176 protein-coding genes, 2 pseudogenes and 2 riboswitches (2 of these 180 running past the window's edge) are annotated in these 230,686 nt (G+C 48.5%); of the genes and pseudogenes, 33 read left to right on the forward strand and 145 right to left on the reverse strand.

Annotation, left to right across the window (positions count from 1 at the left end):
- On the reverse strand, positions 1–506 hold the 5' portion of the coding sequence (locus FHS17_RS20540; protein WP_167280312.1) for a ComEC/Rec2 family competence protein. 562 nt of this gene lie to the left of the window's left edge; only the first 506 of its 1,068 coding nucleotides appear in the window; it begins with the start codon at positions 504–506; its stop codon lies beyond the left edge, outside the window.
- An 845-nt stretch (positions 507–1,351) separates the two neighbouring features.
- Positions 1,352–1,738: a restriction endonuclease gene (locus FHS17_RS30650; protein WP_341805875.1), complete on the reverse strand. Its 387-nt coding sequence runs from the start codon at positions 1,736–1,738 to the stop codon at positions 1,352–1,354.
- A gap of 602 nt (positions 1,739–2,340) precedes the next feature.
- Between FHS17_RS30650 and FHS17_RS30655 the strand changes: the two genes are divergently transcribed.
- Both FHS17_RS30655 and FHS17_RS30660 read left to right on the forward strand, forming a co-directional pair.
- A complete protein-coding gene (locus FHS17_RS30655; protein WP_243865463.1) occupies positions 2,341–2,733 on the forward strand; it encodes a hypothetical protein in 393 nt (130 codons plus the stop codon).
- A 184-nt stretch (positions 2,734–2,917) separates the two neighbouring features.
- Positions 2,918–3,076 carry a tyrosine-type recombinase/integrase gene (locus FHS17_RS30660; protein ID WP_243865482.1) on the forward strand — a complete coding sequence of 53 codons (159 nt, stop codon included), beginning with the start codon at positions 2,918–2,920 and terminating at the stop codon, positions 3,074–3,076.
- A 798-nt stretch (positions 3,077–3,874) separates the two neighbouring features.
- Here FHS17_RS30660 and FHS17_RS20555 read toward each other — a convergent pair.
- The 4 genes from FHS17_RS20555 to FHS17_RS31140 form a co-directional block, all read right to left on the reverse strand.
- Entirely contained in the window at positions 3,875–4,999 is a 1,125-nt protein-coding gene (locus FHS17_RS20555) for a restriction endonuclease subunit S (RefSeq protein ID WP_167280314.1), read from the reverse strand.
- Positions 4,992–7,025, reverse strand: a complete 2,034-nt coding sequence (locus tag FHS17_RS20560; RefSeq protein ID WP_167280315.1) for an HsdM family class I SAM-dependent methyltransferase — start codon at positions 7,023–7,025, stop codon at positions 4,992–4,994. Before FHS17_RS20560 ends, FHS17_RS20555 begins: the two co-directional genes overlap by 8 nt.
- 583 nt (positions 7,026–7,608) lie before the next feature.
- The gene (locus FHS17_RS31135; protein WP_341805876.1) at positions 7,609–7,764 is read right to left on the reverse strand and encodes a recombinase family protein; all 156 of its coding nucleotides are present in this window, start codon (positions 7,762–7,764) and stop codon (positions 7,609–7,611) included.
- 31 nt (positions 7,765–7,795) lie between these two features.
- Positions 7,796–8,011, reverse strand: coding sequence for a recombinase family protein (locus tag FHS17_RS31140; protein WP_341805877.1), 216 nt, complete (start codon positions 8,009–8,011; stop codon positions 7,796–7,798).
- 82 nt (positions 8,012–8,093) lie between these two features.
- Between FHS17_RS31140 and FHS17_RS31255 the strand changes: the two genes are divergently transcribed.
- Together FHS17_RS31255 and FHS17_RS20575 are read left to right on the forward strand one after the other, a co-directional pair.
- Positions 8,094–8,327 (forward strand): recombinase family protein, encoded by a 234-nt coding sequence (locus tag FHS17_RS31255; protein ID WP_167280316.1) that lies wholly within the window; start codon positions 8,094–8,096, stop codon positions 8,325–8,327.
- 246 nt (positions 8,328–8,573) lie between these two features.
- The gene (locus tag FHS17_RS20575; protein WP_167280317.1) at positions 8,574–8,897 is read left to right on the forward strand and encodes a hypothetical protein; all 324 of its coding nucleotides are present in this window, start codon (positions 8,574–8,576) and stop codon (positions 8,895–8,897) included.
- Between the two features lie 283 nt (positions 8,898–9,180).
- Here FHS17_RS20575 and melA read toward each other — a convergent pair whose 3' ends face one another.
- From melA to FHS17_RS20595, 4 genes are all read right to left on the reverse strand, one after another.
- Positions 9,181–10,689 carry an alpha-glucosidase/alpha-galactosidase gene (gene melA / locus FHS17_RS20580; protein ID WP_167280318.1) on the reverse strand — a complete coding sequence of 503 codons (1,509 nt, stop codon included), beginning with the start codon at positions 10,687–10,689 and terminating at the stop codon, positions 9,181–9,183.
- A 99-nt stretch (positions 10,690–10,788) separates the two neighbouring features.
- A complete protein-coding gene (locus FHS17_RS20585) occupies positions 10,789–11,718 on the reverse strand; it encodes an AraC family transcriptional regulator (protein WP_167280319.1) in 930 nt (309 codons plus the stop codon).
- Positions 11,719–11,779: 61 nt separating this feature from the next.
- Positions 11,780–12,265 (reverse strand): hypothetical protein, encoded by a 486-nt coding sequence (locus FHS17_RS20590; RefSeq protein ID WP_167280320.1) that lies wholly within the window; start codon positions 12,263–12,265, stop codon positions 11,780–11,782.
- Positions 12,266–12,296: 31 nt separating this feature from the next.
- Positions 12,297–12,839 carry a YkvA family protein gene (locus tag FHS17_RS20595; RefSeq protein ID WP_167280321.1) on the reverse strand — a complete coding sequence of 181 codons (543 nt, stop codon included), beginning with the start codon at positions 12,837–12,839 and terminating at the stop codon, positions 12,297–12,299.
- Between the two features lie 217 nt (positions 12,840–13,056).
- On the opposite strand from FHS17_RS20595, the gene tlp reads away from it, so the two are divergent.
- Both tlp and FHS17_RS20605 read left to right on the forward strand, forming a co-directional pair.
- Positions 13,057–13,269 carry a small acid-soluble spore protein Tlp gene (gene tlp / locus FHS17_RS20600; protein WP_167280322.1) on the forward strand — a complete coding sequence of 71 codons (213 nt, stop codon included), beginning with the start codon at positions 13,057–13,059 and terminating at the stop codon, positions 13,267–13,269.
- Between the two features lie 137 nt (positions 13,270–13,406).
- A complete protein-coding gene (locus FHS17_RS20605; protein ID WP_167280323.1) occupies positions 13,407–14,984 on the forward strand; it encodes an acetate--CoA ligase in 1,578 nt (525 codons plus the stop codon).
- A 751-nt stretch (positions 14,985–15,735) separates the two neighbouring features.
- Here the strand turns inward: FHS17_RS20605 and FHS17_RS20610 are convergent.
- The 8 genes from FHS17_RS20610 to ald all read right to left on the reverse strand — a co-directional run bounded on the left by FHS17_RS20610 (position 15,736) and on the right by ald (position 38,878).
- A complete protein-coding gene (locus FHS17_RS20610) occupies positions 15,736–21,507 on the reverse strand; it encodes a GH92 family glycosyl hydrolase (RefSeq protein ID WP_167280324.1) in 5,772 nt (1,923 codons plus the stop codon).
- A 29-nt stretch (positions 21,508–21,536) separates the two neighbouring features.
- Complete coding sequence (locus FHS17_RS20615; protein WP_167280325.1) at positions 21,537–23,126, reverse strand: S-layer homology domain-containing protein; 1,590 nt, start codon at positions 23,124–23,126, stop codon at positions 21,537–21,539.
- A gap of 26 nt (positions 23,127–23,152) precedes the next feature.
- Positions 23,153–26,671: a PA14 domain-containing protein gene (locus FHS17_RS20620; protein WP_167280326.1), complete on the reverse strand. Its 3,519-nt coding sequence runs from the start codon at positions 26,669–26,671 to the stop codon at positions 23,153–23,155.
- A gap of 455 nt (positions 26,672–27,126) precedes the next feature.
- Positions 27,127–28,062 carry a methylenetetrahydrofolate reductase gene (locus FHS17_RS20625; RefSeq protein ID WP_167280327.1) on the reverse strand — a complete coding sequence of 312 codons (936 nt, stop codon included), beginning with the start codon at positions 28,060–28,062 and terminating at the stop codon, positions 27,127–27,129.
- A 78-nt stretch (positions 28,063–28,140) separates the two neighbouring features.
- Positions 28,141–28,677, reverse strand: a complete 537-nt coding sequence (locus tag FHS17_RS30665) for a DUF402 domain-containing protein (protein ID WP_167280328.1) — start codon at positions 28,675–28,677, stop codon at positions 28,141–28,143.
- Between the two features lie 110 nt (positions 28,678–28,787).
- Positions 28,788–35,624, reverse strand: coding sequence for an S-layer homology domain-containing protein (locus FHS17_RS20635; protein WP_167280329.1), 6,837 nt, complete (start codon positions 35,622–35,624; stop codon positions 28,788–28,790).
- A 39-nt stretch (positions 35,625–35,663) separates the two neighbouring features.
- A complete protein-coding gene (locus FHS17_RS31145) occupies positions 35,664–36,848 on the reverse strand; it encodes a HupE/UreJ family protein (RefSeq protein WP_167280330.1) in 1,185 nt (394 codons plus the stop codon).
- Between the two features lie 902 nt (positions 36,849–37,750).
- Positions 37,751–38,878 carry an alanine dehydrogenase gene (gene ald, locus FHS17_RS20645; protein WP_167280331.1) on the reverse strand — a complete coding sequence of 376 codons (1,128 nt, stop codon included), beginning with the start codon at positions 38,876–38,878 and terminating at the stop codon, positions 37,751–37,753.
- 126 nt (positions 38,879–39,004) lie between these two features.
- On the opposite strand from ald, the gene FHS17_RS20650 reads away from it, so the two are divergent.
- Complete coding sequence (locus FHS17_RS20650; protein ID WP_167280332.1) at positions 39,005–40,618, forward strand: PucR family transcriptional regulator; 1,614 nt, start codon at positions 39,005–39,007, stop codon at positions 40,616–40,618.
- 5 nt (positions 40,619–40,623) lie between these two features.
- On the opposite strand, the gene FHS17_RS20655 is transcribed toward FHS17_RS20650, so the two are convergent.
- The 34 genes from FHS17_RS20655 to FHS17_RS20815 form a co-directional block, all read right to left on the reverse strand.
- Positions 40,624–40,854 (reverse strand): hypothetical protein, encoded by a 231-nt coding sequence (locus tag FHS17_RS20655; protein WP_167280333.1) that lies wholly within the window; start codon positions 40,852–40,854, stop codon positions 40,624–40,626.
- A gap of 26 nt (positions 40,855–40,880) precedes the next feature.
- Entirely contained in the window at positions 40,881–42,311 is a 1,431-nt protein-coding gene (gene hydA / locus FHS17_RS20660) for a dihydropyrimidinase (protein ID WP_167280334.1), read from the reverse strand.
- 3 nt (positions 42,312–42,314) lie between these two features.
- Positions 42,315–43,616 (reverse strand): NAD-dependent dihydropyrimidine dehydrogenase subunit PreA, encoded by a 1,302-nt coding sequence (preA, locus tag FHS17_RS20665; protein WP_167280335.1) that lies wholly within the window; start codon positions 43,614–43,616, stop codon positions 42,315–42,317.
- Between the two features lie 222 nt (positions 43,617–43,838).
- A complete protein-coding gene (locus FHS17_RS20670; RefSeq protein WP_167280336.1) occupies positions 43,839–45,194 on the reverse strand; it encodes an NAD(P)-dependent oxidoreductase in 1,356 nt (451 codons plus the stop codon).
- Positions 45,195–45,223: 29 nt separating this feature from the next.
- Positions 45,224–46,105, reverse strand: coding sequence for a nitrilase-related carbon-nitrogen hydrolase (locus tag FHS17_RS20675; protein ID WP_167280337.1), 882 nt, complete (start codon positions 46,103–46,105; stop codon positions 45,224–45,226).
- Complete coding sequence (locus FHS17_RS20680; protein WP_167280338.1) at positions 46,098–47,372, reverse strand: M20 family metallo-hydrolase; 1,275 nt, start codon at positions 47,370–47,372, stop codon at positions 46,098–46,100. Before FHS17_RS20680 ends, FHS17_RS20675 begins: the two co-directional genes overlap by 8 nt.
- A 478-nt stretch (positions 47,373–47,850) precedes the next feature.
- Positions 47,851–48,906 (reverse strand): ABC transporter substrate-binding protein, encoded by a 1,056-nt coding sequence (locus FHS17_RS20685; RefSeq protein ID WP_167280339.1) that lies wholly within the window; start codon positions 48,904–48,906, stop codon positions 47,851–47,853.
- 66 nt (positions 48,907–48,972) lie between these two features.
- On the reverse strand, positions 48,973–49,836 hold the full coding sequence (locus tag FHS17_RS20690; protein ID WP_167280340.1) for an ABC transporter permease subunit: 864 nt from the start codon (positions 49,834–49,836) through the stop codon (positions 48,973–48,975).
- Entirely contained in the window at positions 49,833–50,645 is an 813-nt protein-coding gene (locus tag FHS17_RS20695; RefSeq protein WP_167280341.1) for an ABC transporter permease, read from the reverse strand. Before FHS17_RS20695 ends, FHS17_RS20690 begins: the two co-directional genes overlap by 4 nt.
- An 82-nt stretch (positions 50,646–50,727) precedes the next feature.
- Positions 50,728–51,519 carry an ABC transporter ATP-binding protein gene (locus FHS17_RS20700; RefSeq protein ID WP_341805879.1) on the reverse strand — a complete coding sequence of 264 codons (792 nt, stop codon included), beginning with the start codon at positions 51,517–51,519 and terminating at the stop codon, positions 50,728–50,730.
- Between the two features lie 340 nt (positions 51,520–51,859).
- The gene (locus FHS17_RS20705) at positions 51,860–53,356 is read right to left on the reverse strand and encodes an FGGY-family carbohydrate kinase (RefSeq protein ID WP_341805886.1); all 1,497 of its coding nucleotides are present in this window, start codon (positions 53,354–53,356) and stop codon (positions 51,860–51,862) included.
- A gap of 67 nt (positions 53,357–53,423) precedes the next feature.
- The gene (locus FHS17_RS30935) at positions 53,424–53,549 is read right to left on the reverse strand and encodes a hypothetical protein (RefSeq protein WP_279590378.1); all 126 of its coding nucleotides are present in this window, start codon (positions 53,547–53,549) and stop codon (positions 53,424–53,426) included.
- A gap of 27 nt (positions 53,550–53,576) precedes the next feature.
- The gene (locus tag FHS17_RS20710; protein WP_167280343.1) at positions 53,577–55,700 is read right to left on the reverse strand and encodes a Sip1-related alpha-galactosidase; all 2,124 of its coding nucleotides are present in this window, start codon (positions 55,698–55,700) and stop codon (positions 53,577–53,579) included.
- Positions 55,701–55,736: 36 nt separating this feature from the next.
- Entirely contained in the window at positions 55,737–56,708 is a 972-nt protein-coding gene (locus tag FHS17_RS20715) for an ROK family protein (protein ID WP_243865465.1), read from the reverse strand.
- Complete coding sequence (locus tag FHS17_RS20720; protein WP_341805880.1) at positions 56,705–57,334, reverse strand: D-sedoheptulose-7-phosphate isomerase; 630 nt, start codon at positions 57,332–57,334, stop codon at positions 56,705–56,707. Before FHS17_RS20720 ends, FHS17_RS20715 begins: the two co-directional genes overlap by 4 nt.
- 26 nt (positions 57,335–57,360) lie before the next feature.
- On the reverse strand, positions 57,361–58,719 hold the full coding sequence (locus FHS17_RS20725; RefSeq protein WP_167280344.1) for a four-carbon acid sugar kinase family protein: 1,359 nt from the start codon (positions 58,717–58,719) through the stop codon (positions 57,361–57,363).
- A gap of 5 nt (positions 58,720–58,724) precedes the next feature.
- Complete coding sequence (locus FHS17_RS20730; RefSeq protein ID WP_341805881.1) at positions 58,725–59,381, reverse strand: class II aldolase/adducin family protein; 657 nt, start codon at positions 59,379–59,381, stop codon at positions 58,725–58,727.
- Positions 59,382–59,403: 22 nt separating this feature from the next.
- Positions 59,404–61,836 (reverse strand): alpha-mannosidase, encoded by a 2,433-nt coding sequence (locus FHS17_RS20735; protein ID WP_167280346.1) that lies wholly within the window; start codon positions 61,834–61,836, stop codon positions 59,404–59,406.
- 71 nt (positions 61,837–61,907) lie between these two features.
- Positions 61,908–62,828, reverse strand: coding sequence for a class II fructose-bisphosphate aldolase (locus FHS17_RS20740; protein ID WP_167280347.1), 921 nt, complete (start codon positions 62,826–62,828; stop codon positions 61,908–61,910).
- A 58-nt stretch (positions 62,829–62,886) separates the two neighbouring features.
- Complete coding sequence (locus tag FHS17_RS20745; protein WP_167280348.1) at positions 62,887–63,594, reverse strand: aspartate/glutamate racemase family protein; 708 nt, start codon at positions 63,592–63,594, stop codon at positions 62,887–62,889.
- Between the two features lie 6 nt (positions 63,595–63,600).
- Positions 63,601–64,965, reverse strand: coding sequence for a sedoheptulokinase (locus FHS17_RS20750; RefSeq protein WP_243865489.1), 1,365 nt, complete (start codon positions 64,963–64,965; stop codon positions 63,601–63,603).
- 64 nt (positions 64,966–65,029) lie between these two features.
- Complete coding sequence (locus FHS17_RS20755; RefSeq protein ID WP_167280350.1) at positions 65,030–67,060, reverse strand: YyaL domain-containing protein; 2,031 nt, start codon at positions 67,058–67,060, stop codon at positions 65,030–65,032.
- A 21-nt stretch (positions 67,061–67,081) separates the two neighbouring features.
- Positions 67,082–68,335: an amidohydrolase family protein gene (locus FHS17_RS20760; RefSeq protein WP_167280351.1), complete on the reverse strand. Its 1,254-nt coding sequence runs from the start codon at positions 68,333–68,335 to the stop codon at positions 67,082–67,084.
- Between the two features lie 71 nt (positions 68,336–68,406).
- Positions 68,407–69,738, reverse strand: coding sequence for an ABC transporter substrate-binding protein (locus FHS17_RS20765; RefSeq protein WP_167280352.1), 1,332 nt, complete (start codon positions 69,736–69,738; stop codon positions 68,407–68,409).
- A gap of 172 nt (positions 69,739–69,910) precedes the next feature.
- The gene (locus tag FHS17_RS20770) at positions 69,911–70,732 is read right to left on the reverse strand and encodes a carbohydrate ABC transporter permease (protein ID WP_167280353.1); all 822 of its coding nucleotides are present in this window, start codon (positions 70,730–70,732) and stop codon (positions 69,911–69,913) included.
- A 13-nt stretch (positions 70,733–70,745) separates the two neighbouring features.
- Complete coding sequence (locus tag FHS17_RS20775; RefSeq protein ID WP_167280354.1) at positions 70,746–71,618, reverse strand: carbohydrate ABC transporter permease; 873 nt, start codon at positions 71,616–71,618, stop codon at positions 70,746–70,748.
- Positions 71,619–71,634: 16 nt separating this feature from the next.
- Complete coding sequence (locus FHS17_RS20780; RefSeq protein ID WP_167280355.1) at positions 71,635–72,639, reverse strand: substrate-binding domain-containing protein; 1,005 nt, start codon at positions 72,637–72,639, stop codon at positions 71,635–71,637.
- Positions 72,640–73,328: 689 nt separating this feature from the next.
- The gene (gene thiC / locus FHS17_RS20785; RefSeq protein WP_167280356.1) at positions 73,329–75,113 is read right to left on the reverse strand and encodes a phosphomethylpyrimidine synthase ThiC; all 1,785 of its coding nucleotides are present in this window, start codon (positions 75,111–75,113) and stop codon (positions 73,329–73,331) included.
- A gap of 418 nt (positions 75,114–75,531) precedes the next feature.
- Positions 75,532–78,585 (reverse strand): beta-galactosidase, LacZ type, encoded by a 3,054-nt coding sequence (gene lacZ / locus FHS17_RS20790; protein WP_167280357.1) that lies wholly within the window; start codon positions 78,583–78,585, stop codon positions 75,532–75,534.
- A 244-nt stretch (positions 78,586–78,829) separates the two neighbouring features.
- Positions 78,830–79,648 (reverse strand): carbohydrate ABC transporter permease, encoded by an 819-nt coding sequence (locus FHS17_RS20795; protein WP_167280358.1) that lies wholly within the window; start codon positions 79,646–79,648, stop codon positions 78,830–78,832.
- On the reverse strand, positions 79,641–80,516 hold the full coding sequence (locus FHS17_RS20800; protein ID WP_167280569.1) for a carbohydrate ABC transporter permease: 876 nt from the start codon (positions 80,514–80,516) through the stop codon (positions 79,641–79,643). Before FHS17_RS20800 ends, FHS17_RS20795 begins: the two co-directional genes overlap by 8 nt.
- Positions 80,517–80,666: 150 nt before the next feature.
- A complete protein-coding gene (locus FHS17_RS20805) occupies positions 80,667–81,974 on the reverse strand; it encodes an extracellular solute-binding protein (RefSeq protein ID WP_167280359.1) in 1,308 nt (435 codons plus the stop codon).
- A gap of 159 nt (positions 81,975–82,133) precedes the next feature.
- Positions 82,134–83,915, reverse strand: a complete 1,782-nt coding sequence (locus tag FHS17_RS20810) for a histidine kinase (RefSeq protein ID WP_167280360.1) — start codon at positions 83,913–83,915, stop codon at positions 82,134–82,136.
- 13 nt (positions 83,916–83,928) lie between these two features.
- On the reverse strand, positions 83,929–85,497 hold the full coding sequence (locus FHS17_RS20815; RefSeq protein WP_167280361.1) for a response regulator transcription factor: 1,569 nt from the start codon (positions 85,495–85,497) through the stop codon (positions 83,929–83,931).
- Between the two features lie 413 nt (positions 85,498–85,910).
- On the opposite strand from FHS17_RS20815, the gene yhbH reads away from it, so the two are divergent.
- Positions 85,911–87,077, forward strand: coding sequence for a sporulation protein YhbH (yhbH, locus tag FHS17_RS20820; RefSeq protein ID WP_167280362.1), 1,167 nt, complete (start codon positions 85,911–85,913; stop codon positions 87,075–87,077).
- A gap of 195 nt (positions 87,078–87,272) precedes the next feature.
- Here the strand turns inward: yhbH and FHS17_RS20825 are convergent, their stop codons facing one another.
- The 17 genes from FHS17_RS20825 to FHS17_RS20905 all read right to left on the reverse strand — a co-directional run bounded on the left by FHS17_RS20825 (position 87,273) and on the right by FHS17_RS20905 (position 116,422).
- Positions 87,273–93,263 carry an InlB B-repeat-containing protein gene (locus tag FHS17_RS20825; RefSeq protein ID WP_167280363.1) on the reverse strand — a complete coding sequence of 1,997 codons (5,991 nt, stop codon included), beginning with the start codon at positions 93,261–93,263 and terminating at the stop codon, positions 87,273–87,275.
- 408 nt (positions 93,264–93,671) lie between these two features.
- Positions 93,672–93,962 (reverse strand): hypothetical protein, encoded by a 291-nt coding sequence (locus FHS17_RS20830; RefSeq protein WP_167280364.1) that lies wholly within the window; start codon positions 93,960–93,962, stop codon positions 93,672–93,674.
- Positions 93,949–95,091 (reverse strand): glycoside hydrolase family 172 protein, encoded by a 1,143-nt coding sequence (locus FHS17_RS20835; RefSeq protein ID WP_167280365.1) that lies wholly within the window; start codon positions 95,089–95,091, stop codon positions 93,949–93,951. Before FHS17_RS20835 ends, FHS17_RS20830 begins: the two co-directional genes overlap by 14 nt.
- Before the next feature lie 55 nt (positions 95,092–95,146).
- Positions 95,147–97,246 carry a glycoside hydrolase family 88 protein gene (locus tag FHS17_RS20840; protein ID WP_167280366.1) on the reverse strand — a complete coding sequence of 700 codons (2,100 nt, stop codon included), beginning with the start codon at positions 97,244–97,246 and terminating at the stop codon, positions 95,147–95,149.
- A 30-nt stretch (positions 97,247–97,276) separates the two neighbouring features.
- On the reverse strand, positions 97,277–99,172 hold the full coding sequence (locus FHS17_RS31150; RefSeq protein ID WP_167280367.1) for a heparinase II/III domain-containing protein: 1,896 nt from the start codon (positions 99,170–99,172) through the stop codon (positions 97,277–97,279).
- 67 nt (positions 99,173–99,239) lie between these two features.
- Positions 99,240–100,127: a carbohydrate ABC transporter permease gene (locus FHS17_RS20850; RefSeq protein WP_167280368.1), complete on the reverse strand. Its 888-nt coding sequence runs from the start codon at positions 100,125–100,127 to the stop codon at positions 99,240–99,242.
- Positions 100,128–100,148: 21 nt separating this feature from the next.
- Positions 100,149–101,048, reverse strand: coding sequence for an ABC transporter permease (locus FHS17_RS20855; protein WP_243865466.1), 900 nt, complete (start codon positions 101,046–101,048; stop codon positions 100,149–100,151).
- Between the two features lie 72 nt (positions 101,049–101,120).
- On the reverse strand, positions 101,121–102,872 hold the full coding sequence (locus FHS17_RS20860) for an extracellular solute-binding protein (protein WP_167280369.1): 1,752 nt from the start codon (positions 102,870–102,872) through the stop codon (positions 101,121–101,123).
- A 107-nt stretch (positions 102,873–102,979) separates the two neighbouring features.
- Entirely contained in the window at positions 102,980–104,650 is a 1,671-nt protein-coding gene (locus FHS17_RS20865; RefSeq protein ID WP_167280370.1) for a response regulator, read from the reverse strand.
- A 54-nt stretch (positions 104,651–104,704) separates the two neighbouring features.
- The gene (locus FHS17_RS20870; protein ID WP_167280371.1) at positions 104,705–106,459 is read right to left on the reverse strand and encodes a sensor histidine kinase; all 1,755 of its coding nucleotides are present in this window, start codon (positions 106,457–106,459) and stop codon (positions 104,705–104,707) included.
- 108 nt (positions 106,460–106,567) lie between these two features.
- The gene (locus FHS17_RS20875) at positions 106,568–106,762 is read right to left on the reverse strand and encodes a hypothetical protein (protein ID WP_167280372.1); all 195 of its coding nucleotides are present in this window, start codon (positions 106,760–106,762) and stop codon (positions 106,568–106,570) included.
- A 196-nt stretch (positions 106,763–106,958) separates the two neighbouring features.
- Complete coding sequence (locus tag FHS17_RS20880; RefSeq protein WP_167280373.1) at positions 106,959–109,109, reverse strand: alpha-amylase family protein; 2,151 nt, start codon at positions 109,107–109,109, stop codon at positions 106,959–106,961.
- Positions 109,110–109,205: 96 nt separating this feature from the next.
- Positions 109,206–111,683: a glycoside hydrolase family 2 TIM barrel-domain containing protein gene (locus FHS17_RS20885; RefSeq protein WP_167280374.1), complete on the reverse strand. Its 2,478-nt coding sequence runs from the start codon at positions 111,681–111,683 to the stop codon at positions 109,206–109,208.
- Positions 111,680–111,829, reverse strand: a complete 150-nt coding sequence (locus tag FHS17_RS20890; RefSeq protein WP_167280375.1) for a hypothetical protein — start codon at positions 111,827–111,829, stop codon at positions 111,680–111,682. Before FHS17_RS20890 ends, FHS17_RS20885 begins: the two co-directional genes overlap by 4 nt.
- 112 nt (positions 111,830–111,941) lie before the next feature.
- The gene (locus tag FHS17_RS20895; protein WP_167280376.1) at positions 111,942–113,093 is read right to left on the reverse strand and encodes a right-handed parallel beta-helix repeat-containing protein; all 1,152 of its coding nucleotides are present in this window, start codon (positions 113,091–113,093) and stop codon (positions 111,942–111,944) included.
- A gap of 130 nt (positions 113,094–113,223) precedes the next feature.
- Entirely contained in the window at positions 113,224–114,414 is a 1,191-nt protein-coding gene (locus FHS17_RS20900) for a glycoside hydrolase family 88 protein (RefSeq protein WP_167280377.1), read from the reverse strand.
- Between the two features lie 397 nt (positions 114,415–114,811).
- Positions 114,812–116,422, reverse strand: a complete 1,611-nt coding sequence (locus FHS17_RS20905) for an alpha-amylase family protein (RefSeq protein WP_167280378.1) — start codon at positions 116,420–116,422, stop codon at positions 114,812–114,814.
- A gap of 167 nt (positions 116,423–116,589) precedes the next feature.
- On the opposite strand from FHS17_RS20905, the gene FHS17_RS20910 reads away from it, so the two are divergent.
- Positions 116,590–117,483, forward strand: coding sequence for a helix-turn-helix domain-containing protein (locus FHS17_RS20910; RefSeq protein ID WP_167280379.1), 894 nt, complete (start codon positions 116,590–116,592; stop codon positions 117,481–117,483).
- 143 nt (positions 117,484–117,626) lie between these two features.
- Here FHS17_RS20910 and FHS17_RS20915 read toward each other — a convergent pair whose 3' ends face one another.
- The 7 genes from FHS17_RS20915 to FHS17_RS20945 all read right to left on the reverse strand — a co-directional run bounded on the left by FHS17_RS20915 (position 117,627) and on the right by FHS17_RS20945 (position 122,204).
- Positions 117,627–117,851: a DUF6199 family natural product biosynthesis protein gene (locus FHS17_RS20915; protein WP_167280380.1), complete on the reverse strand. Its 225-nt coding sequence runs from the start codon at positions 117,849–117,851 to the stop codon at positions 117,627–117,629.
- 286 nt (positions 117,852–118,137) lie between these two features.
- Positions 118,138–118,341: a hypothetical protein gene (locus tag FHS17_RS20920; RefSeq protein WP_167280381.1), complete on the reverse strand. Its 204-nt coding sequence runs from the start codon at positions 118,339–118,341 to the stop codon at positions 118,138–118,140.
- Between the two features lie 32 nt (positions 118,342–118,373).
- The gene (locus tag FHS17_RS20925; protein WP_167280382.1) at positions 118,374–118,784 is read right to left on the reverse strand and encodes a DUF5412 domain-containing protein; all 411 of its coding nucleotides are present in this window, start codon (positions 118,782–118,784) and stop codon (positions 118,374–118,376) included.
- A gap of 15 nt (positions 118,785–118,799) precedes the next feature.
- A complete protein-coding gene (locus FHS17_RS20930) occupies positions 118,800–119,285 on the reverse strand; it encodes an SMI1/KNR4 family protein (RefSeq protein WP_167280571.1) in 486 nt (161 codons plus the stop codon).
- A gap of 145 nt (positions 119,286–119,430) precedes the next feature.
- A complete protein-coding gene (locus tag FHS17_RS20935; RefSeq protein WP_167280383.1) occupies positions 119,431–119,853 on the reverse strand; it encodes a GNAT family N-acetyltransferase in 423 nt (140 codons plus the stop codon).
- 305 nt (positions 119,854–120,158) lie between these two features.
- Positions 120,159–120,728 (reverse strand): hypothetical protein, encoded by a 570-nt coding sequence (locus tag FHS17_RS20940; RefSeq protein ID WP_167280384.1) that lies wholly within the window; start codon positions 120,726–120,728, stop codon positions 120,159–120,161.
- Between the two features lie 27 nt (positions 120,729–120,755).
- The gene (locus FHS17_RS20945; RefSeq protein ID WP_167280385.1) at positions 120,756–122,204 is read right to left on the reverse strand and encodes an ArnT family glycosyltransferase; all 1,449 of its coding nucleotides are present in this window, start codon (positions 122,202–122,204) and stop codon (positions 120,756–120,758) included.
- 234 nt (positions 122,205–122,438) lie between these two features.
- On the opposite strand from FHS17_RS20945, the gene FHS17_RS20950 reads away from it, so the two are divergent.
- Positions 122,439–123,782 carry an FAD-binding protein gene (locus FHS17_RS20950; RefSeq protein WP_167280386.1) on the forward strand — a complete coding sequence of 448 codons (1,344 nt, stop codon included), beginning with the start codon at positions 122,439–122,441 and terminating at the stop codon, positions 123,780–123,782.
- A gap of 61 nt (positions 123,783–123,843) precedes the next feature.
- Here the strand turns inward: FHS17_RS20950 and FHS17_RS20955 are convergent, their stop codons facing one another.
- From FHS17_RS20955 to FHS17_RS20965, 3 genes are all read right to left on the reverse strand, one after another.
- A complete protein-coding gene (locus FHS17_RS20955; RefSeq protein ID WP_167280387.1) occupies positions 123,844–125,136 on the reverse strand; it encodes an Ig-like domain-containing protein in 1,293 nt (430 codons plus the stop codon).
- Between the two features lie 177 nt (positions 125,137–125,313).
- Complete coding sequence (locus FHS17_RS20960; protein WP_167280388.1) at positions 125,314–125,892, reverse strand: GNAT family N-acetyltransferase; 579 nt, start codon at positions 125,890–125,892, stop codon at positions 125,314–125,316.
- Positions 125,893–126,144: 252 nt separating this feature from the next.
- A complete protein-coding gene (locus FHS17_RS20965; RefSeq protein WP_167280389.1) occupies positions 126,145–127,209 on the reverse strand; it encodes an ATP synthase beta subunit C-terminal domain-containing protein in 1,065 nt (354 codons plus the stop codon).
- A 194-nt stretch (positions 127,210–127,403) separates the two neighbouring features.
- Between FHS17_RS20965 and trpB the strand changes: the two genes are divergently transcribed.
- The gene (gene trpB / locus FHS17_RS20970; protein ID WP_167280390.1) at positions 127,404–128,567 is read left to right on the forward strand and encodes a tryptophan synthase subunit beta; all 1,164 of its coding nucleotides are present in this window, start codon (positions 127,404–127,406) and stop codon (positions 128,565–128,567) included.
- 176 nt (positions 128,568–128,743) lie between these two features.
- Complete coding sequence (locus FHS17_RS20975) at positions 128,744–130,102, forward strand: dipeptidase (RefSeq protein ID WP_167280391.1); 1,359 nt, start codon at positions 128,744–128,746, stop codon at positions 130,100–130,102.
- Between the two features lie 342 nt (positions 130,103–130,444).
- Here FHS17_RS20975 and FHS17_RS20980 read toward each other — a convergent pair whose 3' ends face one another.
- Both FHS17_RS20980 and FHS17_RS20985 read right to left on the reverse strand, forming a co-directional pair.
- On the reverse strand, positions 130,445–130,846 hold the full coding sequence (locus FHS17_RS20980) for a hypothetical protein (protein WP_167280392.1): 402 nt from the start codon (positions 130,844–130,846) through the stop codon (positions 130,445–130,447).
- A 136-nt stretch (positions 130,847–130,982) separates the two neighbouring features.
- A complete protein-coding gene (locus tag FHS17_RS20985; protein WP_167280393.1) occupies positions 130,983–131,831 on the reverse strand; it encodes a MetQ/NlpA family ABC transporter substrate-binding protein in 849 nt (282 codons plus the stop codon).
- A 202-nt stretch (positions 131,832–132,033) separates the two neighbouring features.
- Between FHS17_RS20985 and glsA the strand changes: the two genes are divergently transcribed.
- A complete protein-coding gene (glsA, locus tag FHS17_RS20990) occupies positions 132,034–132,981 on the forward strand; it encodes a glutaminase A (protein WP_167280394.1) in 948 nt (315 codons plus the stop codon).
- Positions 132,982–133,043: 62 nt separating this feature from the next.
- On the opposite strand, the gene FHS17_RS20995 is transcribed toward glsA, so the two are convergent.
- Positions 133,044–133,835 (reverse strand): HNH endonuclease, encoded by a 792-nt coding sequence (locus FHS17_RS20995; protein ID WP_167280572.1) that lies wholly within the window; start codon positions 133,833–133,835, stop codon positions 133,044–133,046.
- Positions 133,836–133,897: 62 nt separating this feature from the next.
- On the reverse strand, positions 133,898–134,854 hold the full coding sequence (locus FHS17_RS21000; protein WP_167280395.1) for a 3'-5' exoribonuclease YhaM family protein: 957 nt from the start codon (positions 134,852–134,854) through the stop codon (positions 133,898–133,900).
- A gap of 366 nt (positions 134,855–135,220) precedes the next feature.
- Here FHS17_RS21000 and FHS17_RS21005 point away from each other — a divergent pair, with 366 nt between their 5' ends.
- Positions 135,221–136,780 (forward strand): IS1182 family transposase, encoded by a 1,560-nt coding sequence (locus FHS17_RS21005; protein WP_167280396.1) that lies wholly within the window; start codon positions 135,221–135,223, stop codon positions 136,778–136,780.
- An 89-nt stretch (positions 136,781–136,869) separates the two neighbouring features.
- On the opposite strand, the gene FHS17_RS21010 is transcribed toward FHS17_RS21005, so the two are convergent.
- The 4 genes from FHS17_RS21010 to FHS17_RS21025 form a co-directional block, all read right to left on the reverse strand.
- A complete protein-coding gene (locus tag FHS17_RS21010; RefSeq protein ID WP_167280397.1) occupies positions 136,870–137,595 on the reverse strand; it encodes an S-layer homology domain-containing protein in 726 nt (241 codons plus the stop codon).
- 83 nt (positions 137,596–137,678) lie between these two features.
- Positions 137,679–138,887 carry an MFS transporter gene (locus FHS17_RS21015; RefSeq protein WP_243865467.1) on the reverse strand — a complete coding sequence of 403 codons (1,209 nt, stop codon included), beginning with the start codon at positions 138,885–138,887 and terminating at the stop codon, positions 137,679–137,681.
- A 27-nt stretch (positions 138,888–138,914) separates the two neighbouring features.
- Positions 138,915–140,042, reverse strand: coding sequence for a Gfo/Idh/MocA family protein (locus tag FHS17_RS21020; RefSeq protein WP_167280399.1), 1,128 nt, complete (start codon positions 140,040–140,042; stop codon positions 138,915–138,917).
- Positions 140,042–140,860, reverse strand: coding sequence for a TIM barrel protein (locus tag FHS17_RS21025; protein ID WP_167280400.1), 819 nt, complete (start codon positions 140,858–140,860; stop codon positions 140,042–140,044). The genes FHS17_RS21020 and FHS17_RS21025 overlap by 1 nt, the downstream gene beginning before the upstream one ends.
- A 370-nt stretch (positions 140,861–141,230) precedes the next feature.
- Between FHS17_RS21025 and FHS17_RS21030 the strand changes: the two genes are divergently transcribed.
- Both FHS17_RS21030 and odhB read left to right on the forward strand, forming a co-directional pair.
- A complete protein-coding gene (locus tag FHS17_RS21030) occupies positions 141,231–144,110 on the forward strand; it encodes a 2-oxoglutarate dehydrogenase E1 component (RefSeq protein WP_167280401.1) in 2,880 nt (959 codons plus the stop codon).
- 6 nt (positions 144,111–144,116) lie between these two features.
- Entirely contained in the window at positions 144,117–145,358 is a 1,242-nt protein-coding gene (gene odhB, locus FHS17_RS21035) for a 2-oxoglutarate dehydrogenase complex dihydrolipoyllysine-residue succinyltransferase (protein ID WP_167280402.1), read from the forward strand.
- Positions 145,359–146,035: 677 nt separating this feature from the next.
- Here odhB and FHS17_RS21040 read toward each other — a convergent pair.
- Both FHS17_RS21040 and arfA read right to left on the reverse strand, forming a co-directional pair.
- Complete coding sequence (locus tag FHS17_RS21040; RefSeq protein WP_167280403.1) at positions 146,036–146,965, reverse strand: ArsR/SmtB family transcription factor; 930 nt, start codon at positions 146,963–146,965, stop codon at positions 146,036–146,038.
- A 13-nt stretch (positions 146,966–146,978) separates the two neighbouring features.
- The gene (arfA, locus tag FHS17_RS21045) at positions 146,979–148,490 is read right to left on the reverse strand and encodes an arabinosylfuranosidase ArfA (protein WP_167280404.1); all 1,512 of its coding nucleotides are present in this window, start codon (positions 148,488–148,490) and stop codon (positions 146,979–146,981) included.
- A gap of 260 nt (positions 148,491–148,750) precedes the next feature.
- On the opposite strand from arfA, the gene FHS17_RS21050 reads away from it, so the two are divergent.
- Positions 148,751–149,590 (forward strand): GGDEF domain-containing protein, encoded by an 840-nt coding sequence (locus tag FHS17_RS21050; RefSeq protein WP_167280405.1) that lies wholly within the window; start codon positions 148,751–148,753, stop codon positions 149,588–149,590.
- 26 nt (positions 149,591–149,616) lie between these two features.
- Here FHS17_RS21050 and FHS17_RS21055 read toward each other — a convergent pair whose 3' ends face one another.
- The 8 genes from FHS17_RS21055 to FHS17_RS21090 form a co-directional block, all read right to left on the reverse strand.
- On the reverse strand, positions 149,617–150,345 hold the full coding sequence (locus FHS17_RS21055) for a sulfite exporter TauE/SafE family protein (protein WP_167280406.1): 729 nt from the start codon (positions 150,343–150,345) through the stop codon (positions 149,617–149,619).
- 22 nt (positions 150,346–150,367) lie between these two features.
- Entirely contained in the window at positions 150,368–153,505 is a 3,138-nt protein-coding gene (locus FHS17_RS21060) for a glycosyl hydrolase 53 family protein (protein ID WP_167280407.1), read from the reverse strand.
- Positions 153,490–153,822: a glycosyl hydrolase 53 family protein gene (locus FHS17_RS30940; RefSeq protein WP_167280408.1), complete on the reverse strand. Its 333-nt coding sequence runs from the start codon at positions 153,820–153,822 to the stop codon at positions 153,490–153,492. Before FHS17_RS30940 ends, FHS17_RS21060 begins: the two co-directional genes overlap by 16 nt.
- Positions 153,823–154,130: 308 nt before the next feature.
- Entirely contained in the window at positions 154,131–155,717 is a 1,587-nt protein-coding gene (locus FHS17_RS21070; RefSeq protein WP_167280409.1) for an ABC transporter substrate-binding protein, read from the reverse strand.
- Between the two features lie 52 nt (positions 155,718–155,769).
- Positions 155,770–156,687: a carbohydrate ABC transporter permease gene (locus FHS17_RS21075; protein ID WP_167280410.1), complete on the reverse strand. Its 918-nt coding sequence runs from the start codon at positions 156,685–156,687 to the stop codon at positions 155,770–155,772.
- A gap of 84 nt (positions 156,688–156,771) precedes the next feature.
- Positions 156,772–157,692 (reverse strand): ABC transporter permease, encoded by a 921-nt coding sequence (locus FHS17_RS21080; RefSeq protein ID WP_167280411.1) that lies wholly within the window; start codon positions 157,690–157,692, stop codon positions 156,772–156,774.
- A gap of 203 nt (positions 157,693–157,895) precedes the next feature.
- Complete coding sequence (locus tag FHS17_RS21085) at positions 157,896–159,446, reverse strand: response regulator (protein ID WP_167280412.1); 1,551 nt, start codon at positions 159,444–159,446, stop codon at positions 157,896–157,898.
- On the reverse strand, positions 159,443–161,218 hold the full coding sequence (locus FHS17_RS21090; RefSeq protein WP_167280413.1) for a sensor histidine kinase: 1,776 nt from the start codon (positions 161,216–161,218) through the stop codon (positions 159,443–159,445). The genes FHS17_RS21085 and FHS17_RS21090 overlap by 4 nt, the downstream gene beginning before the upstream one ends.
- 165 nt (positions 161,219–161,383) lie before the next feature.
- Here FHS17_RS21090 and FHS17_RS21095 point away from each other — a divergent pair, with 165 nt between their 5' ends.
- Positions 161,384–162,820: a SpoVR family protein gene (locus FHS17_RS21095; protein WP_167280414.1), complete on the forward strand. Its 1,437-nt coding sequence runs from the start codon at positions 161,384–161,386 to the stop codon at positions 162,818–162,820.
- Positions 162,821–162,898: 78 nt separating this feature from the next.
- On the opposite strand, the gene FHS17_RS21100 is transcribed toward FHS17_RS21095, so the two are convergent.
- The gene (locus FHS17_RS21100; protein WP_167280415.1) at positions 162,899–163,678 is read right to left on the reverse strand and encodes a YheC/YheD family protein; all 780 of its coding nucleotides are present in this window, start codon (positions 163,676–163,678) and stop codon (positions 162,899–162,901) included.
- Between the two features lie 131 nt (positions 163,679–163,809).
- Here FHS17_RS21100 and FHS17_RS21105 point away from each other — a divergent pair, with 131 nt between their 5' ends.
- Positions 163,810–164,589 carry a hypothetical protein gene (locus FHS17_RS21105; RefSeq protein WP_167280416.1) on the forward strand — a complete coding sequence of 260 codons (780 nt, stop codon included), beginning with the start codon at positions 163,810–163,812 and terminating at the stop codon, positions 164,587–164,589.
- A gap of 49 nt (positions 164,590–164,638) precedes the next feature.
- Here FHS17_RS21105 and FHS17_RS31260 read toward each other — a convergent pair.
- The 8 genes and pseudogenes from FHS17_RS31260 to FHS17_RS21140 all read right to left on the reverse strand — a co-directional run.
- Positions 164,639–164,965 (reverse strand): annotated as a pseudogene (locus tag FHS17_RS31260) (transposase); the annotation flags it as partial.
- A gap of 367 nt (positions 164,966–165,332) precedes the next feature.
- Complete coding sequence (locus tag FHS17_RS21115) at positions 165,333–166,364, reverse strand: C40 family peptidase (protein ID WP_167280417.1); 1,032 nt, start codon at positions 166,362–166,364, stop codon at positions 165,333–165,335.
- Between the two features lie 634 nt (positions 166,365–166,998).
- A complete protein-coding gene (locus FHS17_RS21120) occupies positions 166,999–167,880 on the reverse strand; it encodes a transglutaminase family protein (protein ID WP_167280418.1) in 882 nt (293 codons plus the stop codon).
- Positions 167,877–168,872: an alpha-E domain-containing protein gene (locus tag FHS17_RS21125; protein ID WP_167280419.1), complete on the reverse strand. Its 996-nt coding sequence runs from the start codon at positions 168,870–168,872 to the stop codon at positions 167,877–167,879. Before FHS17_RS21125 ends, FHS17_RS21120 begins: the two co-directional genes overlap by 4 nt.
- Positions 168,873–168,903: 31 nt before the next feature.
- Entirely contained in the window at positions 168,904–170,364 is a 1,461-nt protein-coding gene (locus FHS17_RS21130; RefSeq protein ID WP_167280420.1) for a circularly permuted type 2 ATP-grasp protein, read from the reverse strand.
- Positions 170,365–170,609: 245 nt separating this feature from the next.
- A complete protein-coding gene (locus tag FHS17_RS31265) occupies positions 170,610–171,104 on the reverse strand; it encodes a methyl-accepting chemotaxis protein (RefSeq protein WP_424992015.1) in 495 nt (164 codons plus the stop codon).
- A gap of 48 nt (positions 171,105–171,152) precedes the next feature.
- Positions 171,153–171,611, reverse strand: a pseudogene (locus tag FHS17_RS31270) (protoglobin domain-containing protein); the annotation flags it as partial.
- 136 nt (positions 171,612–171,747) lie between these two features.
- Positions 171,748–173,643 (reverse strand): PrkA family serine protein kinase, encoded by a 1,896-nt coding sequence (locus FHS17_RS21140; RefSeq protein WP_167280422.1) that lies wholly within the window; start codon positions 173,641–173,643, stop codon positions 171,748–171,750.
- Positions 173,644–173,861: 218 nt separating this feature from the next.
- On the opposite strand from FHS17_RS21140, the gene FHS17_RS21145 reads away from it, so the two are divergent.
- Entirely contained in the window at positions 173,862–174,698 is an 837-nt protein-coding gene (locus FHS17_RS21145) for a DUF2161 domain-containing phosphodiesterase (RefSeq protein WP_167280423.1), read from the forward strand.
- On the opposite strand, the gene FHS17_RS21150 is transcribed toward FHS17_RS21145, so the two are convergent.
- The 3 genes from FHS17_RS21150 to trmL form a co-directional block, all read right to left on the reverse strand.
- On the reverse strand, positions 174,695–175,891 hold the full coding sequence (locus FHS17_RS21150) for an aminotransferase-like domain-containing protein (protein ID WP_167280424.1): 1,197 nt from the start codon (positions 175,889–175,891) through the stop codon (positions 174,695–174,697). The two genes, FHS17_RS21145 and FHS17_RS21150, sit on opposite strands and share 4 nt — an antisense overlap.
- Before the next feature lie 360 nt (positions 175,892–176,251).
- Positions 176,252–176,503 (reverse strand): AbrB/MazE/SpoVT family DNA-binding domain-containing protein, encoded by a 252-nt coding sequence (locus FHS17_RS21155; RefSeq protein ID WP_167280573.1) that lies wholly within the window; start codon positions 176,501–176,503, stop codon positions 176,252–176,254.
- Between the two features lie 122 nt (positions 176,504–176,625).
- Positions 176,626–177,090, reverse strand: a complete 465-nt coding sequence (gene trmL / locus FHS17_RS21160; RefSeq protein WP_167280425.1) for a tRNA (uridine(34)/cytosine(34)/5-carboxymethylaminomethyluridine(34)-2'-O)-methyltransferase TrmL — start codon at positions 177,088–177,090, stop codon at positions 176,626–176,628.
- 161 nt (positions 177,091–177,251) lie between these two features.
- On the opposite strand from trmL, the gene FHS17_RS21165 reads away from it, so the two are divergent.
- Positions 177,252–177,968, forward strand: a complete 717-nt coding sequence (locus tag FHS17_RS21165; protein WP_167280426.1) for a response regulator transcription factor — start codon at positions 177,252–177,254, stop codon at positions 177,966–177,968.
- 57 nt (positions 177,969–178,025) lie between these two features.
- Here the strand turns inward: FHS17_RS21165 and serC are convergent, their stop codons facing one another.
- A complete protein-coding gene (serC, locus tag FHS17_RS21170) occupies positions 178,026–179,114 on the reverse strand; it encodes a 3-phosphoserine/phosphohydroxythreonine transaminase (RefSeq protein ID WP_167280427.1) in 1,089 nt (362 codons plus the stop codon).
- A 125-nt stretch (positions 179,115–179,239) separates the two neighbouring features.
- Between serC and thpR the strand changes: the two genes are divergently transcribed.
- A complete protein-coding gene (gene thpR, locus FHS17_RS21175) occupies positions 179,240–179,818 on the forward strand; it encodes an RNA 2',3'-cyclic phosphodiesterase (protein WP_167280428.1) in 579 nt (192 codons plus the stop codon).
- Positions 179,819–179,865: 47 nt separating this feature from the next.
- Here thpR and glnA read toward each other — a convergent pair whose 3' ends face one another.
- The 10 genes from glnA to liaF all read right to left on the reverse strand — a co-directional run bounded on the left by glnA (position 179,866) and on the right by liaF (position 191,426).
- Positions 179,866–181,290 carry a type I glutamate--ammonia ligase gene (gene glnA / locus FHS17_RS21180; RefSeq protein WP_167280429.1) on the reverse strand — a complete coding sequence of 475 codons (1,425 nt, stop codon included), beginning with the start codon at positions 181,288–181,290 and terminating at the stop codon, positions 179,866–179,868.
- Between the two features lie 252 nt (positions 181,291–181,542).
- Entirely contained in the window at positions 181,543–182,604 is a 1,062-nt protein-coding gene (aroF, locus tag FHS17_RS21185) for a 3-deoxy-7-phosphoheptulonate synthase (protein ID WP_167280430.1), read from the reverse strand.
- A 363-nt stretch (positions 182,605–182,967) separates the two neighbouring features.
- Positions 182,968–183,933, reverse strand: coding sequence for a 4-hydroxy-3-methylbut-2-enyl diphosphate reductase (locus FHS17_RS21190; protein ID WP_167280431.1), 966 nt, complete (start codon positions 183,931–183,933; stop codon positions 182,968–182,970).
- 29 nt (positions 183,934–183,962) lie between these two features.
- Positions 183,963–185,483: a sensor histidine kinase gene (locus tag FHS17_RS21195; RefSeq protein ID WP_167280432.1), complete on the reverse strand. Its 1,521-nt coding sequence runs from the start codon at positions 185,481–185,483 to the stop codon at positions 183,963–183,965.
- Positions 185,484–185,490: 7 nt separating this feature from the next.
- Complete coding sequence (locus FHS17_RS21200; protein WP_167280433.1) at positions 185,491–186,183, reverse strand: response regulator transcription factor; 693 nt, start codon at positions 186,181–186,183, stop codon at positions 185,491–185,493.
- A 78-nt stretch (positions 186,184–186,261) separates the two neighbouring features.
- Entirely contained in the window at positions 186,262–187,908 is a 1,647-nt protein-coding gene (locus FHS17_RS21205) for a S1C family serine protease (protein ID WP_167280434.1), read from the reverse strand.
- 221 nt (positions 187,909–188,129) lie between these two features.
- A complete protein-coding gene (locus FHS17_RS21210; RefSeq protein WP_167280435.1) occupies positions 188,130–188,543 on the reverse strand; it encodes a YugN-like family protein in 414 nt (137 codons plus the stop codon).
- A gap of 75 nt (positions 188,544–188,618) precedes the next feature.
- Entirely contained in the window at positions 188,619–189,284 is a 666-nt protein-coding gene (locus FHS17_RS21215; RefSeq protein ID WP_167280436.1) for a response regulator, read from the reverse strand.
- Positions 189,271–190,317, reverse strand: coding sequence for a sensor histidine kinase (locus FHS17_RS21220; protein WP_167280437.1), 1,047 nt, complete (start codon positions 190,315–190,317; stop codon positions 189,271–189,273). The genes FHS17_RS21215 and FHS17_RS21220 overlap by 14 nt, the downstream gene beginning before the upstream one ends.
- A 5-nt stretch (positions 190,318–190,322) precedes the next feature.
- Entirely contained in the window at positions 190,323–191,426 is a 1,104-nt protein-coding gene (gene liaF / locus FHS17_RS21225) for a cell wall-active antibiotics response protein LiaF (protein WP_243865469.1), read from the reverse strand.
- A 272-nt stretch (positions 191,427–191,698) separates the two neighbouring features.
- On the opposite strand from liaF, the gene FHS17_RS21230 reads away from it, so the two are divergent.
- Positions 191,699–192,991: an ammonium transporter gene (locus FHS17_RS21230; RefSeq protein WP_167280438.1), complete on the forward strand. Its 1,293-nt coding sequence runs from the start codon at positions 191,699–191,701 to the stop codon at positions 192,989–192,991.
- Between the two features lie 55 nt (positions 192,992–193,046).
- Here the strand turns inward: FHS17_RS21230 and FHS17_RS21235 are convergent, their stop codons facing one another.
- The 10 genes from FHS17_RS21235 to metA form a co-directional block, all read right to left on the reverse strand.
- A complete protein-coding gene (locus FHS17_RS21235; RefSeq protein ID WP_167280439.1) occupies positions 193,047–193,424 on the reverse strand; it encodes a hypothetical protein in 378 nt (125 codons plus the stop codon).
- Between the two features lie 150 nt (positions 193,425–193,574).
- Positions 193,575–193,700 carry a hypothetical protein gene (locus tag FHS17_RS30945; protein ID WP_279590380.1) on the reverse strand — a complete coding sequence of 42 codons (126 nt, stop codon included), beginning with the start codon at positions 193,698–193,700 and terminating at the stop codon, positions 193,575–193,577.
- 67 nt (positions 193,701–193,767) lie between these two features.
- The gene (locus FHS17_RS21240) at positions 193,768–194,319 is read right to left on the reverse strand and encodes a 3D domain-containing protein (protein WP_167280440.1); all 552 of its coding nucleotides are present in this window, start codon (positions 194,317–194,319) and stop codon (positions 193,768–193,770) included.
- A 60-nt stretch (positions 194,320–194,379) separates the two neighbouring features.
- Positions 194,380–196,317, reverse strand: a complete 1,938-nt coding sequence (thrS, locus tag FHS17_RS21245) for a threonine--tRNA ligase (RefSeq protein ID WP_167280441.1) — start codon at positions 196,315–196,317, stop codon at positions 194,380–194,382.
- 370 nt (positions 196,318–196,687) lie between these two features.
- Positions 196,688–197,635 carry a putative sporulation protein YtxC gene (locus tag FHS17_RS21250; protein ID WP_167280442.1) on the reverse strand — a complete coding sequence of 316 codons (948 nt, stop codon included), beginning with the start codon at positions 197,633–197,635 and terminating at the stop codon, positions 196,688–196,690.
- Positions 197,636–198,066: 431 nt separating this feature from the next.
- Positions 198,067–199,086 (reverse strand): FkbM family methyltransferase, encoded by a 1,020-nt coding sequence (locus FHS17_RS21255; protein WP_167280443.1) that lies wholly within the window; start codon positions 199,084–199,086, stop codon positions 198,067–198,069.
- Positions 199,087–199,230: 144 nt separating this feature from the next.
- The gene (gene mqnC, locus FHS17_RS21260) at positions 199,231–200,370 is read right to left on the reverse strand and encodes a cyclic dehypoxanthinyl futalosine synthase (protein WP_167280444.1); all 1,140 of its coding nucleotides are present in this window, start codon (positions 200,368–200,370) and stop codon (positions 199,231–199,233) included.
- A 154-nt stretch (positions 200,371–200,524) separates the two neighbouring features.
- Positions 200,525–201,697 (reverse strand): aminotransferase class I/II-fold pyridoxal phosphate-dependent enzyme, encoded by a 1,173-nt coding sequence (locus tag FHS17_RS21265; RefSeq protein WP_167280445.1) that lies wholly within the window; start codon positions 201,695–201,697, stop codon positions 200,525–200,527.
- 6 nt (positions 201,698–201,703) lie between these two features.
- Positions 201,704–202,864, reverse strand: coding sequence for an aminotransferase class I/II-fold pyridoxal phosphate-dependent enzyme (locus FHS17_RS21270; RefSeq protein ID WP_167280446.1), 1,161 nt, complete (start codon positions 202,862–202,864; stop codon positions 201,704–201,706).
- A gap of 47 nt (positions 202,865–202,911) precedes the next feature.
- Positions 202,912–203,829, reverse strand: a complete 918-nt coding sequence (gene metA, locus FHS17_RS21275) for a homoserine O-acetyltransferase MetA (RefSeq protein ID WP_167280447.1) — start codon at positions 203,827–203,829, stop codon at positions 202,912–202,914.
- Positions 203,830–203,929: 100 nt separating this feature from the next.
- Positions 203,930–204,032, reverse strand: a riboswitch (SAM riboswitch).
- 369 nt (positions 204,033–204,401) lie between these two features.
- On the opposite strand from metA, the gene corA reads away from it, so the two are divergent.
- Positions 204,402–205,337 (forward strand): magnesium/cobalt transporter CorA, encoded by a 936-nt coding sequence (corA, locus tag FHS17_RS21280; protein ID WP_167280448.1) that lies wholly within the window; start codon positions 204,402–204,404, stop codon positions 205,335–205,337.
- 1,221 nt (positions 205,338–206,558) lie between these two features.
- Here corA and cysK read toward each other — a convergent pair.
- Together cysK and FHS17_RS21290 are read right to left on the reverse strand one after the other, a co-directional pair.
- The gene (cysK, locus tag FHS17_RS21285) at positions 206,559–207,494 is read right to left on the reverse strand and encodes a cysteine synthase A (protein WP_167280449.1); all 936 of its coding nucleotides are present in this window, start codon (positions 207,492–207,494) and stop codon (positions 206,559–206,561) included.
- A 69-nt stretch (positions 207,495–207,563) separates the two neighbouring features.
- On the reverse strand, positions 207,564–208,838 hold the full coding sequence (locus tag FHS17_RS21290; protein WP_167280575.1) for an MFS transporter: 1,275 nt from the start codon (positions 208,836–208,838) through the stop codon (positions 207,564–207,566).
- Positions 208,839–208,997: 159 nt separating this feature from the next.
- Here FHS17_RS21290 and FHS17_RS21295 point away from each other — a divergent pair, with 159 nt between their 5' ends.
- The 3 genes from FHS17_RS21295 to FHS17_RS21305 all read left to right on the forward strand — a co-directional run bounded on the left by FHS17_RS21295 (position 208,998) and on the right by FHS17_RS21305 (position 212,058).
- Positions 208,998–209,900, forward strand: coding sequence for a LysR family transcriptional regulator (locus FHS17_RS21295; protein ID WP_167280450.1), 903 nt, complete (start codon positions 208,998–209,000; stop codon positions 209,898–209,900).
- Positions 209,901–210,153: 253 nt separating this feature from the next.
- The gene (locus FHS17_RS21300) at positions 210,154–210,963 is read left to right on the forward strand and encodes a histidinol-phosphatase (protein WP_167280451.1); all 810 of its coding nucleotides are present in this window, start codon (positions 210,154–210,156) and stop codon (positions 210,961–210,963) included.
- Between the two features lie 249 nt (positions 210,964–211,212).
- Positions 211,213–212,058 (forward strand): DMT family transporter, encoded by an 846-nt coding sequence (locus FHS17_RS21305; RefSeq protein ID WP_167280452.1) that lies wholly within the window; start codon positions 211,213–211,215, stop codon positions 212,056–212,058.
- Between the two features lie 71 nt (positions 212,059–212,129).
- Here the strand turns inward: FHS17_RS21305 and FHS17_RS21310 are convergent, their stop codons facing one another.
- Positions 212,130–212,528, reverse strand: a complete 399-nt coding sequence (locus FHS17_RS21310) for a DoxX family protein (protein ID WP_167280453.1) — start codon at positions 212,526–212,528, stop codon at positions 212,130–212,132.
- A gap of 194 nt (positions 212,529–212,722) precedes the next feature.
- On the opposite strand from FHS17_RS21310, the gene FHS17_RS21315 reads away from it, so the two are divergent.
- Complete coding sequence (locus FHS17_RS21315; protein ID WP_279590381.1) at positions 212,723–213,031, forward strand: winged helix-turn-helix transcriptional regulator; 309 nt, start codon at positions 212,723–212,725, stop codon at positions 213,029–213,031.
- Positions 213,032–213,200: 169 nt separating this feature from the next.
- On the opposite strand, the gene sdhB is transcribed toward FHS17_RS21315, so the two are convergent.
- From sdhB to FHS17_RS21330, 3 genes are read right to left on the reverse strand one after another with little or no spacing between them, the layout of a single operon-like run.
- Positions 213,201–213,959, reverse strand: a complete 759-nt coding sequence (gene sdhB, locus FHS17_RS21320; protein WP_167280454.1) for a succinate dehydrogenase iron-sulfur subunit — start codon at positions 213,957–213,959, stop codon at positions 213,201–213,203.
- 2 nt (positions 213,960–213,961) lie between these two features.
- Complete coding sequence (gene sdhA, locus FHS17_RS21325; protein WP_167280455.1) at positions 213,962–215,719, reverse strand: succinate dehydrogenase flavoprotein subunit; 1,758 nt, start codon at positions 215,717–215,719, stop codon at positions 213,962–213,964.
- Positions 215,720–215,746: 27 nt separating this feature from the next.
- On the reverse strand, positions 215,747–216,418 hold the full coding sequence (locus tag FHS17_RS21330; RefSeq protein WP_167280456.1) for a succinate dehydrogenase cytochrome b558 subunit: 672 nt from the start codon (positions 216,416–216,418) through the stop codon (positions 215,747–215,749).
- Positions 216,419–216,664: 246 nt separating this feature from the next.
- Here FHS17_RS21330 and FHS17_RS21335 point away from each other — a divergent pair, with 246 nt between their 5' ends.
- Entirely contained in the window at positions 216,665–217,540 is an 876-nt protein-coding gene (locus FHS17_RS21335) for a LysR family transcriptional regulator (RefSeq protein WP_167280457.1), read from the forward strand.
- 385 nt (positions 217,541–217,925) lie between these two features.
- On the opposite strand, the gene FHS17_RS21340 is transcribed toward FHS17_RS21335, so the two are convergent.
- Together FHS17_RS21340 and FHS17_RS21345 are read right to left on the reverse strand one after the other, a co-directional pair.
- Positions 217,926–218,588 (reverse strand): potassium channel family protein, encoded by a 663-nt coding sequence (locus FHS17_RS21340; RefSeq protein ID WP_167280458.1) that lies wholly within the window; start codon positions 218,586–218,588, stop codon positions 217,926–217,928.
- Between the two features lie 17 nt (positions 218,589–218,605).
- Entirely contained in the window at positions 218,606–219,946 is a 1,341-nt protein-coding gene (locus FHS17_RS21345; protein ID WP_167280459.1) for a TrkH family potassium uptake protein, read from the reverse strand.
- A 73-nt stretch (positions 219,947–220,019) separates the two neighbouring features.
- Positions 220,020–220,180: riboswitch (cyclic di-AMP (ydaO/yuaA leader) on the reverse strand.
- A 250-nt stretch (positions 220,181–220,430) separates the two neighbouring features.
- Here FHS17_RS21345 and FHS17_RS21350 point away from each other — a divergent pair.
- From FHS17_RS21350 to FHS17_RS21360, 3 genes are all read left to right on the forward strand, one after another.
- Complete coding sequence (locus tag FHS17_RS21350; RefSeq protein ID WP_167280460.1) at positions 220,431–222,026, forward strand: CPBP family intramembrane glutamic endopeptidase; 1,596 nt, start codon at positions 220,431–220,433, stop codon at positions 222,024–222,026.
- Between the two features lie 157 nt (positions 222,027–222,183).
- Positions 222,184–222,678 (forward strand): hypothetical protein, encoded by a 495-nt coding sequence (locus FHS17_RS21355; RefSeq protein WP_167280461.1) that lies wholly within the window; start codon positions 222,184–222,186, stop codon positions 222,676–222,678.
- A gap of 146 nt (positions 222,679–222,824) precedes the next feature.
- Positions 222,825–223,442: a hypothetical protein gene (locus FHS17_RS21360; RefSeq protein WP_167280462.1), complete on the forward strand. Its 618-nt coding sequence runs from the start codon at positions 222,825–222,827 to the stop codon at positions 223,440–223,442.
- A 95-nt stretch (positions 223,443–223,537) separates the two neighbouring features.
- Here FHS17_RS21360 and uvrC read toward each other — a convergent pair whose 3' ends face one another.
- Positions 223,538–225,415 (reverse strand): excinuclease ABC subunit UvrC, encoded by a 1,878-nt coding sequence (gene uvrC, locus FHS17_RS21365; protein ID WP_167280463.1) that lies wholly within the window; start codon positions 225,413–225,415, stop codon positions 223,538–223,540.
- A 284-nt stretch (positions 225,416–225,699) separates the two neighbouring features.
- Between uvrC and FHS17_RS21370 the strand changes: the two genes are divergently transcribed.
- A complete protein-coding gene (locus FHS17_RS21370; protein WP_167280464.1) occupies positions 225,700–225,846 on the forward strand; it encodes a YqzM family protein in 147 nt (48 codons plus the stop codon).
- Between the two features lie 53 nt (positions 225,847–225,899).
- Here FHS17_RS21370 and FHS17_RS21375 read toward each other — a convergent pair whose 3' ends face one another.
- From FHS17_RS21375 to FHS17_RS30695, 6 genes are all read right to left on the reverse strand, one after another.
- Positions 225,900–226,118: a YezD family protein gene (locus tag FHS17_RS21375; RefSeq protein ID WP_167280465.1), complete on the reverse strand. Its 219-nt coding sequence runs from the start codon at positions 226,116–226,118 to the stop codon at positions 225,900–225,902.
- Between the two features lie 52 nt (positions 226,119–226,170).
- The gene (gene cysW, locus FHS17_RS21380; RefSeq protein ID WP_167280466.1) at positions 226,171–227,055 is read right to left on the reverse strand and encodes a sulfate ABC transporter permease subunit CysW; all 885 of its coding nucleotides are present in this window, start codon (positions 227,053–227,055) and stop codon (positions 226,171–226,173) included.
- Between the two features lie 13 nt (positions 227,056–227,068).
- Complete coding sequence (gene cysT, locus FHS17_RS21385; RefSeq protein WP_167280467.1) at positions 227,069–227,911, reverse strand: sulfate ABC transporter permease subunit CysT; 843 nt, start codon at positions 227,909–227,911, stop codon at positions 227,069–227,071.
- Positions 227,912–227,952: 41 nt separating this feature from the next.
- Complete coding sequence (locus tag FHS17_RS21390; RefSeq protein ID WP_167280468.1) at positions 227,953–229,065, reverse strand: sulfate ABC transporter substrate-binding protein; 1,113 nt, start codon at positions 229,063–229,065, stop codon at positions 227,953–227,955.
- A 227-nt stretch (positions 229,066–229,292) separates the two neighbouring features.
- Positions 229,293–230,273, reverse strand: coding sequence for an ABC transporter ATP-binding protein (locus FHS17_RS30690; protein WP_167280469.1), 981 nt, complete (start codon positions 230,271–230,273; stop codon positions 229,293–229,295).
- A 6-nt stretch (positions 230,274–230,279) separates the two neighbouring features.
- Positions 230,280–230,686, reverse strand: partial view of an ABC transporter ATP-binding protein gene (locus FHS17_RS30695; protein WP_167280470.1) — the 3' end only. The gene runs 613 nt beyond the window's last position; only the last 407 of its 1,020 coding nucleotides appear in the window; its start codon lies off the right edge, out of view; the stop codon is at positions 230,280–230,282.

A 230,686-nucleotide genomic window follows, 5' to 3' on the forward strand; every position in this document is an offset into this window, starting at 1 on the left:
AGTTTCGATAAACATTCAATATCAGGTGACAGTATAGTTAATCGAGCACCTTCTAAGGGAATCATCATTGGGGAGTAAATTATAGTATCATCATACAATGAATATGTTTCTAACAATGATTCGAATGATATCCCTTGGTTAATACTGACCTCAGGCGAATTATTGATAATAATCTCTCTATTTTCTGCGTCTTCATCATTTTCACCAAAAAACCTTAACAACTTTTTTCCAGAATTAAACCATACTTTTTTTATTGTAGCTTTATTTATTTCATTATCTTTAAATAGGGTAATTATTCCTTGTATATGGTCTCTATCGATATGTGTAACAACAAGTAAATCTATAAACTCTTTTTTTGTATCAATAGCTATTATCGCCTTTTTTAAATAACTATATGTTGCACCTCGACCACCATCAATTAGGATATTTCTTTTATTGTCATCCTGTCCGAAGTTAATTATTAAACAATCACCGTCGTAAGCAGGTAAAATCTTCAAAGTAACCATATAGTCGCACCTCTATAAAGTTTGAATATAATTGATTTCTGCCAAATTTCAATTAACCGATCTTGATTAAACAAAGCAACATCTTTCTACAAACCACTACGCAGCTATCTGTAAATATTCACCATGGCAGTTCTTTCTCCCTGCTTCTTATATAACAAACATCGAAAAAGTCATAAATTAACACTTTGTAAATGATGAATTAGTACTGTTTACATGAGGTTTTTCTACCAGCTGTGCTTTTAATCATGGTAGTGCGGAATTAGCGGTTAATTAACGACTAATTTAAAGGAGGCGTTCATGTGATTCGATTAACCCGCTTTCATATTGTTGAAACGCCCCTCCCTAAGATATCTAGCCTTGTATAGTATCCTTCGCTCTTCGCCTTGTTGGCTCCAATGAGGTGCCGATGCGATGAAAGTTTTTTTCGAATGACGACAGCAAAAATCTCAATCGGTAAAACCTCGGTATTAAAAATACGTTTCTGTTCGTACATATATCTAATGATTGGGCGATAACGACGCGTTTTTTTTCGTAGACAAATATGATACTTCCTTCACATCCGAAAACAAAGTAGCGTCCATACGCATAGCCTACCTTTTATAGAATTATTGTTTTGCAAAGAAACATAATTTGTATTCTGATTCTTCTACATGCTCTATTACGCTTAATATTTGTTTTAAAAAAAGAGAATGCATTATTGAAAGGCACCTGATTAGGTGCCTTTTGTACATAATTCTTACTCGGAATCGTCTCACTCAAGGTCCCCATTATTACATCCTATAAGTCCAAATATCAAAATAGTTAACCAATGCTTTCTCATACTTCTACCATCCAAGAGGTGATTACTAGGCCTTCTTTCGTTTCCAATTTTTCAACTTATCCTGAATAAGCGCACCATGCCAATACTCTACCCGAAATTGCTCCGCTTCTTTCTTCGCTGGCCCTGTCAGGTCAGACGTCGTAACAAGCAATGTAAGGATACAATTATGATTCCGCTTCGCGGCTACAAGCTCGCGAACAGTCTGCACAGGAACCATGTTGTGGTCAGCGTAGCATTTAGCCTGCACAGCCGTTCTCTCCCCTCGCTTGTCAACAATGACTAAATCAACTCCACCGTCATTTCCGCCAATGCCAACTTCGTGAACAACGTAACCTTGATCTCGGAAGTACAGGGCGAGCAGCCGCTCGAATTCAACTCCATTCAGATCATTCAATGGCCTAGTCAGAATCACTTCGTCGGGCCTGCACGTCTTAGAGGCACGATGTGAAGTTCTCACTACACTTCTCGATCGTTTTTGAATCAATGTGGCTGAGTGCTTCTTTCTGCTTTTTTGTTTTTTCTTCGGCTGTAAGAACCCTGCAATTGCACCAAGGGCTATAACAGCCGCTAAAAACCAAATGATTTCTTTCATAGCATCCCTCGCTGTAATCTTCTTATGATCCATAGTATAACAATTGGTCATATTTTCCTACTACCAAACTACTATCCAGACAGTCACTAGATTATACCTACACTTTTGATATTAAAACGATAACATCATAACCAGATTTATTCGAAGCACTTCCCTTAAATAAAATGAACTCAAACAAAAGCTATAGCACAATAGTTTATCTCCTCCATAGCTCGATTGAGCTGACGGATAACTTTCTTTTCTTCGTTGCACAACTTGATTTTCGGGAGTGAAACAAGAGCATTATTATATAACCACTCTTAGGTGGTTCATCGTCAATAAATAATCCATTCAATTTCGCCTTCATGAAGAGACTTAATTGCCTCATCTTGTTTCCTGAATATTGGAAATAATATTTATATCAAGATTCCGGAGTTGATATAATGGCGAACATCCAAAAACGCGCTTATAATTCATGGTTCTTAACGGTCAACGCAGGAAAAGACATACACGGTAAGTACATCCGATTCACAAAAACCGTCCACTGTCGGACAAAACGGGAAGCGGAAAGCGAATATGCAAAATTTCGACTGGAAGTCGAGGCTGGAGAATACATCGCGCCGGAAAAAATGACATTCGGTGCCTATGTCGAGGAGTGGCAATCGAAATATGCCGTTAAACATCTGGCATTCAAAACGCTATACACATTTCTCCCCACTTTCCAACACATTCCTATTAAGACATCAAACCACTTCACAAAGTCGATTTCCTTGACAAGCTGGAAAAGGAGCACAAACCGAGTTATAAAAAGATCGGTGGGCTTTCTTCTGATATGATCGAAATAGACCACCGCATTTAAAAAATATATTTAAACGTGCTGTGGAATGGAGGTTAATCAATCGGAACCCCGTTTGTGACGTTATGAAGCCTAAGGTTACTTCAAAAGAAATCATCCCATACGATGAACATGAAGTTGGCCAAATGCTTCAAGCACTACAAAAGGAGCCCTTCCAATGGCTAATGTTAATTACTTTAGCCCTCACAACGGGTCTACGTCGAGGTGAGATTCTTGGACTCGAGTGGAAGCACGTTGATTTGAGAATAGGTGTTATTGAAGTCAGGCAAAGCATGGTACATTGCTTTAAAAGGAGAAATTATCGTAAAACAGCCAAAAACTAAACAGTCCGTTCAAAAAGTCGCCCTTCCTTCTTCGGTACTTGAAGAACTAAGGGAATATCATATCTACAGAAATCAGGAACGCAATGACATAGGGGACCTTTGGCGCGGAGGAGGATGGTTATTTCTTTTCTCCCACCCCGATGGACAACCTTTCCATCATGAAGCACCGTACCAATGGTTTCGAAATTTTATTTAAAAAAACAAACTCCGATATATACGGTTCCATGATCTCCGGCATACTTCAGCTACGATATTGATCAACCAGGGCGTTCATGCCAAGATCATTTCAGAACGGAAGTATAACGACAACCATGTACATATACGGTCACGCTCTCCGTACAGCTGACCAAGCGGCTGCCGATAAATTCGAATCACTTTCAACATCAACAAAGCTCAAGGACAATAAGAGACGCTCGGGAATTTCCCGAGCGTCTCTCCGTTCTTTTCGGCTCATCTTTTACATCACTTTTACATCAATGCCATTTTTCGACCGCTGTATCACAACTTTTAATGTGCTGTACCATATCGAAAAAACCCATCGGTACAAGGGGCTCGGACTCTGTTTAACCCCTCACCAAAAAAGCCACCGACTCCACATGTATGGGTTTCGCAATATAGACAGTCTTTCGATGAGTCAGTATTCGCTAAACCATTGCTTAATAAATGAAAGCGTAAAACCAATATTCTTTTATTTTAATGTCACTCACTTATGAATTGTTCATCGAAAAGAAAAACAGCCCATGATATGAGCTAATAATTGAACATAGAATCTTGTTTGAACATAAGAAGTTAGCTTATCTATCTCACTTGTAAACTCACCTTACCACCAATACGTTCATCAATGTTTTTCCTTAAATTTCGAACAACTTTCTTCTCAATGACAGAAATGTAATCTTCCATTAATTTCATATTTATATTTCCGCTCTCGTCTACAGGAAGTTTAATTTCTACTTCAGGTGCATCTGAAGCATAGAAATTTCGTGAATAGCTAAATTTACCTGCAATTGATTTGTTGATATTTGGCTGAATATATAACAACACTTTTTTGCTATATTCAGTAGTAGAATTATACAGCACAGCAACATGGTCGTCAGCGCCGTATTTATAATTTCTATAAAACGTATTTCCAAACATATCGATGGTTAAACTATTCTCAGGGAAAACTTCTACTTCGGGATTGCTAATAAAATCAGACAAGCCCATTTTTTCTACACCAGCAGTAATAAATGGTAAATTACCGGGGATACGGTCAAACGATGTTATTCGTTTTCCACGCTTAATTGTGTCGAATAATTCTTCAAGTTTAAAGGTGCTAAAATTCGAGTTGGCGTGCTTATTAAGGATATATTCATCATAATCTTGTAGTAGTACGTCTTCATAATTCCCAAAACCAAGTCTATGAAAACATCCATCAATACGTTCCACATATTTCTCTTCAATACGTTTTACATATTTCTCCATATACTCCCAGTGTGGCTCAGCAGAAGTAGCATCTTTTACTGGTAACTGAATGACACTTTCTCTTATTCTTACATTAGTAGCCTTTATTCCGTAGGCATAACGGCTTTTTAGTTCTTTCTTTAGCACGGTTATTAGGTACAGAGAATTGTACAAGTTAAGATTTTCGTTTTTCATGTAACTCATAGAACCGCCTGCTTCCTTTAAAAAAAAAGGCGTATCTACATATGAAAACTCTTGCGTGTTTGAAGAAGCAATAATACAAGGTTCTGATTCAACATTGTTTAGGTATCTATGGTCTACTCTTAGAAACCCAACTATAGCGTTATTCGCAGACGATTGTCCAACAAAAGGATATAGCTCGCCATCTTCTATTGTTAAACTAGGAATATCAAGCGGTCTTATTTGTATCTTCTTTTGCCAAGTTAGTATATCACCCACTCTAAATTTTTTATATTCAATCAATATATTCACCTCTACCATTCAGCAGTTGGTTAACTTCAAAAGAAAGATAGTCGCCAACTGTTTTCATAAAATCTTCTTCAGTTGGTGTTGTGTCATTAACTTGGTGAACTTCAAAATTCCAATCAGTGCCTGAATCAGTGATTAAATCTTCAACATATACTTCATCAAGATTCCAAAGCTCATAATGAAAGTCAGGGTTTCTAATTGCTGCTTTTCCTAGTCTGAAAATTTTCACAATATCTTGATAACGTTCTGCTGGATGGTCAATTTCATAATTTCCTCTTAACGTTCGTTTGTAGCCATCATTTCTGAAATCAATAAATTTAACAGTATCCATTTCAAAATTATGAGGTTTCCCTGCTTCAAAGATATAAATCGATGTTTGAACACCAGCGGAGGGTTGGAATGTATCGACAGGCATTTTGATGCTGGCAATCATTGTATGGTTTTTGAGTATTCGTTTATTTGTTTTTGTTGCTTTACCACTCCCCGCCGAATCTTGAATGATAATTGCAGCACGTCCGCCTTTCTCCATGAATTTAAGACCGTGCTCGATGAAAGGCATTCCATTTTCTTCAAATGTAAAAGGTGGATTCAAAAGTAATTTATCTGCTTTGAACTTTTTGTATAGTTCTGGTGGACGGTCGAATGAACTACCTTTTTGAATATTACTTGAACCATCGCCACGAAGTATCATATTTGTTGAAGCGAGTGTAAACATTTTTGCGTTCAGTTCCACCCCAAGAAGTTGCTGCTCTTTGATTTTTCGGATTTTTTCTTTTGCTTTTGTAGTGTTTTTACCGTATGTTCTTTCAGCGTCTTGTATCATTGTTTCCATTGAAGCAATAAGAAAGCCTGCACTACCTGTTGCTAAATCCATTACTTGAGAATCCAGGTTGACATCAAGAATTAGTGACATCATCTTTGTAATATATGGTGGTGTAAGAACAATACCGATTTCTTTCCCGTCACCTAATGCATATTTTAAGAAGACACTGTACATTTCCCCCATTATATCCAGGTGTCCTGCTGTCCCATCAATTGCTGAATAGACATACTCGTAAATGTAGATAAATACTTGTTTTGTAACAGAAGCTTTGCCTTTAATTAGGTTCGCAACCTTCTTATCTAACTGGATTAGTTCATCTCGGTCTTTATCAAGGGAAATCGCTTCCCTGAATGAACCTAACATTAACGTTCGTTTATCTTCAGGGATTTGTTTAGTTGTCAGGTATTTTTTGATTTGGTTAACTATAAGCACTCCATCACGGTCTTCATCATACTGGTCACCGTTTAAGTCGTCAGGAATTAAGCCCCTCCCTTTAACTACCCCGTTCTTATTGACGACATCTTGCATTGATAGCAACATTCCTGAAACGTAGACAACACGCTGGTCTACTGGAATATTATGATTGTTCATAAGAACGTTTAAGTTGTTTGCGTGTTTCTTTAATAACTCTTGAGAATCAATTAAGATACGATGTTTCTCTTTTTCGCTAAGAGTAGCACCCTCATAGAAACTATCAAATGTATTTTGATTTTCTAAGAAGTTCAAGTTAGTATAACCAGACATCAGTTTCGGCTCTGCCGATGAACCGAATACGTAATACACGGAAATCACTACATCGTCCTCTGATTCACCAGCAACACCAATTGCAATAACATCCTTGTACTTGTCAGAAGCAATCATATTTTGTGCATAATAAACAGCACCATTAACCGCAAAATCCCTAATAGATTTTTCGTCCATCTTTAAACCGCTCTTGTTTTTGGCGATAAGTTTGTTAGTATGGAGTTTGTTTTCGATGATAACAGGAATTTGGTATTCTTCAATATGAAAGTCAGGTTTTCCAAAGGTTGTTTTGTTCTTTGTCTTGGCAGAACCTTTTAAAGCTTCTTTCATATAATCAGACATATTGGATTCAACATTAAAATCTTTTTGATTCACAAGACCTAGACTTTCAAGCTCTTTCTTAATATAGTCGTTTACTTGGTCTTCTAATTTCCATTTGATATTATTACTCATGTATTATAGTTCCTCTCAAGATTTTGAATTACAATCACGTTTCTATCAGAGTTTTCCATTGGTGTTCCTTTCCCAATAATTTCGCTTTTTCAAATTCTAGATTCAATAGCTCGGACTTTTATTGATATATAATTTGTGTATATTCAATGAACATAACTGTCGAACCTCTCTTATTCCTCTATAAGTGGTCATCATATTATAGCACAGGAATTCGACACCTGTTTTATGGTTATTGATACCGCACTAAATGCCTTATGGCTTCCATTGTACGCACATGATTTTCCAAAAAAAATGGTCAGGGTCGAATAAGGGTGAACTCTGCCGCGACATCAAAAAACGAATCGCTAGGTACTGGGATAGGATCTATTACAAGCCGTGCAAGCCCTGTAAAGCATATTATCAGAGCCTTCCTCTCGCGTGGGCGGTTTCTGCCTTTATCAGTCTTACATAAGCCCCATAGCGGCTCACAGACTGTCTCAATAGTCTTCGTTGCTTCTTGTTTCCTCCGATTCAACTCCCGATAAAGTGACCCCTTGCTCACGTCCGTCATTTCTTCAATCTGCGCTAATGTAAATTCTCCACTTTAGTGTAGCTTGATTACCTTGTCTAGCTCCTTCTTATCTGTCATTGGACGACCGCCCTTGCGTCCACGCGCTCTAGCCGCTTTTAGCCCTGCTACAGTACGTTCATGGATGATTGACTTCTCAAACTCCGCAAAGACAGCTATCATGCCAAACATTGCCTTACCTGCCGCCGTAGACGTATCAATGTTATCGGACAGGCTTTATGAACTCAACGCCTTTCTTCTTCAAAAGGTCAAGCGTTTCTATTAGTTTTAATGTCGAGCGTGCCAAGCGGTCAAGTTTGTAAACGATAAAGGTATCGCCTTCACGTAGCATATCTAAAGCCTTTACTAGCTCGTGGCGGTCATCTTTGCCGCCGCTTGTTTTCTCAATATAGATACGGTCAAACCCGAACTTTTCCATTACGACCATTTGTGAATTGAGTGACTGGTCAACGGTAGATACCCTCGCAAAAAATTACCCTCAAACAAGAAGTAATCGTTGCATGAGGGCGTTTACCCCACTCCTAGGAACAGTATCTAACGCAGGTAATCAAGGAACTGCATGGCATCAGTCAAGCATAAAGTGTATTTTGACTAACGTGACATATAGTGGAACTCTATGCCAACATCGTGAAGAAGTAGTAAGCCACATGTCTATAGAACGCGTTGAAGTTCCCGAAGATAAACAGATTATCTTTGAGAACGCCCGCCCTGCCCAGCAGTACAAGAACTTATGAAATCAAAAAGAAAGAGCCACAGAAATGGTCAGGATAGCCTATTTGCACATCTTATGTTGTGCCCTGATTGTGGTCATGGCATGACGTTCCGTAAGGATAGGCTAAAAAAGCAAGAATGTGGCTTACGTCTGTTGTGGTTACGTAAAACGTAGCAAGTCGTTTTGCTCTTCCCACATTTTTGGATACGACACATTGCTCGCGGCGGTGAAGAGTGACCTTAGGAAACTGATTGGAAGTAACGTCAGATTGGGTACATTGTGCGATGCTGTAAAAGGGAATGTTGGTCAAGAACAATCTGCTTTATCCAAAGAGTTGCATAAGTTAAAAAAGCAACAGGAGCAATTAGAGAAGAACGTCCAAGGACTTATTACCCTCTTCTCAAATCAAGCATTGACTCTTGATGCTTTTACCGTCCAAAATCATCGTATTCTCGCGGAGCAAGAAGCACTTGCTAAACGTAAAGTTGAGTTGGATTCCATTCTCGAAGCACAAAAAGACACGGAAGAGCAATTCCGTGTCTTTCAGAAACAAACGCGTTATTTGCTAAACTTGATATTGATGATGAGATGATGAGCAAGTTCTAAAACAGTTGCTTCATCAAGTAATTGATAAGATAGAAGTCCATCAAGATGGCACTATCAAGATTCACTACAATATCGCTCAACCTCAAGTACTGGGCGAATTACTACAAGGGGCTTAGTCATTAGCCCATTTCCAATTTAAGTAACACTGTACACTCGACATGCACCGTATGCGGAAACATGTATAGCTCAAGCATAATAAAAATAGTCTTAAAATATTCCAAAACAAAAAACTCGCTCATACGAGCGAGTTCCATAATTAATAAGCGTATTTAAACCTCAGCCGCCGGCCGCTCCTTCGCCTTATCCGACTCAATCGCGTTGCGAGTCGCCGCCTCTCTATCCTGGCTAAGCTCCTCAACTGTCTTCGTCTTAAGACGTGCAGCGCCTTGATAATTCTCACGCGTTGGCAACAAGTTACCTGCAGCCAAACGCTTCTCCGCCGCTGCAATAGCTTCCTCGTACTGCGGCAGCCACTTCGCCTGGGCAACCAGCATCTCATCTGCCATCTGCCAGATCTCTTTCGGGTTACATACCGCACCGGTAAGCGGGTCCATCATCATTGCTTGGCGGAGCAGCTTGTCGTCGCCGTGGACGGCAGCTTCAACGGCCATACGCTGAACGGAAATGCTGACGTTGCAGACTGCTGCAGGACCGAGCGGCAGGTCGCCGACTACTGGCATGTTGATGCCATTGCGGTCAACATAGCCAGGCGCTTCGATAATCGCATCGTCAGGTAAGTTGGTGATAATGCCATTGTTCACGACATTGAAGTGACCACGGTAGACGCGGCCTGTCTCAAGGCCTTCAATGATATAGGAACCATGCTCTTCACCACGGTTCTCGGATGCGTACACGAATGGATCAGCCTGCATCCAGTTCGGGAAATCGGTCTCGAACCAGTTACGTCCTTCCGTACATACACGCAGGTAGCCACCTGTTTCACCATTGATCCACACGCCAAGGTCGATCCAGTCCTTAATCTCATCCGCACGTTTGCGGTACCATGGCACGTATTCGCTTAAGTGACCGTTCGATTCTGTCGAGTAGTAACCGAAGCGGCGCAGCATGTCGATGCGGACCTTTTCTGTCTGAGCGAACTCTTCAACCGCTTCGAAGGCTTCAAGCAAGTCTCCCGTTCTATCTACGCCGTTAGTCTTAACGGAGATATACCAAGTCTGATGATTAATACCTGCACAGATGATGTCCACATCTTTCTTCTCTAGACCCAGTGCACGTGCGATCTGATGATGACCACCTTGAACACCATGGCAGAGGCCAATCGTGCGGACGCCCCCGTACTTATTACAAGCCCAAGTCAGCATCGCCATTGGGTTCGCGTAGTTAAGGAGCAGCGCATTTGGCTCAGCTACCTCGCGGATATCTTTGCAAATATTGAGCATTTCGGCAATGCCGCGCTGGCCGTACATGATACCGCCTGCACAAAGCGTATCGCCGACACATTGGTCGATGCCGTATTTTAACGGAATGTCGATATCATATTGGAAAGCCTCAAGCCCTCCTATCCGCACAACGCAGAACACGTAACGCGCATCCTTCAGCGCCTCTCTGCGGTCGGTCGTTGCTTGAATCTCAATCCCCAAACCGTTCTCACGAATATCTCTTTGCACCAGCTGCGTCACCATGTCGAGGTTATGTTCATTAATGTCTGTAAAAGCAACCTGAATATCCTTAAACTCCGGCACCGCAAGCAAATCTCGCATCAAACCGCGTGTAAAACCAATACTGCCTGCGCCTACAAAAGCCACCTTAAAACTCATAAATAAAGCCTCCTCTTCGCCTATCAGGGTATGGTCGTTCGTTACCCTTATTCTAGCAGGCGGAAAAAGAAGGCGTTTGCACATTCGCAACGGATTGCTTTATATCTTGTCAACTATTTCAACTTCATAGTCGGTCCAGCTTGTGATTGATTTCTTGGAATTACGGTATTCTGCTGGTGACATGCCCGTCATTTTCTTGAATAGCATACTGAAATATTGACGGCTGTTGAGCCCAATATGATCCGCTATCTCAATGATCGGTACGTCCGTACGGGCGAGCAGCATCTTTGCCTTCTCTATGCGCAGATCGACCAAATACTCATTGATCGTCTTGTCCATATTCGATTTGAAAATGCGCTGAAGATAGACAGGATGCAGATTAACAGCAGCTGCAATATCCTTGGCCAGGATAGCAGTATCGTAATACTGATGGATATATTCTGTCGCATGGCGCACATAATGATGGATTTGGCGCTCCGCGCTATTTTTCGACTCAACGGCAACTAGCCGGGCAACACGGACCAGCAGCTGAGACATAAGCAGATTCGTCATCATCTCACGGCCTCGTTCAGCGCCCTCACCGCCTAGATCCAGCTCAAAGACCAGATTCCTCAAATTCACCTGAATATCTTCATAGTCCCTTAGTACAATCGTATCCAGCCGCTGCTCTAGCAGCTTCGCAAACATCGGATTATGAGTGGATAGCTGATTCATAGATGGATAAATCCCCTCGCAGGGCTGAAATCCAAATTCCACGTTCAGCATCCGGCAGGGACTCCCGCTCTCAACGATCAGCCTATGCGGCACACCAGCATCCAGCATAATAAGATCTCCTTTGCGCATGGCAATGACCTCTTTATTCGTCTCCACCGTGCAGTTGCCGGATATGACATACATGAACTCCGCCCAATCATGCTGATGGAATCCCATATGAAAGTCTTCCCACTGTTTGTAGTAATACGCGACGATCTTCGGCCGGAACTCTCCAGACTCTCTCCACTTCGCATCATAAAAGCTGTTCGTACTCATGTTCCCCACCTCCGCTACCGGTATAGCTCTATGGTCAGCATATACCCGCTGGAAAGGAAGGTCAACGCTTCTCGATCTCATCTACCTTTTGTCCCGGATAAATAACAAAATACCTTGTCCCAAATTTCACGGTATAATGTTCCGTTGTAATGCCATATAGCTTCAAGCGTTCTTTTAATCTCCTATAGTAACTGTTTAATCTGCCTCTATCTTTCTTGTTTCCCGGTTCAAGCTCCTGATTATATCTAGCTTTAAAGATCATCTGAGATGTACAAGACAGCCCTTCTGTAATCATAACGAACAACACACGAATATCATCGGCAGACAGCTCCATGGCCTCGCCCCTCGCAAGCCACTCACCTTTGCTTAAGTCCAAATAGATATCATAGTTCAATGGACGATGCAGATTATAGACTTGGGTGATCTGTTCATTCGTCTTCGCTTCTTCTGAGCAGCTACTTTCGGAATGGATGTAGGTCAGGACATTTTCCCGTTCTACCTCTATATTCCCGTCAACACAGTCACATTCCACTACCATCATGTTCATGCTATCGTTTCCCCCACTCTGTCTAAATCCCTTATTTCACAAAAAACTCCTCTGCCTTGTCACGATGTTCATCCGTAATATGAGAGCTAATTGCCTTGTAAGCTAGGAAAATGGCAGTAGCATCATCCCCGTAACCGACTATAGGGAAAATATCCGGAACAAAATCGATTGGCAGAATCCAGTATGCAAGCGCACCAATGGCTGTTACTTTTACTTTGGCCGGAGTATTCGGGTCCATTGCACAGAAGTACATGGCAACCGCTTCTTTGGAAAAAGGCACCTTTGACGCAACTTTTCTTACTTTTGACCAGAACCCGTTGTTTACGTACTTCACTTGCTCCTCATGGTCCCCGATCTTAGAAATCCAGGAGTCTGTATCCACTTCCTCCTCTGCTACTTCTGCTGGAGCCGACTCTACAACGGTGGCGATTTCTTCATCTGAAAAGCTTGCCGGAATCACATCGTCCTGAGCAAGACTCTCATTACATGCTCCGCATTTTGCCAGCCTCAGCTTCTGAGACTCAACTTCGTTCTTTTGCCCGCAGTTTGGACATTCAACAATAATGACAGACATCTTTATCCCTCCAAAAGTTTCAATTTATCCTCTATTCGTTAACGTTATAATATGATTAGATAACCATTATTACCCTCTAAATGTAATAAAACAACAAAGCTTAGACAATTAACTTTAGTTAATTCATTTGCATAAAAACCCCAGCCCTTGGGTCACAATAGCTCTTGGGTGCTAAACCGGTGCCCGACTACCAAGACGTATAAGGGGGAATATCCGTATGGCAAAGCCGGACAATCGGTCGGATAACGCGGAACATTTGCAGGAGCATATTGCAAATACGCAGCAGAACATTAATGAAACTGAGCAATACCTGAATGAGTTCAGCTCTGAGATCAGCGGCTCACAGCAAAACGAGCTGCAAGAGAAGAACGAGCGCCGCAGAGAAAGCGTAGCGGAGTTCGAAGAAGAACTCGGCGACGAAGAAGCTTAACTGCAAATAGCCAAGCTTCAGCAGCACCAGGATGACTTCTGTCTATGACAGGAGTCATTCTTTTTTCATGTTCACAACCTATGCTATACTGTCGCTAACTAGCTAAGATAATCGAGTGTGACAAAGGGGTAGGTTGGATGAATTTTGATCAATGGGTAGCTCCAGAACAATACAATATTAGCTCTGAGATTGAGCGTCACCAGTCTGATAAAATCGCGCTGCAGCTGCTGGACGATCAAGGCCACACGACTCGAATTACATATAAGGAACTGCTGAAGCAAGTGAACCAGCTTGCTGGCGGTTTGTACGAACTAGGGCTTACGAAAAGCGACCGTGTCCTCGTCATGGTGCCAAGAACCATTGAGGCGTATATCATCTATGTCGCATGCCTCAAGCTTGGACTTGTTATTATTCCATCCTCCGAAATGCTCCGGGCCAAAGATCTGTCGTACCGTCTTCAGCATTCCGAAGCGCGTGCTGTTATCGCATGGGCTGAAGGTGCCGCAGAGGTGGACAACATTACGGAAGAGCTGCCTGCCCTAAAGTACCGAATTGACGCAAGCGGCAGACAAGTTGATGGCTGGGTGTCCCTCCAGTCCTTAATGGAAGGACAGCCGGAAGAGCGTACAACTGAGCCAACAAGCCGTGATGATATGGCGATTCTAGCCTATACATCCGGCACAACCGGTAATCCCAAAGGTGTTGTTCACAGCCACGGCTGGGGCTATGCTCATTTGCGTATTACTTCGGCATGGCTTGGCATTCAGGATACCGATCTGGTCTGGGCAACTGCCGCACCTGGCTGGCAAAAATGGATCTGGACTCCTTTCTTATCCGTTCTCGGTAACGGAGCTACAGGCTTCATCTATAACGGATCATTTAGTGCAGAACGTTATCTAGAGCTTATTAAGGAAAACCAAATTAATGTGCTCTGCTGCACCCCGACCGAATACCGTATTATGGCGAAAACCGATAATTTAGCCCGGTTCGACCTCTCCTCCATTCGCAGTGCGGTATCGGCAGGTGAGCCTTTGAACCAAGCCGTGATCCGGCAATTCGAGGATACTTTCTCCTTAACGATCCGAGACGGTTATGGCCAGACGGAAAACACATTATTGATCGGCAATCTGAAGGATTCTCCAATCAGGATTGGTGCCATGGGCAAGTCGATTGTTCCTGGTCTAGTCGAGATTATTGATGAAGAAGGCCGTCCTCAGCCAATGGGTGAAGTCGGCAGCATCGCCGTACATACCGACATGCCGGCTTTGTTCAAATCGTATTACCGTGATCCCGAGCGAAAAGGCGCCAGCATCGTTGGTTCTTATTTCATCACTGGTGACCGGGCGAGCAAGGACGAAGAAGGTTATCTCTGGTTCGAAGGACGCGGAGACGATATTATTATCAGCTCCGGCTATACGATTGGACCATTCGAGGTGGAAGAAGCGCTGCTTCGTCATCCTTCCGTGAAGGAATGTGCGGCTGTCGCTAGTCCCGACGAGATCCGTGGCCATGTCGTCAAAGCCTTTATCGTGCTGAAAGACGGAGTGACAGGCTCTCCTGAGCTGATCAAGGAGCTGCAGGATCATGTCAAATCAGTAACGGCTCCCTACAAATATCCACGCAAAATCGAATTCATCAGCGATCTGCCGAAAACAAACTCCGGCAAAATCCGACGGATCGAGCTCCGCCAACGCGAAGCGCATATGAATTCCTAATAAGAAAAAGCCGCTGTTCACACCAAGCTTCCAAAAAGCTTCGGCGTGAACAGTGGTTTTTTTCTTTTCTAACCCCTCGTCCTACTGGGAGTGTCCCTTACGTTGGATGGAATCCAACCTAAGGACACTCCCAGTAGGAGTAACTGATTTCTTTCACTCCGCACGATCGCCTATGTTGGATTTCATACAGTGTAATGGTGCGCTTGGCCAAAATAACAACAGCTACATTGGATATCATCCAGCAGAATGAGCTCATATAGGCGAGAGCAGCTCAATTTGGCGAAAGTTACTGGATAGTTTCCAACGCAGCTCGCACCCACCTGCGAGGAGCAGACTTAGGTTGGATGAAATCCAACCTAAGTCACGCGCCTAGTAGGAGTAACTGGTTACTTCATTCCGCACGCTAGCCTAAGTTGGATTTCATACAGCGTAATGATGCGCTTGGCCAAAATAACAACAGCTACATTGGATATCATCCAGCAGAATGAGCTCATATAGGCGAGAGCAGCTCAATTTGGCGAAAGTTACTGGATAGTTTCCAACGTAGCTCACACCCACCTGCGAGAAGCTGACTTAGGTTGGATGAAATCCAACTTAAGTCACGCGCCCAGTAGGAGTAACTGGTTGCTTCATTCCGCACGCTAGCCTAAGTTGGATTTCATACAGCGTAATGATGCGCTTGGCCAAAGTAACAATAACAGCCCCCAATCCTTCAAAAGGATTGGGGGCTGTACTTTACTTCCGGTTTCTCCTACACGCCCAGCGTAAACGCCGCATTATCGAAGTTACCGATATATTTCTTGCCTGTCTCGCCAGTTGCCGCAGTACCGGTTAACACCAGATACACATCTTGAATGCCGGTCAACTTCTGAGTCAAGCTGCCGCTGACGGTGTTATAAGTTGTCCAATTCGCAGCTTTCGGAGGCGTTGCAATTGTCCCCACCAAAGTACCTGTTGGACTTCCAAGACGAACTTCTACAGCAGAGTTGTTATAGGTGTTGGACGTGTTACCTGCATACTCAATCGAGAGCTTGTTAACACCTTCACTGCCGAAGTCCATACGTTTATAAGCCAGCCATGCGCCGTTAAACGTATTCTTCACTTGCTTGCCAGCTCCGCCTTTTCCTGCTTCCGTATCGAGCGGAGTACTATTTGCTGGATTTAATTCCGAAGTCCACGCGTCAAACGACTCCAGCTCGAGCTTGGCATAATCGCTGCGAACTGGCGTGTAACCAAACGTTACGCTGTCGTAGTTGCCTACGTACAGGAGTGGTAATGTTGTACTTCCCGTTAATACGATGTACAAATCTTGTTTGCCTTTGATCGTCGTGTTCAGATCTGCTGTAGCAGTCGAGTAATTCCCCCAGCTAGATCCGGTAGTAGGCAGTGCGACAGTACCAACAATACTGCCATCCTTACTGCCCAGTCTAATCTCCGCTTTTACATCTGTTGGCACTCTATTGTTCGGAGCGTCATAGACGATCGAGATCTTATTCTTACCCTTTTGCGAGCCAAAGTCGACGTCTTTAAAAGCAAGCCAAGCACCGGTAAACGTATTACCAATCGTTTGTCCGCCATTATTGTTTTCAATTCTCATCGCTTGTTTATTAAACGTGTTAAGATCGGTATTCCAATCGGTCTTATTCTCGAATTGAACCGTTAACTGTTCTGGCTGCTCCGGCTCCTCTACGTTTAAGGAGAAGGCTGCATTATCGAAGTTGCCGATATATTTCTTGCCTGTCTCTCCATCAACCGCAGATCCGGTAAGCACCAGATACACATCTTGAATGCCTGTAAGCTTCTGAGTCAGGTTAACGCTGACCGTATCATACGTTCCCCAAGCGCCTGCCGTAGGAGGCGTCGCGACTTTACCAGCCAATGTACCTGTTGGGCTGCCAAGATGAACCTCTACAGCAGAATTGTTATAGGTGTTGGTTGAGTTGCCCGCATACTCGATCGAGAACTTATCGACACCTTCCGTGCCAAAGTCCATCTTTTTGAATGCCAGCCATGCACCGTTGAATGTATTGGCCACTTGCTGGCCAACTCCGCCTTTGCCTGCTTCAGTCTTGAGCGGCGTGTTGCCATTGCCTGTATTCACGTCCGTGGTCCACTCGTCGTACGTTTCAAGCTCCAGCTTGGCATAATCCGATCTGATTACTTCAAACTTGAACCAGTCGAAGTTCCCGATATAGGGTTGATTATTTGGCGTTCCAGCAACCATGACAACATACAGCTTCTGTGAACCAGTCAGCGTTTTTGTCAGCTTCGCTCTTGTTGTGATATAGCTGCCCCAGCCTGCATTCTTGTCAGCCAGATTAACGGTTCCGACAAGCTCGCCTGACTCGCTGCCGAGTCTGACCTCCAGCTTGGAGCCAGCAGGCACTTTATCCGTAGGCGCGTCGTATTGGACGGTTACGCCATTAAATCCTGTAGAACCAAAGTTTACATCATAGGCCAGCCATGCGCCGTCAAACGTATGGGCAACGACCGTTCCACCGTTACCGGCTTCCGTCTGCAGGGTTTTGCCATCCGGATGCGTAGCCGATGTCCACTCTGCACGATCCTCGAACTGAACCGTCATTTCGTTACCCGGCTCTTCCGGTGTTTCCGGTTCGTCCGGCTTCGGCTCCGGCAATGGGATTGGCACAGGCAGCGGATCTTCCGTAACCGGAGGTCCTTCCGGATCAGGAAGCGATCCAGGCTCTGACTGCTGAACAATTGGATCAGCCAGCCACAGCGGTGACTCGAAGATATTGCCATTGAACTCATTCACAAGGTAAACATTCACCTTGTACTTGCTTGCATCCACGTTATAGATTTGCGAGATGTCGAAGCTGCCTGTCTTAACCGGCACCGCGCTGGATACCCATGCGCGCTCTTTGCCGTCCATCAGCTGGAAGACAACAACAGCGGAATCTACATAATCGCCTTTCAAGGTACCTGTTACATCAACAACCATGTTGCCGTCTTGATGAATATTAGCCTTCAGGTCGTATACATCCCATTTCACATCAGAAGTGTAAGCTTCAGTAGAGAGAAGTACTTCACCAGCTGCACGGTTCTCCTTCACGTTAGCCATTGCTCTAACCTGAATAATGCCTGGTGCGTAATTGAGTGGTCCAACCGTCTGCGGATTAGCTGTAGCTTGTCTCCAAGACTTACCGCCGTCCGTACTGAATTGATAGTCGCTTGCCGAGTCGATCCCTTCTACAGGCGTCCATCCGAATGTGTTCATTTTGTCGTCCACAACCGGATTGGTTGGTGCAGCCGGAATCGTCAGCTTACGAACAGCTTCAAGGCTGAACTCAAATGCAATATCCGAGCTTGTCGCATTGACCTGGTGAATCTCGGCAGTCAATACGTTAGTGCCGTCAACCAGATAGGAAGGATCAATGATAAATCCGACGCGATCCCGCTCATCGCCAACCGTTGCGTTTGCATACGTGCCATAGCCTACGTCACCTGTTGGCATATTTGTACGGAATACCTCATGCCCATTCAGATACAAGACCGCGCCGTCGTCGCGGATAAGACTTCCGTCAAGCTCCAAGATGCTATCCAAATCCTTCGCTTCAAAAGTCTTGCGGAAATACGTGGTTACGTACTTGTTGTTAGCATTTGGACCATAGCTCACCTTGGTTGTTGGCTTGTTATAGCTGTCATAACCAAGCATCGCTTGACCCTCGCTCCAGCTGCTGTCGTCGAAATCGGCTTCCGTCCAGCCCTCACCCGCAGCTTGGCCTTTATCATCATATTTCCAAGTCGATTTCTCGGCGATCAATGGTTCATGGTTCAAGTTATTGTCGATCTCAGCCGTATAATCCGTCGTAGGAGGTGCCGCGCTTGCTTTGGCGCCCCAGCTAGTGTTCGGTGTGCTGCCCATATGGAATTCCAGCGTACCGCCAGCCATCAGATCCTCGAACGAAATCCAGGATTGATCGAAGTTCTTGCCATTCAGCTCAGCGGATTGAATGAAACGGTTCTCGCTGGAGACGCCGTCCGCCTTGATCGTCAGCGTCTTGCCGCTTCCCATATGCAGCTTCACTTCGGAGAAGATCGGCGAGCCGATCAGGAAGTAAGCATCACCCGGGTTACCAGGGAACAAGCCCAAAGCGCTGAAGACGTACCAGGAAGACATGCCGCCTGCGTCATCGTCCATGGAAGGCAAATAACCTTCCGGATCATCGCGGTACACACGGGATTTGATCGGATAAGCGTAATTCCCGTGGTTATGATATTTCTGCGTCACAACTTCTGTAGTGAATTCTCTAGCATAATATTGCGTCAGATACGGATAACCCAGATAGTTGAAGAGATACGGAGCCGAAATATCTTCCTCGTTAATCGCCATATATTCGTCGATATCGAAGAAATACAGCAGCTGCTCCGCCATCTCCGTCTTGCCGCCCATCAGATCAGCAAGGCCGTTAATATCCTGAGGTGCAGACCAGCGGTACTGCCACAGATTACCTTGGTAAGCATAGCGGTCTACCGGTAAAATATCTCCAGCTCCAACTGTCGTACCGTTTGGCGTAAAGAAGCCTGTTTTGACACCCTTCTCATCTACTTGGTTCGGATTCCACAATTTCTTATAGGCAAGGGCAAGCTCTTTGTACTTGTCGTAAGTCGCTTTATCACCGATCAGCTCAGCCAGCTTCATCGGGAACGAAGCACTGTTCGCCTTCTCCAGCTTGCCGGAGATCTCTCCGTCGCTGATCGAGAAATTGTCCACGTCTACGGCCATTCCCTCGAGCGCTTTGTAGACGTCGAAGTCCCGGAACCCTTTGCCATAGGCATCGAGAATGACTTGGCCATTAAATTCATTGCGGACTGTCGGGCTTGGCCAATAGCCGTCGCCCCATTGTGTGTAAGTGCCGCGAGTGCTGTAGAGATCCACCAGCGACTTCACCATATTGTTGTAGCGCTCCGGCTCGAACAAGGAGAACATCGCATATTTACGGAAGTCGTCCCATGTCGTCCAGCCATTATAATACTCGAAATCTTCACCCAGCTCGGAAGCCTGACGGATTGTATTCTCGTCTCTGCCTGCCTTGAACGTGCCAGCCGAGCTGGTAACGTTCTTCGGGCTCAGATAGGAATGATACATTTGCGTGTAGAACACGCGTTTATTTTGTTCGTCTGCATCCGTAATCTCAACCTTGTTGAGCACGTTGCTCCATGCCGCTCTAGCTTCCTCGTGACGGGCATCGAAATTCCAGTCCGTGTACTCTCCACGCTCTGCTTGGGCTTGCTCCACACTAATCGTGGAAAGGCCTACTTTTGCTTGAACCGTTTTGTTATCTGCTGTGTTAAAGTTCAGCCATACGCCGCTGTTCGAGCCTTTGCGCTCCGCAACCGCGCCTACGGAATCCCCTTGCCACGAGCTGTAGGAATCGAAATCATGATCGAATTGGATCGAGTAATAGATCGTGTAATACCCGTGTCCGCATACGTTCTGGGATTTGATCATCCCTGTAATTTCATTGCTGCCCGTTACTTTCAGGCTGGCATCCACCATACCTGCGTACGAATTGGACAGATCGACCAATACCGAACCTTTATCCGTTCCTTCCGGGAACAGGTACTTGTGGAAACCAACGTTATCGGAAGAAGTCAATTGCACGTTAATGCCGGATGCAAGGGTTACGCCATAAAAACCAGCGGATGCTTGCTCGCTGCTCTTATCGTACTTCTGCTTGTAGTCCGCGACATTCTTGGTGAAGTCGCGTGTCTCCGGCATAACCAGGATGTTGCCGCCTCCACCGCTGCAGCCTACACCGCTGAATCGCAGATGGGAGAAGCCCTTCAAATATTTATTCTCATAATAGTAGCCGCTGAATGCTCCGCCATCGCTGTCCGGACCAAGCGAAACCAGACCAAATGGCGTTGTAGGACCAGGATTGGTCTGACCGCTATCGCCAAGCGTATTAATGAAAGGATCTACGTAATCAATTGGCGCCAGGTTTGTTTCTGGTACGCTAGGAATTTGATCGGTGTCAACCCCGTATATCTCCAGCTCATAGACGCGGGCAACGTTGCCGTCTGAAGCAGCCTTGTCGATATAAAGACGGATATAGCGCGCGGCAAATGGTTCAACGAACCGGTCGACGATCGTCTGTACGTTGTTAGTCACAACGTCAACGTCTGTCCATGTCTCGCCGTCGTCACTCTTTTGCAATTTGAAATTTTTCGTATTCCAGAATGGATTGGATTCATTAATCGCTGCATTCTGAATCGCCCATTCGTTAACCATGTACACTTTACCCAAGTCGAGCTTGAGCCATTTTTTCGAAGCAGCTGTGTTGTCGCACCATTTGGTATCGGTCTTTCCGTCGACAGCATTGCTCGCGCGCTCATTCGCGTTACACTCACCGGATGACGTTACTGTCGCATTTAAGGCCACATTGCTGGTGGCTACTCCTACTACCGGAGCCGCGTAAGCCGTATTGGACGCTGCAGGCACCAGATAGCTGGTAAGGCAAAGCACGGTCATCACTACCGCAAAAAGCTGTTTAAACATTCGGATGGATCCTCCTTCTTTCGTCTTGCTTACGGAAGCAGTCGATTAAGCATGACGGCAACTTCTGCACGCGTCACAGCTTGTTTCGGATGGAAAAGCCTGCCGTCACCTTCTATTACTCCTGCAGCCCATGCCTTCTCAACAGCATCCTTCGCCCAAGCGGAGATTTGCTTCGCATCCGTGAACGCCGAAGCTCCCTTGCCGGATGATGTCAATTCGAAGTACTTCGCCGCGCGCATCAGCGCAACAACCGCTTCTTCGCGGGTAATCGGATCATTTGGTCTAAACGCACCGCCATATCCGTTCACAATGCCAAGCTTAGCCGCACGTGTTACCGCATCGGTATAATATTGGCCGGCCGGTACATCCTTGAACGGATTTGTTCCAGCTTCATCGGAAGCTTTTTCTGTCCAATCCACCGTACGCATGATCATCGTAGCGAACTCCGCACGGGTAATGTTACGGCTTGGCGCGTAATGCTGTTCGTCAACGCCCGTAACAATATGCTTCGCGCTCAGTGCTTTAACAGCTTCCTCAGCCCAAGCCCATTTGCCGGACAGATCTGCGAAGGTCTTATTGTATTCAAGAATGGTATAGGTCGAGAAATGATTGGTCTTGAACGTGAAGGTGTCGCCTTTAAGCTTGCCGCCAACATATTCAAGCTTCGTGCCGTTCACATAATACACGCCGGCCAGATCGGAACCGATCTGCTTCGCTTGGTCTGGAGTCAGCTTAAGCGAAACTTCAGCAGGCTTGTCCAGATTATGAATGTCCGTCACATTGCTGCCGTTCACGGATTGAATGGTCACCGAGATAACAACACCTGTGGACACATAATCCTTGTTTATTTGAAGCGCTTTGTCGATAACGTTCTTGGCATCATTCGTCAGCAGCGTATTTAATACGATGCGGATCTGCGCATTCGCCGATGTATCCGATGTTGCAAGGGATCCCGCCGGGAACCGAAGCGTCGAATTGCCGGAAATAATAATGAGATCCAGCTTCTTATCTTTCAGCGTCTTCAGCGTCTCTGCCGGGAAGTTTAAGCTGCTTCCCGCATCACCAGTCACTGCTGGCAGCTCTACCGTAACGGAGCCTTGCGCATTACTAATCGCAGATGCTAAAGTGCCGCTGCCAAAAATATAACCGCCGTCCTTGCCAAGCTCCGGCTTAATGACAGAGCCTGTTGAATCACCAGCATCGGCAGGAATGGTATTAGCAGGAGGTGTCGTCCCGCCGCCATTGCCCGGATCAGGGTTAGTACCGCCTTCGCCCAACTTCTCGACCACCGAGAACGTCTTGTTCGCGGAAGAGGAGCCGCTGCTCGCAACAACTTTATAGACGCCCCATGGTGCAAACTCTTGCGTCTCGGGAATCGTAATGGTTGAGGAATAAGTGCCTTCCTCAGGCTCAATAACATCCATATAAAAGGTCGTCTGGTTCGGACGGATGATCTTCAGTACCATATCGTCCTCTGCCGTTCCAGAGAACGTAATCTCACCGCCGCGCAGCACTTCCTTCGCACTTACATTAAGCGCGAAGGATGCTGCAGCCGCGTAGCCGGTTGCCGGCAGGACAACGATAAACAACGCCAATAGGGCTGCCATAACTTTTTTCACTGCACATTATCCTTTCTTTCCAGCCGTTATTGGAACAGCTTCGGTCTTGCCAATTGAACCGGCGTCTCATTCTTGCTGTCGAAATGGTTCATGACGAATACCTTCACCTTGTAATCGGCTCCAGTCTCGTTGAAATACTGCGTCATCTCAAGCTTGGTTTTCTTGAGCGGAACAGCGCTGACGAGCAGCGGCTCTGGGTTATTCCCCTTCATTAATTGGAACACCACGTAGGCATCATCCTCGTATTCCACTAGCTGTTCAACATTAAGGCTGACTTTCATTTGTTTGTCTCGTTCAATCTCACCTGACAGCAGGAACGTATCGCGGGTATCATTCTTCGTGAACGCCTTCGTCGAAACGAGCGGCTTACCGGCAATAATGCCCTTCGATTCATTCGCCTTCACGCGAACCTGAGCGGCTCCTGCAGCGAAGTTGCCATCAGTGATAGGCTGCGGGTTCGCTGTTGCCGGCTTCCAAGTTGTACCGTTATCCACGCTGTACTCGTAATCAGACACTTGAGAGTAGTCCGTTGCATTCGTCCAGCCAAACGTGTTATGCGCGTCGTCCATTACCGGTGCTGTAGGAGCAGCTGGCTGGTCACCTGCGCTTGTCGCGATTTTGCCTTCCGAATTATCGCGTTTATTAACGGCTTTCACGACAAATTCATAGCCTTGATCGAGGTTGGTCTTCTCTACCACATATTGATAGCTATCTTGGTTAGCAACAGCCGGGATATATACGTTCCAGTTGGCACCTAGCTTGCCGTTCTTCTCGTACAGACGGAAGCCTCTAACCCCTTCATCCTCAGGCTTGTTCCAAGTAATGGTCCGTTTGCCGTCCTCCGATTTTGCCACTTCCAATTGCTCAACCGGCTTTGGCTTGTCGTCTTCCCGGACAATCGTATACGTATCAAACGGCGAAGTCTCACCCGACATGAAGGAGTCGATCTTAAAGCTGTCCTCCGTCATGCTGACGCCGGAGAAGATCGCTTTCTTCGGCTGTTCGTACACCGCCGCATAGAAGCGGTCAACCCCTGCTTGAACATCGTAGAACTTCGTAGCAGCCGAGTTGTTGATCATGTACAGCGTACCGTCCGGATTCATAACTCTGCCTTGCTCATCCGTCTCTACATTCTGAACCGGCTTATTGTCGTACATTTGGAATGACCGCATAAACGTATGGTCATGTCCTTGCAGAACAACGTCGATTCCGAGCTCATCGAAGATCGGGTACAGCATTTTACGCAGATCCAGAATATCCCCATCGAGCGCATGGTTGCCCACGGAATAGATCGCTTTATGGAAGCCAACGATTTTCCATTTCTTATCCGTAGTCGCAACCTCATGCTTCAGCCACTCAATCTCCTGTTTGAAGGAATCCTTCTGTCGTTGATCCCAGCCCATATCCATCGTATTGAGAACCATGATATGCGCATCGCCGTAGTCATAGGCGTATACACTGCCCGGCGGAAGCGGATCCTCAATGGAATCATTTGGATAATTGAAATGGTAGTAATAGTTGTCGTTGTACGGGCCTTCGTGGTTCCCGACTGCTGCCATCAGCGGCAGGTTCATCAGAATCGATTGCGGCTTCTTGAAATAATCCAGCCATTGCGATTCGAGCGCGCCAGCATCGACCTGGTCACCAGTCATAAGCAGGAACTTCGCTTCCGGGAATTTGGTAATAGCCTGCTGCATCGTGTTGCCCCACACATCGTAATCCTGCGAATTGGAGCCCTGCGAGTCAGTCATATACAAGAAGTTGAAGTTATTCTCGTTCTCCGACTCGGTCGTAAAGGTACCTGCTTCGCTCCAATACCCGTCTGCGCCAACGCGGTACTTGTACGCCGTTCCCGGCGTCAAGCCTTCGACCTGCACTTTATGGCTGATGAACGAGCCAGTCGTGCTGCTTGTGACCTTAAGGTTATTGAGAACCCGTGTATCCTCCGGCTTGCCAACGACGCGGATTTTATTGGGCGAATCAAAAGCTTCCGCTGCCGGCACAACCTCAACAATGCTGTCCTTCGCATTCGTCGGAGCGCTCTGCGGCTTATCGTATGTGGTGTACCATGCGAACGCACGGTTTGTCTTCGCGCTGCCGTATAAGGTCATCGCGATTGCATACGGCGAATAATCGACCAGCTCGGACAAATTAGCCGGATTGAAGATAAAACTCTTCACAGCCGTTCTGTCGGTATACTTGAGACCGCCTTGTCCGTCATAAGTCAGCTTCACCGCTTGACCGGGCAATACCGCATTCGCCAGCGTTAACGTCAATCCGTTAGGCTCTGCATCTTGTACAATGCTCTCTACCGGAACGGCCAATCCATCAACTGTCACGGCGAGATGGCTGTTCAAATCGGATGGTAAGGTGTCCAGATTCGAAATCATCGAAAGCAGAACGCTTTTGCCATCAGCCGTAACGCTGGCTGCTTTCGCCCCTGTATAATCCGTTGGCAGATAGAAGGCATTGCCGGGAACGATTTCCTTGGTGAGCGTTGGCGTTGACCAGCGCAAGTACAGGTTCGAGCCGCCAAAGTCCTCGAAGTACTCGATCTTGATATCGTATTTACGGTTGCCTTCCAACGTAACTGGGGTACTCATCTGCTCCTTATCCCAATCATTCACCCAGTGATCGATAACAAGATTGTTATCAATCCATACGCGGAAACCATTATCGCCCATCATATAGAAGGTATAATCCCCCGATGCCGGCGGCATAATTTGACCGGTCCAGCGCACGTTAGCGCCATCTTCAACGCCCGTCATCCCTTTCAATACCGGATTCAGGTCCGTGAAGTTGATCTGTGGATCAACCGTAGTTGCTTTATAATCGCCATATGCAAAATTGCTGCCAGCGCCTGTTCCCAGGTAATACTCGCCGAGTAAACCTTGTGCTGGGCTTGCAGCAAGATCTGAGCTTGCTTCTGTATTCGTATTGTCTGGTACTTCTGGAGTTTCTTCGTTCTGCTCGAAGCCAATGGCCTCGAATTCTTTGATCCGTGCGGCGTAGAAACCAGTCTCGGAATCCACTTCGCCCGGGTTCGTAATGGCAAGCTTGAAATATCTTGCCGTCACCGGCGTGTCCAGATCATGTGTCGTTGTGCCTTCCGTATTACCGTTCACGGTTACGACTGGTGTCCAATTAAGATTGTCATCACTGGTTTGAATCGTAAAATCCTTCGTATTGTACTTTCCCTCTTCGCCACCTGCTCCGGCATGTCCAACAACAAACTTCTCTACGCTGACCTCCGATCCGGCATCTACCTCCAGCCAATACGGATTCTCCGCCGTTGGCAGACCGTCGTTACCTTGGAACTGCCATTCACCGCTCTCTCTGTGTCCGTCAATGGCCAAGGACGGCGCGAACGCATCCGATACATAACCGTTTGCGGTTGCGGTTACTCCCACTCTGGCAAACACGTTCTCAGCGGATGCTCCGGCATTGGCATGCTGCACCATGAAATAACCTCCGGACGCAGCTACCGACGTCCAAAGCGTCACAACGGCCAACATTCGGTTAGTCAGCTTATAACTTCTCTTCACTCCAAATTCCTCCTACTCTACCTAATGCTACTGCATCATAATAAAGTAGATTAATTTATGGAGTGTAAAACAATTTTAAAGAAATAGTAAATTCAGGTTATTATTAATGATTATTTTGATATATCATTCTACTTTAATTAATTGATAATCATTTGTATTATATATTTCATGTAATTATTAATTGGTAATCTCTTTGAAATTAATAATTGATTATTACCAGCAGCATCAGATTTATATGTTTTTGCCTTGAAAACAAGCCTATTCTGATAGATATAATCTTGGTGTTTAAACATTCCATCTATATAATCAGCCTATTAAATGGGATATTCTTTACTAGATAACAGGTTAGAGGGAGGTATGTTTTAGACGGGGAGAAGCTTTGAAGGAAGAAAAAGCCGCAGTTCACACCAGGCTTCTAACAGCTCTAGTGTAAACAGCGGCTTTACATTTTTAACTTAAGCATGAATGCCAAGCTTACGGTCGATCACGCTTTTAATATCTTTTACAAGCTGCACGGAAGCTTCAATTTCTACCTTACGTGTCGAGACGCTTTCGATACTGCAGCCAATTGGAATGCCTTTTTCGATACCAAACTCGAACAGCTCTTCGAAGATTTTCAGTGCAAGAGATACGGACTTGTCCAAAATATCGGTCGACTTAAGCAGGTCGTTCTCCAGCCATTTCGGAATACTGATGCCAAGCCATTTCATGAACTCGAGCGTTTTTTGCGAGCCGCATGGTGCCAGGTTGAACAAGATTGGCACGGTATCAATGCCCTGCTCTTTACAATAATAATAGTAATCCGAGAGCATGTTCTTCGATGCTTCTACGTTAAACGTTGCCTGCGAAATGAAGAACTTACAGCCTCCGTCCACCTTATCCTTGATCCGGAGATGCTCATCGTTCTTCTTCATATGCCGCTCTGGAATAACAACGCCGCCCAGCATCAGCCGATCGTTCAGCTTGCTGCTAAGCTCATACGCTTCCGGCAGCTTCATCGTCGTCTGTTGATTGCTGGAGGAAGTACCAACAAAGACCGAGAACCGATCCTCTTCCAAATCCTGCTTCAGCCAATTCGTAAAGTTATCTTCCGTGTTATTGCCAACAACTCGGTAAATAATCTTAGGGACCTTCCAATAGTTCAAATAATTCTTGCTATAGACGGTTGGGTCCATCGCTTGCAAGTATGGAAATGGTCTTTCTTCATCCGTCCGGTCTGCTTCATCCTGCACGTCATACAAGATTAATCCGTCAATATCCAGATCCTTCAAACGATCATATTGCTTTTCCGATATTTCTGCCAGCTTCTCAGGGGTATGGCTCGACTTAGGCGGGGTCATACCATAAGTGATAATTCCCGCCTGTCTATTTAAAATTTTATCTTTGAGCATCTCGTTTTTCATCCTTGCGTCTATAGTAGTAGTGGAATGATTTCTTGTATACTTCTACATGCTGCGCCGAATTCCTTCTTATCTAGTCGGATTTATTGTTTCCAGCTCTTGATTCGGAATTCTGGCCATCAGCCGTTCAATAGTCCCGTCAAAAGGAAACTGCCGTTCTGTCACACGTGCCTGAAGCCCGGCTAGCTCATCCCTTACCTGCTTCATCAGCGGCTCCGGGTACCCGAACTTTTCCGCATTTTCGATAAATTCATCTTCATCTATAACCATCCATTTGCCGCCGCGCTGAACGAGATCCAAATCCAGATCTACAAAAGAAACCTCGTTCCCGCTCATCACCGCAGGCTGATTGATGTTGCAATAATACTCGTGAATCTGGCCGTCAACAATGGCTGCACTAACCGTAAACCAATGCATGCTCGAGAAAAATTCGATCGACCAGTTGTTCACCGTAAACACAGCTTTCTTCGTATGATGCTGAAGCTTCCTGCCGTACTGGCCAAGGACAAACACATAGCCGTCCCCTTCCTCCAGCAGTTCCGTATTCCATTCATAATGTAAGATATTTCCGTACTTTAATGCCTTAATTTGAATCGAATTATTCACGAAAATGGCCTTCTTTCCGAAATCGTTAGGTTAGGAAAGTATATCATATTTTTCGCCCAATAAAACAGAAATGCCTCTTCACCGAAGCGAAGAGACATTTCCTAATGACGTTAAATAAAATCTACGAATTCCAGTAATCGTTTCAGCATTACGGCTGCTTCCGCACGAGTAGCTTTGCTGTCTGGAGCGAAGTTTCCGCCTGTTGTGCCTTCGATGATTTTAGCATCAACGGCCTGGGCTACCGCTATCTTCGCCCAATCTTCGATAGATGCTTTGTCTTTAAAAGCGTTCAACAGTTCTGTACCGCTGCCAGCTGGCTGCTTACCTGTAAAGGTAAGGGCACGTGAGATCATGACAGCCATTTCTTCGCGAGTGATTGAAGCATTTGGCTTGAAGCTGTTGCCTTCATAACCTTTTACAATGCCTGCTTTCACCGCTGCGCCTACCGCACCAGCGAACCAATCTTTGCTGCTTACATCCTTGAAGGAAGCTGCAGCTTGATCTTCGGAGATACCAAGTGCACGCACAACCATAGCAGCAAATTCTGCGCGGGTTACAACAGCGTTAGGAGCAAACTTATCATTGCTAATGCCTTTGACAATAAGCTTAGATGCCATCAGCTCAACGTCTGTTTTCGCCCAATGGTTATTCAGATCGCTGAATGTCTTGCTCAATTGAGCTACTGCATAAACACTGTTGCCAGTACGCTTGATGGTCACAATCGTATGTCCATTTTCCGTCTTGAAGGTTGCCGGAACGAATGTAAATTCGCCGGTCGCCTCGTTGTACATCAGAGCTATGGACTGCGAAGCATCCAAGGACTGATTGATGTCGATTGTACGGGAAACATACGTTGTGCCAAAATCATGAATTTCTTGCTTATTGCCGTTCGATTGAAGGAATACACCGAACTCAACTGGAGTACCAATCAGCTTGACGCCAGCCTTAGTCGCTTTATCCTTCATCGTTGTCGACAGAGTGCTGTCTACTGGATTAATGGTGATAATCAGTGAAGCATCTGTTCCGATGGTCGATGGCAGGCTAAGCGCACTGATCGGCAGATTATAACTTGCGTCACCGATCTTAACTGAAATCGTCAGATTCGGAGCTTGCTTCAGTGCATCAAGCAGCACTCGTGCCGGCAGTTCTGCACTTACGGCTTGCGTAGAATCTGTCTTAATCTCAATCGTTTGACCGCTTTGTCCCGCAATCATAGCAATTGCTTGATTCAGCAGCTTGTCCGGTGCAGTTAATGTTGAACCGGACGTTGTACCTTGAACGCTGACTCCATTAGCTGTTTTCACCGGAGTCTGTCCGTTGTTGCCGGAGCCGCCGCCTGGCGTCTCTACCGGAGGATTAGTACCGGTATCGGATGTTGTTTTGCCAGTCGCCGATGGGCCATCCGTACTCCATTTACCGGATGCATCTCCCGCTTCCACTTTGAAGGTGTAAGAAGTATCCGCCGTCAGTCCGGTTACCTCGTAGGAAGTACCAGCTACCGTTGCAAGCTCGACATTGTTTTTATACACCTTGTATTGTGTTACACCTACATCATCAGCTGCTCCTGTCCAGGTCAGCTTCAGTGATGTTTTGCTGACATCTGATACAGACAAGCTCCTCCCGTTTGTCCATGTTGGAGCCGATTGATCAGTTGCTGCGGTGCCCGTCGTAAAGCTCCAGATGTCCGACAGAGCTTTACCTGTATAGGCATCTTCTGCTGCTGCATACCATTGGTACTTGGTATTCGCGTTAAGACCACTCCACGAAGTGGAAGCCTGTTCACCGCTTGCTACTTGCTCTACCTTTCCGATCGGCTGATCCGAATAGACGTTCACGCCCATATAGTCGGTCGCTACGCGCTTCACTTGTGGCGAAAGGTCAATATCAATTGCGAATTCTTCTTGTTTTGTCGTATCGCTTGGATCGTAGAAATTATAGTCGTCCATATAAGGCGAATATGTTTTTACATACATTTTGTCGTTGGCGATATCGAACTGAAGCAGCTTGATATAACCTTGTCCGCCTTCTGGGCCGCCTTGATAGTCGGACAGCATTTGATAGACTTTACGGTCATTTACACCGTCACCGTTATCATCAATTTCACTGACAAGCAGCTTCGAATCATGATAATGGCCGGACAATACCGCAAATACGTTTTTGTTTTTTTGCACAACTTCTTCAAAAATCTTATCCGCAATCGGAGCCCGGTTGCCGGATACAAGCAGGAATTCATGGAAGTTCAGAATCGCCTTGCGGTTCGGATATTTCGCCAGCACTTCATTCATCCAGTCGATATCCGAGTCGCGGACACCCCAACCCATGTAGACCATGATAAAGTCATTGCCGTTCGAGGAAATAAGATCATAGTGACCACGGTTGTTATCGAGGGAACCGCCGTAAGTCGGCTGATCCTCGAAACGATCTGCCCCGAAGTAATTCCAATAGTAATCGTAAGCGCCAAGCTGATGGTCAACGTCATGGTTACCGGCAAGCACGCCATAAGGAATGTTTGCGTCTTCCAGCACCTTCATGTCTTTGTCAGCGCGCTGCCATTGAATTTCTTTATCCGCTTCGTCGACGATATCGCCAGTATGGATAACATACTTAATTTTATCTTTCTCTTTGTTAGCGGCAATCCAATCTACAATGTTTTCATAGATGTTCGGATAACTTTCCGAATAATATTGCGTATCGGACATCCAAGCGAATGAGAAGTCATAGTTCTCTTGACCCTCTTGGTCCTCTTGGTCCGCTTGAGCAGCAGGCAGCTCGTCCTGCACCATGACTTGCAGCGTTTGATTGTCCGCATATTCCCCTGCCGTTACCCAAGCACCAAGAGTAAAATCTTCCGCGCCTGCAACGGTGCTGTCCACGCTAATCCATTTCTTCTCGGAAGGACTCCATACGTACATGCTTACTTTACGGCCTTCAAGCGAGTTGCCTTTCCAGCTTAGCTCGATCTGGTCTGTAGCCTTCACCGAAGGATCAAGCTGTACCTGGAACCGTTGATAAGGGAATTGCTCTGTGGAATCATCGGTCAGATACTCACCGTCAACTGCACTGATCTTGCCATAGTCCTCTGCCGTCATTGCTTTCTCCCCGGCAGGAGCTACTTCCTTCGGAGGCTCAACATCCGCAGCGTTGCGGAAGCCCAAAAGACCTTCCTTATTTGCTCCGTCATATTTGAAACCACGGAAGAAGGAAACATCCATTTTGTCATTTGTAGGATCTTTTACTTTTACAGACAATACCGGGTTCCGGTCTACTCCAGTTCCTACGTCAGCAGGAGACACGAGCTCCGGCTTGAGCGGATTCTCGTCCGGTACAGAGAACTTAACTTCCTTCTCCGCCACATTGCCAACTTTATCTACTGCCTGGATTTTGAATACATGCTCTCCACCCGTCAAATCCTTGGAGGATGTTGCGTAAGGGAGCGTAATTGGCGTTTCATCCAACCAACCCTTTACGTTGTCCAAGCCGGATAAAGCATCCTGTACAGTCGCATCAATTGTGAATGGACCACGGTATTCTTTACCTTCATCTAGGGAAGATGTAATTACCGGTGCCGTATTATCCACTTTCACAATAGCTGTTTTCTCACCAGCCACTGAATGACTGACTTTAACGGTGTGTTCACCATCCGACAGCTTAGTCGTATCAAGAGCATAAGCCTTGGATGCAAGCAGCTCATCCGAAATATTGAAGTTGAAGTCTACAACTGGATTTTTACCGGCACTGTCACCCATAGGGATAACCGTATCGCGGTTTTTGTAACGCTCGTCGAAAATTTCTGTTCCGTCTGCAAATACCAGTCTTACATTACGGACAGTGAAATCATCTTTATTCTCTTCCGCACGGTCATCAAATGGCGAAGCCTTTGTACCCGCTCGGATGGAGATAATATTGCTTCCGCCTTTTAGACGTTCCGATGCAATTGGTACAGTCAATGTCGTATAGCTGTTGATTGGATCCAAGAAGATCGAGAGGATTTCGTCGCCCATCGTAACGCCGTTCTTAAAGTAATAATTGACGCCATTCGCTTCATAAGCGAAATACGCATCCTGCTCAACTGCAGCGTAAGTTCCATCTGTCGCTTCTGTTTGATCAATGGACAGATGAAGCTCAGAAGCAGGTGCACTCTCTGCAGTCGCTTTTACTACCTTAACTCCCGCAAGGAAGTCCCCGTCCTTCACATTCAGGCGCAGCGGCGAATGATCCGTATTCCCCTTCACCTGAGTGCGGTACTTATCTGATGTTACTTCATTCTGGCCGTCGGAGATGACGTAATAATACTCTATGTAATCACGGCCGATCAGCTCTGGGGAGTAGATCGTGTAGTGATACAGCGTATCGTCAAAGCTTTCTGTCAAGTAGCGCTTCGTATATTGCTCATCAAGGTTGCTTTTATAATACAGAGCTACCGATTTCACATTATTCTCGTCATGCGCTTCCGCTGTAATCGAGAGGTTTTGAGCTTTATCGATTTCAGGTGTATTCGTTAAATCCTTATAAGTAGGAGCCGCTGAATCCACTGGTATCTTAACCGTAATTTGCGGTACTTGAACCGGTGCTACAGAACCCGGGGTAGCTGCTTCTGTGCCGGCGCTGTATTTGATCATCTGCGTGCTGCCAGCGGGCGCATATTTATAGAAAATACCTTTGTTCGCAACAGTCTCTGCGTCCGTGTCGTAATAACCGGCCGAGATCTCTGTCTTTGTATTGGTTGCGATAACAATCCCGCGACCTCCGCCGTTTGCCATACCGTCGCTGTAGATCTTGACGATATCGGTGCCCTCTACCAGATTGGTGCCGTAGAGAGCGTTGAAGTCAGCGACAGTTTGTTGCTTATTCTGGCTGTTAATAATCCAGAACACCAACGTTTTTTTCGAAGGAATCAATACTTCCTCTGGAGTTGATGGCCAAATGACATCAGCATCCGGTCCCGAGGCCGTATATCGGTATTGAATTTTGTAGTCTTTGAAGTTAATGCTTTTATCTGTATTGTTGTAGATCTCGACAAACTCATAGCCATCCGCAGAGCCTACGTTTGTGGAATCCGGAACAATTTCCGTTACCATCAGTGGCGGAAGCTTATTAAAGTCAACATTGCCAAGCTCGATTGTTACGGTGAAATTGTTTGATTTTACCGTATCGGTTCCATCATTAGCTTGAATGTAATACTGCACCTCTGAATCGGTGAAAGCTACCCTCGGAATGATAGCCGTGAACACATCGTTGTCTCCGGCTGTCATTGGAACGGAAGTGTAGTCCGCCGCATCGCCAATTTTGTAGAATAAGGATGCTGTAACCGTTCCGCTGTCCGGATCCGTAATCGTTGCTTGCACGGTCAGATCGTTATCAATGCTGCCGGATGCAGGAGGCGTATGCGTGATGACAGGCAGTTCATTAAAGGCTGGAGCCGGCTGCTGCGGAAATAGAGCTATTTCGACAGTACCAGGAGTTGCTGCATTGACACCTGCGTTAGACAGCTTCATCTTGTTGGTGCCATCTACCGGATATTGATAGAAAATCCCCTTGTTCACAACGGTCTGAGCGTCGGTCTCGTAGAACGCTTCGGCAATTTCCTTGCCCGTCTTCGATGCGATGACGATCTTGCGCTGGCCGCCGTTCGCCATCCCGTCGCCACCATCAATGCGGAACAGGTTTGTATTTTCTACAAGGGACGTTTGATAGTTGGCGTTAAAATCTTCTGCTTTCAGATCTTTATTAGCACCATTCATTACCCAGAATACAACATTGCTAAGAGGAGGAATAACCGCCGAGCTTGGCAGCTCCCATACTCCGTCTGGTTTTGTTGAATCCGTATAACGATAGAGAAGCTTGTAATCACTAAGTGAAATTGGAGAAGTCGTATTGTTATACAACTCTACAAATTCATAGGCATCCCAGTCTTTTCCACTCACGTTTATGTTTGTTGAATCTGGTACAATCTCCGTAACGAGAAGTCCGGGCACTTTTGTAAAATCAAAATTATGTTGTTCAATAGCCACTGTATAGGTGGACGACTTAACATGATTTATGGCATCCGCTGCTTCAATATAATACTGCAGCTCGGTTGTGGTAAGAGAAGCTTTTGGAATAACAACATTGAAGGTCGAGCCCTCCGTATTGGTCATCGGTACAGATGTAAATGCAGCATCCGACGGATTTTTAAAATAAACAGACGCCGTTGCCGTATCGTCCGCATCGGTGATTTCCGCGGAAATGGTCAGATCTTGTTCACTATCGCCCTCTGTTACCGGTGTATGGTTGATAACAGGAGCCTGATTAACCGGACCTTCCGGGAATTGATAGTGAACAGTAGGGATTTGTCCTTCGGCCAATGTTCCAGGAGTCGGAGCAGATTTAATCGCTAATTTATCGGTTTGTGCACCACCTGATGCTGGCAGCATGTAGTGGACGCCGAGACCTTCCCCAATTTCCGTTGACGCCGTATAGCCAGATTTTGAGATTTCAAAGCCTTGGCTGTTCTTAATGACAACCGTACGATCAGCCGAGTTAGAGAATCCGCCAAACTTTGTGCCTGCAAACTGGACGATTTGGTCATCCGTTAAGCCTACACCATAGTTGGCATTAAATTCTTCAGGAGTTTTGTTTGAATTATTGTACCAGAACACCATGACCTGCTCTGGATCAAGAGTTTTATCTGCAAAAGTTAAAGTTAAATCCGGGGAAGCTACTGGATTCGGATACCTGTACAGAAACGTGTACTCGTTCAATTGAATCGTTTTATTCGAGTTGTTGTACACTTCAAAAAACTCATAGTCATCCGCATCTTTTACATTAGGATGTATTTCAGAGACAAACAGCTCCGGTACGGTATTCTCTTCTGCCGCAGCAGCGACACCAATCGATGACAGCATGCTCATCAGCAAGCTGGCTAATAGAACGCTAGAGATCCATTTCTTGTATCTCTTGCTTAACATAATAGGAAACACTTCCTTCTGATTGAATATAAAGCCGGATTACATTTTAAAATCTGAAATAAGACGTTCGATGAGCCAATAAAGTCCCATCAAGCCCACTAGGGATGAGGTTCCGTATGCCCACCATGTTTGGCGGTTGCCGGTCATCACCTTTCGGATCAGCCAGAGAACCGGGATGACAATTGCCAGAACCGCAAGCTGTCCAATCTCTACTCCGAGATTGAAGGAGAAGAGCGGCAGAGCAATATTGCCCGACATCGTCCCATGCAGGATTTCAGCAAAACCGAATCCATGCACCATGCCGAACAGAACAGTGACAGCTAGTCGCTTTTTCTCGGTATTCGCGCCATCTTTTTTGCGTAAAATATTCTCAAAGGCTACGAATACGATGCTTAATGCAATAAGAGGCTCTACAATAAGCGGTGATAACGACGCCAGGTCTAGCGCAGATAATACGAGTGTAATGCTGTGTCCGATCGTAAAAGCTGAGATCAGCTTCAGCATCGTCCAGCCACTTGCACCTGCTGCAAGGATAAGACCACATAAGAACAGCAAATGGTCAGCACCTGACCAGATATGCTCCATGCCCATTGTGGTGTACTCTTTCAGTACGCTTGTCCAAGAAGATGAAGTTGTAATAGGCTTCTGTTCCGAATCGCCAGCTGCTGCTGTATCCGTTGTACCGACGTCCGCACCATGATAGCCCTCCATCTGAAGGATATTGTTCGAGCTGTTGATGACTTGCACGATTGACTGCTGCCCCATTCGGATGGTGGCATAGCTGCGGTGATCGGGGTTCGTACCGTCATAAAAATTATATTGAACCATGTACCGGTCGACTGGTTCTCCGAAATCATAGTTGATGTCGATCTCGATCATCGGCATTTTTGCTTTTTCCGTCTTTTTCGCTACGAGTACTGTTCCAGTGCCAACCTTGCTGTTGCCCGTGACGATGAGTCGGTCATGAACTAGCGCGGTCAGAATCTCATGACTGCCTGCAAACTCACTTTCCGAAATTTTACCGTCCCCGTCCTGATCAATCGCAGGTAGCGCTTCGATAAGCTCCTTCTCCAACAGGAACACGTTATATTCCAGGCTTTTGTCCTTAACGGTAATATCCGAGAACCCCGTTGAACTAAAATGTGCTTCAGCCGTCCCACCAAGTATGGTGAAAAACACCCAAATGGCAGCCAGCATTGCCCCTGCTTGTACGCGAATTTTCACTTATGTCTCCCTTCTCCCTATTCTCTGGTTTCGTTCTCTCTATCTAACAAATGACAAGTCATACCTAGTAATTATAGAGTTCTATTGTTTATAGAACGTAAATCATAGATTAAGAGATTGTTGAGATTAGTGAAAGAAGATGAAAAAAAGCCCCCTTGGCAGGGAGCTCAGTCCTTCACAGTTGCTAGACTGCTCAAGTTAGGACAGTTTGGACCAGCTGTTAGGCTGTTTTCAGCCTTTCACACTTGGTTTCGTGGCTTTAACAGTGCTGTAAGGCTGTTTTCGGCCTTTTAGTTGCCAATCTGCTCAAGCTAGGATGGTTTGAATCAGCTGTTAGGCTGTTTTCAGCCTTTCACACTTAGATTCGCAGCTTCAACGGCCCTGTAAGGCTGTTTTCGGCCTTTCACTCAGCTGTTAGACGCCTTCGCATCTTACACTCTATGTTACTCGGGCGATAACCCAACTGTTAGACGCCTTTGAAGCTTACAGCGACCCTGACTAGCTAATTCTTCCCCTCTTATCCCGCTGTTAGATTCCTTTGGCGTTTACAATCTAAGTTACTCCGGCGGTAACCCAACTGTTAGACGCCTTTGGAGCTTACAGCGACCCTAACTAGCTAATTCTCCCCCTCTTATCCCGCTGTTAGATTCCTTTGGCGTTTACAATCAAGTTACTCGGGCAATAACCAACTGTTAAACGCCTTTGGAGCTTACAACGACCCTAACTAGCTAGTTCTCCCCCTCTTATCCCGCTGATTAGATGCTTTCGCATCTTATAAACAAAGTTACTCTCGCGATAATCCATCTGTTAGACGCTTTTGGAGCTTACACCGACGTGCGCTCACCATTCACAACAAAATAAATAAGCCCCGCAAGGCTGCAACCAGCCTTGCGGGGCTTATTTCAAGCAATCGATGAATTCAACACTTCGCGCACGTTGGTGTAGTCCATTTGATGTGCAGCGGCGACGGCTTCATGGGTGATGAAGCCAGCCATCGCGTTGACACCTCGGCGGATCGGCTCGCTGGCAGCGAGCGTCTCGCGGACGCCACGGTCGGCGAGCGCAAGTGCATAAGGCAGCGTCGCGTTGGTTAATGCCGCTGTGGCTGTATACGGCACGGCACCTGGCATGTTGGCCACAGCATAATGCAGGACGCCAAACTTTTCGAATACCGGCTCAGCATGCGTCGTGATTCGATCAATCGTCTCAACACTGCCGCCCTGATCAATCGCGACATCTACAATAACTGAGCCGGCTGGCATCGAGCGGACCATATCTTCCGTTACGAGCTTTGGAGCTCGGGCGCCGGGAATAAGTACTGCTCCAATGACCAAATCCGACTCTGCTACGGCTTCCGCGATTTGCCTAGAATTAGAAGCTAGAGTCTGCACCCGTCCGCCGAACCGATCTTCAAGCGCCCGCAGCCTGTCGGCATCTCGGTCAATAATAGACACGTCGGCTCCAAGTCCCAACGCAATTTGGGCTGCACCCGTGCCAACCACGCCACCTCCGATAATGGTCACGCGTCCTTTTTTCACACCGGGCACACCACCAAGCAGAATCCCCCGTCCACCATGTGCTTTCTCCAGAAACTGTGCGCCAACCTGTGCCGCCATCCTGCCGGCAATATCGCTCATTGGGGTAAGCAGCGGCAGTTGACCATTTGCCAATTGTACCGTTTCGTAGGCAATCGCCGTTACCTTTTGCCGTGCCAACGCTTCTGTCAACTCCAGCTCCGCAGCAAGATGCAGATAAGTGAAGAGCACCAGCCCTTCACGGAAATACATATACTCTTCCTTGAGCGGCTCCTTTACTTTTACAACAAGATCCCTTGACCAAGCTCCCTCTGCATCTGGGACAAGAACCGCACCTGCTGCCCGGTACTCTTCATCCAGTAATCCGGAAGCAGCCCCGGCTCCGGTCTCCACAAAAACGCTATGCCCATGCCTGACAAGCTCATGTACACCACCGGGTGTTAAGGCTACTCGATGCTCCGATCCTTTTCTCTCTTTTGGAACGCCTATCTCCATATACGCTCCCTCCCTTTCTCCTATCCCTCTCTACGCCGCACGAACATTGCCTATGAAATCTATCCTCTTGTATAATGAAGGAAAACTAGATTCCCCCACTATTCCACGCTAGGGCGGTGAATGTCCATGGTTGAAACATTGATGCAGCTAACCGTTAGAGACATCCTGCAGCGCCCGCTGTTTCAGAAGGCTGAAACAATCGCCAGTGAAGAAGCGCTGAATCGAACCGTTCGCTGGGTCCACATCATGGAAGTTACCCAGGTTGGCAAGCTTCTAAGCGGCAATGAGCTGATCTTATCCACCGGCATAGGCTGGCATGATGACGAAGAGCTTAGTCTATCCTTCCTGCAGCAGCTCATTGACTCCGGAGCATCCGGTCTCTGCATCGAGCTTGGCACCTACACCAAAAAGCCATCCGACACCATGATCGAGCTGGCTAAACGCGAGAACTTTCCTCTCCTTTTTTTCCACGAGGAGGTTCGTTATATCGATATTACCCAAGATCTGCACGCTTACTTCATTCATCAGCATCACCGTATGGTCTATGAACTAGAGGCACTTTCAACCAAGCTGAACCAGCTCCTGCTCTCAGGAAAAGGCATTATGCCGCTGCTGAAGCTTCTCCACCACACGACCGGCGCCCAAGTCGCCTTCTTTCCTCTTAACGCAGAAGCAGAGTTTATGCCTCATATGCCACGTGCCAAAGCAGATGCTTTCTACGAGCAGTGGATTTACGGCGAAATGTTCGCTACACCTGTCCTAAAACGTGGTCTCGCCCATCGTCCCATTCTTGCCCTTGATCACCTGTTTGCCGATCTGCTGCTGCAGTCTGAGCAGGAACTGAGTGAATTTCAAATTCTAGCTCTCGACCGCTGTGCAACTGCCATCGCCCAAGAGATGATGCGCACCAAGTATATGGAAGAGAGACGGCGCTACAAGGACGAAATGTGGGTAACGGATTGGCTGAGCGGCAAGCATGCGGACAAAGAGGTGCGGGAGTATATCAGCTCCATTAAGCCGGCTGCCAAGCTGTATGGCCTTACCGTCTGCGTGTTCCGATTAAACGTCAAGCTGGCAGAATGGAAAGAAGGCGAAGAGCTGCTTATGCAGAAAAATATGGTTGCCCGCGCCATCTTCGAAGGCGAAGGCTATCTCCTGCTTCCCGCCGCCCTGCATGACCATATCGTCTTTGTTCTGATTGACCAGATGAAACAGTTCAAGTGGAAAGAGCGGCTGCTCCGGGCTGTCGAACGCTTGCGAAGAACGGAGCATAATCCGGATACCGCCCTTTTCTCCGGCACACTTGGCATCGGCAAATATTTGACCGACCTCTCCCGCGCACCGGAGGGCTACGAATCTGCACAAGAAACAGTCGCCATTCAGACGGATATTGGCCCCTTAAGCTCGCCTTTTTTCAACGATTTGCATACGTACCGGGTCATCTCAGGCCTGAAGAAGACCGGTATGCTGCCTGCTCTTATTGAGGAATACATCGGACCATTAACACGATACGATCAGGAGAAGAACGGACAGCTCCTCAAGACGCTCAAAGTATTCTTAGCCCTTTCCGGTTCCAAACAGGATGCTGCCCGGGAGCTGTTTATTGTCAGGCAGACCCTTTACCACCGGCTGGAGAAAATAGCTGCGCTGCTTGGCGAAGACTTCCTTGTCGCGGACAAAAGGCTGGCTATTGAGCTTGCGCTCAATGCTTACGAATACACCCATGGAGCCATTCAGTAGCTCCGTTATCCAGCGTCATTCCAGCCAGCTGAAGTGAGCTGCTTTACCACAAGATTAGACATATATTTTCGAGCATCTGCGGAGAGCAGCTGCAGGACAGCACTCTCCCCGCCGGGATGTACTAGCTCAATGGTAGCTCCGCTTAAGTTCTCGACCACGCTATGAATCCTGAACTGCCTGCTGATATAAGCATCCAGACGTTCTTTCTCTTCCATAAACTCTTGGTAAGCGGACATAAGCGTGCACCTCCATAGGATGTTTTCTACAGTTGCTCTACCGTTTCTTTCGCACCAGTACCAATTGAATTGGTCTGCTTATATGTCAACCGCTTCAGAAATTGCCCCGTCCCCGCATTCCCAACATACGTCTGATCCTTAATGACAAATTCACCGCGTGACAGCACGCTTTGCGGAACTCCGCTAATTTGAATACCTTCAAACGGGTTGTAATCTACGTTCATATGATGCGTCTCCGCAGAGATCGTTCTTTCCACATTTGGATCAAAAATAACAAGATCTGCGTCACTGCCAACCGCAATTGTTCCTTTGCGTGGGAATAGTCCAAACAGCTTCGCATTACGCGTCGCGACGATATCCACGAACTGATTGAGGGTAAGGCGGCCCTTGGCAACGCCTTCCGAATAAAGAATCGAGAATCGATCCTCTATGACCGGTCCGCCATTTGGAATTTTGCTGAAATCGCCGAGACCAAGATCCTTTTGCCCCTTGAAGTTGAAGGAGCATTGGTCGGAGCCAAACGTCTGCAGCTGGCCGGTAATAAGCGCATTCCAGAGCACATCCTGATGCTTCTTCTCGCGCAGCGGAGGTGACCATACATACTTGGCTCCTTCAAAATCCGGTAATGCCAGGTACGACTGATCCAGCATCAAATATTGCGGGCAGGTCTCGCCCCATACATCCACACCTCGGGTTCTCGCCTCGCTTATCGCCTTCACCGCTTCTGCGCAGGTGACGTGTACAACATACAGCCGGGCTCCAGTCAGCTCTGCAAGAGCAGCAGCACGTGCCGTTGCTTCGCCTTCAATCGCCGATGGACGGGTCAACGCATGGTAGATCGGATCGGTGTTTCCTTCTGCCAAAGCCTTCTCCACAAGGAACTCGATGACATCTCCGTTCTCAGCGTGCACCATGACCATCGCGCCTAGTTCCTTGGCTGATAGCATCGTCCGGTACAACGTACCGTCATCCGCTTGGAACACATTTTTATAAGCCATAAACACCTTAAACGAAGTAATCCCCTCATCCTTCACGATAGAGGGAAGCTCCGCCAGCACTGCATCATTAATTTCACTGATCATCAGATGGAAGCTGTAGTCGATAACTGCTTTGCCGTCCGCCTTGGCATGCCACTTCTGAAGCGATTCGCTCAGCGGCTTCCCTTTGTCCGTCAGACAGAAATCGATTACGGTTGTTGTCCCGCCAAATGCCGCGGCGCGAGTCCCCGTCTCGAAATCATCCGCTGTCACTGTGCCGCCGAACGGCATATCCAGATGGGTATGTGGATCTACGCCGCCTGGAAAAACATATTTCCCTGCTGCATCCACAATCTCCGCTCCATCAGCTGAGAGTCCGAGGCCTATCTGCTGAATGATACCATTGTCGATCAACACATCCGCCTGATACGTATCCGCCGCTGTAACTATGGTGCCATTACGAATAATTTTTGCAGCCATCGCTTATACCGCCTCCTTGGCGCCGCCCGGCGCTTGATCTGTACCGTCAACCGAAGCAATCGCCTTCTGACGCTGATTCCAGGACATCGGCAGCTCGCCGGATGGAATCTCTACCATCGAGATCGCACCTTCTACCGGACATACAATTGAGCATAGGTTGCAGCCAACGCAGTCTTCCTCTCTTACCTTCAGGTAAGCCCGGCCATCACCATCCGTCAGACGTTCAATACATTGATGTGACGTATCTTCGCAGGCAATATGGCATTTGTTACAGACGATACAATTCTCCTCATGAATCCGGGCGACCACCTGATAGTTCAGATCAAGGTCTCCCCAATCCGAATAACGGGTTACAGACTTGCCAATGAGCTCGGTTACGGATAACAAGCCCTTATCATCCAAATAATTGTTCAGTCCATCGATCATATCCTCAACAATGCTAAAGCCATGATGCATAGCCGCCGTGCATACCTGCACGCCTGTTGCACCCATAAGCATAAACTCCACGGCATCCCGCCAATTGGAGACGCCTCCAATTCCGGAGATCGGCACATTCACCTGCGAGTTACGCGCGCATTCAGCTACCATGTTGAGCGCGATTGGTTTCACCGCCGGACCGCAATAGCCGCCGTGTGCACCTTTTCCGCCAACATGCGGGATCGTGTTCCAGGTATCGAGATCGACACCAGCCAGTGAGTTGATGGTGTTAATAAGCGAGATCGCATCTGCGCCGCCTCGGACAGCGGCTTTTGCTGTTGCCGTTATATCCGTAATGTTCGGCGTCAGCTTCACAATGACTGGGGTCTTCGCTGCTTCTTTCGCCCACATTGTCTGTGCTTCGACGAGATCGGGCTGCTGACCGGAAGCCGAGCCCATGCCACGTTCCGCCATACCATGTGGGCATCCGAAGTTCAGTTCAAGCCCGTCGACACCAACGGCCTCTACCTTTTTCACAATCTCATGCCACTTCTCGCGTTTTGGCTCAACCATCAAGGACACGACAACCGCATGATTCGGAAAACGTTTCTTCGTCTCGTAGATTTCTTTCAGGTTCACTTCCAGCGGCCGATCCGTAATAAGCTCGATATTGTTAAAGCCCGCTACTCGCTGCCCGTTAAAATGAATGGCCGCGAACCTCGACGAGGTATTAATAATGGGATCCCCCAGCGTTTTCCACACCGCTCCGCCCCAGCCTGCTTCGAAAGCCCGCTGTACCTGGTAGCCAGTATTCGTCGGCGGCGCCGATGCAAGCCAGAATGGATTCGGCGACGAGATACCCGCCAGATTAATGCGTAAATCAGCCATATGTGTCCCCTCCTCAAAAGAATTGCCATACTAATGGCTAACTTTTAGCCATTTGTGGTGATTCTTACTTCGTAAGCTCCAAAGAATTGCCATACTATGGCTAAGATTTTAGCCATATGTGGTGATTCTTACTTCGTAAGCTCCAAAGAATTGCCATACTATGGCTAAGATTTTAGCCATATGTGGTGATTCTTACTTCGTAAGCATGAGATTTATTATTATTTAAGCTGTCTCTTCCTGCTGCTTCACAAGCTGCTGATAGATCGCATACGCGGCTTTTTTCCCCTGCTGCGCCGCCGATACGACCATCGCTTCCCCTTGCCCGTCTCCAAAAATCACATCACCCGCCGCGAATACTCTTGGATCCGAGGTCTGGAACGTATCCGGGTCAATCGCCACAATCCCGCGCTTGTGCGTCAAACCAAACTGCTCAACCAGGTTTGTATGCCGGGTTTGGCCAATAGCAAGAACAACAGCATCAATATCCATAAAAAATTCCGAGCCAGCAACCGGTACCGGCCGAATCCGTCCTTCGCTCTCTTCAAGCCGCATTAAGATACATTCCATCGCCGTCACGTTGCCTGCAGCATCTCCAATAATCCGCTTGGGAGCCGTCAGCCATTTGAACACGACACCGTCCTGCTTTGCAAAGTCATACTCGAAATCATAAGCAGTCATCTCTGCAGAGGTACGGCGATAGACGATCGTTACTTCCTCTGCGCCAAGCCGCACGGAGCAAGTCGCCGCATCAATCGCAGTATTGCCTGCGCCGATAACAGCAACCTTTTTCCCAGCAATGTCTGTCCGAATGGACGTCTTGGTTGACTCTACAAAATCAATCGCGTCATATACTCCAGAGAGCCCTTCACCTTCAATGCCAAGCTTCGGCACCTTCGACATACCGATGGCCAGCACTACCGCATCGTATTGCTGCCAAATTTCCTCGACACTGATATCTATCCCAACCTTCGTCCCGGTTCGGATCTCTACGCCAAGCTGCCGTACCTGCTCAACTTCCCATAGCGAAATTTCCTGCGGCAGCCGGAAGGAGACGATGCCATACGTGTCCAGACCTCCCGCCTGTTCCTTCGCCTCGAATACCGTAACCGCAAATCCAAACCGTGCGAGCTCCCTAGCAGCTGACAAGCCAGCTGGTCCTCCTCCAATAATGGCAACCTTTTTCCCGTTGCTGCGGCCTGCCGTGAACAGTACCTGTTCGTTCTTGATTGCCCAGTCTGTCGCATACCGCTGCAGATCGCCAATCATGATTGGCTTGGAAGAATGATTGAGTACACAAGCTCCTTCGCATAGCTCTTCCGTTGGGCATACACGCGAGCAGCTTGCGCCAACCGGATTCGCTTCCATAATGGCTCGAGCGGAGCCTTTCATGTTGCCGGAGGCGATCTTTTTAATAAAGGAGGGAATGTTGATACCTGTTGGACAAGCTTTAATACACGGAGCATCATAGCAATACAGGCAGCGGTTTGATTCCTCAATCGCTTCCTTTGGTCTCATCCCGGCCTTCACTTCGGCAAAATTACGCCTTAATGATTCTGCAGATATAAATGTTGCCGCCATCCGTTCATCCCCCTTTCCAATAGCGCTTATTATAGGTTTATGATGCTGTCGTACGTTTCCGGCCTGCGATCTCGATAAAACTGCCAAATATTCCGCACCTCGCGGATCAACTCTTTGTCCATCACGCCAATAACGACTTCATCTTGATCTCTGCTGCCCATGGCTGCAATGGCGCCTCGCGGATCAACCAGATATGACTGCCCGTAAAACTCTCCCATATTCCATGGCGCCTCATATCCAACCCGATTGATTGCCGCTACATAATACCCGTTCGCCACGGCGTGAGCCGGCTGCTCCAGCTTCCACAAATATTCCGAGGTTCCCGCAACCGTGGCCGACGGATTAAAGACAATCTCCGCCCCGTTCAGCCCAAGTGCACGAGCCCCTTCCGGGAAATGCCGGTCATAGCAGATGTAGACGCCAACCTTCGCGAAGGCCGTATCAAATACTGGATAACCCAGATTGCCCGGTTTAAAATAATACTTTTCCCAGAAGCCGCAACCGCTGTCGCCCGCCGCCACATGGGGGATATGATGCTTACGGTATTTGCCGAGATACGAACCGTCTGCATCAATAACCGCCGCTGTATTATAGTAGCTGGCGATCCCTTCCCGCTCATAGAGCGGAAGAATAATGACGACACCCAGCTCGCGGGCAAGCTCCTGGAACAGCTTTGTTGTAGGCCCATTCGGAATTTCTTCCGAAGCGTCATACCATTTGGTCGTTTGCTCTGCGCAGAAATACGGTCCGTAGAAAATCTCCTGCAGCGAGATGATCTGTGCCCCCTTGCCCGCTGCCTCGCGAATAAGCCGGATATGCTTCTCGATCGCCGCCTTCTTCTGCACCTCCACCGGCTCATCGCCATGAATATCGTTCGATGCCTGAATTAACCCGATCGTAACTTTACTCATCGATTTCCCTCCGCTTTCCGCTCGCTATATGAAGCGCTGCCCTATATAACAGCTCCGTCCCAAGCGCAATATCCTCCGGTGACGAATACTCTTTGGGGTTATGACTGATCCCTTCCTTGCACCGGACAAAAATCATACTGTAGTCACAGACATACGACATTGTAAGCGAATCATGGAAAGGACCACTCATCAGCTCGGGCAGCGACATTCCCATGCCGGACGCCTCTTTCCGTAAAATATCCTTCAGCCATTCCGCGCAATAACGCGGCTCACTGTTTGTATCCTCACGGATCAAATATTGAAGGCTGTGCTCATCGCAAATATCCTGAATCGTCTCTAGTAATTGCTGCTCCCTCTCGTTCCGGCGGGAGAGAACGATATCCCGAAGGTCGACGGTAAACGTTACCTTCTCTGGAATGATGTTGCGAGAGTCAGGAAAAACAGATAACGAGCCGACAGTTCCAACCGTTGAAGCGCCGTCTTCCAGTCGGGCAAGGTCGTTCAATGCCACGATAACCTTGGCCGCGCCAACTAGCGCATCCCTTCTCATTGGCATAGGTACCGAGCCCGCATGTCCGGCGAAACCGTTAAGCTCAACCGTCCACCAGAGTGGTCCTGAAATACCTGTCACGATGCCAATTGGGGAATCAAGTGACTCCAGTACTGGCCCTTGCTCAATATGAAGCTCAAGAAAAGCACCGATCCGCCCTTCCTGAAATGTATATCCATCAAACTCTGCCGGGTCGCAGCCAAATTCAAGCAAGGCTTCCCGGCGAGTTACACCGTTCTTATCCGTCCGGTCAAGCTCCCCTTCCTCGAGCTTTCCGGTCATACCACGAACGCCAAATAATCCTTTGTTGAAGCGGCAGCCTTCCTCATCGCAGAAAGCTACTACTTCAATATCCATCTCCGGCGTAAAACCTCTCTCTATCATCGTTTGCACCGTTTCAATAGCACCAAGAACACCAATGGCTCCGTCATAACGGCCGCCGTATGGCTGCGAGTCGACATGAGAGCCAAGCATTAACACGGGCAGGGCCGAATTCCGGCCTTTCAGCACACCAATTAAATTGCCAAAAGGATCAATTTTTGCCTTCATCCCCGCTTCTTCCATCCAGCTTTTAACCCGCTCCACACCTGCCCGGTCTTCTTTCGATAAAGCCAGCCTGCACACGCCAGTTTCCCCAATTCGTCCAATCTGTGCAAGCTCCTCAATATGCCGATTTAATCGCTCTACATTAATACTTGCCTGCTGCTCCACACTCATGTCCCGTTCCCTCCCGTCCAGTCTCCGATGACATATAAGTATGTACAATATTAGAATTTATACGGCTAGTCACTCCAAATGAGGACAACCTCCTGCTGTGATGAACATAGATCCCATACTGAGGAGTGTTAAGGCCCTTGGGGACCTTAACCTTCCAGATTCCATCATCTGCAGGCAACTTAAGGTCCTCTAGGGACCTTAAGTTCTTCCAGCTCCCCCACTTTCAGCACGGAATTGCTACTTTACTGTCTTTTAAGGCCCCTTTGGGACCTTAACTCACCGGATTTCACCATCCGCAGGTAGCTTAAGGTCCTCTAGGGACCTTAAGTTCTTCCAGCTGGCCCACTTTCAGCACGCAATCGCCATCTTCCAGACAGTTAAGGTCCTATAAGGATCTTATCTGTCTGGAATCCACCGTCCGCAGACGACTTAAGGCCCTTTAGGGGCCTTAAGCTTCGCCAACTCACTACTGTTGCTGCTAGCTTTTTTCCGCGTCCGCTAGAATCGTCTTATCGATTGCCTTTCCAAGATCTGGTGCGGCCTTAATTAATCCGTATTTGAGGGAAATATCAACGGTCCGCTGTACCGCATCGTCTACAAACGAGCCCACTTGCGTGTCCGTGAATCCTTCCGGCTTCACAAGCTTCGCCATCTCCATCAGCATCGTCGTCTGATGCTCCTTCGTTGTGCTGCCTTCCGTTACGGCCTTCATGACAATATCAACGGATTCTTCTTGATTGGCAATGGCGTAGTTCCAGCCTTTCATCGTTGCACGGATGGCCTTAACCGCCGTATCGCGGTTATTTTTCAGCCAATCCTCCTTCACAACGAGCGTATCCTCCAGCATTCCAACTCCAGCATCTTCGAAGTCATACACGAACAGATCCTCCGGCTTCACACCACTTTCGAGCACAACATGATACTCGTTGTAGATTGTCGAGATCGCCACATCCAGCTGCTTGTTAAAGAACTGATCCATCGTAAACCCTTGCTTCACCAGCTCAACATCCTTTTGCGGATCGAGGCCATTCTTCTCCATAAACGCGAGCACCTGGAACTGCTGGCTTCCCGTCCACATGCCCACCTTTTTGCCCTTCATCTTCTCCGGAGTGTCAATGCCAGACGACTTATCTGCGACGAACCGGTACGAGCTCTTTTGCAAAATTTGTGCGACCGATACGAGCGGCAGCCCATTATCCCGATTCACCAATAAGCTGTCAAAGCTTGTAACGCCAATATCGGCTGCTCCATTTACGACCTGTTGCTCGATAACGACATCCGGCCCGCCTGGAATAATCTCGACATCCAGCCCTTCCTGCTCGTAGAAGCCCTTCTCCTTGGCGACGAAAATCCCAGCGAACTGCGCCTGCGGCACCCATTTCAGCTGGATCTTGACCTTCGTCAGCGGTTCATTGGACTTTCCCTCATTTACCGACTCAGATGAACTGTTATTGCCGCAGGCGGCGACAATTAGCAGCGCCATGGCGACCGTCAGCGTGGATACTGTCTTTAGGACCCGGTTTCTCTTTCTCATTAGACCAATCCTCTCCCTATTGCTATCTATTTGAAAGATGATGCTGCCATCCCCTGGTGCTTCAGGTTACTTTTTAGCGCGCTGCGCGACATGCCATGGAATAGCTATTCTCTCAACCAGCTGGATGCAATAGTAGAGGGCGATGCCAAGCACTGCGGCGATGATGATACAGGACCAAGCGATTGGCATATTACCCAGCTTGATTTGATCGGACAACAGAAACCCAAGTCCCCTTGAAGAGATAAAAAACTCGCCAACAATCGCTCCAATCATGCCGGTTGCCATGTTAATTTTGAGTGCGATGAAAATATGAGGAAGAGCAAGCCGGAAACGAAGCTTGGCGAAGATGGCCAGCCTTCCCGCTGCATAAGAATGCATTAGCTCCAGGTAAGCAGGCTCGACGGAACGAAGCCCCTTAAAGGCGCTGACGGCCATTGTGGCCATCGTCATTATTGAGACGAGCGCGATTTTGGAAGCGACTCCATCACCAAACCAGTTGTTCATAATAGGGGCGAGCGCGACAATCGGAACAGCGTTTAGGGCTGCCAGCAAGGTTATCGCACCTTTGCCAGCCCTCGGAATGAAGGAGGCTGCAATGGCAGCAAGCAGACCAATAGCAGATCCGATCATACAGCCTCCTATCATTTCGGATCCGGTATAAAGCGAGTAGCTCCATAGTACATCGCTATTATTTTGAATCGCCTTAGCTATAGCAGATGGGATTGGCAGCTGGTAGAGCTCCAGGTGAAACAATTTATGAAAACCTTTAAGCTGCCAAATAAAAATAAATAAAACACCAAAGCCGATAGGGGGCCAAAGGGTGGCACTGCGAGATGCCTTATTTGCTGATCTCTTTGGTTTTTTCACACCCTCTGATTTCGCCACCGAGGTTGAAAGTGGTTCCGTCTTCACAGCTGTTAACTCCTTCACCCTTCACTCCTCCCTTGCGGGCGGAACTCCGGCTGCCAAGGCGTAATCAGCCGTTCGGCTATAGTGACCAGCAGAAACCAGATCAATCCGATAACAACACTAATGAGAATCGTTGACCAGAACATATACACCTGCGAGCTTCCGTAGTAGAGGGAACTAAGCATCAATATGCCAATCCCATCAGGCGCTCCCATCAGTTCCACAATTATTGAAGCGGTGATTGCAAGCGGCGCTGATAATTTTAACCCTGCAAATAATCCCGGAAGAGATGCTTTGAGCCTTAGCTTCGTATAAGTCGTCCATACGGATGCGGCGTACAAACGCATGAGCTCTTCCTGCTCCGGTTTAATACTCTGGAGTCCACGCAGCATATTGATTGCTACTGGGAAAAAGGTTACATAACCGGCCATAAGCACCCTCGAAAGGGAAGGATCATGAATAATGCCGTATAGGATTGGGGCAAGCCCGATAATCGGAACCATCTGTGAAGCAATCATGTAAGGAGATAAAGTCAGCTCAACCGCTCTAGACAAACTCATCACAATGGCCAGTATGATTCCTACAGCTGCACCAATGAGGAAGCCAACAATAGAATTGCCAAACGTGATTGATCCTTGTTCAACAAGAGTCGACCAGTGGTCTAGCATCGTCTGCAGCACGAGATGAAGATAAGGAAGCTTGGAGGCTGGGGCCAGAACATGTGCAACATCGGCTATGTACCAGGCGGCTGCTTCCCATACGAGAAGAACTCCTATCGCCCAAATGATGATGACTCCGCCTTGGCTTCCTTTTCTAAGCCATCCACTCATTAAGAGAATCACTCTCCTTAAAAGAATTGCGAATGCAATTCTTTCTTCGTAAGCATTAACTTAAGAATTGCGAATGCAATTCTTAAGCGTAAGCATTAAAACATCCCCTCACCCGGGCTGTCATCTCATGGAACCGGTCGGAATTGCGAATCTGCTCGTAACTCCCCTCCTCACGCTCAATGTCCAGAATAGAATGGACACGCCCGGGATGTGCCGACATCACGATAATCCGATCGGACAGGAAGACCGCTTCCGGAATGCTGTGGGTAACAAACACGATCGTCTTGTTCGTCTGCTTTTGAATATCGAGAAGGTCTAGCTGAAGCTTCTCCTTCGTAAATTCATCCAATGCGGAAAAGGGTTCATCCATCAGCAGGATAGGAGGGTCAAGCGAAAGAGCTCTCGCAATCGCTACTCTCTGCTGCATCCCTCCGCTTAGCTGCCAAGGATAATACTGCTTAAACTTCGTTAAACCAACCATGTCAATTAATTGATTAGATATGGCTGAATATTCAGACTTTTTAAGACCAAGTACTTCCATAGGTAGTTCAATGTTATCCTGCACCGTCCGCCATTCGAACAAGGTCGGACTCTGGAAAACAATACCGAACTTCCGCTTCAGCCTGACTTCACGAGGGACTTCTTCACCAATCGTGATTTGACCGCCGGTTGGTTCAAGCAAATCCGCCATTAGCCGAAGCAAAGTCGACTTCCCGCAGCCCGATGGCCCCAGTAATGATACAAATTCACTGCGGTACACCTCAAAGCAGACCTGCGAGAGTGCTGTCACTTCCCGCCCATTCCGCCCAAATACCATGGACACATCGTCTATTCGAATTTCGATCTCCTTCTGTCTATCAAGAGACAATATCACAACCCCCTATTCATGCTGAAGATTGATAGGCCATGCCTTTACGTGCCGCACTTCTGCTGTTATGTAATATTATATAACACGTAATTTGGATTACATTATACAAACTGTTTTATAAAATAGCGCAAACGTTAGACGATATGTATAGAGGCGTAGCGGATAGTGCTTTGCTTATGTCAGGATTGCGTAACTATCCCTGTCCGCGCGTCACCTTCCGATTCGAAAATAAAGCAAAAAAGGCCTCTTGGCAGCGACGGCTAAGAGGTTTTTTGATGGTATTTCACGGAACTCCAAGCACCTATATACCGATGCCTGGTCGTTCAGTGCTTATGATGGGAGAACGTTAAAAAGAGCTTTCGTAATAACCCGTCAGCGGTCCCATAAGCGCCAGGAAGCCTTGCTCGTACAATCGACCATAGCGATAATGCCGGTCCGGATCGGGGATATAACGTTTCCCGACTGGACTCTTCACCGAGTTCGCCGCCTCCCGGAACGAGCCATACACGCCGGCGCCAACGCCCGCAGAGAGCGCCGCTCCGAGAAGCGTTGCTTCGCCCGTATTTGGCACGGTTAGATCGATCCCCGATACGTCGGCTTTGATTTGCAGCCAGACGCCGTTCTTGGCACCTCCGCCTACAACCCTCATCCGTTCGATCGGACAGCCGCAGATCCGCTCAGCACTCCTTCGCATCATCTCAACTTGATAAGCGTTCCCTTCCAGAACCGCTTTGATCAGATCTCCTTTGCCATGCTTTGCCGTCAAACCAATAAACGCGGCTCTCGCCGCTTGATTTGTTCTCGGCGTGCCGCTTCCAGAAAGATAAGGGAAGTAAAGGATGCCCGTGGGATCGGAAGTCGTAGACGACAGCAGTTCCATAATTGAGACGTAAGAGAGACTCCCATCTCCGACCATATCCCGTAGCCACTCGACGGAGCCGCCGGAAGAAGCGTGTCCGCCCATCCAGAACATCCGACCCGGAAACGCATGCCGGCCGAACGACATGCCGGACTCGAAGTCGGCAACGTCCAGTCCGCGTTCGGCGAACGCGCCGACCAGCGTCTCCGCGGTCCCCATTGAATTGTAGACTTCATCCCCGCCAGCGGAACAGGCAAGCGAAGCTGCCACATGATCATGTCCCGCCAAACATACGACAGCATTTCCGCTAAAGCCCATTTCCGCCGCAATACCGGATTTTATCCTCCCGACGGCGCTGCCCGCTGCGATAACGCGGGGGAACAGTTCCGGCTTGAAGCCGAAATGACGGATAAACGGCATATCCCATTCGCGGCGGTCGATCCGATAAACGAATGTCCGGGCAGCCAGCGTTTCATCTTCAGCCATCCTGCCCGTAAGGCGATATGTGATATAAGCCGACGCCGACAGCCAGACGCTTTGCCCATCGAAGGCTTCGGGGAACTGCTCTATTAACCAAAGCAGCTTCGGAAGGCCGAATTTATGCGATACATGGAGACCGGTTTGGAAGAAATGCTCCTTCGCGTCGATTTCTCGCTTTACCAGTTCCGCTTGCGGGATCGAGCAGGTCTCGAACCATGGCATGACCGGCGAACGCGCTCTCCCGTCCGAAGGGTCAATCAGCAGTCCGCTTTCCGCCATGCTGGTAACGCCGATCGCCCGTATGGAAGGATGACCCGCGGCCGCTGCAACCTCGCGAATAAGGGCGGCGGCCGTTTCCCACATCCGTTCCGGATCGTAAGCGACTGTCCCTGCAGGTCCGGGGACCTTCTTGTTCGGCCGTTCCGCCTGCGCGACGACGAAGCCATCTTCTCGGAAAAGCCCTGCTTTCATATTCGTGGTGCCGATATCAATGGCCAGCAGTATGACGAGCCACCTCCTATTTCATACATAATCCCGCTTATCTTAGACGGACAAGCTCCGGGCATACCGATTAACGCAAAATCGAAGCGCTGTCCGTTTCGATATCTAGCCGTATATCACTAGGCTTAGGCTGAAGGTATAAGCGTGAACGTTCAAGCCACTGCTCCCATTGATCAATGGCTGCCGGATAGTCCATTCCGCTCAGCCTCCTCCTCCCATTTCCCTATGCCGTAACGACTTCAATGCTTGCTGGCTGATCCGACGAACCACCATCAATCTCGTAAACACAATCGTTGATTTGCTTGATCGCAGCCGCTTCCCCGTTCACAATAGCACGCATCGGTTGCGCTTTGGAGACAAATACAAACCTTCCGCCTTCCCGCAGCGTCACGACCGTCGATTCGCCTTCCGTGATGCAGTCAGCAACCGATGCCGGTGAAAGGTATTTGTCCGCGAGACCGATCGGCGTTACGCCGCCTGCAACCGGCACGACCACGAACAGCGCATAACCGCTCTCATCCAATCGGATTGCTTCCCGCTGACCGGCCTTCATGAACGAGCAGCTTTGGGTAAAATGCTCGTAAACGGCAAACTCTTCGCCTTCCAAGCCCGGTATGTCGTCCGGACCGATGAAGCCGTCAACCGGCGCCGCATCCGGATGAATATGGAACGCTGCCACAACACCCGCGCCGCGGGCCTTATTCCACAGCTTCAAAGGCACAGGCCGCTCAGCTGGATCGACCAGCAGGCAGTCCGGCGTCGGGTTAGCCGTACCATCGCACCGGATGATCGTGCCATCCGCGTAGATCAGCGGCCAAACATTAGCAGGGTTCGTATTCCCTGGCGCGTCGCTGATATAGATCGGTCCGCCGCTGACCGAACGAAGCACGGCGTTCTGCTTGTCGTCATGGTTGCTTGACCAGTACATATCCCAATCGCCCCAATAGAACGCCCCGTGATAGTAAGAGTTGTAGCCGTTCTGGAGTGCATGCTCCGGGAAGCCCCGTTTCTCCTGCGGCACGAAGTCGTCGCTGTTTCGCGAGACGGCCGATTTCGGGCGGTGCCAGATGTTTTCGGACGCCATCCCCATGCAGTTAATAATCGTATCGTTGAAATGCAGCGCAACGGATGCTTCCAGCGCCTCGTGCGCCGCGGCGGCAGCTTCGCCGATGGAGCGGCGTTCCTTCAAGTAATTCAGCACGGCGCTTTGGCTGTCCACCTTGACGAAATCAATGCCTTGGCGGCGCAGAAAACCGTGCCAAGCATGCCAGAAGCCAAACCCCCTGCCCGCTTCTGGATACGGAACAAGATTTCCTCGCGGCACTTGGTACAGCGAATCGCGGTTGTCCCGGGCAATGATGCTTTCCTCGTGAATGCCGCCCCAGTAACCCGCAATCGTATGCCAGACCCCTACGTGGCGGATGCCGTATTGCTCCTTAAGAGCAGATACGGTCCGCTTCAATCCGCCCGGGAATTTGACCGGGTCGGCTTCGAAAGCGACGAGCTTGCTATCCTTGACTTCGGACCAGCCGTCGTCGATCATCACCCAGCCAATCGGAAGTCCGAGCTCTTGCAATTCCTCCGCTTTCGCGAGCAGCCCGGCTTCGTCTACTTTATGGTAGAACGCATCCCAGCTGCACCAGCCGAGGCGATCAAGTAATTCAGGATATGTTTTGCTTTCGCGCGGAAGCGTCGGATAATCGAGCGCCTTCAGCGCAGCTTCGACGTTCGACTGCACGAGCCGATAAGGTTCGTCGCCAACTGAGATGACGAACGCCAGTGTTTCGCATTTCCGACGGCCGCTCTCGTAGGCCGACAATCGCAGCGCAAAACCGCCCTCCGCGCCGGCTGCATCCGTACGCCACACCGCGCCAACGACCGGCAGCAGATGGTAGAAGCCACTGGCCGTTTGCCAAACGACGGACTGCGTACGCTCCGGCAGACGAGCCGGGTCCGTATCGAAATGGGGGCGCGTCCACCAGTCTTTATGCTGATAGTTGGCCATCAATCCTTCGATCTTCTCCTCCGGACGGATCTTCACGACGATAGCATGCTCCGCCGCGAACGCACGCTGCTTGCCGAAATCATTGTCGTTCACCGTCTCCGCGTTTACGCTCACAAGCACAGTGCCATTATCAGCCATGGACAAGCGAAGCTCCGCTCGAACCGTATCGGCCTCGTTGCCAAAGCCATAGATGACCTCTCCTTGTTGTCCTTGCTCGGTACCTCGCGGCGTCAGCGCCTCCGGTTGCCCCTGACCGTCCAGTTTAACCGTTACTTCAAACGCGCCGAACACGGCCTGCGACGATTTCGAGGAAACATGGAATTTCTCGTTGAATTCAAACATTGTTGTCAGCTCCTCTGCCTTTTTTTATCTTTGGGTCTATTCCAGCGCGTACAATGCCACCGATAAACTCGCCGCGTCGCCGACATGCTCACCAAGTCCGGCAGGCACGATCCCGCAGGCCGCAAGCGACAAGGGCAAAGCTTCACGTGTCAGCTCCTCCATGACGATTGGACGCAGCAAAGCCTCCTGTCTCGCGTATATGCTGCCGATGACGATGCGCTCGGGATTGAGCAGATCGATCAGAAGCGCAAGGCCCCTGCCGAGTTTGTGCCCTACGATGCCGACAACCTCAAGCGCCAGCGCATCTCCATCGTTTGCGGCGTCGAACACCGCTTTGGCCGTAATGCCGTCCAGAGCGGCAGCATCCGGGCAAATCGCTGTCATTTCGCCTTCCAGAATTCGCTTCTCAGCCATGGCGCGCCCGAGCCGCGCAATGCCTCCGCCGCTACAGAACCCCTCGAAGGATCCCGCTTTCCCATACCCGACGGGACCGTCGTTCTCAAGCCTAACATGGCCTGCTTCCCCCGCCATGTCGGAAATGCCCGCGTACAGCCTGCCATCCAAAATCAGACCAGCTCCCATGCCCGTCCCAAATGTCAAAAAGACCATGTTCGATACGCCTTGTCCCGCTCCCCACCGCCATTCAGCCAATGCGCAGGCGTTGGCGTCGTTCTGCAGCGCGACGGGCACGCCGAAGCGCTCGCGCAGCGGCGTCACTACGTCAATGCCGTCCCAGCCCGGCAGGTTCGGCGGGGACAGAACGAGGCCGCGACGGCTGTCGAGCGGCCCTCCGCAGCTAATGCCAATCGCCTGAAGCTGCCCCGTTCCCTCCGTCTTGGCCAGCAGCTCCTCCATTGCCTCACCGAACTGCCGAATCGCCTCAGCCGGCGAGTTCGGAGTCGGAAAGCTTCGTTTCGCCAGAATATCAACCTTGCCGCCTTCGGCAATGCCGAGCACCGCAGCGCATTTCGTACCGCCAATATCGAACCCTCCAAGCAGCATGCTCATGAGAAGAAAGCCTCCTCAAGCATCATGCAGAGCGTATGATAAATCGGAAGATGCCGCTCTTGAATGTCCGGTGTGCCATTATAAGGCACACGGACCGTCACGTCGCAAAGCTCCTTTAGCCTGCCGCCCCCTTTACCCGTGAGGCCGATCGTCGTCATGCCGAGTGATTGGGCCACTTGAACGGCGCGCACGACATTAGCCGAGTTACCCGACGTGCTGAACACGACAAGCGTATCTTCCGCTCTCCCGTAACCGTACACCTGCTGCGCAAACACCATGTCTGCGGCCACGTCATTAATGTAAGCGGTCGCCAACGCACTCTGGCTGACCAGCGAAATTGCCGGAAGCGCTCCCTGCAGCCGATCTGCGATATACGCGCCTTCTTCGCCGTGAACGAGCATTTTATCCCGTTCGGAAACCGGCAGCCGGCGCTGCGACATGAAGCCCTTCATCAGCTCGCCAACGACGTGCTCGCAGTCCGCAGCGCTGCCGCCGTTGCCAGCAAGCAGCATTTTGCCGCCTTTGCGAAAGGAGCCTTCCATCATATCGAACGCCTGCCGTATCTGCTCCCTGCAAGGCTCAAGATCAGGATATTTCACAAATAGTCCGTTGAATGTTTCACTCACTGCAATCCCTTCCTTCCATTCACAAGTTATTCCAACATTTGTTTCAAATGATCGATCGCTTTGACGATAAAGGACTCGCTGCCGAAGCTGCCCGATTTGAGAACGAGCCTGTAAGGCACACCACCTAGCGCCAAGCAGGAAGGCAGTCCTGGTTCAATTTCTCGCAGCAGCCGCAAGCCCGCGACGCCAAGCGCCGCGCAGACCGCTGCCGACGTCTCGCCGCCCGCGACTAGCAGCTTTCGCGCACCGGTCCACTTGGCGACTTCCACCACAACGGACGACAGTGCCTCGGATACGACGCGCGAGATGTCCGTATTACCGCTGCCAAGCTCCTTCGCAATCCGTTTCGTTTCAGCGACCTTCTCCGGTTCGTTAGAGGCATGCAGCAGAACATCCCGTCCTGCCCTCATCTCTGCGCTCGCCAGCTCAACCAGCCGCTCCAGGTGCGATTCTTTCTCCCCCGCCTGCAGCAATAAAAGCGAATCAAGCTCGAAGGCAGCGACGCCATTGCTTCTCGCGAACGCAATTTGCGCCGCGGTCTGCGGCATCAGACTTCCGGCTGCGCACAAGATGCCAACTTCCAGGGCTGGACGCGATAATTCGACGTTATGACTCTTTTCTATTAATCCCTCATCCCGCAATCTCGCACTTGACGTACCGCTGCCAGTCTTAACTTCACCATCCATGCTCTTCCCCGCGAGCAGCACCGCAGCTTCCTCCGACAACGCGGAACTTCCGCACAGAATCGGTTCATTCCGCGTCGCTTCAGCGATAATGCGCAGCGAATGTTGATCGCGCACGTCAAGAATTAGATATGAACTAGTCAAACGCTGCCGGTCGATCTCCGCGCGAAGCGCGTCAGGTCCCCGCTCAATGATTTCGATAGGAACCATAGTTACGGGGCGCTCCGTCTGTTTTTGCAAAATGGATACAAGGCTCGATTCCGTCATCGGATGAACAGGATCCTGCCGGAATTCCGACTCCTCTAGCAGCTTGCCGTGGACGTAATGCACCCCTTCGAGCGTCTTTCTTCCGTTCTTGGGAAAGCCAAGCACGACGACGGCGAACGAGGAGCCAAGCTCATCCAGCATGGCATCAAATTCCGGACCGATGTTGCCCCGGAACACCGAGCAGGTTTTATTGATGAAACGGCTGCAGCCGGCTTCCCGGAGCGCGCGCGTCGCCGCGGCCGCCTTATTGTAGGCCTCCCCCGGACTGTCTAGCCGGGAGTTCGTGTCAATGATGAGCACGTCCGGCCTGTCGGCCGCGGCCGCTGCCGGATCCCAGGATTCGAGAGGATACACGTCCGTCCGCAGGCCCGCTTTCGCATACATGATGCCTATGTCGTTAGCACCGGTAATATCATCTGCTACGATGCCGATCATCGATTTCACAGCTCCCACTTCCTTCTAGGCCGATAAGCGGATCTCTCCAAGAAATCAAGCTCCGCTGTCTTCGGCAGCCGGTTCAGCGAGATGCCCGCTCCCGACGCCTCGACGACCATCCGGCACGCCATTTCCAGGGTCTGAAGAGCCATTCGCGCTTCCTTCACGTTAACGTCATAAACGAGCACGCCGTGATTATCCAGCAGAAGTACGTTCGCCGACTTCGCTTTCTCCCGAACCGCCTCGCCGAGCGCCGCTGAACCGGGGTGATGATAGCCAACCCGGTCGATCCGCTCGAGGTAGTACATCGTCTCGACGAACAAGCTGGACGGAATTGTCTCGCCCGCGCAGGCGAGCATCGTGCTGTAGAACGGGGAAGCGTGCAGCACGGCTCCAATCTCGGGACGCTCCTCGTAGATCGCCGCATGCATCGGCACTTCCTTCGAAGGCTTCTTTCCCGTACCCTCTGGAGCAACCTGACAATTGCCGCCAAATGCCAAGGAACACTCGGCGAAATCCTCTTCGCCGAGTTCTCCTAGAAACGTTCCCGTCGCCGTGATGAGGAAACTGCCGTCATCAAGGCGTGCGCTGATATTGCCTGCATTCCCCCAAGCAAGCCCGTGATCCATCATATACTTGCCTGCTGTGCGAAGCTCGACCACCGTCTTCTCCCGAAGCGTCATCCTATTCGAGCTCCCATTCGAGCATGCTCGTTTCCGTTACCGGAAGGTCGGCATTTACCGGGATGCGGAAAGTCTTGATGTCCGACGGGTTGAAGTCTGCGCGGATGACCCGGTTCCACTTCGGCAGCTTGATCTCCGCCGACGTCGCCCGTTTGTCGGTCTCATAGCAGCGCACGATCAGATCGTCGTTGTCCTCCGCTTTCTTGATTGCGCTCACAATGATATTGTCCTTGTCTACGGAGACGAACGAATCGGTTTGCGGCAGCTTGCCTTCGTGGAAAGTCTCGATAACCGCGACTGGCTTGCAATTCAGCTCCGAAGCACGACGCGCCGTGCCAGCTTGTTCCCATGTGCCTTCATGAGGAAGCAGCGAATAATTAAAATGCTGGATGCCTTGGTCGATAAACGAATATTCCCCGTCCGCATTCGGCACATAAGGGTCATGATGCGCGTAGATCGGGCTGCGCAGAACCGTAAGCGCCATTTCCTTGGCATGCATGCTGTAGCTGTATTTGGCGTCGTTTATCAGGCTAAGGCCGTACACGTCGTTCGTCGCCTGCACAATGCCCGTATAATCGACCCAATTTTGGCCCGGCTCTTCTTCACCGTTATGCTCACGTTCGATCGTGCCATAAGGAATCTCATAGGTTTGCTTGCTGAAAATAACGTTAACCGGAAAGACGAGCTTGAGCATCTTGAACTTCTCCCGCCAATCTACTGTTACACTGACATCAATCTGCTTACTGCCTGGATACATCGCGAAATCCTGTACCAGCTTCGAGCTGCCATATTCACTGACGACGCGGATAACGGATTTGACCGGTCCATGCTCGATGCGCAGCACCTTCGTCGCCTTGAATGTTTCGGACGGCCCGTTAAAATGAAGTACGTCATGGCTCCACGTATCGGACGTATCCTCGATGACGACCGGTCTCGCGCCGTCCTTCATCACCTCGAAATTCAGCTTTTTGTCCTTCAGGCTCTTGATGAAGCCCGTGCTTTTGTCGAATTCAAGACGCATCAGATCGTTCTCCAGCACAAGGTCACTGGCCGTAATCTGCTCTCCGACCGGCTTGATCGAAGCCGATTCCTTCACAAGCTTGTAGAGGCGATAGCCAAGCGGCGGCAGATCCGCCATAAAGCTCAGCCGGTACCGGCCGCGCGCCGCAGCCTGCGACTTCACCGTTTGGAACGGCACCGGGTTACCGGCATCATCAAGCAGCACGCTGGAATCCTTCATGCCGCCGACCTCCAATTCCACGTTAACCCGGCTCTGCCACGCATGCGGATTGAAGACAACAATCGGATGCATGGACTCGTCCTGCTCGATGCCGATATTCCACGACAGCGACTGCACAGCATAGTTCAAAGAGCGGTCTGCAATTGCCATCGCTTCGCCAAACAGGTAACGAGCATCGTCGTATGCAGCTTCCAGGCTTGTGCCGGCCAAAATATCATGGAACTGGTTGAACAACACGTTCTTCCAAGCTCGGCTGAGGTCGGCGAGCGGATAAGGCTGGCCTGTGACCCAAGAAGCGAGCGCTGAGAACTTCTCCGCTGCGATTAAGCGGTTCTCCGCCTGGCGGTTCCATTGCTTGATGCCTGAATGCGCGGCGTAGCAGCCGCTCGCGTGATGCTGCAGGTCGTCATGCACCACCGGGAACGACAAGCCTGACTTAACCATATCGTCGAAATATTGGTCCGGCGTCGCGAATTCAAGCTTCGGCAGGTCGGCTTCGTCGTTCATTCTGCGTATGCTTGCGATGTTCTCCTTTGTTGGTCCACCGCCATGATTGCCAACACCGTAGAACAGCATTAGGTCGTTCAGCGGTTCCTTGAATTCCCCGAGGCAGCGGCGCACGTGATTTTCCAAGTCCTTGCCCCAAGACAAATATTCATACATAATGCGGAACGTCAGCACTTTAGAGCCATCGTCAGACTGCCACCAGAATGTCCGGCCGGGAAGCCCTTTCTCGTTAGGCATCGGACGCATCATGACATAGTAGTCCATACCGCTTTTCTTCAAAATCTGCGGCAGCATGCCGTTATGCCCAAAGCTGTCGACGTTATAACCGACCCTGGCCGTTACGCCGAACTTCTCCTTGAAGTAGCGCTGGCCGTATAAGCCTTGACGGACGAAGGATTCGCCGCTCGGAATGTTGCAGTCGGGCTGAATCCACCAGCCGCCAACGATATTCCAGCGTCCTTCGGACACGCGCGCTTGAATCTCTTTGAACATGTCAGGATCATTGTTCTCAATCCATTCGTACATCGCAGCCGAGCTCGACGTGAAAATGAAATCCTCCGATTCCTTCATCCGGTCGAGCGCGGAGCGGAACGTCGCTTTCGCTTCCTGGAAGCCTTCCTGCCATTGCCATAGCCATACCGGGTCCAAATGTGCATTGCCGATCATATAAAGCTTCTTGTTTTTCATCTATGAATTTCATCTCCTATTAAACGAGTGTTATATATTGGACTGCAGAACGCCGGCAGATTCAGCCGCCGTTAAAGAACGAACCTGCCTGCTTCGCCTGCGCTGCACACGAAGCTTTCCATTTTTCCAATGACGGTGCGTTTGACTGCTTCGCGGCCAATTGCTAGACGATCAGGGGCCAGCGACATACATTCCAAGTTTGACATCCGTTCCTCGCGGCCGAGGGCTGCCAGCAAAGACAGCTCCAAGTCGGTAGCGATATTGACTTTGCTCACGCCCCCGCCCGGAAGACGGAACGCTTGCTGCATCATTTCTGCCGGAACACCCGAACCGCCGTGCAATACGAGATGAACTGGCGTTAAGGCGCGGATAGCCGCTAGGCGTTCATAGTCGATTTTCGGCAGCTTCACGTTGTAGACGCCATGCGCCGTTCCACAGGATACAGCCAGCGCGTCGACGCCGGTCAGACGGACAAATTCCTTTGCTTCCCGCGGATCGGTATAAAGCTCCTCATCCTTATCGGTCTCAACAAAGTCCGTCGTGCCGATCATGCCAAGCTCGGCTTCGACCGACACGCCTTTCGCGTGAGCGTACTCGACGACTTCCTTGCTGTCCTTCACGTTTCCGTCAAACGGCTTCTCGGACGCGTCGATCATAACTGATGTAAAACCAGCATCGATCGCCTCCGCAATCGTCGCCAGCTCCTTCGTATGGTCAAGATGGAGGACCACGGGCACGGTAATGTTCAGCTTGCCGACTTGGCTGTAGAACTCATCGCCGAATTCCGCCGGCGTAATGCCGTAACGGATCAGCTCCTTATGCGAGATTTGTACGATAATGGGCGATTTCGCTTCTTGGCCGGCCTGAAGCACGGCAGCAATCATCGGCGTGTAACGCGGCGAGAACGAACCGATCGCAAATCGCCCAGCCTCCGCGAATTCCAGCGCCTTCTTCAGCGTAATGACGTTGTGTGGTTTGGTTTGGTTATTCATATAATTCCTCTCCTTATCTATGTCTCTGTCCGTTTTTTGTTTATTTCGATTATTTCGATTATTTTGTTTGTTTCATTGCCACGGCCGCCGCGATCGTTTCCGCTACGCGCTTCATGCCAAGCTCCGGGCTTGTCAGGAACCGTTGCCGCTCTTGCGGAGAGAATCGTTCCACGACCCGGGCCATCGACGCCTGCGCCAGCACAACAACGTCCGTTTCGGAAACCAAGCGGCGCAGCGTTTCGGCCAACTCGTTATCATGGCCGTCCTTATCGCCGGCGAGCAGCATCGAATAGGCCGTCGAAGCAACGACTGATACAAGCTCAACCTTCTTGCCAGCTTGCTCCGCTTTGGCGCGCAGCTGTCGCTGCGTTGGCTCAAGCGTCGTCGCAAGCGTCGCGGCGACGCCGATTCTGGAGGCCGCGCCTACGGCAAATTCCGCCACGGCTTCGTCAATGCGGACGATTGGCACCGCAAGCTCGGGTTGCACCTGGGCGCAAAGCTCGCCGATTGACGAGCAAGCGTTCAGGATGCAGTCGGCGCCAAGGCGCTCGGCGATTCGGGCATATTCGCTCCAGCGCCCGTGAACCTCCTGGATGCTGCCGCCATTTGCCGCCAGCTGAGGCAAGATGGAGTCGTCGACCAGATTGACGATTTCAATGCCCGGCATCTGCGCCAACGCAAGTGATTTAAGCGGCTCCACCGTCAGCGGCGTCGTATGGATAATGGCTAGTTTGCTGCCGGACCAATCCGTTCTGCTATCTCCCATAAACAATCATCCTTTCTTCATTGCGGCCATCGCCGCGTTCAAATCCGGGTATGCACCCGTCACTGCCGCCGCATGCACGGCTGCGCCGAAGGCCGCCTCCTCCTTCGCCTCCGCCAAATGCAACGGCAGGTTCATACGCTCGCGAAGCAGCCTTTGCATGACGGGATTGCGGCGAATGCCATTGCCGGAGCCCGCGGCGCCGGTAACGGTGGCCAAAAGTCGTTCCGGTATAACATGTACGAAACCCATCAGCTCGTCGACGATGCCCGTCAGAACAGCTGCCGCAAAATGCCCTGGCGTAAAATTGTCCGGACCAATCCCTGCGGCATGTCCTAATCCATTCGGGTCGTTCCGCGTACCGTAAAACTGCGTGTCGAAACGGAGCTGGCCAAGACCGTTTTCAAGCGCCTGCCCGGCCATCTCGTTCATCCGCTCGAAAATCAGAGCATCGTCCATCTCGGCATCGCAAAACGAGAGGCAAACCGCTTTGAAGAACTGCTCCAGCAGCGCGTACGACTTGCCCCCGCTGAGCGGCGCCCCGACGAGCAGGCAGCCGCCGCCCGGAAACGGACGCGTCTCCAGTCCGGCAACTTCCTCGTGGCTTTCCGAGAACAAGGATATTTGCGATCCTGTGCCAATGTTGACGAGCAGCGTCCCTTCCAGCTTCGGTACGGCACCGATGAAGCTTGCCTGATTGTCGCCGATGGCGCAGGCAACCACTTTGCCGTCCGACGTTGTGCCCGCGATGCCGTTCTCCTTGCAAATCGGAGGCAGAATGGCTGCGTCTATCCCTGCCCGAGCGACTGCAGCCGCATCGAAAGCCGTAAGCCGGTTCGAGAAAATGCCGAGGCTGGCTGCATTGGAAGGATCCATGATGGGAACCACCGCCCCCGTCAGCTTCATGGCGACATAATCGCCGATTGTACAGAGGAATGCTGCTTCCTCCGGCACTTCACCGTTCAGCGCGTTGTAATAATGCGTCGCGAGACCAAATCCGCTGCTCATTGAATAGCCGGTTAATTTGCTGAGATACTCAACATACGAATCCTTGCCTTGCTTCAAAGACAAATCGCCGCGCCCATCCTGCCACGTATAAAGCGGACTTACGCTGCGACCTGCCCGGTTGACGTACAGCATACCGTGCATCTGGCAGGAAATGCCGATTGCGCTCACGTCTTTCCAATAGGGCTCGCAGCCTGCGATCAACTCGCGTACGGTTGCCACAATGCGTTCCGGCTCCTGAATCCGTTCCCAGCTTCGCTTGCTCCGAAGCTCGGAGTTATTCACTTTCGTTACCACGCTAACCGTCTCACCGGATGCCGAAGCAATGACCACACCGATAGAAGTCGTGCCAATATCAATACCTGCCATATACACGATTTCGCGAACCCCCTTTGGTGGTTAAATCGTAATCCCCTGAGCCAGTCAGAATCGACTACAGCCGTAAGGCGCCAGCGTAAGCTTGAGCCTCCTGCGCGGCATAAAGGATAAGTCCGATGCACCAGGAATGAGACAGCGTAAGCATCATGCCCTTTGGCTGGAAGCAATTCGTATTATAGAAACGCTCGGTAACCATGCCCTTGTAAGCATTGAAATCCCCATCTTCCCGAGCGATAAACTGCAGGAAGCAGGCGATGTGATCCCGGGTTCGGTCTAGATAGTAATCGTCCTTCGTATAAGTCCATAACCTCAGCATTTCCGGTACGCAGAACAAGCCGTAATTATGCAGGTGCTGATTGGAAGTAGAAGCCTGATCCGCACCTCGCGATCGAAAATCGTACTGCGCGAGCATTGAATGCCGCGGAAACTGTAAATTGTACGTCCAGCGGAAGGTCATCATCCAGTCCGCCGCGCTGGAGGCAAGCCTTAGCCATTCAGGATTGCCGTCGAATTCGTATAAATGAACATACGAGGCAACTGCATTGTACGCATCCTCGGAGGTCGGAGTGAGATGCACGTCCTCAGGCGCGCCATAAATATATTCGTCTTTGATGAATTTCTCGTAATAGCTGCCGGCCCGTACAGCCGCTTCCGAGAAACGCTCTTCTCCGAAATAGGCTGCCCCGGCAAGAAGCGCAGAGATCCAGAGCATGCCCCCGGCACCATCCCATTCCTCAACCGTGCCGCTCTGGCAGTTGTAATAGGAGCCGAAATTGCCGTCCTCCCGTTGATGGGATGCCGCAAAGTTCAGGTTGGACAACACCGCTTCTTCCCAATCGGGATGCGCTGTGCCTTGCTCTCGCTCGAACGTGAGCGCTTTTGTCATGAACAGGGTTGCTTCGGCAATCGTTCGCGCCTGCAGCCAGTCTGACTTCGGGTTCCATCCGGCGGTCCAGCCTTTGCCAGCTACCCAGGACGCCCAGAAAATGCCGCTTGGCGAGACGCCGCCTGCGATTTTATCAAGTACTGCGGCACCTGCTTCCGCATAGGCCGCAATGCCTTTTTTCCTCCCATAAGCAAGCAGGGCGTAAGCATAAGGCGCTCCGCTGACCCAGCCCACATGCATATGGGGACGGTCGCCCATTCCTTTCACGTTGTTGTTGAATTCGCGGTCGAACGCTGCCGTCTCGTTAAGAATGCCTTCTTCAGAGTTGTAATGCCATGTGTACAGACCGTGAGCGGTCAGTTCCGCAGCCTCTTCTAAGCCCATCCAAGGGTTTAGCTCATGCTCGGCGCCATGCAGCCGGTACATTCGGCGCACGAAGGGGTTATAGGCATGCGGATCAGATCCCGCCGCATATACATTCATCTTCAGCATCACCTGCCGCCCCGGTTGAAACCGGGCGCACACGATATCCGCCGGCCGGGGCAGCGCATCACCGACAAAGGTTACAGGTTCCTCACGGTACGGATAATCCAGCCAAATCGAAGTGCCCTCCTCGTTACCGCGGAAACCAATACCCGTCAAGCCAAGTTCTGACATCTCGTCCGTGCAAAGCGCGCCGCATGCTTCGTCATTCCAGGCGAATACCGCCGGGAGCGCTGCCCGGTCGGAACGAAAAGACCAATAATCGGATACCATTTCGCTATGCTTCCCACCTCTGTAGTCGTAGCGAGGATACATGCGGAGGTTCTTCTCGAACCGGTTCTCTTTATAGAACGCGCCGGGGATCATCCAGTCCGGTCTCCCAGGTCCGATCAGCTCACAACCGAACGTAAGCCCGAATTCTCCTGGCGCGTCTCCTTTATATACAAATCGCAGTGTAACGTCATAGACGCTAGGATCGTCTGGAGCTGCCCTCCAGACAGCCTCGGCTTCATACAGCTCCGACGAGCCCGACATGCGAAGGCCGCCTTCGTCATCCGAGGCGATCTCATCTATTGCCAGCTCGCCAATCTCGCGTCCCTCGGCATTCCAGATCCCAAGCAGCCGGTCAAAGCGCATATAGGCCGAACTGCCATCTTTCCCGTGCTCGTACACTCTGAGTTCTCTGCCGTTACCGTTAGAGTCCGATCTCCACCCCATGTTGCATCCCTTCCTTTCGGCTTACAGATCCAGCTGATACAGCTCAATCAAATTTTCTCGGAAGATCCGGTCCGCAAACCGCATCGCGTCTTTTTCCTTCATCGCGCCTTCCGCGATCTTCTCGGCTAACGTGTCGGCGACGATGCTGCGCGCCAGCTTCAAATGCGCATAAGTACCCTCTACATGATTGTAATCTCCGCCGAAGCCTTGGATTTTCGTCTGCGGTACCATCTCGATCATCTGGTGAAGGATTCCTTTGGCCGCAGTCGGGGATATAATGTAAGTCCAGGTGAAGTCCGTATACACGTTCGGATAGTTTTTTGCCATGCTCAAGTAGGCGTCATGATATGGAAACCCGCAATGCAGCAGAACGAACTTCGCCTCTTCATATTCGGCCAGCAAAGGAAGCAGCAGAGCCGCGTTGGAATTGGGAATCAGATTGCCGTTGCTCGAAACGCTTGTCTCATGGTGGCCAGTATGAATCTGAATTGGCAGCTCGTACGCAATCGAACGCTGAATGATAAAATGAATGAGATAGTCCTGCAGCGATGCCGTCTCCAACTGGGACAACCCTTCGTCAAGCGTACAGCCGAGCAGCCGGTTGAATTCCGACTCCGCTTCATGGAAGGTCGGCTTCGAACTGGCAAGCGAACGCCAATAGGCATGCCCTAGCTTGGTTGCGACCATACCTTCCTGTTTGTATCTATGCAATAAGGCATCCACGGCATCCAAGTAGCCTTTGAACGTATGCGCGGTCATACCGGCACTTTGTTCTATGCCGTGAATATCCTTCCGATTTCGCAATCTAAAAGTAAAGTCCATAAACATAATTGGTCTAAATAAGTCATATTCCAGCTTTGTCGTTTGAATCAGGGTGAATGCCAAGTCTATGCCCGACTTCTTGAACAAGACCTCGTTGTACCAGTCGGGATCATGCGTCGCCGCCTTTACTTTCTCGTTGACATCCAGGATGCCCTTTACACTCCAGTCATTGAACCCGTATAAATCCTGCATTGCGCTTCCGAACATGCGCGCATAGGTCGTGTTATTCGTTCGTTCCCAGTATTTCAGGAATGTTGCAGCCCGCTCCTCTTCACTGCTTTTTTTATTGCCGAGCGCCCCTCGCTCCATGCCGGCCGTAACCATATCGGAATCCAGATAATGCATTAATGAGAAAAAGTCCTGATTCTCTTTCTTTCGAATTTGCGGGGTCGCCAGATGTTCATGTCCGTCGATGATCCGAAGTTGATTTACATATTCACGAATGCTGCTCATCGGGCTCTATTCTCCTTCCAAAAATGGGCGACTGCTTCTTTGGAAAGCAGCCGCTCCTTTGGTTTGTCTTTTTAATCTACTTTGATTTCCGGGAACGTATTTTTCACTTCTTTCTTGAAGTTCTTCACGACATCCTCGTAGCTTAAGTTGTTTGTGACGCCGTCGCCTGCGGCTTTTCTCCATTTGCTGAGAATATCCTCGCCGTATTTGTCCGCCTTGATAGCAGGCATTTGTTTAACGGATTCGTAGTAAGGCTTCAAAATCTTTTGATCTCCGAAGAACGGGGATGTATACGTATCTAGGTTTGACTCGTATACTTTGCCGCTGCCAGGCATATTGCCTGTTTTTTCCAAATTGTGCTGCTGCCATTCCGTGCCTGCGATGTACTTAATGAATTCGTAGGCCAAATCTTTGTTGTCCGACTTGTCGTATATGCCGCGGTACGTACCGCCGACATAGAAGCCTTCCGGCGTTTTGGCTACGCCGTATTTTCCATTTGCTTTATTGTCTTTGTTGTCAATCATGAAGCCTGCCCAAGCCGGCATCGAAGTCAGCACGACGCTGCCGTCGTTTAAGGCGTTGCCCCAGCCCGCCGACATGAATGGAAGCTTCGCGTCCACGTTGCCCTGACGGATTTTTTGCTGCGTTTCAAAAATCGTCTGCCATTTCGGATCGATGTTCAGCTTGCCGTCTTTGACCCATGGCTGCGTATTGTACGCTTCGATGTCGAACAGGTCGCCTGCGTTTTGGATCAGATGCTCTTTGCCTCCGCTGTCCGCCGCGATTTTTTTGCCAAGGTCAATGATTTTATCCCAGGAGCTGACCATTTCGCCGATTTTGTCCGGATCATCCGTACCCAGATATTGCTTCGCGATGTCTTTTTGGTACCAGAACCCGCCCGGCGAAGAATGGTCGGAAATCGCGCGAAGTTTGCCGTCAGACGATCGTCCGAGCTCTTGAACGTAAGGGATATAATCCTTCACCAAATCATCGCCGCCCATGGCGGACAAGTCCGTCAGAAACTTGGAATCGATGAATTTGCCAATGTACCCGCGTTCCAGATCGAATATATCGGGAACGTCCCTTCCGGATTGAAGCGCTGTAAGAAGCTTCGTTTGGTATTGGTCGCCCGGGAACATTTTAACCTCAATGTTTACGTCGGGATTTTTCGCCTCGAATTGCTCCGCCATGTCTTTCACCTGGTCGAAGAACGTCCAAATAACAAGCTTGCCCGATAGTTCTTTCGTGCCTCCGTTTGAAGCACCCGCATTAGCGGTGCCGTTGTTTGCATTGCTTGCATCGCCCGCCGTGTTGTTATTGTTGCCGTTGTTGCCGCAGCCTGCCGTAAGACTTGCAGCCAACACGACCGATGTAGCCATCGTCAGCCATTTTCTCGTTTTCAAAATCGATCTCCCCTTTTTGGTTAGGAAATATAGTCGATACGTTTGAAATGAAACCCATGATTGCATAACACTTACCGATGCGGAATGTTCTGCTTGTACTAATCCGCTAATGGATAATAAATGCCTTGGCTGGCGAAGGCATCACCTCTTTCAATGGAGTCCGATAAATACATCAACCTTTCACAGCGCCTGCCGCAACCCCGTCGATGATCCGCTTCGACATGAACGAGAAGAAGACCAGAACAGGTACGACCGCAATAACGATGCCGACGTACTGCGCGCCGAAATCAGAGGTGAACTGCGACTTCAAACTCGCGATCATAACCGGCAGCGTCTGCAGGTTGTTGTCGAAAAGAATAATCATCGGGGTCAGGAAGTCGTTCCATTTGCCGATGAAAGCGAAGATACCTAAAGTCGCCAGCGCAGGACTCATGATCGGGAGCACGATGCGATTGAAAATTTGCAGCTCACCGTAGCCATCCATCCTGCCCGACTCAATGATTTCCGTCGGTACCGACGAATCGACAAACTGCCTCATCAGGAATATCCCGAATGCATTATGAATCGACGGCAGAATTAACGGCCAGTACGTGTTGAGCATGTGCAGTGAATCCATCAGCTTAAAAAAGCCAATAATGCCGAGCTGTCCAGGAATCATCATTGTACCCAGCACGATCAGAAACAGCATGTTACGGTACTTGAAGTTGTATTTCGAGAAGCCGTAGCCTGCCAATGCTGCGAAATACACATTGATTATCGTTGATAAAACCGTAATGAAGAGCGTATTTGCGAATCCTCGCCAAATGTTGACGGTCTCCTTCAAACGATTGTAATTGTCGAAGAACTGGTCACCGGGAATTAGGAGAAGCTTCCGCGCAATATCCGAATTGGCATGCGTCGAGGTGATGAACATGCTATAGAACGGAATCAAGCAGGAAGCCGCCACGACGATAAGAAACAGGTACAGAAATCCTTTTGTAATGACTTTGGCCATGTGCTGCGCCTCCTTAATCCTTCAGCTTTGAGGCTTTGGCGGTTATTGCCGTAAAAAACATGACGACAATGAAAATGCCGTAAGCGACCGCTGCGCCGTAACTGTAATCGAAGTTTTTAAATGCCGTTTCGTACAAGTACATGACCATCGTCCGCGAAGTGTTGCCCGGACCGTCTCCGAGCATGAGCGGTGCGTCGAACAGCTGCAACCCGCCAATGACGGAGGTAATGAATACGAACAAGAAGACCGGCCGGAGCAGCGGTAGTGTGATATGCAGCGCCGTTTGCTTTTTCGATGCGCCGTCCATCTCCGCCGCTTCGTAAACCTCGCTTGGAATGGACTGCAAGCCGGCGATAAATACGATCATATTGAATCCAAAGTACTGCCAGCAGATGACCGCGGAAGCAATGACGCGCGACCACCAAGGGCTATTGAACCAGTTGACCGGATCGTCGATGACGCCAAGATTCATCAGCAGCTTGTTGATGCTGCCCGTCTGCCAATCGAACATGAGACTGAAGATAACACCAAGCGTAACCGGCGTGATAATGTGCGGGAAGAAATATACGGCACGGAAGAAATGCTTGCCTCGAATGAATTTCTCGTTCAGGATCAGTGCCAGCAGCAACGCCAGGACGAGCTGAGGCGCATTCGATAACACCCAAATAATGAGCGTGTTCCAAATGGTTTGATAGAAGAAACTGTCATGCAGCAGCCGCGTGTAGTTTGCAACGCCGACATAGACGGGATCGTTGAAACCGTCCCATTTCATGAAGCTTAAGTACAAGGTATACAGAATCGGAGCCAAACCGAATACGGCAAACCCGATGAAGAAAGGCGCGATGAAATAGTAGCCGTAATGTGTTTTGTTGACTTTCGAGCCCATTCTCCCTCACCTCTTTCTATAATTTTCCGCAGGAATCGCGAATGATGAGTCTTGGCTTTAGTAAGTAATGATTGTCAGGATCGGTATTTTCATCTTCTTCAATTTTTTGGAACAAGCCATGGGCCGCCTTCATGCCAATATCCTGGAATGGCTGTCTAACGGTGGTGAGCGACGGATAGACCCACTCCGAAATCGAAATGTCGTCAAAGCCAACGATCGACATCTGCCTTGGCACGTTCATGCCATGTTCTTGCGTGGCGCGCAGTGCTCCGATTGCCGTCTCGTCGTTAGAAGCAACGACGGCGGTAAAGCCCTTCGCCTGCAGAAGCTTCTGCATCGCCTGATACCCGCCTTGATTGCTCCAGTCGGATTGAACAACCCATTCGGGATGGTACTCCATGCCGAGCGTTTCCATCGCCTTCAGATAACCTTTGAAGCGGTATTTGTTCGCGGCCGCATGATCGGGACCTGAAATGTAAGCGATATCGCGATGGCCGAGACTGTGCAAATATTCGACGATTTCGTATACCCCCGCTGCGTTGTCCACATCGACGGAGAAAATATCATTCATTTCCCCGTGATCGCCAATAAGAGCAATCGGATAGTTGGAATCCCTGATGAGGATCAAATCTTCTTCGGTCCTCTTTTGGAAGCTGACGAGAATGACGCCATCCACCTGGCCTTCGTAAAGCATGTTAAGAAACGAAATCTCATCCTCATAATTGGACGTCCAGCTCAGAAAGATACAATTGTAGCCTTTCATATTCGCAACCGTTTCAATTCCTCGAATGATGCCGGAATAGAATATATTTGAAATGTTGTCAACGACGACTGCGATTATATTCGTCCTGTCCAGGACCAGCCTGCGCGCATTGGCGTTTCGGTGAAAATTCAGTTCCTTGATTGCTTTCTCCAGTGCTTCCTGGGTTGCTTTTTTAACCTGTTGTCCATTTAAATAGCGGGATACGGTACTTTTGGACGTTCCGGCCAATCTTGCCACATCATGAATCGTTGGCGCCACTTGCAATCACTCATTTCTGTTATCGTTTCCCAAGTTTTTCACATTCTTGCCAATACTTTTTTTGGGAACGTTCCCATTTTATCAAAAAGTGATACTTCAAAGATACTTTAATATTGGGAACGTTCCCAAAAATGAAGCAACGATATCAATGGATATGGACTTATCGGATGCCATACGGAAAAGCTAACGTTAACCGATATTTCCTTGTTCCATTGCTTGCATGTTTTCATTTTGGGAACGTTCCCAAAATGAGTTAAAACAAATTGCATTCCCAGCTTTGACCGAATCCTCCATTCCCCTCGAGCCTCTAAAGTAATAACAGCTCATAGAAATGGGAACGTGCCAAAACTCAACATAAACTAGTGATGAGACAATAGTAGCGCTTACATTCCATGCTGTCAACCCTAAATTAAAATCCTCTAGCTTGTTTGTAATCGGGTAGGAGGCTAATCATTATTTGATTAGCCGACCTCCCACACCATCGTACGTACCGTTTTGGTATACGGCGGTTCCTAAGTTTACACTGTAATTTGCCGATAATAATCAGAAGAGAATAGGAACCGAGTCCTACAGAACAAAATCCATCCATTTAGGTCAGGATTTGGGTACTACACCTGTATGAAAGCTGACATCTAGAGGATCAGAACGCTAGCATATAAAAAAGCCGCAGTTATGCGGCTTTTCAACTATTATTGGTAGATCGAGCTGCCGGTATTTCTAAATTCCTGGGACTTCTCCTCCAGTCCTTTCTCCAACACTTCAGCTTCATTCAGTCCTTGCTGCATGGCGTACGCTCGAATGTCCTGCGTAATACGCATCGAACAGAATTTCGGTCCACACATCGAGCAGAAATGAGCGGTCTTGGCCCCTTCGGCCGGGAGTGTCTCATCGTGGTACTCCATCGCCCGCTCAGGATCAAGCGACAAATTGAACTGATCACGCCAGCGAAACTCGAAGCGTGCTTTGGAAAGAGCGTTATCTCGCTGCTGAGCACCAGGATGGCCTTTAGCCAGATCCGCGGCATGGGCGGCTATCTTGTATGCAATAACGCCTTCACGCACATCGTTTTTGTTCGGCAGTCCAAGATGCTCCTTAGGCGTAACATAGCACAGCATCGCCGTGCCAAACCATCCGATCATCGCTGCACCAATCGCCGAGGTAATGTGGTCATAGCCAGGTGCTATATCCGTAGTCAGGGGGCCAAGTGTATAAAATGGTGCTTCCTGGCACACCTCAAGCTGACGATCCATATTTTCTTTGATAAGATGCATCGGCACATGCCCTGGACCTTCGATCATGACTTGTACATCATGCTTCCACGCAACCTGTGTCAGTTCACCAAGCGTCTTGAGCTCCGCGAACTGCGCTTCGTCATTCGCATCGGCAATCGAACCAGGCCGCAGACCGTCACCAAGCGAGAAGGCAACGTCATAGGCTTTCATAATCTCGCAAATATCATCAAAGTGTGTATATAAGAAGTTTTCCTGATGGTGGGCGAGGCACCAAGCCGCCATAATGGAGCCGCCGCGCGAGACGATTCCAGTGACGCGTTTTGCCGTGAGTGGGATATAACGCAGCAGTACGCCTGCATGAATCGTAAAGTAATCCACTCCCTGTTCAGCTTGCTCAATCAGCGTATCACGGTAAACTTCCCAGGTCAGCTCTTCGGCTTTACCGCCGACCTTTTCCAGTGCTTGGTATAATGGCACTGTCCCTATCGGTACAGGGGAGTTCCGGATGATCCATTCACGTGTTGTATGAATGTTCTTGCCCGTTGATAGGTCCATTACCGTGTCGGCTCCCCAACGTGTTGCCCAACTCATCTTCTCCACTTCCTCCTCAATTGACGAGGCGACGGCGGAATTACCGATATTGGCATTGATCTTCACTAAGAAATTGCGCCCGATAATCATTGGCTCGCTTTCCGGGTGGTTAATGTTTGATGGTATAATTGCTCTCCCCCGGGCCACTTCACTTCGCACAAACTCTGGTTCGACACTTTCGCGGATTGCGATGTATTCCATCTCAGGGGTTATGATTCCGCGGCGGGCGTAGTGCAACTGCGTAACGTTAGAACCTTGCTTGGCTCGAAGAGGACAGCAACCTGAACTCGGGAATATTTCTGTTAAGTTTGATAGATCTGTGTGCTTGAACCCATTATCCTCTGGCTTAATCGCTCTGCCTTGATAATCCTCCACGTCGCCGCGTTCTAGAATCCACTGGCGGCGGATCTGCGGCAGCCCTCGATGAATATCTGCTTTATAATCTTTATCCGTGTACAGGCCACTGCTGTCGTATACTCTTACAGGCTCATTAGGCTGATCTCCTGCAGGGCTTGACGTCGTACTAAGCGCGATCTCGCGCATCGGGACATGCACATCAGAGCGGGAGCCTTGCACATACACCTTCTTGCTGCCCGGAAAGGCATGGATGTTCGGGACAATTTCGGTTCGATTCGTTTCATTAGTGGACATTACGATTCCTCCTCAGCATGATTGTAATTATGCGGAGTTGATCCAACTAAAAATAAAAAAGACCGCTCCGAATGGACGCGGTCTTTGGCCTGTTTTAGATCGGCTTCCCTCCGCTGAACTCCATCTACACCTTACGGCAAGACGGATTGCACCAGGGGAAAGAAAAACAAGGACATATAAGAAAATTGTAATAAACAATTTTATTATATCCCTATTTATCGACATATTCATTCTCTACGCTGGCATTACCCAGATCAGATACGGTCAGTGACAAACGGTCACAATCTCAGCCTGACTTCATCAAGCCCCCGGTGCTTATTCAATTAGCTAGATTGTAAAGGGAATCTTATCCAATGTCAATTATTGGCCAGAAAAAAAGGAGTTGTCCCAAATGGGACAACCCCTTTCTCTACATATCTTATTTCGACGAGCGATCGATCGGCGAAATCGTAAACGTAAAGCTCAGATTCTGATCCGCTGGGATCTGGTATTCCGGATGAACCGGAGCTCCCCAGCTGTCGTCGCCGCCAACGCCCATTTGACGTCCAGCTACTGTTACTACGGTGTAGTGAACTGGCGGCAGCTCATAGTGATGAGCCGCATTCTCCAGCTCAAACGCTGTGTATGGCGAGACATTACATTCCACCGGTGCCGAAGCTGATGCGGTCAATTGCAGACCTAAGCCACGGCTGTCCGTGATACGAACACGGCGTACTCCCGTACGGTTACCTGTCTCCTGTGGTACAAGATAAGGAGTTGGCAGATCCTTCACCGCACGGCTGAATGTACCAAGACGTGCACCAAATGCACGGTCGATGTAGTTCTCTTCCGGCCCCATCGCATACCATTCTGTCTGATCATAATCAGCGGACAGCTTGAACATCAGCCCAACAACAGGAACATTCGGAAGACCTGCCGCACCTTTGTAATCCGTCTTCACTTGAATGCTTCCATCCGCAAACACGGTATACGTCGTACGAACACGTAATTCAGCATTGATGCTGAAGCCGTATTCGAACGCAACAGTTGCGCGGTCGCCTGACTCTGCCACATTCAGTTCTACTTTAAGGCATTTGCGTGCCAGACTTGCCGCGAACCACACGCCTGCATCATAGCCCTGCGCATAGCCTTTATCGTTATCGGTCATTGCACGCCAGAACTGTGGTACTGGAGGTGCTGCGATGAACTCACGTTTGCCGTATCGAATGGATGCCAGCGAGCCGACACCTTTCGAGAACTGGATTGTAAAGCCATCACCCATAACCCCGATATTAACGTCGCCTTCGACTACGCTAATTGAGCCAGCTGGCACTTCAGCCTTCTCTGCTGCAACTTCAAACAAATACTCGCCAAAGGCCACTTCATGACCGGCCTCCGCCCACAATTCATCTTGCTTCAGAACAAGCGCTGTATGGATGGCATATTCACCTGGCAGCTTCATTGCCTCTTCAGGAAGCGACAATGGTACAACGGTTTCGCTTCCTGCTTCAACCGCTACTACACCAGTCGAGCTATAAACTTCAACACCATTCAGATATAAACGTACGGACAATGCCCATTCATTTGTATTCACGAACAGATTCTCATTGACTACTTTTAAGCCATCCCGCGAAGGAGCAAGCTTCACATTCTGATACAGGAACTTCACTTCCTGCATCTTAGGCGTTTCACGACGGTCAGCGAACACAATGCCGTTGCCGCAGAAGCTGTAATCGGTAGGACGATCATTAAAATCGCCGCCGTAAGCGAAGAACTCATTACCGTAGCGGTCTTTGGTCATAATGGACTGATCCATGTAATCCCAAATGAAGCCGCCTTGATACATGGGGTACTTTTGCTCAAGCTCAGTATATTTGTGCATACCGCCAACCGAGTTGCCCATCGCATGCATATACTCGCAGCTGATGTATGGCTTGGACGGGTTGCTTTCCAAGTACGCAATAATATCGGCCGGTTTCGCGTACATCCGGCTTTCCATATCACTTGTCGCTTCATAATTGCGATCGTAGAACACACCTTCATAATGAACAAGGCGGCTTGGGTCTTTCGCATGGAAGTATTTCGTTGCATTCTGAATAACTTCACCTGCATACGATTCATTACCACAAGACCAGATCAGAATCGAAGGATGGTTTTTATCCCGCTCCAGCATAGACTCTGCACGATCCAGTACGGAACCTTGCCATTCCGGCAGGTTGCCTGGCACATTCCAGGACGGCTCAACTGCGCCCATCTTCTGCCACGAGCCATGCGATTCCAGGTTCATCTCATCGATCAGGTAAATGCCGTATTCATCACACAGCTCATACCAGAGCGTCTGGTTTGGATAGTGTGAAGTACGGACAGCATTCAAATTATTCGCTTTGATCGTCTTAATGTCCCACAGCATATCTTCAGCTGTAATCGTACGGCCACTGCGAACGTTGAATTCATGGCGGTTAACACCCTTGAACACAATACGTTTGCCGTTCAGATGCATAATTTTGTTGATCATTTCGAAACGGCGGAAGCCCGCCTTTTGTACGATTGCTTCCACAAGCTCGCCTTGAGCGTTCAATACCGACAAGTAAATACTGTACAAATAGGGTGACTCCGCACTCCACAGCTTCACTTCGCCTGCAGCAACAGCAAGAGACAATTTGCCGTTCACAAACGCACCTTCACCTGCAGCAACAACTGTACCATCAGCATCTTTAAGCTCCAGCTTCGCCGAAGCCGCAGCATCAGCTTGCAGTAAATCCAGATCAACCTTTAGATTACCGTTCGAATAGCTGTCATCCAGCTCAGTATGAACAAACAAATCTCTCACATGGATTTCAGGCACGGTGTACAAGTACACATCACGGAAAATCCCCGAGAAACGCCAGAAATCCTGATCCTCGAGCCAAGCGCCCGAGCTGCGCTGAAATACTTCAACAGCCAGCTTGTTGTCGCCGTCCTTGATAAATGGTGTCAGATCAAACTCCGAAGGCGTAAAGCTGTCTTCCGCATAGCCGACAAATTCGCCGTTCAGCCATACATAGAAGGCAGATTCTACACCTTGGAATGAAATATACACTGGCCCTGTCATCGATTCTGGCTTGCGGAAATGCTTCACATAGCTCCCAACTGGGTTACTCGACACAGGAATTGCTGGAGGTCTAACGCCGTCCAGACCGTCCCAAGGGTACATTGTATTTACATATTGCAATTGGCCATAGCCTTGCATCTGAATATGACCCGGCACTTGGATATCATCCCAGCCTTTGCAATCATAATCCGGCGTATAGAAGTTTTCGATCCGGCTAGCCACATTAACCGCGTAGCTGAACTTCCAGTTACCGTTCAAATCATGGCGCATCGCCATTGGCGCTTTGCGCTTCGCTTCCTCCATCGTGTGATAATATCGATGATCGGAGTGCGCGTCCAAACGATTTACCCGGTAAACCGTCGGATCGCTCAGCCAATTGATGTCTGCCCTTGTTGCCTTCATCCTGTTTATTTCCTCCCCTAAAATGAATTATCACCACAAATAGCCTTGTAATAGGCTACAGTGATGATTCATTGCTTCGTAAGCAATTAACTTAATGAATTATCACCACAAATAGCCTTGTAATAGGCTACTGTGATGATTCATTGCTTCGTAAGCATTAGCTTAATGAATTATCATCACAATAGCCGTGCCAAGGCCATCGTGATGATACATTACTGCGTAAGCATGAAATTAATATACGACTTTACTTGACCGATCCTGTCATTCCTGCAACAAAATGCTTCTGCATCAGGAAGAAGACAATAGCCGTCGGAAGCGTCGCGATCAAAATAACAAGCATGTTAACACCGTAGTCCGGTGCATAACTGGAGCCCAAGTTCGAAATAAGGAGTGGAATCGTCCGTTTCTCAGGCGATTGCAACACGACAAGCGGCCACAAGTAGTTATTCCAGCTGGACATAAACGTAATAATGGCTGCTGCCGCATACGATGTTTTCATCGTTGGCACGTAAATACGGAAGAACACACCAATCTCGTTTAATCCATCTATTCGACCTGCTTCGAGCATTTCCTTCGGAAACATCTTCGTACTTTGTCGGAAAAAGAAAATTAAGAACGCAGTTGTGACAGATGGCAGCACGACAGCCATCATCGTATTGATCCCAATAGCGGGAATACTTTGCGTAATGGTGCCAAACATCCGGTACAATGGCACCATCAGAGCGGCAAATGGAATCATCATCGACAGCAGCAAAATGTTAAAGACAATGTCTTTCGCTTTGCTGCGGAAAATTTCAAAGCCGTAACCTGCAAGCGATGCGATCAGCAAAGCAAGAATGGTTGTCGAGATCGAAATTTTCGCAGAGTTCAACATGGCTGGTCCAAGATCGACCTGGTCCATAATTTTTTGCCAGTTATCCCACAAGTGAGAGCCCGGCATTAACGAGCCTTTCGTAACGTCAACCGATTTGTTGGTTGCGCTGATGATCATCCAAATGAATGGGAAGATCGACACAATGGCTGCAATGCACAGGAAAACATAGGTGAATATCCGTTTAGCCATTTTTATCACCTGCCAGTTTGAACTGAAGAATCGAGAAGATAACGATAAGAATTACGACTCCATAAGATACTGTCGCCGCATAACCGAAGTCAGGCGTGTATTTGAACGACAGATTATAAATATATTGGGACAGCGTTGTAGTCGAGTTACCAGGCCCGCCCTTCGTAATGTTCATAACCTCATCGAACAGCTGCAGCGTACCGATTGTAGAAGTGATCGATGTAAACAAAATAATTGGCTTAAGTAGCGGAATTGTAATCTGGCTGAACTGACGGAATGCAGAAGCGCCGTCAATTCGTGCTGCTTCATAAATGGAGTTATCAATATTTTGCAGGGCAGACAGATAGAAAATCATATTATATCCGGTCCAACGCCATGTGATGGCGATAATAATCGTAATTTTAGCCCAGAACGGGTCGGTAATCCATTGAATTGGTGCATCAACAAGATGCATTTTGGTAAGCACTGCATTAATCAAGCCGTCAGTACCGAACAAATATTTGAAAATAACCGAGTAAGCAACAAGTGATGTTACAGCCGGCAGGAAGATCGCCGTACGGAAAAATCCTTTAAATTTCAGTTTGCTGTCATTTAGCAATACCGAGATAAACATGGCAAGCACAATCATGATCGGCACTTGAATAATTAAGAAAATAAATGTATTTTTTAGTGCAGCAATAAATGTCTGATCTTTAAACAGTCTTGCATAGTTGTCTCCGCCAACATAATGCAAGTTCGTGCCTGTCCCGGATTGGAACGACAGCATTAGTGCCTTAATCATTGGGTAGAAATAAAAGGCGCAGATCATAATGACAGCTATCGCAATAAACGACCAGCCGATCGCGCTGGATTTCGCATTAATATTCATGTTATTTGTTTTTACTTTACTCACAGCGTCAGCCAGCTCCTTCCTATCCTGAGCGATCTTATATAACGACCTTGGAGCACTACCCCACAGGGCAAGCCACTACAACTTAGCGGCTTGAACGCGGAGACGTGCTCCAAGGTCATTTTTTCTCTATTTTACTTGTGCATCAGCTTGAGATTGAGCGTCTTTCAATACATCGTCAATCGATTTGCCGTTCAGGTAATCCTGCATTTTAACAACCAGAATGTCTTCGATTGCGTAAGTGTTCATACCGTAGTTCACGCTAGGAATTTCATTGGTCCATTTCGCAAAGTCTTGTACGATTTTTTGGCCGCCGAAGAATTCGTTAGTAGCCGTATACGCTTCACCAGATGTAGCTGGTTTGTACGTACCGATAGCACCTACGTCTGTAACCAGTTTTTGATATAGATCAGAATCGGAAGCCAAAGTTGATTTCAGGAACTCAGCTGCTGCTTCTTTACCTGGAACGTTCAGAACGTACCACGAGCTGCCGCCAAGGTTTGTTGCATGTACGGAATTAGGTGTTTTTGCAAGCTTAGGAATTGGAGCAATTGCCCATTTGCCGGATTGCGAAGCCTCAGCTGTGATGGAAGGCGTGAACCAGTTACCTGTTGGAACCGATGCCACATCGCCTGTATTGAAGTAGGATACATATTGACTCCAGTCAGAATTCGGCTTAACGATGTTAGCATCCATCATGTTTTTGTATACTTCGAATGCTTCTTTCATAGCTGCGTTGTTTGCAATGTTAGGCGTTTTGCCGTCTTCATTCATGTACCACGAGCCAGCGGATTGAATCATCATACGGATAATACCAAGGTCGTTAGGATCAAGGGAGATCCAATCTTTACCTGTAGCTTCTTTTACCTTCTTGCCAATCTCGATGTATTGATCCCAAGTGATGTCTTGAAGATCATCCATTGTGTAACCAGCTTTCTCCAGATAGTCCGTTCTTACATACAGACCTGTAACACCGGAGTCGAACGGAACGCCGTAGTATTTGCCGTCAACGCTTGTAGGTCCAAGCTTGTAATCAGCAAAGTCAGTTGATTTAATTACGCTGCTCAGATCATAGAACATATCTGGGTAAGCTTGCAGGAAGCTTTGTGCACGGTAGTCTTCGATAAGTACGATGTTCGGCAGACCTTTAGTCGTACCGGAGCTCATGCCTGTATTCAGCTTTTGAACGATATCGTTCTGAGCGTTTTCTACAACATCAACCGTTAAGTCAGGGTTAGTAGTCGCATAAGCGTCTTTCGCAAGGTTCATTGCTTTAATGTTAAAGTTAGGATCCCATGCCCAAACGGTAATTTTGCTTGCTTTGTCTCCACCGCTGTTTGCAGTGTCGTTCGTATTGTTGTCCGAGTTGGAACCACAAGCCGACAAAGATGCTGCGGTTACTGCGCCAAGAGCAAGAACTGTGATAAGTTTTTTCACTTCAAGACCTCCGTATCTGTATGTTTGTTGTAAGCGTTTTCTGTCTTACGAGTTTAATGATAGCACTACCCCTATTCCCCTCGTTAGAACGATCTTTACAACGAATTGTCATATTATTATGAGTTGCCCAGAAGTGGTCTATTCGTACTAGGACAATCTTTAGAAATTAGGACCATTATTAGGTTTTAATAATGGAATCCTGATTTTTACACGAGTACCTTCCCGAATTTCACTTGTAATCGTTACGCCGTATTCTTCCCCAAATAACAATTTAATACGATCGTTTACATTGCGGACACCAATTCCGCTGAACAACTGACGCTTGCTTACCTGCTTCGGAATTCCACCATTAATATTCATACCATCACCATTATCGACAACCTCACAGACAAGCGACGAGCCCTCTTGAGCAACCATAATGTAAATATAACCTTCTGATTTCTCATTAAAGGCATGGAAGAACGCGTTCTCGATAAAAGGCTGAATCATCAGCTTCGGAATTCGATAGTCCAGGCAATCCGGCGCAATGAAATAGCTCACCCTGATCCGCTCTCCATAACGAACTTGATTAATGAATACGTAGTTCTTCATATTATCCAGCTCCTGCTGGACGGTAATCATTTCGCTCACATTGCCGATGGCATTCTGAAGCAGAGAGATGAGGGCGTTAATCGTTTCCGCAGCCTTCTCTTTATTCCCTTGCTGCACCATGAATTTGACTGAAGCAAGCGTATTATATATAAAATGGGGATTGATCTGCTGCTGGAGGGCTTCCAGCTCAGCATTTCGCTGCTGCTTCTGCGTCTCGACGAGCCTGCCTACATAATCATTCAGCTCATCCATCATCGCGTTGAAAGCAAGGCCAAGCTGCCTCGTCTCATAACTGCCATCCACCTTTACATGGCGGTCAAATTCGTATTTCGAGATCGTTGAAATCTGCTTCACAAGTCTTGTGAGCGATTTGGTCATTCTTCTGGAGATGAGGAAGACAATAATGACCGCAACAATAACAATTGCCATTACAACAAGGGCAATCTGTTTCGTGTCGGTCAATTGGCCAAGCACTTCTTTTTTATCAATCACATTCACCATGTACAAATCTAATCCAACAATCTGTTCCGACAAGAGAAGATGATCCTTGCCCATAATATTGGCGTTCTTGTAATCCAGATTGTTCTCCTCAATCGCCTCCGCGTCATGGAGAAGTTCCGGCGAACACTGGCCCAGCCAATCATTTCGATTAGAAGACACAATTGTTCCCCGCTTATCGAGAATAGCGACGTCATTCCCCAGACTCGTATTGCTGTCATAGAATCGAGCAAAATAAGGTTCACGCACAGCAAAATACATCATCCCATAAACAACTCCGCTTCGGTCCACGAGTGCCTTGGAGGCTATTATGGTAGGATCAATGCCGGGAATACCTGATGTCTCCGCATCATCGTAGGAATACATCAGCTTACGCGGCTCAGCTAGAGCACGCTTCGTAATAGGATGGTTACCCAGCGCATCGTCAGGAACCGGCCAATAAGAACGGTCCGTCGAATATCTCCGGCCATTCACCCCGGTTACCGTAATCCCAATATCGTAGGCATCGACACTCGAGCGGATCCGATTCATTTGCTGCCCCATTTGAAAATAACTAGACGCCATCGAGTTGGAATCGCCGCTCCCCTCGGTAAGAAACTGTTTGATTACACCGCTTTGCGCGATTTTGTTCGAGGTAAGGACGATGGAATAATTAAACGAATCCATGCCGCTTCTAATTTGTGTCGTTATCTTCGAATTCGTAATACTGAACGTCTCCATAAAGACGCGCCCGGAAATATTAATCGTCATCCACGTCGTAGTAATGGAAACCGCCACAATGCTGACGACCATAATAATGAACATTTTGACGAATAGTCCGTTATATTTGAACCGATCTAGTACATTCCTCACAGCTCTCACTCACTCATCTCATGTTTTGTTGCCGGTAGCGGCTTGGCGATAAGCCGGTATGCTTCTTAAACACTTTGCAGAAATAACTATGATCCGAATAACCTACCATCCCGCTAATCTCCGAAATCAAGGCTTCTCCTCCGCGCAGCAGTTCAGACGCCTTCTCTAATCTCACCCGATGCAAATAATCAACAAAGCCTTCATTATGGTGAGTAGAGAAGTAGCTCGACAAGTAGGAAGGGTTAAAATGAAAATGTTTTGCCATCTCTGTTAAATTAAGCGATTCCGCGTAATGTTCATGAATATAATCGAGCAGACGCTTCATATTGGCATTGCCGGATTGTTCAGTCTTCTCGGCGATACACAGCTTAGCCTCTTCGATAAATTCATTAAGCAGCTCCGCTGCAGCACCTGCATTGCGGGACTCTTCGATCGCTTTGAAATAGTAGTATTTCTTCGTCTCGAGCTGTTGTGTGCTGTAGTTCATATTGCCCAGCAGCACGGTGATATTAAAGATGACATTACTTAAGAACGACTTATATTCGAATACATCCGTCGTGTAGTTGGTTTTAAACACGTCCAGATGATCACGCAAATAGTCAAAGGCGGTGTCAAAGCGTTCCCGCTTGAACGATTCCGTGAAATTATTCAAGTTAAAGGGCTCAACTGCTTGTGTGGATTCAGGAAACTCATTAAACAATAGCAGATGCTTGTCCGGAAAATAAAAAGCGTAGTCCATCATTTTCAGCAGATTAGTCTTGTACGCTTGCTCTAGTCCAGTAATAGCTGAGAAAGGCTCGCTGACTACGACTGCCGTATCCAGCTTCAATTGATCAATCGAGCTTGCCATCGTTCTCGCCCAGTAGGGCAGCAGGCTCAGCATCGTATAGTCCAAATTGAGGAGCAGCAGAATCATCGGCGCTTCTGCCTTCAGAACATGGTACACCAGCTGTTCGGCATATTGAGCCTGCTTGTCCAGTTCTTCCTGCATCGTGAGCCGGATCGCATTCACCTGCTCCTTCGTCATCGTCCTTCCTCGAAGGTCGATGCCAAGCAGGCAGAAGGCACTATGAGGAAACTCGTCAGTAAGCTCATCTACAGCCTGCTGATCATCAATCTCGTAGCCAGATAACAACTTATCTAAAATGGAGTCGATGGATGGCCCCTGATCAACGACCTGCACATCTCCTTGTAAGGATGGAATCTTCTCAGCTGCCGACTTTAATACACTCAGCAAATGACCGGTGTCGAGCTTGGGTTTTAATATATAGTCTCGTACGCCGCTTTGAAAGGTAGAACGTACGTAATCGAAATCTCCAAAGCTGCTAAGGACAATAACCTCAATGTCCGGGTATTGCAGCTTAATTTGCCGGGTCAGCTCTTCGCCGTCCATGATTGGCATAACAAGATCCGTCAGCACAATATGCGGCTGCAGCTCTGCGATGAGCTCAAGCGCTTCTTTACCATTCGAAGCTTCGCCTACGATTTGGAAGCCTTCCTGCTCCCAATTCATGTAGTGCTTGATGCCTTGCCGGATTAAGGCTTCATCATCAACGATCAGCAGCTTGCAGTAATTTGACATGATGTTCCCCTCCTGAAAGCATTGTCACGCTTTTTGTGACAATGCTTACTTCGTAAGCATAAACCTGGCATTGTCACGCTTTTTGTGACAATGCTTACTTCGTAAGCATAAACCTGGAATTGCCACATGCTAAAAGAATTTCCACATGCTTTATGTGGTAATTCTTACTTCGTAAGCAGATGCTTTATGTGGTAATTCTTACTTCGTAAGCATAGCACTTACATATTTAAAGTACATTATAACCGATAAAGCGAGCTGATTTCTCTCCATTATAAAGAGGATGTCCATGTTAGATTTTGGCGGATTATTTGGAAGTTTGCTAGAATCGGGCAACTTTTGCTTCACATATCCGGGGAGGACTTGAATATATTGAATAACAAACCCAAAAAAACTGTGCAAGGAGGTGCTCCGAAATGGGTTCAGCAGAAGATAAAAGACTGTTTGTTGTATCTCAGGAGGATTGGTCGCTGCATCGCAAAGGCTACCAGGATCAAGCCAGGCACCAACAAAAGGTCCGGGAAGCCATTAAGCAAAACTTACCTGACCTCGTGTCCGAAGAAAGCATTGTCATGTCTGACGGCAAGCAAGTAATCAAAGTGCCGATTCGGAGCCTTGACGAATTCCGATTTGTGTATAACTACAATAAAAATAAACATGTAGGTCAAGGAGATGGCGACAGCCAAGTTGGTGACGTATTAGGCGTTGATCCGCAGGCGGCCAAAGGTCCTGGGAAAGGCGAGGGTGCAGGCGATCAGCCCGGCGAGGATGTTATTGAAGCAGAGATTAGTTTGGCGGAGCTCGAAACGATGCTGTTCGAAGAGCTGGAGCTGCCCTTCCTTCGCCAGAAGGATAAGGACCAGCTTGAGACCAAGGAAATCCGGTTCAACGATATCCGAAAAAAAGGCATCATGTCGAACATCGACAAGAAGCGGACGATCATGGAAAACCTGCGGCGTAATGCCACATCCGGTACGCCAGGTATCCACGGTATCTCGCCGGATGACCTGCGCTACAAAACTTGGGAAGAAATCGTACGTCCTCAGTCGAATGCCGTTATCCTTGCGATGATGGATACATCGGGATCGATGGGCTCCTTCGAGAAATATGTAGCCCGCTCCTTCTTCTTCTGGATGACCCGCTTCCTGCGGCATCAATACGAAAAGGTCGAAATCGTATTCATCGCCCATCATACCGAAGCGAAGGAAGTCACCGAGGAAGAATTCTTCACCCGTGGCGAAAGCGGCGGCACGATCTGCTCATCCGCCTACATCAAGGCGCTCGAGATTATCGACAGTCGGTTCTCGCCAAGTATGTATAACATCTACCCATTCCACTTTTCCGATGGCGACAACCTGACCAGCGACAACGAACGCTGCGTCAAGCTGATCGGCGAGCTGCTCAAGCGCTCTAACCTGTTCGGCTACGGCGAAGTAAACCAGTACAACCGCTCCAGTACCCTCATGTCCGCATATAAGCATATTAATATGAACCATTTCATGTACTACGTCATTCGCGAGAAAGGCGAAGTATATAACGCCTTGAAATCGTTCTTCCGCAAGCGGGAAGGCGTTGTGGGGTAAACGAAGTGTGCAGCTGCAACAGACAAAAGGTGATTCCTGTATGGAACAGGGGTCATCTTTTTTTATAAGATCATTATTCTACTTCTCAATTAGTACCACTCTATCTTCTCTTACAATAAAAAAGGATTCCAGGTATACTAATCTACCTGAAATCCTATTCTATTTCATCGATCTTGGGCCGGTCGCGCTGATGGTCTACACTTCTTCTTGGTATAGGACGATGTTGTCAAAGTACCCTTTGCCTCCAGTTGCAGTCGCGCCGAGCTTTAACATCAGCTGTACACTTCCCGTAACATTCGCGTCGCAAGGTCCTGTTGCCACAGAGACGTTGTCCAGATAGAGTGTAAAGTTCCATCTCGTGCCGTTGTGAGTAAACTCCACTTTGAAATGATGCCACGCATCTTTGGTATAATACGCATTGCCCCAAGTGTTCCACGAACGCAGATTCAAATCACTGCCCTGCGCCGGGCCGTCGCTGTCAAAGAATCTCGCACTCCACCCGAGATAGAGAGCGTTTCCGGTAGTTACGCCGCTGCCCATAAAGTCATACTCCAGGATGTAGCCGACGTTCGACTCAAGCTTAATCGCGGGGAGCTGATACATACTATTGGCGTCAGTCTGAGTGATCTCAAGCGCCTTCCCGCCTACTTCGCCCGGAGCGGAGACAATCGCGCTGCCGGTGCCTGCCCATCCGATAACCTCGTTCAAATCACTGCGCGAGTCGAAATTTTCCTCAAGCAGAACATTGTACTGGGTCTCCGGCTTTTCTCCTTGGTAGAGCTCGACGTTGTCGAAGTAGTTATTACCGCCGGCTCCGCCGACCTTCAACATCAGTTGCTGGCCCAGAGAAACCGCGCCGTTTACATCGTTTTCGTCTACGAGCACGCTATCCAGGTAGAGTCTTACGCTCCACTTCACGCCGTTGTGCTTGAGCTCCGCTTTGAAATGATGCCACTCATCTTTCGTATACGACTTCGCGACCCAGCTCTGCCACATGCGCAGATTCAGCTTGCTCGCATCGCTGCCGCCGTCGCTGTCATAAAATCTCTCGCCCCACCCGAGATAAAGAGCGTTTCCGGTACTCGTGCCACTGCCCATATAGTCATATTCCAAGGTGTAGTCGATCCCAGGCTCAAACGCGATCGCGGGGAATTGATATAAGCTATTGCCGTCAGTTTGAGTAATCCCAAGCGCCTTGCCGCCCACTCCGCCTGGAGCGGTGACAATTACGCTGCCGGTGCCTGCCCATCCAACAACCTCACTCGGAGCGTTTAGCGAGTCGTAGTTTTCTTCATATAGGACCGCGTAATGAACCTCAAGCTCCCCGAACTCTGCCGTTACGATGACGTCCTCGCTCGGCATGAGGTATACGTGGCTGCCGCTGGCTAGCGTCTGCTCCACACCGTTGATCTTGAGCCAGGACAGCAAATAGCCGTCGTCCGGGGTGATGGTCATGGTGAGCGTTTCGCCTTCGGCAGCAGTTGCCTTGTCCGCGGTGACCGATCCTCCGGTGATCTCGCCGGGCACCGTGAAGCTGTGCGGCGTCGTCACGCCCTCCTGCTGACCCTTATAAAGGAAAAAGTTGTCATAGTACGCTTTGCCGCCATCATCGCTAAGGTAGCCGTTTTTCAGTTTTACCGTCTGGTTCCCGGTAACAATGGCGTTAGCGACAGGGCCGTTAGCCATAAGCACGTTGTCGATGTAGAGTGTAAACGACCATTTCACGCCGTCATGCCTGAATTGCAATTTGAAATGGTGCCACTGGTTTTGGCTATAAGTCTTCGCGCTCCAAGTGCTGGCCGAACGCACATTCATCATGCCGTCCACCGGAGCGTCACCGTCGAACAGCCTTTGGCTGTCGTTCAAATAAAAACTTGTTCCGTCGATGCCGCTGTCACCCTTAAAGTCATATTCAAGGGTATAGTCGATGCCCGGGTCAAAGCTGATCCCGGGGAGTTGATACAGGTTATTCCCGGCGCCCTGCGTAATTTCTACCGCCTTATCACCCTCGTCACCCTCTGGACGGTCAACAATCGCTGCTCTGTCGCCAGCCCATGCTCCTCCGCCGACACTGTTACTGTCGTCGAAGTTCTCGTCGTACAGGACAGCGTATCCGTCGCCCGGCTCTATTTCGGCGAACGAAGCCGTCACGGTGACGTCCTCGCCAGGCATGGTAAACAGGTACTTGTTATCGCCGAGACTGGACAGTCCTGCGGCGCTGCCGTTTACTTTGAGCGAGCCACTCTGCATTTTGTATTCGGGGTTCGGAGAAACAGTGAGGGTGACCAGCTCGCCCTCTTTCGCCTGAGCTTTATCAGCTGTGACGTTTCCGTTCTCCAGCTGGCCGATCGTAATATTGTGCGTCACCGGCTCCGGTGTAGAAGCCTTCACCATGACGAACACCGGCTTTTCAGTAACTCTAACGGTCACCTTTCCGTCAATTAGTTGAGACTTTACAGAGGTGGTGGAACCGGTATCGCTCTTGTCAACCAGCTCAACCAGCGTTACGTCCTCGATATCCGCTTGAGGGATATCGGAAAGATCAAGCTCGTAGTCCACATAATTGCCGTCAACATCGCCCTTGGAGGTTCCCAGCCAGAGCGCGTAGCCCTTGCCGTTATTTTTGTCTTGCTCGTCTTTTCCGGCGTTCGCGTCCTCGAAGCCGAACTGAAGGACATTCAGTGCGCTTTCGGGGGTGGTATTGTTATTGGTAAAAGCATTGCCCGATGTGTCCCATGCTTCTACTTTTTTGGTATAGGCGGGAGTCTCCACTTCCTTCTCGAAGCGCATATCGCCCAGCCAGTTTCGCATAGCCGTGACATAATACCATGAAGGTTTCTTAGCGTTTGGACCCTCGCCTAACACTTCTTGAGTGTCCAAATACCCGCTGGTATTGAATTTGCCGGCGGTACCCGTTCCTGAGCCGCGCAGCATGAACTGCTGGGCACGATCCACGCCCCAGGACGCCAGGAGCAGAAATTCCCTGACGATCCAGCGGCCTTGAATTTCAAAACCGCCGATTACGTTTTGCAAGGTTGCCGGATTGTCCTTTCCAGGGAAGCTCGGATAAAGATCCGGATTTAATTTGAGCTCCGCGTTGACGCCGGGATAATAATCCTGATTCGCTTTGGCGGTGGTAGCCGTGCCTTGGGCGCTGTCCCAGCCCAGCTCGGAAATCCACACCTCGGCGCCCGGATAATACAACGCGCGAAGATTCATGACCCACTTCATGCCGTACTCAAGGGGAACGTCCTGGTTCCACGTCTGCTTAGTCCACTGGTCTTCCTCGGGCGCCACGCCGCCGATTGACCTACCGTTCGCCACGTCTTTGGAGTCGGGGGTGTAGTGATGCACATTCAGTACGTCTACCGGGAACTGCTCGAACCTGTACAAGAAGTTTTGCTGTTCCTCGGGATTTTCCTCTCCCAATAAGGCTTCCTCTCTGGTGTAGGGCTTCATCTTCTCGGTATCATGCTTCCTATAGTACGAACCGCCCTCGGAGACATAGTTGATATCCAGGTAATCGTCCTCGGTTCTGTAGGTCAAGAACCACTCTGTCATCTCTTCCAGGAATTTGAGGTCGAGACCGCCTACGCCAGCTATGGACAGCTTGGCATTTGGGTCGGCGTTCTTGATGCCCACGCCGGAATAAGGCTTGCCGGTGGCTTTCTCGGTGTAGATGTAATTCCCGCTCCGGGAGTTAACATCGATATCCGTATCGTGTATCCACGACTTCATCGAGTTCATATGGCCGTCGTAGTCCGCGCTGGTCATGGCCGCGAACTCATAGCCGTTCACTCCCTTGAGGTTCAATTCGTTGCCGTTCTCATAAGTCTCGATCAGGTTCAACCCGATTTCTTTGGAGGTGCCTGGGGCAACGTGCACCAGATCGGGATCGATGGTACCGCCCTCCTCGGTGCTCTTGGCGCTTCCATATCTAGCTACGTGCTGCCATAGGCTCATGGCATGGCCCAGATAGGAATCGGGGTTTTCTCTGTCCCCATCACCCTGGTAATTGGGAATGCTGTACGCGGGATCCGTTCTTTCGGCGTCTCCGACATGCAGATTCTGCACATCCAGATATACCTCTGCACCGGCGGCTTTCATGTTCCTGTAGTAAGCGTCAAATGCGCCCCAGGTGTTGACGAACGCTACCAGTGGCCTATCTGGATCGTCGATCATACGCGGATCGTTATCGCCGGCGTCCAAGTCGTTTCCGACCATATATTCCGTCCAGGACCAAGTGTGGTATTCTCTCGTCGTTCCGCTGACCGGGACGACGCTGCCATTAAGGTCAGGATCATTAAAGAAGCTGTTGGTGCCGACAAACGTACCGAAGTCCGTATCCGATTCGGGTACAGTCTGAGGTTCTTTGTCCCAGTCAAGAGGTACGATGTCCCTTTTGCCGGTATCCGCGATCAGCGGTTCCAGCGGAAGGCCGAGAATAACAAACTCGGATAAGTTGACGTCGCGGTCAACTGTAATGATATCATCCGCGAAATTAACATATTTGTACGTACCGCCGCTCAGCTTTTCGATTTTAATTTTCGTGGCGTTCTTAATCTGATCGTAGTTGTAGCCGCCTCCGAAGCTGGCGGGGCTGGTGAGGTCCATTCGCACCCAACTGTCGTCGTTGTTCATGGCGTAGGTGAACAGCTCCTCATAATGGCCATCCACATAAGCGGACACCTTGATAGAACCGCCTGCGACCTGCCACTCACTGGTCTGGTTCGCTATGGCGTCTGATGTGGCACCATACTCTGCGCCGTCAAAGAACCAGATCTCCTGAAGCGTATGCTTCTGATTGAGTGCGATCTCTAGCGTACTGCTGCCGCCCTCGCCTGTTCTCCATACGCTGTCATTAGTCGGAAGCGCTTTCACTTCAGCGCTGAGTTTGGGTGAATAACCGTTCGGCGCTGCGGCGCTGATCTGCTCAAAAGACGTGAAGTCCTTGTATTGCTCGTATCCGTCAAACAGCAGATAAGGCGATCCGTCGCCCTCAGCCTTGCCGTCGTTGCCCAGCCAAGACCTCTGCACCGCCGCCACCTTGCTGCGGGTGATGGGCTTGCCGACCATGACAAAGCTAGAAAGGTTTACGTCGGTATCGAAGTTTCTGTATACGTCAGCGCCTTCCCACCAGTTGTATTTATCCTCGCTCACCTTTTCGATTTTGATTTTCGAGACTCTCTTGATCTCATCGTAGGTGAGGCTGGTATGGTTGGCTAAATCGCTGAGATTCCTAAGGTCTACCTGCACCCAGCTATCATCGTTGTTCATATCATAGGAGAACAGCAGCTCATACTTCTCCTCGTCTTCCAGATAGCCGTACACATTGATAGACCCGCCAATGACCTCCCATTTGCTGCCCACGCCTTCAGGATCGTTCGGAACGTCGGGAACAGGGTTATCCGGATCCGTAAAGTTCCAATATGCCGAGGGGCGGTATGCTCCGCCGTCAAAGAACCATATTTCCTCAAGCTCATGTCGCTGTTTAAGATCAATCTCGAGGACTCTGTTCGTGTCCCATGCCCCTCCGGCCCCCGATCTCCATACCTTGTCGGTATTGCCGTTCGGGATTAACTTGTCCTCTTGGCTTAGGATAGGCCAGTAGCCGGACGGACTCGCTGCGCTGATCTGATCGAACGTCGTGAAGTCCTTATAGGTCTCATATCCGCTGAACAGCAGATACGGATTGCCAGGGGTCGTATCCTCGCCTTTCGTGCCCAGCCAGGATCTATCCACGTCGACAACCTCTTTGTCGCCTATGGTGACCCATCCGTCGTCGGTATCGCCTTCGACAGCGTTCGTCACTTTAACGGTCAGCTTGCCGGACTGGGAGATCAGGTCGCCTTTTTTGTCCTGCGCTTTGCTTATAAGCGTGTATTCTCCCGGCTCATTATAGGCGGTTTTAAAGGTAAAGGTTTGCGAATTGCCTTTTTTGATCTGTTTGATAGCCCAGGTGTTCTCTCCCGCAACTATGCTGATATTGTTGTATGTACCCTTGCTGCCATTATTGGATGCGGTAACCGTATAAGTTACCGTCTCTCCCGGTTCTACGGATGTTTTATCCGCATTCAGGGACACGTCGATCCCCGCCGCAGTGCCCGCAAAAGCCTGGACCGGGATGCTTGTCGACAATATCATAATTACAGTAATCATAACTGCCAATAGCCTTCGTTTCATCATTTTCCCTCCTTATAAAATAGTGAATCCAGGTGTGCCCTACAAAACGCCTTTTTTGGTGACACCGCGGAAACAGACCGGGCTAACGATTCCGGGATAAGCGGGAACATACGCAGCGAACTTGAAAACACCCTTCCTTCCTGTGAAAATGATGACTGGCCCGGTGCGTATAAAGTAACACATTCTATTGATGGTATATATTGCATTTCATTGCCTTTCGTTTACTTTTTATAGCTTTACGGAAATATAGCCGGAAATCGCACTGACAAGCACGAACGATCCTCCTAAAAAACTCGGCGACCGTTCTTCGGTTGAATACCGAAACTCGATCGCCGCATAATAAAATAACTATTTTCACTCGTCCGTTGTTCGTCCGTTGTCACCGCGCATCCAATCCGGCGATTCTCGACCTCACGTCCGTGAGCTCAGGCAGATTGGATGCTGGCTTCTGTCGTTTAGCGTGATCCAGATGCGCCGGACGATACCGCTGACCGCTTGCTCCTCGGCCAGCACGACTGTCTCCCCGGGAGCGATCGGCAGGAATGGCGAGCCTTTACGACCGCCTCCGGCGCGGGCTGCGGAACCTTTGGAACCCGTCCGGTTCTCGGGGCATGCCCAGCGCGTCTCCACCCCTTCGGGCATCGCGTACAGCGCATTCTCTCCATGCGCTCCGATTTCCGGTACCATCCTATTTTGTATCATCCGACGGCTTCTCCTTTCGTTCATTGCCCCACAGACGCGTGCCGCCCCCTAGCGATTGCCGCCATTCGTGGCGCCATAGATGAACGTCCGGTATCGTAATTTCCGGCATATTCTGGCGCTTATCCTTTGCCGGGAACGGCGGGAAAGGTTTATGCGGCTCCACCTGGTACCAGTACGAAACTGTGCTCAAATCGAGCGTCAGGTTGTTGTCGTGTCCGTGCTCGATGCTCGCGCGCAGCGACTTGTCGAAGTAGACCGGCTCCTCCAGCATGAACCGGTAACAGTGCGTCCTGCCCATCCAGCCCAGCTTATCCGGCACGCGGGCATAGCCGAAATACGGATGCAAATAAACTTCGTTCGGGCACCAGGAGCTGTTGAAGAAATCTTCCGTCCCCGTACCGTGCAGCGAGCCCGGCCAGTCTTCGCCGTCGACGAGCCACATGTCATCGCCTTCGCCGTACCACATCGGACCAGGATTTTCCACGAAATAGTTGACCCCGACGAAATGGCCTTTGCCTTCGATATCGGCGAACAAATAATTGCTCGCGTCGCTCGGGTTTTTGCCTTCCGGCGCGACGATGCTCCATTCCGTCTCCCCGGCTTCCGGATGCACCTCCGTCAGCTCGCGGTTCCACCAAGCGTGGAAACGGCCCATCGAAGCCGGCATCTCGCGGTGCTCCTCATAGTCAATGTAGTAATAGAACGACCGGATCGGTTCGTCGGACTCGTTCTGCAGCGTAATCCGCGCGCCGCTGCCGTAAGGCATCGGGAAATAGCAGTTCAGCGCTTTTCCCTTGGCAGGTGCCGCCGCCAGCGGCAGAGAGATGAAATTGTACTCTTCGCCCCAGCCTTGGCCGAAGAAGTCGCCGAGAGGCGCCTCTACGCTCGGCTCGGTTTCTCCGTCCCAATACATGCGCAGTACGGCATTGCGGCGAATCATCTTGTCAAGCGTGTTGACCGTAATCCAAATATGCTTGATGATGCCCGCGCCGGGAATGTCCGCCAGCACGGCCATCTCGCCCGCAGGAATCGTTACGTAATCCTGGTTGCCCCCCGTACGGTCATAGCTCGATACCCGTTTGGTGCGAATGTCATCCTTGATCTTGTAAATATCGTTAAGTAGGCTCATCCTATACCGCTCTCCCTTTACCCCGTTATTGTGTCTGTCAGCAAGGTGCCCTGCGCTAGCCGCGCTCGACTCCGACTCGGTCCAGGAACGCCTCTCCGTAATGGGCGACAAGCCTCATAAAGCTTTCCGCCGCGGCGCCGTTCCCCCAATCATAAATCGTGAATTCGCCCATGTAATCGTCGGCGGCGCTCGTCCGGCCTCCGTGGCCGTAATTTTCCATCATGAATCCGTAGTCCGCTTCTCCGAAAAAAGGCCATGCGTGCTCCCAGCGCGACTTCGCCACCGGATTCTCCGGACAGTACATCAACGCGAACGAGACGCGGAGTGCCGCGATTCCCCGCTCTACATACTCTTCGACTCCCAACTCCAGACCGTAGCGAATGATCGTCTCGGCGAACAGGCTTTGGCGAGCGTCGTTCCATTCCCCGTCTGTATTCATGACCCCGAAGCCGCCGACCGCTGGAACGAAAATATAGGGCGGCTGCCACGAAGCCTGCGTCATCAGCAGCTCGTCAAGGCAGCGACGGCCGAGTTGCAAATACGAGGGATCGCCGCTCGTTCCGTAGCTGCCCAGCAGCGCCTCCGCCGTCCAGAACATCGAGAAGTTGCACTGCTTATGCATGTTGTTTCGCTCAACCTTACAGCCGATCCATTCGTCACGTCCGAACGGGCTGCAGGAATAATAGGTTTCGAAATCCTCCCAGCGCCCGACGGGCACCACATGCCGAGCGACAGCGTCCATCGCCTGCAGCGCAGCAGCGCGATACGATTCATTGCCTGTCATTCGATATAAATTAAGCAGGAATGTAACGGACATCGACGTCTCGGGGCTGTCACCTAGCACATCGTAAGGCTCGTGCGTCTTCTCGTCGATCCAGCCAGGGAAGAAGCCGCGCTCGTCCTGCAGTCGCAGCAGCGCGTCGCCGTACCGGACAGCGTATTCGAGCAATCGTCCGTCAGGCTCCAGCTCTTCATGCCAGCGAAGCATCTGCAGGGCGGTCCAGCTCATATCGAGCACGTGCAGAGGCGCGTCCTTGACGACGCCGGTAAACGGATTGCGATTCGAGTTTCCCCAGTAATAGGTATGCCAGCCTTTTGAACGATTGATCTTCCGGCCGTTCTCTTCCACAAACTCCATCTCTGCGGCGAGGACCGATGGGAAGAAGCCGCCATTCTGCGGAGCGGCCAGCGCCAGCTCCTTCGTTTGCCGCGCGCGCTCGACGTAGTCCTTGTTGCCAGTACGTTGGCCGAAGCGGAATAGCCCTTGCGCCGAGCGCAGCGAGCTGAACCATGCCTGGTTCCAGACGGAGCGGAGCTCCCGTTCGCTTGCCTCCCCCGGATAGTTCGGACTTTGCGTTACGTTAACGATGAAGACCGGCGCTCCTACTTTGCGATCGCCGAGGTCGATGCTTTGCCAAATGGCGTCTTGCCAACCGCGGAATGCCCACTCATACGCGTATTTGGCGTACGGCTCGAGAGAGCCTCGCAGCGGTTCGCCGGAGCGATACAATTTGCCGCCCCAGCCTTCCCATAGGAACGCCAGCGCTTGTCGCCACGGGTTCGCGAGATCATCGGCTTCTGTCGACACATTCACATAGAAGCCGAATTCGAGCTCGCCCGCCGGGAATACGGCGCCCGGCCGCCGAACGTACAGCACATGCTCCCGCACGGCGGTGGCGGACAGACCAAGCGTCAGCTCATTGCGGGGAGCATCCAGATCCATGTACCAGCGCGGCGACTCGGCGGCGCCGGACGCCAAAATCTCCGGCATCGCCAGCATCGCGTCCGGGTCAGGGACGATCGTCAGCAGCCGTTCGCGGTCGCCCGCGATCAACGCCGGTGATCGGAACGAATGCTGATCAACAACGTGATCACCCGTCGGCGTCAGATGCGGCGACCAATGAAACGTCGGCGCGAACGCCGGGCGGATCGTCACGCGCCAATCGTCCTGCCGGATATCCTCGGTCAGACGGAAGCTCAGGCGGATCTTCGCCCGCCCCGGCTCTATATAGACGATGGACGTCCGGGGAAGTTCTCCCCCGAGCTCACCATATTCAATCGAACCAATAAAAGGGGCGTATTCCGGGGCGAGCATAAGACTAACTGACGCGTGCGATGCACCATCGCCTTGTGATCGGTCGGATAAGTTCGACATCAAGATTCCCTCCTGTTAAGCGCGATCGGATCAGCCGCGATCAAGCGTAACGGCGATCATTCTCTCGCCGGCAGCGATCGGCTGACGTTCCTCCAATACGATGCGGTACATACGGTCGCCCCAGTTTCTTCGCAGGCGGCTTTCCATGTTGTTATCAATCTTCTCGAATCGCGCGCGAAGAAACTCGGCGTCGTAGCGGACGACCGCCTGCTTGCCTGGCGCATAAGTCAGCCGGATCTCGCCGCTGTCTTCGCCATGAGTCGCAGGTTCGCATGGCGTGATTAACGAATGGAAAATCTCCGCCGGAGCGCCGTCCTTCATAACGAATGCGTCTCTGACCGTCACTGCCGAAACGCCGTCCCGATCCAGCCGAACCGTGCGCTCCCAGGTTTCGATGCCGGCCTTTTCCGGATACGCTTCGGCGATGTCCATTCGCAGCTCGGAGTAGCTGCCTTGCAGCGAGTATTCCGCATTTCGCGCCTTGTACCGCCCGCCACTCTGCTGCAGCACCCCTCGCACTGTCGGCAGGTTATGGTACTGCGATTGCAAGTACCACAGCTCGTAGCGCTGCGCACTGAACGTCTGTGCCTTATATTCCTCCGTGCCAAGATCGATGAGCAGCGGATAACCGTCGGCGAAGACGAGGAAGCTGCCGACGTCGTTATGATTGTGGGCTTCCCCGTTATTGCCGCCTTTGGCCGCGACGTACAAGCCTTGCTCGGTGCCTTCCCGCTGCCTTGCGGTCATCACTTCGGTAATGTTGAACCAGGCATCGCGCAGATAGGGAGCATTGGCTCTCTGCGCGAGCCGCTCTTTCTCGACGAACAAATCCCGCGTATAGCCATACAAGTTAAACCAAATTCGCGTGCTTGGATCGCCGCTTGGCGGCAGGCTGGCGCCAAGACGGACGAGCGAATCATCCCCCGCGCTGAGGCCGTAGCGATACACGCCCCCGCCTCCCGGACTCGCCTTTACATCGCAATCGGCGAAGGCGACATAATATTCGCCATGAATATGAACTTTGGGCATATAAGCGCCAATATCCTTAATGATCTGCTCCCCGAAAATGTCGAAACGTCCTTGTGACACCAGCCACAGCATCTCCAGACATTCATACAAACCTCCCGCCGCCGCGCTCCAATAAGACGGTCCTTCGTCACAGCAGCCGTCGGCCGGATAAGTGGCGATGAAAGCATCGAGGCTTCTGAGCACCTTGGCAATTCCCGCTCTTCTGACGTCCGGGTCCTCCTCGATAAGCAGAAATCCCGCAAGCACCGGGCCATTACACCATGGATTCCAGTTGTTGACCCGCTCGCCCGGGGTGAAGCCTTGCCACCAGTAATCGTCGTGCTCGAGGTAAGGCTTCAGCATCCGATCCTTCGTCTCCGAAACGATGCGTTCGTTGATTCGCGAGCTGATTGCGTCAAATTTGCTTCCTAGCAAATAGCGGGTCCACAGCAGCATCCGAGCCGTTTCCACGGATGACAGCTCGACTCCGTATTCTGTACGACTAGGGAGGCTCTCTTGCTTATCGAATTCCTTCCAGTGGCTGCGATGGCCCGGGAACACCCAGGTCGTCTCCTCGCAGATGGCGAAGATCCCGTTCATGATTTGATCAAGGTACTTGCCTTCACCTTCCATGCATTCGGCGATCACGAGAATGCCAAGCACGCTTCTCCGTTCGAAATAGGCGAGACTGAGGCGCGACAGGTCGCCGCTTGTCCAATAGGCACGATAGTCCGACACTTTAAGAACCGGCCAACCGTAATTTGCATAACCGTCCGCAAGTCGAAGCCAATTCTCCCTCTTCTCACACGAGATCGAACCCCAGGCTGCGCGGTCTTCCTCCTTAGGAAACGGCGCATAGGGGGCCTGGCCGAAGCCAAGCTCCTCAAGCCGTGCTGAGCCGTAACGTTCATATAACACCGTTCTTTCGCCTCCCCATCTCAGTTAGAAAACCGCCCTGATCTGATGAACAGGACGGCTTATCGGGCTATTCCTTGACGCTTCCGAGCGTCATGCCGCTCATGAAGTACCGCTGCAGGAACGGATATACGCACAGCACCGGCACCATGCCGAGGAAAATTTGAGCCGCGCGCACCGATCGGTCATTTAACTGCGACAACAATAACAGCATGGAAGGATCTGATATGGTAGACATATCCATGCGGACGATAATCGTCTGCAAGTAGCTCGCAAGCGGATAGTGGATCGGATCGTCCATATAGATCAGTCCATTGAACCATTCGTTCCAGTGCGAAACGATCGCGAACAGCGTTACCGTAGCAATCGAAGGCATTGAGAGCGGAATGATGATCCGCCAGAGCGTCTGCCAATGTCCGGCGCCGTCGATGAACGCCGACTCCGACAGCTCCTTCGGCAACCCTCTGAAGAAATTGAGCATCAGAATGACGTTAAAGATAGGCAGCGCACCCGGCAGCACAAGCGCCCAGATACTGTCGAGCAGGTGCAAATTACGCACGATCATATAAGACGGAATCAATCCGCCTGAGAACAGCATCGTGAAGACGAAGAACCAGGCATATCCCGTTCGGAACTTCAGACTCGCTGCTTCCTTGGACAGCGGATAGGCCGTAAGCACCGTTAGCAGCATATTTATGCTGACGCCTAACAACACCCGCTGTACGGAGACGCCCGTCGAGACCAGGAACTCATGCTTCTCCGCAACGAACTTGTAAGCCTTCCAAGAGAAGTCGACCGGCCATAGCGTAACTTTGCCCGCTTCAATTGCGGCGGCCGAGCTTAAGGAGACAGAGAAAAGGTTCAATAAAGGCAGAATGCTGATAAGAGACAAAACGGCAAGTAAGGTATAGTTGAAAACAACGAACAGCTTGCGACTCCATGAGTAGGGTTGAACCATGACAATCCTCCTTGCAGCTGGTCAGAAAATGCGATAATTTGCGAAACGATAAGCTAAGAAATAGGACAACGCAATAAGGACGAGCGAGATCACTGACTTAAACAGTCCGACGGCGGTCGCCACTCCATATTGAGCGCTGGCCAGGCCGATCCGGTAGACGTAAGTATCGAGAATGTCGCCGGTCGAATAGACAGACGGGTTATAGAGGTTGAAGACTTGGTCGAAGCCGGCATTCAGCACGTTCCCGAGCGCGAGCGTCGTAAGCAATATCGTAATCGGAATGATCGCGGGAATCGTCACGTGAAGCGTTTGTTTCCAGCGGTTCGCACCGTCCAGGACGGCTGCTTCGTACAAAGACGGATTTACGGCAGTGATTGCAGCCAAATAGACAACCGTTCCGAAACCAAATTCCTTCAATACGTCGGTCACCGCCAGCACGTAAGGAAACCATTTATCATCGCCGAGAAAGAACACTTTATCGAATCCGAGCCACTCGATGAATTGATTGACGATCCCGGAAGTTGGAGAGAGCACGTCAATCAAGATGCCGGCCATAATGACCCAGGACATAAAGTGCGGCATATAGATAATCGTTTGGACGCTGCGCTTATAGAACTTCTTCCTGATCTCATTCAGGAGAAGAGCGGTGACAAGCGGCGCGAAGAGTCCACCGATAATTTTCATGAAAGCGATAAATACCGTATTCCGCAGCACTACCCTTGTCTCGGACAAGTTATAGATATATCGGAAATGATCCAATCCGACCCACTTGGAGTGAAAAATCCCTTTAACCGGGATAAAGTTCTCAAAGGCGATGACGATGCCGACCATCGGGCCGTAGCTGAATAGCAGCACGATAATAATACCCGGCACCAGCATAAGGTGCAGCGGCAATTCCAATCTCCAGTTTCTGCGGCTCAATAGATTTCCCTCCTGCCTGGTTACAAAGAGGGGATAGCGGCTAGCGGCTAGCCCCTATCCCCTTGTTGCGTATTATTGAACCATGCCACTGGCGTTGACTTCGTCGAGAATACTCTGACCGCCGGAAGCAAGCCAATTCGCTGCCCACTCATCAAAGTAGTCGAGCGGCTTGGAACCCATAATAATTGAAGTCAACATCTTGACTTCTTCGTCGCGAAGCGAAGGACCTTTCGCGATCATCGTCGGAGTCGGGTTGCCCACATACGCCGATGTGAACACTTGCTTGTTGTCTACGTATTGGCCGAGGAGGCTGAATACGCCGCCTTCCGACCACAATTTGTTCGCGGCCCACATTGTTGCGTCGCCGGCCTCGAATTTAGCTACTTGATCATAGTAATTCTTCTGTTCGTCATTCAGCGCCGACGTATCGCCGGATTTCTTCGCTGCTTGAACCGCGGCAGCCGCCCTCGGATTGTTGCCCGGCAAGCCCCCGTTGATCGGCGCAAGTCCGAATTCACCGTAGTCTTTGCCATCCACGGTAACCGTATGGTAATTCTTATCGAAGTGTCCGTAAATTTTCTCAATATACGTATTGAGCAACAAGAACGGAGCCTCCGGATGTTTGGACTTCTTGCTAACGACAAAGTAGTGCGAAGGCAATCCGCCCATGCTTTGCGAGAGCGCCGGCTGATCGTCGGACGACACGAGCGGATAGATGCCCCAATCCGCGCCCGGAACGTCCTTGTACATATTGTTGATCGGCCATGTCGGCACCCAGAATGCGCCAAACGTTATTCCGACTTTGCCGGACGTAACGAGTTCTGCTGACTTATTGCCGTCGATGACGCTAAATTCCGGATAGATCGCGCCTTGCTTGAACAAGTCGGCCAGCTTGCCGAGAGCGGTCTTCACTTCCGGTTGAACGTCGGCCCACTGCACCTTGCCGTCCGCGCCTTTGATGAAGTTCAGACTCGTGCCCGTACCCTTGGTCGGATTAAACGGATATGCGTGGTAACCGTTGAAGAAGCCGTCAAGACCGGACCAGCCGTTGAACAAGTTGTTGTCGAGGCTTAATCCGTACGTATCGTTCTTGCCGTTCTTGTCAGGATCGTTCTTCGTGAATGCCATGGCGATATTGATGACATCGTCCATCGTCTTCGGCGGCTGAAGCCCCAGATTATTAAGCCAGTCTTTGCGAATATAGATGAGCTGGGTATCGGCGGCTTCTCCACCGTCTGCCGGAATCCCCATGATTTTGCCGTCCACCGTCGCCGCTTTGAGACGCAGGCTGTTGCTTCCTTCGAACGAACTCTTCGTCAGATCGGAAGCGTACTTCGCGTACACATCGGTCAGATCCGCGATCGTGCCGGCTTGTACGAGGATCTGGAACTGCTGAGCGTCGACATTCATAAAGTCAGGCATATCGCCCGAAGCCATCGTTACTGCGATCTTGTTCTGATATTGCTCAGCATTTACTTTCCAGGTATTCTTCACCTTAATGCCGAGATCGCTTTCGAACGTTTTGGTCCAAATGTTCTCGTCGTACGTTTCACCAGGCGCAAGTTCAGCTGCCTGATTGAGGGAGCGTACCGTCGTCACTTCGATCGGAGGATCGTACTTGCCCTCCGGGCCGCTCGGAACGGAATTTCCAGGCGTTGCCGCCGGGCTTTCTCCCGTGCTCGTCGATGCGCTTGGCGAGTTGCCGGCGTTGGAGACTGCGTTGCTGTTATCGCTGTTAGTGCAAGCTGTTACAGTTGTCATAAGAAGCAGCAATGAGAGCATTGCCGAGCCCTTCACTTTCACTTTCGCTTTCTTCAACACCATCTGTATGCCCCCCTGTTTTCCTGGGTTAAATGTGGTACGCTTTCAGTATGAGGCAGATAAGGCACGGCGAATATAATAAACCGTTTACATTCCTTATCCTTTCATATCTACTTGAGCGAATCGCGGTATTCCTGAGGCGTCAATGATGTCGTTTTTTTGAAAAACCGGGTGAAATAGGATGCAGAATCGTACCCAATCCGCATTCCAATCTCATGAATTTTAAGGTTGCTCTCGCCAAGCATCCGCTTCGCTATTTCGACTCTCCTCCCCGTGATATAGTCGCTGATGGTATGGCCCGTCTTCTGCTTATACAATCTGGAGAGGTAAAAAGGTGTCAAATAGACGTGCTCAGCCAGGCGATTCAGCGACAGATCCCCATCGATTTGCTCCTCCACGTATTGATGAAGCTGCTCGACGACTTCGCTCGTCTCCTGCTCATTGCCGCCTTCCATGCGTTCGAACAGCAATTCGGCCAGCTCGCGGAAAAAGCCGGAAGCTTCCCTCCACGAACGATGCTCACGGATAGAGAACAGCTTGCCCGGGATGGCGTGACCTCGGGCGTCCCCGAGAGCTTCGAACCGATTCAAATGCGGGATGAAGATCGCGGACAGCTCGTAGAACACCTCGAGCGGCAAACCCGTATCCAGCGTAGCCGGCTCGCCGACGGCTTCCGTAATCTCGTCGAACAGCTGCTCGAATTTCGCCCGTTCCTTCTGCATCAAGTATTGGTCGAGCATCCGGATGCGTTTGACCTTGCTTCGCGCCTTCTCTTCTCCGCTTTCCTTCGCGCGGTCGTCCGACAGCAGCATCTGGCTGCCGAGTCCAAGTCCGCGGCCGAACAGCTGCGACAGCCGTTCATATTTGGACGAGAGTATGTCCCACTCGAACGGTTCGCTGGAGACGACGAACGAGCACGCGAGCTTCAAATAGCGGCTGCAAGCGTCTTGCACCGATTCGAGCATCCCAAGCAAGTAAGCGTGCAGGCGGGCTTCCGGATCGACTTCCGCGCCTGTGCGCAGCTGCGCATTCCCGACGATCGCCTGGCGATACACCGACTCCGCCTTCGGCTGCAGCAGCCAGATCAGCCGCTCGTGATTGCCTCTGAAGTACGTCAGGTGGAATTCCAGAGCTACGAATTCATCGAAGATGTTGTTGATTGAATAAGCGAACAACATCTTATCGCCTACCGCCTTATCCTCGCGCCAGCGGTCGATCCGGGCGACGGCCATGACGACTGGCAAGTCGGAATCGAGTGGCACTTCAAACTGTGCGAACCGCTCTCTCCGCGTGGCGGACGACGAAGCTTCCCCTTCCAGCAGCCCGGTCAAATACTCCTTGCGCAGTGCCGGCAGTGCCAACTTAAGGGACGAGCGAGCGCTTTCGATCAGGCCTTCGTAGGTCACTTCCTCGGCAATGACACGAATCGCCTTCTTGACAGAGGCAACGATCGAATCGTCGCCTTCTGTCTTCAGCACGTAATCGATCGCTCCTCCGCGAATAGACGATTGGATATAGCCGAACTCGTTATAGCCGGTCAGGAAAATCGACTTGCAGCGAGGCCAAAGGCGCAGCACCTCCTTCTGCAGCTCGATGCCGTTCATCTCTGGCATTTCGATATCCGTCAGCAGAATGTCGATGCGCAGTTTCCGCGCGACCGCCAGCGCTTCCAGTCCGTCAAACGCTTGATAGACCTCCAATGGATAGTCGGACTGCGAGAATAGCTCGCTTAAGCCTTCAACGATAATCGGCTCATCATCTACGATCAACAACCGGTACATGGCTTTTCAATCTCCTTTCGCGTCTAAATTATCTGAAGGTTCTACAGTTTTACCCTAGAACTGGGGCATCGGCAGCCTCAATGTCGCTTTCATGCCGCCCATTTCGCTGCGGGCGACGGACACGCCATACTCGGCGCCGAACCGGATCTGCAGCCGGCGGTGAACGTTCAGCATGCCGGTATATTCCATACCCGCGCGCTGTTTCTCTAAATTCGCTTCGAGCTGCTGAAGGTCGGCGTTTGTCAGCTGCTCGCCGTTATCCTCGACCGAAATGAGCAATTGTCCATCCCGCTCAGTCATCTTCACGGCGATTCTGCCATCCCTGCGCTTAGTCTCGAGCCCGTACTGGTACGCGTTCTCGATGAACGGCTGCAGGATGAGCCTCGGTACCCGCATATCCCCGCAACCTTCGGGAAGTTCGCTGAAATCGACGGTAATGCGGCTCTTGGCGAAGCGGATACTCTGAATTTCTACATACGAACGGGAGTGCTTAATCTCCGCTTCGAGCGGCACATCATCGGAGCCGTTGCGGGTTATGTATTGGAAATACTCCCCAAGATGCTGACTGAACCGGATTACGCTGTCATTATCGTGCATCTTCGCCAAGCGGTATAGGATAAAGTAGGTATTATACAGAAAGTGCGGATTGATCTGCGACTGCAGTTGCTTCAGCTCCGACGTTTGGGCGCGCAGCTTCTGTTCGTACACTTCCTGGATGAGCACCTTCAAATTGTTCGTCATCATGTTGAATCGTTGGAACAGGTATTGGAACTCATCGCGAGACTTGGGCAGCGGAATCGGCTCCATCATTCCCGCCTCTACCTTGCGGAATCCAGTAATCATCCGATGCAGCGGCTTCCGGATGAGCTGATAGAGCCAGTAAGAGTAGGCGACGATAAAAACGAGCGAGACAAACGACAGCAGCCATAGCAGTATCCGGTATTTGTAGATCGGACCGAGCATTTCGACCGATGGCACGTAGGCGATCAAGTAGTAACCAAACGTAGGCGAGCGCTTATAGGCGACGAAATAGGAGCTGTTTCCCGCTGAAATTTGCTTATAGCCTTCATCTGCGCTGTCCTCGGGACGGTTTTTCAAGTAGTTCAAAAGCTCATTCGTAATTCCTTCGTCTGTTTGGTTGCCGAGGCTCCAGCCGTTCTCCGGATTGACCAGCATCGCTCCTGCGTTCTGGTAGTCGGAGAAGTTCTCCAGCGACTGCTTCATCGCCTCCTGGTTGATCTCGATCGAAAGCGCGAACGTTTCCTTCATGTTCGGCAGATCGGAGCCGGGATAGGCTACCGCCATGAACAGCCGGTCTTTCCAGTAATAATTGCCGACGCCCCGGAGTTTGGCTACGGAGGCAACAGCCTCATAATCGGGATTAATCGTGTCGCTGATCGTTTCGTTGCTCGATATCGTGCGCTTCAGCGTCAGAATATGAGCGCTTACGTTTTTGATATAGAGGCTCGAGTACTTGATCTGCTGCAGCTTGTCCTGGATGCTCTGCACCGTCTCCGTCCATGCTCCGATCGACATCGTATTGCTGATAAATGCGGCGTGTTGGATGTCTTTGTCTATAGCATATTGCTGCAGCAGCCCACTCATCTGCTCATTTCCTGCCTCAAGCGAGCTCAGGTAGAAATCGACCCGCGACTGGAGCGATTTCGACAGCTCCTCGCGGACGCTCTTCTCGCCTAGCTGATTCATCCAAAGACCGATTCCGTAGATCGGAGCGACCACAAGCAGAAAGGCTATGATCAGCTTCGGAAATATCGTCATTCTCCACTGTTGTTTTCGAAAAATCTTCATTTCGAGCCGCCCCTTGCGTATAAAATTCGGCATCTTATCTGTGGAAAAAGCATGAAGGCTTCCTCTGTGAGAAACTTCTATCAATCAAGCTTGCCTCTCGCCTCAAGCTTACCGCCTTTGTCCGATTCGCGGATCTCGCCGTTCGGCAGTACGATCAGCGTAGGCATGCCGGCCCGTATGGCTCCATCCGTTACCTTTAGCAGGGCCGCCCGATACCCAGACCCCGTTCATATACAGCCGATATCGGCTGTCGCCGTCACATCTACTGTAAGCCGGGATTTGCCCGAATCCGAGATGCTCCATCCCTTGTCACCCCTCTCAAAAGTCCAGTATTTGTGATTGTATACAGATCGTACCACCCTATTATAAAGCGCTTTCAAAAAGATTACGACCCAAATCGCTTCGAATCCAAGTGTGCGAAGTTCCAAAAAATCAATGATAGGATTTTGTTGATAGACATGACGAAAGGGCTGCCCGCCTGGACAGCCCTTACCGTTTTTTATTGTCGTACGAGCATAAATCCGACGATCTCATTAAGTTCATTACCACTTATGTTTACGGTCATGTTTCCGTTATGATCGGAGTTCGAAGCCATACTCGTACGCTCTTCTTGATGACGGAATTCAATAACAGCTTCGAAGGCTCCCTCAATGGTAAGAGCACCTGGCGCAAACGGGATACAGACGAGCTTGGAGCATTGCCAGATGTCCTCACTGTCTTGAGCGATAAGCGCCCACTCCCCCGTGAAACGGATACCGGACACTTGTGGAAAAGCCATCTCATCGCCTGACGCATGCCGTAATGCGAGAGCCGTTATCCTGTCACCGCCCTGATGAGTTTCCACCCGTCCCCATGACCTTATGACCGGCTCGCGGCTCACATCTCCGAAATCGGCGTCAAGCCATAACGGAGACCAGCCGCTGCCGGGCCTGCGCCACCTGTCCAGAGCAAGCCAGCGGAGCCGCTGTGAATCGGTCATCGCCTTACCGGTGCGATCGATAGCTCCGAGCGTTAAGCCATTGGTGCCGACAACGGCGGTGTTGAGTAAAATCTGCTCCAACGTCTCCCAGTAATAGCCTGTCGATGTATTGATCAACATGCCATGGCGCGCCGCAAGTGCCGACCACATGCAGCGCTGATTGTGCCCAAGAGCCTCATATTTCGCACTATCTCCAGCGTCGCCTAGATCATCGATATTGATCACGTCGAAGTGATCATGCAGCAGCGGATGCAGCCCGTAATAGATAATTGCTATATCCGGCTTTGCCTCCTTTGCCGCGTCCGTAATGATTTGGAGCAGTTCCGAGCAAAGCCGTTCTCCCCGCAATTCCGGACAACGCGGCACGCTTACGTCCGGCCCGGGCAAGCCATAGCCGAAATCCAGCTTCAGCGCTGCAGGATTCAGCCGGTTGATGACGGTCCTGGTACGTTCGGTTAGAAATGATCTGGTCCGCTCCGAGCTGGGATCCAGGCAGTAATGATAGGACTGACCGTATATCGGATCTCCCGACCATCGCCAGTGCCTCGGCTTCCCGTCCATTCCGCACAACAGATCCTTATCGGTCAGGCCAAACGCCTCAGGCTGGTCAATCCAGCCGATTGACTGCCAAACTGCAATTTCGAAGCCTTCTGCCCTCATATGCGCAATGTCCCTGTCAAACTCCGGAAACCGGTTATAGTCCGGAATTCCACTGCTGTCGCATGTTTCCCAATATTCGTCGAGCACGATCATATCGGCAGGGGCCGATCGCGAAACCCGTTCCGTAATGGCTCTTAGATCAAACTGCCCTTCCTTGAAATCGCCCCATGTACATACAAACGATTTTGCTTGAATGGGCAATTTAGGACCGCTCACCGGAAAAGTTTGATACAGCCGGTCGTAGGCATCGAATCCATTCATCCCCCAGGCAAGTCTGAGCGGTTCGCTCCATCTTCGATTCAGCAGGTCAGGCGCTTCCCACAAATCCTCCCTATATAAATACTGCATACAAGCAGTGGCGGATTTTAACTGCAACGATAGCGCCGCATCCGGGATCGCTCCGGGTCCAAGCGACAGCCATCCGTCACCTCCACCCATCGCTGCAGCATAAAGCGGCCTCGGGTAAGCAGCCGCATAAGATGTTCCCATCGCATCGCCAAAGCTGCCCAGAGGCAGCAGCGAATCGCCCATATCAAAAAAACGCCAAAAGCTGCGCGTCGGATTCGTGCCTGCGCAGGGCAGGCAGTACCCTTCCGCTTTCCAGTTCGGCCAAAAGGGCTTGGCAAGCGATGGTGCGCACCGGCGTTGTATGTCCGTCATTTCCTTCGTTCCAAAATAGAGCGCTATGATAGAGGTCGGCTGATGCCATACGACTTCCAGACTGGAAAATCGGATTCCCCATGCTTCGGTGTTCACCTGAAGGGAGCCTCTTCCAAATTTACCGAATTCAAGCGCGATCTCATAGCGAGAATCCGAAAAGGTTGACACATTCGAGATAATCGCATCCGTATAATGAGTCTGTCCGTTTTCATCCGAGAGCTCAAACGAAGGCAGCAGACTTCCTTGCCACACGATGCGTCCATCTCGTTCAAGTACGGCCTGATCGTTATCCGTATTCCAACAAAACAACATTTGTTGCGCAGCGATCTTAAAGTCCGGCAATAGGTTCACCTTATCCTCCCATTTCATCTCACGGATATGTATATTGCTCTATCTTGACGGATGCGTATGCGATGGAATCGCTGGTTGTTATCGGCTGGAGCAAGCCTATTCATGCTTGACACAAGGCAACATCCAACTCGCTGAAGATAGCCCTGGAGCCGAAGCTTCAATGGCAATCGCTCCCGGATCCCGTCCCGCGCGCACGATGGCGGCGGCGATTCCGCGGTAGGCGCGGCAGCCCGCAGAACGGTAGCTCTCGCTGCTCGTCACGTCCGCCGAATAAACGCCGAGCAGGCTTCCGCTGCCTTGTACCGTGACGGAAATCAAATGCGCAGCGTCAGGCACAATGTGGCCATCCTTGTCGACAACAACAATTCGCAGCTCCGCGAAGTCCCGTCCGTCCGCGGACAACCCTTCACTGTCGCAGCTCAGTTCCAGCCGCGCCGCGCCTCCTGCAGTGACCAGTGTGTCCTCGCATACTGGCTGCCCTTCGTTCAGGCCGACGGCAGTAAGCGTTCCGGGAACATAGTTGACGTCCAGCTCGATCGCACGGTAATTCTCCGTATCCTTCGCCAATACTCCGAGCGAACGCCCGTTCAGGAACAGCTCCGCCACATCGCAGTTGGTGAAGACGTATACCTTCTTGCGCTCGCCTTCGCTCCAGTTCCAGTGAAACTGTGAATTCATGTAGGCGTACGTTTCGCCGGCAGCGGGAACGGGTTGCCTGACGGCGAGGCGAACGAACGGCACATCGTCCCAGATGCTTCGGCGGAAGTAGTATTCTCCTCGCGGTGTGCCGACCGAATCGATGAGCCCGAACCCCCAACCGCGGCGCCCTCCCGCAAGCGCGGAGATATCGAACGTATTGCCTAGCGCGGAGTCCTCGCCGAGCACGTCGGCGCCTTCTCCCAAATAATCGATGCCGACCCACAGGAATTGGCCAATGACGTAGGGATTCTGCATAATACGCTTCCAATGCTCTGGCTCGAACTCAGTCTCTGAGCCGAGCAGAGCCCGATTCGGACGCTCGGCGTGTAAATGTTCGTAGTACGCGTCGCCTTCCCGGCTGGCGACATAGTTATACCCCGGCACGTCCACCAGATCCATGATGCCTTCCCGCAATCGCAGCAGGTGATTGCCTTCCGCGCATACGGTCACGGGCCGGGTGTCGTCCTCCTCCTTGCAAATCTCAACCATCCTGCGCAAGATTGGGATTCCTTCGTCGAAATAGAGATCCGGAATTTCGTTGCCCACGCTCCACATGATGACGCTCGGATGGTTGCGATCCCGCCGCAGCATCGCCCGAAGGTCTGTCTCGTACCATTGGTCGAAGTAAAGATAATATCCGTAGACGTTCTTGCCATACGGCGAGTCCGAATAACCACGGTCCCAGCCTAATCGCCATTCATCGAATGCTTCGTCCATGACCATCATCCCGAGGTAATCACACGCATGATAAAATTCCGTCGGAAAAGGGTGATGCGACGTGCGGACCGCATTGCAGCCGGCTTCCTTCAGCATGGCCAGCCTGTTCGCCCATGTAGGCGTCTGAACTGCCCCGCCGAAAATCGCCGCGTCCTGGTGCAGGCAGACGCCTTTGATTTTCATCTCGACTCCGTTCAGCTCGAAGCCGTTCCCGGCAGTAAACAATAACGTGCGAATGCCAAGCGGGGTCAGCGCATCGTCAGCCGGCTCGTTCTCGACGAACAGAACGGAGTGGACCCGGTACAGATTCGGCTGATCCGGACTCCAAAGAGCGGGTTTGGACACGCGCATCCGTTGCTCGAACCGATGTTTGCCGAACTGCGGCACGGTCATCTCAGACTCGGCTACGGCCACCTCGCGGTCTTCCGGATCGAGGATCGTCGTTCGTAATCGACAGTTTTTGCTAATCTCGTTATTCTTCGCCATTCCATTCCCTTGCCAGACAAAAGCGTTCCACTTCGTCTCGGGATAACGGCCCACGGAGATGTTCGTTGCAACCGAAATCACGGCGCCCCCGGAGTCGATGGACTCCGTTCTGGCGACTACGCCCCATACGTCAATGTGCAAGGGGGCTGTAACAATTAACTGCACGCGGCGAAACAGTCCGTTTCCTTGATAGGATCTGCCAAATGGCTGCAGAGAAGCGTCCACCTTGACCGCAAGGACGTTCTCCTCCCCGGCGGGACGAAGATGAGGTGTAAGATCAAACCAGAATGGCGTAAATGCGTAGGGATGCGTCCCCAGACAGCGGCCGTTCACCCACACCTCGGCGTTCATCGCGGCTCCATCGAACATCAGGTAACGTTTGCCGCCGACATGCCGCTGCGGAGAAGCGAACGACGTTCGGTACCACAAAACGCCCGAGCGAACGTACCCATTCGCCGGATAGGCGGCATTGAAATCCGACTCCGCCGAATCATCGTGCGGAAGCTGTACGATCTGCCATGCCGAGTCGTCATAGAAGGCAGCTTGCGCGCCTGAAGCGTCTCCCGCATGGCAGCGCCAATTTTCCATTAAAGATGTAATGCTGCGGTAATCGGTGCCGTCAAGCATCCGCTCCACGTACGAGATGGTCGGTTCTATTCTTCTATGTGTCATGTTCCACAAGACTCCTTCGCAAGGTCTCTCTCGTAATCTGCTTCTATTTCTTCATTATTCCATATCGGCGATCCGCACGAGATCCCGCTTCTGCGCGGAACGCTTCGCACCGGGAATGCAGGAGTAAGCGCTGATTTTTTACCCATACCTCCGCAGCCCGCCTCGGTAATCTGCAGTTGTCGTAATTCGCCTATCGTTAATCTCCTATGCCCGTTCCGCCAGTGAATGGGTCAAGCGTCTACCGCACTTTTTTCCAGCCTACTCCACATTCGCCAGGAAGCGATCTGCTCCATCCGCCAGCCAGATGTCCCCCGTCTGCCTGCCCGCTCCCGTATCGCGGATAAGATTGTCCTTCAGCTCATTGTCGACGGACCCAGCGTTCACGATGAATCCGAATCCGTCGTTATTCTCGATCACGTTGCGAAGCCACTTGTTGCGGTTCGCACCGTTGGATGCTTTCTCCGTGCGGTAATAAACGCCGCCATTCCCATTGCAGCTTATGACGTTATCGGCGAACCAATTGTCAGAGTCCTTATGTCCGATCGAGATGCCAGACACGGCGTTATGCTCCAGCACGTTGCGCTCGAACTCGCCGAACTGGACCCGCCAGCAGACGAACAGCCCCGCCGTGCCGTTGCCGCTGCACGTATTGTCCTTGACGCGAGAGGAGTACGAGCCGGAACCGGGATGCAGCCCCGATCCTTTGCAGCCTCGAACGTCGCAGTGAAGCACCGAGATATTCTCCGTAATCTGCCAACTGATGCCATCACCGTTGAAGTCGTGCACGAAGACGCGCTCGATCATGCAATCGCGTGCCTTCTTCAGATAGATCCCGCCCGCTCGGCAGCCGCCGATCGGCTCGTTGGCTGCCTTGTTACCGTCGATTGTAAGGTCGCGCACGCGAACCTGCTCGACATCCACCGCCTCGATAATCGAGCAGGCATTCGTTGCCATGCCGCCGTCGTCCGACCGGTAATCGCGCTCCAGGTGCCGGTCGAAGCGCAGCACATGGCCGTCCACCGCTGTAATGACCGCCGTGCTTTCATCCCAACCCCATTTTTGGGAGTCGTCGAAAATTTGCAGGCCCATCCCGACGCGGAAGCCGCTCGGGTCCGCCACCTCTACGCGCAGCTCGCCGTAGTCGGCGTCGACGATAAACGGGCTCTTGAAGCCATCCGTCTTACGCAGTACCGTCTCCGGTCCTGCGCCGGCCAGCGTGACCCGATCCGTCAACCGAATCGGTCCGTACACGTCATACACTCCCGGGTCCAGCCGCACGATGCCGCCGCCATGCCGGGTCGCTTCATCTACCGCCGATTGAACGGCCATAGACGTGAAGCCCGGATAGTTGCTTTGCGAACCTCCCGCAGTCACTTCGATCGTACGATTGCGCAGCATCGGATCTCTCATCCCCTACATCCTCTCGTTATGAAAATATCAATTGCAGCTCCGCAGGCCAAGGAGCCCCTGATCGAGCAAGTCGTAAGCTCCCGCCGCAGGCTGCCCTAGTATCGGCGCCATTTATCTCCGATTTCTTCGTTTACCAGAATAGCTCCTTGCGTCCCCGCAGCTTCGCGAGCGCTTCAACGAAGAAATAATCGCCATAGATCAGCGATTCGTCTACATACACGCCTCGCGAGTAATAACCTGTCGCATGCCGCAGAAGGCCTTCATGCTCGTCGCCCCATTCCGTATAGCGGTCGCACAGCGACCGGACGATCCGCTCGGCTGATATCCGGCACCAAGCGGCGTCTTCGACTCCCGCTCCTTCGCCTGCTTTCAACAACTCGGCCAGCTCCAGCAGACCGGACGCCACGATAGCCGCGGCGGACGAATCTCTCGGCATCAACTCCCGGCCAGCTTCCGGCAGGAAGAAATCCCAGTAAGGGACGGCGTCTTCCGGCAACCGTGCGACGAAGAACCGAGCGACCCGCAGCGCGGCTTCGCAATACCGCGCCTCGCCCGTGTACCGATAGCTGAGCGCGAAGCCGTACAGTGCCCAGGAAGCTCCGCGCGCCCAAGCGGAATCCGCCGCGTAGCCTTGCCCGGCCAGCGCCTCAATCGGCTTCCCTGTCTCCGGATCATAGCGGAAAATATGGCAGACCGAACCGTCTGGGCGAAGAAAATCGCGCAGTACGGAGTCGGCGTGCCGGATCGCGATATGCTTGTACCGCGGATCCTTGATCTCGCGACCGGCCCAATGCAGCAGCGGCAAATTCATCAGACAATCAATGATCGCCCAGCCAGTATGATCCTCTTCGTCCCAATTCGGCCAGGCACGGATGAACTCGCCTTGCGGATTGTACCTTCCGGCAAGGAGGTTGGCCGCGATGAGTGCATGCCGCTTCGCGTCCGCATCTCCCCCGCGCCCTGACGCTTCGGCCAGACGATGCTGGGCAACGCTGCTCAAGCTGAACATGAAGCCGACGTCGTGATGCAGCAGGTCGTAGGTCTGCAGCGTATCCGCCAGCTGCCGTTCGCACGCTTCGGCGACTCGTCGCAGTTCCTCATCACCGTTCTCGCGGTACACAAGCCACAACAGTCCCGGCCAAAAGCCGGCGACCCAGTCATGCTCAGGTCCCCTGACATAACGTCCGTCTTTCGTCCCGTTCGGAAAGGCGACTCCGATCGTCCGGGCGCTCCGGCTGATTTTCACTTCCGCCCTGCTCCAAGCCTCTTCCGCCCAAACCAAATCCAATTCCACGCCAGGGTTCAACTTCTGCTCCGTCATGCTTCCATCCCTCCCGCAGTTACCCGTGAATGTCGCCAATACGTTTCGAATCCATCCAACGATCCATGCGCAGCACCGGCCGAATGGACTCCGTGCCAAGCAGCGCTTGATCTTCCTTGCCTACTGCGATGATTATATTAATTTCTCTGGCTTTGCCGTATTCGTATTTATTATAAAATCGCTGAACTGCCGTACCTATAGTAATGTTTATTGAATCGCTGTCTTTTCATATCCTTTTAACGGGCTTTGAAACAAACGTGGGCTTGCGTATTGGCGGGAGATAACCTCCCGATAATCGCAAGCCCGCGTTTGTTTTTCTAGTGAATCTTATCCTTTACAGCCAGATCGAACAAAGCCCCTTCGTTGAACCATGCCGGCGTGATCCCCTGCTCCATCTTCACAGCCACCAGCCGTTGTCTTTCTCCTCCAACGTTTCCCCGGTAACCTGGTTCCAAACGAATGTCGTCTCTTCTCCGTTCAGCAGCCAGCGGCTCGGGCATGTCGTGTGCAGCCAATCGAGTGGTTCCGCCGCCGGCCGTTCGACTGCCGCCAGTTCGAATGCCCGCCGAAGCTCGGCCTCCTGCTCCTTCGTCAAGACGGACGGATCCGCCGAGACGAACAGCGGCGTGCCGCTGCCAGCCAGCAAGCGAAGCCACTCGCGATTCAGCTCCCATGGCACGTCGGCCGTGAGACCGACGCAATCCGCGTCATGGCTGAAAAACGTTCCGTGCTGCGGCATTCGGAAGCCGAGCGTATTGACGCCCATATAGCGCGTCCTCTCCCACCACTTGCCGCTCGTATCGTCACCGGTCCGCTGAATTGAGAACAAGCCTGCCGCCAGATGGCCAAGCGTATTGCAGCCGATCACGTCTGCCTCACCAGCGGCTTCCGCAATCGTCCGGTACAGCTCCAACGTGAGCTCCGCGGTCGTCCTCGATCGGTCCCGGAACGGGTGCGGCAGCGCGTGCGGCCTGGAACGCATCGTGAATCCCCATTGGCCAAGCAGGTCGTACGTCGTAAAATCGTGCTTCAACAGTTCGAAGCCCCATCCGACCATCGTACGGACCGCCTCACGGATCGACTCGAGCGCTCCGGAAACGGTCGGGTCGAGCACATGGCCACCGCTCGACGAATAGCGAATCCATTCTGCCGGCACCTCCTCCGCTGTCAGAAGCGGCCTGCACCAAAGTCCAGGCTTGACGTTAATCTCCTTCATCTCCCAAGCCAGCCGCTCCATATCGGGGAACTTACCGTTACCCGTCCAAGGCCCGCCATTGCAGGCTCCCCCTCCGCTTTTCGACTGCCAGCCGTCATCGATGACCATATAGGGTCGATTCCCTGCGTTCGCGGACAACGAAGACATGAATCTCGAATCCTCGAGAATTTCCCGGTGTGAGCTGTTGCCATAGGCGTAGTACCAGTTGTTTCCGCCATAGACCGGCTGCTTCGGCATTCGGGGATGGTCGCACAGAAGCGAGCAGAACCGTCGCGCCGCCACAATGGGCCGTTCTCCCTCCGTTCCTGGATCCGTGACGATCTCGGCGATTGGCAGTATGCGATTGCCTAGGAGAACGCCTTCGCTGCCGCAGGAGACGTCGGCAGTCAACGTCAGACCATCGGGATCAAGCTGCCAGAAGCAGAACGCTCCCGCTCCCGTTTTCACCCCGCAGCCTGCCGTCCGGACACCGTCATGAGCCAGGAAATACCAAGGCAGGACCCTTTCGGGCACCAGCCCCCTCCATTCCAAATCGCCGTATGCCCGCTCCCAATGATCCCCCAGAACAAGCCAATTCCCTTCGACTCGCTCATCCCACCGGAGCTTGACGGCTCTCGGCCCAGCCACCGGCGCCTCCAAAGTCACTGCTATGAGGCCATCATCGTTCGTCAGACGAACCGTAACCCCTTCAGACTCCCATGTTCCGGGCTGAACCTGCGTTAGCGCCCGCCATCCGGAGTCCAGACGAACGAACACGGCGGAAGGGCTCTCCATTCTTTTAAACAAATTCACGGCCTTGACCTCCTTCAAATGTTGCGCAACTGCTCGCAAAAGCGAATAATAGTAACGTATCCCAAAAGTATAAACGGCTTCGGTAACAGTCGTTAGGGCGAAAAGGGTCCGATCGGGGAGCAAGGTTAACCAACTGGGACATGATTCGGATCGAAGGAGGTATTGCAATGGCAGATCACCATTGGGAGGACTATGTGCCTTTTCCAAACAGCAAATCGGAAGCGTACCTATATGGAGCCCACTCCGCCGCCGTCCCTGCGGGATGGGCCTGCGGTAGGCACCTGCATCACCTAATGTTCGAGCTCAACCTCGTTCTCGAAGGGACACAACTGACCGAAATCAGCGGAATCCCCTACCGCCAGGAAGCAGGAGACCTCCTTCTCGTGCCCCCGATGCGACTACACTCGTTCCGATCCGAAGCACCGCTCCGCTATTTCGTCCTTCATGTGCAAATCGACGACCCTGCCTTCCTGCAACGGTTGGCCGAATCCGGCCTGCTGCTCATTGATCGCGGCCACCCATTGAACCGCAAGCTGGTCGCAGCCGTGCAGGCCCTCCGGGAGCGCATGACGCAGGGGGCCTCCCGAATCCGGCTCTATCGATCGCTGTACGAGATGCTCGATCTCCTAGAGAGCGAGCTCAACCGCATCTTGCCGGTACCTGGCGCTTCGAAGGAAAACCTTTCCCTTCCCGCTCGAATCGCGAGGGAGATCGAAGCGTTCGTCGCCGTCCAAGTGGACGAGGACCGGGAGAAAGAAGAGAATTGGATGGAATCCATCGCGCGCCGGCTCGGCTACAGCCGCAGGCATTGCTACCGGGCATTCATGGGCACGTTCCGGATGTCCCCGCGCGATTACTTGTTCGTGCTGCGACAGCAAGAAGCGATGCACCTTCTGCTCAGCGGAGGGGATTCTCTGGAGCGAATCGCCCTCCGTATCGGTTACGATAATGTTCAGAGCTTCATCCGGCAGTTCTCAAAGTGGACGGGGACGACTCCCGGCCAGTTCCGCAAACAGAAGCGGGACGAGCTTGTCTATTTGACGCGTTTGGAAGTCCGTTAATATTTCTGAAGCAAGCTCCTAGAGAGCATTCCCTTTCTAAGAGAGATTGATATAGTTAGGAGACCCGTTGCGAGATGCGATGCCATCCATGGACGGCTGGGGTAAAAGGAAACCGGTCGTCCTGGGGACGACCGGTTTTTGGTTTAGATAAAAATATCAAGAATATCTACTCCAACAAGGGGAATTCCAATTAACAAAAAGAAAGCACCAAATATTCGATGAAGGAGAATGACAAACTTGTTAGGTTCTGAAGTAGCAAAAACAAATTTACCATCTTTCTTTATTATCATGAATTCAGTAAGATACAATACCTTCTTCGGCCAAAATACATTCACTGCGCCCACAGTTGCAACAATTAATCCGATCATGCAGTTCTCCTATTCTAATCATGTTCATTCAACTCTTTTAAAGTAAAATTAATATCACAATCCCAGCATTTAAAAAAATAACACCACTGATCCGAACTATTTTCAAACGATGCTTTTTCGCCATAGATTGAAGTGATCTAATGTCTTCCCAGCCATTACTGCCGTCATTGATCATATTGGATGTCCCGAATCTCCAGATCAATTTAGGAAAGATTAAAAGTATAATCGCAATAAGTAACAGAACGATGGCTGTAACCACCTCTTGAACCCACCTCTTTTATACATCTCAAAGTTTCCTCTCTTTTTCTTTCCAGTTCATGCTGCCAAATATAAGTCCAATAGCGATTCCAGCGACATAATCATAATAATCCCAAGGTCTATGAAAAATTTGCTTCGCAATGAGCATGAAGAAGGTGTAGGAAATCTGGCCAGCTATTGCTTTTCGAAAAAGATACTTATATTTTTCACGCCTCAAGTCACTAGCCCCCAATACTAGCCTCCTCCTAACCTCCTATTACTACATTAATGAGTTCTAAAATCATATTTCTCATACGGTAAATTTAATTCATGCCCGTTAATTTCTACCGTATCATTATCAATCCAGACCATTTTTGCGGATTGCTCATGGTAATTCCAATAAATATTTTTAACTCTATGTGTATTTGTATTAGTAACCAACTCTACTCTTACCGCAAAATCGGTCGTCGCCCCACCATTAGACAAATAAGCTTTAATTGTATAGTGTCCGTCCGGAGAGCTCGATTGCGAGATAAACTCACCCTTCGGCAGTCTATTTATATCCCAAAATGTCCAATAGACCCCATATCCAATGAAACATATGACTAGAAAAATAATAGAAAACAGCACTACACGCACTTTTCGTTTGGTCCGTTGCATTTCAAGTTTTACAGCTTCATCATCGAAATAATCCATGTTTCCTCCGGATTTCTATATAGAATCATAGGCATCTCCTAAAGCTTCAAAATCATCCTCCACCCAATAAAGATACTGGCCCTTGCTCTCTAGCAATTGACGAAGTAGATCAGTAAAAGAATTCGCAATGATTGCATTTGAACCAGCAACTCCGTGAACTTCGTAAAAGCTGTCGTAACATTTCCCACATCGTCCATAGGATAAATCAATCGTAATATACTGAGAACTTCCATCCGTCCCTATAACATACCAATCGGAAGACCTATCATACTCACATAGCTCACCAACAATAACCGGATTAGCTAATACAAAATCATTCGGCTGCACAATCGTCATCGCATAAGAGGCGGATTCAAATAATGTGATACCACCACATAGTTCATAAAATCTACGAAGGTCAGCTGGTAGGATATGATTATAATTGAAAAGTATCGGCTGATTTGATGGAGGTAATACTTTACAATCTTCTATACGCTTTATATCCTCAATTAGTTCATTAATCAATAATGTCACATCCTTTATCTGTAATTCAGTTTACAATAACTAACTACACTTAGGGACAAAAAAAGACGGCACCAATTCTTTCTGGCACCATCTTAAAAGTAAAAGTTTATGAATAGAAAATCACCTTGTTCAATCAAAGCGATTATTCAAACACCGTAATCATCCCCGTCATCCCCGGGGAATGATCTTTGAAGCCAAACTGCTCGTAAAACTTATCATTGCCATGAGAAGCAAATAGTCCAACAAAGGCGAGCCCATCCTTATGGCGGCGCTCCTTTATATAATCCAGTAGGCGCTCTACAATTAGCTTTCCTAGACCATTTTTCTGATGCTCAGGCGAAATCGCCACGTCCTGGATATAGAAGTACATGGCTCCGTCGCCAACAATCCGTCCCATGCCAACAACCTCTTCCTTACATACAACAACGACACCGTAGAGAGAATTGTCAATCGATTGCTTAGACATTTCTATATTAATGTTTCCCCACCCGACAGTTTCCCATAAAGTCTTGTGTTCGACTACAGTAGGGAAACGCTCAATGATTTCATATTTGTTTTTTGTCATATTTACCACCCTCATCAAATGAATTGGTGGCTGTCCTAAACAACCACCTGTTATGATTGGATCCCGCGGTTATACTCCATGTTTTTCATCTCCCGTCAATATTCCTTAAGACACTTTACTTTAATATTAAGTAGAAAGAAACCTCTGGCGGTTACTAACTATTTCTTCAGTATGTGAACCCCTACACCGTATCTACTCTCTCCATTATTAATACTCCAATCATAATCACCCACAGGCAAGTTTTCAGGAATCGTCCCTGTCGCTTGCCATTCACCTTCATTCACCACTACACTCAATGTGAAGCCTTATGAAGCGCCTGCTGAACTGAAGCAAGGCGATGAATTTACGACGAGCCACTCCAAATACCCTTCTTTTACAAAGTCAAAGAGTTTCTCTGATTCGGCGAAATAGTCACCTTTATCCGGGTCAGAGACCCAAATCATATGTTTTACCGGTGTACATGAAGTTTCTGTACTACCTTTCTCAACAATTTTGCTTGTACAATGCCATGCTGGACGGATTTGCAGGATGTCATGATTCGTATACTCTAAATTAACAGCCATACTGCGTTCCATCATCGGTGAAGTTAATCCTCGTCCATCATTGGACTTTGCCTCGTCTAACCATTTCAAAAGCTGAGCAATTTGGTCCTGATCTCTTGAACCAATAAGTGGTTTACTTACATATACGGAAGGAATCGGCCAAGACATATAGACCCATTGTACGTCGTTATCCGATGCAGAAGGCTTATCTGTTGAATCCGTCGCAGCTGCAACAACAGGTGCAAGTGCATGATTCTCATGACGTTGTAAAACAAGCAGCAAAACTGTAGCAATCAAACAACAAGCTACGACTACCCTTATAGGCTTTATCACAGCAAGTATTCCTCCTTTGATTCCAATCTACAGTCCAATTTCTCTTTCTCTCCGGAGATCTGCACTCGAAGGTAGAGTTTGTCTTATCCAGCTGAACACCTGATAAGCCCCATAGCTCTGCAACAAAATGAGTACTGGTATAAAATCCAGCCGATAACGTGGTTGATTTTCCACCAACAAATGTGCGCCTATGTAGAAAAGCAATAAACCCAAATACAACAATGCCTCGTTCCCCTTGCCTGTTCGCCATAAAGCCATCATGCTAATAACACCAAATGCGCACATCAACACATACATAGGGCCTTCCCATCGTTGCATTTTTTGTTCCAGCTCCCAGTTGTCCAATCCCCGCAAGCTCCAATAGGCGGCTGAATCCGATGAACCCCACATGATGGAAAGCTTTCTGCCGAGGAGTGCCGCGACTTCTGACTTATCTTCCAGACGCTCTTTAATCTTAATAAGCTCCGCTTGATAGCGCTCTTCCCCATATGGATATTGGTTTACATAATTCGCATCTTCTTTATTCCAACTGCCGTTCGTTTCAGCATTTAAACCAACCATGAACTTCCAATATTTTTCTCCCTCAAATAAGGAATGCTGGGTGACACCGGAAGAGATCAGCGATGTACTAGCAAGCAGCTGCACCAAATAATATGCAATAATCACACCACCAAGCTTGCCCGCCATCACACCTGCCTGCCTCTTAGCGGAACCACGCCACAGCTGCCATAACATCGGCAAGACAAATAAAGCAGCCCCCGCCAAGTAGACAATTCCTATTGGCCGCATGAGATTCCCAAGTCCGATAGCTAACCCCGCAAGCAGCCAATGGATGAACGAGTCCCTAACTCTCAGCAGTAAGAGACATCCTAGCATAAACAGAAACACCGATATATGCTGATTCGTTAATACCGAGCACATAAGTATATTCGGTATATAAAAGAGATAAATAAGTGCAGCAACTCTACCGTAATTCTCGTTATTAAATACCTTTTTAGCCGAATAATAGAGAATGGCAGCTGTCCCAATGCTGAACAGAACGTTAAACAACTTGAGTACAATCAGGTGATTGCCAAACAGTTTAATCACCGCAGCCTCATAAATCGTAAATCCATGCTGGTAAGGAAAGCTGATATAGTAAGGCGAATCGCTATAGGCAAAGTTCCCCGAAGCCGCCTCTTGAGCCGCATTGTACATGAAAAGAAAATCTGATTCCGGTAAGGCCGGATTCCATAGGATCCAAGCTACGCGGCAGGCTAAACCAAGCGTTAGAAAAACAATCAGAAACATTTTTCTGCTCAAATGTTGGGTTGCCCAATAAATCACGAATACAACGACAATAAAAGTTACAGCAAGTGCCGCGAGCATCTTCCATACGGATTCATAGATACTCATTGTATTTGCAAATGAAGAGACCAGAATGGTCAGAAAAAATAGCCCGCCTGCTGTAGAAAGGATACGTGTGCGAAAAGTCATAATTACTCCTTATCTCATTTATGATTATCCGAGTATGTTACCATATTTTGCTTCTCGTGAGTATGATTGTAACGAACTACTTTCATTAGGATGCCGGAAAGGCATCCATGCAAGAACATGATTTTTTAAACGTTTTCGTTACTTTTGCCTATACCATCCGCTAATCTCTCTCATACGCTATACGGTACCTGCCTAAACTCAACTATCACCATTTACTTATAGGGAGATGGACACGTGAAATCAAAGACGGGGCTTACCGGGCGAGTAATTTTTAAAGGAGATCCAGGTTATAATGCGGCGCGTAAAAACTGGGATCCTCATACAGACAGATTCCCGAAGGTATTTGTTTTTGCCCAAAGAACACAAGACGTAGCAAACGCGATCAAATGGGCTCGTAAGAACAATGTCCCTATTCGGCCAAGAAGCGGCAGACATGCTCTGGAGACCAATCTTTCACAGGTTAACGGCGGCATCGTCATTGATGTCAGTGAAATGAAGAAAATTACTTTGAATAAAAAATGCAGAACTGCTGTGGTAGAGTCCGGTAATCAAGTAGGCAGAATTGTTGATACGCTTGCGCGGCAAGGGTTTATAGCTCCCTTTGGCGACAGTCCCTCTGTTGGGATCGGCGGCATCACAACTGGCGGGGGCATCGGTCCGCTGCAACGGACGACTGGTCTAATCTGCGATAATCTTATTGCGGTGGAAATGGTTGATGCGAAGGGCCGAGTGATTCGCGCGAGCAAAAAACGCAATTCCGATCTTCTATGGGCTACCCGCGGGGGAGGCGGCGGTAACTTTGGCGTATATACCAAATATAAATTCAAAGTGCTGCGTGCTCCAGCCAAGGCTACCGTATTCAGCGTTACCTGGCCATGGAACCAGTTCGAAGCAGTCGTCAAGAAATGGCAAAGGTGGGCTCCTGGCACCAGCACCAAACTAGGCAGCGAGTTAACCGTCGGTCCAAAAAAAGGCGGCAATGTAAGTATGCTTGGGCTGTTCCTGGGATCTAAAACAGAAGCTCTTCGCTTCTTAAAGCCTATCCTAAGCGTTGGAACACCTACGCCAACAATCAAGTATCTCCCTTACCTTGAAGCCACTAAGTTTTTACTTGCTCCTGACCCTGTACTTACTCAAAAGTACAGCAACCAATTCTCAAGCGGTTTTGGATATCATCCATTCCCTGATAAAGCCTTTAAACCTATGCGTAAGTTCTTGGAGAAGGCTGAGGGAGGAACTCCAGCCGGGTTCTACTTCCTCAACTGGGGTGGAGCTGTAAGCAAACTTGCCCCTAGGGCTACCGCATTCTATTGGCGTAACGCGAAGTTCTATGTGGAATGGAACAGCTCATGGGTTAAGCCATCTCATGCTGCCAGAAATATCGCCCTAACTCGCAATACACGCAAGAAGCTGCAGCCTTATATCGTAGGATCGTATATCAACGTGCCTGACCAAGGCATCAAATGCTCCGGTCCGGTCTACTATGGGAAGAACTATCCTAGACTGCGCAGGGTAAAAGCGAAGTATGATCCGCAGAATGTGTTTAACAACCCGCAAAGTATTCCTCCTGCAAAATAACAAAAACAGCGGCCCGACTAGAATTAGTCGGCCGCTGTTTTTTTGTGCTGCGTTAGTTCCATTAATCCGTATTATTCCGGATGATAATGATTACTTTAATTTTTGTTATATTTTTAGCATTCCTAGGCTTTACCTTAATGCTGACTGTCGCTTCTTCTGAAGTCAACTCTCCATTACTCACCGTAAAGGTAAAGCTGTCCTTACCGGTATAACCAGCAGCTGGCTTGTACGTATAAGCTCCAGTAGCGGCATTCACTTTTACCGTGCCATGCTTAGGCTTTGTTGCTATGGCAAAAGTCAGCGTCGCCCCTGGATCCACATCCGTTCCGCTTAATGTACCCTTTAATGCTTTGCCCTTCTTGGTCGAAGCCCTTGCATCATTTGCTATTGGAGCATGGCTATCAGAGTTAACCATTATGGTTACTGTTGCAGGCGCTGATATGCTGGATCCATCACTTACCGAGAATGTGAAGCTGTCCTGTCCGGTAAAGTCAGCTACAGGTGTATAAATATATGCCCCTGTTTCCGTATTTATTGTCAAGTTACCGTGTGCTGGATCTGAGACTTTCATGAACGTTAAAGCATCTCCATCTAGATCAGTCCCGCTTAGAACCCCTTCCAACACAGTATCTGCCTTCACCGTCGCTTCTGCTGGATTGGCTTCGGGTGGATCGTTCAAGGCAGTTACCGTAATCTTAATGGTCGCAGGTGTAGAATAAACCACTCCATCGTATACCTTAAAAGTAAAGCTATCCGAACCGCTATATCCTGGATTTGGCGTATAGGCATAGTCACCTGTAGAGCTGTTAAGTGATAAAAGCCCATTAACCGGAGCTGTTGCTACCGAATAAGTTAATGTCGTTCCCGCATCCAGATCAAGTCCGACAAGCTTACCAACTATTTTGGTATCTTCAATAGTAGAAACAGATCTGGCAACTCCCCATGGCACATCATTGATGGAGTTTATTGTAATCGAAACAGTCGCTGCAGCCGATAAAGCTGTACCATCCTTAGCTATAAAAGAAAAGCTGTCACTTCCGTAATAATTCGGCAGAGGCAAATAGGAATATGTACCATTAGATTTAAACTCAATGGAGCCGTGAGATGGTCCAACTGCTACTTCAAACGTTAACGGATCACCATCTGGATCAGAACCATAAACCTGACCTTTCAATAAAGTATCTTCATCAATGGTTTCACTTGCCGGTGTTGCGGTTGGCGCACTACCCGCAATTGTTTCTTGCACGGTCTCCTCGGCTGCAAAGGCGTTCTTGCTCTGCAAAGTGAAGCCTCCTGTAAGCAGCAAGGCGCTGAATATGAACAGATAAGCAATGTTTCGGATAGAGCTTTTCATAATCTCTTTCACTCCTCTCTTGACTCACAATTATTCTAGAAGATTATTCCATTTCATTCGTGAGCCATTTGCCGCAATTCAGTGATTCAGCAGACACAAAAAAAGCAGCCTCCCGGCTGCTTCGGATGGACTATGTCCACTACTGCGTTTATGTGCTTTGTTTATATCCCTCAATTTTTAAAACTCCGCTCCCCGAGCCTTCGCAAAAATCATCGTATCCCTAAGCGAGCCGTCATTTGCACATTTGTCATTTCTCAGGATACCTTCCAGCGTAAAGCCTGCCCGTTCAGCCACTTTGGCGCTCCGCTGATTGCGGGCATCACATAGAATCTCAATCCGGTTCGCCTCTAGAACATGGATAGCAAAATTCGTAATCGCATCTACCGCTTCCGTTATGTAGCCTTGTCCTGCATAGGACGTACGTGCCCAATAACCAATCTCGAATGAACGTGCCTGCCAATCCATCCGGTGAAGACCGCTGCTGCCAACAAGCTGTCCTGTTTCTTTATGAATAAGAAGAAGACGTAAATCTGTCCGCGCCAGATATTCCAGCCGTGATTTGCGTATGGTAATCTCAGACTCTTCTATAGTAGGAGCTGATTTCGCCCAAGGCATCCATGGCCACAGCTCTTCCCTGCTTTCAATAACCGCCTCATTAACTGCTGCACCGTCTCCGTATAATGGAGCACGAATAATAAGTCTAGCACTTTCGAAACTTTCAGGTATTGATAGTAAAATCGGATTAAATAGGCTCATTTATTCCTCTCCTTTATTACTTGGATATATGCTGCATCCTTGCATCAGCAAACGCGGAGGAACCGGAGTTGAGAAGGTAAAATCGCTGAATTGGCTATGTTCACACCATTATAGGTCCTGCTATTCTTAGACGCAATAGCTCCTTTTTGCGCCACTTGCCCCCTATTCCAGCGAATATACACAGCACATTTAAAAACACAGCATAAAAAACAGGTTGAACCCAAGATGGATCCAACCTTTTACAATTATCTATTAGCTTCTAACCTCGAGCCGTCCTTTGAAAAACAGCTCCGAAGCTTCGGTATCGTCCAATTCGCCATCCAGAATTCGCTTGACGTCCTCCAGCGTATCGTAGAGCGGCAGCCACTCTCCAGGTTTCTGCGTATACGGCTCGGAGACAAAAAACGGCTGTGCTAGATAGGATTCCAGTCTTTCTCCACGGTTATATAACTGCACATCAGAGTCCGCTATTTTCTCAATACCATGTACACTCACAAGTGATCTTAATTCCCGATAACGACGAAGCAGCTTCCTTGCACGTTGTTGTATGGTAAGGTGTACAGCATCTAGATAAGAGCCTTCCAAAATGGTTGAGGTAGAAACAATAGGATCAATAGCAGGATAAATACCGCGGCTGATTAAATCCGTATCAAAACGCAAGAGCGTATCTAGCGGGCCATATGCATCTGTTGCTGATCCATCCGCAGCCTCATATGCCATATCGACTAATGCAACTGTGATTGGTCTTGCCCCTGCTTCCTTCAAGCTGTCCCTTAAAATCAATAATTCACCCGATAGAACCGTACTGCGGTCAACACCAAGCAAAATATCCTTCTCTTCACGAAGATTTACGATCTGTTTGTACACTTCATCTCTAGTCGAGAGAACAAATTCAGATTGTTCTTTCACATGGTTAATTCCCGGTGCATCCGTGCCAGGATCCCAGAAAATCGTTGCATATCCACGTTTGTTCAGTCGATGCATAAACTCCGCAAGTAAGACAAGCTGCCCCATATTTGGCCTTGCTACAAAACCAACCGTTCCGCCTCGCACGACCGGTGCCATTAAATCCAGCGCCTTAATTCCGGTTTCAATCATCCTCATCCCGCTCCCTCTAATAATGAGTTCATCAAGACTACATCCTGCTAATGTTGCTAAAGCGACCAACGTTCGAACTTCTGCACGGCCAACAGGAATCTTCCCTGTGCAAAGATTAGAAACGGTTGCTGCTCTTAGACCAGCTGCCCGTGCCGCTGAGGTGAGATTCGGAACACGACGACGTAATAACGGAACGTTAAGCTGTAACTCTTCGTCCATTTTTTAACATCTCCTTACTCTATATAGTAATCAGAGTTACTCTAAAGCGCAACTACAACTTGTAAAATATTGTGAACATCAATTGAACACCTTACTCTCCAACTGCCTTTTTTTAACAAGCCATTTCCTAGCATTTATGCTACGATAGGGTTTGAATTGGTAGAGTACATATTCGATTGGAGGCGCTTTCAAAGATGAGTCAAGAACAAGTGGCTGAAGGATATTTTGGAGAGTTTGGGGGCAGCTTTGTTCCACCTGAGCTGAAAGAAGTACTAGACTATTTAAGTACGCAGTTCAACAAGTTTAAGGACGACCCAGAATTTAAAGAAGAACTCGAATACTACCTCAAAGAATATGTTGGCCGCGAGAATCCGCTGACTTACGCCGAACAATTAACGGACGCTTGGGGCGGAGCGAAAATCTACCTGAAGCGCGAAGACCTGAACCATACCGGTGCACATAAAATCAACAACGTTGTTGGGCAAATTTTGCTTGCTAAACGTATGGGTGCCAAACGTGTGATTGCCGAGACTGGAGCTGGCCAGCATGGTGTTGCAACGGCAACGGCTTGCGCCATGTTCAACATGGACTGCGTCATCTACATGGGTGCAGAAGATACTCGCCGCCAAGCGCTGAACGTATTCCGTATGGAGCTGCTTGGAGCAACCGTTATACCTGTAGACAAAGGCCAAGGCCGCTTGAAGGATGCAGTAGACGAAGCGCTGAATGATCTCGTTGAAAACTATAAAAATACATTCTATCTCCTTGGCTCGGCCGTAGGACCACATCCTTTCCCTACGATGGTTAAGCATTTCCAATCGATTATTAGTGAAGAATCGAAGCGTCAGATTTTGGCCAAAGAGGGTCGTCTCCCTGACGCCGTTATCGCCTGCGCAGGCGGCGGAAGCAATGCCATTGGCGCATTTGCTCATTACATAGATGAACCATCCGTACGCCTCATTGGTGTTGAACCGGATCAAGCTCCAACGTTGACTGAAGGCGTGCCGGGCATTATCCACGGCTTCAAGTGCCTCGTTCTGCTTGATGAAGAAGGTAATCCAAGAAAAACATACTCCATCGCTGCTGGACTCGACTATCCAGGTATTGGACCGGAGCACAGCCATCTGAAAGTTAGCGGACGTGCAGAATACGTAACAATCAGCAATGAAGAAGTACTCGCAGCATTCCAGGAACTGTCCCGTACAGAAGGCATTATCCCAGCGCTCGAAAGCGCACATGCAGTTGCTCATGCGAAAAAGCTTGCGCCTACGATGACCAAGGATCAGATCATCATTGTCAATTTATCCGGCCGCGGCGACAAAGACGTTGAGCAAGTGTTCCACATGCTGAATAGATAAGATGGATCGTATAGCAGCTTCTGCCCATCGGCAGGGCTGCTTTTTTTTGGCTGCCGTGAAGCGTATACTGTAACTAAGCTTTAGTTATTGAGACCATGCTTACGAAGCATGAATCATTACGATTGGCCTCTATAAGGCCAATTGGGTAACAATTCATTTAAGGAGGTACATATCGCATGAGTTATGAATCGTATTTTAAAGAATTAAGAGAACAGCAGCTGGGGGAGCTTAAAGAGTTTTTAACTATTCCGAGCATTTCAGCACTGTCTGAGCATAAGCAGGACATGATCAAAGCCGCTGAGTGGGTGGCTGGCAAGCTTGAGCAAGCTGGACTCGACAACGTGAAAATTCATCAAACAGCCGGACATCCAATCGTTTATGCCGAGCATCTGCATGCTCCTGGCAAACCAACTGTATTAATTTACGGCCACTACGATGTGCAGCCGGTTGATCCACTCAACTTGTGGGAGACGCCGCCATTTGAGCCAACGGAACGCAACGGTAAGCTGTATGCACGTGGAGCAACAGACGATAAAGGTCAGATTTTCCTGCATATCAAGGCGATTGAAGCACTGTTGAAACAGGAGCAACAGCTGCCTGTAAACGTGAAGTTCTGTATCGAAGGCGAAGAGGAAATCTCAAGCCCAAGTCTGTTAACGTTCCTGCAAGAGCAGCAAGATAAGCTGTCAACGGACGCTGTACTGATCTCGGATACTTCTCTCATTGAAAAAGGTAAGCCGGCCATCTCCATTGGCCTGCGTGGACTGTGCTCGCTGGAGCTGACCATCAACGCTTCGAATACAGACCTTCATTCTGGCACTTATGGCGGCGGCGTTCCGAATGCGCTTCATGCTATGGTTGAGCTTCTTGCTTCTCTTCATGATAAGCAGGGTCGTATTACGGTTGAAGGCTTCTATGAAGGCGTGCCTGAATTGACGCCTGATATGCGGGCAGAATTCGAGAAGCAGAACTTCAATGAAGAACAGCTCAAGCAAACGCTTGGCCTTAGCACCACATATGGTGAAGAAGGCTACTCCTTTGTGGAACGTACTGGCGCCCGTCCAACCCTTGAATTGAACGGCGTATACGGCGGCTTCCAAGGCGAAGGCACAAAGACAGTAATCCCGAAAGAAGCACATGCCAAAATCACCTGCCGCCTTGTTGGACAGCAGGATCCACAGGTTACTCTTGATCGCATCATTGCGCATCTTCATGCCAATGTTCAGCCAGGTGTAACGTTGAAAGTGAAGCCAGGCGAAAAAGCCCGCGCCTTCGATATGGATCCATCCATTCCGCTTCTCCAAACAGCTGCGGATGCGTATGAAGCTGTCTACGGCACTCGTGCACTCTTCACAAAAGACGGCGGCTCGATTCCAATTGTGGAGACGTTCTCCCGTCTTCTGTCTGCACCTGTTATTATGATGGGCTTTGGTCTGCCGGATGAGAACCTCCATGCTCCTAACGAACACTTTAATCTGGAGAACTTTGATAAAGGGTTGCTCACGATTGTCGAGTTCTTGAAAAGAGTTGGCTAGGGATTATTGATAAACGTTGGTTGAGGGATGTATCTCCTTCCGGCCCACACTCAACGAGATTTCACATATACTGCTCCTACTAAAATGAAATGCCGCCCCATTAATCAATGGGACGGCATTTTTATTAAGGCGAGCATGCTTAACAATGCACCATATCGTTAAGCTGGCTAAAACCAAGTATAAGCTGTACCTTGACGATGTGCTACATCGTTAAGGCCTGTCCAAACTAGGCTATTCGAGCCTAAAATGAGCTAAATCCTTGTTCTTTACGATGTGCGGCAACGTTAAGCATACTTATAAATCACTTTAAATGGGTCTTAACGATGTGCGATATCGCTAAGGCTATTTCAACTTCTTAATCGCTGCCCATTCTTCTTCCGTATAGCTGAAAGATACAAACATCGCGTTATGTACATACATAGCAGTTTCCTTCATCCCGTAGGTGAGATCTTTGGACTGCTCCTCCTGGAATTGCTCCAGCCCTTTCTTCCTTTCATCATCAGATGTATATAGATAAACTTTGAGTCCTTCTTCTCGTAAATCTTCATCTGTATGCAGAATTAAAGCAGGAGCGGTGCCATTATACACAACACTCTTTTTCACCTCAGAGGGGCCAAGTTGTTCCGTGTATTTCACGCCAGCTTTAGTAAAGGATGATTCAATATCGTTTATCGTGAGGTTATGGGATTCTGAACAACCTGACAAGAGAAAGAGCAAACCTATTGCACCATTCGAGTATCTCACCAACAATCATCTCCCAGCCCACTAACATCAGCTTCTTTGATGAGCAATGACGACTGTTGAATAGAGCTTGTTGCATCTTTTACAAAACAAACAAAAATGGCGTACAAATTGATCATCAATTCGTACGCCATTCCATTTATTCAAATGCTGGCAATGCAATATCGCTGTAGTTGTCTTCGAGGAATTTCTTCACCTCTGGACCAGTCATACGTTCAGCAAGCTTCTGGATCGGAGCAGAATCCACATTGTCTTCACGTGCTACCAACGTGATGACGAAGTCGGAGTCTTTACCTTCCGTAATAAGCGCATCATTCTTTGGTGTAAGCCCCAGCGGCTTCGCGTATGCCGGAGTCATGAGGACCATATCGACATCTTCGATAACACGGGCCAACATGAGCAGATCGACTTCCTGGAACTTATACTTATGCGAATTCTCAACAATGTCGGCCTGTGTTGCTTTGATGCCAACGCCTTCTTTCAGCTTAAGCAAGCCGTTGTTCTCCAGCATAACAAGCGAGCGTCCGATATTGGACGGGTCGTTTGCAATCGCGATTGTTGCACCTTCTGGAAGCTCCTCGATTTTTTTATACTTTTTCGAATAGCCGCCATATACCGCATTATAGATCGCTTTGACCGGCACCAGCGTGCCTTTGTTTGTAGCGTTGAAATCATTCATATACGGAACATGCTGGAAGAAGTTCGCGTCTACCTCTTTATGTTGAAGGGCTGTGTTTGGCTGAACGTTATCCGACAGCGTCACAATCTCCAGGTTAATACCGTCTTCTTTCAGTAAAGGCTTCACCAGCTCCAGGATTTCACTCATCGGCGGAATAAGCACCGCTACCTTCAGGTTTACTTCCTGCCCATCTTTTCCTTCGTTTGCTGCTTGATTGTTCTGCTTGTCAGCATTATTATTTTGACCGCATCCTGCGATAATCGCCACAAGAAGTGCGAGCATGACGAGCCCTGTTAGTTTCTTTCTCACTTTCCATTCCTCCCGCTTTATCTATCCGGCTAGCTTATTATCTCTCTATGCCAAAATTGGCAGTCAGCAGCCCGTAAAACCATAGTCTAAGCGAGTCCAAATCATAAATCAATCTAGAGATTCGCTCGCACTGTTCGCAATTTGGAATATGAAATATAATTGAAAGAAAATGATTTGCACAACAGATTGGAGAAGAGCGGCCATGTCATTTACCGAGCAAGAAAAAGAAATATTAAACCGCCAGCTCCCGGCTTGGGTCGAGGCGAGCAAAGTACGTTCATCCTACGGCAAGACGGCCTCTTATATTCCTGAGCTGGCGAAAGCCCCTCAAAACGCGCTTGGTATCCATCTGATCGATACAACGGGCAATACCATTTCGAGTGGTGACTGCAGCCTTTCTTTTACAATGCAAAGTATTTCCAAAGTGTTCACGCTTATCCTCGCATTGATGGACAATGGGGAAAAAGCGGTGTTCGAGAAGGTCGGCATGGAGCCAACTGGTGATAACTTTAATTCGATGCTGAAGCTGGAGCTTGTCCGGCCTGGAATCCCGTTCAACCCGCTGATTAACGCCGGTGCTATCGCCATCTCATCTTTGATTCATGGCCAGAATGCTGCGGAGAAAACTTCACGAATTCTCTCGTTCTTCCAATCACTCGCAGGCAATGATACATTGACCTATGATATGGAGGTTTATCGGTCGGAATCGGATACGGCAAACTTGAACCGATCGATGGCTTATCTGCTGAAGGATAACGGGGTTCTGGAAGGGCAAGTCGAAGAGGTGCTGGATGTTTATTTCCATCATTGTTCTATACAAGTGAATTGCAGTGATCTTGCGCGTATGGCCCTTGTGCTGGCGAACAACGGAATAGACCCCATCACAGGAGCCTCCCTTATTCCGCGCCGTTATGTACAGATTGCGAAGACGTTTATGGTTACATGTGGGATGTACAATGCATCAGGCGAATTTGCGATTCAAGTCGGTCTGCCAGCTAAAAGCGGGGTTTCTGGCGGGATCCTCACCATGGTGCCAGGTCGATTTGGTATTGGTGTCATTGGCCCAGCTTTAAACACCAAGGGCAACAGTATTGCAGGCGTCCATCTACTCGAGACGCTCTCTCGTGAGATGGATTGGAGCTTATTCTAGGAACGCAGAACAGGGAGTACGGAACGAAGTCAATCCTTCGGTTTCCGTACTCCCTGTTTCTTTTACAGATCACGCATAAATTCCTCAATATCTTTATCTGCTTTGGACTGATTGCAATCATTACACGCACATACACAATTGTCCGGTGTTGTATGGCCGCCCTTTGCTCTCGGCAGCATATGGTCAATTGTATCGCCGTATTGTCCGCAAAAATGACAGGTGTAATTGTCCCTCGTTAAGATAAAGCTTCGGAAATCCTTGTTGCTGAACAAGCGCCGGATCGTTGTCCGGTTTACAATAACAGCGGCCCGCTCCTTAACAAGCGTAACGGCTAATTCCAGCTCAATCTCCTGATGCCAGCGCCGCCCTTTATCTGTCTTCCCGCGCATCCAGACCGTTCCTTTACGTGTTGTTCTCAATAGACTAACGTCTGATGGAGAATGGTTCGCCGGCAAAGGACGGGGGCGGGGTTTCAAGATATTGGCTCCACCCCTAGGCGAAGTTTTTGGCCTCGGACGTTTAGGCGCAGTTGCAGTTGGAGCTGCAGGTGCAAGTGGTATAACAGCCGTCCCCAAATCAGGTACGGTGAGAGGAGCAGCTTGGCTAACTGGTTTTGCAGCTTCAGCCTCAGATACCAGCGAGTGCTCTATCTGATTATTAGGCGGCAAGGCAGATTCCGCATGCGATATCGTCGCAGCCGGAAATCTGCTAATATGTTTACGGCAGGATCGGCAAGAGCCACGCCGCGAGCCTGTTCCGGAACGTCTGCCCGTTCGGCGCAGGAAGTCCGTTACCGGCTTTTGCTCCATACAATGCACGCATTGCTTATATCGGATTTGTTCGTTATCGGTCATCGGCTGTACCGGTGCTATCACCGGTGTTTCACCCCATTACCTGTTTATAATAATACGGGTACTTACAGTTTCATCCGATAGACTGGCTTATTCTCCAGTCCACGTATAACAGGGGTCCACAGTTCACTTTCCGGTGTCGTCAGCAGAGCATCCTCTACCATTTGCAGCTTGGCATCCATGGCATCAATATGATGCAGTGCTACCGCCTCGGCCGTCTGCGGCTGAACGGGGCTTCCCCACTCTCCCAGATTATGATGAGACAGCACCATATGCTGCAGCCCGAGCACTTTCTCCGACTGTAAATTTATATCGCAGCGAATTGCTGCCTCCGTAATCCATGTCGAAGCAAGCGAAATATGTCCCATCAGCTTACCCGAAAGGCTGTAGTCGGATACGATGCCAAGCTGCGCGATCATCTCCTCCGGCTTTGCAATATCATGAAGAATAATACCCGCCTTAAGCAGATCAGCATTTAGAAACGGCCGCTGCTTACATAGGAACTCCCCAATCTCCAGCATTCTCGCCATATGATAGGCTAGACCGGCAAAATACGCATGATGATGCGTCTTCGCTGCTGGGTAATGCGTCAGCTTCTCTTCGACCTTAGCTACACAATAGTCCACTATGGTTTTAATCTCAGAATCCTGTATACTGTCTTTCGCTTGATTAATCGTATCAATGAGTTCATTAGAAGCAACGGGTGCCGAGCGGATGAAATCCGTCAACGTAACACCGTCTTCTGGTGCTGCAGGACGCATCCTTGAGATCTTAATTTGCAGCTTCTCCCGATATAAATGGACATTACCCTGAACTTTAACAAGCCCCATCGGGAAGAAGGTTTCTTTATCCTGCTGTGAGACATCCCAGAACTTTGCCCCTAGCTGCCCGCTGGAATCCCCTAGTACGATATCGAAATAATCCTTAGGTGTCGTTGCATTAGTCTGCTTTACATCCAGCTCCTTCAACAAATAGAAGCCGGTAAAATCATCTTGATTACGAAGATCTTTAATTTGCGTCATTCGTGTTCCTCTCTCCAACTGTTCATGATGCTCCTATTATACTATGAAAGCATGCATTGCGGAGCGACAAAAGAAGGGGGTGTCCCATAAGTCATGAAAATGACGATGGGACACCCCTTTTTTATCTAGGCTAAACAGCAGTCTGCGCATTTAAATGTTCTTCCAATCGCCATTGCTCGGGGATTCCCTGAATCAACGAGGTAAGGTTGGAATCCCCTCACAAAAGCGACCGCTGACGCTTCTCCAGAATCATTTAATTGCTCCGTCTACTCTTAACCTGTTCATGAAATGCTCAAACAAAAAGAAGCCAACCCTTGTTAAAATGGAGGTACCACCCAACCATTCTAAGTAAAGAGAGGCTTCTTTATGTACAAAGAATATACCATGGATCAGTTATTCTTGCCAATGGACTTGCAAGAAGATATCCCCGAAAATCATCTCGTTCGCGTCATCAATGACGCGGTCAATCGCTTAGATCTGAATCTCTTCACCAAAGCTTATCCCGGAGGTGGCCGGGACAGCTACCACCCCAAAATGCTTCTAAAGGTTATCATCTATGCTTACACACAGCGCATTTACTCGTCTCGCCAAATCGCAAAAGCGGTACGCGAAAACATCATGTTCATGTGGCTGGCCGCCAGACAGCGCCCAGACTTCCGAACCATTAACCGCTTCCGCTCTGAACGCATGAAAGACGTGCTGGAGACCGTCTTTACAGCTGTTCTTCAGTTTCTCATTGAAGAAAACTACGTCAAGCTCGACCATTACTTCGTGGATGGAACGAAGATCGAAGCGAATGCCAATCGCTACACGTTTGTGTGGGGCAAGGCTGTCGTCAAACAGAAGATGAAGCTACAAGAAAGAGTTCAGACCCTGTTCACTGCCATCGAGGAGGCTGAGAAACAGGAAGACCAAACTCTGAATAACTTGGACCTCCCGAAGCTCAGAGAGGCTTCCACCATCACAAGCGAAAAGTTAGAACAGGCAGTTCATCAACTTGAAAATAAGCTTCAAGAAAAGCCAAAGAACAAACCGCTAAAGAAAGCCGTTCGCCTTGTCCGGAAAGACCTTCTGCCACGCCTGCAGAAATATGAAAATCAGCAGGAAACACTCGGAAACCGCAACAGTTTCAGTAAAACCGACCCCGATGCAACATTTATGCGCATGAAAGAAGATCATATGCGTAATGGCCAGTTGAAACCAGGCTATAACGTACAGATCGGAACAGAGGATCAGTTCATTCTTAGCTACAGCCTTCACCAACGCCCAACAGATACGCGTTGCCTCAAGCCGCACCTCGATCAAGTGAAGGCTTCGCTTGGTCAATTGCCGGGAACCATCATCGCGGATGCAGGTTATGGGAGTGAAGAAAACTATGCTTACCTGGAGTCTGAGGAACAACGGGCACTAGTGAAATATAATACCTACCACAAAGAAAACACCAAAGCATGGCAACAAGACATTAGCAAATTCGAGAATTGGTTGTACGACGAGCAGGAAGACACGTGGACATGTGCAGCAGGACAGAAACTCCTATTCCGTTATGAAAGCAGAAGTAACACGGAAAGTGGGTATGAAATCAATACTCGCCATTATCGTAGCTTTTCATGTGAAGGCTGCCCATTGAAAGAACAATGCACGAAGGCACAAGGCGACCGTGAAATAAAGGTCAGTATGGAATATCTTCGCCTTAAACGACAAGCTCGGGAGCAATTAAAGAGTGAAGATGGACATGCCTTATCGGTTCGACGCATGCACGAACCGGAGAGTGTGTTTGGGCAAATAAAGAATAACCGAGGATTCCGTCGGTTCCTGCTTCGAGGCTTGCCGAAAGTCAGCCTAGAGGTCGGGTGGCTTTCGCTTGCCCACAATTTGCTAAAGAAAGCAGCAAGAGATCTAAAAACAAAAATAGCAGTGCAGGGATAGCCCTTGCACTGCTATTATTTATTAAAATCACACTGATGCGAGCCGGTTCTCCAGCGAGCGAACCCCTTTTGAGACGGCCCCTTTCATATTTATTGTAAAGCTTCCGGAGTTGCTGAAGCTTCTGGTGTATTTGGAGCTTCAGGAGTCTCAGGGTCAACCTGACCGTTATCCTTATGCGTCTCAACAAACTGATGCGCATCGTACAGCATTGCTGCCGCTTCTCCACGATCTACAATCTCCTGCGGATGGAAGTTACCTTCCTCATCAAGCTTTGCAATCTTATACAGCAGCGCACGCTGAATCGTCCCCTGATAATCTACCGTAATTTCCTTCTCATCCAGAATGTTAATGTACATCTTAATGAGCGGATATTGGCCGGTCTTCTCCAGAGCCTGCACCAGATAATGCGTGAACTGCTCACGGGTAAGCGGCTTCGACGGATCGATATCAGCAGGAAGATCCAGTCCGTTATAATGAGCGATTACGAAGCTCTCTGCATACCAAGCATCATTTTTCACGTTTGTGAAGAATCCTTCTGCCGTAGGAGCTTGCTTGAAATCGATAGCAGCAAGACTTAATTGCATGGTCCGAACAATAAGCTCGATCCCTTGCGCACCAATCAGGCTTTCTTCCGGATGGAATTCCGAATTGGATACCCCTTTCACAATTCCAAGCCCTTGTAGAGCCTCGATCTGTGCCCGGCTGCTCGAGTTCGCAATATCCTTGAAGCCTGAATCAGCGGCAAAAGCCTGCCCCGACAAAGACCCGAACAAGACAGCGGCCGAGATTGCCGCAGCGGTTAAACGTTGTTTCATTGTAATTGTCCTCCTTCTGTCTCTAAGCTGAATGTGTAGAGTAATGTTCAGAGATTTGGACGAAGGTACCTCGGAAAATGTTGCTAAAAACTTATTTTTCGATTCGTCTCCTTTGCTGCAGTCATTCTCATATACACATACAACAGAGAAAAACCCGCTATACCAAGCAGCGCCATACCCGTACCTGCCCAATAAATAGTCTCCGGACCTTTCTGTTCAAAAAGGTATCCGCCCAGAAAGCCAGCAGCAATTCCGGACAAACCACCCCAGGTCAATGCATAGACCGCCTGCCCCGATGCACGCAGCTCGGCTGGCACAATAAGTGCTGTCAGCTGCGTGCCAATGTAATAGAAAGCGCCGAAGGTCAAGCAATGCAGCGTCTGGATAAATATAATCTGTACCGCATCGCCCGCTCCCGCCATGAGGAACCAGCGTAATGCATACAACAAGCTTACAAGAATCAGACAGCTGATCATCGTACGTGCATTTTTCGTCAGATAACGGTCCAGCAGCAGAAAGACTGGGATCTCGAAGATCGAGGACAAGAAAGCCGACCATCCAATCAGATCCGTGTGACCACCAAGATCCGCCATATACAGGCCTATGAAGGTTGTGTTCATTGAATTCGGAATCGAAATCAACAGTCCAATAACAAGAAACGCAAGGAATGCCCGGTTTCCCAGCATCCGCCTATAGTTCACTTCAACCGCTGTCTTCGGTGACGCACCTCGCGGTAAAGTAAAAGCGAAGCCTATTGCCACAAGCATCATTAAGCTGTAAACGAGCGACAACCGGTCAATGCCGATCTGCCCGAGGATAGGTCCTGTTATAACCGCTAGTACCGCCCAGCCAAGGGATCCCCAAAGCCGGAAAGCGCCAAACTTATGACGTGTCCCCTCGATACTATTAAGAATTAGGCTGTTGCTCTGCGAGAATAATGGCATTTGGAAAAAGAAAAACGCAATCATACAGCCAAAGATGAGCGTGTAGGAATGAGACAAAAACACAAGCTGCATTACCACTAGATTACCGACCAGCATCATAATGAGAATTAACCGTATATTCCGCGTCCGGTCACTCAGGTAACCCCATAATGGATTCGCAATTAAAGAAACAATGGGTCCACCCGCCATCAACGCTCCGATTTTTAAAGGAGTAATGCCAATGGATTGCAAATAAAGCGCAAAAAATGTACTGTATACGGCTATTGTTCCATAACTAAAAAAATTAAAAGCCTTTATCGAGCGAAAGCTCGTCTTCGCTTCCTTCGTATCGGTATCTCCCTCACTCAAGATGTCCACCGCCATTTTCGTTAAGGTTTACACAGGAATAGCTGTCGAGCTGGAACGAGTCGTTACTTCATCTGCCGTCACTTCACGGCCAAGCTCTTCAGAGAGGTAAATCCCTTCACTGATCAGCATCGTACGCAGAGCAATCGCCGCCGTCGGCAGGAGTGGAACTCGGCCCTGCAGCGCTGCAATCCAGTGATGCTGCGAGGAGTCATAAGCATCTTCATTCTCGCGAATCCGATGCCAGCGTAAATCCATCATGTCGAGATCAATCGTACTGTCCAGATCGATATCACATACCGTGCTGTGATAGCTGAATGGCTGACTGGCTTCTCCCGGCAAGCCATTCGGGAACCGTACGCCACCTTCCGAGCCAAGGATACTGCTTCCCTCAAAGCCTCCCATATGAACCGACCAGGCTTCAATCAAATCCAAAGTGAGACCGCCCTTGAAACGAATGAATCCAGTTGCTAGCTCTTCTACATTAAAGCCGCTGCTTTCTCTTCGTTCCTCCAGCATCGCCATCTCCTGATAGACTTTACCCGAGATCCGTTCAACCTCCGGATTGCCAAGCAAATAAAGAAGTTGAGCAATATGGTAGACCCCCATATCCAGCAAAGCTCCTCCAGCAGCCGTCTCTTTACGGGTGAAAAATGGTGTGCCGTAGCCATCCACATAAGGCCGATTTCTGCGGCGGAAGCCCGTAGATCGTGCATGATACAACCTGCCCAGCTTGCCGGCGTCAATTAATGTTTTGGCTGCTTTCGTATCTTTACCGTACAGTGTAAAGAGCTGAACATGCAGCATTTTACCTGTCTTTTCCGCTGCTTCAACCATTCGTCTGCCGTCCTCGTATGTACCGGCGATTGGTTTCTCGCAATAGACATGTTTGCCGGCTTGGAGCGCAGCAATTGTAACCGGAGCATGGAAGTTATTATGCAAGCATACGTCAACGGCCACGATATCTTCCTGAGCGAGCAGCTGATGGAAGTCTGTATAGCTGTTTGGTATGCCAAATTGCTCTGCCACACGCCTTACTTCTGCTTCATTCACGTCGCAGACCGCAACGATTTCTACACCTGCAATTAGGCAATACTTCTCAATATGCTGCTTACCGATTTGTCCAACACCAATGATCCCAACTTTAACCGTCTCCATTACGCATTGCCCCCTCGGTCCGCTTCGTCTGCAAGCAGCTTCTTCACCATGCCCAGCAGTCTCTCTGTCTCCAGATACTGCCGCTTAGGCGCATTGTATTCGATCCCCCAATACCCTTTGTAGCCAGCATCCTTTAAGGTTGCAATCGTATTCAAAGCATTGCCCGAAACGGCGGTTTGCTCATCAAAATGAGTATGGTAAGCCCATGGTGCAACCAGCTTATCGCCCTCTTCCTGATCCGCTCTCCAGCGCCCAAGATGGACGAGAAAGCCAAAGGCCGGATGATCAACCGCTTCGGCGATCCGCTTCATTTCGCGCGGCAGAAGCGAGGCTCCCATATGATTTTCCGGGCCGATAAGAAAACCGTTGTCTGCAGCAAATTGTGCGAACTCCTGATAAGTCCGGATCGTATATTCGAATTGTTCGTCCGTCATTGTTTCTACGTCATGATAGCTGCCGCCTGTATCGATGCGGACAGTCTTCGCGCCAAGAATAACCGATGCACGGAGATGCACAAGCGCATTCTCATGCAGCTTCTTCCTAACATCGGGATTCGGATCCCATAGATGAGCACCATCAACTGCAAAATTGACAACCGACATTTCCTTCTCATCCAGCGCTTCACGGATTTTGCGGATATAGCTTTCATCTGCAAGCTGATAGATCGGACCTGTATTTCGGTCGATGAAAAACCCGTTCCATAAATCGGCTACGTCCAGCTTATAGCGGTATTTAACCGTTTCCAAATAACCAAATACATCCATCTTGCCTTCCAGGTTCGTGTTGTTAAACGAATAGCCTCCAATTGATACGTTCACGATTCCTCACTCCCGCTGATCAATATGTCCATCCCCTTCCATTATAGTGCTTATAACTGGTGGAATAGGGTTACTTTTTTCCACGAAACGGGGGAAATTTCTATTGGTTCAGCCCAATCGTTCTCGAATCAGAATACAACTTTATTCGAATCGACAGCTTTCCACAGGAAAAAGGTGTTGGATATTGGCGATATGAGCATAATAAGAATGAAAAATGCCGCTCGCAGTGCTGAATCAATCTATATTCAAGATAATAATGATACATATTCGTTATTTAAGTTTTGAGGCATGTTTATACTATAATGAATGTATAAGAAAGTTCTATTTTCCGTCCCTTGAACTTCAAAATCCTAGACGGAGGTATCTGTCGATGTCATCTGGCAATTTGCACAAGCAAGACCCATGGGCTTCCTATTACGGGCCCAATCTTGGATATGTCCAAGAACAATATGAACTTTACAAACAAAACCCTGAATCTGTTATCGCTGAGTATCGTGAGCTGTTCGAACTTCATGGTGAACCGCCTCAATACGCAGGACAAACAGCACCTATCGTTGCAGCACAGTCTTCTGGCGGCGCGGCAATCGATGCGAAAGTTCTTCAAAACCTAGTAGCGGCTGGTAAGCTTGTATGGAACATACGCGCTTTCGGCCATTTAGCTGCGGATATCGATCCACTTGGTATCAGCCCGAAAGTAAGCACCAATATGCTTGAACTTGAAACATACGGCTTAACTCAAGCTGATCTGGCTGCATTGCCTGCTGAGCTTGTGTGGACGAAAGCACCTGCTGATGTTAAGAATGGCTGGGACGCAATCGAAAAACTTCGCAAAGCCTACACGGGTACCATTGCTTATGAGTTCAGCCACGTTCATAACGAAGAAGAACGTGCATGGCTCAAGCAGCGTGTAGAAAAAGAAAATCCATCAAACAAGCTGAGCACAGATGAACGCAAGAAGCTGTTGACGAAGCTGTTCGAAGCTGAACAATTCGAAGATTTCCTGCAGCGCACATTTGTCGGCCAGAAGCGTTTCTCGGTGGAAGGTAATGATGTACTCGTTGCCCTTGTCGATGAAATGGTTCACGAGCTGTCCAATGACGGCGTTAAACATATTTTGATGGGCATGGCGCATCGCGGCCGCTTGAACATTCTGGCGCATGTGCTTGGCAAACCTTACAGCAAAATTTTCTCGGAGTTCCATAACGCATCTAACAAAAAAATGAGCCCATCCGAAGGCTCGATCGGCATCAACTACGGTTGGACCGGCGACGTGAAATATCACCTTGGCGCTAACCGTTCGATCGGAACAGGCGAAACAGTTAAGACCCGCATTTCACTTGCGAACAACCCGAGCCATCTGGAGTTCGTTAACCCGGTTGTCGAAGGCTTCACACGTGCAGCACAAGATGACCGTACAGCAGCAGGTTATCCGAAGCAAAACCTGGATGCCGCTGCTTCGATCATTATGCACGGCGACGCTGCATTCCCTGGTGAAGGCATCGTTGCAGAGACATTGAACTTGTCGCAGCTGAATGGTTACTCGCATGGCGGTACGCTTCATATTATCGTCAACAACAAAATCGGCTTTACAACTGAAAGCCATGATTCCCGTTCAACACATTATGCGAGCGACGTGGCAAAAGGCTATGAGATTCCAATCGTTCACGTAAACGCTGATGACCCGGATGCGGTTATTATGGCGGCTCGTATGGCAAGTGAATACCGTACGAAGTTCAAGAAGGACTTCCTTATTGACCTGATCGGCTACCGTAAATACGGACATAACGAAACAGATGATCCGGAAACAACGCAACCGACCATTTATAAAAAGGTAAAAGCTCATCCAACTGTAAGCCGTGTCTTTATCGACAAGCTTGTAGCTGAGGGCGCAATTACCGAGCAAGAAGCTGAAGGGTTGAAGCAAGAAGTAATCAACCGCCTGAAAGCCGCATACGAGGAAATGAAGAGCCGCGAAGGCCAAGAGCCTGTCCACCAGACACAAGGTTTGCCAAATGAACTGTCAATTGGTGAAGCAGTAGCTCCTGTATCGGTTGAAACGCTTCGCGAAATCAACGCAAACCTGTTGAAATGGCCGGAGAAATTCAACGTTTATCCGAAGCTGCAACGCATCTTGGAACGCCGTGCAACTGCAGTTAACGACGGTGAGAAAATGGATTGGGGCCATGCTGAAACACTTGCTTTCGCTTCGATTCTGGCAGATGGCAAGCCAATTCGCCTCAGCGGTCAAGACGTTGAACGTGCAACATTCGCTCACCGTAACCTTGTCCTGCATGATGCTGAGACTGGCGATACTTTCTGCCCGCTTCATCATCTTCCTGAAGCTAAAGCATCGTTCGCAATTCATAACAGCCCGCTGTCTGAGGCTGCTGTACTTGGCTTCGAATATGGTTACAACGTACACGCTCCGGAAACAATGGTTATCTGGGAAGCACAGTACGGTGACTTCACGAACGTAGCGCAAGTTCTGATTGATCAGTTCATCTCCGCTGGCCGTGCAAAATGGCAGCAAAAATCGAGCCTGATCATGATGCTTCCGCATGGTTACGAAGGTCAAGGACCAGAGCACTCCAGCGCTCGTCTGGAACGCTTCCTGCAGTTGTCCGCTGAAGAAAACTGGACGGTTGTGAACCTGTCCAGCGCAGCGAACTACTTCCACCTGCTTCGCCGCCAAGCTTCGATCACAGAGAGCGATGCTGCTCGTCCGTTGATCATCATGGCACCTAAGAGCTTGATTCGTAACCCGCGTGTTGCTTCGGAAATTTCCGAGCTGAGCAATGGTACGTTCAAGACAGTTGTGGAACAAAAAGGTCTCGGCGCTCATCCTGACCGCGTAGAACGCCTCGTTCTCGCTACAGGCAAGATGGCGATTGATATCGATGAAGCGATTGAGAAGAATGGCGATAAAGAGCTGGATTGGCTGCATGTCGTTCGTGTTGAGCAACTGTATCCGTTCCCTGATAAAGAAATCGCAGCAATCCTTGAACGTATGCCAAATCTGAAAGAAATTGTTTGGGTACAAGAAGAGCCGCAAAACATGGGCTCATGGTTCTACATGGAACCGCGCCTGCGCAAAGTTGCACCAGCTGGTGCAAGCGTAAGCTACATCGGCCGTCCAGAGCGTTCGAGTACAGCAAGCGGCTTCCAACAAGTTCACAGCTTCGAGCAACAGCACATTTTATTGCAAACATTAAAATATAGTCCGTCGTTGACATATAACACTGGGAGGTAAGCTCACGTGCAACAAATTATAGTACCGGCAATGGGTGAATCAATTACAGAGGGCTCGATCTCCAAATGGGTAGTAAAAGTAGGAGACGCTGTTAAACAAGGCGACGTGCTTCTTGAGCTTGAAACAGACAAAGTAAACATTGAAATCAGCGCTGAGCAAGACGGCGTTCTGCAAGAAATTACACGCAACGAAGGCGACACCGTTCAAATCGGTGAAGTTATCGGCACAATCGGAGCTGGCAGCGGCGCTGCTGCTCCGGCACCGGCCGCTCCTGCAGCTGAAGCAGCACCTGCACCAACTGCTGCTCCAGCTACGGCAGTAGCAGTAGCTCCAGCACCTGCGGCTGCACCGGCTGCGGCTCCTGCAGCTACTGGCAGCCAATTGAATGTTTCTCCTGCAGCTCGTAAGCTTGCAAGAGAAAAAGGTATCGACATTAACGAGGCTCAATCGACTCTGGGCCGTGTTGACCTTCGCTCGGCTGCTCCTGCACAAGCAGCAGCACCTGCTCCGGCAGCAAAAGCAGCTCAACCTGAGTTCACATCGAACAAGCCTTACGTTCGTACGAAAATGTCCCGTCGCCGTGCGACAATCGCGAATCGCCTTGTTGAAGCGCAACATACAGCAGCAATGCTGACAACCTTCAACGAAGTTGATATGACTGCGATCATGGATGTTCGTAAACGCCGTAAACAATCGTTCTTCGATAAACATGAAGTAGGTCTTGGTTTCATGTCCTTCTTCACAAAAGCAGTTGTTGGCGCGCTTAAAGAGTTCCCACTCCTTAACGCTGAGATCAACAACGGCGATATCATTGCAAAACAATTCTACGATATCGGTATTGCAGTATCGGCAAAAGAAGGTCTGGTTGTTCCAGTCGTTCGTGATGCTGACCGCATGAGCTTCGCTGAAATCGAGAAACAAATCGTTTCCCTTGCTGGCAAAGCGCGTAACAACTCGCTGTCGCTGGAAGATCTGCAAGGCGGCACGTTCACGATCACAAACGGTGGTACATTTGGTTCCCTTCTGTCCACGCCGATCTTGAACTCGCCGCAAGTTGGTATCCTGGGCATGCACAAAATCCAGCTCCGTCCGGTAGCAATCGACGCTGAGCGCTCGGAAAACCGCCCAATGATGTACATCGCCCTCACTTACGATCACCGTATCGTTGATGGCTCGGAGGCTGTACGCTTCCTGGTAAAAGTAAAAGAAATGCTTGAAGATCCAGAAACCCTTCTTTTGGAGGGCTAATAGAACGGGCTGTACCCTTGGGTACAGCCTGTTTTTTTGTTTCGTTCATCTCACTACGTGGTCTAATATTCTTACGATCGCTGTGCTTTTCGGATTCCCTGATTCAACTTTTTAATGTTGGAATCCGAAAACCAAGGCGAGCGCTCCGCTTCTCCAGAACATTAGTCCACTCCGTTCGACTAAACCAACCAAAAGGGCTATACCCAAGGCTAAAAGCCTGCGGGTATAGCCCTCTTTGTACAACAGGGATCCGTTCCTGGCTGACAGCCCAGGAACGACATTCTCTGGACCAGACTCGCGCGGGCCATATGGGCCTCGATTCTAAACGAAATGCAACAATACATGTAAAAGTCCAGCTGATCAGCTGGAACTCTCAATAAAATGCGAAAATGCAGGTAAATCCAAGCTAAGTATGCCTTCTAGGTGTAAAAGGCGAGATTTACCTGCATTTTTGCATCTGGACGACAGAGTCGCATTACTTTACGAAAATAACCTGCACTTTTGCAGATGATAAATCTTGTTCCTGGCGACAGCCCAGGAACACATAAAAAAGCCTGCTGAAGACACTCAGCAGGCCTAAACTGCCCTCCCCAATAGGGCGAGCAACTTTGGAGCGAAGTAAGTGAATGTTCTGGAGAAGCGGAGCGATCGGAAGAATATTCACTTACGCAGCGACACTACAATGCGAGCCCTTCCACATAGTGTACACGGAAAATCATATCCTGATTGTAGTTGCCGAAGCCTTTGCCGAATAACGTTAGGCCGCCGACGTGGACGGCATTGTCTTCGACGGCGAGACGGAACACCCATTGATTGCGGTTAAGCTCGATTTGATCGATACCGATCTCCGAAATTTTTTGACCATCGATATAGGTGCCGTTCTTCTGGACGCGGATGATCTTGAGCAGACCATATTGATTGACAAAGTCCTGCCACCATGCCGGCGTATACTTGCCTTTCACATCGCCATAATCCCCGGGACTTGTCCACATTCCGATACGGACACCATTCAAGGTAAATACAATATCCGATGGCCAGTTCTCGTTGTAACCTGGTGCCTCCGAGCTGATCTCAAGAACGATCTCCAGCTCTTCCGGACGCTGGCCAGGCAATAAGTAATTCGGGATTTTGTACTCCACATACCCTTTGCCAAACCATAGAATTCCGGCATTCATCCGCTCCGGTTCAATAAAATATCGCGGATCATCGAATTGACCGATGACCTTCTCCGTGGTGGCAATACCGCAGGTCGGATGGACTTCAAACTCGGTATAATGCCCAATGGGAATGCTGATCTCATGCGTTTTCTTCGGAATAAATCCAGTCTGAGGCAGATCAATCTGAATGCGGGAGGCGGAAATCTCGCAAATCTTATGAGTCCCTCCCTGCTTTCTAATCATCTTCGTCTGGATAAGTCCGGCCTGCTCCAGCTTACGAACATGCATCGTCACGATCGCGCTGCTTAATCCAAGCGAGGCTGCGAGCTCCTTCACGTTCATCGGCTCAGGTGCTGCTGCGAGCAGATCCAGAATATTTAATCGTACAGGACTAGCCAAAGCTTCATATAGGGGAAGCCAGGCATGGTCTGTATCGGCTTTGATTAGCATGTTTCACATCCTGCTATTGAAGTTTGATACGAATAACGTTCCAGGAAGCTTTACCAAGCGAAGTTTCGATAGTACCATTTTGTTCAAGCTTCGCAGTGCCATTCGTATGCGGCTTCACATTGTCTGGATTAGCTGCTGTGTTAACAGCCTGCAAATCATCATTCTCGAGGACAATATGCTCGATCACCCGGAAAGCGCCAAAGCTGCGAAGATCAATCTCGAAGTTATGGGCATTCTCAAGGTCACGGTTTACCGCAAATACAGTTACCTCTCCATGCTCCTCATTATGGACTGCTACTGCTTCCACGTAAGGAACATCTGTATAATCCTTCGAATCATATTTATCCGACTTCAGTAGAGGCACAAGCACGGTACCGCGGCCAAATACACTTGCATGCATGTATGGATAGTAGATCGTCTGCTTCCATGCTGCTCCGCCGTTCTCAGTCATAATTGGTGCAATAACGTTTACGAGCTGAGCAATACATGCCATTTTCACACGGTCAGCACGTTTCAGAAGGCTAATCAGCATACAGCCAACAACAAGCGCATCTTCATGTGTATAAATATCTTCAAGCTGCGGCGGCGCAATGGACCATGGTTCGATTTTGCGATCGCTCTCATTGGAGTGGAACCAGACATTCCATTCATCGAAGCTCAGGTTAATGTTCTTCTTGCTCCGTTTCTTCGCTTTTACAAAATCAGCCGTAGAGATCACTGTCTGAATGAACGAGTCCATGCCCATAGATTGGGCGAGGAAGTTGGCCGTATCTTTGTCTCTATTGCCATAATACTGATGAAGGGAGATGTAATCAACGTTATCGTAAGTCAAATCCAGCACCGTAGCTTCCCAATCCGGGAAGGTAGGCATGCCAAGCGCCGAGCTTCCGCAGGCTACCAGTTCAATCGTTGGGTCTACCCAGCGCATCACTTTCGCGGTTTCATTGGCAATGCGGCCATATTCCACAGCTGTCTTCGCACCAATCTGCCAAGGACCGTCCATTTCGTTGCCAAGGCACCAGGTTTTCACGTTATGAGGATCTTTATAGCCATGTTTAATACGCAGATCCGACCAATAAGAGCCGGAGGCATGATTGGAATATTCAATTAGATTGCGGGCGTCTTCAACGCCGCGTGTTCCGAGGTTGACGGCCATCATCGCATCTGTATTTGCTTTTTTACACCAGTCTACGAATTCATTAAAGCCTACCAGATTCGGCTCAATCGTACGCCATGCCAGTTCCAGGCGTCTTGGGCGATCCGCTATCGGACCAACTCCATCCTCCCAGTTGTAACCGGATACAAAGTTGCCTCCAGGGTAACGAACGATTGGTACATTTAAGCCTTTTACAAGCTCAAGTACATCGGAACGGAAACCTTGCTCATCTGCTGATGGATGCTCTGGTTCATAAATACCGCCGTAAACAGCACGGCCCAGATGCTCAATAAAAGAGCCATAAATTCGTTTATCTACTTCTCCAACAATAAAATCTTTGTCTACGATCATTTTTGCTTTGTTCGCCATAAAAGAATCACCTCATAAAGGATTGGATGTAAGGAAGAATATCCTTATTAAACAACAGCTCATGCAATAATTCAATAGCGAATTCAGATATAGATGAATTAATATATTTATTAATTATTAAACGGAAACGTTCCTTTTCATTCCTTAAATACCCATTATTAAGAAGTTCTTTGTTGAGTCCCCCGCGTATTTCGACTAAACTGGAATCAGAAGGTAATTTTTTGAATGCTTCACCATTTATTGCAGGAGATGAAATACGTATGCCCAGCAAAATTCGCTCATTGGATGATGCAGCCGGACATGTCATACAGCTATTGGCCCGATTTCTTCCGATCGATACTCTTTTCATCGCGATCCAAGAAGGCTCAACACATCGGATTGTACAAGCCCATAACCGCGGAGATTCACTCGTACAAGCCGGAATGACCTTCCGATCAGATGTCAGCACGATCATTGGACAACGTTCCTATCTTGCCATCCCCATCACTACAAGCGAGTGTGTCGTTAATGGCGGTATTTACTTGGTTGACAGGGACACCTTGTCCCTAAGTGATGACGAACTTACGATTCTGAATTCAATGGCTGCGCTTCTTAGTTATACCATTGATTTGGAATATGCGACGGTTACCGATAGTCTGACAGGTTTATATAACCGAAGATTTCTAGATGAATTATTTGAACGTAATAACGATGCTCCACTTGGTGTCATGTTCATCGATCTTAATGATTTTAAGCGGATAAATGATAAGTATGGTCATGAATTTGGAGATTTGCTGCTCATCGAAATTGCCAAACGGCTCAAACAGCAAATCCGTCAGAGCGATCGAATTGTTCGCTATGGCGGTGATGAGTTTATCATCTGCTTCCAGAACTTAAGCGAGGACAACGGCGTTCGAGCCGTGCAGGAGAAGATTAATGCCTCTTTCCTAGATCCTTTCGTTATTAGCGGGCAGCCCGTCCAAATATCTGCCAGCATTGGAGTCAGCTCTAATCAAGGAAGATATGCCAGCCTTAAGCAGCTTATTATGGATGCCGATCAAGCGATGTACCACATGAAAAACACAAGAAAAAACCTTGAAGCCAACAATGCCTCAATTTAGGCGCTGTAACTTCAAGGTTTTTTTGTTTATCCGATAATGCCGTTAATAGCCGTCCAGATCCCTGTAACCAATATGAGCCATAATGCGATTGTTTTGAACAGCCGTTCATTGAATCTTCCGACTGCCTTAATACCAATCAGGACACCAATAATCATTGCTGGAACAGCCCATCCGATGGTTTGCATAGACGCCTCGTTAAGCAGTCCTTCATACACATAAGTCCCCACCGTAATAATATTCAGAATGAGACCATAAGCCGTAATATTGGCCCGGAATGTCATCTTATCAGCACCTTGGTTGGTCAAAAAGAGAGCTACGGGTGGCCCGCTCATTGAAATGCTCCCGTTCAGAAAACCACTTACTGCGCCAATAGGCACATACGCCATACGACCAAGCGGAAAAGACTTGTCGCTCAGCATGAGCATGGATACGACTGCAACTAGCAGGCCCGCTCCAAGCTTTAACGCACTAGCGGAAACATATAGCAGAGCATAAGTTCCAAACGGTGCCGCAATTAGACTTGCGATCAGAAGCGGCCAAATCTGCTTCATTCGAACATGCTGCCGGCAGCTATAGAGCACAGCAATATTCGTCATCAGACTTAATACAACGACAACTGGAACAGCCTGCTGCATTGGGATCAGCTTCACGAGCAGCGGCACTGAGATTAGCGCGAAACCGAAGCTCGTGAGCCCTTGAACAAAACCTGCAAGAAGGACAATCATAAATACAAATACAATTTGATCAACATCCATAATACCGGTAAAACTCCTTTGCCTATTTCAGCAAGCGATACACCACTTCTGCTGCTTCTGCACGAGTCATCGATGCAGCTGGTGCAAACCGATCACCACTGCGGCCCTTCAGCAGCCCTTGCTCGTATGCCCATTGTACAGAAGGCAATGCCGATGTTGCAATGAACGTTTTATCCGAGAAGGGAAGCTCTGTACCAAATGCAGCTCCAGTACCGTTATGGGCAATCGCATAAGCTTTTGCCAGAATAACAGCCATCTCTTGACGAGTAATTGGTGCATACGGCGCGAACAGCTCCGAAGTGCGGCCTTGAATAAGTCCCGCTTCATGTGCAGCAGACACTGCCTCTGCATACCACGCCGAAGCCGGTACATCGCTGAAGTGAAGCGAATGATCAGCGCTGCTTGTAAGCTTCAATGCACGAACAAGGATAGCGGTAAATTCCGCACGGGTGATTTCTCGTTCCGGTTCAAAGTTAGAATCCGAAATACCATTTACAATCTGCTTGGCAGAAAGAGAAGTGATAGATGGTGCAGCCCAGTGGCTACCCGGCACATCCTTATAAGACTTGTTTACTTCGAGCAGTCCATAGTTGCTGAAATGGTCGACAGAAGCTTCCCAGACGCCATTAACCAATTGTCCTCCAACATAATGAATGGTGCCGTCTTCAGCAATATAATAAACACCTGTCAGATCAGCATTGCTGGTTACGGCTTGCTTCAGCTTGAGAGTTAACGGAGTTGAAAAAGCAGAAAGCTTCTCCACATTGCCAGCCGCATCAGTAACAGATAACTCAAAGTTATAGATGGTGCCTAGTGTACGAGCATCTACACCATCGCTGTCCATTAATTGATCCGCAGCCTCCCCCGTTACCGGGACAAAGCTTACCGTAAGCTTGCTGCCTGCTTCTGTCTTTAATTTACCTAGCAGCTCGGCTATTACTTCAGAAGGAATCGTGAGAGACAAATCACCTGCGGAAAGTGTGATTGGAGCCTTCTTCAAAGAATCAAAAGAATCAGAAGAAAGAATCGCTGTTGTTGTACCTGCCGGCAAGGTAACGGAGTATCCGCCCTTCCCGTCCGATGTCAATTGCGTTCGACTAATAGCAGCTATACCGTTATTGCTTGCAGCCCCGCTGTTGCCATTGCTGCTATTACCGTTACCGTTGCCATTTCCATCACCATCACCATCGGAAGGTAGATTGCCTACTCTTACAAGGGAGACATCATCCATGTAGCCCCATGCTCCAGCAGGAGCATCTACATCAAATCCGATGGTCACTTTGCCATCTCTTACTTCAATATTGCCGACCGTATACGAATGCCAATCATTCCAGCCTGTATTCACCATATCAGTGCTGAAGGTCTTCTCACCGGACTTCGCGAATAGTGCAATCTTCTGCGTATCATATACACCACCGGAAGCTGATGCATTCAGCTCATAAATACCATTTTCGAGATCTTCGATCGTTTGTGCAATTGTATAAGTAAATGCTGTGCCAAACCAATAATTAAGTGCATAATCACCAGATTTGGCATTCGCGGCGTTATTCTCAGCCTTTGCCGCTCCCTTCTCTCCTGTAACCTCCCAAGGCGTAAGAGCATCGCTCTCAAAGCCCGGGTTTTGCACGACATTAACTGCCGCTGCCTCTACCTTCACCAGCTCAATTTTGTCGAAATACCCCCACGCATTAGCTGGTCCGTTCACATTAATACCTACCTTGACCTGACCATCAGTAACTTGAATATCTCCAACTGTATACTGCTTCCAAACATTATAGCCAGCATTCGTGATGGGAGTACTGTATGTCTGACCCCCCGTTTCTGCAGATAGTGTAATGACCTGCTCATCATACACACCACCGGAAGCATACGCCCTCAGCTCATATTTTCCGTTCTCAAGGCCTGTAACCGTCTGCGATACTTGATAAGCAAAAGCCGAGCCCGACCAATAATTTAAGGAATATTCGCCAGCCTTAGCATTGCCTGCATTTTGGTCAATCTTCACTGCTCCAACATCACCTGTTACTGACCAATTGTCCAAAGTACCACTCTCAAAGCTGCCGTCATGGATCAGATTTGGATTACCTGTAACCGTGATTTCGATTGAGGTACGAAGATCTGTGCCTGCAACATCACCTTGAACAGTAAACGTCCCCGGCGTATTTAGCAGTTCAGCGTTATAGGAATCCCATTCAACTGATTTAGCTAAAATTGTCCCTTCGTTATAAAGCACCTTCGTATCTGCCGGCAGTACCAACGAATCTCCTGCTGCTAGTGTCACCGGTGTTGCCGGATAGACGAGAATCGGATCTACGCTAGTGATGCTGCCAGGCTCATATTGGAAGGCATCCAGCGACGCCAGAGCATTACCGTTATAATCAAACATCGCCTGATTCTCCCAAGCGTTGCCTTCACCTTGCTTCCAGCCTATACCAGGCAGCCAAGCCGGTTCCCAGTAAAATACGCCAAGACCAAGGCCATTCTGCACATGAGCAACCGTGTTAAGCACTGTCTCGGTTACGAGTTTCTGATTCTCGACCGACGCTTCAAAACCAACCAGCTTGGTCTCATTCTCTCCGACCGTATTCGGGTGATCATCACCGTTCTCAATTGTATTCGGATATGAGGTTTCCGCGACGACAATTTGCTTGCCGTATCTTGCTGCTACATCATCCATATTGGATTTAAGCTGCTGGAAAGAACCATGCCAGAACGGATAATACGACATGCCAATCACATCATAATCTACTCCACGCGTTGTCATCGCATCAAAAAAACTGCGAAACTTACTGTTGTTGCCGCCTTCCGCCAAGTGAAGCATAATTTGAGTCGTTTGGCCGTCCGGTGTCGTATCCCGTACCGCTTTAGCGCCCTCTTTAATCAGCTCAGCCAGATTATCCATATTAGAGGTTGATCCATCTGGCAGCAGCATGCCGCTGTTAATCTCGTTGCCGATCTGCACCATATCCGGATAAGCATCCGCAGCTGCCAGATCGCTCATGACATCTTCCGTATAGTCATACACTGCTGTCTTCAAATCTGCAAAGCTGAGATCCTTCCAAGCCGCAGGCTTCACCTGCTGTCCCGGGTCTGCCCAGAAGTCAGAATAATGGAAGTCAAGCAGCAGCTTCATCCCCGCATCCTTCACCCGTTCCGCCATGCCAGCACATGTGCCTTATCGTTGTAGCCATCGGCTTGCTCCGGATCATTCCAAAGACGCAGCCGAACATAGTTGACGCCGTGATTTTTCATAATCATCAGCAGATCCTGCTCGATCCCCTCATCGTAAAACTTCACATGCTGATCTTCGAGCGCCTGCAGCGTCGAAATATCGACCCCTTTAATAAAAGTATCCGGATCAGATAAAGTCTCCGTAGCCGCCGCTGCTTGCTTGGCCGGTCCAATCGCCAACAAAGATGTAAGCGCTAACGTAAATGTGAAAAATAAAAGAATGCCTTTACGTACCATTCGTTTCATTATTTTTCCTCCTAAAAAGAATTGTCACTTTATATGGCCAAGTCCTAGGCTATGTTGTGGTGATTCTTACTTCGTAAGCATTAGCCCTTTTTGGTTAAAAAAAAGGGGAGACTTTTGTCTCCACCAAAGGCTGTGAAAATATATCATATGAGAATGTTTTTACGTAAGGAGAAGGGGTATCCACTGAGGAGCGTGAGCGTCCGCCTTTGTCTGCAGGAAAAAACATCTGAATGTTATTCAAATTTCCTGCAGACAACCGCGGCCGAAGGGGATACCCCGTTCCGTCGTAAAACTCTATTCTCTTCTAACTATTGTGCAGCCAAAAACGCATCGATCTGGCTTTGCAGCTCCGCTTGTACTTTATCAATACCTGCAGCTTTCAGCTGTGCAATCAGATCCGCTTGGCCTTTGTCGATATCTTTGATCAGGCCGTATTCGAGCGGAATCGCATAACGGAGCATAACATTGCCTACGTTAGCTACTTCGTTTTTCACGTTTGCATCGTTAAACACGAACGTCTCAAGCTTGAAGTGGAATACCTTTTGCTCCCAAGCTGTTGCAATAGCATCTGCTTCAGCTGGATACGATGCATCCATACGGTTCAGCGGGGAGTTCGAACCCCAGTTAGAGAAACCAGTGTAGTTAGGTGTACCAGGCAGAGCGTTAAATTTATCATCGCCTACTGGCTCATAGTTCGTACCAGCAATACCATACATGAACAGGTCATGGATTTCTTTATCATTTTGCAGCAGATCAAGCACCATCAGCGAGCGTTCTGCTTTCTTCGAAGTTGCATGAATCGCGAAACCGTTTTGTGTCGAGATTGCCGCGATTTTCTTGCTGTTAGGCGTCAGATCCGCAATCGCCAATTCAACTTCCGGCTGTTCACGTTTCAGTTCTGCAAGGTTCATCGCTACTGTACCCAGGTTTTGAGCGTAAGAAGCGGTTTTGCCAGCTTTCATGTCCTGCCATACGTCATTTTTGTTACTCACAATGTTCTTGGACCAAGCACCATTGTCAGCCAGATCTTTGTAGTAAGTAAGAAGGGATTTGAATTCAGGTGTGTCATAAATGTTGAATACTTTACCTGTTGCATCATCCAGCTTGTAAGCAAGCGGCATGCTGTAATCAACTAAGTTGAAGTCATTCGCCTGCTCAAGCAGGATTTGGTCAAGCTCATGCCATTTCCAGCCGTCAGCGCCTTTTGCATTAAAAGCGTTGACGCCTTTTTCATTAGCAGCAATTGCCTTCAGATAGGCCGCATAAGTTTCTGGGCTGTTAACCGGCTCCAGGTTATACTTTTTGCGAAGATCTTCACGGATTAGAACCGCTTTGTCTGTTACCTCAGGGTTATTGTTGGGTACCAGGTATTGCTTGCCGCCAACCTTGGACTGCTCCCAAGCTACTGCTGGCATTGCTTTCATCGAAAGCGGCATAAACTTATTCAGCATGTCGTCAGTCAGCTCCATGAAGCCGCCTTTTAGTGCCTGGTCATTATAGAACGCCCAGTTAGCTGTGTAAGCAATATCGAAATCTTCATTCGCTGCGAATTTCAAAGGATATTTCTGTGTCCAATCCGCCCAGTCAAGGAATTCAGCCTCAACGGTAGCGTTTACTTTTTCTTTCAGCTTTTTGTTTAATTCGCCGAATACAGTGTCATAATCAACCGGTTTGCCGCCAACCATCAGCATTTTAATTTTTAGTTCTTCTGATGTATCAACTGCACCTGCATCAGCAGAAGCCGATGGAGCTGCCGATTCAGCAGCAGGCGATTGTGAAGCGTCTGCCGAGTTCGTGTTGTTATTACCATTGTTGTTGCTGCCGCATGCGCCTAGAACTGTAGCAGATAAGGCAAAAGTAGCAGCCAGCATCATGACCGATTTTTTGTTTGGCATGTTTATCCCCCTAATAATGGTAGTAATGTATGATAACCAGGTTACCCTGAGGTCATCCTTTCACTGCGCCAAGCGTAAGACCTTGCACGAAATAACGTTGAATGAATGGATAAGCGAGCAGGATTGGCCCTGTTGCAACAATCGTCATCGCCATCTTGAGGCTTTCTGTTGGAATGTTTGTCGTTACGACAGCACCAGATGCGATCATTGCTTTACGCATGCCATCCATGTTGCCAAGCATTTTGTACAAATAATATTGCAGCGGCATCAGCTTCTCATCACTGACAAACAGAAGCGCATTGTACCAGTCATTCCAATAAGCCAAAGCGATAAACAGGCCGATGGTGGCAAGTACAGGTTTGGACAGAGGCAGAATCAGCTGGACGAAAATGCGGAAGTCGCCTGCTCCGTCGATTTTGGCCGATTCGGTAATCGCTTCGGGAATGCTGCTCATAAATGTCTTCATCACGATAATATAGAACACGTTCAGCAGCATCGGGAGAATAAGGACGATTAATTTGTCTTTCAAATCCAAATACGTGACGATCAGCATATACCATGGAACCAGGCCTCCACTGAACAGTGTCGTAAAGAAGAAGAAGAAAGCAAATTGGTTACGCCATCTGAAATCTTTCCGTTGCAGGACGTAAGCTGTCATGGCGGTTATAAACAAACCAACCAGTGTACCAATTGCTGTCACGGCAAGCGTGACCCCATACGCCCGAAGCATCTGCTCCGGATATTTAAACAGCATGCTATAGGCCTCGGTAGACCAAGCAGCCGGTATGAGCTGATAACCTTTCTCCACGATGGAGCTTTCCTGCGATAACGAGGACGATACCACAAGCAGGAAAGGAATAAAGCAAATGATGGCGAGCAGGCCAATAAACACATACCCGATAATCTTCAGCAGGATGATGTCCGCCTGTGGTTTGATACTATTTTTTGCCGTAGGGGCAATTGCACTCATCGTAATCTCTCCTAAAAAGAATAGTCACACAAATAGCCTTCGATCGGATATTTGTGATAATTCTTGCTTCGTAAGCATGTGCTTTTAGAACAAAGCATGATCTTTGTCATATTTGCGTACCGCATAGTTTGCCAGCAAGATCGTTGCAAAGCCAAGCACGGACTGATAGAAGCCTGCAGCAGCCGATAAGCCGATTTCGTTCGAGGTCGTAAGCGAACGGAATACGAAGGTATCAATGACATCGGTCGAGGAGAACAACAACCCGTTGTTACCGACCATATTGTAGAACATCCCGAAATCGCCTCTGAATATATTGCCCACTGCAAGCAGCACCAGAATAATTACGGTAGGGAACAGATTCGGTAAAGTAATATGCAAGATGCGCTGGAACACGTTTGCTCCGTCAATCTCAGCGGCTTCGTACATCTCGTTGTCAATTCCCGTTATTGCCGCCAGATACATAACTGAGCCGTAACCAAGCGTTTTCCAAGCGGATACAAGCACCAGAATAACCGGCCAGTACGAAGGCGTGTTGTAAATATCAACTGGTTCAAGTCCAAGTCCCTTCAGCATCACGTTCAGCGTACCAACATCGTAGTTGAACAGGTTATATGCAATCGCTCCTACGACAACCCATGAAATAAAGTAGGGCAGGAACAGCATCGTTTGTGTAAACTTGCGGAACCATTTGCCCACTGCTTCAAACAGCAGAATCGCAGCCGCAATCTGAAGTAAGTTATTCACGATAATAAAAGCGATATTATACAGCGCTGTATTTCTCGTTACCATCCAAGCATTACCTGACTCGAAGAAAAAGCGGAAGTTACTGATCCCGTTCCACGGACTTCCGAAGATGCCTCCCGTGTTGTTGTATTGTTTGAATGCGAGCACAATGCCGGCCATTGGGATGTAAGCGAACAGTATAAAAAAGATTACTGCTGGCGCGAGCATGAGCAGCAGCGTTCTGTTCTGGAGGGCGTAGCCCCAAAATCCGCGTTGCTTCATTCGAATTCTCCTCCTGTATGATCTCTCTCTCGTATAAGTTAATTATATAAATCACACAGGCACTCCAAAATTAAGCCAAACTACAAAAAGTAATACTTAATCTACGATTCGTTTAAGAAAGTTTAGTTTATAGCCGGTCAAAAAGAAAAACCTGCAGGCTCGAAAAAAAGAGACCGCAGGCTTTTGAATTAAGATCAAACGGACTAAATTTTATGCTTCTTCCGGTATTCTCCTGGTGTCATTCCTGTAAATTGCTTAAACTGCCGATTGAAATAAATGATGTTCTTGTAGCCAACACGCTCTGCAATCTCATACACCTTCAGGCAAGGATCAGCGAGCAGCTCCCGGACTCGGTCCATCCGCCGCTCATTCAGCCAATCGCTGAACAAGATGCCAATCTCCTCTTTGAACAAGGTGCTCAAGTAATTGGGTGTAAAATCAAAATGAGCCGCCACTTCCTTAAGGGTAGTCTTCTGCTCTAACCGTTCATCAACAAAGGTCATAATATTATCGAATAACTTGCGTTTTTGTTTCTGCCGTTTGACATATAAGAGCTCCGATAGCTCGAAAAATCTTCTTCTCAGCCAGGATAAAATATCATCAATCGTCTCGAACTGGAAAAGAACCTGTGCATCCCATTTGAGCAGCTCATACAAATTCTCATTCTGCTGCAACAAATCTGCATGCAGCTTTGAGGTAATACGAATGATTAGATTGTAGGCATATTGTTTTTGGTTTACAATCTCATTCTTATCAAACAGCTGGAGAAGCCTGTCATCAATGGCAACAAGATCATATTCTAAAATAGCCAAAAGCATCTGCTCAACATTAGCTTCAATATTGGGCTCCAGCTTATCCTCTCTTGCTGTTCCTGACACATCCTTAATCAATCGGTTCTTGCCTACCAGCCATTTCGCACTAAGTGCGGCCTGCGCCTGACGATACGATTCACGAAGCTCCTCGATATCCCGGGCAGAGCTGCCTGCTCCGACAGTTATCGTAACCGGGAAGTTCTGCCGAACCTCCTCTACAAGCTCCTCCAGCATCGAGGTAAACCGTTCATCCGAGATCGGAGACAGGATAACAATCCGTTGATCGTGACTTGCGAGTACCGTCCCACCATTATTATCGAGAGCAAAATGTTCAACAAAGGAGGAAATGCTGCGGATCTGGCTGCGCCGCTCCTGCTCAGGAATTTTCCATTCCACATCATCGATTTCAATAACAGCCGCGGCTGCTCCATATTGCAGCAAAGTAGTCAAGAACGGTGCAATATGCTCACGTTCATGTTCCTCCGAGGCATCCGCGAGCCAGCGAAGCAGAAGCTCCCGATTCACTAGTGATAAGGCTTCCGATACAATGGTATGCCGCTTGCGTTCCTTCTCAACCTGTGAACAAACGGTTTCCAGCATGTCCTGCAGCTCTTGATCCTTAACAGGCTTGAGCAAATAACCAGAAGCGTTCATCTGAATCGCTTCCTTTGCGTAGCCGAAGTCCTCATGACCACTGATAAAAACAATCTGAACATGAGGGTTCAGCTCTTTCGCCTTCCGTGCGAACTCCATTCCCGACATAATCGGCATCCGAATATCCGATAAAATGACATCAATCCGTTCATCTTCCATCAGCTTTAAGGCGTTAAAACCACTGCTAGCCGTTCCCACGACCTGCAAAGGCAGCGGACTGCCAACCACTCTGCGCCGCAGCCACTCCAAATCAACTGCTTCATCATCCACTAATAATACCGTTATCATGCCAGATGCCTCCTCTGCTCTTCCTCATATGCTGTACCTTGCTTATCGATTGGGAGCAGGATCCGGACCGTTGTTCCTCCGCCAAATACACTTCCGATCTCTATGCCATATTCATCGCCATATCTCAGCTTAATACGATCATCCACGTTACGGATACCATATCCTCCCGTTTGACCAGGCTGGGCAAGCACAGCCTTTAACACATCCGGTTTCATGCCGATACCCGTATCGATTACCTTCAGCTCTACTTTATTACCAACCGCTCTGCCGCTGATACGAATAGCGATATGCTCACCAAACCAAGCATGCTTAAAGATATTTTCCACAAAAGGCTGCAGGATCAGCTTAATGACCTTGCAGTCTTCTAGCTCCCGCTCCATATCAACATGCACATCAAATCTCCCTGCATACTTAATACGCTGAATGTCCAGATACGACTCTACCTGCTCGAGTTCCTTAGACAGTGGGATAAAGACATGCCCATCATTAAGCGTCAGCCGGTAAAACTTCGCCAGCCCTTCGACCATCCCCGTCACCTTCTCCGTCTCCGACAGATTCGCAAGACTACCAATGGTCGATAAGGTATTGTACAAGAAATGCGGATTAATCTGCGCCTGAAGCGCCTCAAGCTCCGCTTGTTTTTTCTGAATGCCTTCGACATACACCTTCTTGATCAAATCTTGAATGTTCTCTGCCATATCATTAAAAGCTCCAGCAATATGAACAAATTCGTCATTGCCGCTAAAACGGAGACGTTTCTGGAAGCTTCCTTGCTGGAAGGAGCGGAGGAACGTAACGATCCGACGCATTTTCCGGCCTGACAATCTAGCTACAAGGAATCCGATGAGCGACATGACAAGAAAGCTGATGAAGCATACCGAGAAGATAACACCGCGCAGCTTGGCCGCATCCTTGCTCAGATAAGTACGTGGCACCAGCGTCTCGATCACGAGACTGGTGTTAGGAATTTTATTTTCCAGAACGAGATAAGTCGCATCATCCTCTGTCAATCTGGAACCCTCTGCTGCATCTTTCTCCTTCCCATTGTCGCCTCGCTGGAACATAACCGTGTTCGAGCTTGTATCCAGCAGCCGCAGGATGAGCCCTTCTTCGGTTGGAAACGCTTTAAAATCACCTAATAAATCATCCAGCCTTGTCGTGATACGGACATAGCCAATAATCGTCTTATAGTCGTTGTAAGATACGAGCTTCCGGAAATGCGAGATATTGTTGAGACTTTGATCCGTATCGACCTGCAGCCATATGTTATCTCGGTCCGAATCCTCGATGGCGTTGAACCACGACCTGTCCGTAATTTCGCTGTATGGCAAAATATAATAGTCGCTGTCCTTAATCTCCTCGTACATGCTGTCCCCGTCAACCTCGTTCAGATATCCGTTTGTCGTATAGACAAGGAGCCGGATATGATTGCCGTACAAATGCAGCGGTGCCTGAATCTGTGGAACAATCTCATCGAGCATCGTCAAATACGTTTGGAACGGGTCGCCTTTCTTCTGCAAAGCTCGTTGAAAAGAGAGACTTCCAAACAACGTATCCGACATCCGCTGAATCTCATCCAGCTGGTAGCTGAGGTTATTTTCCGTCTGCTGCATCGCCGTCTTTATATTCGTCTCTGCCATTTCCGTACGGGACTGCACAAGCATCGTATACGAGAAATAGCCAATCACGGCATCTGTAATTAAGACAAGCAGCAGGTAGGAAATCATCATTTTGTACGTAAAAGGCATAAACGTTCTCATCCGCTTGTCCATGGTGCGGCGGCCCTCCTGGTCTTATCGTCAATTATTAGGCAAATCATAAACGAATTCTTCGAATAAATAAATAGGAGATTACTTGAACCGGGAGGGCATATCCACTAGTGGCATAGGCATACAAATGGTATGAACGGTATTTATTAAGTACGGGGGGATAGCGGAATGAATCAGGATGAGATCCGTGCACTAGAACGAGCTATTGATGAAATCACAGAAATCGCGCAAGGTTTTGGGCTCGATTTTTACCCTATGCGTTATGAGATTTGTCCGGCGGACATCATTTACACGTTTGGCGCTTACGGTATGCCGACACGCTTCAGTCACTGGAGCTTTGGGAAAACGTTCAATAAAATGAAAATGCAATACGACTTCGGTCTAAGCAAAATATACGAGCTGGTTATTAACTCGAACCCTTGTTACGCCTTCCTGCTCCAGGGTAACTCGCTTATTCAGAACAAGCTGATCGTCGCTCACGTTCTTGCCCACTGTGATTTCTTCAAGAATAATGCCCGTTTCAGCGCAACAAACCGCAATATGGTCGAAAGTATGTCTGCTACAGCCGATCGCATCTCCCAATACGAGATGGATTACGGTACGGAGGCCGTCGAGAAATTCATTGATGCCGTTCTTGCTATTCAAGAGCATGTTGATCCTACCATTATTAAGCCATACCAACTCGATAAGTCCCGCTATATTGAATTGCTGACCAAGGAGAAATCACGTTCATCGAAGCTGTCCGCCAAATCGGATTACGAAGATCTCTGGTCCCTTGAAGCGGCCGAGGATTCCGACGGCGCATCAGGTCCCGCTCTCACCCAATTCCCGCCAGAGCCTGAGAAGGATCTGATCTGGTTCATTGAGGAATTCTCGCCAAAGCTTGAGCCCTGGCAGCGCGATATCATGTCCATGCTGCGCGACGAGATGCTCTACTTCTGGCCGCAGATTGAGACGAAGATTATGAATGAAGGCTGGGCTTCGTATTGGCATCAGCGTATTATCCGCGAATTGCCGCTCACGAGCGATGAGACCATTGAGTTCGCCAAGCTGAACTCCTCAGTTGTAGTCCCTTCAAAACATAGTCTTAATCCCTATTATCTAGGTCTGAAGATCTTTGAGGATATCGAGAAACGTTGGGATAATCCTACGAAAGAGGAACAAGCACGCTTCGGTCGTGTACCAGGCAAAGGCCGTGAGAAAATATTCGAAGTCCGTGAATTTGATTCGGATATCTCCTTCCTCCGCAACTACTTGACGAAGAACCTGGTGGATGAGCTTGATCTTTATATTTTCGAAAAGAAAGGTCCTGAGTGGAAAATCACCGATAAATCCTGGGAAAACATCCGTGAGCAGCTCGTCTATTCTAAGGTAAACGGCGGCTTCCCAAGCCTCGTTGTAACGGACGGCGACTTCAACCGGGTTGGCGAGCTTTATATGAAGCATAACTATGAGGGAACGGAGCTTGACCTCAAGTATGTCGAGCGCACCCTCCCTTATGTGGTTCAACTATGGGGCAAAAATGTCCATCTGGAAACGGTTGTCGAAGACAAAAAGATTGTGTTCAGCTGCGATGGGAAAAAGACGAGTCGGAAGTTTGTGTAATCCGATTATGAAGAAATGCAAAAGACCGGAAAGAGCAGCTTTGGCTGCTACTTCCGGTCTTTTTCGCATCGAGCTAAATTACGCATCCTTCCTACCGTAACTCTTCGCGAACTCTTTCATCTTCTTATAGGCCTTTGGATCAAGCCATTTCATCGGATAAAATTGCGGATGGTTCGAGTTCACTTCAATGACCCATAACTTTTGATTACGGTCATAAGCAAAATCGATTCCCATCTCATGCATCCCCTCGCGTTTGCTGCTGAGATGCTCTGCGATCTTAAGGGACATCGATTTCAAATCGGCTAACCGCTTCGAAGTTGTTGCCTCTGATTTCCCTTGTTGTTTCCCTAGCTTCTCCATCGTGTACAGCTTACCGCCTTGATAATAGTTGGTCACTATCTTCTTTGATGCACCTACTTTAACGGAGTAACAATTCACTGTCCATGGTCCGTCCGGCTTACGCTGCACCATCACCCGGATATCGTAAGCTCTGCCGTTTACCCTATCAAGCTTGATGCCTTTTTGGATAATAAGCTTTTTTTCCGACTTCTTGTTTATATAATCGTAGACCGCTGAAGCCGTATCCAAATGATGGCTTAATTGCTTCTTCTTCACGATATGCTTGACCGTATAGCCGGAGCCTTCCGACTTCTTTACTTTAAAAATCCCCATCCCTTGCGAGCCGGAATCCGGCTTTACATAGATGGAAGAGTGGCTTGCTAGCATCGATTCCATATGTTCGCGGCTGAACGAAACGGTATGAGGAACGAGCTCTTTTAACGTTTTATGCGAATTCAAATACCGGCACACCTTAAGCTTCCCATATATACTGCGACTGTTATATTTTTTATCGTACATTGCATTCACCCTCCAATGCAGTGTATGAACCGCCGCCTTCTACTACTTGTGCTTATGTGGATAGGCCTGCACACATCTGCAACTAATTGCGGAATGGACCCGTTACTTAATTAACAGGAGAGTGGTGTAAGTTGAAAAAGAATCCGATTATTATCATTTTAAGTTCACTTCTAATCGTAGTAGTAGGTGTAATCGGATATTGGGCCTTAACACAGGAAAAGGATCCGGTTAACGCTCCAGTCAATGATCTCAACAAAGATCAATCCCAATCCATTGAAGGCAATGCGATTATAGACTGGATAGATTTCGTTAAGCTGAACGGGCTTTCTTACTCTGGTCTTTACGATGGTGTACTTGTGGACAGCAGCGATATGACGGATCATGTCGTTGGTGAGGTGAAATTCAAGTTAGCAGATGTTGTCTCGAATCCGGATTATCGGACCAAGGATGGCGACGCTGCGTTTCTGGCCATTGGCACGAAGCTTTATGAGGTAAAAGGATTTAAGCATGAAGAGCTTATTGCGGCTAAGGATGATCGAGCCATAGGCGGCTATCGCTTATACGTAGGAGAAGCATTTAATAAAACACATAATAGAAACTTCAAAGATATTCCCTACGACAAGGTTAGCCAAATTGAGTTGTATAAAATGAACGAAATGACTCCTTATCGGACGTTGATTGACAACGAAAAATCCGATTTTATCCATCTTTTGAAGTCAGGAGAATACACTCCTAACTATACCTCCAACAGCCAGAATGGAGATCCAACTTATTATCAGATGGTCTTCTATACGGAGGATGAACCGATAGCCTATTCCTTTAGTATTGCGGATGACGGCGATCATGTCTTCTTTCACCCATGGGATACCAGTATCGTAGATAATCGTATACGGACACTACTTGCTGAGTAACAATGAAGGGGCCGTCTCAAAAGGGGTTCGCTCGCTAGAGAACGGCTCGCTTTAGTAAATTAACGAAATAATTTCCATGAAAATAGTGCTGCGGAGAGTTATCCCTGCGTTGCCTCGCAGCCAGCCATATAAACATGATATTTTCACGTACCGCTTTCGCGATTTGGCGAGAGGAGTAAATGCGCTTCGTGTAGGCATAAATGATAACCTTCAATAGCATTTTAGGATGGTAGCTGTCCCGGCCACCTCCGGGATAAGCTTTAGTGAAGAGATTCATATCTAAGCGATTGACCGCATCGTTGATGACGCGGACAAGATGATTTTCGGGGATGTCTTCTTTACTTAGAATGGTTGGGTGGTACCTCCATTTTAACAAGGGTTGGCTTCTTTTTGTTTGAGCATTCATGAACAGGTTAAGAGTAGACGGAGCAGTTAAATGATTCTGGAGAAGCGTCAGCGGTCGCTTTTGTGAGGGGATTCCAACCTTACCTCGTTGATTCAGGGAATCCCCGAGCAATGGCGATTGGAAGAACATTTAAATGCGCAGACTGCTGTTTAGCCCAGATAAAAAAAGGGGGTGTCCCATCGTCATTTTCATGACTTATGGGACACCCCCTTTTGAGTTTGTCTTTTGAGGAACGCACCCCTTCATGAACATTATCCTCGTTGTCCAAGCAGCCCTTCCCAAAGCACCAGGTTACACGTGGTCATGTCATTCAGTAGTGAGTTCCCTTCTGCCAACTCTACTCCGTTATTGTCTTCGTATAAGTACTGCTAGTTGTGATGTAAGCAGTTTGTCCGTTTACTTTCACTTGGTACCAGTAGCTGTTTGCCTTTTTGACCAGCTCAGCTTTTTGGCCAAGCTCGAGGCGGCCAACGGTTGACGAGCTGGAGCTCGCAGACGATTTCAGGCTTACCCAGCCTTTTACCGTTACCACATATGTAGTGTTTGAATCCGACGGTGTTGACGGATTTGTAGGTTTTGGATCCGGGGTTACTGTACCCGAATTACCGTTTGAAGTATTAGGACCTGTCCATGCCGGCACCTTCTTCTGCGGCGGCAGTACATACTTACTTGGAATAGTAGGAGCCTTGATCGTTTTCCCAGCCATACCGCTAAATCCAGCTGTTGGAACTACGCGGCGTGCTTCCTTGAAATTCTCGCCCCACCAGTATTCCCAGCCGTCCACCGTGCCAAGTGCTGTTGGATTACCATCTGAACGTGTGCCGATAACTACCGGCTGTCCATCACGATTCGTTCCCATATAAATAGCTACGTGCATAATATGATCTGTTTCCTGCCAAGTCAGAATATCGCCAATCCGCAGATTTTCGATACCTGTCAGCTTCCATTTGCCGTTAACCTTCTGCTTGCTTACACCGGCAACTTTCGTACCAACTGTGTTATAGTTTGCAGATGTGCCTGTTATATTGAATCCAAAATCACCAAACACAAAACGTACAAAGCCCGAGCAATCCTCGTAGCCATATTTACCGTAAGCATCAGAACCGCTGCCGTATACCATATACCCATTTTCCATATACCAGATCGCCCGATCGACAATTTGGTAAGCAAGAGTGTTCGACTGACTGCCATACTTTGAGTGGAAATCAGCCACATTATAGAGCTCGTCCTTCACATAGCTATCGGCGTTTATGTATTGATTGTACTTGTTTACTGCGCTTGACGTAGTCCATGTCGTGCTGGCATTTGCGATACCGGCTGTACCAAGTAAAGATCCAATAATAGCGAGGCTAAGTATTTGCTTTTTCATGTTTTCACATCCCTCCCACTCCTATTAAATGATAATTCCAACACTCTCCGCAATGACCAAAAACTACCACTATTGATAGACTAAGCCAAAATAATAACCTTCTCATCTAGCTATTTTTACCATCAGTTTACAGCTGTGACCCACTACAGAAGTACCACCCAAACACAGTCCCAGACTGCTTTAGCCCCTCTTTTTAAAGATGTATTTATGGGAAAATGTAAGGATATTTCTTCCTCCATAGCTTCCAGCCCTTGCTGGGAATTATGAGAAAAAATTTAGGAAAAAGTGCCCAAGAAAGCATGATAACGGCTTATAGCAATTCCTCTCTATCTTCACTATAATTTTTATAGTACTTACAATCGAGGAATAAGACATCCGAGGTGATACCGTTGTCCAAAGATAAGTTCGTAGGTTATAGGGTGATGTTTAATGTGGGGTCTAGGTTTATGGTTCATGTCTATATGAAAGAGGATTATTATGAGCAGTGGCGATATACAAGAGATCAGCAGATAACGGATGTTGTTATTGAAGAGGTTGAAGTAGAGCTGCGGTATTTCCTCGGTTAACGTATAAAAGGCTGCTTGCAACGGTTCATCCCTAAAGGAACCTTTGCAAGCAGCCTTTTATTTTCGCTTTACGCTTCAACTTTACGGACATCAACGGTTACCTTCAGCTTCTGTTCGCCGCTGCCGCGGTAAACACCTTTCACCGGTACAATATCCTTGTAATCACGGCCATGGCCCAGCTTCACGTAACGCTCGCCGACTGGCTCTACATTCGTAGGATCAAAGCTGCACCAGCCAAGTTGAGGTACATAAGCTTCCACCCAAGCATGAGACGCTTGCTCAAAGTCAGCAGTGCCGCCTTGCAGATCACCTACAAAGTGATAGCCGCTTACGTAACGGGCCGGTATATTATACACCCGGCAGCATGCGGTCATGAGATGGGCAAAATCCTGACAAACCCCACGCTTGCGTTCGATCATATCACTTGCTTTTGTTGTGACAGTCGTCGCTTCAGGGTCATAGATGAATTCTGAGCGTATCTTGCTGGACAACGCAATTAACCAGCCTAACACGCTTATATCATCGTTATCCACGACGTTACCTGCAAATTGCCGAACTTCATCCGTTATGTTGGTGTAGCTAGTAGGCATCAGAAATTCAATAAAGCGGTTAGCCGCTTCTTCCGTCTCCAGCCAAGCCCATGCCTCCCTTGCCAGCTTGCCATTTAAGAGTGCGGCCTGCTCCTCAGGACTTGGCGCATGTCTGGTTACTACGGTCATCTGTGTGCGGATCGTCAGCCGCTTATGAGGCGGATTCACAGAGAAGGAATGCACTCGGTTGCCAAAAAAGTCTTCATAGCTGAAAAGGGAGGCATTCGGCTCGATAAAGATAGCCTGCTGATAGCAGGATTGGCGTTCGTTTGTGCTTGGCGTCAGCCGAATTTCATTGACACTGTCCATCGCTGACCCTTCGTAATCGTATTGCGTCACGTGAGAGATATTTAGCTTCATGCGCTTGCCTCCCCCATACGAAAAAAGGTTTTTGCAAAAGAGTGCCCCAGCATCTGGCACGAATCCAGTAAATGTCCAACAATCGAACCATTACGATCGATAATCATATCGTCATGCTCCAGGCAAGCTATATCCGCTTTCACCTTCGCCACTTGACGAATGACACGGTCATGAGCGGTCCGGAGTTGTTTATCTGTAAGCTCGATTTGCTTCATATGCTCGTCGAGAGCATGGAAGGAGAATTGAACCGATCGCGGAAACGATGGATTCAGAATAACAAACTCCATGATGGACTCAACCGACATGCCATCTGCGTATGAGCGGCGGAACGATTGATAACCACTGAGTGATTTCAAGACAGCCTGTAAATAAGGGTAAGCCCCTGTATTGTTCCAGCCGTCTCCGGCAGCCGCATTGCCTACTGCTTTAACAATCCGAAGGGTGTTCTCCGACCGCTCCAGGAAACGTCCGCATTCGATGAAATGCCATTCATTCTCACGAGGCATTACCGATTGGCAGAGTCCTTGGAACAAAGCAGCCCACTCCTTGATCCGACCATAGAACAGGTGAGGAGATTCTTTCAGGAAATCCTCCGGCTGTTTCTCACGCAGCCATAAATAAAAGGAATTGATTGTATCCCACAGCTCGCTTGGAACCTTCTCACGCAGCGTACGAAGGTTTCCCCGCGCATGACTGACACAAGAAACGAGCGAATTGGCATTATCCCGATCGAGCGTGATGTAATGTAGAACGTCCTGTTCCGTGTAACTCCCATATTGCTGCTCATAAGAGCCTCTGCTGCCTAGAGCATCAACAATACGAGTCCACTTGCAAGGCACCTCATTATCTTCGCCGTCTCGACCGCAAGCTTCAACGCCTAATTCATCTTCTGCCTGCAGGTGATAGTGGACATCAATTAATCTCGCATGGTTCTCCGCCCGTTCCATATAGCGGCCAATCCAAAACAACGCTTCAGCGTTTCGGTTAAGCACAGCGATACCTCCATTCTTTATCTTGACTATTTTAACGATTTAACACCCATGTATCTTTAACCCCTCCGCCTTGCGATGAGTTGACCACAAGTGAGCCCTCTCTTAACGCAACACGAGTTAAACCGCCTGGAATAACATGCGTTGACTCTTCACCCATCAGAGCAAATGCCCGCAAATCAATATGGCGCGGCGCCATTACGCCATCCACCATAACCGGCGCACGTGACAGCTTCATAGTCGTCTGTGCAATATAGCGGCTAGGGTCTTTTTTGATTTCCTCGGCAAACTCTTTAATTTCCTTTGGTGTAGCAGCAGGACCAATCAGCATACCATATCCACCGGAGAGAGAGGTCTCCTTCACCACAAGCTGATCCAGGTGATCCAGAACGTAGTCACGCTCATCCTTGCGGGATAAAAGATACGTAGGCACGTTATGCAGAATTGGTTCTTCTCCAAGATAATAACGAATCATATCCGGAACGTAAGCATAAACTGCCTTATCGTCGGCAACACCGGTACCCGGCGCATTCGCGATCGCGATATTGCCTGCCCGGTAAGCATTCATCAGACCTGGAACGCCTAACAGCGTATCCGGCTGGAAAGCAAGCGGGTCAAGAAAATCGTCATCAATGCGGCGATAAATGACGTCAACTTGGCGTAGTCCCCTCATATCGCGCAAATAAATTTTGTGATCCTTATAGACGAGATCACGGCCTTCAACCAAATGAATGCCGAGCTGCTGCGCGAGGAAGGTATGTTCATAATAAGCCGAGTTGTAGGCGCCGGGAGTAAGCAGTGCAATTAACGGGTCCTTCTTGCCGTTTGGCGCAAGTGATCGAAGTGAGCTCAGGAAATAGTTCAAGCTGCGTTCAATACTTTGGACGGAAGAGGACAAGTATAGATCATGAAACAGCTCACTCATCATAGTACGGCCTTTGAATAAGTAAGAGAAACCAGAAGGCGAGCGGAGATTATCCTCGAGGACAAAATAACGGCCTTTCTCGTCTCTAATTAAATCTATGCCGGAGGACGTAATATAAACGCCTCCTGGAACGTCTAACCCCATCATTTCTGGACGAAAATATATGTTGGATACAATCATTCGTCTTGGGATGACTCCGTCGGATACAATGCGCTGGTTATGATAAATATCGTGGATGAACATATTGAGCGCTTTGGTCCGTTGACGGACGCCGCGGTCAACGGCTTCCCATTCATGCTTGGGGATAACGCGTGGAATATAATCAAATGGTATTGTTCTTTCTAGGGGCTCGCTTTGGTTTGGACTATAAAGCGTGAAGGTGATACCTTCTTCCATCATGCGTTGATTAAGGGCATGTTGTCTCATCGTGAGCTCCGACGGCTTCATTCTCGTGAACAGCCGGTGGATATTCTCATAGTGGGGACGAACCGAAAAGTCTTTCTCGAACATTTCATCGTAAAATGATTGCGAATCGTAATAATGCGATTGCGACTGTTTGGCCGTCGACATGCCAACCGCCTCCTCCATGATGGTGCGGCACCTTCTTGATGCCTGCGATGATGACTACCAAAGTTGGCTTGCCACCTACTTGTTAAGTTTTCTTACATAAAAACACTTAATATCCTTAAATAAAGTCATTTTTTGTTAGATTTATCATACAAGATTTGGATTTTCATGTCAACTTATATAGCACGAAAGCAGGGCTTCTGCGCTGGCGAAGAATCCCTGCTTTATATCATATGCCTATTCTCTTGTTATGTATTCAATTGCCGTAAATCTTTTGTAACGGAATCGACGGTTTGTACAAATACCGCAAGCTCCTGTGACCTTGCAGCCTGATTACGCGCTTCCACTGATGTCTTCTCGGATTCCAATTGAACCAAATGAACCTTCTTCTGAATTTCATCCAAATTCGTTTGAATCGTCTCTAGGGCAGAACGTGAGGAAGCTGCCAGCTTTCTAACCTCGTTTGCAACAACCTCGAATCCTCGGCCCATCTCCCCTGCCCGTGCCGCTTCAATCGCAGCATTAAGCCCAAGAAGATGCGTCTGGTCTGCGATCCCACGGATTAGGAGACCCATCTCTGTTATGCCGGCAAGCTCTTCTTCGAGATCACCAAGCAGCTCATGCGACCGATCCTGCGATTGAGAAGTGGATACAGCCGCTTCAGCAATCGATTGCGCACCTTGATCAAGCTCGGTCATTAAGCTTGCCAACTGTTGAACCGATTCCGTGATTGTCGTCAGCATAACTGATTTTTGATCAGCCAAATCTTGAATAAGAGCCTGCTCTGCACGGTTATAAGCTTCAAGCACAAGCTGCGAATCAAGGTTAAACATCTTGGACAGGGAATGTACAATGACCGTCCATTTGTCCGGAATAGTACGTTGCAGTACTACTGTAGCAATGTCGAGATATGTCATATAAGTTCCCAAATACCAATCGGTTGTAAGTCCAATTCGAGAATGGACAAGCCCTACTGTAATACGGTTCTCAATGTAAGCTTGATCGATAACACCTGAGGCCAGCGACAGCCAATAGCCACGTTGGGTCTGTTTAAGCCGTTCAATATTACTTACGTTTGCGATAATTTGCATGAGATGCGGCTGCTCACCGATACTATCATAGAACCGCTCAACGACTTCTTCAACCACCTGCTCGAAGATTGGACGGCAATCCGCGAGCCGCTTCAAATCCTCTTCCGTAATACGGGTATACGCAAGCTGTTTTAGACGTTCTTCTGAGACTTGAATCATTGGCCTTAACTCCTTTCATCTTATATAGATTATATCGGAAAATATGGAATCCACCTGAATGCAATCTTGTATTCTTCATGACAAGAAAAGCCTGTGGACACTGAGGTCCACAGGCTTTCAATCCGGGCTTGTTAGTTTAACGATTCAAAAGACTTCCGACATACCGCAGTAGCTCATTGGCACATACCGGGCAATAACCATGCTCATCAATCAATCGTTTCGTCACTTCATTAATACGCTTCAATTGGCTTTCATCAGGTGTTTTGGTCGATGTCGTAATCTTCACAATATCCTTCAGGTCGGTGAACAGTTTCTTTTCAACCGCCTCACGCAGCCTTTCGTGACTTGTGAAATCGAACTTTTTGCCTTTCCGCGAATAGGAAGAGATACGGATTAATATTTCCTCGCGGAAAGCCTTTTTCGCATTTTCAGATACACCGATCTGCTCCTCGATGGATCTCATCAGACGCTCATCTGGATCCATCTCTTCACCAGTGAGAGGATCTTTAATTTTGGACCAGTTGCAATAGGACTCGATGTTGTCGAGATAGTTCTCGAACAACGTACGGGCAGATTCCTCGAAGGAATAAACGAAAGCCTTCTGAATTTCCTTCTTCGCCAGTCCATCGTATTCTTTACGCGCTACCGAGATAAAGTTCAGATACCTCTCCCGCTCCTCCTTCGTAATAGAAGGATGCTGGTCAAGTCCGTCCTTCAGAGCACGCAGCACGTCGAGTGCATTGATACAAGACATATCTTGCTTAATGAGTGCGCTGGAGATCCGGTTAATAACATAACGCGGGTCAATGCCAGACATGCCTTCCTCAATGTACTCATTTTGCATTTCCTTCAGATCGGCCTCTTTAAATCCTTCAACCTCTTCTCCATCATACATGCGCATTTTCTTCACAAGATCCATGCCTTGCTTCTTCGTTTCTTTCAAACGGGTAAGTATGGAGAAGATTGCCGCCGACTTCAGGGAATGCGGTGAAATATGAATATGCTTCATATCACTTTGGCCGATTAATTTCGTATAAATCTTCTCTTCCTCAGATACTTTGAGGTTGTATGGAATTGGCATAACAATCATACGGGATTGCAGCGCCTCGTTCTTCTTGTTGCTGATAAACGATTTGTACTCGGATTCATTCGTATGGGCAATGATGAGCTCATCGGCCGATATTAACGCGAACCGCCCTGCTTTGAAGTTCCCCTCTTGCGTCAGCGATAACAGGTTCCATAGGAACTTCTCATCGCATTTCAGCATTTCCTGGAACTCCATTAAGCCCCGGTTTGCTTTATTAAGCTCGCCGTCGAACCGGTAAGCCCGAGGATCGGATTCCGATCCAAATTCGGTAATCGTCGAGAAATCGATGCTGCCGGTAAGGTCAGCGATATCCTGTGATTTCGGATCGGATGGGCTGAATGTACCGATACCTACCCGATTCTCCTCCGATATAAGCACCCTTTCAACAAGCACATTCTCAATATCGCTATCGTATTCCACGCGAAGCCTCATCTGACAGGACGGGCATAAATTACCTTCAATCCTTACACCAAGCTCCTTCTCAATCTCAGGACGAAGCTCATGCGGGATCAAATGAAGTGGATCTTCATGCATCGGGCAGCCCTTAATCGCATAAGTAGCTCCCCTCTCCGTTCTGGAGAAACGCTCCAGCCCTTTCTTGAGCATCGTAACAATCGTTGATTTACCACCGCTGACGGGGCCCATCAAAAGTAGAATCCGTTTACGAACGTCGAGCCTTCTGGCTGCAGAATGGAAATACTCCTCCACTAGCTTCTCCACTGCACGATCAAGACCAAAGATCTCCTGTTCGAAAAATTTGTAGCGTTTACCTCCACTATTTTCCTCCACACCAAATGATTCAATCATTTCATAGACGCGCGCATGCGCAGTCATGGCCGGGGAAGGGTCCTCTCTTAACAACTCAATGTATTCTCTAAAAGATCCAGTCCAAGCAAGCTTTTCACTCTCTGTCTGATACTCCGATATCCGCTTGAAAATGTCCATGCCGTGCCTCCTCCCATCGCTTCCGCAATCCGCAATTTTCATTCCGCCCGGGATTATCTCTACATCATTGATCGAGTGGACCAACTTTTTTAGTGAAGTATTACATTCCTATGCTTAGTTATGTAGGAAATTGACCACTATTTTAGTCGGCAATCCAGCATTTTGCGACAAGCATGAACAATCCTTTGTTATAATAATGGGAGAAAGAGGGGATTAACATGGCTGTTAATAAGGAAGAGGAGCTGTACAGCCCCATCAAGAGGTACTACGAAAAGCTTGGTTTTACGGTAAAGAGCGAGGTTCTTCACTGCGATCTTGTCGCGATAAAGCCGGATGGCAGTGAGGCGGTTGTTGTCGAAATGAAAAAAACGTTCAATCTTGCACTTTTGCTGCAAGGGATTGAACGTTTACGTATAAATGATCATGTTGTACTCGCTATTGAGCGCAATAGGAAGAAGAGCGGCGCGCATAATCAACGCTTCAGCGATATTACCGAGCTGTGCCGGATGCTTGGCCTCGGCCTCATGACCGTTACCTTCTTCAAGACGAAAACACCGGTCATTGAGATGCTCTGCGAGCCAGGTGAGATGCCCAAGAGGGGCATTCGAAGAACTCGTCAGGCGCGCCTGCTTAAAGAATTCCGCGAACGCAGCGGTGATTACAATGTTGGCGGCAGCACGGGGCGCAAGCTGGTAACCGCTTATCGAGAGAAAGCTCTCCGCGGCGCTTACGCCCTCCAGCAAGCCGGGATCTTGTCACCAAGCCAGCTCACTGCGCTAACCAGCAACCCACAAAGTCCATCTATGCTTCGCAGCAATTATTACGGCTGGTTCGAGAAGGTGGGGCGCGGACAATATCAACTTACCCCTAGCGGCGCCGCAGCATTAACTGAATATGCCGAGGTTATTGCCGAGTGGACCGAGACGTTTGCGCTTCCACCTGTACCTGAACCCAAAGCTGCAAAAGTTGCAAAAGCTTCAAAAACGCCAAAAGAACCAAAAACAAAAAGTTCAAAACGGACCAAAACTACAAAAGTGTTATTAACAGAGAATTAACTCCTCGCCGTAAACTCGCGAATCGCATCCGCCAAACGCTCGACACCCTGCACAGTCTTTATTCCTTTATTATGTGTAAAATTGAGTCTGGCGGAGTTCCGCTTCGGATCGTAGGCATAGAAAGCACTTCCTGGTACGAAGGCTACACCCTTCGATACCGCTACCTTCAGCAGAGCTTCCGCATCAAGCCCTTCCGGGAGCTCTACCCAGAGGAACATGCCGCCTTTTGGCTCAATCCACTTAAGGCCAGCAATCTTTTGCGCTCTCAGCAGGTTCTGCATTTCACGCATTCGCTCTCCATACGATTCCGAGATGACTCGAATATGATCATCAAGCGGGAAATGAGCCAGCAGCTGGCTCAAAATTTGCTGGTCCATCGTACTCGACTGCAAGTCAGCCGCTTGCTTCGCTTTTGCCAGCATTTTAATGACACGGGTATCACCAATCGCCCAACCTGTACGAAGGGCAGGAGCTACCGTCTTCGAGAAGGTGCTAGTATATATAACCGCACCGCTGCCCAGCTCCTGATCCAAAGCAAAGAGCGTCGGATAAGCCGCATTCTTATCATATTTCAGTTCACCGTATGGATCATCCTCAATAATAGGCACTTGATGACTTACGCAAATTTGAAGCAGCTTTTGTCTTCTTTCGAGGCTCCATACATTACCTGTTGGATTACCAAAAGTGGGTACAGCGTACATAAATTTCGGCTTATGTAGACGAACTAGCCGCTCAACATCCTCCGGAATCATGCCATGCTCATCGCTTTCTGCAGCAACAACCTTCAGTCCATGCAGTTCAAATACTTGCAGGCAGGCCAAATAAGTTGGACGCTCAACAAGCACCGTATCACCCGGCTCTGTCAGTACTTGTACGAGGAGGCTGATGGCTTGCTGAGATCCGGTTGTAATGATCATCTCCTCAGGCTGCACATTCATCCCCTTCTGAGCCATACGAACGCAGAGCTGCTCCCTTAGAGGCAAGTAGCCTTCCGTCAGACCATATTGCAGCGCACTTGTACCCGCAGAGATCGCACGGTCTGCTGCTTCCCGTACCGCCTGTACAGGAAAGAGCTCCTCAGCCGGCAATCCACCAGCGAAAGAAACGATATCGGAGCCTTGCGTCAGCTTCAAAATATCTCTGACAACCGATGATTTCACCTGAGTCATTCTTGATGCAAAACGAAATTCCATTTTTCCGTCCCCTCCCGTATTAAAAGCCATGATTTATCATGACTTTATTGTCGCATAATAAAAAGACTACATGCAATAAAACTAACTTTACACGTTTTCTTTTTCCTAAACCTTGGGTATAATGAAACTAGCTTATCGGAGGTGTCAACATAATGTCTACAACTTTCGTTATTGTCATGACAGTCTTTATTTTGTTCCTGACTGCGATCTTGACGTCTTCCTACAACGACGACAAGACCAACGGCCTCTAAGCAGGCAAAAAAAAGAAGCTTATCCTAATACGTATTAGGATAAGCTTCTTTTTTTGTTCCGAATAATGGTTATGTGCGGTTTACTAATAGCGCTATGGATAATTGCTGATTAACGGTTGTGAAGCTGTCCCATCTCACTCATGCATTGTTCGCATAGATAACGGTCCTTGAAATCTTTCACTTGTTCCATCGATCCGCAGAATACACATCTTGGACGGTAACGTTCCAAAATAATATGGTCGCCTTGCACTAAGATCTCTACAGGGTCCCCCTCATTCATTTGATACCGTTTACGCAGTGATTTAGGAAGGACAATACGTCCGAGTTGGTCCACCTTTCTAACCACACCTGCTGGTTTCATCATTTTCACCTCTTTATGTCTAGTTTTGCAAGCTATCCCTGTGAAACCTTTGCACAATAGACTTTCGATGGGTGAACCTGAATTCCTTCCCATTGAGGGATAATCCTTAATATCATGCTAATTCAGTCCATTCCTGGGAACTGATTCTGACGCAAAGCCTCATACACAATAATCGCTGCCGAGTTGGACAGATTTAATGATCTGACATCACCTGTCATTGGCATACGCATACAAGTATCAAGATTAGCCTCAATCAACTCTTGAGGCAGCCCTTTCGTTTCCTTGCCAAATACGAAGAAGTCACCATCCTGGAATTCAAACTCCGTATATACTTTACGTGCTCTAGTGCTGGCGTAAAAGAATCGTCCATTCGGATTTGCATCCAGCAGCTCTTGGAATGAATCATGATACTCCACATGAACGGCATGCCAATAATCCAGTCCTGCCCGCTTCAGCGTGCGGTCATCGGTCTGGAATCCAAGAGGACGGACAAGATGAAGATGCGCGCCTGTAGCTGCGCAGGTCCGTGCAATATTACCCGTGTTTGCAGGAATTTCAGGTTCAACCAATACGATATGAAAAGCCATAACTGTGCTTACCTCACATTCTATGTCATTATACACGATTGTTTAAGTTCCCGCACGAATGCGGCAATTTTTACATACGCTTAACGTACCCTTAATCTCCTCATAAATGTCGCCGCTCATAATGGAGATATCATGTAGGAGGCGAAAGGAGAATAGATACGATGAAAAAGAAAATTTTGGTCGTCGATGACGAGCCTTCCATCTCCATGCTTATCGAATTTAACTTGAAACTCGCCGGTTATGATGTCCGGTGTGTAAGCGATGGTGAGGCAGTATTTGAGATGCTCAAGCCGTTCCGCCCTGACCTGATCGTACTTGACTTAATGCTTCCGAAGATGGATGGCATTCAAGTATGCCGTGAGCTGCGTAAGCAAAATAATGCTGTACCTATAGTTATGTTAACAGCCTTACAAGATGTCACAGACAAAATCGCCGGACTCGATAACGGTGCCGACGATTACATGACGAAGCCGTTTAGCCCACAAGAACTAATTTCACGTATCCAAGCAATCTTCCGCCGTATTCAAGCTCTTCCGAGTCAAGCCGAATCGACGGCTTTCGACATTGGAAGGTTAACGGTTCGTGCCGAACAACGCGAAGTACTCATTGATGGCAAGACGATTGAACTTACACCCAAAGAATTCGAGCTTCTTCTCTTCTTATGTAAGCATAGAGGTAAAGTATTAAGTCGACAGCAATTGCTGCATGGCGTCTGGGATTATCATTTCTTAGGCGATACTCGGATCGTTGATGTTCATATTAGTCATCTTCGAGACAAAATCGAGCAAAATGCACGAACACCGGAATATATTATGACGGTCCGGAATGTCGGTTACAAGCTGCATGCCCCAAATATGGCCGATTCTTCCCTCGCATAACCTTGTATGAAAGATGAAGACCGCCTTCCCTCTTCGGGAATGGCGGTCTTTGTTATTCTAACCGTTGCGACGCTGGAAATCAGCCATAAATTCAGCAAGCGCCTTGCAGCTTTCGTGTGGAACCGCATTATACGTCGAAGCACGCAGGCCGCCAACATCGCGATGACCTTTCAATCCAACAAAGCCGTTTTGCTCCGATTCCTTCACGAATTGCTTCTCGAGCTCTTCGCTTTGGATACGGAAGGTGATGTTCATCAGCGAGCGGCTGTCCGGATGAGCACATCCGATATAGAAGCCATTGCTTTGATCGATTGCATCATAGATCAGCTTCGTTTTGTCACGATTGAGCTGCTCCATTGCAGCAACTCCGCCGTTCGATTTGATCCATTTCAGAACCAGATTAACCATATATACCGAGAAAGATGGTGGTGTATTATAGAGCGAGCTGTTCTTCGCATGTGTATCGTAACGGAAGATAGCTGGAATGTCTTTCGGGCTGTCTTGAACCAGATCATCGCGAACGATAACTACGGTTACACCCGATGGACCCAGGTTTTTTTGTGCGCCGGCATAAATAAGACCAAACTTGTTAATATCAATTGGACGGCTCAAAATATCACTCGACATATCGGCTACAAGCGGCACATTGCCAAGGTTCGTTGGGAACTCTTGGAACTGAACGCCTCCGATTGTTTCATTGGAAGTCATATGAAGATAAGCGGCATTGTCAGGAACGATAAAATCATTCACGCTTGGCATCCGCATATATTTGTCGTTTTCTGACGAAGCTGCAATAACAGTCTCACCAATGAATTTCGCTTCCTTCAGTGCTTTATCAGCCCAAGCGCCAGTCTTGACATAAGCACCAGCTTGACCCGGACGAAGCAGGTTCATAGGAATCATTGCAAACTGTTGGCTTGCGCCGCCTTGAAGGAATAATACATGATAGTTATCCGGAATCCCGAACAATTCGCGCATGAGTGCTTGTGATTCATTATTCACTTGCTCATACAGTGCGCTGCGGTGCGACATTTCCATAATGGACATACCTGCGCCCTGATATTCGACAAATTGCTCCTGTGCCTGCTGCAGCACTTCAAGCGGTAAAGCGGCCGGTCCTGCATTGAAATTATAGGCTCGATTCATTTTCCGTTACCCACCTTTAGTTTTTATGATCTCACATGATACTGATTATGATAGCAAGTTTAGGAGCTGTCTTCAAGTACATTTACAACATGTTAGTGACAAAAAGTCGAACGGAGATTATTCATATGGCAGATAATATTCGGATTTTCACCGCAATATCCATCCCAGCAAACATTACCGGGCAAATCGTTAGCCATTTACCTGAGTGGAAGACCCAACTGAAATTTCAGCGATGGGTAGATCCCCGCGATCTGCACATTACGCTTCATTTTATTGGTGACACCTCTATTTCTACAATTTCCGACATTAAGCAAGCAATGACTGAGGCCGTTTCCCGGTCCTCAGTATTCCCTCTTGAATTGTCGAATTTAGACATATTTGGCCGCAAGGATCAGCCGTCAGTCCTATGGCTTGGTCTAAAAGAAATACCCGAATCACTCCTGCAGCTGCATGATAAGCTTGGACAATCGCTTCATTCCGCCGTCGGCTTCACTTCTGAAACCCGTCCCTATCGTCCTCATATCACGTTAGCGAGGAAATATGCAGCCAATGAGACTTGTACACCTGAGATGCTCCAAAGCCTCTCCAGCCCCTTTCTACAGCATCAGACAACTTTCGACGTTAATCGCATTACTCTCTATCGTACCCGGTTGGGCGAAAGACCTATGTATGAGCCGCTTGTTGAGCTCGAATTAAATAAATAAAAAGCGGACTCCCGATTGGGAGCCCGCTTGGATAAGTGCGTTTCAAATTAGCAGCCGAAGTACAGGCTGTATTCGTGTGGATGGATACGGATTGCTACCGCTTTAGCTTCGTTACGTTTAACGGCAACATAGTTAGCGATGAACTCTTCCGTGAATACGCCTGTTTCAGTCAAGAATTCGGAATCCGCTTCAAGAGCGTCAAGCGCTTCGTCGAGTGTACCAGGTACGCTGCGGATTTCTTTTTTCTCTTCTTCTGGCAGTTCGTAAATGTTTTTGTCGAAAGGACCATAGCCCAGAGCGACAGGATCCAGTTTACGTTTGATGCCGTCCAGACCAGCAAGCAGCATAGCTGCGAAGCATAGGTAAGGGTTAGCTGTGGAGTCCGGAGTACGGAACTCGATACGGCAGCCTTTTGGCGTTACCGATGCAATTGGAATACGTACTGCAGCGGAACGGTTACCTTTCGAGAATACAAGGTTAACCGGTGCTTCGTAACCAGGAACCAGACGTTTGAACGAGTTTGTCGAAGGGTTCGTCAAAGCGATCAATGCTGGAGCATGGTACAATACGCCGCCGATGTAGTTCATAGCGAGTGGGCTCAGGTTGCCGTAAGCGCCTTTTTCGAAGAACATTGGAGCGTCGCCATCGAAGATGGACATATGCACGTGCATACCGGAACCGTTGTCGCCGAACAGTGGTTTAGGCATGAAAGTAGCCACTTTACCGTATTGGCGAGCTGTGTTATGAACGATATATTTATACAGCATGAGGTTGTCAGCTGTTTTCGTCAGTGTATCGAAACGGAAGTTGATTTCTGCTTGACCAGCAGTTGCAACTTCGTGGTGATGACGCTCAACGCGAAGGCCAACTTCTTGCATAAGACGAACCATTTCGCTGCGGATGTCTTGTTGTTGGTCAACAGGAGCTACCGGAACGTAACCGCCTTTTACAGGAACTTTAAAGCCAAGGTTGCCGCCTTCTTCTTTGCGGTTTGTATTCCAGCCTGCTTCTTCGGAATCTACGTAGAAGGAAGAAGAGTTCATCGAGCTTTCATAGCGAACTTCGTCGAAAATGAAAAACTCGGATTCAGGAGCAAAGAATGCTGTAGTACCGATGCCTGTAGTTTGCAGGTACTCTTCCGCTTTTTGAGCGATGCTGCGCGGGTCGCGCTCATAACGTTCGCCATCAGGCGTATGAATGTTACACATAATGTTCAGTGTAGGATGGTCTGTGAAAGGATCAACGAATACTGCTTCAGTATCCGGCATCATTACCATGTCAGATTCTTCGATACCACGGAAACCTGGGATCGAGGAGCCGTCAAAAGCTACACCATTTACGAAAGTATCGGCGTCAACTTCTGTCGAAGGAAGTGTAATGTGGTGCGCGCGACCAGCGAGGTCGACGAAACGGAAATCTACAAACTGAATGCTGTTTTCTTTAATATTGTCCAAAACTTTTTGAACTGACATCAGATATTTCCTCCATTTCCGAACATTTGCTTAGTGTTGAACAGTTATTGTTCAATTTTCGTTCCAAACTATGAGGTAATTATAAAACTACGGTTTGGCATCGTCAATACTTATGTAAGGTATTTTTTAAACGTATGTGAGGTATACTTACAAGTTTAAACATTTGTTCACATTTAAGGCTTTACATTCGATCACAAAAGCCGAGACACCTTGTGTATCAAGGCTTCTCGGCTTTTTCGGTTTACATATTGATTATATTTTCCACTCTGCGAAGGCCGCTGCAGGCTCCTTCGAAGTATTAAATTGCTTGCCTACTAGCGGTGCTAGTTTCTCTAAATCCTTTAACAAATTAGCGAATTGGTCCGGGAATAAGGACTGTACGCCATCACCTGTCATCGAATTATCCGGATCGGTGTGCATTTCTACGATTAATCCGTTAGCTCCGGCTGCAACAGATGCTTTCGACATCGGTTCTACCAATTCGCGGCGGCCTGTACCGTGGCTAGGATCTGAGATTACAGGCAGATGGCTAAGCCCTTGCAGGACTGGGATCGCCGATAAGTCGAGTGTGTTTCTTGTGTAAGTCTCGAACGTTCGGATTCCGCGCTCACATAACATAACATTCGGATTTCCGCCAGCAAGGATGTATTCTGCTGCATTAAGGAATTCGTCATAAGTTGAGCTGAAACCACGTTTGAGCAATACTGGTGTCTTAATCGTTCCAAGCTTGCGAAGCAGATCGAAGTTTTGCATATTGCGAGTACCCACTTGAAGAATATCCGCATATTCCGCACATACATCAACGTACTCTGGCGTCATAACCTCAGTGATTGTCAGCAGGCCATGTCTTTTGCCCGCTTCCGCCATCATAATTAAGCCTTCAACACCTACACCTTGGAAGCTGTATGGTCCCGTACGAGGCTTAAACGCACCACCGCGCAGCACCTGTCCGCCTGCCGCTTTCACAAGACGAGCGATTTCATCGATTTGTTCCGGTGTTTCAACCGCGCAAGGACCGCCCATAATAACCAGGTTGTCGCCGCCGATCTTAACACCTTTAATATCAATGATTGTATCGTCCGGGTGGAAGTCACGGCTCGCAAGTTTGTAGGACTTCGAAATTTTGATGACGTTCTCTACGCCTTTCATCTGACGCAGATGCTCAGCAAGTGTTGGTTCTGCTTTACCGATAATACCGATTACTGTACGATCTGTACCTCTTGACACATGGGCTTGCACGCCGGATCTTTCAATATAATTGACAATCTCCTGAATACGTTCTTCGGATATGTTTTGATTAGTAATTGCGATCATGTTCATCTCTCCTCTTTTTCACTTCAACGCTTATACGCTTCTTAGCTTTTATGCTTTGTGGCTTTTATGCTTTTACTCGTTAAAGTAAATATACACGATGGACTCTTGTTTCGTCAATTATTATTTTTCAGGCAACAAAAGGCAAATAAACAACTACGGAAAAGAATATTCTTACAATCGCTGTGCTGGTCGGATTCCTTGAACAAGTCATCAATAGGATGGAATCCGACCAGCAAGGCGAACGCTATCGCTTTTCCAGAACATTCATTTCCTCCGTTGCCGCTTGCCTTTTCAGCTGAAAATAATAAAAAACTCAACCCAAGAGTCCAAAACCGGACCGATGAGTTGAGTCTAGACAAACACTTAAGCTTCTGCTGGGCTTGCGACCGTTTTAGTACGAATCGTAGGAAGCAGTTTGTTTTTGTTAACCGTACGTTTGATCTCCCACGTGTCTGGGTTCGCATTGTCATACTGCTCCAGGTAGGCAATTACTTCTTTTGTAATCGGTGTAGGAGTAGAAGCGCCTGATGTTACAGCAACACGCTCGATACCAACAAGCCACTCTTGCTTGATCTCCGAGACGTCGGCTACACGATAAGCTGTTACGCCGGCAATCTCCTCGGATACTTGTGCGAGACGGTTAGAGTTATTACTGCGCGGATCGCCTACAACAATACACAGCTGTGCTGCGCCTGCTTGTTCTGCGACCGCTTCTTGTCGTACTTGAGTAGCCAGGCAGATCTCATTATGGATCTCAGCCTTTGGATACGTCTCAATAAGCTTGCTAATGATCAGGCGGATATCCCATTGCGACATCGTCGTCTGGTTCGTAATAATAATGCGGCCCTCGGGCACATTAAGCTTCGCAATATCTTCAACGCGTTCAATCAGATGAACACGGTCTGGTGCTACGCCAATAGCACCTTCCGGCTCGGGATGACCCTTCTTGCCGATATAAATAATATGATAGTCCTCGGCCACTTTCTCCCGAATCAAATCATGCGTCTTTGTCACGTCCGGACAAGTCGCATCTACGATCGTAAGACCTTTCTCACGGGCACGGTTCCGTACTTCCGGAGATACACCATGGGCTGTAAAGATAACAGTCCCTTGCTCAATCTGCTCCAAAATTTCAAGACGATTCTCGCCGTCAAGCGTAATAACGCCTTCCTGCTCGAATGCATCGGTAACATGTGCATTATGAACAATCATGCCGAGAATATAAATGGGACGCGGGAGGTCCAAGTTTTTCGCTGTTTGCAAAGCAAGCACCATTGCATCTACGACGCCATAGCAATAACCTCGCGGCGATATTTTAACAATTTCCATCTGTTGCACCTGCTTTCTTATAACGAACGTTAGGCTTCGTTTTGATCCGTTCCTTCCATTATAATCGAAGCAGGCTGGGGGGAAAAGTCTATTGGCAGCCAAATAACAAACGTGGACCCTTCTTCCTCCCTCGTTGTGACCTCAATAGAGCCTCGATGCTCGTCAATAATCCATTTAGCTATGGACAAACCAAGCCCTGTTCCTACGGTCTTTCCGCGTGATTCATCCGCTCGATAGAAGCGGTCAAAGATATGTGGAACTTCCTCTGGATTCATGCCAATACCTGTATCCCGAATAATGATACCAAGCTGGTTTTCTTTGGTCGTTGCCGTCATCTCAATCCAGCCATGTGGTGTATATTTGAAGGCATTCTCAATAAAGATGAACAACAGCTGCTGCAAATAGTCCGCATTACCGTGTACCTGATAACCGTCCAATGCCGACAGATCACCAATCCGCCATTCTGCACTACGGGGAAGTAAGCCCGCTCTACGTCCAACCTCTTCTACAAGAGGCATCATCATAACGTTCGTCTTCTCCATTTCATAACCCGCATCCGCTCTTGCTAAAGCAAGCAGATCATTAACAAGGGTGGACATACGTCTGGCCTCTGATGAAATGTCCTGCATGGCCTCGTTAGAAAGCTCCCATCTCTGAGAATCAAGCGCAAGGACAATATCTCCCGCTTCACCATCCTCAAGTTTCTTCGACCACATACGCTGCAGCAGTTCAATGTTCCCTCTAATGGTGGTGAGTGGAGTACGAAGCTCATGAGAAGCATCCGAGACAAAACGCCGCTGCGCTTTGTATGATTCATCAAGACCGTTATAAGCGATTTCAATACGAGACAACATAATGTTCAAGGTATACACAAGCCGGCCTATCTCATCCTTAGGTCCTTCTATTGGAATTCGAACGCTAAGATCTGAGCCAACTTGAATTTGCTCAGTCGTGCGGATAACACGTTCAATTGGCTGCAAGGCCTTTCTTGCCAGGAACAACCCTATTGTGAAAGCCAAAATCAAAAAAATGAGCGAAGACATAATAAGAATGAATCGAAGTCCTGTCAGATACTTCTCTTCGCTGACGATAACGGTGCCAATCTGAAGCAGACCAATCAGCTCTTGGTCTTTTGTATTATTATAAATCGGCCTCTGATAAATCAGGAAAGGAACTTCCCCTTCATTGGTTTTGAGATAAGTTTTTACATAGCCATAACCAGGATTAGTCTTCGCTTCTGGAATTGGATATTTAATACCGCTGCTTTGTAATGCTCCAGAGGCTTTAATGACACCTTCTTTATAATTTACTAACTGCAGATAAAAATCTTTATCTGCAAATATTGATTTTTTTTCAATATTAAGATCCATCTGATTCAAGCCGTACTCATACTTTAAAACATTATAATCGAGCGCCTGTTCACGCAGCTGATCCTTCATATCGTTGTACGTATTCATATTAATAAAGAAATAAATAGCGACACATAACACGATCAATGCTGCCGCAAGTATGCCGGAAAACCATAAAGTAAGACGAAGCCGGATCGTCATGCGTTAATCAACCCTCTCCCCGCAATACATAGCCGGTACCACGAACGGTCTGAATAATACGCTTGGCTCCGCCTTCCTCCAGCTTCTGACGGAGCATAGCAATGTACACTTCAAGCACGTTTGACTCACCGCTAAAGTCGTAACCCCAAATCTTCTCCATAATGGCATCTCTCGTCAGTACACGGCGCGGATTTTGCATAAACAACAGCAGCAGATCATACTCCTTCGCCGTCAGTTCAATTCTTCTGCCGGAACGGATAGCTTCACGTGAATCCAGATCCAGCGCCAAGTCATCAAATACAATCTTGTTGCTGTTTGCTTCATCAATTTTATCCGGTTTACGGCGCAGCAAAGCACGGACCCGGGCAAGCAGTTCCTCCAGAGCGAATGGTTTGATCAAATAATCATCTGCGCCAGCATCCAGTCCTTTTACCCGGTCCGAGATATCGTCCTTCGCCGTTAGCATTAGGATAGGCACTGTACTGCCGCCTTCCCTTACTCGACGACACACTTCCCAGCCGTCAACTTGAGGCATCATCACATCAAGAATCAGCATGTCCGGGTCAGCAGTTAACAGCATCTTCAAACCTTCCATGCCATTGCTTGCAGTCGTGACTTCATAACCTTCGAATGCCAAGCTTCTTCTTAATAAAGAAGTAATCTTATCATCGTCATCTACAACCATTATGTGATGTCTCATTCTTAATTCTCCCCTTGTATAACTTATCTGCTAAAAAAGAAGCGCAGAGTCTATCTTACTCTGCGCTTACTTTATTCCTTACTCCGCGTTAAATTCGTTTCGGTTGCCAATCTCGACTGTCAGATCCATCTTTTCAGCTTTACGAACAATGTTCAATACAGCTTTGTCGCCAACCTTACGCTTTTGGATCTCAGCAATAAGCGCCTGTGTATTGCTATATGTTTTACCGTCGATACCCAAGATAACGTCAAATTGTTTCAGGTCCGCAAGATAAGCCGGAGAATTGTAGTATACGTTGCTTACGATCGAGCCTTGAGCTTTATCCATGCCAAGCTGCTTCGCAATCGCATCTGTTACATCACCAAGCTCTGCTCCGATGAACGGAACCGGCTCTTTTGGCACTTCTTTATTGTTCTTCAGCGTATCAAGAACTTCTTGAATCGTACTTGTCGGAATCGCAAAGCCGATACCTTGTGCCTGCGAGCTAACCGCTGTATTAATACCAACAACCTCACCCTTAGTGTTCAGGAGTGGACCGCCGGAATTACCTGGATTAATGGAAGCATCCGTCTGCAGCAAATGTTTATACTCGCGAGTGCCGTCTGTGTCTTGAATATCGATTGGACGTTCCTTCGAACTCAGTACGCCAACTGTTACTGTATGGTCAAAGCCGTACGGGTTACCAATTGCAACAACCCAGTCACCGATGTTGATATCATCCGAGCTTCCTAATGGAAGGGTAGGGAAAGCTTTATCACCTGTAACTTTCAGTACGGCAAGATCAAGGTCAAAGCTCGAACCAAGCAGCTCTGCTGTAAATGGCTTATCATAACCTTGAACGGTTACTTCGATTTTATCGGAATCAGCAACTACGTGCTGGTTCGTCAGAATATAACCATCTGATTCAAAGAAGAAGCCAGTACCAATACCTGCCGCCTGCAGGTTGCTGTCATCGCCTTTATTGTCTTCCGGTTGCGTTGCTTCCGGTGCATCTTCACCGAAAAATTGACGGAAGAATGGATCATCCAAAATGCTGCCGCTGCCGCCGCTGTTGCTGGAAGCAGGCTTCACATAGGTTTCGATCTTAACGACCGCCGGACTTGCTGTCTCGAACAGCTTGCCGAAGTTATCCGGTCTTGCCGCTGCTACAGAAGCGCCGCCATTACCTGTTGTTCCGGCAGTTGTTCCCGATCCGGCATTCGAACCATTACTTGCACTCTCGGAGGAGAACACCGAATTGCTAGTAAACCAGTTATTCGTATCAGATGCATACATTAATCCGCCCATCAAACCGCCAACTACAACAACTCCAGCGAGGAAAGCCACGAATAATCCTTTAATTGGGCTTTTCTTACGCGGTTCACGTGCCTGCCATCCACTCTTCCCGGATTGCTGGCTATAAGTAAAAGGCCTCATTGGTACAGGCGGCGTTACTTCTACATTCGGCTGCTGGTCAAACTCAGGCTCATCACCTGGTTGTGCCGAATAAGGAGCTTCGTATGTCCGCTCTTCTTGCGGAGAGTTAGAAGATCTGGAAGGAACCGAAGCTCCATTATCTTCTTGAGCCGAAGATTTGAATGGTCCATATGAATAATAGTAGGAAGTTTTGCTTGGCGTTTCCGATCCTTCTGCCGATGTATCATTGTCTTCTCCGCGTGGATCGTTCTCTTCACCATTAGCCCGATTTTGAAAGAAATCGTCGTATTTTTTGTTCTGATCGTCCATATTCGTTCTCCTCCTTGATCTATTCCATAAAGCAGCCGAATCTTTCATTCATCGGCGCTCTCTAAATCCTGTATCCCTATCATGCACATTCTACCTTAAAACAAACTTAAAATGAATTAAAACGAACATAAAAAAAACGTCTTTCGACGTTATTTCTATGCACTTTTCGTGTTACTCTACCAAACTCCCCTTCTCAGATAGAGAGCTTGGCGTGCCATATTTTATTGGGGGAAAAGCTTCTCGACCTCTGCTAACACCTGCTTTGCCTTATCAATCCATCGCGGATCAATATGTGCATCAGGATTGGAGGGAGCTTGAAATTGATCAAATAGAGCACCTACCACCCGGGCGCTCGCTTCAGGATCATTGCCCTCCTGGTATTCATGCCTCAGGACATACGGCGTTCCTAGAGTAATAATCGCATTTGTATCCGCGGTCACATCAACCACGTTGCCATTCGTCACTTGAAAAGGCAGGCGAAGCCATACTTTATTCTCGTTGTCCAATGCCCGGTCGAAGGATCCGTTGGTATAGTCCCAGTTACCGCCGAGCGAGAATTGATGCTGCTCAAGCCAATCTCTGGAATCGGTGAATGCTTGCTGACGGGCTTCCAATGTAGATGAAAGTGGAATCATGACAGTTCAGCTCTCCTTTGGCATAACTTGCTTTGAATAACTGCTAAAGGATAATATGTCCCGTCATCCTGTCGTTTATGTGTTCTTTACCCAGCCTTTACGATGAGCAAGAACCGCAAGCTGCGTCCGGTCATCCAGTTCGCATTTCATTAGAAGATTGCTGACATGGGTTTTGACCGTTTTGATACTAATATGAAGCTCCTCACCGATTTCTTTATTCGAGCGGCCTTCGGCAATCAAGAGCAGTACTTCCTTCTCCCGCTCTGTTAAATCCTCATCACCGGATTGGGCGGTGCGCTGGCGAAGTCCTCTCGTGAGTGCCTGAGAGACGTCCGCTGTCATGACAGGCATACCTTTAACCGCACCGTGCAGCGCATAAATCAGTTCCTCTGCTGAAACTGTCTTTAAGACGTAACTGACCGCTCCGGCTTCAATCGCCCCATATACTTTATCATCCTCGAGGAAGCTAGTTAGCATAACGATCTTCAAATCAGGATACTTTGCAATGATTTGGCGTGTCGTCTCTATACCATCCATTCCCGGCATCATCAGATCCATGAGGATAAGATCCGGAATACCTGCAGGAATACCCGCTTCCAGCATAGAAATAGCAGCCTGGCCGCTCCCAGCTTCAGCAACGACTTCAAATTTCGGCTCCAGCATCAAATACGTGCGAAGACCAATTCTCACCATATCATGGTCATCCACAATCATTACTTTTAACGTATTAGTCCCGTTCATCGTTACCATTCCCCCGCCATATTTTTGGTATCGTTACCTTCACTCGCGTGCCGCTTCCCGGCTTGCTTAGAATCTCAGCTAACCCGCCTAACTGCTGGGCCCGTTCCTGCATCGTTGATAGACCATAAGAGCCGCGTCTTACTTGATCAGCCCGGAAACCTGCCCCGTCATCCTGCAGACTTAGTACAACTTGGCGTTCATTCTCCGTCAAAGTCAATGAGCAGCTTTGTGCTCCGGAATGCTTCACAACGTTCGCCATCGCTTCCTGGACAATAAGGAATAACTGATGCTCCTTCGCTTCAGTTAACGCATCTGTCAGACGCCAATCAAAGACACCCTGAAGCCCATTCTGCCGGCAATAATCAGGAAACCACTTATCCAGTGCTTCATGCAGTGTGCGTCCTTCGAGTTCCATTGGTCTAAGCTGTGCAATAAAGATTCGCATCTGCTTTTGCGCAAGCGTTGACATCTGAATCAACTGATCGAGCACCGAAGCCGCACGTTCCTGATCAATTTCTTGAAGCTTCGGCAGCGAAGAAGCACACATATGCATCGCGAATAACTGCTGGCTGACGGTATCATGCAAATCTCTTGCGAGACGTTTCCGTTCCTCCTGTACAGCGGCTTCATTCGAAGCGGTCTGGGTCATGACTTGCTCTTCCCCTGTCATCTGGAGCCGCTTCATCCGCTCTTCCATCAAACTCGCAAGCTCATTAAACTCACGATATAGCTCAGAAAAAGAAAAGTCTCCCGATTCCGTAATCCGAACCTCAAAGTTTCCGTTCACCGTCTGCTTAAGAGCCAGCTGAAGCGTATCAATTCGTCGTTGTATAACTCTGCCGGTCCAATAACCGAAGGCCGCACTGACAAGCAGAAAGACGGAGGCAGCGCCGTAGCGCACTTCCGTCTGTACTTCGCCACCGTTAGATAATCCTGTCCATACGACAATCGCACACAGCAGCGCCGTTACCGAAGAGGCAACAAACATGGTGAGCAGCTGCCATTTGCCGCCGCGGAACAATCGAACCATCATAATAATTAACCCACCTTCGTAACGCGAACATCGCCGATAAATGTGCTTACGACGAGTTTGATTTTTTTATCGGTTTCCGAGTAATGAGGAGAATGGATGTTAATGCTCTTGAACATTCCGCCTTCCTTCTGACCCAGAATCTTTACATCCCCTGCAAATGCACTTGATATGACTTGTATGCCTACCTCATAATCGTTCGGTACATAAACCTTTACATCACCTATAAAAGAAGAGATACAAATCTTCGTCTCGCCAAACGGTATTTGGGCTTTCGTCAGATCAACAATGGTATCGCCGATAAAATGCGATATATTAAGCGGCTTCAGCTCCCAATAATCCTGGCCGATATGAATATCCCCGATAAATCCCGACCTCGACTGTGCATTAGGATCATTATTCCAATATTCGAAGGATCCGTGCTTGGAATGATGCTGCTTGCGCCATTGATCCTTCATCTGCTGTTTATGAGCTCTAATATGGTGCTTCTGTGCATTCAATTGCTGACGCAGCTCATGCTTGAAGTTGTGGTTCCGCCTTACATGATGATAAGGATCTCTTCTCAGATCAGGCTCGGGTGTACCACTCTCATTAGGTTCCGTAAAGGCCTCTCTCGGGTTATCCGAGTTGTTCGGTGCTCCTTCTTCATCTACCTTCGTTGGATCCGGATGAAGAGGCGGCGCGGAAGGAATATCACCTTTATAATCCGTATAAGAATTGTACGATTTCCATTCGTCATCATATTGAGGTGGTTCTTGATGACGATGACGCGGCCGGCGTAAAAAGTTAAGTCCAATCAAAATGATAATAATTGGCCACGCGTAGGAAACGATGTCACCAAACGACCAGGAAAACCATTCCAGGTTATGACCAAGAAAAACAAATCCGATAAGAATCATCATCCCTGACCACCAGCCTGAGCCGGAACCGTGACGTCCTGCAACAAGTCCATGCAGACCAATCCAGAGCAGAACGACAGGCCAATAATTAGAGATAATCTCGCCAATACTAATATCGAATTGAATTACGTCCAATTGTCTTAATAGGAAGATCACGCCGATTGAGATAATGACGAGACCCGACAATAACCGGTTTAAAAAGCTCCCATTCAATTTATTCAACTCCCTGCCAGTGCTTCAGAATGTCTTATTGTTACTAAGTATATCTAATGAAAGATAGCTTATAAAGGGACGGCCGATTGAACTTTGCATCGGTCTCGAGACTGAGAACAAGGGTTTTACAAAAAAAATAGCTGACATACGTCATAAAACATCACGCAAACACGTTGACATTACTCACTTCGCCTATTTATAATGGTGAGCGGATTCATAGAGACAGAGAAACCTTACATCATTTCATACTATGAACAACAGGAGTTGAATCAATGGATGTAGCAGAACTGTCGAGAGGGCTGGATACCATCTGGGTTGTCTTGACAGCAGCAATGATTTTGCTGATGGAAGGCGGATTTGCCTTGCTTGAAGCCGGATTTGTCCGGCAGAAGAATGCTGTCAGCATTATTATGAAAGTCTTCGTCGACATTGTTTTTGGCGCACTTGTTTTTTACTTCTTCGGCTTTGCTATCATGCACGGCAAGGACATTGGCGGTTTGTTTGGTTCAACGGGATTTATGCTTAATGGTGATTTATCTCACATCAATCTCAATATTTCCCATGAAACCTACTGGTTTTTCCAATGCGCCTTCGTTATCGCGGTAATCTCTATCGTCTCCGGTGCCGTTGCTGAAAGAATTCATTTCCGGGCTTATATTCTGTTGACCATTGCAATGACGGGCATTATATATCCACTTGCCGGCCATTGGGTATGGGCAATCGACGGCTGGTTAAGCAAGCTAGGAATGATTGATTTTGCCGGTTCAGCAGTTATCCATGCTCTTGGCGGTTTTGCTGCACTTGCAGCTACCTTATTCATCGGTCCTCGGATCGGTAAATTTTCGCCAGACGGTAAAGTGAACATTGTATCACCTTCCAATCTTCCTCTTGCCTCAGTTGGAGCATTTATTCTATGGTTCGGCTGGTTTGGCTTTAATGCAGGCAGTACGTTAAGTGCGACAAATGCTGCAATCGGCCACATCGCGGTTACAACTATGCTGTCTGCTTCTGCGGGAGGCGCAACTTGTATCTTGTTCACCATGCTCCGTTATCGGAAAGCCGACCCGCCAATGGTCATTAACGGTTCGTTAGCTGGTCTTGTCGGGATTACTGCTGGCTGTGCTTATGTATCAGAAGGAGCAGCGATTTGGATTGGAGCCATTTGCGGAATTGCGATGGTGCTCGTCACTGAATTCATGGAGCGCAAACAAATCGACGATCCGGTTGGAGCTTTTGCCGTACACGGAATCAGCGGAAGTATAGGTACACTGGCAGTTGGTCTTTGTGCAATTCCAGCACTTACAAAAGGCTCAGGCCAAGGCTACTATGGCCTTCTATACGGAGGCGGCTGGAAGCTCCTTGGCGCTCAGGCGCTTGGTCTTGTTGTTATTGCATTTTGGGGATTCGTCTTAACCTGGGGAGTACTATGGCTGATCCGCCGTATTATGCCAGTACGCGTATCCAAGGATGAAGAGCTTATCGGCCTTGATGTAGGGATACATGGTGTTCCAGCATACAGTCAGGAAAGCGACTTTATCGATGTTGATCACATTACTAGAAGCTAAACCAATCATAAAAGGCGTTCTCCATGTGGAGAACGCCTTTTATGTATAAGTAGAATTATTTATATAGTTCATTAACCAAATCCACGGAAACAGACACAATGTCAGTTGGTGACGATACCTGGATCGAACGGGCATGCTCAATTTCTTGGCGGAGCGCACGTACTTGCTCCATTGGTTTTTTCACAAAATGAATGTACTCAACAGCCAAATGATGATCCGGCTTACGGCCGGATAAAATCCGCCGCAATGTCGACATGGACTGATAAGCCCGCTCTTCCTTCAGACGCCGCTTCTCATATCGTTCAACCATTTGCTCGATTTCCGCGATTTCCTGCTCTTTCTTCGTCACATAAGCATCGATGAAGGGCAGTACCTCCGCAGCTTTGCGATGATGGGACGCAGAATGATTCATATGAATAATTGGATCAGTCATGATAGCTCACCTGTCTTCATTGCGTTATTATTTCTCACATAACTAATAATACAATAAAGATCCGCTCTTGAAAACTCAAAATTATGTGACATCAGCAAATTTAACAAAAAGGAGGAACCATAAGGCTCCTCCTGTTGATTGGTTTAGTAATTACTTCTGAGTATTTTGAGTAGCTTGGTTCGACGCTTTGCCAGTTGCAGCATTTTGATTAAACTCTTCAGCGAATTCTGCATTTTGCTTGTTGTTTTGTGCTTTGTTGTTTTTGTTCTTAGCCATTGTAGTTATTCACCTCCCCGTCCATCCCTTAGTATGGCATAGCAAAGGCTTATTATTCAGAACCTAATTACGATTCCAGATAGGTTTGTGGGATCGGTTTTCCCGCTTCTACCGCTCGATTAATCTGGTTTAGCCATGCTTGAGACAGCTTGCCGTTGCCCTTACGAAGCACCTGAACGGCTACTGTACGTTTCCCCCACTGCTTATATACATCCTTTATCGTCTCAAAATATAAGTCGAGCCGGCGGCCTTTAATGGCAGACCCGGTATCCGCTACTACACCGTAGCCGTAACCAGGAATGTAGAGCAGCGTACCGATTGGGAACAGCTTCGTATCGGCGGCGATCGTCGATACTTGCCCCCGTCTGACTTTTACCCCTGAATAAGTAATCCCGTACTGCGGGTGTCCCGGACGTTTGCCGGTTGACTCATAGCCTGCCGTATAACCGGTTGCCACGACCTGTACAGTCGACAGAGTCTGCTCGGCGATGGCTTCCACCGCTACGGGGTCTTTTTTGTCTGCTGGCGCAGCTGCGAGGCTTGGTGCCACACTTGACAACATTGCCGCTATCGCTAGGCTTGAAATTATTTTTTTGCAAGTAAAAAAGCTTGTGACCATTTGGGCAGCTTCCTCCTCAGAAGAATAATTCCCAAACGGTCCAAGCTTTATTCATAACAATTAGATTGCTTTAGTTGCGATCTCTTGAGTAAGCAGCTCAATCAGCTCAGCTACCGGCTTAGCACCGATATCTCCTTCGCCCCGCTTACGTACCGACACAGCACCTGCCTGTGCTTCGTTCTCGCCTACAACCAGCATGTAAGGAGCCTTTTCAAGCTGTGCTTCACGAATCTTGTAGCCAAGCTTCTCGTTACGCAGATCGCTCTCAACGCGAATGCCTGCTTCTCTCAGCTTCTCTTCCACTTCACGTGCATAAGCTTCGTAAGCAGTTGATACAGGAATAACCTTAGCCTGCACTGGCGACAACCACAGTGGCAATGCACCTGCGAAGTTCTCGATCAGGAAAGCAGTCATCCGTTCCATTGTACTGATGATACCGCGGTGGATAACGACTGGACGATGCTTCTTACCGTCTTCGCCGATATATTCCAGCTCAAAGCGGTCAGGCAGCAGGAAGTCGAGTTGTGCAGTCGACAGTGTCTCTTCCTTACCAAGCGCTGTCTTGATCTGAACGTCAAGCTTCGGACCGTAGAATGCCGCTTCGCCTTCTGCTTCAAAGAACGGCAGGCCAAGCTCTTCTACTACTTCACGAAGCATACGCTGAGACATTTCCCACATTTCGTCATTTTGGAAGTACTTCTCTGTATCTTGCGGATCCCGGTAAGACAAGCGGAAGCGGTACTCTTTAATGCCGAAGTCCTCATAGACCTTGCGGATCAAGTTCACAACGCGAGCGAACTCTTCCTTGATTTGGTCTGGACGGCAGAAAATATGAGCATCGTTTAATGTCATCGCACGAACGCGGTGCAGACCAGTTAATGCACCAGACATTTCATAACGGTGCATCGTACCCATCTCTGCAATACGAACCGGCAGATCACGGTAGCTTCTCAGATCGCTCTTATATACCATCATATGATGCGGGCAGTTCATTGGACGAAGAACAAGTTCCTCGTTATCAAGCGCCATAGGCGGGAACATATCCTCGCTGTAGTGCTCCCAGTGACCGGAGATTTTGTACAGCTCAACGTTAGCCAGAACCGGTGTGTAAACATGCTCGTAACCAAGACGCTCTTCAAGGTCAACGATGTAACGCTCGAGCGTACGGCGTACCTTAGCGCCGTTTGGCAGCCATAGCGGCAAGCCTTGGCCAACTTCGCGGGAGAACGTGAACATCTTCAGCTCTTTGCCGAGCTTACGGTGGTCGCGTTTCTTTGCTTCTTCCAAGAAGTGCAGATGCTCATCCAGCTCCGCTTTCTTCGCAAAGGCAGTTCCGTAAATACGCTGAAGCATCTTGTTCTTCGAATCGCCGCGCCAGTAAGCGCCAGCTACGCTAAGAAGCTTGAAGGCTTTAATACGGCCAGTGGATGGCAAATGTGGTCCACGGCAAAGATCGAAGAACTCGCCTTGGTCGTACATAGTAATAACCGAATCCTCAGGCAGATCACGAATCAGCTCAAGCTTCAGGTTATCATCCAGCTCTGTAAAGATAGCAAGAGCCTCTTCACGGCTGACTTCACGGCGGCGAATGTTGAGGTTCTCGTTAATGATGCGCTGCATTTCTTTCTCGATCTTAGTCAGATCTTCCGGAGTAAGCGATTGATCCATATCGATATCGTAATAGAAGCCGTCCTCGATAACCGGACCGATGCCCAGCTTCACATTAGCGTTGCCATATAAACGTTTGATCGCCTGCGCCATCAAATGGGCTGTACTGTGACGATAGACCTCAAGGCCGTTAGCGGATTCGATCGTAACGATCTCAATTGCGGAATCAGACTCGATTGGTGCGTACACGTCAACCACTTTACCATTGATTTTACCAGCGATAGCATTCTTGCGAAGTCCCGGGCTGATCGAGCCTGCTACTTCTTCAATTGTTGTTCCAGCATCGTACTCCCGAATGGCGCCGTCTGGAAAAGTAACTTTAATAGACATTGAATTTCCCTCCTGAAAAAGTTGGCATAGCACGCGGGATGAACGCAAAAAAGCACCCATCCCGCAAAGGGACGAGTGCTTGTATACTCGTGGTTCCACCCTACTTCGATCGCTGCTTGCTGTAATCTACAACGTTAAGCAATCCTTGTATTGATCTGATAACGGAGACATCCGGTGCAGCTTAGTAATGGTACGCAATAATCGACCACGTTCAACTGCACAGCTACAAAGGGGTATATTCGCTAATGTCATGAAGGAAATTGCAGCCGAGTTTCCTCTCTCTGGACCAACATTTGAAGCCAATACATGTCTTTGTCATTGCTGTTCGCATAGTTATGAGCATTATTATAGCCGCTTGACCCCCTAATCGTCAATAGATGCGGCTGTCAGGCTGGACGGATCCATTGCCTTCAAAGACAGGACTACAGGCTGGACATTGTGTGCAGACGGATACCCGGTTATCAAATATCGTCTCGATTGTCCTTATTACCTGCATATCATCCTGTCTGGTATGAATCATAATATGCTTAGGAGATACGGCAATGAGTGAGCTGATCACCATATCTTCAATATTCATTTCGGTCTCCAGCATTTCAGCAACTAACTTGTCCGAGTGGGGCTTCGGTTCAAAAGGCTGAAACTTTTCATTGAACAGGACAAAATCATGGCTGCCCTTGTGTACAAGGTGAACGATAGGCACCTTCGACTCCTGCAAGCCTACAAAATATTTGAGCAGCGAAATAAACTCCTGGTATTGCTTATCGAGCACGTATTCATCCAAAGCATAATCAACGATCTCAGCTAATTCCGTCCGATAAGGCTGCAGTCTAAACGAAGTTAATCCGGTCAAGTTCAAAGCCGAATTCTCCTGCAGGTATCGGTCAATCTCATCGGCTACCTTCGTTTTGCGGCGCTGCCTGTCAGCATCAAGAAATCTCGTCCCAAGGCCATCCCATTCTGTACCGTGAAGCAGCTCGTGGCAGTATTTTTCGATAACAGGTGCGTCTATAGCGTGGTTATTCCTGTATTTTCTCCGAATGATGGCTGCCAGGATATGCGGCTCCATATCGGTTACGATGAATTCGGCTAGTGCCTTGGAAGCAGCTTGGTACACCGAATGGCTATGGTCAGCCAGATGAAAATAAGGCAGGATCGCTTGGCAGCTAATCTCCTTTTCTGATAGCAGCGTGTATTGAATGGCTTCTCCTTCGATGTGTGCGATATGTAGATCAGTTGTTGTGTACTCCGCCATCAACGCCGCTAATTGGGCAGCCGATTGCTCCATGTTCGAAGGCAGCGTTACGGTAAACAGCTCCATGAGCTCACCCCTTTCATTCCCCTTATCAGTATATGGCTGGGGGGTTGGGTATATACGAAAGGAGTGGTGGGAGATGATGGGGAGTGGCTGGTGGATTTTGCTGGCTTGGCTGATGGTCGCTGCGTGAAAGTAACGTTCTTCCGATCGCTGTTGCTCCCCGGATTTCTTCGAATTTACCACCTTACGGTGGAAATCCGGGAGCAAAGGCGAACGCTTCGCTTCTCCAGTACGTTACTTTCGCTCCGCTCCCGCGCCAGCTACCATCGCCAAAACTTCACTCCCCACTCTTGTGGGGGAGCAGTTTGTAGCTGCCCTATTTATTCGGGCAGTAATCATTCTCTAAGAGATTTTCTTTTCAACATGATCATTACGCCTAGTTCAATTGTTAGTCTAGTTACTTCCCCGGCCCCACCTTACCGTACGAGAGGAGGTTATTCCGTTGGTTGGTGGAGGTAGCTGTTTTTGTGGGTCAAGAGTTTGGGGCTTACGTCATAGCAGAGCTTGATATCGGGGTGATCTAGGATGGAAAGCTTTTTGACTGCAATCATATTAAAGCCGTGAGGCGGGCCTTCTAAGAAGACCCTGTCTGGTGGGATAATCTCAACAGGTTTGCCGGACATGTCGACATTGGAGTTGTAGTCGCGCAGGGCGAAGATGTGGTAACCAAAGGACTGCAAATATTGGACGATATCACTTTGATCAAGACCATTGCTCCAATCGACATAGCTGCGGTGAACCTCGAAGATGATGTTAGGAGCTTCTTCAGCCGGCAAATCGAGCTGGCTGCTAGCGCCTTGAAGAACGGTATACTCCAAGCCTTCAATATCCAGCAGGATGAGATCAAGATGGCTGATTCCCTGCTCTTTTACATAAGTATCTATCGAAATCGTTCCGAAAACGGTGTTATCCTCCTGCTCCTTCATATCCATCACTAGCTCTGCATGAGCAAAAGAATCGTCTCCGATCAGCTTCAGTTTTCCCTTTTCATTGTTCCATAAGCCCAGGCGCCATGCCTTAACGTTATCAATTTCGTTTACTGCAGCGTTATGCCTGAGCATTTGATATTGGTCTTTGTTTGGTTCAAAAGCATGAACCGTTCCGCCTCGCCCAGCAATCTCGCTCGCCACAATTAAGGCCTGATCGCCAAAATAAGCTCCGCCAATTAACACTTCCTTAGCTTGTTTTGAGAAAATAGACAGCAATTTGGTCGTCTGCGGTTCCCATACATGGTCGGGACAGACCGGTATTGAAAGCAAAAAATCACGAGCAATTTTAGTTCGATAATAGAAATCAAACTTTAATCCGTTCGCTATCTCTTTTCTCAAAATTGTATTCTCATTGTATATCGCATCAAGTATTGGAGCCGTTATTTCTTCCCTCACATTGATAGCCTGTTGGTGAAGCCGCTCTTCCATATGCTTAATTGCTGCAATTAATTTCTGCTGATTCATCCTTTCACAGCCTCCTTTATATATGCTTGATCAAAAAAGAATATGTGAGGAACTGCCTGTTTAGTAGCTTCACAGACCAGCTGGCATAAAAAAAAGCATCCGAGCCCTGTTAACCAGGGGTCGAATGCCTTGTTAATAAATGAATTAGTTCTGCATGATGAAGTCTTTCGCAGCGTGCTCATGATCATCGTACATTTTGATCGTATTGTATTTCGTGTCACGCTGTGCCGGGATTTTGCCCGATTCGCGAATGAGTTGAAGAATAGATTCAATGTTCACTTTATGAGTCGTGCCTGCGGCGGATACAACATTCTCTTCAATCATCGTACTGCCGAAATCATTGCAGCCATACGAGAGTGACTGCTTACCAATGTCAGGACCCATCGTCACCCAAGACGATTGGAAATTATCGATATTATCGAGCATAATACGGCTGACTGCAACCATTTTCAGATACTCTTCCGGTTTCGACTTCTCAACACGTTTCATGTTCGTATTATCCGGCTGGAATGGCCAGCAGATGAAAGCGAGGAAGCCTTTCGAATCATAACCGTTAGCGATACATTCATCCTGCGCATCACGGATGCGGAGCAAATGGAGTGCACGCTCCTCAGCTGTTTCACCAAAGCCGTATACCATAGTAGCCGTTGTGTTCATGCCATGACGATGTGCGGATTTCATAACATCCATCCAGTCTGTCCAAGAGCCCTTCAGACGGCTGATTTTACGGCGGGTACGGTCATCCAAAATTTCAGCACCGCCGCCAGGCAGCGAGTCTAGACCAGCTTCATGCAGCTGGCGGATAACCTCATCCAGCGATAAACCTTCGGAAACATCTTTCATTTTCTGAATCTCGGCTGGCGAGAAGGAATGCATGGTAATGTCCGGGAAATGCTGCTTAATCTCACGAAGCAGATCCGTATAGTACGAGAATGGCAGATTCGGGTTAGTTCCACCCTGCATCAGAATCTCAGTACCGCCTACATCAACAGTTTCCTGGATTTTATTAAGTATCGTTTCATTCGAGAGGACATAGCCCTCATTCGAACCCGGCGCGCGGTAGAACGCACAGAACCGGCAGTACACATCACAAATATTTGTATAGTTGACGTTCCGGCCTACGACAAAGGTCGTGATCGGTTCAGGATGGCGTTTCAGCATAAGCTGATTCGCAACCTCGCCCATTTTTTCAATCTCATCGGATTCAAGCAGCGTTACACATTCGTCAAACGAAATACGTTCTCCAAGACGTGCTTTATCCAAAATCTGGTCCAACGTAGACATATCGTAAGACCTCCTTATCTTTTTCCGTTCTTAATAGCTATCAATTCATCCTATCATATCTCGTTCTTGTCCGTCATCTTTCGTATGTTACGGAAAAGCGAAAAAATACGGCCTGTCATATACGACAGCCGCATTTTTCGCTTAATTTGAATCATTATCCTTTTAAAGCGGAATCCAGATCTGCAATCAGATCGTCGATATCTTCTAGACCTACCGAGTAACGGACCAGACCGTCCGTAATACCACGCTGGTAACGCACTTCTTTCGGCATTGCCGCATGCGACATCTTCGCAGGGTAGGATAAAATACTTTCTACCGCTCCAAGACTTACCGCTACAAGCGGCAGTTGTACTCGGCTCAGCAAGCTTGCAGCACGCTCGCCGCTGCCTACATCGAAGGATACAACAGCACCATAGCCCTTCGACTGCTTCTCGTGAATTTCACGTCCCGGATGGTCTTCAAGCCCTGGGTAATACACTTGCGTAACCTCCGGATGATTCGACAGCCATTCTGCCAGCTTGCGAGCACTGCGCTCACTATGCTCCATACGAGCTTGCAGGGTCTTCATTCCGCGCATTAAGAGCCAGCTCTCATGAGCACTTAGAACAGCGCCAAGGCCGTTCTGCAGCTGATACAAACGGCGTCCGAGTGCTTCGTCATTCGTTACTGCGAGGCCAGCCAGCACGTCGCTATGGCCGCTCAGGAACTTCGTAGCGCTATGCAATACAATATCGACACCAAGCTCGAATGGACGCTGATGGTAAGGGGTCATGAAGGTGTTATCAAGCATCGTCAGAAGACCCTTTTCTTTCGCCCAGCCAGCTACTAACGAGATATCAGTAATTTTGAGCGTAGGATTGGAAGGCGTCTCCATGAAGACTGCTTTCGTGTTAGGCTTCAGCGCCTCTTGTACTTGCTCGAAATCCGTCATATCTACAAAGGTTGTCTCAATATTGAACCGCGTTAATACCGCCGTCAACAAACGATAAGTACCACCGTACACATCTTCCGTTACGATAACATGATCACCAGCAGACAGCAGCATAAAGGTTGTCGAGATTGCTGCCATGCCCGATGCAAAAGCAAAACCACGTGTACCACCCTCAAGCAGAGCGATATAATTCTCCAGCGCTTCACGAGTCGGGTTGCCGGAACGGCTGTAATCGTGATGCGGCGGATCCATAATATCAGCTTGATGGAAAGTGGATGCTTGGAAAATCGGAGTACTTGAAGCACCCGTTTGTTCATCAATTTCAGTGCCGAAATGAAGCAGCTTTGTCGCAAAGCTGCGGCCGGCGATTTTTTCAAGATTATGTCGGTCTGTCATATTCGATTACGCCTCCTGGATTTCACTTTTTGCCGCAGCGAGTGCCTGCTCGAGGTCTGCGATCAAATCATCTGCATGTTCAATCCCCACGGAGAAGCGCAGAAGCCGGTCATCTACACCAATTTGTTGACGGATTTCTAATGGAATGTCCGCATGTGTCTGTACAGCAGGATAAGTCATAAGCGATTCAACACCGCCAAGGCTTTCTGCAAATGCAATCAGCTTAATGTGGCGGAGAATCGGCTCTACATAACGGGCATCCTTCAAGCGGAAGGAGAAAATACCCGTGTTGCCTGATGATTGTTTATTTTGGATCTCATGGCCAGGATGATGCGGGAGTGCAGGATAATAAACATCCTCAATCGCCTCATGCTCCATTAAGTAATTCGCAATCGCTGTTGCATTATATTGATGGCGCTCCATACGAAGCGCCAGTGTCTTCATACCACGCATTAACAGCCAGGAATCCTGCGGTCCAAGAACGGCACCAAGTGAATTATGCAGGAAGCCCATTTGTTGGGACAACTCGGCTCCCTTAGTTACAATTAAACCTGCAAGCACGTCGTTATGGCCGCCTAAATATTTGGTTGCGCTGTGTACGACGATATCTGCTCCAAGCTCAATTGGACGTTGGAAGAACGGTGTAAGTAAAGTATTATCAACGATGGTAAGGAGACCTTTGGACTTCGCCCAAGCGGATACCCGCTCTAGATCAGTGATCATCATCAACGGATTCGTTGGCGTCTCGATCACGATCGCCTTCGTGTTCGGCTGAAGCAGCTCAGATATACCGTCTAGATCATTCGTATCGACATAAGAAGCCTTGACGCCATATCTCGACATGATTTTTTCGAGCAAACGGTATGTGCCGCCGTACAAATCCAGCGATACGATCAGGTGATCGCCTTGACCAAACAAAGCGAAGATCGTTGTCAAAGCGGCCATACCGGAACTACAGGCAAACCCTGCATCACCGGATTCGAGCTGAGCTGCAGCTTCTTCAAGAACAGAACGTGTCGGGCTTTTCGTACGGGCATAATCAAACCCCGTACTTTGGCCAAGCTGAGGATGACGGAATGCCGTCGCCTGATAAACCGGGAAGCTGATCGCACCCGTAACTGGTTCCTTTTGGGAACCGATTTGCGCAAGATGACTTTCAATTTTCATAAAATTCGTCCGTCTCCTTTGTCATCGTCTTTGTCTAATTTATATATTTAGATACCTGCGCCCAAATCATAAGGCGTTTGTTGGTATACATAATAGTTCAACCAGTTCGAGAACAGTAAGTTAGCATGGGAGCGCCAAGTCGAATAAGGGAGTTTTTCCGGATTATCTCCCGGGAAATAGTTCACTGGAAGGTCAACTTCCATCCCTTTTGCTTTATCACGGTCATATTCATACTTCAGCGTAAGTGGATCGTATTCGGAATGCCCGCTGACAAAGATCTGTCTGCCGTCTTTCGAAGCTACAATATATACGCCAGAATCCTCAGACTCCGACAAAATCTCCAAGTCGCCGATGTTCTCAATATCCTCCCGGCGAACCTCTGTATGACGGGATTGTGGAACGAAGAACATTTCATCAAAACCACGCAGCAGATTGACGTTTTGCTTCTCTGTCGTGTGCGGGAATACACCAAAAATCTTCTTATCCAAATCATACTTCGGTACACCGTAATGATGGTACAAGCCTGCCTGCGAGGCCCAACAAATATGGAAGGTCGACGTCACTTGACGTCTGCTCCAATCCATAATGTCCTTCAGCTCTTCCCAATAATTCACGTCTTCGAATGACAGATGTTCCACCGGAGCGCCAGTAATAACAAGGCCGTCATAGTACTGGTCCTTAATATCATCAAACGTTTTGTAGAAGGATTCAAGATGCTCATGCGAAGTATTTTTCGATGTATGCGTCTTTGGATGCAGCAACACAATTTCCAACTGCAGCGGGGTATTCCCGATCAGACGGAGAAGCTGTGTTTCCGTTGTTTCCTTCGTCGGCATCAAGTTCAGTATGGCAATCCGCAGTGGACGGATATCTTGATGGAAAGCTGTACTTTCATCCATAACGAAAATATTCTCATTGTTCAAAATCTCTTTAGCTGGTAAAAAATCAGGTACTTTAATCGGCATTGCGATCACTCCTTTGCTTCGATATCGGCCTTCTAGACGCAAAAAAGACCCTTTCTGCCGTGAGAAAAGGTCGTGCGCTCATCAAAAAGAGCCTTCGCCTCCCTCATCTCTCAGAAACTAAAGTTTCCGCAAGAATTAGCACCGTGCTTACGCCGGTTGCCGGGCTTCATCGGGCTAGTCCCTCCGCCTGCTCTTGATAAGAAAGTAGATCTATTCGGTTGTCGAATCCAATTCTATTCTTAACTTTAATGGATTCTGTCATTCGCGTCAAGGTCGATGTTGACATATACTACAGAAGGCTGATGGGTATCCCGCTGCCACCTATTTTTCCGCTTGTATGTAAAGGATATGCGGGAGTATACTAGACAAGGATTAAAAGCCATTTTTTCATGAAGAATAAAGGGATAAAGGAGTGCTAAAGGACATGGAAGGCGACCGACCTAAGCCTGACAACAATCGAATACGGCTGCTGCCGGATAAACAGTTGCTCAAGCGGGCGTTAGCTTTTTAACTCCGTTCTCTTGCACTTGTGTTCATCCGGCAGTCTCCGTTACATGAGAGGAGAAGCTCGGATGAAAATTCGTCATGTAAACAACGGGTTATTTACCCTTATTGAAGACATTAATGAAACCCTTGTTCCTGCCAGGGAAGGATTCTATTGGATTGATGCCGATATTGAGGATCTTGCCATTTTGCAGCCATTATTCGGCATGCATGATCTGGCCGTGGAGGACTGCTTAAGCGAAGAGGAACAACGACCTAAGCTGGAAATTTATGAAGGCCAATATTTTATTGTAATTAACAGTATTCGTTTTGATGATGAGGAAATTTTCCTTCGTGCACTTAACATTTTTCTAGGGCGTCATTATATTATTACAATTACTAAGCAAAAGCTGAACGAACTTCGCAGTTTGAAGCCCATCTTGTGGGAGCAGGAAGTTAATCGGCCAGACTATTTCCTATACCATCTCGTCGACATTGTTGTCGATAATTACTTCCAAGTTGGCGACCGAATCGATAATCGGATCGAAATGCTGGAAGAAGATATATTAATGAATACAAAAAAATCGCATCTGAACGAAATCATCGGTTTACGCGGCGAGATTTTGTGGCTCAAGAAAGTGCTGGGTCCACAAAAAGACCTCATCGCTACGCTCAACAAGCGTGACTTAAAGCTGATCGATGATCAGTTGCAAAAATATTTCAGCGATATTTATGAGAACGCCGTAAAAATCGCTGAGTCCTTCGATACGTATCGAGAGCTCATGGGCAACTTACGAGAAGCTTATCAGTCGAGTATCTCCGCCAGAGCGAATGAAATCATGCGCGTGTTCACCGCCATGACGACAATCTTCATGCCACTGACCTTTATTACCGGGATCTACGGGATGAACTTTGACTTCATACCAGGGATGCATGTGCACGGCGGATCGATTATCTTGCTTGGTATTATGCTTGCACTCGGAGCAGGTATGTTGGTTGTGTTTAGGAAGAAAAAATGGTTGTAAGTGGGGAGCCGCCCGTGGTTGGGGCGGCTTTTTTTGTCCGCTGGTGTTGGTGATTTTGCGGGTCGGTGTGCTACGGGGACGGGGGAGATCTCCTTTCAGCCGCTGTTGTCTACACTTTGCCTGAACAACATTCACAGGTTGCAAAGTGTAGACAAAGGCGGACGCTCCGCTCTTCAAGGGAGATCTCCCCCTTACCCCTGCGCCCCTCCCTGCCGCGCCCCCGCACCCCAGCCGCCGAATCCCTTCGGGCGGCTGGGGTGCGGGGCAAAAGGGAACAGGCTCAGGTGCTATCGCACGAGCCTGATTTTTTATTAGCCAGCCGCTAATCATGGCAGGCTATAATGGCCTGCGGCCATAGGTATAATCTCGGACGAAACCGAGGATATTCGTATGCCTTCAGGCACACGGGGAAACTTAGATGGCCTCTCGTAGAAGCGGTACCTTAAAGATTAGGTACCTTAAAGATTAGTTACTTCAAATAACGTTGGAGCAACTACAATCAATTATGCTAAAGGCTAGTCTTACCCACACGATCGCCAATAGACCACATTCAGAGCAACTACCGCTTCTCCCTTTACTCGCCTCACAGCTGTAAAAACCGTCCCGCTAACAGCCGGCTGCCTCATTAACTCCACCCATTTCTCACCTCACAGCCGTGTAAGGTGTACCAATCCTCACTATTAGTGAATACAAACTCACTAATTCAGAACCGAATGACGGCTATTTTCGTATTAGTTTGAGGGTTTACACCTTATTGCTACGTTCAGCCTCACTAACAGTGAGGCTAGGCTCATTGTTGGGCCAAAGAGCCCCCATAAGATCACATATAGCGCGAACAGCCTCATTATTTAGTGAGGTTCCATCACTAATCACGCTATGTTGAGATTTGCTACTTATCCACTAACACCTACTGCCTAATTTCTCACCTCACAGGCCGTATAAGATGCACCAATCCTCACTATTAATGAGGCTATACTCACTAATTCAATCCCGAATGACTGCTTATTTTCGATTTAGTAAGGTTTTACACCTTATTGCTACGTTAAGCCTCACTAACAGTGAGGCTAGGCTCATTGTGGGGTCAAAGAGCCCCCATAAGAGCACATTTAGCGCCGAACAGCCTCATTAATTAGTGAGGATTCCTCACTAATTAATGATAAAGTCTCGCAAAGTCGAACAAAAACAGCCATCGCACAAGCGATGGCTGTTTTCTCTAGTTTATTATGCTTCGTCATACAGATTCGCCGACAGGTAACGTTCACCTGTGTCGGGGAGAAGGACGACGATGTTTTTGTCCTTGTTTTCTGCCCGGCTAGCCAGCTCGGTGGCTGCGAATGCTGCGGCGCCGGAGGAGATACCGACCAGCAAACCTTCACTGCGAGCCAATTGGCGGGAGGTGCGGTAGGCGTCTTCGTTCTTGACCTTGATAATCTCGTCAACGACTTCAGCGTTATAGTTATCCGGAATAAAACCGGCGCCGATGCCTTGAATCAGATGGACACCTCTTTCACCACCCGATAGTACAGGGGAGTTAAAGGGCTCTACTGCAACAATCTTGACGTTTGGATTAAGCTCCTTCAATCTCTCGCCTACGCCTGAGATCGTACCGCCAGTACCTACACCAGCAACGAAAATATCGACTTTTCCATCCGTATCGCGCCAAATTTCTTCCGCCGTTGTCCGTTTATGAACTTCCGGATTCGCCGGATTGCTGAATTGCATCGGTATGTAGGCGTTTGGAATTTTAGCTGCCAGCTCATCTGCTTTCCGGATTGCTCCTGACATTCCTTCGGATGCAGGGGTTAGAACAAGCTCAGCGCCAAGCGCTTCAAGCAGCTTCCGGCGTTCAATACTGAACGACTCCGGCAAAATAATGATTAAACGGTAACCTAAGGCTGCTGCTGCAAAAGCCAGTGCAATACCGGTATTGCCACTCGTTGGCTCGATAATAACAGAGCCTTCCACGAGCTTCCCTTTTTCCTCGGCATCCTTAATCATCGCAAGTCCAATCCGGTCTTTGACGCTGCCAGCCGGATTGAAATACTCCAGCTTCGCAATAACTTTCGCAAGTGACTCATGACGCTTATTGTAATGAGTAAGCTCGAGCAATGGTGTATTGCCGATCAACTCCGTCAAATTGCTATAAATGTTTGGCATAACTTTTCGCACCTTTCTTCCTGGATCTCCATTTCATTATATCATTTACGAGATCAAACTGAAGCATGCTCAAGCTGTTAGATCCTCTGCCGCTTCACGCGCACCCTTTTCCAGGTTGACCTTCCACAATAGAGCAATTCCTATAAGGAAAAAGGCCACTAAAGATAAAATAGCTATCCTGCTGGAACCAGTGATTGTGCCAACAACAGAAAACACAAGTGGTCCTGCGAAGGAAGAAAACTTGCTCGAAAGGGACAAAAATCCGAAAAACTCACCTGATCGCGCCGGCGGCACTAGATCAGCATAGATGGAACGGGCCACCGATTGGCTTCCGCCCTGGACAAATCCCACCATAATGGCAAGCGCATAGAAATGTAGAGCACTCGTCATAAAGAAGCCAAGCCCCACAATTACGACATAGATCATCAACGCGTAATATAACATCTTCTTGGAGCCAAAGCGTCCGGCAAGCTTGCCGAACAAGATCGTACAAGGCCAACCAACAAACTGAGTAATGAGCAAAGCAATTATCAAATCACTTGTCTCAATTCCAATACCTGCACCATAAATGGTCGCCATGACAATAACTGTATTAATTCCATCATTAAAAAACCAGAACGCTAACATATATTTGAGCAGCTCCGGGTACTTCTTCAGCATCGAGAATGTCTGTCTGATCCGGACAAAGCCTGTACGAACAACTTCTACTGGCCCGCTCTGCCCATGGTCCTTCCTTGACTCCTTCACCCAGCGGAGAATCGGAATCGAGAAAAGCAGCCACCAAATCCCTACTGTAATAAAGACCATTTGGGTGGCGAATGTTTTGCTCGGAAACCCTAACATTTCCCACTTTTCAATCATGATGACGTTTACAAGCAGCAGCAGTCCTCCGCCTGCATAACCATAAGCATAGCCTTGAGCGCTAACCCGATCCCTTTGTCCTTGTGGCACGCCGTCCGCCAGCATCGAATCATAGAACGTATTGCCCCCGGAGTAACCAATAGAGCCAATCACCATGAGAATCGAGGCAAGCAGCCAATCTCCATCTCCAGCAAACGCCATAAATACGCAGGACAAGACACCTGTCATCATAAATATTGATAAAAACCTTAGCTTGGAACCCGTGTAATCGGCAATTGCGCCAAGTATCGGGGACAAAATAGCAACCAGAAGCATCGCTATGCTTTGGGTATAACCCCAATACGTTTCTGCTCTGTTGCCCGCAAGGTGGATCGCCGCAACATCGGAATAATACACGGGCAGCACCGCCGCCATCATCGTTGTAGCGAAGGCTGAATTCGCCCAATCATACATTTTCCATCCGCGTAATGCTCTCTGATCCAGCACAAACGCCCCCCATATGGTAATGGCTATACTTCAGCAATAGTTCGACGGTACCCTGTTTATTCCTCTTTTAAGAATTTTTGAAGCTTGGCTGCTTTTTTGCTGTAAACCTCTATTTGCTTTATAATATTAAGTGATCATGTTCGAGGGGGAATTGAATTGAATATTAGCCAGCTTGAAACGCTCCTCACCATATCGAAAACGATGAGCTTCCGAAAAGCCGGCGAACTGCTGAATTTAACTCAGCCTGCCGTCTCAGCTCAAATTAAGACGCTCGAGGAAGAATTCAAGACGGTTCTAATCGATCGCAACCAGCCAGTCACCCTGACCGACCATGGAAAAGTATTCCTGGATCATGCAGAGCGGATTTTATCGGTTGTCGAGGAATTGAAGCAGAAACTGTCAGACTTGAATGCGACACCTCAGGGCCATATTATATTAGGAACAACCTCATCGATGGCCATTCAGATTTTGCCCCGGGTGTTGTCCTATTTCCAAGATCAGTACCCGCTGATCAAAACAACAATTCATACGATGCCTTCCTCTCAGGTTATGGCTAGTGTGGAGAACGGCTCGGTAGACATCGGCATTTCGTACATAGCTGAAAAGAACCCAAATGTGAACTCCTCTATTCTTTATTACGATTCGTTTGTCCTCGTTGCTTCTCCGGCTCATCCATTGAGCCAAGTAACGCATACTACCATAGATATGCTGAAGGATATGCCTTTCATCATGCTTGCTCCTGATACGTTAGGCCGCAGATTCCTGGATCAGATCTTCAAGAAAAATAACATCCAGCCGAATATTATTATGGAACTGTCGAGCAGTGAGGAAGTCAAACGGATGGTTGAGATTAACCTCGGCGTTGCCGTCGTATCCAAGCTATCCATTGCAAACGAATTAAAGTTAGGTTCACTTAAAATCATCAAAGTCGCAGAGCTTGAACCTTATCATCCGGTCGCGGTTGTCTACAAATCCGGAAGATACTTAAATATTGCGATGCAGCAATTTTTAAGTGACTTGAAGGGTATGCCGGAGCAATCATTTCTTGGCAGCGAGTAAAATGCAATGCTTACGAAGTAAGAATCACTACAGATGAGCAGCAATCTTTAAGCTCATGCTTACGAAGTAAGAATCACTACAGATGAGCGGCAATCTTTAAGCTCATGCTTACGAAGTAAGAATCACTACAAATGGCCAATTAATTGGCCATTTCGGTAGCAATTCTTAAGCTCATGCTTACGAAGCAAGAATCACTACAAACGGCCAATTAATTGGCCATTTCGGTAGCAATTCTTTTGAGGAGGAACTCATAATGAAATTCGATTTGCACACCCATCATGAACGTTGCGGTCACGCGAACGGCACGATCGAAGATTATATTATTGCTGCGCTTGATGCCGACCTTCAAGTCATTGGCATCTCTGACCATTCGCCGTATTTCGGAAGCGAGCAAGACCAGCCTTTTCCCGGCATTGCCATGGCTCGCAGCGATTTCTCCAGCTATGTTGATGAAGTCCTTCGATTGAAGGAAAAGTATAAAGGCCGTATTGAAGTACTGCTTGGGATGGAATCGGATTTCTTCCCGAAGCATGCAGAAACTTACCGCTCGGCTTACCAGGGTGTACCTTTCGATTATTTGATTGGTTCAGTCCATCAGGTAAGCGGTGTCAGTATTTTTAACCGTAACCGCTGGAAGGGCTTATCAGAGGAAAAGACAATTGCGGAGAAAGTATCGTATTATGATCTCATTCAGCAGTCTGCCCGCAGTGGAATGTTCGATATCTTAGGACATATTGATGCAATGAAGGGTTACTTCCCTGCTTTCTCTGATATTCCTGCTGATGAAGCGATTGATGATACGTTACGTGTAATTGCGAAGCATGATATCGCTATTGAGATCAATACATCAGGCAGCACCAAAGATGTAGGTGGATGGTATCCTTCTGATGCAATTTTAGAGAGAGCTCTTCATTTTGGGGTTAACGTCACTTTTGGATCGGATGCCCACAAACCAAGCCGAGTTGGCGATGAATTCGAGCTTGTACGCAAACGTCTGAAGGAAATTGGGTTCTCCCAGTGGGTCTTCTACCGCAAACGCCAGCAAATTATTGTTCCACTTTAAAATAAAGAGTAAAAATGAATTAAAAGCTTCGCCTTGAGCGCAATGTCATTAAGTTAGCTAACTTAATGACATTGCGCTTGAGCGAAGCTTTATTTATTATACAGACAAAAAAAGTGGACCTGTGCGATCACAGGTCCGAAATTGATATATTAAAAGGGGGTCTTGTTTATTATAATAGCCTAATAATATGTTTGTACCGTAACAGAACTATTTCATTTGTGTAACAAATTCGGGCAGGAGATGACATCAATGTGGCTTGCAACTGCAGTCGGCAGCGCCGTGCTGTTTGGACTGGCAGGCTGGTGGATGAAAGTAAGCCAAATGCACCGGGGACATGTATCGGTTATGCTGATCGGGCTTTATGTGTCCGGTACAGCTGGTTTTGGCATCCATGCAGCAATTGAAGGAACTATCGATCAATTAAGTGATTATCGGGTATGGATCGCGGGGATTATCATTGGAGCAGGCTCTTCTCTGGGCAACGCTTTGTTCATGAAGGCTTTGGACTATGGCCCAGCGAGCTTAACTTCCCCTTTAACGAATATGAATATTGTGCTTGTTGTAGCACTAGGCACCCTTTATTACGGAGAATCTTTACGGGCAACAGAATCGCTGGGCATTTTACTGCTGCTGGTTGCCGTTGTCTTAATCTCCTACAAAAAACAATCACAATCTACAGCCATACAGTCCCGCTGGTACCTATATGTAATTGCAGCTGTTCTCTTCTTCACCTTCCGTAATGGAGGATTAAAGATCACAGAGGAGCTCGGCTTATCCAGTGCACCAATTCTTTTTATCGGATATGCCCTATCCCTTATATGGTTCGCCTTTCCAATTAGAAAAGCGACAGACCGCGCAGCATTCCGGACCGGCTTAAAGCTTGGCTTGCTCGCAGGCTTGTTCTCTTATGGCGGACTCCAGCTGTATGCGGTCGCGTTAGCAACTGGCCCCGCCAACCTGGCTGCACCCATCTTTGCGACGAACAGTCTTGTTGTTGCAGCAGGTTCTATACTTATCTACAAAGAGAGACTCAACCGCGTCCAATGGGCGGCATTCCTCCTGACCATTGCCGGACTAATCATTATTCGGATCTAATTGTATCAAAGCACAAAAGCACCGCCAGAGTCTGCTGATTGCAGAACCTAGCGGTGCTTTTCACTTATCGATTATTTCAGTAAAGCATCAATCGAGATATCACCTGCGCCAACAAAGGCTACTCCAAGGGCAACTGCGATCAATACCAGATTGTATTCATAACCATTCTGTGTAACCCAGAGACCATTCGCGCCATGTACCTTCACAATCGCCATAATCATTAGGATGATCAGTAACGCAGCACCAACTTCGATCCATAAGCCAGCTCCGAACAACAAGCCTCCAACAACCTCTGTCAGACCTGCACCTGCTGCCATCAGGACACCTGGTTTAAGACCTAAGGATTCCATCCATCCTCCGGTACCTTTGAGCCCGTATCCGCCAAACCAGCCAAACAGCTTCTGTGCACCATGACCTATCATCAATAAACCAATAACTACCCGTATAATCAATAATCCTGTATCCATCATTTTAACTCTCTCCCTTTATCTATTCTTCTCTTTTAGTGAGCGGCCGCTCTTGATGCACTTATCATAATGTATGTTACTTACTTTAGTCAAGTCGATATAAATAAAATAGTTAATACCCAAATTTGGCTATTTCAACGAACTTACTTTTCCATAGAACATATGCTACAATGAAGGTAGAAAAAGGGGTGATCGCGTTGGATTATTCAACTATGTGCCCAAAGTATGAAGCTGCGGCCGACATTTTAGGTAAGAAATGGACAGGGCTTATTATTCGGGTCATGCTTGGCGGACCTAAACGGTTCAAGGAAATTAAAGAGCAGATTCCCGAGATGAGTGACAAGATGTTAACGGATCGGATGAAGGAATTAGAAAGTCAGAATATCATCAAACGAACGGTCTATCCTGAAATGCCTGTTCGAATCGAATATGAACTAACACCGAAGGGCCGCGAGCTCCAGCCTGTTATCGAATCGATACAAAACTGGGGCGAGCATTGGATGTAAGGATTTACTCAAAAAAAGCTGTGCCAGACAGGATTATCACTCCCCTGTCTGGCACAGCTTTTTTGCTTTGGTTGACATTCCTCGGCAACTATTTTACTATATTGATAATAGTTATCATTATCAAATGAAGGATAAGAAAAAGCCCCCCGTTATTCGGAGGGCATTGTTCTTAACCAAGCCATTTTTTGAACAGATGTTTGGTTGTATCACGGTTGATTGCTGCGATCGAAGTCGTAAGTGGAATACCTTTCGGGCAAGAGCGCACGCAGTTTTGCGAGTTACCGCAGCCTTCGATACCACCGTCTTCCATCAGCGTCTCCAGACGTTCAGCCTTGTTCATTTCACCAGTAGGGTGAACGTTGAACAAGCGCACTTGGGAGATCGCTTGCGGGCCGATAAAGCTGTTCCGGTCATTAACGTTCGGGCAAGCTTCCATACAAACGCCACAAGTCATACATTTGGACAATTCGTAAGCCCATTGACGTTTCGACTCGGCGAGACGTGGTCCAGGACCCAGATCATACGTACCGTCGATAGGAATCCATGCTTTAACCCGTTTGAGCGCGTTGAACATGCGCTCGCGGTTAATAACAAGGTCACGTACGACAGGGAATGTACGCATAGGCTCAAGGCGTACTGGCTGCTCGAGCTGATCGATCAGCGCGCTGCACGCTTGGCGAGGCTTGCCGTTGATAACCATCGAGCAGGCACCACATACTTCCTCAAGACAGTTCGATTCCCAACATACAGGAGCCGTGTTGCCGCCGTCCGATTTTCTCGGATTACGTTGAATCTCCATCAGGCCGCTGATAACGTTCATGTTAGCGCGGTAAGGGATCTCAAACTCTTCTGTGTACGGCTGGGAGTCTGGTCCATCTTGACGGGTAATAACGAACTTTACGGTTTTTGTTGCTGTCGTTTGAGCCATTGTTATTCTCCTTTCTTCTTGTTGGCTGTATAGTCGCGTTTACGCGGTTTGATAAGCGAAGTATCAACTTCCTCGTACGAAATTTGTGGACCTTCTGGCGTCCAGGTTGCTTTCGTTGTTTTCAGGAAGTCTTCGTCATTACGATCCGGGAAGTCTGGCTTGTAATGCGCGCCGCGGCTTTCGTCACGAAGCAAAGCACCAAGTGTCATCGCTTCAGACAGTTCAAGCATGTTCCACAGCTGACGTGTGAAGGCAACGCTTGAGTTGTTCCATTGCGCCGTATCGTTAATGTTGATGTTCTGGTAACGCTGCTTCAGCTCTTTGATCTTATCGATCGTTAGCTTCAGCTTATCATTGAAACGAACTACGGTCATGTTGTTCGTCATCCATTCGCCAAGCTCTTTGTGAAGGACATACGCATTTTCCGTACCGTTCATGCTTAGGATTTTGTTGTATTTATCAGTTTGACGTTTTTTCTCACGATCAAATACCGAAGAGGCAACATCCTCAGAAGACTTCTTAAGGCCATTAATGTACTCGACTGCTTTTGGTCCTGCAACCATACCACCAAAGATAGCAGACAAGAGCGAGTTCGCACCAAGACGGTTCGCACCATGGTAATTGTAATCACATTCGCCAGCTGCGAAGAGACCTGGGATGTTCGTCATTTGGTTGTAATCAACCCACATGCCGCCCATCGAATAGTGAACTGCAGGGAAGATCTTCATCGGGATTTTACGCGGGTCGTCGCCCATAAATTTCTCGTAAATTTCGATGATACCGCCGAGCTTAACATCAAGCTCCTTCGGATCTTTATGCGACAGGTCAAGGTATACCATGTTCTCGCCGTTGATACCAAGCTTGTCATCAACGCAGACGCTGAAGATCTCACGTGTTGCGATATCACGCGGAACAAGGTTGCCGTAAGCAGGATATTTCTCTTCAAGGAAGTACCAAGGCTTACCGTCTTTATAAGTCCAGATCCGGCCGCCTTCACCACGAGCAGATTCAGACATCAGACGAAGTTTATCGTCGCCTGGAATTGCCGTTGGATGAATTTGAATAAATTCGCCGTTAGCGTAATGTACGCCTTGCTGGTAAGCCGCACTTGCTGCAGTACCAGTATTAATAACGGAGTTCGTTGTTTTACCAAAGATGATACCAGGACCGCCGGATGCGAGAATAACTGCGTCGCCAACGAAAGTATGTACTTCCATCGAGCGCAGGCTTTGCGCTGAAACACCACGACAGATGCCTTCATCATCCAATACAGCGCCAAGGAATTCCCAGTGCTCGTATTTCGTTACGAGACCAGCTGCTTCCCAGCGGCGAACTTGCTCGTCCAGTGCGTACAGCAGCTGTTGGCCAGTTGTTGCACCTGCAAAAGCTGTACGGTGATATTGCGTACCGCCGAAACGACGGAAGTCAAGCAGACCCTCTGGTGTACGGCTGAACATTACGCCCATACGGTCCATCAAGTGAATAATGCCAGGTGCAGCTTCACACATTGCTTTTACCGGAGGCTGGTTCGCGAGGAAGTCGCCGCCATAGACGGTATCGTCAAAGTGCTCCCAAGGGGAGTCGCCTTCACCTTTTGTATTAACAGCGCCGTTAATGCCGCCTTGCGCGCAAACGGAATGGGAACGTTTAACCGGCACGACGGAGAACAAATCCACATGCACGCCCGCTTCCGCCGCTTTTACGGTTGCCATAAGACCGGCAAGACCGCCACCAACGACGATAATTTTATTTTTAGCCATAACGTTTCGCTCCTTGTCTAAATACTACTAACCGATATTGGTCAATGCCAATGCGGCACTTGCTGCTTCTTTGAACTCGTCACCTGAGAAAGCGATAAGGGACAGAATGAACAGCGCAGATACCAGTACAAAGATGACCATGCAAATATTCGCCGAAACTTTTTGTGCCTTCGGCGATACTGTAATCCCCCAGCTAACAAGGAATGCCCAAAGGCCATTGCTGAAGTGGAATACCGCAGCCAGAATACCAATGAGATACAAGATAAACAAAGCAGGGCTTGTTGCGATATCATGCATCGTCGAGCCAAGCTCTTCATGTGTCACATTGCCCAGTGCGACTTGCACACGAGTCTCGAACACATGCCAGAAGATAAAGATGAAGGTAATAACCCCCGTAATACGCTGCATTGTGAACGCCCAGTTACGGCCATATTGGAAACGACCTGAGTTGAGGTTCGACTGATAAGCCATGTATAGGCCATAAATACCGTGGAACAAGATCGGCAGGTAAATACCGAAAATTTCGAGCAGCGTTACAATAGGCAGATCATTAATGAAGCTTACTGCCTTAGTGAAGCCTTCCGGCCCACGTTCATACGCCTGAAAATTGGCGAGCGCATGCACGATGATAAACCCACCGAGCGGAATCACCCCTAGAAGAGAGTGCAGCTTGCGCCAGTAGTACGAATTTCCGTTCATTAATACTTCTCCTTTCCAGTACTCCATCACATTTTACTGTTGACAAACCATTCTACATTTTACCCCCGGTACTTAAGTCCGTCAACAAAAGTCGACACCAGGTGTGAAAAGATTCACTCCACGTCATTGTGAAGACTTTCCTCTAAAGCTACCCCTTTAATCCTACTCCTTTTGGACTTATAATGGAATTGCATATTTATTATAATTTATTATAACAATTTCGCATAAGCGACTGGAGTGACGATAATGATCGAAGAATTCAATATGTTCGCAGCAATTGTTGAACATTCCAGCATGAATAAAGCGGCAGCTCTTCTAAATTTGTCCCAGCCAGCCTTATCCCGCAAAATTGCCAAGCTGGAGGAGGAGATTGGAGCCAAGCTGTTCGAGCGTGTTGGTAAAAGGCTTGAACTGACACGAGTTGGTCAGTTGACTTACGAATATGCGGTGAACCTGCGCAGGCTGCATCGCCGCTATATGGACTCCGTTTCCGAATATACGGCTGCAGGGCGGACTTCCATTACTATTGGAGCCAGTCTTACAACCCTTCAGACTACATTACCCGACTTCATCAAGACGCTAAACGCCAGCCATCCTGAATTTGACATCAAAGCGGTTACCGGCAAAACACATGAGATCGTTAGCCTAGTCCGGGACAATAAAGCAGATATCGCGATCATCGCCTCGATGATCGAGGATTCCCAGCTTCACTGTGTTCCGTTGTTCGATGATCACTTGCTGCTCGTCATCCCAACTAGTGTCTCCATTACCAGTCAGGAGCTTACAATTGAAGATTTGAACGGACTGCCCATGATTCTGTTCTCAAAGGGAACCTGGTACCGCAGGCTGACAGACGAAGTATTCGCCAAATACCATCTTCAGCCTGATGTACGAATGGAGATTGACTCCTTCGAAGCAATTGTCCGTCTTCTTCATACTTGCCGCGCGGCTACTCTGCTCCCGCAATCTTATATGCGCAAGCAACTGCTAGCCGATAACGAACTCATCGTCGTCCCCATCCGTGAGCTGGAAGACACAAAGCGAACAACCTGCCTGATCCACAACGACCCTTCCGATCTCCATCCAGCTGTCCGCAGGTGGATTGCTGAGTTGGGCCAGTGAGAGGGCTTCGGCTCTTGTTTTTTGTCCTTCCCTTCCCTTTTTTCCGTAGGACAGTGTTGTCCGCGCTTTTTAGCGCGCCCTTCACTGTCCTTCTTTACATTCCCGCGCAGGGGGGATGGATGGATGGATGGGGAATGGTTGGGTGCGGGGCTCGGTGGGTAAGGGGTATCTCTGGAGGAGCGGAGCGCTCGCCTTTGTCCTTCCTTTGCTTACACCTATGTAAACCAATTCAGAGCAAAGGAAGGACAACAGCGGCCGTAAGAGATACCCCGTCTCACCAGAGCCATCCCGCCCCATCCATCCCCGTCCATCCCATCCCCAGCGACCAGCGACAGCCGGAATAAAAAAGGACAGAGAACGCTAACTGCGCCCACTGTCCTTATCATCACCTGATAATCGTTTCTTCAAACTGTTCAATCTGCTCGTTTGTCCCGATGACAACCATCACGTCTTTTTCAGTTACAACATCCGTCGCTGTAGGAGCTATTATAATACCGGTAGGCTTATTAATCGCAACGATGCTGCAGCCGAATCTGGCGCGCAGATTCAGGTCATTTAGAGATTTGTTATTCAAGCAATTCGGAACCGAAAGCTCAGCAATCGTATATTCCTTCGACAGCTCGATATAATCAAGCAGATTTGGACTTACAAGCTGATGAGCAACCCGGATACCCATGTCCCGCTCCGGATAAACAACGCGGTCGACTCCGATTTTCTCCAGTACACGTCCATGCAGCTCACTCATCGCTTTTGCGACAACCCGCTTCACGCCAAGATCCTTCAATAAGATAGTCGTCAGAATACTGGCCTGAATATCATCGCCAATTGCGACAACCCCGCAGTCAAAATTACGAACGCCTAATGATCGTAAAGTTTCCTCATCCGTGCAATCCGCAGACACCGTATAAGTCAGCACATTGCTCATTTCTTGGACAGCTTCCTCATCCCGGTCGATTCCGAGCACCTCATAGCCTAATTTGATAAGCTCTCTTCCGAGACTGGAGCCAAATCGCCCAAGCCCTACGATCACAAACTGATTGTTTTTCATTCTTTCTTTCTATTCCCCTATCCAATCGTAATTTTGCCTTCCGGATACCTGTACAGCTCTTTCTCTGATTTTGGTCCAAGCGCATACGCAAGCGTAAGTGGTCCAAGTCTGCCTGCGAACATAGTTAACGCAATAATAATCTTGCCGAAATCCGTCAGCTCCGGTGTAATGCCGACCGTCAAGCCGACCGTACCAAAGGCTGATGTTGTCTCAAATAAAATTTTCAGAAACTGCTGATCTTCTGTTGTCGACAGCAGCATCGTAACAAAGATGACCAGCGTGAGCGACAGCATTGTAATCGTCAGTGCCTTAAAGATCCGATCTTTACCAAGCCGATAATGGAACAAAACAATATCCTCCCGGCCTCTGATCATTGCAATAACCGCACCAATCATCGTCGTAAAGGTAGTCGTCTTAATCCCACCCCCGGTTGACCCGGGAGAAGCACCAATAAACATTAGAATAATAGTGAAGAAAACAGTAGCCTGCCGCAGCTGCGTATAATCTACCGTGTTGGCTCCTGCCGTTCTTGGCGTAACCGATTGGAAGAAGGACGCCAGTATTTTACCTCCCCAATCCAATGAACCAAGCGTCTTGCTATTCGAAAATTCAAAGATAAAGATGACGATAGCACCAACAGCAATCAGGGTTCCAGTCATAGATAGAACAACTTTACTATGAAGGGAGAGCCGCTTGTTTTTACGGTACTCCAGTAAATCAGCCATAACAACAAAACCAAGACCGCCTAAAATAATAAGCAGCATCGAGACCAGATTAACGAGCGGGTCACTTGCGTACATCGTCAAACTGCGGAAGTTGCCGAATATATCAAAGCCTGCATTATTAAAGAATGAAATCGCATGGAAAAAACCAAACCAAACGGCTTTGCCAAACGGCATATCGAAGGCAAACCGAATCGCGAACAGAATGGCACCAACCAGTTCAATTGTAAGAGAATAAATAATAACCCTGCGGATTAATCTAACAATGCCTTCCATACTTGTCTGATTCATCGCTTCCTGCAAAATCAACCGTTCCTTGAGCGATATCCGCTTGCGTATTGCAAGTGCAATAAGCGTGGCCATCGTCATAAAGCCTAGACCACCGACCTGGATCAAGGAAAGTATAATCACTTTCCCAGGAGTAGAGAAGTATGTACCTGTATCTACCACTACTAAGCCGGTTACACATGTCGCCGAGGTTGCTGTAAACAGTGCATCAATGAAAGGTAGTCTAGATCCGTCACTTGAGGCAAACGGCATCGTGAGCAGAAAAGCACCTATCACAATAATGGCGGCAAAGCCAAAAACAAGAATTCGTGGCGGCGGCCATTTCAATATGTTGAAATAACGGGTCATGTTTCACTCCTTCATATAGGACATATCTAAAATTGGGCATAAAAAAAAGCACGGGAACCCCCAGTGCGATATGAGTCCTGTTCCACCCAGCCTACGAGGTTAGCTGACGGATTCGGGCCTGGAAAGGCAGCCCTATTCAAGCGAAATGCTTAAAATTCACCCCATGCTGACGGATTGCTCCGTGCAGCGTTATGGTTCCCCCGTTTTCATGACGAAATTCGGCTGTTGCTATTCAATTCATATGACGTTATCGATTATACGCCCAAATGACAGATGCGATCAAAATGGGCTTAGGCGATAATTAAGCGGTATTCGTTCAAAAATGGTCAATCACATGAAGCAAATGCTCACTTGCTGGCTGCAAGTCCTTATTTCACAGCTTACCGTTAGCATCCTCTCCTTTCGCCTCTATTGGATAATTCAGGCTAATAATGATAAGGTTACATTAGATAAGCATCGTCTGAATTCGAAATGGAGGTTATGTATGATCCCTACCATCGCTCCCCATGAATGGAGACGTTTCCTGTGGGCTGCTGTTGCAGGTGCAATTATTTTTATCTTTACACAAATTGGCCCAATTGCTGGCGACCAGCTATTCTCCAGCTCAACAACCCCAAAGGTCATTTCTAAAAGTGAAGCAGCCCAGACAGCAGAAGCCTTCGTCAATAAGCAATTTCATGAAGCTGCTGTATCGTCCCATACGATTTATCAAACCGATAGTTTGGCAAACGGTTATTTTTCTAAAGAAGACTTACTTAAGACGTATGAGGACCAGTATGACACCAAGTTCCCGACGGATACCTTCCAGGTTAATCTTGATCTTGAAGACGGCAGCAACGCTATTGTATACGTTCATATGACAAACGGCAGTGTTACAGGATGGCATTGGCTGGGTGCCTCTCCAACTGATAATGGAAAGCTGCAGCAGACAGCTGCAAAAGCTTTTGCCATTACCAAAGGCTTCCGTTCAGAAGAACTAAAGAGCTTGTACATCAATGATGACGGTGATGTTGTCCTTCATCCAACAGGATATAAGCTTGGAGATGCAACGCTCGAGCTTATCATCGGTGTAGGCTTGATTGATGATAAAGCGGTTATTACAAGATATAAGCCAGCTTTTCAGGCTCCTGCTAGCTACATAACGTATGTAGATGGTCAGAAAGACATTGGCAGTATTTTATCCATCGTCAGTCTGGCCTATATGTGCTTTATATCACTGGTTCTTTCTATTATTTATGCGATTCTGTACCGCCGGCACACCACATTTAAAAGAGGCGTTTTTATCAGCCTTGTGTTCATCGTGTTCTATATTTATAACAATCTGAACGTGCTGGACGGCATTATGGCATCCTTGGGTGAACAGATCCGCTCAGACGCAGAGATGAATGCGACTATCATCATTACTGTCGTCCTGCTTATTCCAGTAGGACTAGCCGTTTATTTCGCACTCGTTGCCGGTGACGGTATGTGGCGGTCGCAAAAACGTCCATTATGGCCAGGCTTCCGCGAGCGGGGTTATGGGGACCATGTATGGCGCAGCGTAGGACTATCCTATCTCTTTGCAGCTGTCATATTGGGTTGTCAGGCTATTATTATGATTGCAATGGAGTTTCTTGCCGGATCATGGGCAACCAGCGATCCTACTCAATCTCCATATAATACAAATATGCTGTGGCTCATGCCGATGATGGCCTGGTGTGCGGCGATCTCCGAAGAAGCGATATTTAGGTTGTTCGGGATTGCTTTATTTAAGAAGTGGTTCAAAAACACATTTATTGCCACTCTTATTCCTACAACGATGTGGGCGCTTGGCCATGTCGGATACCCGATCTTCCCGTTTTATACCCGGATCGTAGAGCTCGTTATTTTAGGAACGGTATTTTGCTTGATCTTCCTCAAATACGGCTTTATTACAGCCGTTTTCACTCATGCTATATTAGACAGTCTACTCATGGGCTTAGATCTTATAGGTGTAGGCGGAGCTGTTAATATTACAGCAGCCATCATCTATGCCATTTTGCCAGTCATTGTTGCATGGACGATAAAGTACTGGCATAACCGTCGGCACTTACGAGCCTGACTTCGGAAAGAATTAACTCTAAAAAGGGATGTATCCTCAGCGATACATCCCTTTTTGCTGTCCGAAAAGCCTATTTAATAGAAACGGTAACGTTTGTCCAAGAGTAATTCTATTCACCTTAATATACTCTATTAAAACCATTATGGAGGTGATAGGATTGACAACAAAAATCAGCGGTTACAGCGGTAATAAACAAAGCTCGAGTCAAAAATGCAATGACAAGGGCAAAAAATCAAGCGGCGGCAAGCACAAATCGTCTGGTAAGAAGAAATCAAGCGGCAGCAAACACAAATCTTCCAGCAAGAAGAATTGCTGCTATGAGCACAAATCTTCTGGAAAATGTTATGAACACAAATCGAATGGCTGCAATTGCGACCACAAATCATCCGGCTGCTCTGATAACTCAGCAATTCCAAGCAACCAAGGAGACAAATCAAGCGGAAAGAGCAACTCCGAACATGCGTACAGTATTCTTTGCAAGCTGTCGCTCGGACAAGTTATCCATCGTGTGACGCTGGATAATGGGAAAGATCTTGATAAAGTGAAATGGGCAGGCTTCCAAAACGGAAATGCTACATTCTCTGCAGTGAGCTACAAAACGCCTTATATTGTGTATGTTCCACTTCACAAAATTACAAGTATCGCTCTGTAAGAAGAGATGGACAAGGGACTATTTCGTCCGTTTGTCCACTCCTGTACAAGAGTAACTCTAGCATCCTTCATATACTCTAGTATTACGTTCATGAGGAGTGATAGAATTGCCTAATAACCAAAGCTCAGGTGGTAATCAAAGCCCTGGTGGCAACCAAAGTCCGGGCAACCAAAGCCCTGGCAATCAAAGCCCTGGTAACCAAAGCCCTGGCAACCAAAGCCCTGGAAATCAAAGCCCTGGCAACCAAAGCCCTGGAAATCAAAGCCCTGGCAACCAAAGCCCTGGCAACCAAAGCCCTGGTAACCAAAGCCCTGGCAACCAAAGCCCTGGTAACCAAAGTCCTGGCGGTAGAAGTGCAGGCGCTAACAAAGCTGCAGCTAAGAAAGCAGGAGGCGGCAAAGGCAAATCTGGGGGCAATAAAGCTGGAGCAGATAAAGCTGAAGGCGGTAAATCCGAAGGCGACAAAGGCGGCAAAGGCAAATCTGGGGGCAATAAAGCTGGAGCAGATAAAGCTGAAGGCGGTAAATCCGGTGGCAACAAAGGCGGTAAAGGCAAATCTGGGGGCAATAAAGCTGGAGCAGATAAAGCTGAAGGCGGTAAATCCGGAGGCGACAAAGGCGGTAAAGGCAAGTCCGGGGGCAATAAAGCTGGAGCGGATAAAGCTGAAGGTAGTAAATCCGGTGGCGGTAAAGGCGGTAACAGCAAATCCGGTGGCAAAGGCAATAAAAGCGGCAAAGGTAAATAATAAAGAAAAGGAAATGTAGGTTACCCTACATTTCCTTTTCTGTTAATATCGCAATAGAAATGAGGTTACCCTACATTTCTTTTCCTGCTAATATGAAAAAGAAATGAGGTTACCCTACATTTCCTTTTCTTTGTCGCTCTCATTTAAAGCCTCGAGTATTTGTGAAGCCAGCTTTTCGCCGATCGATAGCGGTTTGAAGTCTTCAATGGTGGCTTCCTTAATTTTCTTGATTGAACCAAAATGCTTAAGCAAAAGCTTGCGCCGCTTCTCTCCAATACCTGGAATCGAATCCAGCTTGGAAGCGATCATCGATTTTCCACGTTGTTCACGGTGGAAGGAGATCGCAAATCGGTGAACCTCATCTTGAATCCGCTGGAGCAGATAAAACTCCTGGCTGTCCCGCGGCAATGGCACCACTTCTGGCGGATCGCCAGTCATCAGTTGAGCTGTCTTATGCTTCGCATCCTTAACTAGACCACATACCGGGATATCTAGTCCGAGCTCATTTTGCAAAATATCAAGAGCCGCTGATATTTGCCCCTTCCCTCCATCGACTACAATCAAGTCTGGAGGCGTCAGTTGATCTTTAAGTACTCGCTCATACCGACGACGGACAACTTCACGCATCGTTTCGTAATCGTCTGCCCCAACAACAGTCTTCACTTTATATTTACGGTATTCCTTCTTATCCGGCTTGCCGTCAGTAAAGACGACCATCGCCGAGACCGGATTTGTACCTTGAATATTCGAGTTATCAAAAGCTTCAATTCGCCGTACATCAGACAGGCCAAGCCACTCTGCCAGTTTTTCCGATGCCCGAATGCTTCTCTCCTCATCCCGCTCAATAAGGCGGAATTTATCAGCAAGTGCAATCTTCGCATTGTCGATGGCCATGGTAACGGCTTCGCTTTTCCGTCCACGCTGCGGCAGTAATACCTTCACCTTCAGCCAGTTATGCAGCATTGTTGCGAACTCGTCCGGAACGTTCGCGGATTCATCGGTACTTTCCTCATCCCCGAGCGGCAAGGGCAGCAAGATCTGCTTCGGCAGCGCTGGGTTATCGCTGTAATACTGTGTGACGAACGTCATGAAGTCATCATATTCTTCCCCATAATACGGGAAGGATGTACCTCGGCGTTCAATCATTTTACCTTGTCGCATATACAGAATCTGAACGCACATCCAGCCTTTCTCCACCGCATAGCCAAATATATCGCGATCGAGGGCATCATTCATCGTAATCTTCTGCTTCTCAATCACGGCATCAATATTTATAATCTGATCTCGGTATTCCTTAGCCCGCTCGAAATCCAGCTCTTCCGCCGCAGCTTCCATTTTTCGCTGAAGATCAGTCTTTACCACATCATGACCGCCATTAAGGAATTTTGTAATCTCCTGAACCATCGAGTCATATTGCCCTTGCTCCACTTCGAATTCACATGGGGCAATGCATTGGCCGATATGATAATACAAGCACACTTTATCCGGCAAGGTACCACATTTGCGCAGCGGATACAGCCGGTCAAGAAGCTTCTTCGTTTGTTGAGCAGCAAAGGCATTTGGATACGGCCCAAAATACTTCCCCTTGTCCTTCACAACACGGCGAGTCACTTCAAGACGCGGATGGGTCTCATTCGTGATCTTAATATATGGAAAAGTCTTATCGTCCTTAAGAAGCACATTATACCGCGGATGATATTGCTTAATCAGGTTACACTCCAGGATGAGTGCTTCCATATTACTTGAGGTAATAATATAGTCAAAGTCCCGAATTTCGGATACGAGGCGTTGTGTCTTGCCATTATGACTGCCATTGAAGTAGGATCGAACACGATTCTTCAGCACCTTTGCTTTACCTACATAGATAATGGTGCCTTCCCCATTCTTCATTAAATAACAGCCTGGCTGATCTGGAAGCAGCGCTAATTTGTTGCGGATTAACTCTTCGGCTTCTGCCCGGCTGATGGCTGTATTCTGTTGTTGCTGATCCATATTGTTCCTCCTAAAAAGAATTGCCACACAGATGGCCGAACTCTGGCCAGTTCCGTGGTGATTCTTACTTCGAAAGCATAAGAAAAGAATAAATGGCCGAACTCTGGCTAGTTGTGGTGATTCTTACTTCGAAAACATAAGCTCGGGGCTACTTTTGCATTCTTTTATTTTAACATATCGAACGCATGTTTCGCCTTATATTTGTCAATCAATTGCTTTACAATTATTCGTAAAGTTGGGTATACTATTAAAAGCTGAATGGTCTTCAAGGGAGGCGTAATCATATGGAAAATGTACGTGATCCGCGCGAACATGTGAACGAAGAACCGCGCCACGACTTGATGGACGTTATGATGGGCTTTGGCGGTATGCTCGGTTTTATGACCGTGCTATTCGCTGCAGCTGTCATCGTGAAATTCATCATCTCTTAACACAAAAAAGCTCCGTATCGGATTTCGATACGGAGCTTTTTTTGTCTATCTTATTATTGAGCAACTGCGCGCAACTGATCGCCATTTGCTGCCTTTTGCTCCGTTGAAGCTTGTTTATGCGGCGGTTGATCATAACGTGTACGCTCCGTACGATCAATTTGAACGATGCGTCCATCATGTACGGTAATATTGACAGAACCATATTGCAATCCGTTCACTTGTTCAAGAATACGATCCAACCACACTTGATCTACTTCCAAAGGTTTTGCCATTATTAACCCCTCCATAATCAACCGATTTACTCGGTATTAATATTAAAAAAAATTAGTCCAGTATTTCATGTGATGATCTTTGATTTGTTTTCCACTCGAACAAGGCCTTGACGATCAATGTCAGAACCGCCAGCATAACGAGCAAGGATGCCACCGCAAAGGATGCAGAAAACTGATATTCATTATAGAGAATCTCAATATGAAGAGGCAGTGTATTCGTCTCTCCCCGGATATGACCAGATACGACGGATACAGCACCAAACTCCCCCATCGCACGGGCGTTACTTAAGATTATGCCGTACAGCAAACCCCATTTGATATTCGGCAGCGTAATGCGCCAGAAGATTTGCCACCCTTTTGCTCCTAGGCTTGCAGCCGCTTCTTCCTCCTGCACTCCTTGTGCCTGCATAAGAGGAATCAATTCGCGTGCAACAAATGGAACAGTGACGAAGACCGTTGCTAGAACAATACCTGGTAATGCAAATACGATTTGAATATCATGCTTGTCGAGCCATGGTCCAAAGAAGCCTTGTGCACCAAACAATAAAATATAGATCATTCCTGATATAACAGGAGATACTGCAAACGGTAGATCAATTAAGGTGATAAGAAGGTTCTTCCCTTTGAAACGGAATTTGCTGATTGCCCATGCTGCTGCGATACCAAACACGGCATTAAGAGGTACCGCAATCAGAGCAACAAATAAGGTCAAGCGCAAGGCAGATAAGGCATCCGGGTCGGTAATCGCCGCCCTGTATACATCAAAGCCCTTCTTGAAAGCTTCAATAAATACAGATACAAGAGGCATAACAACCGCAAGCCCTAGAAATACAAGAGCAATGCTAATTAATAACCATTTTACGCCAGCCGATTCTGTTATATGTTTCGGCCGTTTGGATGCTTCCTGAGATAAGTGCGCGGTAACTGCTCCAGCCATCTCTAATCCTCCCCTATTCCGCTGCTGTACGGCGGCTAATGCGCCATTGCATGAAATTAATAAGCAGTAACAGCAAGAAGGAAATTATGAGCATCACCAAAGCAATTGCTGTAGCGCCTTTGTAATCAAATTGCTCAAGCTTCGACATGATCAGGAGCGGGGCAATTTCCGTTCTCATCGGCATATTGCCGGAGATGAAGACAACTGAACCATATTCCCCGATTCCCCGAGCGAAGGCCAACGTGAACCCGGTTAACAACGCTGGCAGCAACTCCGGAAAAATCACTTTCCAAAATGTACGCCACCGATAAGCCCCTAACATCACTGCCGCTTCTTCCGTATCTTTCTCGAAGTCTTGCAGGACAGGCTGTACGGTCCGTACAACAAACGGGATACCAATAAAAATTAAAGCAATCGTAATGCCAAGCTGCGTGTAAGCGACCTTCAGTCCAAGCGGCTCAAGGATCGAGCCAACCCAACCGTTAGGTGCGTAGATCGCTGTCAGCGCGATACCTGCTACCGCCGTCGGGAGAGCGAACGGCAAATCGACGAGGCTGTCGATTAACTTTTTCCCGGGGAAACGATAACGAACAAGCACCCACGCAACAAGCAGCCCGAAGACGAGATTCGTTATAGCAGCGAAAAAGGAAGTCGTAAAACTGATTCGATAGGCTGCGATTACCCGAGGGTTCGTAATGACTGCCCAGAACTCGCTCCAGCTCAGGCCGGTTGTTTTCACAAACACACCGGCGAGAGGGATAAGAACGATCAAGCTCAGGTAAGCAATGGTGAAGCCCATCGACAGGCCAAAGCCTGGCAAAACATTTTTAGACTTCTTTGCTTTGGAACCTTTCATGTGAAGTCAGCTCCGTTCATCAGTGGTCATCTTCATTAATCTTACGAGCCTGGCGTGTAAATTTTGTCGAAGATACCGCCATCATTAAAGTGCTTCTCTTGAGCAGTTTTCCAGCCGCCAAAGTCGTCGATCGTAATCAGTTCAAGATCTTTGAATTGATCTTTGTATTTCGCAGCGATTGTTTCGTTAATTGGACGGTAGTAGTTTTGAGCAGCAATCTCTTGCCCTTCATCCGAGTACAAATATTTCAGGTAACCTTCTGCTACTTCTCTTGTACCACGGTCATCAGCTACTTTATCAACAACTGCAACTGGAGGCTCTGCCAGGATGCTAAGCGAAGGATACACGATGTCGAATTTGTCTGGACCAAGTTCTTTAACAGACAAGTATGCTTCATTTTCCCAAGCAAGCAGAACGTCGCCGATTCCTTTTTCTACAAATGTCGTTGTAGCACCGCGAGCGCCGGAATCAAGAACAGGTACATGCTTATACAGCTCTTTTACGAACTCTTGTGCTTTTGCTTCATCATTGTTGTTTTGCTTCAGAGCGTAACCCCAAGCTGCGAGATAGTTCCAACGCGCACCGCCAGAGGTTTTCGGATTTGGTGTGATGACTTCAACGCCGTCTTTTACAAGGTCGCTCCAGTCGTTAATGCCTTTTGGATTGCCTTTACGAACGAGGAAAACAATTGTTGAGGTGTATGGAGCACTGTTATGTTCGAACTTCGTCTGCCAATCGGCATTAATAAGACCTGGTTCTACAAGAGCATCAATATCATAACCAAGTGCCAAAGTAACAACGTCTGCTTTCAAGCCGTCGATTACCGCACGCGCTTGTGCACCGGAACCGGCATGAGATTGCTTAATGGTAACTTCTTGGCCAGTTGTATCTTTCCAATATTTTGCGAATGCTTTGTTGTAGTTCTCATATAATTCACGAGTTGGGTCATACGAAACGTTAAGTAATTCTACTGGTGGTTTTGGTTTATCAGTAGGAGCTTCAGAAGCTGTACCGGCATTGTTTGTAGCGGCTGCTTCTTTATTTCCATTTTTATTTGAGTTGGAATTGGAGTTAGAGTTGGCGCCGCATGCTGCAAGCACCAGGGTAAACGTAAGGATAAGTACAAGCGAACGGACAATAGCTAATCTCTTCATAGTCAACACACCCCTATTTTTATTGACAGAAGAATAATGTTAGCATCCGGTGGTCCGGGTAGTCTGTATTATTCCTACCTGTTTAGTTGGTTATGGATGAATCTTACCAGCCGCCCAATTATCTGTCAATAGAAATTGGAAAATATTTATTGATTGCATAAGCTAAGCTTATAATCCGCTCAAAGTAAAAAGGCTGAGCGTTAGCCCAGCCTTCCATCATTAACGATTTAAGTTGCACTCAGCGGAAAATGACAGGCAATCTGTCTCCCGCCATTAACCTCGCGAAGTATTGGCTCCTCTACACTACACTTTGCTTGTGCTGCAGGACAACGCGGATGGAAGCGGCAGCCCGAAGGCGGATTAGCCGGTGAAGGCACATCCCCTTGCAGCACAATTCTCTCCCGCCTGCGTGCTGGATCCGGCCGTGGGATCGCGGATAATAACGCTGCCGTATACGGATGAAGCGGCTCGGCGAACAGCTCTTCTGTAGGCGCAACCTCAACGATTTTCCCTAGGTACATCACACCAACACGGTCGGAAATATGTCTTACTACATTAAGACCATGGGCGATAAATAGGAAGGTCAATCCCAGCTCTCGCTGCAGCTTCATCAGCAGGTTTATGACCTGTGACTGAACGGATACGTCAAGAGCAGATACCGCTTCATCTGCTACGATGAACTCGGGATTTAAGGCAATAGCTCTTGCAATTCCGATCCGCTGACGCTGTCCGCCGGAGAACTCTTGCGGATAGCGGTTTCTGCGGGTCGCATCTAGCCCAACCAGCTCCATCAGCTCGACGACACGGCTGTCGATCTCCCTCTCCGTCATCCGCTCATGCAGTCGCAGCGGCTCTCCAATGATATCCTTTACAAGAAACCTTGGATTAAGCGAACCAAACGGATCCTGGAAAATAATCTGCATCTGCTTGCGCAGCCGGCGCAGCTCTTGCCCGCTCAGCTTTTGTACATCTGTACCGTTGAAGTTGACCTCACCTTCCGTTGCCTGATGAAGATTAAGTACAACCCGGCCAAGCGTTGATTTACCGCAGCCCGACTCACCAACGAGCCCAAACGTCTCCCCTCTACGGATCGACAGGGTTATATCATCGACCGCTTTAACCTGGCCAACAACCCGGTTCAGAAGCCCAGATCGAATCGGAAAATATTTTTTCACTCCACGAAGCTCAAGTAGATATTCCGCTTTCATTTCGACTCACCTCTGCTCCGATTCATTTTGCTGCCATGCTGCTGCCCCGCCATCCTCCATATACATCCAGCATGAAGCTTGATGCTCTTCACCTACCGTGAATGATGGAGGTGACTTCTCCCGGCAAATATCCTTCGCGTAGGGGCAGCGTGGATGGAAGCGGCAGCCCACCGGAAGCTGACTGAGCCCCGGAATATTGCCGCGTATCGTATACAATTCATCACCACGTGATCCTTCAAGACCTGGTACCGACTTCAGAAGACCTACCGTATAAGGGTGGCTGGGGTGTGAGAATATTTCACTTACGCTGCCTTCTTCTACAATAATACCGGCATACATGACCGCAATGCGGTCAGCCATTTCAGCCGCAACACCCATATCATGGGTAATGAGCAGAATGGACATGCCAAGCT

The sequence above is a fragment of the Paenibacillus lupini genome, assembly GCF_011761355.1.
Taxonomy (GTDB): domain Bacteria; phylum Bacillota; class Bacilli; order Paenibacillales; family Paenibacillaceae; genus Pristimantibacillus; species Pristimantibacillus lupini.

What these genes read in the sequence shown, in the direction of transcription:
- FHS17_RS30655 (WP_243865463.1), top strand. Translation starts at nt 2,341, where the DNA reads ATGGCGAACATCCAAAAACGCGCTTATAATTCATGGTTCTTAACGGTC.
- FHS17_RS30660 (WP_243865482.1), top strand. Translation starts at nt 2,918, where the DNA reads ATGTTAATTACTTTAGCCCTCACAACGGGTCTACGTCGAGGTGAGATT.
- FHS17_RS20560 (WP_167280315.1), bottom strand. Translation starts at nt 7,025, where the DNA reads ATGAGTAATAATATCAAATGGAAATTAGAAGACCAAGTAAACGACTAT.
- FHS17_RS31135 (WP_341805876.1), bottom strand. Translation starts at nt 7,764, where the DNA reads ATGTTTGGCATGATAGCTGTCTTTGCGGAGTTTGAGAAGTCAATCATC.
- FHS17_RS31140 (WP_341805877.1), bottom strand. Translation starts at nt 8,011, where the DNA reads ATGGAAAAGTTCGGGTTTGACCGTATCTATATTGAGAAAACAAGCGGC.
- FHS17_RS31255 (WP_167280316.1), top strand. Translation starts at nt 8,094, where the DNA reads ATGAGGGCGTTTACCCCACTCCTAGGAACAGTATCTAACGCAGGTAAT.
- melA (WP_167280318.1), bottom strand. Translation starts at nt 10,689, where the DNA reads ATGAGTTTTAAGGTGGCTTTTGTAGGCGCAGGCAGTATTGGTTTTACA.
- FHS17_RS20585 (WP_167280319.1), bottom strand. Translation starts at nt 11,718, where the DNA reads ATGAGTACGAACAGCTTTTATGATGCGAAGTGGAGAGAGTCTGGAGAG.
- FHS17_RS20590 (WP_167280320.1), bottom strand. Translation starts at nt 12,265, where the DNA reads ATGAACATGATGGTAGTGGAATGTGACTGTGTTGACGGGAATATAGAG.
- FHS17_RS20595 (WP_167280321.1), bottom strand. Translation starts at nt 12,839, where the DNA reads ATGTCTGTCATTATTGTTGAATGTCCAAACTGCGGGCAAAAGAACGAA.
- tlp (WP_167280322.1), top strand. Translation starts at nt 13,057, where the DNA reads ATGGCAAAGCCGGACAATCGGTCGGATAACGCGGAACATTTGCAGGAG.
- FHS17_RS20605 (WP_167280323.1), top strand. Translation starts at nt 13,407, where the DNA reads ATGAATTTTGATCAATGGGTAGCTCCAGAACAATACAATATTAGCTCT.
- FHS17_RS20610 (WP_167280324.1), bottom strand. Translation starts at nt 21,507, where the DNA reads ATGTTTAAACAGCTTTTTGCGGTAGTGATGACCGTGCTTTGCCTTACC.
- FHS17_RS20625 (WP_167280327.1), bottom strand. Translation starts at nt 28,062, where the DNA reads ATGCTCAAAGATAAAATTTTAAATAGACAGGCGGGAATTATCACTTAT.
- FHS17_RS20635 (WP_167280329.1), bottom strand. Translation starts at nt 35,624, where the DNA reads ATGTTAAGCAAGAGATACAAGAAATGGATCTCTAGCGTTCTATTAGCC.
- ald (WP_167280331.1), bottom strand. Translation starts at nt 38,878, where the DNA reads ATGGAGATAGGCGTTCCAAAAGAGAGAAAAGGATCGGAGCATCGAGTA.
- FHS17_RS20650 (WP_167280332.1), top strand. Translation starts at nt 39,005, where the DNA reads ATGGTTGAAACATTGATGCAGCTAACCGTTAGAGACATCCTGCAGCGC.
- FHS17_RS20655 (WP_167280333.1), bottom strand. Translation starts at nt 40,854, where the DNA reads ATGTCCGCTTACCAAGAGTTTATGGAAGAGAAAGAACGTCTGGATGCT.
- hydA (WP_167280334.1), bottom strand. Translation starts at nt 42,311, where the DNA reads ATGGCTGCAAAAATTATTCGTAATGGCACCATAGTTACAGCGGCGGAT.
- preA (WP_167280335.1), bottom strand. Translation starts at nt 43,616, where the DNA reads ATGGCTGATTTACGCATTAATCTGGCGGGTATCTCGTCGCCGAATCCA.
- FHS17_RS20670 (WP_167280336.1), bottom strand. Translation starts at nt 45,194, where the DNA reads ATGGCGGCAACATTTATATCTGCAGAATCATTAAGGCGTAATTTTGCC.
- FHS17_RS20675 (WP_167280337.1), bottom strand. Translation starts at nt 46,105, where the DNA reads ATGAGTAAAGTTACGATCGGGTTAATTCAGGCATCGAACGATATTCAT.
- FHS17_RS20680 (WP_167280338.1), bottom strand. Translation starts at nt 47,372, where the DNA reads ATGAGTGTGGAGCAGCAGGCAAGTATTAATGTAGAGCGATTAAATCGG.
- FHS17_RS20685 (WP_167280339.1), bottom strand. Translation starts at nt 48,906, where the DNA reads ATGAGAAAGAGAAACCGGGTCCTAAAGACAGTATCCACGCTGACGGTC.
- FHS17_RS20695 (WP_167280341.1), bottom strand. Translation starts at nt 50,645, where the DNA reads ATGAGTGGATGGCTTAGAAAAGGAAGCCAAGGCGGAGTCATCATCATT.
- FHS17_RS30935 (WP_279590378.1), bottom strand. Translation starts at nt 53,549, where the DNA reads ATGGACTATCCGGCAGCCATTGATCAATGGGAGCAGTGGCTTGAACGT.
- FHS17_RS20710 (WP_167280343.1), bottom strand. Translation starts at nt 55,700, where the DNA reads ATGTTTGAATTCAACGAGAAATTCCATGTTTCCTCGAAATCGTCGCAG.
- FHS17_RS20715 (WP_243865465.1), bottom strand. Translation starts at nt 56,708, where the DNA reads ATGAGCATGCTGCTTGGAGGGTTCGATATTGGCGGTACGAAATGCGCT.
- FHS17_RS20725 (WP_167280344.1), bottom strand. Translation starts at nt 58,719, where the DNA reads ATGATCGGCATCGTAGCAGATGATATTACCGGTGCTAACGACATAGGC.
- FHS17_RS20735 (WP_167280346.1), bottom strand. Translation starts at nt 61,836, where the DNA reads ATGAAAAACAAGAAGCTTTATATGATCGGCAATGCACATTTGGACCCG.
- FHS17_RS20740 (WP_167280347.1), bottom strand. Translation starts at nt 62,828, where the DNA reads ATGAATAACCAAACCAAACCACACAACGTCATTACGCTGAAGAAGGCG.
- FHS17_RS20745 (WP_167280348.1), bottom strand. Translation starts at nt 63,594, where the DNA reads ATGGGAGATAGCAGAACGGATTGGTCCGGCAGCAAACTAGCCATTATC.
- FHS17_RS20750 (WP_243865489.1), bottom strand. Translation starts at nt 64,965, where the DNA reads ATGGCAGGTATTGATATTGGCACGACTTCTATCGGTGTGGTCATTGCT.
- FHS17_RS20755 (WP_167280350.1), bottom strand. Translation starts at nt 67,060, where the DNA reads ATGGGGTGGAGATCGGACTCTAACGGTAACGGCAGAGAACTCAGAGTG.
- FHS17_RS20760 (WP_167280351.1), bottom strand. Translation starts at nt 68,335, where the DNA reads ATGAGCAGCATTCGTGAATATGTAAATCAACTTCGGATCATCGACGGA.
- FHS17_RS20770 (WP_167280353.1), bottom strand. Translation starts at nt 70,732, where the DNA reads ATGGCCAAAGTCATTACAAAAGGATTTCTGTACCTGTTTCTTATCGTC.
- FHS17_RS20775 (WP_167280354.1), bottom strand. Translation starts at nt 71,618, where the DNA reads ATGGGCTCGAAAGTCAACAAAACACATTACGGCTACTATTTCATCGCG.
- thiC (WP_167280356.1), bottom strand. Translation starts at nt 75,113, where the DNA reads ATGTCCACTAATGAAACGAATCGAACCGAAATTGTCCCGAACATCCAT.
- lacZ (WP_167280357.1), bottom strand. Translation starts at nt 78,585, where the DNA reads ATGAAGGCAACAAGGGCAGACATCAATTGGCTGAGCGATCCGACGGTT.
- FHS17_RS20795 (WP_167280358.1), bottom strand. Translation starts at nt 79,648, where the DNA reads ATGGCTAAACGGATATTCACCTATGTTTTCCTGTGCATTGCAGCCATT.
- FHS17_RS20800 (WP_167280569.1), bottom strand. Translation starts at nt 80,516, where the DNA reads ATGAATATTAATGCGAAATCCAGCGCGATCGGCTGGTCGTTTATTGCG.
- FHS17_RS20815 (WP_167280361.1), bottom strand. Translation starts at nt 85,497, where the DNA reads ATGTCAAATTACTGCAAGCTGCTGATCGTTGATGATGAAGCCTTAATC.
- yhbH (WP_167280362.1), top strand. Translation starts at nt 85,911, where the DNA reads ATGGGTTCAGCAGAAGATAAAAGACTGTTTGTTGTATCTCAGGAGGAT.
- FHS17_RS20825 (WP_167280363.1), bottom strand. Translation starts at nt 93,263, where the DNA reads ATGATGAAACGAAGGCTATTGGCAGTTATGATTACTGTAATTATGATA.
- FHS17_RS20830 (WP_167280364.1), bottom strand. Translation starts at nt 93,962, where the DNA reads ATGATACAAAATAGGATGGTACCGGAAATCGGAGCGCATGGAGAGAAT.
- FHS17_RS20835 (WP_167280365.1), bottom strand. Translation starts at nt 95,091, where the DNA reads ATGAGCCTACTTAACGATATTTACAAGATCAAGGATGACATTCGCACC.
- FHS17_RS20840 (WP_167280366.1), bottom strand. Translation starts at nt 97,246, where the DNA reads ATGTCGAACTTATCCGACCGATCACAAGGCGATGGTGCATCGCACGCG.
- FHS17_RS20850 (WP_167280368.1), bottom strand. Translation starts at nt 100,127, where the DNA reads ATGGTTCAACCCTACTCATGGAGTCGCAAGCTGTTCGTTGTTTTCAAC.
- FHS17_RS20860 (WP_167280369.1), bottom strand. Translation starts at nt 102,872, where the DNA reads ATGGTGTTGAAGAAAGCGAAAGTGAAAGTGAAGGGCTCGGCAATGCTC.
- FHS17_RS20865 (WP_167280370.1), bottom strand. Translation starts at nt 104,650, where the DNA reads ATGTACCGGTTGTTGATCGTAGATGATGAGCCGATTATCGTTGAAGGC.
- FHS17_RS20870 (WP_167280371.1), bottom strand. Translation starts at nt 106,459, where the DNA reads ATGAAGATTTTTCGAAAACAACAGTGGAGAATGACGATATTTCCGAAG.
- FHS17_RS20875 (WP_167280372.1), bottom strand. Translation starts at nt 106,762, where the DNA reads ATGGAGCATCTCGGATTCGGGCAAATCCCGGCTTACAGTAGATGTGAC.
- FHS17_RS20885 (WP_167280374.1), bottom strand. Translation starts at nt 111,683, where the DNA reads ATGACACATAGAAGAATAGAACCGACCATCTCGTACGTGGAGCGGATG.
- FHS17_RS20890 (WP_167280375.1), bottom strand. Translation starts at nt 111,829, where the DNA reads ATGGGTAAAAAATCAGCGCTTACTCCTGCATTCCCGGTGCGAAGCGTT.
- FHS17_RS20895 (WP_167280376.1), bottom strand. Translation starts at nt 113,093, where the DNA reads ATGAGAGATCCGATGCTGCGCAATCGTACGATCGAAGTGACTGCGGGA.
- FHS17_RS20900 (WP_167280377.1), bottom strand. Translation starts at nt 114,414, where the DNA reads ATGACGGAGCAGAAGTTGAACCCTGGCGTGGAATTGGATTTGGTTTGG.
- FHS17_RS20910 (WP_167280379.1), top strand. Translation starts at nt 116,590, where the DNA reads ATGGCAGATCACCATTGGGAGGACTATGTGCCTTTTCCAAACAGCAAA.
- FHS17_RS20915 (WP_167280380.1), bottom strand. Translation starts at nt 117,851, where the DNA reads ATGATCGGATTAATTGTTGCAACTGTGGGCGCAGTGAATGTATTTTGG.
- FHS17_RS20925 (WP_167280382.1), bottom strand. Translation starts at nt 118,784, where the DNA reads ATGGATTATTTCGATGATGAAGCTGTAAAACTTGAAATGCAACGGACC.
- FHS17_RS20935 (WP_167280383.1), bottom strand. Translation starts at nt 119,853, where the DNA reads ATGACAAAAAACAAATATGAAATCATTGAGCGTTTCCCTACTGTAGTC.
- FHS17_RS20945 (WP_167280385.1), bottom strand. Translation starts at nt 122,204, where the DNA reads ATGACTTTTCGCACACGTATCCTTTCTACAGCAGGCGGGCTATTTTTT.
- FHS17_RS20955 (WP_167280387.1), bottom strand. Translation starts at nt 125,136, where the DNA reads ATGAAAAGCTCTATCCGAAACATTGCTTATCTGTTCATATTCAGCGCC.
- FHS17_RS20960 (WP_167280388.1), bottom strand. Translation starts at nt 125,892, where the DNA reads ATGAGCCTATTTAATCCGATTTTACTATCAATACCTGAAAGTTTCGAA.
- FHS17_RS20965 (WP_167280389.1), bottom strand. Translation starts at nt 127,209, where the DNA reads ATGGACGAAGAGTTACAGCTTAACGTTCCGTTATTACGTCGTCGTGTT.
- trpB (WP_167280390.1), top strand. Translation starts at nt 127,404, where the DNA reads ATGAGTCAAGAACAAGTGGCTGAAGGATATTTTGGAGAGTTTGGGGGC.
- FHS17_RS20975 (WP_167280391.1), top strand. Translation starts at nt 128,744, where the DNA reads ATGAGTTATGAATCGTATTTTAAAGAATTAAGAGAACAGCAGCTGGGG.
- glsA (WP_167280394.1), top strand. Translation starts at nt 132,034, where the DNA reads ATGTCATTTACCGAGCAAGAAAAAGAAATATTAAACCGCCAGCTCCCG.
- FHS17_RS20995 (WP_167280572.1), bottom strand. Translation starts at nt 133,835, where the DNA reads ATGACCGATAACGAACAAATCCGATATAAGCAATGCGTGCATTGTATG.
- FHS17_RS21000 (WP_167280395.1), bottom strand. Translation starts at nt 134,854, where the DNA reads ATGACGCAAATTAAAGATCTTCGTAATCAAGATGATTTTACCGGCTTC.
- FHS17_RS21005 (WP_167280396.1), top strand. Translation starts at nt 135,221, where the DNA reads ATGTACAAAGAATATACCATGGATCAGTTATTCTTGCCAATGGACTTG.
- FHS17_RS21010 (WP_167280397.1), bottom strand. Translation starts at nt 137,595, where the DNA reads ATGAAACAACGTTTAACCGCTGCGGCAATCTCGGCCGCTGTCTTGTTC.
- FHS17_RS21020 (WP_167280399.1), bottom strand. Translation starts at nt 140,042, where the DNA reads ATGGAGACGGTTAAAGTTGGGATCATTGGTGTTGGACAAATCGGTAAG.
- FHS17_RS21030 (WP_167280401.1), top strand. Translation starts at nt 141,231, where the DNA reads ATGTCATCTGGCAATTTGCACAAGCAAGACCCATGGGCTTCCTATTAC.
- FHS17_RS21040 (WP_167280403.1), bottom strand. Translation starts at nt 146,965, where the DNA reads ATGCTAATCAAAGCCGATACAGACCATGCCTGGCTTCCCCTATATGAA.
- arfA (WP_167280404.1), bottom strand. Translation starts at nt 148,490, where the DNA reads ATGGCGAACAAAGCAAAAATGATCGTAGACAAAGATTTTATTGTTGGA.
- FHS17_RS21050 (WP_167280405.1), top strand. Translation starts at nt 148,751, where the DNA reads ATGCCCAGCAAAATTCGCTCATTGGATGATGCAGCCGGACATGTCATA.
- FHS17_RS21055 (WP_167280406.1), bottom strand. Translation starts at nt 150,345, where the DNA reads ATGGATGTTGATCAAATTGTATTTGTATTTATGATTGTCCTTCTTGCA.
- FHS17_RS21060 (WP_167280407.1), bottom strand. Translation starts at nt 153,505, where the DNA reads ATGGCGGAACGGGTGAAGGATGCGGGGATGAAGCTGCTGCTTGACTTC.
- FHS17_RS30940 (WP_167280408.1), bottom strand. Translation starts at nt 153,822, where the DNA reads ATGAAACGAATGGTACGTAAAGGCATTCTTTTATTTTTCACATTTACG.
- FHS17_RS21070 (WP_167280409.1), bottom strand. Translation starts at nt 155,717, where the DNA reads ATGCCAAACAAAAAATCGGTCATGATGCTGGCTGCTACTTTTGCCTTA.
- FHS17_RS21075 (WP_167280410.1), bottom strand. Translation starts at nt 156,687, where the DNA reads ATGAGTGCAATTGCCCCTACGGCAAAAAATAGTATCAAACCACAGGCG.
- FHS17_RS21080 (WP_167280411.1), bottom strand. Translation starts at nt 157,692, where the DNA reads ATGAAGCAACGCGGATTTTGGGGCTACGCCCTCCAGAACAGAACGCTG.
- FHS17_RS21085 (WP_167280412.1), bottom strand. Translation starts at nt 159,446, where the DNA reads ATGATAACGGTATTATTAGTGGATGATGAAGCAGTTGATTTGGAGTGG.
- FHS17_RS21090 (WP_167280413.1), bottom strand. Translation starts at nt 161,218, where the DNA reads ATGGACAAGCGGATGAGAACGTTTATGCCTTTTACGTACAAAATGATG.
- FHS17_RS21095 (WP_167280414.1), top strand. Translation starts at nt 161,384, where the DNA reads ATGAATCAGGATGAGATCCGTGCACTAGAACGAGCTATTGATGAAATC.
- FHS17_RS21100 (WP_167280415.1), bottom strand. Translation starts at nt 163,678, where the DNA reads ATGTACGATAAAAAATATAACAGTCGCAGTATATATGGGAAGCTTAAG.
- FHS17_RS21115 (WP_167280417.1), bottom strand. Translation starts at nt 166,364, where the DNA reads ATGAAAAAGCAAATACTTAGCCTCGCTATTATTGGATCTTTACTTGGT.
- FHS17_RS21120 (WP_167280418.1), bottom strand. Translation starts at nt 167,880, where the DNA reads ATGAAGCTAAATATCTCTCACGTGACGCAATACGATTACGAAGGGTCA.
- FHS17_RS21130 (WP_167280420.1), bottom strand. Translation starts at nt 170,364, where the DNA reads ATGTCGACGGCCAAACAGTCGCAATCGCATTATTACGATTCGCAATCA.
- FHS17_RS31265 (WP_424992015.1), bottom strand. Translation starts at nt 171,104, where the DNA reads ATGCTGACGACAATCACGGAATCGGTTCAACAGTTGGCAAGCTTAATG.
- FHS17_RS21140 (WP_167280422.1), bottom strand. Translation starts at nt 173,643, where the DNA reads ATGGACATTTTCAAGCGGATATCGGAGTATCAGACAGAGAGTGAAAAG.
- FHS17_RS21145 (WP_167280423.1), top strand. Translation starts at nt 173,862, where the DNA reads ATGGCTGTTAATAAGGAAGAGGAGCTGTACAGCCCCATCAAGAGGTAC.
- FHS17_RS21150 (WP_167280424.1), bottom strand. Translation starts at nt 175,891, where the DNA reads ATGGAATTTCGTTTTGCATCAAGAATGACTCAGGTGAAATCATCGGTT.
- FHS17_RS21155 (WP_167280573.1), bottom strand. Translation starts at nt 176,503, where the DNA reads ATGAAACCAGCAGGTGTGGTTAGAAAGGTGGACCAACTCGGACGTATT.
- trmL (WP_167280425.1), bottom strand. Translation starts at nt 177,090, where the DNA reads ATGGCTTTTCATATCGTATTGGTTGAACCTGAAATTCCTGCAAACACG.
- FHS17_RS21165 (WP_167280426.1), top strand. Translation starts at nt 177,252, where the DNA reads ATGAAAAAGAAAATTTTGGTCGTCGATGACGAGCCTTCCATCTCCATG.
- serC (WP_167280427.1), bottom strand. Translation starts at nt 179,114, where the DNA reads ATGAATCGAGCCTATAATTTCAATGCAGGACCGGCCGCTTTACCGCTT.
- thpR (WP_167280428.1), top strand. Translation starts at nt 179,240, where the DNA reads ATGGCAGATAATATTCGGATTTTCACCGCAATATCCATCCCAGCAAAC.
- glnA (WP_167280429.1), bottom strand. Translation starts at nt 181,290, where the DNA reads ATGTCAGTTCAAAAAGTTTTGGACAATATTAAAGAAAACAGCATTCAG.
- aroF (WP_167280430.1), bottom strand. Translation starts at nt 182,604, where the DNA reads ATGATCGCAATTACTAATCAAAACATATCCGAAGAACGTATTCAGGAG.
- FHS17_RS21190 (WP_167280431.1), bottom strand. Translation starts at nt 183,933, where the DNA reads ATGGAAATTGTTAAAATATCGCCGCGAGGTTATTGCTATGGCGTCGTA.
- FHS17_RS21195 (WP_167280432.1), bottom strand. Translation starts at nt 185,483, where the DNA reads ATGACGATCCGGCTTCGTCTTACTTTATGGTTTTCCGGCATACTTGCG.
- FHS17_RS21200 (WP_167280433.1), bottom strand. Translation starts at nt 186,183, where the DNA reads ATGAGACATCACATAATGGTTGTAGATGACGATGATAAGATTACTTCT.
- FHS17_RS21205 (WP_167280434.1), bottom strand. Translation starts at nt 187,908, where the DNA reads ATGGACGATCAGAACAAAAAATACGACGATTTCTTTCAAAATCGGGCT.
- FHS17_RS21210 (WP_167280435.1), bottom strand. Translation starts at nt 188,543, where the DNA reads ATGATTCCACTTTCATCTACATTGGAAGCCCGTCAGCAAGCATTCACC.
- FHS17_RS21215 (WP_167280436.1), bottom strand. Translation starts at nt 189,284, where the DNA reads ATGAACGGGACTAATACGTTAAAAGTAATGATTGTGGATGACCATGAT.
- FHS17_RS21220 (WP_167280437.1), bottom strand. Translation starts at nt 190,317, where the DNA reads ATGATGGTTCGATTGTTCCGCGGCGGCAAATGGCAGCTGCTCACCATG.
- FHS17_RS21230 (WP_167280438.1), top strand. Translation starts at nt 191,699, where the DNA reads ATGGATGTAGCAGAACTGTCGAGAGGGCTGGATACCATCTGGGTTGTC.
- FHS17_RS21235 (WP_167280439.1), bottom strand. Translation starts at nt 193,424, where the DNA reads ATGACTGATCCAATTATTCATATGAATCATTCTGCGTCCCATCATCGC.
- FHS17_RS30945 (WP_279590380.1), bottom strand. Translation starts at nt 193,700, where the DNA reads ATGGCTAAGAACAAAAACAACAAAGCACAAAACAACAAGCAAAATGCA.
- FHS17_RS21240 (WP_167280440.1), bottom strand. Translation starts at nt 194,319, where the DNA reads ATGGTCACAAGCTTTTTTACTTGCAAAAAAATAATTTCAAGCCTAGCG.
- thrS (WP_167280441.1), bottom strand. Translation starts at nt 196,317, where the DNA reads ATGTCTATTAAAGTTACTTTTCCAGACGGCGCCATTCGGGAGTACGAT.
- FHS17_RS21250 (WP_167280442.1), bottom strand. Translation starts at nt 197,635, where the DNA reads ATGGAGCTGTTTACCGTAACGCTGCCTTCGAACATGGAGCAATCGGCT.
- FHS17_RS21255 (WP_167280443.1), bottom strand. Translation starts at nt 199,086, where the DNA reads ATGAATCAGCAGAAATTAATTGCAGCAATTAAGCATATGGAAGAGCGG.
- mqnC (WP_167280444.1), bottom strand. Translation starts at nt 200,370, where the DNA reads ATGTCTACGTTGGACCAGATTTTGGATAAAGCACGTCTTGGAGAACGT.
- FHS17_RS21265 (WP_167280445.1), bottom strand. Translation starts at nt 201,697, where the DNA reads ATGACAGACCGACATAATCTTGAAAAAATCGCCGGCCGCAGCTTTGCG.
- FHS17_RS21270 (WP_167280446.1), bottom strand. Translation starts at nt 202,864, where the DNA reads ATGAAAATTGAAAGTCATCTTGCGCAAATCGGTTCCCAAAAGGAACCA.
- metA (WP_167280447.1), bottom strand. Translation starts at nt 203,829, where the DNA reads ATGCCGATTAAAGTACCTGATTTTTTACCAGCTAAAGAGATTTTGAAC.
- corA (WP_167280448.1), top strand. Translation starts at nt 204,402, where the DNA reads ATGAAAATTCGTCATGTAAACAACGGGTTATTTACCCTTATTGAAGAC.
- cysK (WP_167280449.1), bottom strand. Translation starts at nt 207,494, where the DNA reads ATGCCAAACATTTATAGCAATTTGACGGAGTTGATCGGCAATACACCA.
- FHS17_RS21300 (WP_167280451.1), top strand. Translation starts at nt 210,154, where the DNA reads ATGAAATTCGATTTGCACACCCATCATGAACGTTGCGGTCACGCGAAC.
- FHS17_RS21305 (WP_167280452.1), top strand. Translation starts at nt 211,213, where the DNA reads ATGTGGCTTGCAACTGCAGTCGGCAGCGCCGTGCTGTTTGGACTGGCA.
- FHS17_RS21310 (WP_167280453.1), bottom strand. Translation starts at nt 212,528, where the DNA reads ATGATGGATACAGGATTATTGATTATACGGGTAGTTATTGGTTTATTG.
- sdhB (WP_167280454.1), bottom strand. Translation starts at nt 213,959, where the DNA reads ATGGCTCAAACGACAGCAACAAAAACCGTAAAGTTCGTTATTACCCGT.
- sdhA (WP_167280455.1), bottom strand. Translation starts at nt 215,719, where the DNA reads ATGGCTAAAAATAAAATTATCGTCGTTGGTGGCGGTCTTGCCGGTCTT.
- FHS17_RS21330 (WP_167280456.1), bottom strand. Translation starts at nt 216,418, where the DNA reads ATGAACGGAAATTCGTACTACTGGCGCAAGCTGCACTCTCTTCTAGGG.
- FHS17_RS21335 (WP_167280457.1), top strand. Translation starts at nt 216,665, where the DNA reads ATGATCGAAGAATTCAATATGTTCGCAGCAATTGTTGAACATTCCAGC.
- FHS17_RS21340 (WP_167280458.1), bottom strand. Translation starts at nt 218,588, where the DNA reads ATGAAAAACAATCAGTTTGTGATCGTAGGGCTTGGGCGATTTGGCTCC.
- FHS17_RS21345 (WP_167280459.1), bottom strand. Translation starts at nt 219,946, where the DNA reads ATGACCCGTTATTTCAACATATTGAAATGGCCGCCGCCACGAATTCTT.
- FHS17_RS21350 (WP_167280460.1), top strand. Translation starts at nt 220,431, where the DNA reads ATGATCCCTACCATCGCTCCCCATGAATGGAGACGTTTCCTGTGGGCT.
- uvrC (WP_167280463.1), bottom strand. Translation starts at nt 225,415, where the DNA reads ATGGATCAGCAACAACAGAATACAGCCATCAGCCGGGCAGAAGCCGAA.
- FHS17_RS21370 (WP_167280464.1), top strand. Translation starts at nt 225,700, where the DNA reads ATGGAAAATGTACGTGATCCGCGCGAACATGTGAACGAAGAACCGCGC.
- FHS17_RS21375 (WP_167280465.1), bottom strand. Translation starts at nt 226,118, where the DNA reads ATGGCAAAACCTTTGGAAGTAGATCAAGTGTGGTTGGATCGTATTCTT.
- cysW (WP_167280466.1), bottom strand. Translation starts at nt 227,055, where the DNA reads ATGGCTGGAGCAGTTACCGCGCACTTATCTCAGGAAGCATCCAAACGG.
- cysT (WP_167280467.1), bottom strand. Translation starts at nt 227,911, where the DNA reads ATGAAAGGTTCCAAAGCAAAGAAGTCTAAAAATGTTTTGCCAGGCTTT.
- FHS17_RS21390 (WP_167280468.1), bottom strand. Translation starts at nt 229,065, where the DNA reads ATGAAGAGATTAGCTATTGTCCGTTCGCTTGTACTTATCCTTACGTTT.
- FHS17_RS30690 (WP_167280469.1), bottom strand. Translation starts at nt 230,273, where the DNA reads ATGAAAGCGGAATATCTACTTGAGCTTCGTGGAGTGAAAAAATATTTT.